Source organism: Paraburkholderia sp. MPAMCS5 (assembly GCF_036016995.1).
Lineage (GTDB): Bacteria > Pseudomonadota > Gammaproteobacteria > Burkholderiales > Burkholderiaceae > Paraburkholderia.
Genome location: NZ_JAYXBK010000004.1, coordinates 344988 through 559674, shown reverse-complemented (window position 1 = coordinate 559674; position 214687 = coordinate 344988). Strand labels below are relative to the sequence as shown.

Here is a 214687-nt window from a genome sequence, read left to right as displayed (position 1 = left end):
CCAAACCTTCCTTTCATTACTGTGTGAGACTTGATACTTTCGCCTGGCAGCAGATTCCGAAGAACCCGCCGCCGCGTCACGCATCAAGCGCCCACACTTATCGGCTGTTAGTTTTTAAAGATCATTCGCTCAGAAGCTCTGCTTTCTTCGCGTCCGTCATCAAACGGGAGGCGAATTATGCGATGCGGTCCGGACCCCGTCAACCCCTCAGTGCAATTATTTTAAAAAAAGTTGAGAAGCGCAAAAAGTGGAGCTTTCTTCCTACCAAAACAAATTAGTTAGTTATCCAGTGTAATTATCGGAAATCCAGATCTCTTTCTGCCCATCTGGGATCGACTAAAGTTTTCCCAGGCGCCGCCGTTACACTGGATATCCCGCCACCTAAGTGATCGCTGCTCAATGGATCAACCAGCCGACCAGCAATTCCCTCTCCCTTCCCCGGCTCTCACGGCCGACGCGGTGCCGGTAGGCACGGCGCTCGAGTGGCCGATCGTCAACGCCGACGGTTCGCTGTTATTTGCGAGCGGCACAGTCCTCGCGACCGTCGACGAGCGCGCCTTTCTCTTCGCGCACTTCCAGCCGCGCCGCGGCGACCTGCCCGACGCACTCGCCGGGCAAGCCGATCAACCCGCGCCGCACACCGAAGCGGGAAGCGTGTTGTCGCTTGCGGACATGCACTTGGAAATCGGCGCATTGATCGGCATACGCCAGCGGCTCGGCAGCGGCGCGCCCATGCATCCATGCCGCATCATCGGCTTTGCTCCGAATCACTCGCTATTTGTCACGCCACCGCTTCAGCAGGGCCGCATGCTCGACCTCAGCCCCGGCGAGAACATCGAAATCGTCGCGATCGCCAGTCAAGCGGTGTTTCGTTTCGTCTGCACCATCGACGCCGTCTGCCGCTCACCGTTCGACTATGTCGTGTTGTCGAAACCCGGTCCGATCCGCCGCCTGCGAGAACGTAAGTCGATCCGCGTGCAGACGCACTTCGCGGTGCGTTTCGGGATCGGCGAAACAGGCGAAACAGACAAAGCGGGCGATACGCATGACGGTCTCGGCGTTGCGAAAAGCCTCAGCGCGCTCGGCATGTCGCTGATGGCGCCGTGGAGCCTCGGCGCCGTCGGCGAGCGCTTGCGCGTGACCTTCCGGCTCAAGTCCGCGGAAATGGATACGGAAATCCAGACCACCGCCGTGATCCGCAATGTGCACACCGGCAGCGGTCCCGGCGCGTCTTCCATTCATGGACTCGAATTCGATCAACTGGAGCCCGTGCAGCAGATGGCGATGAAGGTCTTCGTGTTCGATCGTCAGGAAGATGTACAGCAGTGGTCGCACGGCTTGAAATAAGCACCAGGCGGGCGAGCCGCCAAACGCGCTCGCCCTTCAACCGATCAGTTCTTCCGGCGTAAAACGCCGCGCGCCCCAGGCGCGAGCGAGTCTCTCGCAAAGGCCAAGCCGAATCGTGTCGCGCTCGAAGTCGACCACCACCACTTCGTCCGCGACGAGCGGGCGCACGGCTTCCTCATTCGTGCGGCCGTCGGTCAGCAGCCACAGCCAGCGCTGCTGCGCCGGCTTGCGGCGGGCGCTGCGCTCGAGCAATTGCGTCGCGCATCGCATACCGGATGCGAACGGCGTGCCGCCCCCACCGCCCACCGGTTCGAGCCACCGCTCGTTCCACCAGCGCGGCACTGCGGGGCCGAAGCGCAGATGCGCATCTGCGCCGCCGAAACAAACCAGCGCGGCCTCCGCACGCATCGCGCTCGCACGGTCGAATAGCGCGATCAACAAACCCTTGGCGAGTGCGAGCCGCTGGCCCGCGAGCATGGACCCCGAGCAGTCGAGTACGAAGCAATGCAGCATACCGCCGCGTGGCGCCTCGCGCACGAAACGCAGATGATCGGCGCGCAGTGCGTGCTGCCCCATCACCGCCAATGTCTGCGGCCACGCGATACGCGTGCCATCCGTGCCACGCAGATGCGCTCGCGCATCGCCGCGCGAACCCGGCTGCATGTCCGCCTGTTGCCGCCATCGGAAACCGCTGCGCGAGTCAGCGGCGGCACCCTTCCGATGGCTCAGCGTTTTTTTACGCCAAGCGGTATCACGCCTTTCACATGCATCGTCGCGGCGGGCTCGGGCGGCATATATCCCCAATCGCTTTCACCGGTTGCGTGAGGAGACACGGAAGGAGGCAACTCAGGAGACAACTCAGGAGACAACTCAGGCGGCAACTCTCGCGGCAACTCTCGCGGCACACCATCGCTATCGCGCGCATTCCTGGCAGACGATGTTTCCCGACGATGCCGCCGATGCACGAGCACCGCCTCCGCGACACGATCGACATGCCGCGACGTCACCGCGTTCGCCTCTTCCAGCGCCGCGAGCGCGCGCGCCGCGCGAAGCATCACGAGATCGGCACGCAGGCCGTCCACTTCGGCCTCGATGCATAACGCGCTCACGTGGGCATGCACGGCGTCGTCGAAGGAAAGTTGGGGCAGCGCGATGCGGGCCGCGCGAATCCGCTCGATGTACCGCGCCTGCCGTTGCGCATGGCTCGCGCGAAAACCCGGCGGATCGAGATCGAATGCGAGCCGCGCCTTCACGATCTCCTCGCGCACGCGAGGCTCGAAACAGTTTTGCAACTCGACCATCAAGCCGAAACGATCGATCAATTGCGGCCGCAACTCGCCTTCTTCAGGATTCATCGTGCCGATCAACACGAAGCTCGCGTCATGACTATGCGACACCCCATCGCGTTCGACGGTATTCACACCGCTCGCCGCGGCATCGAGCAAAGCATCGACGAGCGCATCGGGCAGCAGGTTCACTTCATCCACATACAGCACGCCGCGATGCGCTTTCGCGAGCAGCCCCGGCGAAAAGCGCACGGCACCGTCGCGCAACACCGTTTCGATATCGAGCGTGCCGATCAACCGCTCCTCGCTCGCGCCCAGCGGCAGATTCACCAACTGGCCTTCCGGCAGCAACTCAGCAAGCGCACGCGCCGCCGTCGATTTCGCCGTGCCTCGCGGCCCGCTCACGAGCACGCCGCCGAGTCCCGGATCGATTGCGGCGAGCAGTAGCGCCTGCTGCAACGGCGCCTGACCGATCAGCGCGGCAAACGGAAAAGCGAGCCGCTGCGCCATGCGTTGGTGTTGCTGTTCATGCTGTGAGGCTGCATTCATGTCTGCATTCCTTCGATCTGCTGTTCGCTCGCGAGCAGATGCCGTTCGACTTGCGCGCGGTAATCGCCTGGCGCTTGCCACAAACCGCGCTGCATGGCTTCGAGCAGACGTTCGCAGATCGAATGCAGCGCATGCGGATTGTGCCGTTGCAAGAACTCGCGGGTGTCCGCATCGTTCAGATACGCGTCGGTGACGAGCGCGTATTGATGATCCGCGACCACACGCGCAGTCGCGTCGTAGCCATAGAGATAATCGACCGTCGCGGCGATTTCAGAAGCGCCCTTATAGCCATGACGCTTCACGCCATCAAGCCATTTCGGATTGACCACGCGCGAGCGCACCACCCGCGCAATTTCCTCGTGCAAGGTCCGCACACGCGGCGTGGCGGGATTACTGTGATCGGGGTGATACACGCTTGGCTGATTGCCCGCGAGATGCCGCACAGCCGCGACCATGCCGCCCTGGAACTGATAGTAGTCGTTCGAATCGAGCAGATCGTGCTCGCGGTTGTCCTGATTCTGTAGCACGACATCCATTGCGGCGAGGCGCGCGCCGAACGCGTCACGCGCTTCTTCGCCCGCGCTTTTCTGCGTGTACGCATAACCGCCCCACGCCCGATATGCATTCGCGAGATCAGCGTCGGTCTGCCATTGCCGCGAGTCGATCATGTCCTGCAAGCCCGCGCCATAAGCGCCCGGCCGCGCGCTGAACACGCGCCAGCCCGCGCGCCTGCGGGCTTGCGTGGCGTCCATGCCGCGCGCGATGAGCGCATCGCGCTCGCGCAGCACGCGCGCGCGAACCGGATTGAGTTCGGGGGATTCATCGAGTTCGGCAACCGCCTGCACCGCGGCATCGAACAGATGCATCACGTTCGCGAACGCGTCGCGGAAGAAGCCGGACACGCGCAACGTGACGTCGATACGCGGCCGGTCGAATGCTTCGATCGGCATGATCTCGAAGTCGGTCACGCGATGACTGCCCGGCGCCCACTTCGGCCGCACGCCGAGCAGCGCGAGCGCCTGCGCGATGTCATCGCCGCCGGTTCGCATGGTCGCCGTGCCCCATACGGAAAGGCCTATGGCGCGCGGATAATCGCCATGTTCCTGTAGATGCCGCTCGATCAACTGCTGCGCGGACTTCAAACCGAGCGACCATGCGGCTTGCGTCGGAACCGCGCGCGTATCGACGGAATAGAAGTTGCGTCCGGTCGGCAGCACATCGGGCCGGCCGCGCGATGGCGAACCGCTCGGCCCTGGCGGCACGAAACGCCCTTCGAGGCCGCGCTTCAGTTGTGTCATTTCCTGCGGACCGCATGCATCGAGGCGCGGCAGAACGTCTTGACGCAAGCGCTCGATCACGCGCGCCGCTTGCGGCAAGCTGCCTTCTTTCCCTGCGCGCGACGCGTCGCGTTGCTCGCCGCATACGCCGCGCAGCAGGTCGGCGGCAAGCAGTTCGAGACGCTCGCGCGTGTCGCCACAATGCCGCCATGGCGCATCGCTCACGCGTTGCAACAGCTCGGGACGCGGACCGCTCCACGCCGCTGACCAATCCACCGACAACGGATCGAAAAAATGATCGATGTGCAGATCGCGCGCCAATGCATCGATCAAACCGGCGTTGCCGCGCTGGCCGTCGCCGATCGGAAAACGCCCCAATGCAAGCAGCGTATCGCGCCGTTGCACGCCGTGCGGCGATTGGCCGAACGTGTGCAAGCCGTCGCGAATCTGCGCCTCCTTCAACTCGCAGAGCCACGCGTCCACGCGCGTGAGCAGGACGTCTTCGTCGTCCGCGCCGTTCGGCTCGGCGAGACTCAGTTCTTCATGCAGCTTATGTTCGACGATGGTCGCGAGAATCGTGCGCCTCAACAGCTTCGAGCGGCGCGGATCGACCATGAGCGCCTCGTAGTATTCGTCGACCTGGCGCTCAAGATCCTGCAAGGGCCCATAGCTTTCGGCGCGCGTGAGCGGCGGCATCAGGTGATCGACAATCACCGCTTGCGCGCGACGCTTGGCCTGGCTGCCCTCGCCCGGATCGTTGACAATGAACGGATACAGATGCGGCATCGGCCCGAGAATCAGATCGGGCCAGCATGTCTCGGCGAGCGCCACGCTCTTGCCCGGCAGCCACTCCAGGTTGCCGTGCTTGCCGACATGCACGACCGCGTCGATACCGAACTGGTCGCGCAGCCAGAAATAGAAAGCCAGATACGCATGCGGCGGCACGAGTTCGGCATCGTGATAGCTCGCGTAATCGCCCTGCTCGCGCGAACGCGACGGCTGAATGCCGACGAACACGTGGCCGCAGCGCCAGCCCGCAATCATGAAACGGCCGCGCCGCACGGTCGGGTCCTGCTCGGGCGCACCCCAGCGTCTGTTCAGTGCGTCGCGCGTCGCGGCCGGCAGCGCGTTAAAGCGCACCAGGTAATCGCTGAGCGCAAGACTCTGCAACGCGGGTCGCAGGTCGCGCACCACCGGGTCGTTGGTCACGCCTTCGGTGAGCTTGTGCATGAGCGCCTCGCCATTCGCGGGCAGTTGCGCGAGGCGATAACCTTCGTTGCTCAACATCGACAGAATGCCGACGACGGACGCCGGCGTGTCGAGTCCGACACCATTGCCGATGCGCCCTTCGCTCATCGGATAGTTGGCGAGAATCAGCGCGAGCTTCTTGTCCGCATTGTCGAGCGAACGCAGGCGGCACCAACGGCGGCTCAGTTCGGCGAGAAAACCCACGCGTTCGAGATCCGGCTGATAGCGGACCACGTCCACTTCCGTATGCGGACAGCGATACGCGAGTCCCTTGAAACTGATCGCGCGCGTGATGATGCGGCCGTCCACTTCGGGCAGCGCGATATGCATGGCGATGTCGCGCGAATTGAGGCCTTGATTGTCCTTGAGCCAGTCCTCGCGATTGCCGCCGCTCAGAATGACTTGCAGCACGGGCGCATCGCCGGCGAGCGCGAGCGGCTCGGGATCGTCGATAGCGCTCGCGGCGAACGCCGTGGTGTTGAGCACCAGCGCGGCGTTCTGTTGCGCGCACAACGACTGCACGACGTCGCGGCTCATCGCATCTTTCAGCGACGTGATGGCAATCGGCAACGGATTCACGCCTTGCGACTCGAGCGCGTCGATCAGCGCATCGAACACGGCCGTGTTGGCCGCCTGGAGGTGTGCCTTATAGAACAGAATGGCCGCGACGGGCGCATCGTGTTGCCAGCGCGCCTGCCAGTCGGCGATGGTCGGGGTGTCGCGTTCGGGATGGTAAAGGGACGCGGCGGGCAACGCGCGCGGCGGTGCGGGCTCACGTCCCCATTTCAGCGCCCGATACGCAATGCAGCGCAGAAACGCCTCGGCATTCTGCGGGCCGCCTTCGCGCAGATAACGCCATAACTGATGACACAGATCGGCATCCGCGGTGCTGCGCGCAAGCAGATTCGGGTCTTCTTGCAGATCGCCGGAAAACATCGCAAGCGTCTGCTGTTTGCGCGCGGCCAGCGCGACGACCTGCTCGATGCCGTATGGCCAATACGCTTCGCCGCCCAGATGATCGACCACCACGACACGCGCATGTTGCAGCACGTCTTCGACATAGAAATCGACGGAAGCGGGCTGCCGCAAATACGTGACGTTCGCGAGGCGCACGCTCGGAAACCCCTCGCCAAGACGAGGAAACACGCTCGCCAGCAGCGACAGCGTCGTGTCCGCGGAACTAAGCACGACGATGTCCGCAGGCCGCTGATCGATGCGGATCACGCCTTGCGTATCGTCGACGAAACCGCCTGGCGTGGTGCGCAGCAGATGCATATGCGCTTACGCCTGTTGCGCGGCGGTGTTCGACGCGACGGCGCCCGAAGCGTCAACGCGCGTTGCCGCGCCAAGCGCCGCGTCGAACGCACGTTGCAAAGCGGCTTGATCGAGATCTTCGCCGATCAGCACGAAGCGGCTTTCGCTGCCCTCGCCTGCCTGCCAGCGTCGATCGAAATAACTGTCGAAGCGGCGGCCCACGCCTTGAATGACGAGGCGCATCGGCGCACCCGGCAATGCCGCGAAGCCTTTTACGCGGTAAATCGTGTTCGCCTCGACGAGCCGCTGCAACGCGGCGATCACCGCTTCACGCGAAGGCACGTTGGCATGCACGACCATCGAATCGAATTCGTCGTGGTGATGGTCGGCGTCGTCCGCCGAACCGTGATGATCGTGACGCAAGTGGATCGTCTCTTCCGATGCCGCTTCGAGACCGAACAGCGTGTGCAGATCCAGTTGCCCCATGTGCGCGCGCACGATCTTCACTTGCGGCGGAATGTCTTCGCGGATCAACGCTTCAACCGCAATTTGCCGCGCCTCGTCGAGTAGATCGGTCTTGTTCAGGATCACGAGATCCGCCGCCGACAATTGATCTTCGAACAACTCATGCAGCGGCGACTCGTGATCGAGATTCGGATCGGCTTTGCGCTGCGCATCGACAGCAAGCGGATTCTCGGCGAACTGGCCGCTTGCGGCAGCCGGGCCGTCCACGACGGTAATCACGGCGTCCACGGTGAAACTGCTTTTGATCTGCGGCCAGTTGAAGGCCTGCACGAGCGGCTTCGGCAACGCGAGGCCCGATGTTTCGATCAGCACATGGTCGATCTGCTCGCGGCGCTCCACGAGTTTTTCCATCACCGGGAAAAATTCTTCCTGCACCGTGCAGCACAAGCAGCCGTTCGCGAGTTCATACAATTGCCCTTCGGTTTCAGCGCCGTTGTCATCGCAGCCGATGCCACAACCCTTGAGAATTTCACCGTCGATGCCGAGTTCGCCGAACTCGTTGACGATCACCGCGATGCGCTTGCCGCCCGCATGCTGAAGAATGTGCCGCAGCAGCGTGGTCTTGCCGCTACCGAGAAAGCCCGTGACGATGGTGACGGGAATCTTGCGCATCTGAGTTTGCATCGTGGAGTCCGTGCGTAGGAGTTGCACATGCCGGCCGGTGTAGTCGCGCGTGTTCGCGGCGCACGTTTGCATCGCAAGACAGGGAACGAACAACGGCATTGCCGCTAAAAGCAGGAAACGCGCAGAAAGCAGACAACGGAATCGGACATGAGGTCATGGACCGAGCGCCGCTTCCCCGCGGCGTTCGTCCTGCGTGTTCCGGCCGGTATCCGGGCTGGCGAAAGCGCCGCTTCCCCTTCCCGGACGAGTCATTTCTCGCCCAGTGGTGAGATGCCGACGCGACCTTGCGCGTGGACACCGAAGCCGGCTCCGCGGCGCCATGCAAACCATCACAGCGCCACATTTCGCTTACCGTTGCGGGGGCAGCACAGGTTGACCCGATCCGTGTCAGGCGGGCGTCCTGTTTCCCGTTTAACTGCATGCGCACGAGCGCGCACACGAGCACCAGAAGTGCGTGCGAGTGTAGGCCGCGCGCCTTCTGGCGTCAAGAAAACGCAAGCCCGGCGCGCTTATCGGACGGGGCTTGCGTGTGCTATCGTATGCGCGCGTTTGGTGCCCGCACATGCATTCGCGTGTGCAGTTAAACGGGAAACAGGCCGCGCTCGCGCGCTCAACCTGTGCTGTCCCCGCAACGGTAAGCGACCTGCGGCGCAAGGCTTTTGCTGCGCCGCGCATGCGTTTTTCAATGCCACTGTCCGACTCATTCCAGCGAATGCGGACGGGAAGGCAAAGCGCGTGAGGCCGCCAGCCCGGATACCGGCCAGACGCGGAGGCGGCCGTGCGTGTCATGCGCTCACGCCCGCCGGCAGCCGAAATCCGCGAGGGACGGATAGACCGGCGCCCAAGCACGATGCGCACCACGCGGCGAATGCGTTCGCGACCTGCGTGAGCCAGCGTGCCCGACTACGTTGCTCCGAATGACTTCGATCTCCACTGCATTGCGTTCCTTCGCCTCGCGCTCATCCGCGCCGCGCGTGTCTGCGTTCGCGGCGGCTTTACGCGCGCCTTTCATGCTGCACGCCGTTCGCGAGGCGCGATGAAACGCGCGTGGCTGATCGGCGCGGGCCCCGGCGACGTCGAGCTGATGACGCTGAAGGCGACCCGCGCGCTCGCGCAAGCGGACGTGATCCTCGTCGACGATCTCGTGAACCCGGACGTGCTGCAATTCGCGCGCGCCGATGCCGCCATCGTGCATGTCGGCAAACGCGGCGGTCATCCGTCCACGCCGCAGGAAGGCATCGTCGCGCAGATGCTCGACCATCTGCATGCGGGACACAGCGTCGCGCGCCTCAAAGGCGGCGATCCATTCGTGTTCGGCCGAGGTGGCGAAGAGCAGCGGGCGCTTCATGACGCGGGCATCGAAGTGGAAGTGATCAGCGGCATCACGGCGGGCATCGCGGCGCCGGCGGCGATCGGCATTCCGGTCACGCATCGCGATCATGCGCAAGGCGTGGTGTTCGTCACCGGGCACGGCGCGGGCAGCAACGAGCCGGATTGGGCCGCGCTCGCCGCCACGCGCATGACGCTTGTGATCTATATGGGCATGCGGCGGCTGAACGATATCGCCGGCGCATTGCTCGCGGCCGGCATGCGCGCGGACACGCCGTGCGCGGCGATTGAATCGGCGACGCGCCCCGAACAACGGCATGTGCTCGCAACCCTCGCCGATTTCGCCGATGCCGTGGCGCGCGCGCGGCTCGCCTCGCCGGCCATCGTGGTGATCGGCGGCGTAGCGTCGCTCGCGCTCGCGCGCGCGGCGGCCAGTTCATCGGGCACGCGATGAAAGCCCTGTGTGTCGGCATCGGCTGCCGCCTGCATACTTCGGCGGACGACATCGAAACGGCCGTGCGGGCCGCGCTCGGCTCGCATGCGTTCGAAGAGATTGCGCGCGTCGCTTGCATCGAAACGAAAGCGCGCGAACCGGGCTTGCTCGAGTTCTGCGCGCGGCATGCGTTGCCGCTCGAATTTTTTAGCCGCGCGCAGATTGCCGCGACGACGGTCGCGGCGCCCTCGGTGACGGTGCGCGAGCACATCGGCGTGGAAGGCGTCTGCGAGCCGTGCGCGCTGCTCGCGGCGTCGCTCCCCGTGCCGGATCGACTCTGCATGAGCACCGCCGCGCACGATCCGGCGCAATTGCACGCTGTCGCCACGGCACGCCTTATAGTCGGCAAGATCGTTCGCGGCGGCGTGACCGTCGCGATCGCATCGGCCACGCCCGCGCGCGCAGACAGCGCTAATCTCATCCAACAGGACTTTCCATGAAGACGGACCCCGAATCGCATCAACGCATGACCGAGCGCCGGCGCGAGGGGCATGAGAAAAAGCAGGCCGCCGCCACCGTCGAAAAAGGTCTGCTGATCGTCAACACCGGCACCGGCAAAGGCAAGACGACGGCCGCGTTCGGCATGGCCGTGCGCGTGCTGGGCCACGGCATGCGGCTTGGCGTGGTGCAGTTCATCAAGGGCGCGCTGCATACGTCGGAGCGCGATTTCCTCGGCGCCATCGCCACCTGCGATTTCGTCACGATGGGCGACGGCTACACCTGGAACACGCAGAACCGCGACGCCGACATGGCCACCGCGCGCAAAGGCTGGGACGAGGCGCGCCGCATGATCGAAAGCGGCGACTATCAGATGGTGATCCTCGACGAGCTGAACACCGTGCTCAAGTACGAATACCTGCCGCTCGACGAAGTCCTGTCCGTGCTGAACGCGCGCCCCGAGATGCTGCATGTGGTCGTCACCGGCCGTCATGCGCCCGATGCGCTGATCGAAGCCGCCGACCTCGTCACCGAAATGCGGATCGTCAAGCATCCGTATCGCGAGCAAGGCGTGAAGGCGCAACGCGGCGTGGAGTTCTAAGCGATGCCCGCGTGCCCCGCGCTCTTCATCAGCGCGCCCGCGTCGGGTCAAGGCAAGACCACGATCACGGCGGGTCTCGCGCGCTACCATCGGCGGCTCGGGCGGCGTGTGCGCGTGTTCAAAACCGGACCCGACTTTCTCGATCCGATGATCCTCGCGCGCGCGAGCGGCGCGCCCGTGCTGTCGCTCGATCTATGGATGGTCGGCGAAGAAGCCTGCCGTCATCTGCTCGCGCAGGCGGCGGCCGAAGCCGACCTGATTCTGATTGAAGGCGTGATGGGTCTCTTCGACGGCATGCCGAGCAGCGCGGACCTCGCCACCGCATTCGGCGTGCCGGTGCTCGCCGTCATCTCGGCAAAGGCGATGGCGCAGACCTTCGGCGCGGTCGCGTTCGGTCTCGCGAACTTCAGGCCGAACGTGCCGTTTCACGGCGTGCTCGCGAACCGGGTCGGCTCGGCGCGTCACGCGCAGATGCTCGCAGAGTCGTTGCCGCCCGCGCTGCGCTCGTGCGGACACATTCTCGCCAGCGAGGAAATCGCGTTGCCCGACCGTCATCTGGGCCTGCATCAGGCAGCGGAAATCGACGATCTCGACGCGCGTCTCGATCGCGCCGCCGACGCGCTCGGCCAGACCGCGCTGGCCGCTCTGCCGCCCTCCATCGACTTCGGCGCGCCCACGCCGCCCGTGCTGCCGCGCCTGCTGCAAGGCAGGACGATCGCAATCGCACGCGATGCCGCCTTCTCGTTCATCTATCCGGCCAACGTCGCGCTGCTCGAAGCGCTCGGCGCGCGCGTGCAGTGCTTCTCGCCGCTCGCCGACGAGCCCTTGCCCGCCGGCTCCGACGCGCTCTATCTGCCCGGCGGCTATCCGGAACTGCACGCGGCGGCGCTCGCGGCCAACGCCCGCAGCGCGGCGTCGATCCGCGCGCATGCGGCGGCCGGCAAACCGCTCGTCGCCGAATGCGGCGGCATGCTGTATCTGCTCGACCAGCTCACCGACACCGAGGGCGTCAGCACGCCGATGCTCGGCCTCCTGCCCGGCCATGCGACGATGCAAACGCGCTTCGCCGCGCTCGGCATGCAGCAAATCGACAGCGCGCATGGCCCGATGACCGGCCACACGTTTCACTATTCGAAGCTCTCCATCGCGCTCGTGCCGCTTTGTCACGCGACGCGCCCTCAAGGCGACGCGCCGGGCGAGGCCGTGTATCGCGCGGGCTCGATCGTCGCGACTTACATGCACGCTTACTGGCCCTCCAATCCGGCCTTCACGGCTGCCCTTTTCGATGGCAAAGCCTTTTAACGACGCCGAGCGCGACGCGGTCTACCGCGCGATCTACGAGCGCCGCGACATGCGCCACTTCGTGCGCGACCCCGTGGATGCGGCCGTGTTGCAGCGTCTTCTCGACGCCGCGCATCACGCGCCGAGTGTCGGCTTCATGCAGCCGTGGCGCATCGCCCGCATCACCGATCCCGCATTGCGCGCCGCCTTGCACGCGACTGTCGAAAGTGAACGGCTCGCCACCGCCGACGCGCTAGGCAAGCGCCGCGAGGAGTTCATGAAGCTGAAAGTGGAAGGCATGCTGGAATGCGGCGAACTGCTCGTGATGGCGCTGATGGACGGCCGTGAACGGCACATCTTCGGCCGCCGCACGTTGCCGGAGATGGACCTCGCGTCGGTGGCCTGCGCGATCCAGAACATGTGGCTCGCCGCGCGCGCCGAAGGGCTCGGCATGGGCTGGGTCTCGCTTTTCGACGTCGAGGCGGTGCGCGCGCTTCTGCATATGCCTGAAGGCGCGCGGCCGGTCGCGATCCTGTGCCTTGGCCACGTCCACCAGTTTTACAGTGAACCGATGCTGCAAACCGAGCGCTGGGCCAACCGCATGCCGCTCGCCGAGTGCGTGTTCGAAAACCATTGGCCGGAAGACGCCAGCGCGCAGGACTAGCCGCACCGCGCCCTGATTCGCGGCGCTACTTCGGTCAAGGCGTGCGCAAAGGCGTGACCGAGATGACATCCGGCACGCCGCGCGCTTCATCCATGCGCAGTTTCACGCGCCAGTCCGCAGGGGCGTCGAACGGAAAATGGGCGAGCGCGCTTTTGACGAGCGCCGGCATCGCGCGCAATGGGTCGGCGTCGCGATCGCTGCTCGCCGCGCTGACTGTGTAGACTTCGCGTCCGCTTGCGCGCTCGAAGAACCGCAAGGTCAGCGAATGCCGGTAAGCGCGCCCGCCAAAGAGCGGCAACGACGCGCCGCGCTGGTCGCGGCAAGCGGCGACCGCGCACTCGTCGGCATCGACACCCACACCGGCACCGACGCGCACGCCGACGCTAGCCAGCCGCGTCGCGTAGGCGACCGAGAGCCGATAATGCGCGGGCTGATCCGCCGTCTGCGTGAAGCCCTTGCTTGCCAGTTCGTCATGCAGCGCGGTGTCGAACGGCACGCGGCCGGCGCTCGCGTCCTGCGTTGGCATGCGCGCGATGGTGTACGTGCGCTCGCCCGGCAGCGCGGCCGCGGGCGTCGCGGTGTGGACGTCGGCGTGCATGCCGGTGCAGCCGGCGAGACTCGCCACAGCCAGCGCGGCGCAGATAAAGTTTGCCTTCACCGTTTATTCCTCGCTTCCATAAAGTGCGTGCCCGGGCGTCATGACGAGAAAACGCGAGCCTCCGGCTGCGCGTCGTCGAGTAGCGGCAGATAGATCGTGACCGCCGTGCCCCGCCCTGGCGCGCTCACCACGTCGATGTCGCCGCCGTGGCGCGTCACCACGGTCTTCACGAAGGCCATGCCGAGCCCCGCGCCGCCCACCTCGGGCCGCTCCGTTTCGTGAAATCGTCGGAAGCGCTCGAAGAGTCCCGCCTGCTGTTCCGCCGGAATGCCGTAGCCTTCATCGCGGATCGTGCAGGCGACGCGTTGCGCGCCGCCGCGTGAAGCAAAGGCCGCCACCGTCGCAAGCTCGCAGACGATGCGCGAATCCGGCGGACTGTATTTGACCGCGTTGTTCAAGATGTTGACGAGCGCGCGCGTCATCAGCGAGCGGTCGGCGCAGATCCAGTGGCCACTGTCGCTGCTGCTGTCACGGCCACTGTCTTCGCCCGGCTCGCCGTCTGTTTCCGTGTGCAGCGCGATGCGTTTCGCGTGCGCTTGCGGCCAGACCTCGTCGCTCGCGTCGATCATCAGTTCGGCCAGGTTCACCGGCTCCAGCGCGTAGGTTTGCGATTCGGCGCGCGCGAGCTGCACGAAGTCGTCGGCGAGCGTCAGCGCGCGTTGCGCATAGCGTTCGATGCGCTCCAGCAAGTCCCGCGCGAGCGCCGGCTCCTCACGGGCGCGCTCGATTTCCACCAGCGCCAGAATCGACGCCTGCGGCGAACGCATGTCGTGTGACAGCAGCCGAAGCGCGTCCTCGCGCTGGCGCTCGGCCGCGTGCAGCGCGGAGACGTCGACGAGACCGGCGATCCAGCCGGTCGTCGCGCCTCGGGCGTCGGCGCAGTTCGCGTAACGCAGCAGATGATCGCGCCCGTTCGCGTCGCGCACTTCGACGCCCTGCGCCATCAGCGGCGCAAACTCGCGGCGCGCCGGATCGAGCAGCGCGGGCCAGTGCGTATGCGCGAACAGATTGTTTTCGGCGTCGCTCGGGCCGCCGCTGTCGATCGCCTTGACGAGCGCGAGGCCGCCCAGCACGGCTTGCATGGCGCGCCCTTCGGGCATGGACGCACCGAGCCGCGCGAAATGCGCCTTCGCCGCATGGTTCGCGATCAGCACGATGCCGCGCGCGTCGCTGACCAGAATCGGCTCGGGCACGCTGTCGAGGCTGTCCCACACGAAGCGCTTCATGTCCTGCACGCGTTGCGCGGCCTGCGCCATCAGCGCCATGTGCTGCTCCAGCACGTCGCCGCCGAATTCGCGCCGGCTCTGCGCCGTCTGCGGCAACAGATGCGGTTCGTCAGCGAGCCGTTGCAGTTCCCGACGGAGATACGCCATTGTCATTTCGAGGCGGCGCCAGTTCCAGATCGGATAGACCGCGACCACGCCGACGATGCCGGGCACCGGCGAAAGCCACAGCCGCGCGCCGTGCAGCAAGATCGCGCTGCCCGACATCGCGAGCAGGCACAGCGCGCCGGTCAACAGCAGCGAGCGGCGCGGCGACAACACGAGAAAGCCGGCCAGGAGCGCCGCGAGCGGCACGAGCGACACCGCGAACAGCGGCCAGCGCCTGGCCGGCGCGATTTCGCGGCCGCTCAGCAGCGTATCGAGCACGTTTGCATGAATGTAGACGCCGGGCAGCGGCCCCAGCTCGCCCGACACCGGCGTCGCGAAGCGGTCGTACAGGCCGGACGCCGTCACGCCGATCACGACGATGCGGCCGCGCAACTGCTCCACGGGGACGTCGCCGGCGAGCACGCTCGCGAAACTCAGCTTCGCGAAGCTCTGCGCGTTCGGGCTGAAGGGAATCAGGAAACGTTGTTCGTCGCGCAGGCCGGTTGCGGGTTCGGTTGTGGGTTCGGTTGCGGGTTCGGTTGCGGGTTCGGTTGCGGGTTCGGTTGTGGGTTCGGTTGTGGGTTCGGTTGTGGGTTCGGTTGCGGCTTTGCTTGCCGCTTTGCTTGCGGCGTCAGGCTTCGCTCGTCCGGGCGGCTTGAGCGCGCGCGCCACCGTCACCATTAGTTGCGGCCAGCGCGAGCCGGCGTCGCCCTCGAACTGCGCGACGCTGCGCACGATGCCGTCGTTGTCCACTTCCAGATTGATGTGCCCGAGGCCGGCCGCGGCCCGCGCGAGCGGCGCAACGGGCTCGACGACCGCGCGGCGTCCATCGTGTCCAGCCGCCGTGAGCAGCACCGGCAGATAGGTCGGGCTCAGCGCGACGGCGCGGGCGAGCGCGGCATCGTCGGGATTGGATTCGGTGAAGAGCACGTCGTAGACGACCGCGGCGGGCCGCGCCTTCGCGAGCTGTTCGAGCAATTTTGCGTGGACACTGCGTGGCCAGGGCCACCGGCCCAGTTGAGCAATGCTGTCGTTGTCGATTTCGAGCACGACGATGTCGGCGCGCACCGGCTGCGCCCGCATGCCCAGCAGGCGGTCGTACACCAGATGATCGACGCTCGCGCTCATCCGCCCAAGCGAACACAGCAGAATCGTCACGAAGCCGAGGCAGCCAATCGCCGCCCATTCGATCAGAAAACGCCGCCCGGCGCGCCGTCCGAGACGGGCGCGCGGGTCGAGGCTCAGGCGCGTGGACAAGTTCGGCAAGGCGTGCGTGCGAAGCGCGAGTGAGCTAGTGAACGGGCCGCAACATCAGCGCGCCAGCGTAAACGAGCGCACCGCGCTCTTCGTCTCATAAAAGTGGCCATTCTCGAACTGCTCGGCGACGACCGTCCAGTAGTAGACGCCCGCCGGCAGATCGCTCACCACCAGTTGACCGCCCGTCAAGTCCGTCCGGTCGACGAGCGGATCGCGCAGATCGTCCGTCGTCGCCAGGATGAAGCGAAAGTGCGTCTGCACCGACGCCGCCGCTGACGCCGGCCCGCGGCTGACGAACCAGCGGAATTCGTAGTCGCGGCTGCCGGCCCGCAAGGCCGCCGAAGCCGCGAGGCCGAACTGGCGACGCTCGAAGCCATAGACTTGCGGCAGGCCTTCGAGCCCGTTGGCGTCGATGGCGGCGACGCGCACGAAATACGTGCCGTCGGCGAGATCGCCGAAGTCCGCGTGCGGCGCGCTCACGCGCAACTCGCGGATCAGGTCGAGCTGGTCGGCATCGCGGGAAATCTGCACGCGGTAGCCCGTGGCGCGCGCGGCGGCCTCGGAACCCGCTGGCGGGACGAGGTCGAAGGCGAGCGTCTTGCCGTCCCGCACGGCGGCCGGCTCCTTGAGCGCGGGCGCGGCGAGCAGCGCGACAGCGTCGCCGAGCGCGCCGCCGGTCCGGGTGATACTGCCGTAGCGCGCCGCCAGCAGTTGCGCGGACGCCTGCAGGGGCACGCCCGGCGCCGGCGCAAAAGCGCGCGCATGCGCCGCGGCGAGGTCCACGCCGACTGCGCCGTCCAGCACCTCGACGGCGGTGGTTCGCTCATCGCCGTCGTAGGCAACCCGAAAGTGCGTGCCGCGCACGCCCGCCACCACCGACGGCGAGCGGATCTGAAAGCGGTCGTCTTTTTTCGTGGCGTGCGTCACCTCGCTTTCGACTTCGCCACGGCGCAGTTCAAGCTGGCGATCGCCCGCGCCCGTCAGCGTCGTGCGGCGCAGCTTGTGGATGTCGAGCATGGCGTCTTGCGCCACCGTCACGTGCGAGCCGTCGGACAGTTCCAGCGAGACAAAGCCGTTTGGTCCGGTGCGGATGCGGTCGCCTTCGCCGAGCTTCGCGCCCGCCGCGAGCGGCACATAGGGGCCCGCGCCGAACGCATGTTCCGCCGGGCCGCTCGTCGCGATCACGTGGGCCGATTCGCGGTCCTGCTTCAGCCTGGCGGCGGGAAGACGCAGCGCAATGCCCGCGGGCATGCGGCGCGGCGCCGGCACGTGATTCAGTCGGCTCAGCACGGCCCAGTCGCCGCTGTCGCTCAGATAGCGCTCGGCGATGTCATAGAGCGTGTCGCCCTCGTGCGTCACATAGGAAACATAGGCTGGCGGCGCGGCCTTTGCGCGCGGCTTCGGGGTCCGCGCCGTCTGCGCGTGCGCCTCGGCGGGCGCGAGGCAGGTCATCGCGAAGAGTCCGGCCGCCGCGAGCCATGCGCCGGCGCGGCGTCCGGCCGATGCCGGGTTGGCGCGCGGAGTCGCCACACAATCTACATCGACATTCACAGAAAACGTCACGCCTGCCCCGCTTCCGGACGCCCGGCCTCAAGCCGCTCAAGCCGCTCAAGCCGTTCGAGGCGGTAGCCGTAGCCGTAGATCGGCGTCAGACGGTAGCCGTGCTCGGGGCGCAGCCCGAGCTTGCTGCGCAGCATCGAGACGTGAGTGTCCATGGTGCGCGACGGAATGTCGGTGGCCTGCTTCCAGATCACGTCGAGAATATGCGCGCGCGACAGCGGCCGGCTCAAATGCTGGAACAGCAGAAGCGCAAGCTCGAACTCCTTCTGCGTGACTGCGACGGCCGTGCCGCGCACCACCACATGCTTGGCATGCAGATCGAACTCGAATTCGCCGAAAATTTCCCGCGCCGCCGGCGGCTTCAGATGATAGGCACGGCGCAGAAGCGAACCGACGCGCGCGAGCAGCACGGCGGCCGAAACCGGCTTGACCACGTAGTCGTCCGCGCCGGTATTCAGCATCGACGTAATGTCGCTTTCCTGGCCGCGGCTCGTCATGAACAGCACGGGCAAGCGTTCCGACAGGCTTTCCCGCACCCAGCGCAGGACTTCTTCGCCCGACATATCAGGAACATTCCAGTCGAGCACCAGAAGATCGAAGGTTTGCCGCCGCAATTGCCGCACCAACTCACGGCCCGCGCCGTATGCGTGACAGATATGACCTGCCGCCAACAATGTTTGGCAAACAAGATCAGCCTGAGCCGAATCGTCATCCAGGACAGCAATTCTCATAAAACCCCGCAACGCAACTTCGTCATGTGCAACTGGCGCCCGGCGAACCGCCGCCGGTTGCCGGCGGCCGGCAAGCCGGCAGACTGGCCGGGATGCCGGTGCTCGCTGGCACCGACGATCCGGCTTCCCACTCATCCTCAGTTCGAAGTTTCCTCGACTTACTTTCGACTACCGGTCCTTCGCCTCACAGCCTTTACCGGCCCCCGTCTCAAAATTTGGGCGCATTGTTTGATTTATGACAGCGATTATTCCAGGCGGCAGATAATCATAATCGAAAAAACGCCTGTTTCTTGCTGGATGTTTATTGACCGGCTCGCTGACGGAGGCGGTGCATGGCATACAACGGCATACAACGGCATACAACACTTTCGCCGAATTTATGTCTTTTCGCGGCGTGCCGAAGGGTCCGATTCGCATCGGCTTCTATATTCGGGATGGTCTCGCCCGCGCTGAACTGGCCCCGCCGCTTTCGTTAATTCAAACCGCGAGTTCGGAAACGCCGATTTGACAATTTGAGATGCAGTATAGAAACAGTCTCAAAATAAATCGTTTAAGTTTTGTCAAATCGGGCTGAGGTAGCGGCGGCTCATGGACAGATGCCCGCCCACGCCAGCGCGTTCGCCGCGACGCAGCCATGAGCCACGTGGATGCGCTGGCTGATCCCGCTTATCGACTGTGTCGAGGGTGGCGCGTCAATCAGATTCACGCTGCCGCTTGTGAGGCAGACTGGCGCGGCAAAGTCTACGAATCCTCAAGCCGCCGCGCCAGGCCAGGGCAGCGCGCTCGCGCGCATCCCCGCCTTCCGCCCGACGATCTCGTAGATCGCCACATCGTGATGCTCGAATGCCGAGGCCCATCCATGCAGATAGTCGCGCCACGTCTGGAAATGCCGGTCATCCACGAGTTGCCGCAGCAGCGCCGATTTCTCGCGGAAGTTCTCCTCCCATAAGCGCAGCGTCCTCACGCAATGTCGGCGCAGATTCTGAATGTCCGACACTTCCAGGCCGCCTTCGCGCATCGCGGTGAGCGCATAGCCAAGGTCGGGCAGTTCGTCGTCGGGAAGTACATGGCGACTGGAAAACTCGCCGCCGTCGAAACGGAAATCGCCGTTGCCCGGTCCCGCCGACATGATCCCGTGACTGATCAGCACGCCATCCGCGCTGAGATGTTGCTGCAAGACAGCGAAGTACTCCGAAAGATCGCCGCGACTATCGAACTCGAACATACCGAGGCTCGTGATCCTGTCGAACGAGCCCTCGACATCCGGATAAGCTTGCAAACGGATCTCGACGCGCCCGGCCAGGTTCGCTTTCTTGATGCACTCGTTGGCCCAGTCGAACTGGTTCTTCGACTGCGTAATGCCGACGCAGCGCGCGCCGAATTTTTCGGCTGCGCGAATCACCAGCGCGCCCCATCCACAATCCACATCGAGAAGGCTCTGCCCCGGCCTGAGCCCGATTTTCGTGAGCACGTGGTCGATCTTTTTCAGTTGCGCCGTCGCGAGATCTTCGTCGCCGTGTTCGAAATAGGCGCACGAATAAACCATGCGCGGATCGAGCACCATCGAGTAGCAATCGTGCGGCAGCATCGCGGCAAGCTTCCGGTGGGCGGACCGTTCATCACGCTGCGGCCGTCGCGCCCATAGGCTCGCGTGCGCGGACCGGCTCATCTGCGCGCGAATTTCGTTCAGCCACCGGCTGAGATTTCCATCCTGAGGCATCTGTGTCTCCGTTGTGCAGCGGTTTTCTAGCGCTCGACATCCGCATGCCTGGCCGGGGCTTCTTCGCGCTTGTTTGTCGGCGCATAACGCGTGCTTCTCGGAATCCACACGCGGCGGAATTGTTCGAGTTCATGCTCCTCCGCGAAAACCGACATCGACGGTTTCACCAGATCGTGCCGCGAGACGATGCCGAGGAGACGCCGCGTCGTCTCGTCCTCGACCACCGGCACGCGGTCGAGCCCGCTGATGGCGAGGCGCGCGGCCACGCTTCTGCACGTCTCTCGCGGCAGCGCGATTTCGAGCCGCGACTGTACAAAGAACTGACCTAGCGCGGCACTGGTCTCTTCAGCGGGAATCCGTTCGAGCAGCGTCCGGTCCGCCATGCCGACCAGCTTTCCAGAGGACACAACCGGATACGCGCGATGCTTCTGCCGCGCGCCGAAATAGACGCGCAGCACATCGGCGACCGTCTCATTGGCATCGATTGTCGCGACTGTGCGGGTCATCACTTCGTCGACGTAATGCCTTTCCAGCGGGTCGATGCTGTACTCGCGGTAAATGTGATAGCCGCGGCGCGCGACCTTTTCCGTGAGAATCGAGCGGCGCATGAAGAGAACCGTAAAGCCATACGCGACGGCCGCCGCGGCGAGAAGAGGAAGCAAGGCATTGGCGTCGCCCGTCAGCTCGAATGCAAACACGGCGGCCATCACGGGCGCGCGCATCATGCCGCCGAGCGCGGCCGCCATGAAGATGAGCGGCCAGACCGCGGGCTCGCCTCCCGGCATATAAGGCGCGGCAATCGCGCCGATGCCCGCGCCCATCATGAGTAACGGCGCGAGCACGCCGCCCGAGGTGCCCGAGGCGAGCGCGATCACCCAGATCACGGCCTTGACGAGCACGATCGCGATCACGACTTGCACTGCGAGATGGTTCTGCAACAGGTCGCCGATCACGTCGTAGCCGACACCGAGCGTGCGCGGCTGAAAATATCCGCCGATGCCGACTGCGATCGCGCCCAATGCCGGCCACCACATCCAGTGAATCGGCAGGCGGCCGAACATGTCCTCGACCTTGTAGAGACCCGTGGACAATCCCCAGGACAACGCACCGGCGACGAGTCCCGCAATCGCCGACGACACGATGCCGATCGGCCCGAGCGGTAACGTATGCAGCGGAAACAGCGGCCCGCTGCCGAGCAATAGTGGCCGCGTAAATCCAGCCACGGCGCACGCGATGGCGACCGGCAACAGGCTGCGCGGCCGCAGTTCGAATAGCAGAAGCTCGATGGCGAGCAGCACGGACGCCACCGGCGTGCCGAACACGGCCGTCATGCCGGCCACGGCGCCGGCCACGAGCAGCGCCTTGCGTTCCGCACTCGACAAATGAAAGTATTGAGCGACGAGCGAGCCGATCGCGCCGCCCGTCATGATGATCGGGCCCTCCGCGCCGAACGGCCCGCCGCTGCCGATTGCGATTGCCGAGGCAAGCGGCTTGAGCACCGCCACTTTCGGCGACATCTTGCTCTTGCCGAACAGGATCGCCTCGATGGCCTCGGGTATGCCGTGGCCGCGAATCTGCTCGGAGCCGAACCGCGCGATCAAGCCGACCAGCAGGCCGCCGATCACGGGCGCGGCAATGACCAGCAAGCCGAGCGTGTTCTGCGACGGCGAATGGTTCTCGGCGGAGACCGTCTGAAAGAAGAACAGGTTCGTGAAGAGACGGATGAGGTGCAGCAGGAAATCGGCGGCGACGGTGCTCAACGCGCCGCCGACCGCCGCTATGGCACTAATGCGCAGAAGCCGGACGTCCGTTGCGAAATCACCCTTGTGCTCACTCATGATTCCCCTTGCTTGACCGTCGAAGATCGATAATGTTCGAAGCCCATTTATATCACATCGTGATCCAATGTGTTCAGACGATAGCGATGCGGCCCCTCTTCTAATGTCGATCGGAAATGGCTATCGAACACGCCGACGCAATCGGTAATCCATACCGCGTGCGCCTAAAGATTGGGCGACGCCTGTCGTTATATGTACCAGATAGTTAATTTTGACACTCACTCCCGGCCACGCACCCATGAAAGTTTCAACGAAGCTGGTTCTGATCGTTTGCACTGCGCTGGCGGGCGTTCTCGCCATCGCGGCGATCGCCCTGTCACAGCTCGACCACGCGCTCACCGAAGGCCGTCAGGCGCAGATCCAGACGCTGCTCACCAAGGCGGAACACCTCGTGCTGTACTACCAGTCGCAGGAAGCGAGCGGCAAGATGAGCCGCGACGAGGCGCAGGCGGCCGCGAAGACGGCGCTCAATCAGTTGAACGCGAACAGCCAGAGTTACTACTGGGTGACCAACACGGACAGCATCAACCTGGTGCATCCGAACGCGAGTCTTGTCGGCACCAAGTCGGGCGGCAATCGCACGAGGTCCGGCGACCTGACCGATACGCAGGCCTATCGGCAAGGGCTCGCCAATGGACACTTCGCGATGGTCGACGTGTTGATCCGGCGCTCCAAGGACGGTCCGCTGGAAGCCAAGCTGCAAGGCGTGGTCGCGATTCCCGCATGGCAATGGTGGATCGGCACGGGCTTCTTTTACGACGATATCGACGCCGCGTACTGGAAGCTCGCCAGAACGCTGATACTGGTTGCGCTCGCGATCCTCGCGGCCGTAGGCGGGATGGCGTGGGTCATGACGCGCAGCGTAAAGCGCGAACTCGGCGGCGAACCTGCCGAGGCCGCGGCCTTCGCCGCGCAAATCGCCTCGGGCAATCTGGCGGCCAGCATCAAGCTCGATCCGTCGGACCGTTCGAGCTTGCTGTATGCGCTCAGTGAAATGCGGCTGCGGCTGTGCGATCTGGTGAAAGGCATTCAGCATTCGAGCGATTCGATTGCGACTGGCTCGGGCGAAATCGCGCAGGGCAACACGGACCTCTCGCAACGTACGGAAGAACAGGCGGCGTCTCTCGAGGAAACCGCAGCCAGCATGGAGCAGTTGACGGCAACCGTGAAGCAGAACGCCGACAACGCGCGGCAGGCCAGCCAGCTTGCGGTGCTCGCGACCGATGCCACGCAACGTGGCGGCAATGCGGTCGACGAAGTGATCGGCACGATGCAGGGCATCGCCGAGGAATCGCGCAAGATCGGTCAGATCATCAGCGTCATCGAAGGCATTGCATTCCAGACCAATATTCTCGCGCTCAACGCGGCGGTCGAAGCAGCGCGAGCGGGCGAGGAAGGACGCGGCTTCGCGGTGGTCGCGGGCGAAGTGCGGACGCTCGCGCAACGCAGCGCCGCGGCGGCGAAAGACATCAAGGATCTGATCCAGTCGTCCGTGGCGCGAGTCGACGACGGCACGGACCAGGTGGCGGTCGCCGGCGAACGGATGACCGAAATTGTGCAGTCGATCCGCCGTGTGAGCGACATCATGGGAGAAATCGCCGCCGCATCGGTCGAGCAGAGCACCGGCATCGAGCAGGTGAACCGCGCGGTCTCGCAGATGGACGAGGTCACGCAGCAAAACGCCGCGCTCGTCGAAGAAGCGGCCGCAGCAGCTGCATCACTCGATGAACAGGCCGCGCGCCTGCAGACGATGGTGGGCGTGTTCCACCTTTGATAACCGCGCGTCGGCTACTGCGAAAACTGCGAAAGCGTGCGGAACTGCTCGACAATCAGGATGAGCGCGATGACGATCATCGCGCCGCCCGAGCACCGGTTGATCGCCCGGGCGACTGCGGGGCGGGTTCGCAACACGATCTTCGAGCCGATGCCCACGAGCGAATAGACCAGCGCGCAATTCACGATCTGCACCGCGCCTAACGCGACAATCTGCATCCAAACCGGCCATGCTTCCTTGTGACTCGTGAATTGCGGCAACAAGGCGAGAAACAGCAGCAGCGCCTTCGGGTTTGCACCGCTCACGGTGAAGCCGCGAATCACCCATTTGAGCGCGCTATCGGCCTCGTCTTCGCCGACGCCCGGCATCGACGGATTAGCGAGCACGCCCACGCCAAGCCAAAGCAGGTACGCCGCGCCCGCAAAAGTAATCACCTCGAGGATCGACGGAACGCTCACCACCAGCGCGCCGATTCCCGCCGCCACCACGAGCGTGATCATCAGATACCCGAGCAACATGCCGCCGACCGCCGGCGCCACGGCCCTGCCACGCGAACCGGCCGAGATCGCGTACGCCCAGTCCGCTCCCGGCACGACCACGAGAGAAATAGAAAGAACCCAAAAAGCCGCCAATGTACTGATTTCCACGCCCGCCTCTGCTGCTCATATACCGTGTTGATGAGCCTTAGATGCTACGGAACGGAGGCCCAAAGGTGCTTCCAACTTTTCACCTGGGGGCGGCCGATTGCGCTATTATTTTTCAAATGGACGCAATAGACCGAAAGATTCTTGCTCAACTACAGGAAGATGGCAGAGTTTCTGTCACGGACCTGAGCGAGCGCATTGGGCTGAGCCTTTCACCGTGCCATCGCCGGGTTCGCGCGCTGGAAGAAGCCGGCGTGATCGACGGCTACAGGGCTCACATCAATCCGGCGAAAGTCGGGCTGAATTTTTCGGCAATCGTGTTTGCCACACTTCGCGAGTCCACCAGCAAAAGCGTGCGGTCTTTCGAATCGGCCCTGATCGACATTCCGGAGATCATCCGGGCCGAGCGCCTGTTCGGCGATCCGGATTTCATGCTGCACATCGTCACGCACGATCTGGCCGCATTCCAGAAGCTGTACGACAAGCATCTTTCCGCGCTGCCCTTCGTGCTGCGCCTCAGGTCCACGCTTGTCATGAAGAGTATTTTCGACAACAGGCCGGTGCCGCTGTAGAGCGAGCCGTAAAAAAGTGGCTCGCCGGGCAGCGCTCCGAGGAAGAAACCATTCAAGAAATCGCCCGCACGCTGGTGTTTCCACGCGTGATGCACGCGCGCTGCCATGCCCGCATATCGACTATTGGGCTGACGTCTCCCGCCCGGCATCCAGAAGATTTCCCGCGATCTCCGCCACGCGTTGAACGTGCGCGACGGCTGCATCGCGCGCGCCTTCCTGATCGCCCGACTGAATAGCGTCCAATATGCGATTCATCTCGTGAACCGCTTGCCGGCCGCGATCGTCGGAAGCGATGGTCAATGCCCGCAAACGGTTGATTCGCGCGGTCAGAGACTGAACGATCTCCCACGCCACATGCTTCTTCCCCACGCTGAACATGCGCTCGTAGAACGCTGTCGTGGACTCCCTCACCGCTTGATGATCCTGCGCGTCGAACGCCGCTTCGATCGTTCGCAGACAAACCGTCAGTTCAACGAAGGTCTGCTCATCGGCATATTGCGCGCAAGCCATCGCGGCCTCGCCTTCGAGCAACGCGCGAATTTCATAGATCTCCGCCGCCGTCCGCGCATCAAGCATCGCGACAATAGGCCCTTGATTCGGTATCGAATCGACAAGTCCTTCTGTCTCCAGATGCCGCAGCACTTCGCGCACCACTGTGCGGCTCACGCCCAGTTCCTCGCACAACGAGCGCTCCACGAGCCGCTCGCCGGGACGAAAATGCGCGTCCAGAATCGCAGCGCGCATTTTTTCGAGCACGAGTTCGCGCAACGTCGTCGTGCGGCGTTCCACTTTGAGCGAAGGCAGCGCGGCACTCATTGCAGCGTCAAGCTTGGGCAAAGAGACGCACGTCGCGTGCATCCCAATCTACGAGCGCCTGCGTGCCGATCGAAATGCCGCTGTCGTGACGATGCGCGGCCGGCATGCGAATCGAAATCTCCTGCTGCCAAGGTGTGGCGACCGCGTAATGCATGGCATCGCCGAGATACGTGATGTCGCGCACGGTCACGGGCAGGCCCGCTGCGCTGCGTGCATCGCGCAGTGCGTGAATGCGCATCTGCTCCGGGCGAATCATCAGCGCGCCGTCGTCGCCGGCCGTGAGCGCCGGATGTAAGCTGCCTGTCGCGATTTCGTGACCATTCGGAAACACGCCGTTCATGCGGCCGTTACTGTTGGCGGTCACGCGCACCGGCAGGAAATTCGAATTGCCAATGAAGCTCGCGACAAAGCGCGACGCCGGATTCGAATACAACTGCTCGCCCGTGCCGACCTGCTCGATGCAGCCCTTGTTGAATACCGCGATGCGGTCCGACAGTCGCAGCGCCTCTTCCTGATCGTGCGTCACATAGAGAATCGTCACGCCCGTTTCCTGATGGATACGGCGCAACTCAAGCTGGATTTCCTCGCGCAGCTTCTTGTCGAGCGCGGACAGCGGCTCGTCCATCAGCAGCACGGGCGGATCGTATGCGAGCGCGCGCGCAATCGCCACGCGTTGCTGCTGACCGCCCGACAACTGCGCGGGCATGCGGTCGCGGCATTCCGACAGATGCACGAGCTTCAGCATCTGATCGATTTTCGCCTTCACTTCCGCATCCGGACGACGGCGCACGCGCAGCGGAAAGCCCACGTTTTCGCCGACCGTCAAATGCGGAAACAACGTATAGCGCTGGAACACCATGCCGATGTTGCGCTTGTTCGGCGCCACAGAAAGTAGCGGCTTGCCGTCGAGCAGCACGCGGCCCTCGGTCGGCTCCTGAAAGCCCGCGACGATATAAAGCGTCGTGCTCTTGCCCGAGCCCGACGGCCCGAGAAAAGTCATGAACTCGCCTTTGCGCACGTCGAGCGAAACCTGGTCGATGGCGACGACGTCGTCGTAAGTCTTGCGCAAGCGCTGGATTTGCAGGAATGCTGAAGTCATGGCTTGGTTACCTCAACTGATATGCGTTAGCGTGCGCGGCGCAGCACGGCGCCCGCGAGCATCAAAACAGTCGTCAATCCGACGAGCAGTGAAGACGCGGCCGCCACGACCGGCGTCAGGTCCTGCCGCAGCGTCGCCCAGATGCGCACGGGCAGCGTCTGCAAGGTCGGGCTCGACATGAAAATCGACACCACCACTTCGTCCCACGATGCAAGGAACGAAAAGAGCGCGGCTGCGAAAAGGCCCAGACGAATCGCGGGCAATGTCACGCGCAGTTTCACTTCGAGCGGCGACGCGCCGCACACGAGCGCGGCATCTTCCAGAGCGGTATCGAAGCTCGCGAGCGAGTTGCTGATCGAGATGATCGAGAACGGCAGCGCGATGATCAGATGGCCGATCACGAAGCCCGTCATCGTCCCGTTCAGGCCGATGCGCAGAAAGAACGCATACAACGCGACGGCCAGCACGACGACAGGCAGCACCATCGGCGTGATGAACAGCGCGCGTGCGGCCTCGCGTCCGCGAAACCGGCCGCGCACCAGCGCGAGCGAAGCCAGAAAGCCGATCAGCACCGAGAGCGCCGTGACGATGCACGCGAGCTTCGCGCTCGTGAGCAGCGAGTCGATCCAGCCGGCGTCGGTGAAGAGCTGCCGGTACCACTCCAGCGTCCAGCCAGGCGGCGGAAAAATCAGCCACTGCGAATCGCCAAACGACAGCGCGACGATGAACAGAATCGGCAGCAGAAGAAACAGCGCGACGGCCGCGCCCACCGCGAGCAGAACCCAGCGCAGCGCGCCCAGACGGTCGAAATCGAGCAGCATGTCAGTTCTCCTGATGCATCGCCGTCTCGGGCGGCAGCGAACAAAGTGAACGTGTGGCGTCTTTCATCATCAGCCTCCCGTACGCGCACGTGCGCCACCTGCAAAGCGCAATTGCAGCGCATACAGCGCGAGCGTCACGACAAGCAGCACGAACGCGGCAGCGCCCGCGAGACCCCAGTTCAACAACTGCTGCACGAGCTGCGCGATCAGTTCGGCGAGCATCATGTATTGCGCGCCGCCTAACAGCGCGGGCGTCACGAAATAGCCGAGCGCCATCACGAACACCATCAACCCGCCGGCCGCGATGCCCGGCATGGCAAGCGGCACGAGAATGCGCCAGAACGCCTGCCAGCGGCTCGCGCCGCAAATGGCGGCGGCCCGCAGCGTGGAGGGATCGATGCCGCGCAACGTCGCGTGAAGCGGCATCACGAGAAAAGGCAGCATGATGTATGTCATGCCGATCGTCACGCCGATCAGGTTGTTCACGAGCGTGAGCGGTTCGCTGATCACACCGAGCGCCATCAACAGACGATTGATCGGCCCGGTCTGTTGCAGCAGCACCATCCAGGCAAACGTGCGCGCGAGCAGATTGGTCCACATCGACAGCAGCAGAATCGCGAACATCACGGCGCTCAGCTTGCGCGGCGCGATGGCCAGCAGCCACGCGGTCGGAAAGCCGATTGCGAGCGTTGCGGCGGTGACGACGCTCGCCACGAGGAACGTGTTGCCGAACACGCGCAGATACGTGGTCGAGCCGAGCAGTTGTGCATAGTTCTGCAGGCCCGGCGCCGGCTCCATCACGCTGCGTAGAAGCAGCGACAGCACCGGCAAGATGAAGAAGACCAGCAGCAGCAACAGCGCGGGTATCAGAAGGCGCATACTGCGCCAGTCGCGCCGCCGGCGTGGTGCAGCGGCAGGCGCATGGGCGACGGTACTCATTACGTCAGGCATGGTGTCTCCCCATCCTCTTCGATGACGGTGCAGCGCTCGCGCGCCGTGTGCTTACTTCGATTGCCACGCGTACCAGCGCTTCGCAATGGCGTCGCGATTGTCGGCCCAGTACTTCATGTCGAGATTGATCTGCGAGTTCTTGTACTGATCGGGCAGCGTTTTCGCGACGGCCGGCGACATCAGCGCGGCCGACTTGACGTTGACCGGCGCATAGCCCGTTTCCGTGGCGAACTTCGCCTGAGCCTGCGGGCTCGTTGCGGCCGCGAGATACTTCATCGCTTCCGCCTTGTGCTTCGCGCCCTTCGGAATCACGAGCATGTCGGCGGCCGTCAGGTTCTGATTCCACGAGATGCCGACCGGCACGCCGGTCTGTTCGAGCGCATGCAGGCGGCCGTTCCAGAACATGCCGATCGGTGCCTCGCCGGATGCAAGCAGTTGCTGCGATTGCGCGCCGCCGCTCCACCAGACGATGTCGCTCTTGATTGTGTCGAGCTTCCTGAAGGCGCGGTCGAGGTCGAGCGGATACAGCTTGTTCGGCGGCACGCCGTCCGCGAGAAGCGCGATTTCGAGCACGCCGGGCGCGGACCATTTATAGAGCGTGCGCTTGCCGGGGAATTTCTTCGTGTCGAACAGATCGGCCCACGTCTGCGGTTGCGCGCCCGCGTATTTCGCCTTGTTGTAGCCGAGCACGAACGAGTAATAAAAACTGCCCACGGCAGCGGGCGTGGAAAAGCGCGGATCGAGTTCATCCTTCTTCACGACCGAGTAGTCGATCGGCTCGATCAGTCCGGCCTTCTGCGCGGCGTAGGCAAAGTCGCCTTCGACATCCACGACGTCCCAGTTCACGTTGCCGCTATCGACCATGGCCTTCAGCTTGCCGTAGTCGGTGGGGCCATCCATCAGCACGTTGATGCCCGTCGCCTGCGTGAACGGCTGCGCCCAGTTTTTCTGCTGCGACGACTGCGTGGTGCCGCCCCAGCTCGTGAACACGATCGGGTCCGCGGCCAGCGCGGGCGCGGCCACGAGCGTCGCCGTACACAAGGCAATCAGCGGCGCGATAAAAGAAGGGGTCTTGCTGCTCATGTCTGTCTCCATGGTTTGGGTTCGCATCAGGCAACGCATCGGTCAACGCATCGGGCAACGCATACGGCAGCCAGTCGAGCGCCGGCTTGGTGATCCTGTTTTCATCTCGTCCGTCAGCGCATGACGAACGGATCGGCGATCGGCTCATCCGACGTGCGTATCCACACCGACTTGGTGCGCGTGTAGTCGAGCACCGCTTCGAGCCCGCCCTCGCGACCGAGGCCACTCAAACCGTAGCCGCCGAACGGCACGATCGGCGACACCGCGCGATAGGTGTTGACCCACACGATGCCCGCGCGCAACGCGCGCGTGAGCCGATGCGCGCGCGTGAGATCGCGCGTGAACACGCCGGAGGCGAGGCCGTAGCGCGTGTCGTTCGCGAGCGCGACGGCGTCGGCTTCGGTATCGAACGTGACGACGCTCAGCACCGGCCCGAACAGTTCCTCCATCACGCTCGGCACTTTCGAATGCGGACAATCCACGATGGTCGGCAAGAAGTAATTGCCGCGCGCGAAACCCTCCGGCTGCGCGCCGCCCGTCACGACGCGCCCGCCCGCTTCCACGCTCGCACGCAGCACCTTGTCGATGTGCTCCAGCTGACGGCGCGTCGCGAGCGGCCCCATTTCCGTGGCCGCATCGTGCGGATTGCCGATGCGAATCGCCTGTGCCTTGTTGACGAGCCGCTCGATCAGCGCGTCGTGAATGCCGCGTTGCACGACGAGCCGCGAGCCCGCCACGCAACTCTGCCCCGTCGCCGCAAAAATGCCGGCGATCACGGCATTGCTGGCGCTCTCCAGATCGGCGTCGTCGAAGACGAGAACCGGCGACTTGCCGCCCAGTTCGAGCGACATCGACGCGAGGTTGTCCGCCGAATTGCGCACCACGTGACGCGCCGTTTCGGGACCCCCCGTGAAGGCGATGCGCGATACCAGTGGATGGCTCGTGAGCGTGCGTCCGCAATCGTTGCCAAAGCCCGTGACGATGTTCACCACGCCCTTCGGAAAGCCCGCTTCATGCACGAGCCGCGCGAATTCGAGCAGTGGCGCGGGGCCGTCTTCGGAAGCCTTGAGCACGATCGTGCAGCCCGCCGCGAGTGCCGGCCCGATCTTCACCGCCGACAGAAACAGTTGCGAATTCCACGGCACGATGCCCGCGACCACGCCGACGGGTTCGCGCCGCAGCGTCACTTCCATGTCGGGTTTGTCGACCGGCAGCCACGCGCCCTGGATCTTGTCGGCGACGCCCGCGTAATAACGGTAGTACTCGGCGACGTACCCAATCTGGCTCTTCGTCTCGCGGATGATCTTGCCCGTGTCCTGCGTTTCCAGTTCGGCAAGACGCGGCGCGTGTTGCGCGACCAGATCGGCGAGTTTGTACAGCAACTTGCCGCGCGCGCTGGCCGTGAGATTCGCCCACGCCGGGTCGGACAGCGCGCGATGCGCGGCCTGCACCGCGCGGTCCACGTCGTCCGCGCTCGCGGCAGGCATTTGGGCCCACACTTCACCCGTCGAGGGATCGAGGCTGTCGAAATGCTCGCGTGCATCGTCGAAAGCACCGTCGATGTATTGCTGGAACCGCTGGACCATGTCAGCCACTCCGGATCAGGAACAGGTAGGCACAAGCGTGCATTAGCGCGCGCCGAACGCTGGCATCACGTCGGAGATGAACAGTTCCAGCGACTTGCGCTTGCGCTCGAAACTCATATGGCTGTCGAGCCAGAAGCTGTACTGGTCGTAACCGAGTTCTTCATAACCCTTGAGCCGCGCGATCACCTGCTTCGGCTCGCCGATCACGAGGTTCTTGCGGATGGACTCGGACGAATACTGCGGGAACATCTCGACATCGGCATCCGTGATCGCTTCAATAAAGCCCTGCTCGATCGGACGCTCGTTCTTGAACCACTTGCTGAAGTAGCGATAGAACTGCGCGAGGTCTTCGACGGCGGCATCCACTTCGGCGGCATTCGCGCCGACGAACGTGTGCATCAGCATCATCACTTGCGGGCGCGGCACATCGGGAAGCGCGGCGCACGCGGCGTTAAAACGCTCCATCAGGCTCACCACTTCGGCATCGCCTTGCGCAAGCGACGTGACCTGCACATTGCAGCCGTTCGCGATGGCGAACGCGTGCGAGTTCGGATCGCGCGCGGCCAGCCACAGCGGCGGATGCGGCTGCTGCACCGGCCGCGGCACCGGCGTGCTCGACGGCCACGACCAGAATTCGCCCTGATGCGCGTAATCGCCCTTGAACAGCTCGCGCAGCGCGGGCACCAGTTCGCGCATGCGCGCGCCCGCCGTCATGGCATCGAGTCCCGGCAACAGGCGCTCGTATTCGAACGAGTACGCGCCGCGCGCAATGCCGATGTCGAGACGTCCGTTGCTCGCGACATCGACCATGCCCGCTTCGCCCGCCAATGCAATCGGATGCCAGAACGGCGCGATCACCGTGCCCGTGCCGAGACGAATGCGCTCAGTCTTCGCCGCGAGGTAGGAAAGATTGATGAACGGATTCGGCGCGATCGTGAATTCCATCGCGTGATGCTCGCCGATCCACGCGGTGCCGAAACCGCCGCGCTCGGCGATCTGCACCAGCTCGGTCATCTGATCGAATAGTTCGCGATGCGACGTCGTGTCGTCGTATCGCTCCATATGCAGGAACAACGAGAACTTCATGATGATTCCTTTATCAAGGGTTCGTTGCCGAAGTGGAGCGTCGTTGCGTCAATGCGAAAGCGCGAGGGCTTGCACCGTGCCGGCCTGCGAATCGCCGACATAGATGCCGAACGCGTCTTCGCTGCGTTCGCGCACATAGCGCTGCAACATGGAGCGCACGGCTTCGTCGCGCACGTCGTCCCATGGAATCTGCGCGAGCGGGACGATGCGGATCGCGCTGTCGAGCCACGCCGCGCCGCTATCGACCACGCGGCCGCGGTAGTAGACCTGCACGCTCGCCGGCTGTCCGCCGGTTTGCGCGCCGCCCGATTCGAACACGGCGAAGATGAAGTCCAGATGCACGTCGAGACCGAGCTTCGCCAGCACGCCGCGCAGGCTCGCCGCGTCGCTCGCGGGTTCGAGCTTGATGCCGGTCGGCAATTGCAGGCCTTGCGGCGTGTCGAGCAACACGAGCCCGTCGCGATGTTCGAGGATCGCGCCGACCTGCGCGCGCGAGCCGGCTGCCGCCAGCGCGTCCTGCGAGAGGCTGAAGTTCACGTAGGCGCCGCGGCAATATCCCAGCGGCGACGCGCTCGTATGAACGAAATCGACCACACGTCCAATCAGAATGATGTGATCGCCCGCATCGACGACATCATGCGTCGCGCAGTCGAAGCTCGCCGCCGCGCCCGACATCACCGGCGCGCCCGTGCTGCGCGTTTGCCACGCGACTTGCGTGAACTTGTCGGCGGCTTTCGAGGCGAACACGCCCGACACGCTTTTCTGGTCTTCGGACAGCACGCTCACCGCGAAATGCGTCGTCTCCGAGAACACGGCATAGCTCGACGCCGTCTTCGCGATGCACACGAGAATCAGCGGCGGATCGAGCGACACCGACGTGAACGAATTCGCGGTGAAACCGCGCGGCGAGCCGTCGGGCTGGATTGTCGTGACGACCGTCACGCCCGTGACGAACGCGCCGAGCGCGCGGCGGAAGTCGGCGGCGTCGAAAGCCTGTTCGGTGACCGGTTCATTCATGGCGTTCTCCAAGGATCGATGCTTGCGTATTGCGAACGCAGGCGCCCACGTCCGCTTCGGCGAGGAAGGCGAGCAGCCGTTGATTCACCCGTTCGGGGTCGGTGACGTTCATCATGTGGCGCGCGTCCGGCAGGATTTCCGCGCGACCGTCCGGCGCGGCGGCCGCCATCGCGCGCGACATCGCCGGGCTCGAATTCGGATCGCCCTCGCCGGTCAGAAAAAGCGCGGGTAAGGCAAGGCTCGCGAGCCGTCCGACATGCGCGTCGTCGGAAGAGGCAAACAGCCGGTAGGTGCGTGCATAGCCAAGCGGATCGACCGACAGCAGCAGCGTGCGCACCGCTTGCGCCGCCTGCGTCAGATGCCCTGGAACCGGATCGCCGAACCAGCGCGAGAGCGTCGCGTCGATGCCCGCGTTCTGCGCGGTTTCATCGAGCGAGGCGGCGCGCGTCATCACGGCTTCGCGCTGCTCCGGCGTGCGGTCGTACACCGCGTTCAACGCGGCGACACTCAACGCGCGCCGCGGATGCGTCAGCGCGAATTCGAGTGCGACGAGCGCGCCCATCGAATGCCCGACCACGTGCGCGCGCTCGACCTTCAGCGCATCGAGCAGCGCCTCCAGTTGCGCCGCGTATTCGGCGAGCGTCGGCGTGGCCGTGGGCAGCGCGCTCTGGCCGTGGCCGAGCATGTCGTAGACGAGCACCTCGTAGCTCTCGGTCAGCGCGTCGATCTGCGGCGCCCACACGCTCTGGTTCATGCCGACGCCGTGAATCAGCACGACCGTGGCGCGCGCCTTCGGCAACTGCGACGCGTACACGCTGTAGCTCGTGCCGCCGGCCTCGCCGCGCGACGCGGCACGTTCGGGCGCGAAATCAGCCTTCATGGGTTCCCAACTCCTTGAGGTCCTGATAGCGGTCGCCGATCCGATGATGCGGACGCCCGCCGATGGACGCGCCGAGCGCGATCACGAGTTCGTCCGGCGCGGGCGCATCGACGATCGAGAACTGCACGGTCAGGTAATGCGAGCGCATGCCTTCGTCGTGCTTGTGCATCAGCGGAATAGTGATCGGGCAGTTCGGACCGCCGCGCAGATTGGTGAAGCTCAGGTAGCTTTTGGCGCCGACGGCATTGCGATACAGATTGCCGAAGCGCAGCGTGTGAATCAGCGCCGACGCATGTTCGATTTCGCCGGACGTGCCGACGATAGCCGCCTTGCCGTAGCCCTCGATCGCCTCGCCGGAACCGGCCACTTGCAGCATCTGCGCGGTCAGCATTTCACCCAGTTGCGGCGCGAGCCCGTGAATCTCGGGTTTCAGATCTTCGACGAAACCGCGCCCCGCCCACGGATTGCGCAGCACCGCCGCCGCGCCGATCAGTTTGAGCGGCCGCGCCGCGGCCTTGCCGCCTTCAATGAAAGTGTCTTCGACGTAAGTGACCAGCTTGCGCACTTCCAGCTTCATGTCGTTCTCCTGACGAGGGGCAATGCCCATGGATGCCGGCTCGATGCCGCTTGTTGAGATTATGGTATGCCATGTTATGGTCCACTCCAAGTAAATCAGTATTATGGAATACCACGATATGAGGCACGGCGCCTCTGGCACGATTCCGGCATGCGGGCCCGGACGAGCCCAGACACACCCCGCGCAAGTTCGGGTTGCTCTCGGGGCCAACGTGAACTACATCTAAAGCGCGAAGCGCGTTCAGGCGGGCCGCCCGCGCGCCGGATCAGAAAGAGGAGACGCCGTCATGCGTATGCGACCCGATCCCACGTTTCACGCCTCGCCCAAACTCGCCATGGATGCGCCCGCGGAAGAGTACGCGTACACGCTCCTGCTCAGCCCCGATTTTGCGCAGCCCGACGCGCTCGCCGTGATCGACGTCAAGCGCGGTTCGCCGACCTACAGCCAGGTGGTTCACACGGTGCCGGTGCCGAACAAAGGCGACGAATTTCATCACTTCGGCTGGAATGCGTGTTCGTCCGCGCTCTCGCCGCTGACGGGCCACGCGTTTCTCGAGCGCCGCTATCTGATCATTCCCGGCATGCGCTCGTCGCGAATTTACATCGTCGATACGAAGCCGCATCCGACGCAGGCGAAAATCCACAAGATCGTCGAGCCCGAGGAAATTTTCCGCAAGACCGGCTACTCGCGCCCGCACACGGTTCATTGCGGACCGGAAGGCATTTACGTGAGCACGCTCGGCGGCGGCGGAGCGGACGGCACCGACGGGCCGCCGGGCATCTTCATCATGGATTGCGAAACGTTCGACGTGCTCGGCCGCTGGGAAATCGACCGCGGTCCGCAGCAGAAGCACTACGACTTCTGGTGGAACCTGCCGCGCGATTACATGGTGTCGAGCGAATGGGCGCTGCCGCCGCAGTTCGAGAACGGCATCGTCCCCGAGGATCTGCTGGCGAACCGCTACGGCCACACCGTCCACTTCTGGGATTTGCGCGGCCGACGCCATGTGCAGAGCATCGACCTCGGCGCGCATCATCAAATGGCGCTCGAAGTGCGGCCCGCGCACGACCCGAGCCGCGAGTACGGTTTTATCGGCGTGGTGGTCGATACGACGAACCTGGAAGGCTCGATCTGGACCTGGTGGCGCGAAGGCGGCCAGTTCCAGATCGAGAAGACGGCGACCATTGCGCCCGAACCGGCGGACGCCGCCTCGCTGCCGCCGTTGCTGCAAGGCTTTGGCGCGGTGCCCCCGCTCGTCACCGACATCGATCTTTCCCTCGACGACACATTTCTCTACGTCGCCTGCTGGGGCACGGGCGAAATGCGCCAGTACGACGTCACCGAGCCGCGCAAGCCGAAGCTCGCGGGCTCGGTTCATCTCGGCGGGATCGTGCGGCGCGCGCCGCATCCGAACGGCGAGGCGTTCGCGGGCGGCCCGCAGATGGTGGAAATCAGCCGCGACGGCCAGCGCGTCTACTGGACCAACTCGCTGTATTCGACGTGGGACAACCAGTTCTATCCGGGCGGCGTGCCCGCGGCGCAGGTGATGGCGCACGCCCAGCCGGGCGGCGGCCTCGTGCTCGCCGACGACTTCTGGGTGAAGTTTCCCGACGGCTACCGCGCGCATCAGATCCGGCTCGAAGGCGGCGACTGCTCGACGGATTCGTTCTGCTACCCGTCGGTGGGCGTTTGAGCGGCGGCTGGTCGCAGACCGGCCTCTGGCTCGCGGTCGTCGCGAGCGGTCTGTATCACGGCGCCAATCCGGCGATGGGCTGGCCGCTCGCCGTGTCGAGCGCGCTCATGCAAAGGCGCGCGAAGGCGCTCTTCGCCGCCCTCTTCTATCTCGCCGCCGGACATCTGCTGGCCGTCTTCGTGATGATGCTGCCGTTCGCGATGCTCGCGATCCTGCTCGCCTGGCAACGCGCGATCCAGGCCGGCGCTAGCGTGCTCGTGATCGGCTTCGGCGTATTCCTGCTGATCGGGCGGCGCCATCCGCGCGCGCTCGCGCGCATTCCGCCGTCGCGGCTCGCGCTGTGGTCGTTCGCGATTGCGATTGCGCACGGCGCGGGATTGATGCTCGTGCCGATCTATCTCGGGCTGTGCCATGCCGGCGACGTCGACCGCACCCACCAGGCCGCGCAAACGCTGATGGAAGCGCGGCTCGGCATGGCGCTCGTCGTCTCGGGCGTGCATGCACTCGCGATGACGCTGGTCGGCGGGTTCATCGCGTGGCTGGTTTATCGCTATCTGGGACTGAAGTTCGTGTCGCGAAGCTGGTTCAATCTGGACACTGTGTGGGCTTGCAGCTTTATCCTCGTCGGCGCGCTGGCATTGGTGCTCGATGCGGGCGTTGTGGGCCGTGTGGCGTGAGCGGCTTGGGTGGTGCGGCGCAAGCGCCTGATGTGGTGCGGCGCAAGCGCCTGAGGCAACATGATTCGAGTGCCTCAGGCACCAAGGCGCAAGCGCCGCCCGCGCCCTGGTTCCGCCCTTATTCGACGTCCATCGCTCCGCGCACCACCGCCGCGACGCTGTCGAAATTGCGGTCGCCCATGCGCTTGAGCACGGCCAGCACTTCACCGTCCGCACCGTTGCGCGCGGCGAGTTCGACCAGTTTGTCGCGCGTGGTCGGAAACTCCGCACCCTCCAGCGCGCGTGTAATTTCTTCGGGACGCGGTTCGTCGGGATGGCGGTGGTTCTGCGCATGTGCCGGATGCTGAGCCATATTCATCTCCTTACAGTGGAAAAACGTTGCTTTCAGGGGCGCGCATAACCTGTGCCGCGCAATGCCGCGCAGGCTTGCGTTCACGACCCGTTCCTTCCCGTGGTTCGTGACGTCCCTGAAACCGAATGTGCGCCGCAAACCGCGTGCCACGCGGCAAATGCTGCAAATGCTGCAAATGCTGCAAACGCGGAAAACGCTGGAAACGCGCCGCGTCGGCAAGCATGGCAAAAAGCGTCGTGGAACGCGCCTTGCAACCGTGTTGCCCATGACCGCAGCATGGACCGCCATGAGCGAACCCAACCCGACGCAACCCGAACTGCTCGATTCTCCGTCGAGCGACACCGAGGCGGCGGCGCCTATCGCGCCGAACGGCGCGGTCATGGACACCGCTTCGACCTGCGAATGGATTCTGCGCGCGCATCGCGCGAGCGTGCTGATCGATGCGGCGTCCTACTATTCGGTGCTGCGCGACATGATTCCGCGCGCGCGGCATACGATCTTCATTTTAGGATGGGATATCGACAGCCGCATCGAACTCGTGCCCGGCGGCGCGAACGACGGTCTTCCGCCCAGACTTTCAGAGTTCCTGTGCGCCGTGCTCGATGCCAATCCGCAGTTGCGCATCCATCTGCTCGGCTGGGATTTCGCGATGCTGTACGCGTTCGAGCGCGAATGGCTGCCCTCGTACAAGCCCGCGTGGCACGCGCGCCGCAGGCTGTCGTTCCGGCTCGACGGGCGTCATCCGCTGGGTGCGTCGCATCATCAGAAAATCGTCGTGATCGACGACAGCCTTGCGTTCACCGGCGGCATCGACCTCACCGGTTCGCGCTGGGACACGCCCGAGCATCGCCCCGCCGATCCGCTGCGCAAGAACCTCGGCAAGACGAGTTATGGACCGATGCACGACGCGCAGCTCATGTTCGACGGCGCCGCGGCCGCCGCCATCGCCCATCTCGCGCGCGAGCGCTGGCGGCGTTCACGCGCGAGCCACAAGGCGGGCCGTCCGTTCATCGAGAAGCCCGCGGCGCGCACGGACTTGTGGCCGTCCGGCATCGAGCCCGATTTTACGGATGTCGATCTGGGTATTTCGCTCACCGAATCGGCCTACGACGGCAGGCCGGCGATCCAGCAGGTCAAGGCGCTGCATCTGTCCGCCGTGGCCGCCGCGCGCCGCAATATCTATGTCGAGAACCAGTACTTCACCGCGAATTCGGTGGGCGCGGCGCTGCAAAAGCGCATCGCGGAAGAGAACGGGCCCGACCTCGCCATGGTGTGTCCGTACCGGCAGAACGGCTGGCTTCAGGAAGCGACGATGGGCGTGTTGCGCGCGCGCCTGCACAAGTTGCTGAAAGCGGCGGACCACGCGGGCCGTTACGCGATGTACGCGCCCGTCGTGGACGCGCCGAACGGCAAGTTCGTGAACGTGCACAGCAAGATGATGATCGTCGACGAGCGTCTGCTCGTGATCGGCAGCGCGAACCTGAACAACCGCTCGATGGTGCTGGACTCCGAGTGCTGCATCGTGATCGACGCGCGCGGCGACCCGCAGCGGCAACAGGCGATCGCGCGCATTCGCAACCGGCTGCTCGCCGAACACCTCGCATCGAGCGAAACCGAAGTGGCACAGGCGCTCGCGCGTCATGGCCGCCTCAACGCGGCGATTGCGAGCCTCAAAGCCGGTTCCGACTCCGTGCGCACGCTCGAACCGTTGACGCCGCAGGTGCCGCCCGAGTTGCGCGACATCGCCGAGGGCGTTCACGTGCTCGATCCCGAAGCGCCGATCGCCGCCAACGAGCTGATCGCGCAGTTCCTGCCCGAGCCGACGCATCGTCCGGTGATCGTGAAGCTGCTGGTGCTCGGCGCGCTTGCGCTCGGCGTGGTCGCGCTGACTGTCGCCTGGCGCTTCACGCCGTTCGGTCACGAATTGAGCTTCGCGAAGCTCGCCAGCGAGACGCAGCGGCTCGCCGCCACACATTTCGGGCCGCTTGCCGTGGTCGCGATGTACGTCGCGGCGGCGCTGCTCTCGGTGCCCGTGACGCTGCTGATCGCCGTCACGGGTTTCGTGTTCGGCGCGGTGGCCGGCGCCGCGTACGCGCTCACCGGCACGCTGATCGCGGCGGCGGCCGGCTGGGCCGCGGGCGCGTGGCTCGGGCGCGACGCCGTGCGCGAGCTGGCCGGCGCGCGCCTGAATCAGTTGAGCGAACGGCTGCGCAGCAAAGGGCTGATGGCCGTGATCCTGCTGCGGCTGGTGCCAGTCGCGCCCTTCTCGATTGTCAATCTCGCGGCCGGGGCCTCGCATGTCCGCTTTCGCGACTTCATGGCCGGCACCGCGATCGGCATGGCGCCGGGCGTCGTGCTCGCGACGTCGTTCGCTCGCCAACTGGTCGCCGCCGTCACGCATCCCACGCCGCTTTCGCTGATGCTGGTCGGCGTGATCGGCGTGGCGCTCGTGTCCATGTCGCTAGTCTTGCGGCGCATGCTGACGAGGCGCGAATGAGCGCGCGCGCGCACGAAGCCGCGACCTTCGACGAAGCGCCGGACGCGTCGCGCGCGCAGGCGCAGCCGGCGTATGCGAGCGATGCCGGCGAGCCGCTGCGCATCGTCACGTACAACATTCACGGGGCGGTGGGCACGGACGGCCAGCGCTCGGCGGCGCGGATCGCGCAGGTGATCGCGGCGCTGAACGCCGATATCGTCGCGTTGCAGGAGGTGCCGCTCGGCGGCGCGGCGAGCATCGACGTGCTGCGCGAATTGCAGGAGCTGACCGGCATGCACGCGGTGCCGGGGCCGACGCTCGACGGTCCCGACCGGCGCTTCGGCAATGCCGTCCTGACGAATCTGCCGGTGCGCGCGATCCGCACGCTGGATCTGTCGTTCGGCAGCCGCGAGGCGCGCGGCGCGCTCGACGTCGATCTCGACACCGGCCGGGGCCTGATGCGCATCGTCGCCACGCACCTCGGCCTGTCGGCGCGCGAACGCCGCGCCCAGGTGCGGCGGCTGCTCGAAGCGTTCGATACGCCCGATCTTCCGGTGATCCTGCTCGGCGATCTGAACGAATGGTTCGTCTGGGGATGGCCGCTGCGCGCGCTGCTCACGCGCTTCGGACGCGTCGCCGCGCCGCGCACCTTTCCGTCGCGTTTTCCTGCTTTCGCGCTGGATCGCGTGTGGGTGCATCCGGCGACGCGGCTCGTCGATATTCGGGTGGACCGGAGCGCGCCCGCGCGCGTGGCTTCGGATCATCTGCCGTTGGTGGCGCGCGTGCTGCGTTGAGCGGAGTGTCGCTGGGTGGCTGCCCGCGATCAGGCTTCGATCTTCGACATGACCGCGGTGGCCGGATCGTACCGATAGCCCTTCTGTTCGAGACGTTCGGCGAGCGTCGCGCTGATCAGCTTCTGCTGCGCGTCGCGCGAGATCAGATCGTGGTCCGGCTTCAGCCGTTCCAGTTCCGACGACAGGCGACGCAACAACGCAACCTCCGCTGCGCTGCGGGCGTCGAGGAAAGTGACTTTCTGGTTGGTCGCACTGAGCCGCTGCTTGAGTTCCTTCGCATGCGCGATCCACTGCTCGGCGAGCGTGCGAAGTTCGCCGTACGACTTCTCGTGCGTCCTGGCCTGAGTGGCTATCTGACGACGCAGCGAGGCGAGTTCGTCCGCCATCACGGCTTCCCGCGATTCGATTTCCGGCGACGGGCTCTCCGGCGCGAAGGCCGCTTCCTGAGCATGTTCGAGCCGCTGCGCGTGCGCGCGTTCGAGGTCGGCAAGCTGGTGTTCGAGGTCGGTCGCGCGCCGCTCGGCTGCGTCCGCGCGATCCGCCGCCGACGACGCCTCCTGCGTAAGCCGGCTCCTTTCCGCCGTCGCGGCGGCGTTGGCTTCGCTCATGGCGGCGAGCTTGTCGCGGCTCGCATCGAGTTCCTGTTGCACGCGTTCCAGTTCGCCGCGCTGACTTGCTGTTTCGTCGTGACGGGCCGCGTTGGCTTCGCGCTGCGCCGTGAGTTCGGCGCGGGCCTGATCCAGTTCGGCCTGCAATGCGGCGAGTTGCGAGCGGCTTTCGCTGGCCTGCAACGCGGCGTTTTGCGCACGCGATGACGCCGCATTCGACTCATCCGACCAGCGCTGCACTTCCTTCGCGTGCGCGTGTCCGGCCTCGCCGAGCGTGGTGGCCTCGTGGCGCGCGGCATCGCGCTCTTCCACGAGCCGCGTGATTTCCACGTCTTTGGCAGTGCTCGCCTTGCTCGACGCTTCGTGTGCGTGGTGTGCTTCGCTGAGCGCGGCTTCGGCGGCTTGCAGTCTGGTTTCCGCAGTCGAGGCGCGTTCTTCGGCCTGGGCGACGCGGGCTTCCGCGGTCGTTGCCCGCTCCTCGGCTTGGGCCACGCGCGCTTCTGCGGCTGCTGCACGCTCATCGGCTTGAGCCACATGCGCTTCAGCCGCCGTTGCCCGCTCCTCGGCTTGGGCCGCACGCGCTTCTGCGGCGGCCGCCCGCTCATCCGCCTGCGCCACACGCGCCTCAGCCGTGCTCGCCCGCTCCTCAGCCTGCGCAATCCGCGCCTCGCTCGCGGCTTCCCGCTCCTCGGTCTGCGCGACGCGTGCTTGCGCCGCCGCGGCCCGTTGCTCGACTTCGGCGACGCGCTCGTCGGCGGCTTTTGCGCGGTCGCGCAACGACGGCAGTTCCGTCGCGAGGCGATTCACGGCGTCTTCGGAAATGCTCAACGCGTTCGTGAGCGTCGCGACACGCTCGTGGGCCAGCTCGGCTTCGGCGACTCTGTCCTGATACGCGGCCAGCGCCTCGTCGCGCTCGCCCGCGATCGCGTCCGCGTGCTGGCCCGCCACCGCAAGCCGCTGATTCACCACGCGCTCGGCTTCCTCGCGCGCGCTCGCCCACATCGTGCCGGCTGCACTGAGCATGGTTTGCGCGACGTCTTCCGGCAGGCCGCTCATGACGCTCGCATGGGCCGGCTCCGCGTCGGGCTGCCGCGCCTCGCGCCAGCGCTGCAAGGCCGCGGACACGGCGACGATCGAACCGCTGCGGACTTCTCCCCAGATCGCCAGCGCCGAAACCCGCTTGCCTTCGCCAACCATGCGGTCTGCAATGTGAGCCACCCGTTCATCGGTGACGGTGCCTGTTTCCATGGACATGAACGCCTCGAAATCAAAGTGAGCGGACGCGGATCGAGCCTTCCGCGCCGTTGATAGGGACGGCTATTTTACCGGGCAATTCCGGGAACCCGTCTTGCATCGTCACCCGCCGCGATACACGATCTTCCAGACCACGTTGCCGACGTCGTCGGCCACGTACAGCGCGCCGGTTCGATCGACCGCGACGCCGACCGGACGCCCCAACGCGTGTCCATCCGCGCTCAGGAAGCCGCTGAGAAACGTCTCGGGCAAGCCCGCTGGCCGGCCGTCGGCGAACGGCACGAAGACCACCATGTAGCCGCTATGCTGCTTGCGATTCCACGACCCATGCTGGCCGACGAACGCGCCGCCCCAGTAATGCCGTGGAAAGCTTTTGCCGACATAAAAGGCGAGTCCGAGCGATGCCGTGTGGTTGCCGAGCGCATAGTCCGGCACGAGCGCGCTCGCCACCTTGTCGGGCCGCTGTTCCTTCACGCGCGTGTCGACGTGCTGCCCGTAATAGCTGTAAGGGAAGCCATAAAAGCCGCCGTCTTTCAGCGCGGTCATGTAGTCGGGCACGAGGTTGTCGCCCAGTTCGTCGCGCTCGTTGACCGCGGTCCATAGCGCGCCGCTGTCGGGCTGCCAGTCCATTCCGTTCGGATTGCGCAGGCCCGACGCGAACACGCGCGACTGTCCCGTCGCCAGCGTGAATTCGAGGATGCGCGCGCGGCCTTCTTCCGCCGCGATGCCGTTTTCCCCGACATTGCTGTTCGAGCCGACCGCCACATAGAGGCGCTGCCCGTCGCGGCTCGCCACCACATTTTTGGTCCAGTGATGATTGATCGGGCCCGCCGGCAAATCGGCCACTTTCTCGCCCGGCGCGGTGATCTGCGTGTCGCCGGCGTGATAGGGAAAACGCAACAGCGCGTCGGTGTCGGCGACATAAAGCCAGTCCCCCACAAGCGCCATGCCGAACGGCGAGTGAAGGCCCGCGATAAACACGCTGCGGCTTTGCGCCGTGCCGCCCTCGCCGCGCAGCAGCACGATTTTGTCGGGGCTCGGCACGCCCGCGCCCGCGCGCTTCATCACCTGTTTGCGAATCCAGCCGACAATGCCCTGCCCCTTGTCGTGTTCGGCGGGCGCATTGCTCTCGGCCACCAGCAAATCGCCGTTGGGCAGCGGATACACCCAGCGCGGATGCTCCAGTCCGCTCGCGAACGCCGTCACCGTGAAGCCCTTGGGCGCGACCGGCGTGCTTTGGCTGTCGCGCGCTTGCACGGGCGCGATGTTGATGGTCGGCAGCAGCGAGGTGTGCGGCGCCGGCAGTTCAGGATGCGGACCCACGCCCCGGTCGGCGATATCCACGGGATGCGACGCGCATGCCGCGAGACCCAGCGCGAGCATCGTCGCGGCCAGGGTAAAACGCGCTTTGCCGAGTGTGTCGACCAAGCCTTGTCGGTTATTCATTGCATTCGCCTTATATTCTCCAGACTCCGTTGCGCGCGCCTAAATCTCGCTGCGCCTCAATAGATAGTCGAGCCCGCCGACCCGATACCACCGGTATCCATAGGGCTCCAGCACGACCTCGTGGCGGCCGTCGTCCTTCTCTTCGCTATGGTCGTCCGAGAGAAGATTGATGAGCCGCTTCTGGCCAGGCTCCTCGCAGCCCGAGCGGAATTTCACCGTGCAGGCTTCCGCGCGGAAGTTATGCAGGCACAGCACCGAGTTGTTGCGCCAGTCATAACGCAACCCGAGCACATCGCTTCGCGACGTGCGCAGCACGTCAAAATCGCCCCAGCTGATTTCCGGCACCTCGCGGCGCATGCGGATCATCCGTTCCATCCAGTTCAGAAACGAATTCGGATCGCGCCGCTGCGCCGCCACGTTGACGCGCTCAAAACCGTAAGGCCCATCGCTGATGACGGGGCACGGCGGCTTCGGGTGTTTCGTGAAGCCGCCGTTCGGTTCGGCCGACCATTGCATCGGCGTGCGTGCGCATTCGCGTTCGGGCAGGCGCAGGTTGTCGCCCATGCCGATTTCGTCGCCGTAACGAAGAACCGGCGTGCCGGGCAAGGTCAGCATCAGGCTGTACGCGAGTTCGAGACGGCGCCTGTCGCCGGCGAGCATCGGCGCGAGGCGGCGGCGAATGCCGCGCTGATAGAGCTGCATGCCCGGATCGGCGGCAAACGCGGCGAAAACGGCCTCGCGTTCCTCGGGGCTGAGGCGGCCGAGATCGAGTTCGTCGTGATTGCGCAGAAAAACGCCCCATTGCGCGGTGGGCGGGCGCCGCTTCGTCGCGCTCAGCGCTTTCTTCAACGGCGCGGTGTCGGCGCTCGCGAGCGTGTAGAAGGTGTTCTGGTTTAGCTGGAAGTTGAACATCATCTGCAAGCGCTCGCCTTCGTCGCCGAAATAGTCGAGGTCGGTGTCGGGCAGCACGTTGGCTTCCGCGAGAATGATCGCGTCGCCCTGGCGCCACTGCAGAAACTCGCGAAATGCCCGCAACATGTCATATTGCTGAACAGGCTCGCGCACCGTCGGGCCCTTGGTTCCGATCACGAACGGCACTGCGTCCATGCGGAATCCGGACACGCCAAGCTGGATCCAGAAGCCCATGATCTTCAGCAATTCGGCTTGCACATACGGATTCGACGTATTCAGATCCGGCTGGAAATCGTAGAAACGATGGAAGTACCAGCGCTTCGCTTCCTTTTCGAAATTCCATGTGGACTTCTGCACCCCGGGAAACACCACGCCGTCTTTCGCGTTGCGCGGCTGCTTGTCCGCCCACACATACCAGTCGCGATACTTCGAGTCGGGATCGCTGCGTGCTTCCTGAAACCATGGGTGCTGGTCTGATGTGTGATTGACCACGAGGTCGATCATCACGCGCAAGCCGCGCTCGCCGCACGCGTGCGTGAATTCGGAGAAGTCGCCAAGCGTGCCGTATTTTGGATCGACGTTGTAGTAGTCGGAGATATCGTAGCCATTGTCGCGGCCCGGCGACGGCTGGAACGGCATCAGCCAGATTGTCGTCACGCCGAGCCCTTGCAGGTAGTCGAGCCGCCGCAACAGACCCTGAAAGTCGCCGACGCCGTCGCCATTCGCGTCCATGAACGTGCCTACCGAAAGGCAATACACGATGGCATTCTTGTACCAGAGGTCATTGAGCATGCGGTCCCCGCGTGGCGCCAAAACAATCGTTCGTTGAGAGGAATTGCAATGTCGGAACTGGCATGGTGGCAACGCGGGGTGATCTATCAGATCTATCCACGCTCGTTTCAGGACAGCGACGGCGACGGCATCGGCGACCTCGCGGGCATCACCACGCGCCTGCGTTATCTCGTCGAACTCGGCGTCGACGCGCTCTGGCTGTCTCCCATCTATCCTTCGCCGATGGCGGACTTCGGCTACGACGTCGCCGACTACTGCAACATCGACCCGATGTTCGGCACGCTCGACGACTTCAAGCAATTTGCGGACCGCGCCCACGAACTCGGCCTCAAGGTGCTGCTCGATTTCGTGCCGAATCATTCGTCCGACCGGCATCCGTGGTTCGAGGAAAGCCGCTCGTCGCGCGAGAATCCGAAGCGCGACTGGTATCTGTGGCGCGACCCCGCGCCCGACGGCGGCCCGCCCAACAACTGGCTGAGCCGCATGGGCGGCTCAGCGTGGGAATGGGACGCGCATACGCGTCAGTATTACTACCACGCGTTTCTGCGCGAACAGCCGGACCTCAACTGGCGCAACCCGCGCGTGCGCCGCGCGATGGACGACGTGCTGCGCTTCTGGCTCGATCGCGGCGTGGACGGCTTTCGCGTCGACGTGCTGTGGCTGCTCATCAAGGACGCGCAGTTCCGCGACAACCCGCCGAATCTGGCGTATAAGCCGGGCGAGCCGGCGCATCATCGGCTATTGCAGACTCACACCGAGGATCAGCCGGAAGTGCACGACATCGTGCGCTCCATGCGCGCCACGCTCGACGAATACGGCGAGCGCGTGCTGATCGGAGAAATCTATCTGCCGGTGCCGCAATTAATGAAGTACTACGGCGCGAATGGCGACGGCGCCGACATGCCGTTCAATTTCCAGTTGCTCAACGCGCGCTGGAACGCGGGCGACATCGCGAACATGATCCGCGATTACAACAGCGCGCTGCCCGAGCACGCGTGGCCGAACTGGGTGCTCGGCAATCACGACAATCCGCGCGTCGCGTCGCGCGCGGGGCCCGTGCAGGCGCGCGTGGCCGCCGTGCTGCTGCTCACGCTGCGCGGCACGCCGACGCTCTATTACGGCGACGAAATCGGCATGACGGATGGCGACATTCCACCCGATCAGGTGCAGGACCCGGCGGAATTGCGGCAACCCGGCATCGGCCAGGGACGCGATCCTGAGCGCACGCCGATGCAATGGAATGCGTCGTCTGCGGGGTCGGGTTTTACGACGGGCAAGCCATGGTTGCCCATTGCGACGAATACCAGTGTGCACGATCAGGAAGGCGACGCGTCGAGCATGTTGTCGCTGTATCGGCGCCTTCTGAGCTTGCGGCACAGCAATGCGGCGCTCGTGCAAGGCACGATTGAAAACGTCGCCGCGTTTGGCGACGTGCTGACCTACGAGCGGCGTTGCCGCAATCTGCGGCTCTTCATTGCGCTGAACATGGGCGCGAAGGAGGCCACGGTGCAAGCGCATCGCGGCGTGGTGCTGCTATCGACGCATGCGGGCCGCGACGGCGACGCGCTTGTGGAAGGCGCCAATCGTCTTGCGGCGGGAGAGGCGTTTATTGCGGCGATCTGATCGCCTCTGCCTCGCCGCAACGCTCAATCCTCGCATCGGCTCCGGCAGATCGCGGCCACAGCGAAACCCGCAGCAAGCGCGCCGTATACGTAAAACATCGAGCGCCGCGACAGATGCGCCTCGAACCCCGGCGTGAGGCGCTCCGGCACCGCGTGATAGTCGACCACATACGCAACGGCCGCCGTCGTACTCGCGCACGCGACGACCTCCGCGATGCCGGCGCGGCGCTTCGTGTGACATTGCCAGCGATCCAGCAATCCTTCGAACAGCACGCCCCAGAACATCGCCGACGCCTGATGAATCTCGAGCCCAGTCAGCGTGAATCGCGCGCTCAAGCCGGTTTCCGACAATGCGCGGCGCGGCCATAAGCAATGGGTGACCGCATTGATCGGCGCGTACGGCGTGCTGCCGTCGCCGCGCGCGCGCGCGGCTGCCGTGATCGCGGCGGCGCTGCCCGCCGCGGCGCCCGATGTCATCGCGCGGCATACGAGATTGACGAGACGGTTCATCAACTTTCTCCTGTTCCGGGCGCGGAATCTTCAAGGCCATGGCCCGCGCCCGGTCGCTCGACCAGATAGCAGCCGCGCTCCACGCCGTCGCGCAATGCCTCGTCCCGTGTCGTCCATTCCGGCGAGACCGTTTCGACATCCGGTAACGCGAACGGCTTGCCGTCCACCGACGCCGCAATCACCGGCACCCATGCGCCCCGCTCGTTCTGCCTTGCACTGACCACGAGATCGACGCCTCGATGCGTGACGCACATCGTGCCGTCGCTTCGCGTTTCCACGTCCGTGCTGCGGGAATCCGTCCTTGTCATGCGCGCCTCCTTGCCGACGGCCGCGGTTCCGGCCGCTGTTCGATAGTGGACATGCAATGACCCAGGCAGCAACTCACGTGCCGCTCGGTGGCACGTGAGTTGCTTCGACCAGGTTCAATCGCGGAGTTGAGTATTGGATCGAACGTGAAAAATACGGCGGGCCAGATTCATATCGGCATTTCCGGCTGGCGCTACAAAGGATGGCGCGGCACGTTCTATCCCGAAGGATTGAAGCAGGCAACGGAACTGCGCTATGCGGCGGAGCGCATGCAGACGATCGAAATCAACGGCACGCATTACAGTCTGCAATCCCTGGATAGCTGGCAGCACTGGTACGCCGACACGCCGCCCGGTTTTATCTTTGCCGTGAAAGGCGCGCGTTATCTGACTCATCTGCTGCGCTTTCGTGACGAGACGGCGACCGTCGCCTGCGCGAATTTTTTCGCGCAAGGACTGCTCGCGTTGAAGGAGAAGCTCGGGCCGATACTGTGGCAGTTTCCGCCCTCGCTGCGTTTCGACCCGGAGCATATGGAGCGCTTCCTGAGCTTGCTGCCGCGCGACACGGAAGCGGCGCGCTCGCTCGCGCAACAACACGACAAGCGGGTGAAAACGCCGTACGTGGAGACCGAGCGCAAGCGCACATTGCGTCACGCGGTGGAAGTGCGTCACGAGAGCTTCGTCGATGCGGCGTTCGTGAAGTTGCTGCGACACCACAAGGTTGCACTCGTCGTATCGGACTCGACGGAAGCGTGGCCGCAGTTCGAAGACCTGAGCGCGGGCTTTGTCTATCTCCGCTTGCACGGCACGCAGACGAAATATTCCGGCGCGTATCCGGATGCATCGCTGGAACGCTGGGCCGACAGAATCGCGTCATGGAGCCATGGTTCGCAACCCGCCGACGCCCGTCTCGCCGCGCCGGATCTGCAACCGCCGCGCGCCAGAACGCGTGACGTCTACTGCTATTTCGACAACGACGCAAAAACCAATGCGCCCTTCGACGCGCAACGTCTGATGGAACGATTGGCATTGCACGCGCGCGAAGCGGCGGCCTGAGAGCCGCTGCGCCCATTTACCACACCTATTTGCGCTGCTGCGCGAGTTTCTTCGCATTCGCGAGCGCGGCGACAATCGCCGCATAGGCGCGATGGCGCGTTTCCGGGTCCGGCGCACGCAATGCAAATGACGGGTGATAGGTGGCGATCACGACACGGCCGCCATGCTCGATCACCTTGCCGATCGAATCCTGCAAGCGCGATTTCGGATCGTCCAGCACGGCCTTCAAAGCCGTCGCGCCCAACGCGACGACCACCTGCGCGCCGACACTGTCCAGCTCCTGATCGAGCCAGTAGCGACATGCCTTCACTTCGCGTTGCGCGGGCGTTTTATGCATGCGACGCTTGCCGCGCGGCGTCCACTTGAAGTGCTTGACCGCATTCGTCACATAGACCTCTTTACGGCCCACGCCGGCCTCGGCCAGCGCATCGTCGAGCAACGCGCCGGCCGGTCCGACGAAGGGCAAACCTTGCAGGTCTTCCTTGTCGCCCGGCTGCTCGCCGACCATCATGATCTGCGCGTGACGCGGGCCTTCGCCGGGCACGGCTTGAGTCGCATTGCGCCAGAGCGGACAACGCCGGCAATCGTCGAGCGTGGCGGGCTGCTGGGCTGGATCGACGTCGGAATCGGCTCGGGTTTCGCTTTTTTCCGAGGGCGCGCGCTCACTCGGGTGCTTAGCTGGGCGCTTGCTTGTGGCCATGATTGATCGCGTTGCGTTGCTTCTCCGTGCGGCGGCTATCCGGGCGAAGCAAGCCGCGTTCCGGAGAGGACGCGAGGTGCATCGAGAAACGCTCAGGCGCGCAATATGCTTGGAGATAGACCCGTTGATCGCTTTTGCGGCGAGGGCGCTGTGAGCGACGTCAGCGGACCATCGGAGCACCCGGTAAATTTTGCAGCGCAGGGAACGGGCGCCATTGGCCGAAACCACAAGGAGAAAACGATGACCCTGCTCATCTATCTGGTCGGATGGATCATTTTCATTGGCGGCGTCGCCTGGGGACTGATGGCGCTGCATGTGGCGCAGCACATCATTGCAATCGTGGCGGTGATCCTGCTCGGTATCGCGGTGCTCACGGGCGCCACGCGAACGCGCAATCGCGACCGTTCATCCTAGCCGTGGCGTCTGCTTGCCGGTTCTTACACGGAGTCGGCAAGCCGCGCAGCGCATTCCTCTTTGCATGCTGAGAATCGGCTAAAAACTTCGTTGCAAAGACGTGGCTCGTGCCGCGCCGTAGGCGGATTGCGCAATGCGCGCCTCGACGTGTACCGAAGCTACGACGCCTCCTCGCGGTGTCGCGTCGCAACAGTCTGCTCACCTCATACTATCAGGCGCGGCACGTCGCGAATCTCGCGGGCATCAGCCGCGCTGCGCTGCGGGATGCGATAGGCGGGATGCGATAAGCTTCACGCAGGCGAAAACGGGAACCTTCGGTATCCCAGGCGAATCGGGTCCGCTCGACAATTCGCTCGCGCAGCGCATGATCGGCCAGCGCGCGAGCCCCGCTTATTCGACGCAACGCGTCAGCGTCGCTTGCGCGTGCCATCGACGGAAGTATCGGTCGCACGACAAAGGTCGCACGACAAAGGCCGCGCGTGCGAAGCCGCGCTTTCATGTGGCACAGTAGCGTCACTGCACGCGCGTGGCGCGCGTGCACGCAACCCTGACGAGCCCCATGAAGAATCTGCCCGCCTACGAGCCGCCCGTCGACGAACAGCAGCTTTTGCTGAAATGGATCAGGCGCGCGCGTGAATCCCAGATGAGTCATTACGACATGGCCGACCTGCTGTCCGCGCGAGAACGCCAGATCGGCTGGCTGGTCACGGTGTTGACCGCGTTTGTAGGCACCGCGGTGTTCGCCTCGTTGAACTCGAATGCCGTCTCGTTCGAAATCAGGATTCTCGTCGGTCTCGTGAGCGTGATCGCCGCGGTATCTTCGGCGCTGCACACGCATCTGCGCTATGCCGAGCGCGCGGAAAAACATCGCGCCGCGGGCGCGCGCTATGGCGCAGTGCGGCGGCGGCTCGAATCGGTTTTCGCAGGCGACGCCGACGCGCGCGACGGCCACTATCTCACCGCGATCCGCGACGAACTCGACCGTCTGGCGGAAGACTCGCCGAACGTGCCGCCGCGCAACTTTTACCGCACGCAGCGCGCGTTATCCAACCACCCGCAGCGCGGCGGCGAAGCGTAAGCCGCGCGCTTCAGGCATCCAGATCGTTTGCGTCGATGCCAAGTTCGGCCGCCATGCGCCTCACCACCGCCTGAAGCCGGCTGAGTTCGTCGGCGAGACGTTTTTGCTCGGCCTTCACGGCTTCGAACGCGGACAGCGGCACCGCTTCGTCGTCGCCGGCCGCCGACTGCGCAAACTCGCTCACGCTCACTTCGCCGCACAGCAAATGCATCCACCGATGCTCGCGCTCGCCAGGCGTGCGCGGCAGCTTGACGACGCGCGGCGGGTCGTTCGCCACCAGCTCATCGAGAAAGGCCTCGACCGAGGAAATATCGGCAAAACCATGCAGACGCGCGCTGTTCAAGCGCAATTCGGCGGCCGTCTGCGGGCCGCGCAGCAGCAAGGTGGTCAGCAACGCAGCGGACTGGCTCGGCAAACCGAGCACGCGATTCAGGTTGTGCTCGAAGCGCGGCACGCGGCTGCTGCTGCCTTCCAGCACGAGGCTGAGCCGTTTCAAACCGTCGACGGCGGTCAGCACTTCGGCCTCCGTTGCGTTCATGACAGGCGAACGGCCGGTCTTCTGGTTGCAGCCCAAGGTCAACGCATTCAGCGAAAGCGGATAACTGTCGGGCACGGTGTGCTGCTTTTCGACGAGCACGCCAAGCACACGCCCTTCAAGCAGGGTCAATGCACGAATCGAAGGACGGGACGAAGCGTCGGGAGTGGAGTTCATGTGATCTAGCGGCGTAATGGTGGCCACTATGATAAACGGGCCGGGCCTTCGCGGAGTATGCATCGCCTCGATGGCGCGCATCGCGCGGCACGGCTCGCGTGCAAAAACACTTGCCGGAAAAATTTTTGCCCGGTATCGTCGTGGCGTTCTGCAAAGCAGCGCGGGAGAGATCGCCTGATGTTCGGCGACGCCGACGGAGCAACCGCCCCGGAAACTCTCAGGCAAAAGGACCGCGCAGCAGGAACATCTGGAGAGCGGCGCCGCGCGCGCCCACCGAAGGGGATTCCCGCATACGGCGTGCACCGCGCCTTAGCGCGGAAAGAAACTCTCAGGTACATGGACAGATGGGGCATCGGCACCGGTTTCGCATGAAATCGAACCCGGTGATGCTCAACTACTCTGGACCATGTCATGTCACGAATCGCCATTATCGGCGCCGGCATTACCGGCGTCACGACTGCTCACGCCCTCGCGCAACGCGGCCACCATGTCACGGTGTTCGAGCGGCATCGCTACGCCGCAATGGAAACCTCGTTCGCCAACGGCGGCCAGCTTTCCGCAAGCAACGCCGAAGTCTGGAACAGCGCGGCCACCGTTCTCAAAGGCCTGCGCTGGATGCTCACGCGCGACGCGCCCCTGCTGCTCAACCCTTTGCCTACGTGGCACAAGTATTCGTGGATGGGCGAGTTTCTGCGGCAAATTCCGCACTATCGTGCGAATACCGTCGAAACGGTGCGGCTTGCGCTCGCCGCGCGCGAGCATCTGTTCTCGCTTGCGGATCGCGAAGGCATCGACTTCGATCTGGAACGGCGCGGCATTCTGCACGTCTACAAAACGCGCAAGGAGTTCGACGCGGCGAGCAAGGTCAACGTCCTGCTGCGTGAAGGCGGACTCGATCGCAGCGCGGTGACGTCGGATGAATTGCAGCGCATCGAGCCTACGTTGCAGGGCGAGTTTTACGGCGGCTTTTTCACGCCATCCGATTCGACCGGCGACATCCACAAGTTCACGCGCGGTCTCGCCAATGCATGCGTGCGCCACGGCGTGCAGTTTCATTACGACGCGGACATCACGTCGATCGAGCAGCCGGCCGAAGGACGCTTCACGGTGACAGTCAACCTCGAACGCGACGCGCAACAGTTTGCATTCGAGCGGATCGTCGTGTGCGCCGGTGTGAAGAGCCGGGATTTTGCGGCCATGCTCGGCGATCACGTGAACGTGTATCCGGTGAAAGGCTATTCGATCACCGTGTGTCTCGACGACGAAACCAGCCGGCAACGCGCGCCGTGGGTCAGTTTGCTCGACGACAGCGCGAAGATCGTGACGAGCCGCCTTGGCGCCGAGCGTTTTCGGGTGGCGGGCACGGCAGAAATCAACGGCTTTAACCGCGACATCCGTTCGGACCGGATTGCTCCGCTCGTCGATTGGACGCGCCGGCATTTCCCCGAGGTGTCGACCGCGCGCGTGATTCCGTGGGCGGGCTTGCGGCCGATGCTGCCGAGCATGCTGCCGAAGGTCGGCCGCGGAAAACGCCACGGCGTGTTTTATAACACCGGGCATGGACACCTTGGCTGGACACTTTCCGCCGCCACCGCACAGGCGCTGGCGGGCGCGATGCAGTAACGTCCGGCGCGGGGACGCGGCATCTGCTAGTGTGGTGGAATCCGCGTCTTTCCAGTGGCAACGCCATGGCTCACTCGCTCTATCCGAAGCAGCACACCGCGCGTCTCTCCGACGCGCAAATCGCCCATGAAGCGGCGCGGCGCCTCGCGTGGGACACGGCGGTTCCCATCCACACGGTCACGGTCGAAGTACGCGACGGCCGCCTGACGCTTTGCGGCGAGCTTCAACGCGATGAACAAAAAATGGCGGTGCTGGAAGATGTGACGCGGCTCTTTGGCGTGGCCGGTGTGTGCGATCGGCTGGTTGTCAGGCGGGCTTGAACCTCAGAGCTTCAGCCAATTCAATGTCAGGCGTCGTCGCACTGCACGTCGTCACACTGCAATAAGGCGCGGCAATGCCTCGCGATCTGCTTCTCTTCTTCCGTATGCAGCGCCCTCACGTTGCCCGCTGCATCGCCTTCCGCATCGCCTTCCACAAGCCCCAGAAACGACAGCCCTTCGCAGATGCGTTGGCGAATCTCCGCGCTGTGTTCACCTATTCCGCCCGTAAAAACCAGCAGATCGATACCGCCCAGTAAAGCCGCATACGCACCAATGGTTTTGCGCACGGCGGTTGCGAACGCGTCGAGTGCGAGCGATGCATTCGCGTCGCCCGCCGCCGCGCGTTGTTCGAGCACCTGCATGTCGCTCTCGCCATCGGCGTAACCGGCAAGGCCGCTATGCCGGTTCAGGAGCGTTTCGAGCGCGTCGGCATCGAGCCCTTCGACGCGCATCAGATACAGCAGCACGCCGGGGTCCAGGTCGCCGCTGCGAGTGCCCATCGGCACGCCGCCGGTGGGCGTCATGCCCATCGACGTATCGACGGAGCGCCCATCGCGCAAGGCGCATACGCTCGAACCATTGCCAAGATGCGCAAACACCGCGCGCGGCGGCAGATTCGCACCGAGCTGCGTGACGAGCGATTCGTAGGACAGCCCGTGAAATCCGTAGCGAATCACGCCCGCGTCCGCATAACGCCGAGGCAAAGCGAGCTGCGCCGCGCGCGGCGGCAGCGTGGCATGAAACGCGGTATCGAAGCAGGCGAAGTGCTGTGCGCCGCCAAAAATCTTCTGCGCTTCGTCGATCAAGGCGAGCGCCGGCGGAATATGCAAAGGCGCAAAATGCACGGCCTCCTGCAAGCGGCGGCGCACGTCAGGCGTCAAGCGCCGATGCGCGCGCAAATGCGGACCGCCGTGCACCACGCGATGACCCACCGCCGCCGGCTGCGCATGATGCTGCTGCGCGAGGATCGCGCAGAGCTTCTGCAACGCATCCGTTTGCGATTGCAGCACGTGTTCCTGCTGCACGAGCACGCGGCCATCCGGCGAGGCGATGCGCAAGCTGCCGTCGCTGCGGCCGATGCCTTGCGCGCTGCCTTCGAGCAGCAGCGCTTCGTCGGCGGCGGCGTGCGTGAAGAGCCCGAACTTCAGCGACGACGATCCGCTGTTCAGCACGAGAATGGTTGGCGGCGAAGTAGCGCCCTGTGTACTCATGACCGGCCTCACTCAGCTTTTCCAGGTCCAGTTGCGGATTTCTTCCTTGTCGATGCCCTCGGCATGCGCATAGGCCAGATGCTCGATGATCTGTCCGCGCAACCACTCCTTCGCATGATCGCCGACGCCGCGCAGTTTCGGCACGCGATCGATCACGTCGATAGCGAGCGAAAAACGGTCCACCTGATTGACGATCGCGAGTTCGAGCGGCGTGTTGATGTTGCCGATCTCGTGATAGCCGTGCACATGCAGATTGTCGTGATTGGTGCGGTTATACGTGAGCTTGTGAACCAGCGACGCATACGAATGAAAGTTGAAAATCACGGGCTTGCTGGTGGTGAACAGCGAATCGAAATCGCGGTTCGACAGGCCATGCGGATGCGCGCGCTCGGGCATGAGCCGGAACAGATCGACCACGTTGACAAAGCGTATTTTCAGGTCGGCGAAACGCTCTTTCAGCATCTGCACGGCGGCGAGCGCCTCCATGGTTGCGATGTCGCCCGCGCATGCGATCACGACATCCGGCTCGGCGCCCTGATCGGTCGAGGCCCAGTCCCAGATGCCGATGCCCTTCGTGCAATGCGTGACGGCCGCCTCCATGTCCAGATACTGCAAATGCGGCTGCTTGTCGGCGACAATCACGTTCACGTAGTCGCGCGAACGCAGGCAGTGATCGGTCACGCTCAACAGACAGTTCGCGTCGGGCGGCAGATAAATACGCACCACGTCGGGGCTTTTATTGGTGACGACGTCGAGAAAACCGGGGTCCTGATGCGTGAAGCCGTTATGGTCCTGACGCCAGACGAGCGAGGTGATCAGCAGATTGATCGACGGCACGGGTTGACGCCAGCGCAGTTCGCGCTTGGCCTTTTCGAGCCACTTCGCGTGCTGGTTGAACATCGAATCGATCACGTGCACGAAGGCTTCGTAAGTGGCGAACAAACCGTGGCGGCCCGTGAGCACATAACCTTCGAACCAGCCTTCGAGCGTGTGTTCGCTCAGCATCTCCATCACGCGTCCATCGGCGGCGAGCGCGCCGCCGTCCGCGTCGCTGGGCTCGGTTTGCGCGAGCCACGTCTTGCCCGATGCCTCATAAACCGCGGTCAGTTTGTTGCTCGCGGTTTCGTCGGGGCCGAACACGCGGAAGTTCGTCATGTTGTTGCGCATCACGTCGCGCAGAAATTTGCCGAGCACGTCGGTCGGCGACGTATAGATGCCGGCGGGCTTTTTCAGCTGGACCGCGTAGTCGCGAAACGCCGGCATGTCGAGCATCTTGCACAGCACGCCGCCATTTGCGTGCGGATTCGCGCTGATGCGGCGCGCGCCCTTCGGCGCGAGTTCGCGCAGCTCTTCGACAAGCCGCCCTGCTTCGTCGAAGAGCGACTCGGGCTCGTAACTGCGCAGCCAGCTTTCCACCACTTTCAGGCTTTTCGAGTTCGTCGCCGGATCGAGCACCGGCACCTGATGCGCGCGCCACGAGCCTTCCACCTTGTGGCCGTCCACTTCTTTCGGTCCTGTCCAGCCTTTTGGCGAGCGCAGCACGATCATCGGCCAGCGCGGACGCGACGCATCGTTGTTCTCGCGCGCATGTTGCTGTATCGCACGAATTTCGCCGATGCATTGTTCGAGCGTGGCGGCCATCTGCTGATGCATGACCTGGGGATCGTCGCCTTCGACGAAATAAGGCTTGTGGCCGTAACCGGTCAGCAGCGCTTCGAGTTCCTCGCGCGGAATTCGCGCGAGCACGGTCGGATTCGCGATCTTGTAGCCGTTCAGATGCAGAACCGGCAGCACCGCGCCGTCGCGGATCGGATTGAGAAACTTGTTCGAATGCCACGAAGTGGCGAGCGGGCCGGTTTCGGCTTCGCCGTCGCCGATCATCACTGCGACGATCAGATCGGGGTTGTCGAACGCGGCGCCGTAGCCGTGCGAGAGGCTGTAGCCGAGTTCACCGCCTTCGTGAATCGAGCCGGGCGTTTCGGGCGTGCAATGCGAGCCGACGCCGCCGGGAAACGAAAACTGGCGGAAAAAGCGCCGCATGCCGGCTTCGTCCTCGCTGCGGTCCGGATAGATCTCCGAGTAGTGGCCTTCCAGATAGCAGTTCGCGAGCGTGGCCGGCGCGCCATGACCGGGACCGGAAATGTAGATCACATCCAGATCGAGCTTGTTGATGAGCCGATTCAGGTGCACGAGCAGAAAGCTCTGCCCGGGATCGGAACCCCAATGCCCAAGCAGACGGTTCTTGATGTGCTCGGGCTTCAGCGGTTCGCGCAGCAGCGGATTGTCGCGCAGATAGATCATGCCGGCGCAGAGGTAGTTGCACGCGCGCCAGTAGCGGTCCATCTTGCGCAACAGGTCCGGCTCCAATGTTTGCGGCGGCGTGGGACGGGAGATTGCTTCGGCCATGGCGTCATTCCTCGTAAAGGACTGTCAGGCAGGTTGGCGGGCGTTGCGATGCGGTGTTGCGATGCGGTGTTGCGATGCGGTGTCGATCTGTGTCACGCCCGCGACATGACAGGCGTGTAGTGCGAAAAGCCCTATAAACAGGCGCTTTTTATGCCGCCGTGCGTCGATGGTCAGTGTGACCGCATGGGCCGATCATGGTTCGAGAGCATCGGCGAAAAGCTTGATCCTGCTCAGAAGTCACCGTCGCCGCCGAGTGACGCCGCAAGTCTTACACCCGGCCTTACACCCGGCCTTACACCAGGCCTTACGTCAGGCTTCCAGCGCGCAGCGGGCGAAAAGCCTAAGCTGTGACTTGAACCGCGGCACGCGCTGTGACCCGACTACGGCTCGCGCGGTATCCATCCTTCACCCTGCACCTTGCACCCTTGCGCATACATCATGTCGACATCCAACCGCTTCAAAGCGCCGCTCGTTCTTCTTCTCACGCTCGTGGTGTTGTGCGTGAGTGTCGCCATTCTGGTCGGCGTGTTCGGCTTGCTGGTCAAACTCTTCGGGCACGGCTAGCGAGCCGCGTCAATCACGCGCGTGCGGCTCGAACTGTGTATGCTGAGCGATGTTCACGCATGCGCTGATGCACGTAAGGAGATTTCAGTGACGAGTCACGCCAACCCGCACGCCAACCCGAAAGCCGACTCGCCAATCGACCCGCAATTGCTCGAACTCGCGCAGCAGGTGTTCGATCTCGCGCGCCGTGGCGATGCCGCGATGCTCGCCGCAGTCATCGAAAAAGGCGTGCCGCCGAATCTGCGCAACGAGAACGGCGACACTCTCTTGATGCTCGCCAGTTATCACGGACACGTGGATGCAGTGCGCACGCTGCTCGAACGCGGCGCCGATCCGGATCTGCGCAACAACAACGGGCAGACGCCTCTCGCGGGCGCCGCGTTCAAGGGCTTCGACGGCGTGGTCGAAACCTTGCTTGCGCAAGGCGCGGATGTGGATGGCGCGTCGCCCGACGGACGCACCGCGCTGATGGTCGCCGCGATGTTCAATCGCACGTCGATCATGGACATGCTGCTTGCACGCGGCGCCAATCCGGATGCTCGCGATGCGAGCGGCGCAAGCGCACGCGATGCCGCCGGCAGAATGGGCGCCGCCGACGCGCTCGCGAAATTGAAATCGCAAGGCGCGTGACGTGAGCCAGTGACGTGAGCCATCGCGCGAGTGGCCTCGCATTGCAACATGCGCCGCCGCGATCAACTCCAAACGCCTAAGGCCTAAGGTCTGTCCGCCAGCAGCGTTTTCACGTCGAATTGCGCAAGCTCGTCAATCCGCTCGATGCTCACGTCCGCCGGCGGGTTGCTCAAGATTTCCCTCGGGTCCAACGCGTAATGGCCCTGGCGCGGAAACACGGTGGTGAGCCGGGCGCCCCACGCTTTTTTCATCGCCGTGAGAATGCGCAATTTGTCGTCGACCATCACATAGTGGCGCGCCGGGTAGCATTCCATCACCTGATCGAGCATCAGTTCCTTGTGGATGTAAATCAACACCCGGCCCTCGACCTCGTCCCACAAGCCCGATCGGGCGATCTTGCGCGGCTGGAAGACCACATCGCCGTCCGAGAGAATCACCGTGGGCCCGAATTCGGCGACGTGCCGCAGCGCGTCCAGCGCGCCCGGATAGAGCCGGTTCGCAAACGGGTAATCAATCAGAAACGACGACATCAACAACAGGCGCGTATCGCGCGGATGCTCCGTGCGGTAACGCTGCACCGCGCCGAGATAGTCCGCATAGCCGAGTTCCGTGCGCAACTGTTCGAAGATCTCCCAATAGCGCGTGCTGTTGTCGGTGCCGAACTCGCGCATCATATGCGCACGCAAATCGGACAGCACGTGATCGTTATCGAGCAAGGTGTTATCGCAATCGAACAGGAAGACGACGTCGTGCGGCGTGGCCTTGGTGACTTGAGTTGCTTGAGTGTCGTCCATGTGCGGCTCCCCTGAAATCAGCTCTGCATTCAGCCGTGCTATCAGCCCTGCCCGGTGCCCGTCGGCGTGGCCGGCTTTTCGACGTGGCCGCCGAAGTCATGCCGCATCGCCGACAACACGCGGTTCGCGAAGTCCGCTTCGCCGCGCGAACTGAAACGTGCAAAGAGCGCCGCGCTCAATACGGGCGTGGGCACGCCTTCGTCGATGGCCGCGGTGACTGTCCAGCGTCCCTCGCCGGAATCGGATACACGTCCTGTGTAGTTCTTCAGCTCGGCGTCGCTGACGAGCGAGCCCGCAATCAGATCGAGCAGCCACGAGCCGATCACGCTGCCGCGCCGCCATACCTCGGTAATGTCGGCGAGATTCAAATCGTATTGGTAGAACTCCGGGCGACGCAGCGGCGAAGTCTCGGCGTCCGCCTCGCGCGCGTGCTTGCCGGCATCGGCGTGACGCAGAACATTGAGGCCTTCGGCATACGCGGCCATCAATCCGTATTCGATGCCGTTGTGCACCATCTTCACGAAGTGCCCCGCGCCGAGCGGTCCGCAATGCAGGAAGCCCTGCTCGGCGGTACTGCTGCCCGCCGCGCGACCCGGCGTGGCGGGCGCGGCAGACGCGCCCGGCGCGAGCGTCGAGAAAATCGGCTCAAGCCGCTTCACGATCTCCGCCTCGCCGCCGATCATCAGGCAATAGCCGCGCTCGCGGCCCGCCACGCCGCCGCTCGTGCCAACGTCGACGTAATGCAGTTTGCGCTGCGCCAGTTCCGTGCCGCGCCGGATGTCGTCGTGATAATAGGAATTGCCGCCGTCGATCACGATATCGCCGGCCTCGAGCAAAGGCACGAGTTTTTCAAGCGTGCCGTCGACCACCGCGGCGGGCACCATCAGCCATACCGCGCGCGGCTTCTCCAGTTTCGCGACCAGATCTTCGAGCGACGACGCGCCCGCCACGCCTTCCTGCGCGAGCCGTTCGACGGCGGCGGGCTGCACGTCGTACGCAATGCATTGCTGACCGCCCTTCGTGAGGCGCCTGACCATGTCGGCACCCATACGTCCCAATCCAATCATGCCTAGCTGCATTTCACCGCTCCCGAAAGTGCCTCGTCATGCTGCTTCGCTCAGTGTCCGTTCCGTGTTCGCGCTATCTTCGCTCAGTCTTCTTTCAATCAGATGTTCGCGCGATGCGCGTGGCGCGGGTCTTCATGAAGGACCTGCATCGCAGAACGATACGCCACATTGCAGAATGTTTGGCGCGGCCAAAAGTTCCTTGCGTCGTTCCTCGCGTCCGGCGTCGCCTGAATGCGCGCATGCACTCACACACCCTTTCGTTGCTGACGGCCCGCTAGCGGTCGCCACGCAGGGAACGTCGTGCGCGAAGCCTGCCGTACTGCGCGCACGCAAAACGCTGCACGGCTCGCCACATCAGCGGATAGCGATAACCCGGCACGGCGAACAGCACGAGCGCGCACAGCGCGAGCAAGCCGCAAAAGAGAAACGTGCCGCGATAGCTGAACGCCTGCACCAGCAAACCGGAGAGCACGCCCGACAGAATCGAGCCGACGCGCGCCGCGTTGAAGAAGAGCGCGGTGGCGCGTCCGGGCGCTTGCGGCATCAGGTCCTGCACATAGGTCATGCCGAGGCACGAGGTCACGGCGACCACGAACGCGTTGAGAATCTGCATTGGAATCAGCATGTGCACGTTGGCCGCCAGCGACATCGCAACGAAATACACCGCGTGAACCGCCGCGCAGGCCGCGAGCCAGTTGGGCTTATGCAGGCGCGACGATCTGGCGCCGAGCGCGAGCATCATCGGAATTTCGGTCAATGCGCCGAGGCCGAGCATGACCGAGACGTCCAGATGCGTGCCGCTCAGACCATGCACGATGTAGAGCGGCAACACGATCATCGTGGCGTTCGCGGCGAGTCCGAGCAGCGTCAGCGCGGCCACTGCGCGGCCAATGTCGTTCGACGACGCGACACCAGGCAGGTCTTCGTGTGCATCGGCGCCGGGCTCCGTCAGCGGCGGCACGGTAATCGACGACGACGGTTCGGAAGCCGTGTCCTGCACCGTATGATCGCCGAGATGCCCTTGCGGCTCGCGCATGCGCCACACGATCGCCGCGCACGCCGCGAAGCTCGCCGCGGCGAACAGGAACAGCCCGTAGAAACTGCTCGCGGCGAGCACCAGCGCGCCGACCGAAGGCCCGAACACCCACGCCGCCGACAAAATGGTCCGCAGCGTCGCGCTGGCAAACGCGCGCTCCGCCGCGTCCGGCACCGGCAGCGCGGCGCGGCTAAACGAGAACACCATCGAAATAGCGGAGCCGCCCGCGCCGATAAAGACGACCCCGATCGCGAGCAGCAGCCGGTAATCGCGCACGACGCACATGCACAGATAGCCGAGCGCGGCGAGCACGAGCGCGAGCAGCAGCAACGGCCGATGCCGGCCGCTCGCGTCGCTCCAGCGGCCGGCGAAGGTGCTCGCGAGCACGCCGCTTGCCGCGATCAAGGTCATGAACACGCCGAGCCTGAACGGCGACATGCCGGCGCGCTCGACGCTGAACAGCGAAAGATACGGCGCGGTGAACGACATCGCCACACCGAGCATCAGCGTGGCGGCGGCAAGCGGCTTGAAGCCGGGAATATGCAACAGGCCAAAAAAACGTGAGGTGTTCAACACGGGCGCTGTGGGCTCAGAAAAAGCGGGTCTGCCAGACGCGACGCGCGAGGCTGACTCGATGGCGGGAATGACGGGGCATTATCAGCCGGGCGTGCGGGCGCGTAAAGCCGCGAGGGGGCGTCCCATATTCGCTGGCACTCACAGCATCACGTACCCTTGCTTTTCAAGCGTCCGCCGATGCCATGCGTTGCCATACTTGCCGCACGCAATGCCGAACAGCAGCGACAGTACCGTGCCGGCGATGCCGCTCTGATCGAACCAGATGGTCGGCAGATACAGCGCCAGGTCGACGGCGAGCATGGCAAACGCGGCGAACCACATGCGCCGCGACGCGGCCCAGATCGGCCCGAGCAACAACGCACCCCAACTGAAACCGGTGGCGACGCCAATGGTGTCGTCCGTGCCGGGGCGCCTCAGATAAATCCTCTCTGACATGTCTCTTCCCGTTTGTTCCATTCGCCGGCGCATCGCCATCTGCGGAGGATGCTATTTAACATTCCCGTCCGGTCCCATCGTGCATTTCTGTGACATGCCGCTCCCTGACGATCCGTTCCATAGCTGATACTCTTCTCCAATAGGATTAACTGCAGGAATCAACCGCAGGAATCAACCGCAGCGGAGCATGCATGGCCACGCCAACAGCCTATTCCACCCAAGCCCCTTCACGAGCCGACGTCGACGGCCTGGCGGGCGCCACCGTCATCGAATTCGGCACCGACTGGTGCGGCTACTGCCAGGGCGCGCAAGCCTCGATTGCAAAGGCTTTTGAACCACATGGCGGCGTGCGGCATCTGAAAATCGAAGACGGCCCCGGCCGCCCGCTAGGCCGCTCGTTTCGAATCAAGCTGTGGCCCACGCTGGTTTTCATGCGCGACGGCGCCGAAGTGGCGCGCGTGGTGCGCCCGACCACCGCCGAGCAGATCGCAGACGCCTTCGCGTCGCTCTGAACAGGACCCCGGCGCATCCATCATGCGACAAGTCATCCATCATTTGAGTGTCAAGGCCCGCACTCGCGGACTCGTCGAATTCACCGACGAAGCACGCCGCTTCGTCGCGGCGCAGCAGATCGACACCGGACTGCTGACGCTCTTTTGCCGCCATACGTCCGCGTCATTGCTGATTCAGGAGAATGCCGACCCGTCGGTACAGCGCGATCTGGAGCGCTACTTCGCGACGCTCGCGCCCGAAGACGCGGAGCGCTACGAGCACGACACCGAAGGCCCGGACGACATGCCCGCGCATTTGCGCACGGCCTTGACCCAGGTGCAACTGAGCGTGCCGGTCGAGCATGGGCAGATGGTGCTCGGCACATGGCAAGGCTTGTATCTGTTCGAACATCGGCGTCATACGCAGCATCGCGACATCGTGCTGCATCTGATCGGCGAATGATTGCCTCGCGATTTCTTCCGCAACCGGATCAAAGGGAGCACCGCTCATGGATACCCGTAGCGAACTGCAAGCCACCGTCGACGCCATGGTCCAACCCGGCAAGGGACTTCTTGCCGCCGACGAAAGCGGTCCGACCATCGCGAAGCGCTTCAAGACAATCGGCGTCGAGTCCAGCGAGGAAAACCGCCGCGCTTATCGCAATCTGCTGCTCACCACGCCGGGTCTCGGCGAATTCGTGAGCGGCGTGATTCTTTACCAGGAAACGCTCGGCCAGAAAGCCGACGACGGCACGCCGTTTCCACAACTCGCGGCTAAAAACGGCATTGTGCCGGGCATCAAGGTCGATCTCGGCAAGATCGCGCTCGCGCACGCGCCCGGCGATGAAATCACCGAAGGCCTAGACGGTCTCGCGCGACGTTTCGTCGATTACAAACAGCAAGGCGCGCGCTTCGCCAAATGGCGCGCGGTCTACAACATCGCGGCCAATTTGCCGAGCCGTCTCGCGATCGAGGCGAATGCCGACTCGCTCGCGCGCTATGCGGCCATTTCGCAGGAAGCGGGCATCGTGCCGATTGTCGAACCCGAAGTGTTGATGGACGGCGACCACACCATCGAGCGCAGCGCCGAAATCACCGAAGCCGTTCTGCACGAGGTATTTCATGCGCTGCAGCGACATCGCGTGGTGCTCGAACATATTCTGCTGAAGCCGAGCATGGTGCTCGCCGGTTCGGAACATGCACGGCAATCGTCGACGGCGGAGATCGCTGCTTACACGGTGCGGATCTTGAAGCGCACGGTGCCCTCCGCTGTGCCGGGCATCGTATTTCTATCGGGCGGACAAACGCCCGAGGAAGCCACCGCGAACCTCGACGCGATGAATCGCCTCGGACAGTTGCCGTGGAATCTGAGCTTCTCATACGGACGCGCGTTGCAGGAGCCGCCGTTGCAAGCATGGAAGGGCCATGCGGGCAACATCGAGGAAGCGCAGCGGGCCTTGCTCAAGCGCGCGCGTCTGAATAGCGCGGCGGCGCTCGGTAAATACGACGCGGCGCAGGAAAAGAGCTAGGCCGCGCCGGCAAAAAGTCAGCATCCGGCAGGCGTGAGCAGCGCGCTTGCGCTGCCGTGTCTGCCGGATGCATGAGCGCTTATTGGCGCTTATTGGCGCTTACTGGTGCTTATTGGCGCTCAGTGGCGCTATCAGTCGCTTACTGCCCCTTCGTATCGCTGCTTGCGTCGGCGCCCGGGGTGTTGGTCGTGTCGGTGGCGGGCTTAGTGGTCTTGTGCGACTTCATCGAGTGCTTTTTCATATGCGAACGCGGATGCGCCATGGCGCCCGATGCGCCCATATCGCCGCCTTCGCGCGTCGAAGCATTCGTGCCCGTGCTCGGATCGTTGCCAGCGGGACCACCGCCCGAGCCGCCGCCGGCGGTGCCTTGTGCCATGGCCAGCGAGGAAGCTGCGAGAAGCGTCGAAACAAGCAATGCGTTCTTGATCTTCATGAGTGTTCTCCTGTCGGAATGGAAGCGAAAAGAAGCGGATTGCGCACAGCGGCCAGTTCATAGACCCACTCACGGGCCCACTGCGTGCGAATGCCTCGACAGGAGTTCAGCAAGGGGTGTGCCTCAGCACCGTATTAGCGCCTTGTTAGCGCTCTGTTGCCTTCTTGCCTCACGATTGGCAGGCCACGAGCGAATGCAATTCCTCGATGTTGAAGGGTTTGGCCAGGATCGCCACGCCGAGCCGGCGCGCGCGTTCGAGTTCGTCGGCATAGCCCGTCATGAGCGCGATTTTCTGTGTGGGCCATGTACTGCGCACTCTCTCAGCGAGGTCGATGCCGTTGAGCTTGCCCGGCATCTGGATGTCCGAGAGCACGAGTTCGAAGCGCTCGCCGCCCGTGAGGACGTCGAAGGCCTGATCGGCGGTCGCCTCGTGCCGCACTTCACAGCCGAACGTTTCCAGCACGGCTGTCACGCCCGCCGCGACGTCCGCGTTGTCTTCCACCAGCAGCACCATGCCGGCGTACGTGAGTCCGTGCTGCTGTGCAGCCTCCACGTTCTCGGCGCGCGCCTCGCGCCGTTCGCGATAGCGCGGCAGATAAAGCCGTACTGTCGTGCCGCTGCCGGGCACGCTGTCGATCTTCGCCGTGCCGCCCGCCTGCTCGCACATCGACAACACCTGCGCGAGCCCGAGGCCCGCGCCCGAGCCGCTCAGCTTGGTGGTAAAGAGCGGTTCGAAAGCGCGCCGCGCGACGGTTTCGGGCATGCCTTCGCCGTCATCGGAACACGCGATCAGCACGTATTCGCCATCGGGCAGCAAGGTATCGCTGCCGACCAGCCGGTTGTTCTGGCAACGAATCACGAAGCGGCCGCCGCGCGGCATTGCATCGCGAGCATTGACCGCGAGATTCATGATCGCGAGTTCGAGATCGGTCGGGTCGGCATGCACCTGCCAGACATCGTCGAGGACGCTGAGCGCAAGCTCGATCTGATCGCCGAGCGCCGCTTCGACGAGCGGCGCGGCGCCGGGCATCCACTTCCTGAGATCGATCGGCTCCTGTTTCAGCGGCTGTTTCTTCGCGACGCTCAACAGACGCCGCGTGAGCGATTCGGCTGTCGCGGTCGCGCGCTGCACCGCGTGCATTTCCTTCTCGAGATTGTTGTAGCGTTTAAGGCGCGCCAATTCGATGTTCGCGGAGACCACCATCAACAGGTTGTTGAAATCATGCGCGACGTTGGCCACCAGATTGCCGAGCGCGCCCATGCGCTGCAACTGCCGGCTCGACGCCTCCGCCGAAAGTCGCATCGCCACCTCGCCTTGCCAGCGCTCCCACGCAATGCGCTCACCGTCGAGCTGACGCAGCGAGTAAAGCACGAGTATCCAGATCGCGATGCACGGCACGGCGGTCAACGCGGCGATCACCATGAAGTGCTGCCGCCACGCGTCGACAATCGCGCCGGTCGCATAAGCGCTCGTCACGTAGAGTGGATAATCGCCGACGCGGCGAAACGCGACGAGCCGCTCGCTGCCGTCTGCCGGCGATTTGACCCGCACGTGCCCCGACAATTGTTTGTCGCGCAACGCAGCCGCGAATGCGTCCGAGGCGGCCGACGCGGCGTGCTCCGGCCACGCCGGATAGCGCAGCATCAGATTGCCGTCCTGTCGATACAGCGCCAGCGCGAGCGACGTGTCGCCATTGGTCAGCTCGCGATAAAAGCGCGAGAAGTATTCGTTGCGCAGCGCCACCGAGACGAGGCCGAGAAACTGGCCGTCCACGTCCGTGCGCCCTATCGTCGTGGTGAATACGGATGTCTGCGAGAGCGGGCCGAGCATGGGTAGCGAAAAGTAGGGATGCGGGCGCATTGCACGCGCGGCCACAAAGTCTTCGCGGTCTTCAATCGAAATATCGGGCGCGGGATACGTGCGGCTCGACACCAGCAGTTTGCCGCTTGCCCCGATCAGGTAGATGGACGCCACTTGCGGAAAGTCTCCGCCGATTTCACGCAGACGCCTGTGCAATTCGCCTTCGCGCTCGTGAATCTGCGGATCGCCCTGCGTGCCGATCATTTCGATGATGCGCGACGCCATCTGCTGATTCAGGTCGAGCACTTTCACGGCCTGCTCGTCGGTCACGCGCACGAGACGGTCTATGACGTCATTCGAATCGGCAATGCGACGCTGGTAATCGAAATAACCGTAGCCCGCGAGACAGGCAAGAGGAAAAAGAATCGACACGGCAAGCACGACGAGAAGCACGCGCCGCGTTGCCGAAAAATTACGCGACGGCATCAGGAAATCGACTGCGACTCGCTCCGCACGCTGCACGGCCAGGTCTCCGAAAAAAGTCACGAGGTCAGGGAATTCATCGCACGTATCGTGCCTTGCCGGTTCGCGCGCTATTTCCTTGCTGGAATCTACCGCACTTTTCGGGCATTCACATAGCAAAGCGTGAAGAAAGCACCTGGCTCCCAGGGGCATGTTTTGCATGCTTCCTTCAACATGAGGCCGGGAACACGGATTGCTATCTGCTTGAATGCCCTGCTCTGCTTGTCCGCAACGGGTTCTGCGTTCATCGCCCTCCAGGAACCGCCATGCTCTCGACTGCCCGACCCGTCGCCCAGCTTTCGCAACTGCGCGAGGACCGAGCTGTACGCGTCGTCGTGAATGACGAGAAGATTCTGCTGGTCCGCGACGGCGATACCGTGCGCGCCTATTCCGCGGATTGTCCGCACGCGGGCGGCCCACTCGAAGAAGGCGCGCTGTGCCACGGAAAAATTATTTGTCCCTGGCACAAAGGCACGTTCGACGTCGCGACCGGCAACGTGCTGGAGCCCCCGCCGCTCATGCCGCTGGAACGTTATGCGATCGTCGTGGATGGCGACGACGTCATGGTCACGCCGGAAAAGCTTCCAGGCGTAACCGAGCCCGCGCGCACGCATGAGCCGCACTTCGCGGTGATCGGCGCGGGCGCGGCGGGCGCCGCGGCTTGTGCGGCGCTGCGCGAGTCCGGCTTTACGGGGCGCATCACGTTGATCGGCGACGAGCCGCACGCGCCCTACGACCGCACGTCGCTCAGCAAATTCGTGCCCTCCGCTGAAATGGCGCCCGAGGACGTTCCGCCGCTGCTTGCATCCGATTGGTTCGAGCAGCACGGCATCGAACGGATCGTGGCGAAGGTCGCGCGCCTGGACGTGCCCAAGCGCACCGTCCACTTCGAAACGGGCGGCGAGCTACGTTACGATACGGCGCTGCTCGCCACCGGAAGCGTGCCGAAAGTGCCTTCCATTCCCGGTTGCGAACTCGGCGGCGTGCATGTGCTCCGTCATCTCGACGATGCGGCCGCGATTGTCGATGCGCTCGGCGAAGATGTCGCGTCGGCTCAAGTCGCCATACTCGGCAGCAGTTTCATCGGACTTGAAACAGCGGCCGCGCTGCGCAAACGCGGCGTGCCGGTCACCGTGATTTCGCGGGATACAGTGCCCTTCGCGAGGCAGTTCGGCGAGCGTGTGGGCGCGATGTTTCGCGCGCTACACGAAAGTCATGGCGTGAAGTTCTATCTGGAAGCGAAAGTCGCTTCGCTCGAAGGCGAAGAGGACAACGTGCACGAAGTGATGCTGGAAAGCGGCGAGCATATAGCCGCCGATATCGTGCTGTTAGGCACGGGCGTTGCGCCCGCAACGGGGTTTGTAGAAGGATTGCCGTTGCACAAGGATGGTGGCGTGATCGTGAATGCAGGCATGCAGGCTGCACCCGGTCTTTATGCCGCCGGCGATATTGCCGTGTTTCCGCTTTACGAGAACGAAGAGCCATTGCGCATCGAGCATTGGCGCGTCGCGCAGCAGCACGCGCGGATCGCCGCGGAAAACATGTGCGGTGCGCGTAATCGCTATAGCGGCGTGCCGTTTTTCTGGACCTATCACTTCGGCAAGAACTTCGAGTATCTCGGTCATGCGAGCGAGTGGGACGAGATGGTGATCGACGGCGATCTCGATCGTCACCAGTTCGTGGCCTTGTATGTCAAGGAGGGCAAGGTCGTCGCCGTGCTGGCCTGCGAACGCGACATGCAAACCGCCCGCCTGATCGAAGCAATGGGCCGAGGCCCGCTGTCACCGACAGCAGCGTTGCAGATCGTGAGGAGCGATTCGTGATGCGTGACCCGTGATGCGTGACCCGTGATGCGTGACTCTACGCACCGCTGTAAAAACCGCCTCATCAAGGCCGCCTGAATGGCGCGCCTGCCCGGGCATCACATTTAGTCGTTCAAGGAGAAACGCCATGACAGAACCCAAGGAACAACATCCGAACGCCGACAAGACCGAGAAGCAGATCGACAAGGAGGTTGAAGACACGTTTCCGGCGAGCGATCCGCCTTCCACCGGCGGCACTACGAAGATCGTCACCGACGACGAAGATTCGTCATCTAAAGACGACGCGACCGGAAAATAACATGCGCTTTATGTGAGCAATGCAGTGAACAACGCCCGGCTGCGCAAGCGCCGGGCGTTTCTTCTCGCAGAGCGCGTGGTTCGCGTGGTTTTGGCCTAAGCATCGGCCACGGCGAGCGCTTCAGCCGTCGCCTTGCTGCTCAGCACGCGGCAAGCGCCAAGCATTTCCTGCAATGAAGTGACATAGCACTGCGCGCCCATCGCGTTCTGCAATTCCTCGCTCCACTTCTCAAGATCTTCGGCGCTCCACAGTCCGACGACAATCGACACCTTCGGCAGGCGCGCGCGAATCCGCCTGACCATATAGCGCAAATGTGACGGGACTCCGTCAATCTGCAAATAGACGATGCAGACGATACCCGCATCGTTTGCATCGAGTTGATCGATGGACGCACGCGACGCGGCCTCGTGCGGCAGCGCACGTGCCGCGAAGCCATGCTTGCCGAGCAACTGCAACAGGATCGTGGCCATCAGATGGTCGAGCGGGTCGCGCCCAGGAATGCACAACACCCGCTGATTCGCGGGCTGCGGCGTGGCGCGAGCACGCTGCAACGCATTTTTAGCCTCGTTTTCAGGGCTATTTTCGTGGTTGTCCGCCGCAACGCTATCCGGCTCGCGGTTCGCGAACACGGCATGATTTTCCGTCGAGGGCGCCCTCGATACAGGGGGCGCGGCACGCCACGGCGCGACCGGCCCGACGTCGCCGCTGTCGTCCTGCAACAGACGCGAGGCCGGCTCTTCGTCCGGATAATTGTCGAGGCCGTCCACCAGGTCGTTCGTGGTGGACTCGATGCGCGCGAGTTGCGCCGCCGTCACGCTGCCGCGAACGACATCGTTCGCGGCGAGCTGCAAGCCCTTGATCGCCACTTCGTCGTAGTAGGCCGAAAGCGAACGTTCGCGCAGCAGCAACTCGGCTTGCGCGATCGCTTCGTCGGGATCGCCGGCGAGCGCTCGCTGGTAAAAGTTTTCGACCGGCGTGAGCGCGGGCTGATCGCCCAACATCACGTCGAGAAATTCCAGACGTCTAATATGGCGGCCCAACACGAGCAGGCAGAGCGTCAACGGCGTCGACAGAATGAGGCCGATAGGTCCCCAGATCCAGCTCCAGAAGATCGCTGCGACCACCACCGAAAACGGCGAAAGCCCCGTGCTGCGTCCATAGAGCAGCGGCTCCACCACCTGCCCCACCAACAGTTCGACGATAACGAAAAGCGCGATCGACCAGATCGCCATGGTCCAGCCCGGACTCACGGCCGCGGCGAGCGCGGTGGCCAGCGCGCCGGCGATCCAGATGCCCACATACGGCACGAGCCGCAGCAAAGCCGCGAGAATGCCCCACAAAATAGGGCTCGGCACGCCGATCAGAAAAAGCCCCGCGCCGATCACGAGGCCGAGCCCCGCATTCAATCCGAGTTGCGAAACGAAGTAGCGGCTCAGGCGCCGCGCGGCTTCGTCCATAACTGTCGTTGTGCGGTGCAGATCGCGCGAACCGAACAGGCGGATCGCGCGGTCGCGCAGATCGTCGCGTTGCAGCAGAATCACGATCATCACCACGAACACGATGAACGCCGTCTCCAGCGGACTGATGGCCGGCGACAACACACGGCGCGCGAGTTCCAGCGGAGTCGGCACTGGCTCGCGTACTTCGACGGGCACGGCGGAAGGCGCCCGGCCGCTGCCGGAAGACGACACATCACGCGGCGGCGCGGGCGGCGTCGGTTCGACGGTGGCGCGTTGCAGCGCCTGACCCGCGGCTTTTGCAAAGCGGTCGAGCTTGCCGACCGTGAGCGTATGCGCGGCTTCCATCTTGCGCTCGATGGTCGCCTGATAGCGCGGCATGCCCACGGCGAGATCGGTCAATTGCATGGCGATCACCGAGCCGAGCACGCCGATCACCGACACCGAAATCACCACGGCCGCGAAGACCGACGCGACATGACCGAGCCTCAGGCGGCCGAGCCACTTCACAAGCGGCGCGACGAGAAAACTCAACAGAATCGCGAGGGTGATCGGGATCAGCACGGCGCGCGCGAAGTACAGACACGCGACAAGCCCCGCGCCCACGACGAGCGCCATCAACGTGTCGAGACCGAATGCGGCAGGCGGCGCGTCGATACGCGCGGGCGACCTCTCGCGCGTCGGTTGCGAAAAGTCCTTCATGGCGCGCTGTGCCGTTCGTCGCCTGCTATCGCCGTGCTCCCTGTCATACGATTATTTCTTCGGCTCTTCGGCGATCGGCCCGCTTTCCACAGGCGGCGCTTCCTTTTCTATTTCACTGCGTGCCTGCTCCCAGTATTCGTCAGGCGTGCCTTTCGGCTCAGACGCATGCTCCCAAAGGTAGTAAGCGCGCATGCGGATCTGATCCTCCTGAGAGGTTTGCTCCTGTTCCATTTGATCACCTACGGTCAAGGTTTCGCGGATGCCGGAAAGGCGAAGGCCACGCGCATCGCGAAGGCGAATGCGCGCGGGCATCATCGAAAGAGCAAGTGATATTCCTGGTCAGGCGGCGGGCGGGCTGGTGCCTTTTTCAGTGCTTTGCTCAGGGCTTTGATCCGACGTGAGCTGTTCTTCAAGCCGTTCGAACACTCGTTGCGTCGCGCGGCTTGCTGCTTCCAGTGCGAACAGCAGCAGTGAGCGCGCGGTCACCTGATAGTCATCCCCGGCGCAGAACTGCGGTAACTCCGCGCGCACCGGCATGTTGGTGTCGAGCAGGCAAGTCCACTTGTCGCCTTCGGGCACGTCGGGCAACTTGAAATTGACCACATCGTGATGGGCATTCAGCACGAGCAGCAAGGTCGCATCCGACGCCGGACGGCGAATGCCGCTCGCCTGCGCGCGGCCGTCGATCACGAGGCCGAAGCAGCGCATCGAAGGATCGGCCCACTGTTCCGGCGTGAGATCGGTGCCGTCGGGCGACAGCCAGCGCGCGTCGGTGACGTCGAGCGCCTCGTTGTATTCGCCCGTGATAAAGCGGCCGCGGCGCAGCACCGGCAAGCGGTGGCGCAGCGTGGTCAGGTTGCGCACGAACTCGATGAGCGCGCGGCCCTCGTCGTCGATGCCTTCCCAATCGACCCAACTGATCTCGTTGTCCTGGCAATAGGCGTTGTTATTGCCCTTCTGCGTGCGGCCGAATTCGTCGCCCGCGAGAATCATCGGCGTGCCTTGCGACAGCAGCAACGTGGCGAGCAGATTGCGTTTCTGACGCTCGCGTTGCACGCGAATGCCTGGATCGTCGGCCGGGCCTTCGACGCCCATATTCCACGACTTGTTGTCCGAGTGGCCGTCATTGTTGTCCTCGCCGTTGGCCTCGTTGTGCTTGTCGTTGTACGAGACCAGATCGTTGAGCGTGAAGCCGTCGTGCGCGGCGATGAAATTCACGCTGGCCCACGGGCGACGTCCGCGATGATTGAACTTGTCGCCCGATCCGGTGAGACGCGCGGCGAGATCGGCCACCGTGCCTTCGTCGCCTTTCCAGTAGGCGCGCACGGTGTCGCGAAAGCGGTCGTTCCATTCGGCCCAGCCGGGCGGAAAGCCGCCGACCTGATAGCCGCCCGGCCCACAGTCCCACGGCTCCGCGACGAGCCGCACGCTGGAAAGAACCGGATCTTGCCGGCAACTGTCGAGAAACCCGCCGCCTTCGTCGAAGCCATGCGGCTCACGGCCGAGAATGGTCGCAAGATCGAAGCGGAAGCCGTCGACCTTCATCTCCGTCACCCAGTAGCGAAGGCTGTCGGTCACCATTTGCAGCACGCGCGGATGCGAGAGATTCAGCGTGTTGCCGGTGCCGGTGTCGTTGATGTAGTAGCGCGGCTCGTCGGGCATCAGGCGGTAATACGACGCGTTGTCGATGCCCTTGAACGACAGCGTCGGGCCGCGTTCGTTGCCTTCGGCGGTGTGGTTGTAGACCACGTCGAGAATGACTTCGAGATTCGCGTTATGAAAGGCGTCCACCATGCCCTTGAATTCGCCCACGGACTCGGTCGATGAAGCGAAGAAGCGCGGGTCCGCCGCGAAAAAGCCAATGGTGTTGTAGCCCCAGTAGTTGGTGAGGCCTTTGTCGAGCAGATGGCTGTCGTTCACGAATGTCTGGATCGGCATCAACTCGACCGACGTCACGCCGAGGCTTCTGATGTGTTCGATCACCTCTTTCTGCCCGAGCCCGGCGAAGGTGCCGCGCAAATTCTCCGGCACTTGCGGATGCCGCTTCGTATAGCCGCGCACATGCGTTTCGTAGAAGATCACGCGCTCCCACGGCAGCGGATTGCGGTCCGGGTGAGTCCAGGAAAAGGTGGCGTCCACGACCTTGCATTTCGGCACGAACGGCGCGCTGTCGCGCTCGTCGAACGACAGGTCCGCGTCTTCCGAATCGAGCGTATAGCCGAAAATTTCAGGCGCCCACTTCAATTCGCCGATATGCGCCTTCGCGTACGGATCGAGCAGCAGCTTGTTCGGATTGAAGCGATGCCCCTTCTCCGGCTCGTACGGTCCATGCACGCGATACCCGTACACGGCACCCGGCTTCAGGTTCGGCACGAACACATGCCAGACCTCGTCGGTATATTCCGGCAATTCGATGCGCTCGATTTCATGCTGGCCGGTTTCATCGAACAGACACAATTCGACTTTCGTCGCGTGCGCGGAGAACAGCGCGAAGTTCACGCCGCTTCCATTCCATGTCGCGCCGAGCGGAAAAGGCGTGCCTTCCGCAATGCGCGTGGAGTAATTCGCCGGGGATGACATAGGGATTCCTGTGAGGAGCAAAGCGCAGACGCGCGTTTTCCAGTGTAGGCAATTTGAATAGCGAACTCGCGTGAGTAGCAATCGGCGGGCCTGAAAGCGCCGCATGACGCAGACAATGCAAGCGATGCGAGCCACGCGCGCAACGCGAGCAACGCCAACGACGCGGCACGCGTCTTGCTGGTAATGCGCCTGAAAGCAGGCTGAATGCGCCGCCATCGGCGCCACATAACAAGGAGAACCCTTATGCGAAACACGACAACCAAACCGCGCGTTGCAGCAGCACTGCTCGTCGGCACGCTGATGTCGTATGGTCACGTCTATGCACAAGGCGCGCCGCAGTCCATCACCGAAAAGCGCACCGACGTGGTTCAGCTCGGCAGCGGCTATCGCGCGTCGAAGCTCGCGGGCGCCGACGTGTTCAACAAGACCAGGGACAACATCGGCACCATCGACGATCTGATCGTCTCGCCAGGCGGCGAACACGCCACCTATGCCATTCTCTCAGTGGGCGGCTTCCTCGGCATGGGCAAGCACCTCGTGGCGATTCCGTTCGGCGATCTGCAGGTCACGAATCGCCGCGTGGTGCTGCCGGAGGCCACCAAGAAATCGCTCGAAGCGCTGCCGGAATTCAAGTACGCCGATTAACTGCACCCACGCAAGCGGAGCGCGATGCTCCGCTTGCGCTCACGCAAACAGCTTGTCCAAGGTCATCGGCAAATCCCGCATGCGCTTGCCAGTTGCATGCCAGATCGCATTGCTCACCGCGGCGGCCACGCCCACCACGCCGATCTCACCCACGCCCTTCGCACCGAGCGGATTGACAATATCGTCGTGCTCGTCGACGAACAGCACGTCGATGTCGTGAATATCGGCGTTGACCGGGATGTGATACTCGGCGAAGTTGTGATTCATCTGACGCCCGATGTCGTGGTCGAACTGACCGTCCTCGTGCAGCGCCATGCTGATGCCCCACACCACGCCGCCCGCAATCTGATTTCCCGCCGTCTTCGGATTGACGATATGCCCCGCGGCAACCGCGCTCACCACGCGTGTCACGCGCACGGTGCCGAGCGCTTCGTCCACGCGCGCCTCGACGAAAATGGCCGAATGCGTGCCCATTGAATACGCCTGTTGCTTTTCGTGCGGCTTCACGTTCGCCTGTTCTTCCAGCGATTCGAGTCCCGCGCGTTCGAGCAGCGTGTCGATGCCGATCGAGTCGTCGGCGCCGAAACCGCACACGAGGCGTTTGCCTACGCGCCTGATGTCTTCACGCGCGACGCTCGCGAAACGCGCACCGCCATGTTGCCGCGCGAGTTCGACGAGACGGTTGTGCAGCCTCTTGCAGGCGGCATCGACTGCGCTGCCCACCGACGACACCGTCCACGAGCCGCCTTCTATCGGCGCCTTCGGCAAGCGCGTATCGCCGAGTTCGAACACGATGTCGTGAAGCGGCATGGAGAGCGCGTCCGCCGCGATCTGCGTCATCGCGGTGTAGGTGCCGGTGCCGATATCGGCGGTCGAACTGGACACGGTCACGATGCCATCGCGCCCGAGCACGGCGCGCGCCGACGCTTCGTTTTGCAGCGCTTCCCACGCGCCCGTCGCCATGCCCCAGCCGATCCATTCATTGCCCTCGCGTCGCGCGCGCGGCGCGAGCGGCCGCTTGCCCCAACCGAAACGCGCCGCGCCTTCGCGATAGCACTCGCGCAGCGCCTTGCTGGAAAACGGCAGGTTTTTGTTCGCATCGCGCTCGGCGTAATTGATGAGGCGCAGTTCGAGCGGGTCCATGCGCAAGGCCTCGGCCAGTTCGTCCATGGCCACTTCGAGCGGAAAAAGCCCTTGCGCCGCGCCTGGCGCCCGCATGTCGGCGGGCGTCGGCACATCGAGTCTCGCAACCTTGTAGCCGAGCGTCACGTTCTCGCATTGATAGAGTCGCCCGGCCCAGTTGACGACCACGTCGCAGTAGTCCTCGTACTGCGACGTCTCCGATACGGCTTCGTGAATCACGGCCTGCAACTTGCCGTTCGCGGCGGCACCGAGCGCAACCCGCTGAATAGTTTGCGGCCGATGCGCGAACGTGAACATCTGCTGGCGCGTCAATGTCACGCGCACCGGACGCTTCAATTCACGCGCCGCCATCACGGCGAGCGCGAGGTGATACTGCGGCCGCAGTCCCGAACCGAACGCTCCGCCCACGAACGGGGACACCACCCGCACCTCATCGTCCTTCAAGCCGAACACGGTCGTCAGATACGTCTTCGTGTTGACGACGCCTTGCGTCTTTTCATACACGGTCAAATTCCCATGCTCGCCTGGCACGACAGTGCAACCATGCATTTCCATCGGATTGTGATACTCGGCCGGCGTGCTGTAGAACTCGTCCACGCGAACCGCCGCGCCGGCCACCGCGGCGTCGGCGTCGCCGCGCGGCTCGGGCGGCGGCTCGAAACCGCCTTTCTCCGTGGACGGCGGCTCGGCCTTCATCAGCACTTCGCGCATTGCCGTCTGATGAGGCGCCGATTCATAACGCACCTCGACAAGCGACGCCGCATGACGCGCCAGTTCGAGCGACTCCGCCATCACGAGCGCAACCGGCTGCCCGCTATACCACACGCGGTCGTCCCAGAGCGGCCTCAGCGGGCTTCCGCCCGGCGCGACCATGTCCTTGTATGCCTTGTCCGCTCGAGGCAGTTCAGGGCGATTCTGATAGGTCAGCACATGCAGCACGCCGGGCAGTGCAAGCGCGGCCGACGAGTCGATCGACACGATGCGTCCCGCCGCGATCGTGCTCGATACGACGAAGCCATACGTGAGGCCGTTAGCAGTGAAGTCGCCTGCATACTGCGCGGCGCCGGTCACTTTCAGCCTGCCGTCGACTCGCTTGTACGGCACGCCGATCGCGCGCAACGCGGGCAAAGTCTCGGTATGGTTCATGATGCGGACTCCTCGAACGAACGTTGCGTGGCCATCGCGAAGGCCCGCTCGATGGCGCGCGCCGCCAGTTCGATCTTGAACGCATTGCCGCGACGGCCACGCGCGTCGCAGAGCACCTTGTTCGCGAAATCGCGCACGGTCCGCGCATTGAGCGCCTTGCCGCGCAGCGACGCTTCGGCATCCGCGTCGCGCCAGGGTTTGTGCGCGACGCCGCCGAGCGCGCAATGCGCATTCACGATGACGTCGCCATCGAGTTCGAGACCGAGCGCCACAGAAACCAGTGCGAAAGCATACGAAGCCCTGTCACGCACTTTCACGTAAGCGTGATGTTCGGCGAAGCCTTGCTTCGGCAACTCGACGGCGGTGATCAGTTCGTCGTCGCGCAGATTCGTGTCGATGTGCGGCGTGTCTCCCGGCAAACGGTGGAACTCGGCGAACGGCACAACACGCGCGCCGCCGGGACCGCTCAGGTGAACCGTTGCATCGAGCACGGCCAGCGCCACGCACATATCCGACGGATGCACCGCGATGCAATACTCGCTCGCGCCGAGAATCGCGTGCATGCGATTGACGCCTTCGAGCGCGGGACAACCGGTGCCCGGTTCGCGCTTGTTGCAGCGCGTGCCCGCGTCGTAGAAATAGACGCAGCGAGTCCGCTGCAACAGATTGCCGCCGATGCTCGCCACGTTGCGAATCTGCGGCGACGCGCCGGCGAGAATCGCTTTCGCGAGCAACGGGTAGCGCGCCGCGATCGTCGCGTCGTAGGCGGCCGCGCTGTTGGTCACCAGCGCGCCGATCTTCAGGCCGCCCGCCGCGCCCGGCTCGATCTGCTTGAGCGGCAGACGGCTGATATCGACCACCACTTGCGGATGCGCCACGTCTTCACGCCACAGATCCACGAGATTCGTGCCGCCTGCGATAAATGCCGCGCCCGCATTCGCGCGATGCTGCTCGATGGCTTGCTGAACTTCGCTCGCGCGCGTGTAGGAGAAGCGGTTCATGATCGCCCTCCCCGCACGTCCTTGTCAGCCCGCCCGGCGGCGTCGAGAATCGCGGCGACGATATGCGTGTAGGCGCCGCAACGGCATAGGTTGCCGCTCATCAGTTCGCGCACCTCGTCGGCGGTTTTCGCGTGACCTTCTTTCAGCAGAGCGACCGCGGAGCAGATTTGCCCCGGCGTGCAATAGCCGCACTGAAACGCGTCGTGATCGATGAAAGCCTGCTGAACCGGATGCAGTTCCTCGCCGTTCGCGAGTCCTTCGATGGTCGTGATCGACGCGCCGTCGTGCACCACTGCGAGCGCCAGACAGGTGTTGATGCGCTGGCCGTCGACGATCGCGGTGCATGCGCCGCATTGGCCGTGATCGCAGCCCTTTTTGGTGCCGGTCAAATGACAGTGCTCGCGCAGCAGATCGAGAAGCGAGGTCCACGCTTCAATGTCGAACTGGTGCTTTTTTCCGTTGATGTCGAAGCTCACCGGCACGCGCTGAACGTCGCTCGGCGCGACATCGAGCGCCGTTTCCGCAGTGGGCGTATTCATGGGGTTTCTCCTGACGAGGGGTCGCGCACAAGAAGCACAGGAAGCACAAGAAGCACAAGAAGCACAAGAAGCACAAGAAGCACAGGAAGCACAGGAAGCGCAGGAAGCGCAAGGAACGAAGCACGCGCGCATGCAATCACGCGCGCAGGGTCTTCCTTTTCATTTATTCAACATGCCTAAATAATTGGCGATCCGCCCGTTACCGCGATTGTCGCGCCGGAAATATAACTGGCTTCATCGGAGGCGAGCATCACGTAAGCCGGCGCCAGTTCGGCCGGTTGTCCGGGACGCTTCATCGGCACTTGCTGACCGAACTTCTCGACTTTTTCCGGCGGCATGGTCGAGGGAATCAGCGGTGTCCAGATCGGCCCCGGCGCCACGCAGTTCGCGCGAATGCCCTTTTCCGCCAGCAGTTGTGCAAGCCCGCCCGTGAAGTTCTGGATCGCGCCCTTCGTCGTTGCATACGCAATCAGACCGGGATTCGGATGATCCGCGTTGATCGACGACGTATTCACAATCGCTGCGCCCGGCTTCATGTGCCTGACCGCCGCGCGCGTAATCCTGAACATCGCGCCAATGTTGGTGTCGAAAGTCTTGTCCCATTCCTCGTCGCTGATCGCGTCGAGCGACGGATATGTCATCTGGTAGGCGGCGTTGTTCACGAGCACGTCGAGCTTGCCGAACGCTTCCATCGCTTTATCCACGATCGCATTGCAGTGGGCGCGATCCGTGATGTCGCCCGGCATCAACACCGCCTTGCGGCCCGCCTGTTCGATCCAGCGCGCGGTCTCGCGCGCGTCGTCGTCTTCGTTCAGGTAGGCAATCAACACGTCGGCGCCTTCGCGCGCGAATGCAATCGCGACCGCGCGTCCAATGCCGCTGTCGCCGCCCGTGATGATCGCGGCCTTTCCGGCGAGGCGTCCCGAGCCCTTATACGACTTCTCGCCGTGATCCGGCTGCGGCTGCATCTCTGACGTGCGGCCAGGCGTCTGTTCCTGCTGCTGTTGAGGAAACGGCGGCGCGGGACGTTTCGTGTCGCTCATAACAAACCTCCAGAATGCTGATTAGCATGCACGGCGTGCGAACGGCACGGCGTTGCGACATGTTCAGCAACCGGCGGGCCCGCGCGGCGGGCTGGTTTATGGCGGCGTTGCCGTATGCAGCGCCGCCGCCGATTCGAGCACGCGCAGCAGGCGCTCCGGTGTCAACGGCTTCGCGCAATGCGCGTCGAAACCGACGGCGCGGGCGCGCGCGCGGTCATCGCGCGAAGCAAACGCGGTGCACGCAACCAGCAACATGTGCGACGTCGACGGATGCGCGCGCAACCGCCGCGCGAGTTCGAGGCCGTCGAGTCCCGGCATCTTGATGTCGAGAACGACCGCGAACGGCTGCCACTCCGAGGCCATGTCGCATACGGCATGCGGGTCTTCGAGCGCGCGGCACTCGAAGCCGTCGGCATTTAAAAGCATCTGCAGCGCATCGGCCGCTTCGCGGTAGTCGTCGACGACCAGCACGCGACGATGGGAAGTCATCGCATACTGAATTGGCCGCCATACGACCACGTCTTCGCTGTCGTCGAGTTGGTTATCGAACGTCACCTTATTCTCCTGTTGCTTGAGCGCCGCGTCCCGGCTCCTCCGGCGAAACGTGCGCAAGATTCGCTCCCGCGCGCGCCGCGTCATTGATTACATGCTTACTGGATGAGCCGTGTATGGAGTACATACGGCTTCTTTTTTGACGTGTCGTTGTCTTCTTGTTTGTTATGTCGGTACCGTCGGGGTTATCCCGCACGATCGTCGATGAAACCCCGCAGCATCGCGAGCGTATCCGCGTCGTCGATGTGTTTGTCCGTGCGCCAGCGCAACATGCGCGGAAACCGCACGGCAACGCCGGACTTATGTCGCGCGCTCGCCTGTATGCCCTCAAAGCCGATTTCGAAGACGAGCGTCGGGCTCACACTACGCACCGGTCCGAATTTCTCGATCGTAGTCTTGCGCACGATTGCGTCAACCTGGCGCATTTCCTCATCGGTAAGACCCGAATACGCCTTTGCAAAGGGCACGAGCGTGCGCACGCCGTCGGCTTCGTCCCAAACCGCGAACGTGAAGTCGGTGTAAAGGCTCGCGCGGCGGCCGTGGCCGCGTTGCGCATAAACCAGTACGGCATCCACCGCATAAGGATCGATCTTCCATTTCCACCATGTACCCGATGCTTTCGTGCGACCCACGCCGTACATCGACTCGCGCTCCTTGAGCATCAATCCTTCGACGCCGCGCGCACGGCTCTCCTCACGAAGCATGCCGAGTGCACGCCAATCCGCGGCGCTTACGAGCGGCGAGACGCGCAACAGATCGCGAGCGAGCGTGCTGTCGAGCGATGCGGCCAGCGTATCGAGACGCATGCGCCGTTCGGCGAGCGGCGTCATGCGCAGGTCTTCACCGTGAGCTTCGAGCAGGTCGTAAGCGAGCAGCGCGGCGGGCGAATCAGCGAGTATTTTTTTCGTCAACGTCTTGCGCGCGATACGCGGTTGAAGCCGTGCGAACGGCAACGGCGCAACGGCGCCCGGCTCCCACGCAAGAATTTCTCCGTCGATCACGAAGCCGTCGGGCAACGCCTCGCCCAATGCGGTCACTTCCGGAAAGCGCTCCGTGATCAGATCCTCGCCGCGCGACCATAACCACACACGTCCCCCGCGTTTGACGAGTTGCGCGCGGATGCCGTCCCACTTCCATTCGATCAGCCATCGCGACGGATCGCCGAGCGTCTGCGGCTCGGCCTGCAACGGATGCGCGAGGAAAAACGGATACGGCAAGCCGAGATCGCTGTCGTGCCGCGCGGCGGCTTGCTCCGCATCTTCGCTGGCGGCTTGCGGCGCGATCAGACGCAGATAGCGTGCCGCGTCCGGCTTCTGCTGCGAGTCGGTCCATCCGACCATGCGCTGCGCGATCCGCTTATGATCCACGCCGGCGACTTCCGCGAGCGCTCTCACCACCAGTTGCCGCGCGACGCCGACACGAAAGCCGCCGCCAATCAGCTTCGTCAGCAAAAAGCGACCGCTCCAGTCGAGTTCGTCCCAATAGCTGAAAAGACGTGCGCGCAATTCTTCGGGCGCGAGACCGCGCAATGGCAGCACGCGTTGCTCGATCCACTGCGTGAGCCCGAGTTCGGAAGTGCGTTGCGCAGGCGGCAAAATATGCGCGATGGTCTCGGCAAGATCACCCACTGCGTGATACGACTCCTCGAACAACCAGGCGGGCAAGCCCGCGCGTTCGCGCGCGAATTCGGTAAGAAGGCGCGTCGGCACCGATTGACGCGGCTTGCCGCCGGCAAGAAAGTACGACGCCCACGCTGCGTCTTCCGGCGCGGCCACGGCGAAATAATTCGTGAGCGCTTCGAGCTTGTCGTGCGTGGACGTGGTCGCGTCGAGCGCGGTGTAGAGGGCGGCGAAGCGTTTCATGAACGGCTCGCGGCGTCGTCGGCTTTCTGAGCGGATTCCTGCGTTTGCGCCGCGCCGTGCGTTGCGTGGCCAACACCTGTTTGAAGCGCTGTGTCGTCGCCACCCAATGCATCGGCCTCGACCGTATCGTCGCCATATTGAGTCGCGAACGCGCCCGCTTCGAGTCCTTGCTCGCGAAGCCAGCGCACCATCGGCTCGACGGAGCCATGCGTGACGATCACGCGCCGCGCGCCGGTTTCGTGAATGGCTGTTTGCAACGCGGGCCAATCCGCATGATCGGAGAGCACGAAGCCGCGATCGACACCGCGTCTGCGGCGCGCGCCGCGCAAGCGCATCCAGCCCGACGCGAACGCGTCGCTATAGTCGCCGAAACGCCGCAGCCACGCACTGCCTTGCGCGGACGGCGGCGCCACGATCAGCGCCTGTTTGAACGCCGCCTTGTCTTTCTGCGCGATTTCGCTGACGAGCCGCACCGGCGGCAAACGCACGCCCGCTTCGCGATAGGCGCGATTGAGCGGTTCGACCGCGCCATGACAGAAGATGGGTCCAATGCCTGCGTCGACGCTCGCCAGCACGCGCTGCGCCTTGCCGAACGAATAGCAGAACAACACTGACGCGCGTCCTTCTGCGGCGTGATGACGCCACCATGAATCCACGCCGTCGAACACGCTTTGCGGCGCGTCCCATCTATAGATCGGCAGGCCGAAGGTGGACTCGGTGATGAACGTGCCGCAGCGCACAGGTTCGAACGCATCGCAGGTCGGATCGGGGTCGAGCTTGTAATCGCCGGACGCCACCCACACTTGCCCGCGATGTTCGATTCGCACTTGCGCGGAACCCAGCACATGTCCCGCCGGATGCAGCGAAACCGTGACGCCGCCGATGTCGAGACGTTCGCCATACGCGAGCGTTTGCAGCGAAATGTCGGGCAAGCGCGAAAGCAGCACGTTCGCACCGGCCCGCGAAGCCAGATAATGCCGATGGCCAAAGCGCGCGTGATCCGAATGAGCATGCGTGATGACGGCGCGCTCGACCGGTTGCCACGGATCGATATAGAAGTCGCCGGCCGGGCAATACAAGCCCTCTCGCCGCGCAATCACGAGGTCCGGGCGTTCGGCGTTTTCATCTGCGCTATTCAATGTCGGTTCCGGAGCCATTTTGCCCACACGAAGCAAAGGGCATTCCCGACAATGGCGGCCCCATGGCGACTTTCTTGCTTAATCTTTCTTGCTTAATATAGGCATTAGCGCATGGTACGTGTCGCCAGCCGGCGGCCCGGAACGCGCGCGTGGCGAGGCACCATGCACTCCATCATCGATGAGCACGCTCTGTACGTCGTGAAGCATCCTGGCCGCTTCGCGCTCGACACGCTCAAGGCGTTCCGCGCCAATCAAGGCTTGCTGCTCGCCGGGGCGGTCGCGTATTACGCCTTGCTGTCCATTGTGCCGCTGATGATCCTGATCGTCATCGCGCTGTCGCGCATCGTGCCGCAACACGTTTTGCTGGCCGCATTGGGGCATTTGCTGCAATGGCTCGTGCCGGGACAATCGAACGCGCTGGTGCGCGAACTCGCCAATTTTCTTGAGCACCGCGCGGTCATCGGCTGGGTGCTGTTTATCACCATGCTGTTCTTCAGTTCCCTCGCGTTTACCGTGCTGGAAAATGCGATGTCGCTGATCTTCGTTCATCGTGTCGCGATACGGCGACGGCATTTTTTACTCTCCGCCGTGCTGCCCTATTGCTACATTCTTTTCCTCGGCGTCGGCGCGCTGGTCGTCACGCTCGTATCGAGCGGACTCGACGTGGTCGGCGCCGAAGGCCTCGATGTGTTCGGCACGCATGTGTCGCTGCAAGGGCTCTCGCGCGTGGTGCTGTATCTGCTGGGTCTTGCCGGAGAAATTTTCGTGCTGACCTCCATCTATATGGTGATGCCCGTCGGACAGCCGACGCTCAGGCACGCGCTGTTCGGCGGCGTGGTCGCGGCCGCGTTATGGGAAATCACGCGGCACGTGCTCGTGTGGTACTTCGCGACGCTCTCGCAAGTCAGCGTGGTATATGGCTCGCTCACCATGGCGATCGTAATTCTGTTCAGCCTCGAATGGCTCGCTACGTTGCTGCTGTTCGGCGCGCAGGTCATCGCGCAATACGAGCGCTTCGGGCTCGAACCGGCGGGCGCGCCGAAGCAGCCGATCAAGACCGGTTGAGCGTTCCTGCCAGCGGCTTCGCGGCGAGACTGCGGTACCATTCCATCAGATGCCGGACCGGGCGCATCCGCCGCTTGTTATCCCGGCCTGCTCCAGGACTCGACAAATGAGCATCATCCAGCGCAATCACGTACAGATTTCCGTCAGCGGCGCGCGCGGCGACGCACAGACCGGCGCGCGGACAACAAGGCGTCAACCTGGCTTCTCGTTTTCCTCGTGTAACGGCCACTGCATCGTGATAAGCCTCTAACGCAATGCAAAGTACAGACCGTCCATTGCCTCTCGCCGACATGCTGTTCGAACACGCCGCCTGCGGGCTCGTCGTCACGGATAGCGACGGCCTCATCGTGCGCGCCAACGCCACGCTGTGCGAATGGCTCGGCTTGCGCGCCGCCGAACTCGTCAACGGCGTGCATCTTCAGGACCTGCTCACCGCCGCCGGCAAGGTGTTTTATCAGACGCATTGGGCGCCGCTTCTGCAAACGCAAGGCGCGGTCGCCGAGGTCAAGCTGAACATGATGCATCGCGACGGCCGCACCGTGCCGACGCTGCTCAATGCGGTGCGCCGGGTTCATGGCGGGCAGAGTTACTTCGAAGTGGCCGTGCTGATCGTCGCGGATCGTCACAAGTACGAGCAGGAGTTGTTGCTCGCGCGGCGCAATGCCGAGGCATCGGTGGCCGCCCACCAGCGGGCGCAGAAAGAGTTGCAGGAAAGCCGCGACGTGTTGAGCCTCGCGATGCGCGGCGCACGCATGGGCGCGTGGTCGCACGAGCCGAACACCGGCACGTTCTGGTGGAGCCGCGAACTGGAAACACTCGCGGGCTACGCGGAAGGACGCTTCGCCAATACATCGCGCGGCTTTTTCGAACTGATCCATCCGGGCGATCTGGCGGCGCTGAACGAGGCTGTAGATCGCGCGGTGCAAAGCCGCGACGACTACGTCGTCGAATTCCGCTTCCTGCACGCGAGCGGCGACTGGTGCTGGATGGAAGGCCGGGGCCGCGCCACTTACGACGAAGCCGGCCAGCCGCTCATGATCTACGGGCTCGGCATCGACATCACCGAACGCAAGCAGGCGCAAACGGTGTTGCTGCGTCAGGCGGCGATTTTCGAGCATCTGAGCGACGCGATCGTGATCACCGATTTGCGCGGCAATATCACCGACTTCAACGTCGGCGGCGAGCGCATGCTCGGCTATCGCATGCGCGAGATTCTCGGCAAGCCGGTCTCCATTTTCCATCCGCCGCACGAAGCACTGCGCATTCGCCGCGAAGTGCTCGCGGGACTCGGCGCGTACGGCACGTGGCGCGGCGAGCTGCCGTTCGTGCGGCGCGACGGCTCGCGAGGCGTCTGCGAAACGGTGGTAAAGCCGCTCGCGAATTCGCGTGGCGACATCTACGGCGCAGTCAGCATCAATCGCGACATTACCGAACGGCGTCGCGCCGAGGAGCAACTCACGCGCCTGAATCTCGAACTCTCGAACGCCGATCGGCGCAAGGACGAATTTCTCGCCACGCTCGCGCACGAACTGCGCAATCCGCTCGCGCCGATGCGCAACGTGCTCGAAATTCTGCGCGCCAAACAATTCGCCGACCCGCAACTGAACTGGTCGCGCGATGTGTTCTCGCGTCAATTGCAGCACATGACGCATCTCGTCGACGATCTGCTCGAAGTCTCGCGCATCACGCAGGGCAAGCTCGAATTGCGCAAGCAGCGCCTCGAACTCGCGCGCGCGATGCAGTCCGCGACGGAAGCCGCCCGCGCCATCGTGCAGGCGTCCGAACATCATTTGAGCGTGACGTTGCCCGCCAAACCGCTTTTTCTCGACGCCGATCCCACGCGTCTTTCACAAATGATCCTCAATCTGCTCAACAACGCGGCCAAGTACACGCCGCGTGGCGGCAGCATCTCGCTTGCCGCGGAACGCGAAGGCAATGAAGCTGTGATCGTGGTGCGCGATTCCGGCATCGGCATTCCTCGCGAACATCTGAACAGCGTGTTCGAAATGTTCTCGCAACTCGCGCCCGCAATCGACCGCTCGCAAGGCGGACTCGGCATCGGGCTCGCGCTGGTGCGCGGCCTCGCGGAATTGCATGGCGGCACGGTCGCGGCATTCAGCGGCGGACCGGGCGCGGGCAGCGAATTCGTGATCCGCCTGCCGTTGTCGAAATCCGCCGATCCCGCGGGCAACCCTGCTTCCGGCGATGCAACGCAGCCCGCGAAGCCGTCGGCCGCCGGTCAGCGCATTGTTATCGTCGACGATAACGCGGACGCCGCCGATAGTCTCGCGATGGTGCTCGAACTCGAGGGGCATGACGTACGCACGGCCAGCGACGGTATGGCGGGCCTCGCGCTGATCGCCGAATTCGCGCCGCAAGCCGTGATTCTCGACATCGGCCTGCCGCTGCTCAACGGCTACGAAGTCGCGCGCCGCGTGCGCCGCGATTTTCCCGACGCCGGCATCCGGCTGATCGCGGTCACGGGCTGGGGTCAGCAACAGGACAAGCAGACTGCCGTGGAAGCCGGCTTCGATCATCACTTCACAAAGCCGGTCGATCCGATGGAACTGCAGCGCGTATTGAGCGGACAGCAGGAAGGATGAGCGCGAGCGTGCTGGACGAAGCTCAGGTGACAAACGCGCTCGCCGGGCGCGGCGTCGTGCCCGACGGCAAACAGCGCGATGCGATCGCGGCACTCGTCGCATTGCTGGGCACGACAGCGGGCCGCGTTGAATCGCAGTATCAGGGCGTGTATTGCCACGGCATGCCGGGGCGCGGCAAAAGCCTCGTGGTCGATACCGTCTTCGAACTCGCGCATTGCCGCAAGCGACGTCTGCACTTTCACGAATTTCTGCGCGAGATGAACCGGCGCCTCGTGAGCGAGCCGCGTGGCGAGGACCGGCTCGGCGCGGTGTCGAAGCAATGGCTCGGCGGCATCGAGTTATTGTGCTTCGACGAGTTTCATGTGCACGACATTGCCGACGCTTTCCTGATGGCCCGCTTTCTCGACACGGCAATCAGCTTCGGCACGCGCATCATGCTCACATCGAATTACGCGCCTGACGGTTTGCTGTCCGACCCCGAGTTTCATGAGCGTTTCGCGCCCACCATCGAGCAGATCAAACAGCACTTTCGCGTGATTCATTTCGATGGCGCGCGCGACTATCGTTTCGACGGCGAAGCGCACGAGACGCCACGATTCTTCTCGCCGCTCGATGGGGCGTCCCGCGACGCGCTGCGGCAACTCTTCTTGCGCCATGAAAGCAGCGGCGCGCTCGAACCGGCGAAGGTCAGCGCGGCGGGTCGCCCGCTCGCTGTGCGCGCGGCAGGCGCGGCGCTGCTGTGGGCGGACTTCGGTTCCCTGTGCGTGGCGAGCCGTTCGCATCTCGACTATCTGGACCTCGCCGAACGATGGCATGGACTGATCGTCGATAACATGCAGACCGATTGGCTCTCGAAGTCACACACGTTGCAGCGACTCGTGTGGCTCGTCGATATTTTCTACGACCGCAAGCGCGCGCTTTTCATCGCTTCGGATCAGCCGATTCAGGCCGCGTTACGCGGGCTCGAGGGCGCGCACGATGTGTCGAGAACGCTGAGCCGCCTTGCTGAAATGCAATCGCAAACTTATCGCAGCACCCTCGACAACGCGACGGACACGCCACTGCAAATCTTGCAAACGCCGCGCTGATCCGCGTAACCGGCACGTGACATTTCGCGAAAGCGGCCTGCGCCGCAAAACGCCCGAAGGCCCCGCGAAAGGACGCGTTCCGAGGCGATTGCACCACGTGTCTCGCGGGTCCGGGAATGCGCCGTGCTACCGCCGTTGCGGACCCATTCTTCAGCGGATACTCATTCCGCCCTCACGCCGAGATGATCAGAACTGCTTCGATCGCCGCCACGCTTTGCGCGGCATGCCTTGCCTCCGGCTGCGTCCATATCGGACCTTCGCGTCTGAAGGCCGATCAGGTCGATTACGCGCGCGCGCTCGGCGACGCGAAGAAACGCGAGATACTCGCAGCCGTCGTCGGACTCCGTTACGGCGATGCGCCCGCGTTTCTCACAGTGAGCAGCATCATCGCGGCCTACACCTTCGATGCGAGCGGCGGCGCCACCGTCAACGCAGGCTCCGGCAACCAGCCGAATTACGCGCTCGCCACCGGCAGCGTCTCCTACTCGAATCATCCGACCTTCACGTTCACACCGACCACCGGCGAAGCCTTCGCCTCCGCCTATATCCGGCCGCTCTCGCCTGCACTCGTTTTGCCGCTTGCCGAAGGCGGCATTCCGATCGACCTGCTGTTGCGCATCACCGCGCAATCGGTGGGCGGCCTTCAGAACGGCAGCGCGCTCGGCGGCGAGAGCAGCGCGGGCGCGCCCGGCTTTTTCGAGCTGCTGCGCGCGCTGCGGCGTCTGCAACTCGCGGGCGAACTGAATGTGGAATCGCGCAAAGCCGACAGCAAGAGCGAGCAGACGAGCGTCTTTCTCGTGATGGGCGCGACCACCAGCGGCGAGTCGCCGCAGACCGCCGCGGATCTCGCGAGCGTGCGCAAGCTGCTGCATCTGTCGTCGAATACGCGGACCTACGAGATCGTTTATGGACCGTCTTCGGCGTGGCAGAAAGGGGACAAGATTCCGATGGTGACGCGCTCGGTGCTCGGCATCCTGACCGATCTCGGCGCGCAGGTTCAGGTGCCCGTCGAGCGCATCAGCGACGGCTCGACGAAGCCGACCGTGGGGCTGATCGGCGGCGAGACACGGCCGACCATCATCATCCGCTCGGGTCCGACGCCGCCCGACAACGCCTACGTGATGATCCCGTACGGCGCGTCTTCATACTGGGTGGATCGCAACGACTTCGACTCGAAATATGCGTTTACGGTCGTGCAGAATCTGATGGCGCTCGCCGAGTCCGACACGAGCAGCAAGGCGCCTGTCGTCACGATTCCGGCGAATTGAGCCGGGTCTGAACGTGAGCGGCATGCGTGTGATCGCACGCCACCCAGCGCGATAAAAAAGCCTGCGGTTTCCACACCGCAGGCTTTTTAGCGAACGCGCGCCGCACTACTCCTGCGTGCGCTTCGACTGAACGCGCGCGATTTCCTGTTTCGCCGCCTCGTACACATGCTCGGGCGTGAAGCCGAACTTCTTCTTCAGATCGGCAAGCGGCGCCGACGCGCCGAACGTGTGCATCACCACTTGCGCGCCGAGCCTGCCGGCATAGCGGTCCCATCCCAGCGTGGCGGCCTGTTCGACCGCCACGCGCGCGTCGATGTCGGGCGGCAACACCTCATGGCGATATGCCTCGTCCTGGCGCTCGAAAATATCCCATGAAGGCATCGACACCACGCGCGCCGCAATGCCTTCGCCCTTCAGCTTCTCGTAGACATCGACGCAGATGGACAACTCACTTCCTGTGGCGAGCAGGATCACTTGCGGCTTCTGTCCGTCGGGTGCATCGGCGAGCACATAGGCACCCTTCTTCACGCCCGCCGCCGACGCATAGCGGCTGCGGTCCAACGTGGGCAGCGGCTGACGCGACAGCACCATGCACGCCGGCCGGTGCGGCTGGGTGAGCGCGACTCGCCATGCTTCGGCCACCTCGTTCGCATCGCCGGGACGCAGTACGGTGAGGCCCGGCACGCCGCGCAGCGACGCGAGTTGCTCGATCGGCTGATGCGTCGGACCATCTTCGCCGACACCGATCGAGTCATGCGTGAACACATAGATCGCCTCGACTTCCATGATCGCGGAGAGGCGGATCGGCGGCTTCATGTAGTCGCTGAAAATCAGGAAGGTTGAACCGTAGGGCCGCAGATTCGACAACGCAAGGCCGTTCACCACGGCGCCCATGCCATGCTCGCGAATGCCGAAGTGCAGATTGCGGCCACCGTAGTTGTCGAATTCGAAGCTGCCCGCGCCCTCGAATTTCAGATTCGTTTTCGTCGATGGCGCGAGGTCCGCCGCGCCGCCGATTATCCACGGCACGCGCGCGGCGATGGCGTTGAGCACCTTGCCCGACGAATCGCGCGACGCGAGGCCTTTCGGGTCCGCGTCGAAAGTGGGAATGTCCTTGTCCCAGCCCTCGGGCAACTCATGCGCTTCCATCTGCGCGAATTCACGCGACAGTTCAGGATATTGCCTGCTGTACGCGTCGAATTGCTTCTGCCACTGCTCGCGCGCCGCCTTGCCGCGCGCGCCGATGCCCGCGGCGAAACGCTCGTGCACGCCGTCGGGCACGTAGAAGAATTTGTCTTCTGGCCAGCCGTAAAACTTCTTCGCGAGCGCGACCTCTTCCACGCCGAGCGCTTCGCCGTGCGCGGACGCCGTGTCCTGCTTGTGCGGCGCACCCCAGCCGATGATGCTGTTGACCACGATCAGCGTCGGCCTGTCCGTGATGCTCTTCGCTTCGACGAGCGCGGCTTCGAATGCGGCAGTGTCGTTCGCATCGTTCACATGCAACGTGTGCCAGTGATAGCCGCGAAAACGGCTTTCGACGTCGTCGCTATACGCGAGATCCGTGTGGCCCTCGATCGTCACGCGGTTGCTGTCGTAAATCCAGATCAGATTCGAGAGTTTCAGATGACCCGCGAGCGAGGCCGCTTCATGCGAGATGCCTTCCATCATGTCGCCGTCGCCGCACAGCGCATACACGCGGTAATCGAAGAGCGGCGCATCGGGCTTGTTGAAGCGGTTCTCATACCAGCGCGCCGCCATCGCCATGCCGACGCTATTGCCGAGCCCCTGGCCAAGCGGCCCCGTGGTGGTTTCCACGCCGGTGGTCATCCGGTACTCGGGATGCCCCGGCGTCTTGCTGTCGATCTGGCGGAACCGCTCGATGTCCTCCAGAGACACCGCGGGGCCGCCCGTGGGCTTGCCGTGTTCGTCGACGGCCTTCACGTTCGCGAGATGCAGCAGCGAATACAGCAGCATGGATGCATGCCCGACCGACAGCACGAAGCGGTCGCGGTTGGGCCATAACGGCTCGTTCGGGTCGTAACGCAGATGGTTTTGCCACAGATGATAGGCCACCGGCGCGAGCGCCATCGGCGTGCCGGGGTGGCCGGAATTGGCCTTTTGCACTGCGTCCATCGACAGCGTGCGGATCGTGTTGATGCACAGCTGATCGAGGGCGGGATCGTTTTGCATGGGACACTCCTTGTTCGGCCGTTGAGGATATTGCCGCGGCGCAGCCGCGAAGCCGCCGGCGAACGGTGTTCATGGGAAACAGCGTACGACGAATCCGGCAACGCTCACCGATGATGCGCCGATGCGCGCAAATCTGCACGCGGCATGACATCGGCTTTCTGGTTGCGGGTGCCAATGCGGCGCATCGAAGCGGGCTTGTCTTGCAGCGCGCTTGTGAATTCGTGCGAGTTGAACCGCACGTTGTCAACTGCACGTGGTGAGCCGCAATACAAAGCAATGCGCGGCGCGTGCATCACGCCGCGTGCAGCCAGTGCTCGCAAAGCGGACCGTGCTTGCCGTCGACGGGGTCCATCGCCGGAAACGGCAGCGCCTGCATGGCCGCGAGTTCTTGCGGCGTGAGCGCCTCGCGGCGGATGTCCCACTGCTGTCCCGCCGGATAGCCCGCGACCACGCGAAAATGGCCCTGAAACGATTGCAGGCAATGACCGGTACCGGCGGGCAGCAGCAACACGTCGCCCGCGGAAATGGTCACGACCTTGCCGCGCGGACCGCCGACGATCACTTCGGCGGAGCCGCCTGAGACGCCCAGCACTTCATGCGCGGTCGAGTGGAAATGGTGATAGTCGAAGATGCCGTTACGCCATTGCGGCGGCCACTCGTTGCGCGCGAACAATAGCTCGAACGCGACGGCAAGATCGCCGATGGCGGGCGCGAGAGCACGCCGGTAAACCACGACAGGCAGCTTACGGTTATTCGGCACCCAGTCGTGCGGCGCCAGCATGAATGCTTCGTACTCGGATTGAACTGCATCGAATGCGTGCTTTGAATTTTCGCGCATGGTTGATCCCTGTGCGTTGCATGGGTCCGTGCGAAGAGCGCGCGAAGGCGCCGGCTCGCAGACTGCCAGCCGCATCGACACGGACGATCTTCGCGGCGCCGCATAAAGCGCGCCTGATTGGCGGGCGCTGTGCGTTGCGTCTGCACGCAGGCAAATCGATCAACCGCCGCCAATGCCTTGCAGCACTTTGCCCGTGCCGCCGCACACCGCGCACTGTATCCCTTCCACCTTGCCTGTACCGTGACACGCGCGGCAGATGTCCTCGCCGACGCCGGGCGCGTCGGGCGGCGCTTCATCGCCGGGATTCAGCGGTTTGTTGTCCTGTTGCTCCTGTTGCATTGATCTCTCCATTCGGCTTTCAAGGCATTACGCAAGGCACTCCTCAGGCATTACTTCTTGTGCGAGGCGCGGCCGCCGCCTCCAGGAGGCTCGCCATGCGCGCCGGTTCCGAGCGGCACTTCCGCGGTCTGCGCGGGACGCTGCGTCGAGCGGCGCGGGTTGGTTTGCTCGTCGACGCCGGTCTGCACGACGGGCTCGATGCCAAGCGGACTCGGCTCGACATAGTGCGTGCCGCTCGGCTTGTTGCGCGCTTTGACCTCGGGCGACACTTCCGCGGCGCCGGGCTTCGCGCGCGATGCGCCGGACTGCGGATCGGGTTGCACATCAGGTCGTGGATCGGATTGCGGGTCGGAATCCATACGGCTCTCTCCTTTTATCAGCGATAGCTTCATTGCAGAAACGATGCAGCAACATCTGGACCGTGCGCGTCGCGCCCGAGTCCAACGCCAATGCACATGCGCTGGGCACACTCATTGCGGCGAGAAAAGCACAAGCCTCGGTGTGATCTTTGTAGATCTTTGTAAAAAGGAGAACCTCATGACGGTCACGACCATTCGCGTATCCGATACCGAAGTGCAGGTCGAACGGACGCTCTACACGTTCGCGCAAAAGAGCGACGCGGATGCGTTCGCCCAATGCGTAGTGAACGACTCGATCGACACCTGCTATCGAAACCATTCGCCTTTGTCCGCGCGCCCCACGGTGCCGGACGAACCGCCGGACGATCCGAATCGCGGCAGCACGATTTCGCCTTCGCTCGGCGGCATGCCTTGAGCGTTGCTTCTGAAAAGCACGATGCTGTTTTCAACTCGCCGCCGTCACTTCTCCGGTGACGCGCGATCCGCCGCCACGATCTGTTTGCCATATTCGACGGCGGCGCGGCGCGCTTCATCGGCGCTTTCGTACGGCCCGATCTGCGGCGCGCCGTCGAATGGGAAAAGAATCCTCCTGTCTGCTTTCCTGACAACCTTCAGTCCACCTACGTAACGGCCGTCGCCTGTTCCGTGATAGCTGGCGAAAATCTCGAACTCGTCGTCAGCGACGTCGGCCCTATGTCGCGCCATGTGTGTCGTCCTTATTCCCTGTACTTTCAGTGCCCGATGAGCGCCCACGCTGGGCCGCGCCATGCGGTTCGCATCGCGCACTACGCAGGCGAGCAATAGGCGTTCCACCTGCGATGGCGCTCCCAGACAGCGATTCGCGAATCAGCAGTGGCATGCGCATTGCACGTATGAGAGCAGAACGAGAGCAGAGATAAGGAGGTAACGATGACTCGAAGCAACACGCGTGACGTGCCGTTCATCCTGCATACACCGACGCCTGAGATCGACCCGGAAGTGCCGGACGTCGAGCCCGATCCCCCGCCGGTGCCCGACGACGAACCAGGCGGTCCGCCGTCGCAAGCGCCCGAAGGCGATCCGCCCGACAGTCCGCCGCCGATGCGAGCCGCGCGTTACTTCCTGTGCGGCGCTCGCAATTAGCGTAGTTCGATGAAATTTTTCGTGGAGGGCGCCGCCAGCGAGTGGCGTGGCCGCGCATCAGCACTGATGCGCATGCCGACATACGCGCCGCTCTGCAATTTCCCCACGAGCGGGCTCGTGTTGCTGCTCGAAATCGCGCGGCGCGCGCGTTCGAGTCGACATGATTGCGCGGTTCACGGGTTGGCCGCGGGCTGCATCGTCGCGATGGGAATGAGAAATTCAGAGAAACCGGTAAGCATGATCTGCACGCCGATGCACAGCAGTAAAAATGAGGAAACGCGCATCGCGACCTTGGTGCCTTCCACGCCGAGATACCTCGCAAAAACGGCAGCGCGGCTATAGATCAGATACACCGTCGCCGCAACGGCGAGCGAGATCACGATCGACGCGATGCTCGACAGCACGAACGCCGAGAGCTTATGCGTGCGGTTCGCCGTCAGCGCGATGGCAGTGGCGATAGAGCCGGGCCCGGTGGTGAGCGGAATCGTCAGCGGGAAGAAGGCCTTCGCCTTCGCGCTTTCGGCATCCACGCGCTTCACGCCCGGCTGATCGGCGGGCTGCGTGTCGGGCGCATTCAGCATTTGCCAGCCGCCCACCGCGACAGCAAGCCCGCCGCCGATGCGCAGCGCCTCCATCGAAATCCCGAAGAAATGCAGAATGGGCGCGCCGAGGAAAAACGCCACCAGCACCACGCACATCACGTTGATCGCGATCTTTCTCGCGAGCGCGGTGCGCTCCTCGGTGGTCAACGAAGCAGTCCGGTCGAGGAAAACAAAAGCAATGCCGATAGGATTGATGATGCTGATCAGCCCGGTAAAGCCGAACAGAATGTCCGAGATCAGACTTTCGACCATATGCGCCCCGTGTCGAGTCGCCCCTTTGCAGTGCGAATGCTGCGAGGTGGGCACGCCGCGTCATGTTGAGGCGAGAATCATATCGCGGCGCGATATAAAACCGTGAATACTCACACGAACATCGCGCATTGCGGCGCAGCAAGAACACAGCGGGAACATGGCAGCGACGCAAAAGCAAAAGTACTGATCGATGCGCCCGCAACTTTCAGAAAGCCTACACTTTTTTGACCGGCTTTACGGAACAGAAGCATCAGGCATACAGTCGCCAGCGAAGCCGCACTTTCAACGAGACGTTCAAACAGTTCGAGGAGTTGCCCCATGTTGCTTCGTGTACTCGCCGCGCTGCCGTTCATCGGCATTCTGCTCGGTATTCCGTTTGTGAACCGTGTCGAGCCGCTCGTGCTCGGCATGCCGTTCGTGCTGGCATGGATTGTCGGGTGGGTGGTGTTGAGTTCGATCATCATGGCGATCATCTATCGCCTCGACTCGTCGAACCGGCAGATTGCCGTCGAAGCAGAGGAGGTCCGCCCATGAGCGCACTCGTCATCATTGCGGCCATTACGCTCTTTGCGCTCTTTCTCGGCGTGCGCGCGAAGCATGGCCACGACATGAGTCTCGAACAATGGACCGTGGGCGGCCGCAGCTTCGGCACGGCTTTCGTGTTTCTGTTGATGGCCGGTGAAATCTATACGACCTTCACGTTCCTCGGCGGAAGTGGTTTTGCCTATGGCAAGGGCGCACCGGTCTACTACATTCTTGCGTACGGCACGCTCGCCTACATCCTCTCGTACTGGATGCTGCCGCCCATCTGGCGCTATGCAAAACAACAGCGTCTCGTTTCGCAGCCGCACTTTTTCAGCCGCAAATACGATAGCCCGGCACTCGGCACGCTGGTCGCGCTCGTCGGCGTGGCCGCGCTGATTCCCTACCTCGTGCTGCAACTGAAGGGCCTGGGCATCATCGTCGCGACCGCTTCGTATGGCGCGATTTCGTCGACGGCCGCGATCTGGATCGGCGCCGCCGTGGTCACCGTCTATGTGATCGTTTCCGGCGTGCGCGGCTCGGCGTGGAATTCGTGCGTGAAGGATATGCTGATTCTCGCCATCGTGCTGTTCCTCGGCATCTATCTGCCGATGCACTATTACGGCGGCCTCGGCGACATGTTCCGCGCAATCGACGCCGCCCGTCCCGGCTTCCTGACGTTCCCCGCCAAGGGTTCGAGCGTGACCTGGTTCCAGTCCACGGTGCTGCTCACGGCGCTCGGCTTCTTCATGTGGCCGCATACGTTCGGCTCGATTTTCACCGCGAAGGACGAGCGCATTTTCCGTCGCAACGCGATGGTGCTGCCGCTGTATCAGCTCATTCTGCTGTTCGTGTTCTTCGTGGGCTTCGCCGCGACGTTGAAGGTGCCGGGCCTGAAAGGCGGCGACATCGACCTGTCGCTCTTTCGCCTGTCGTTGCAAACGTTCGACCCGTGGTTCGTCGGCGTGATCGGCGCTGCCGGCATTCTGACCGCGCTCGTGCCAGGCTCGATGATTCTCACCTCGGCCTCCACGCTGCTCGCGAACGACGTCTATCGCGGCATGGTGAACCGCAACGCGTCGGACGCCGCCGTGGCGAAGTTCGCGCGCGTCCTCGTGCCGGTCGTCGCGCTGGTGGCGGTCGGCTTCACGCTGCATGGCGGCGAAACGATTGTCGCTCTACTGCTGATGGGTTACAGCTTTGTGACACAGCTCTTTCCGGCGGTGATCTGCAGTCTCTTTCCGCGCAATCGGGCCACGAAACAAGGCGCTTTCTGCGGCATCGTAGCGGGCGTCGCGGTCGTGGCGATCACCACGATGATGCATCTGACCATCGGACAACTGCTGCCGTTCTTGTCCGATTCGCTGAAAGACGTGAACATCGGCTTCGTCGCCCTGGCGGTCAATGTGATCGTGTTCGTGATTGTCAGTGCAATGACGCAAAGAGGACGCGTCGAGCAAACCCACGCTTCCGCGCACTGAAATCCTGCTGCACATGAGTGAAAAAAGCCGTCGCCCGCGCGACGGCTTTTTCATTTCCAGTTGGCAAAAGAGGACGTCAAAACTACACGCGCTTGAAGAAACGGAGAAGCGCAACCACGCGGTCACGCGCACGGCATTCACTCGCAACCCCGGCGAGACACAGGCGACATATAGGCGAGACACAGACAAGAGCCAGGCTAAACCCAGGCAAAACCCAGGCGAAACCCAGCCAAAGCATCGGCGAACGAAACCTGAGGCGCAGGCACACCGTTTGCTGCTTTAATGCCCTGCTCTTCCGCCGCACTGCACAAGTGCACCATGTGTCCTTTGGGGGCCACCTTGCCGCTAAACGTCCTTCTTGTCGCTTCCGAAGCCTTCCCGCTCGCCAAAACGGGCGGCCTCGGCGACATGGTCAGCGCCTACGCCGCCGCCTTGCGCGATGCGGGAGTGGACGTCTCCATTCTGATGCCCGCCTACCCGGCCGCGCTCGAACGCGCCATCGACGTCGTCCCCGTTGCACGCATGACCGGACTTCCCGGCGGCGACGCGCGTCTGCTGCGCGCGCGAATGCCCGATAGCGGCGTCACGGTGCTGCTGCTGCAAATGGATCACCTGTTCGCGCGCGAAGGCTTGTATCGCGACCCGCAAGGACGCGATTACCTCGACAACCTGACGCGCTTCGCCTCGCTCGCTGCGGCGGCCGCGCGCGTCGCTCGCGGCGTTCGCAACGTGAAGCGCCCTGACATCGTGCACGCGCACGACTGGCATGCGGGGCTCACGCCGTTATATATGCGCCTCGCGGGCGTCGGCGCGAAAAGCGTCTTCACGATTCACAACCTCGCGTTTCAGGGCAATCATCCACTGGCGATGGGCGGCTGGATCGGCGTGCCGCCCGAGCTGCTGGCGCCCGCGCTGAGCGACGAACGCAGCATCGAGTTTTATGGTTTGCTCAGCATGATGAAGGCCGGCATCGTGCACGCGGATCGCATTACGACCGTGAGCCAGCGCTATGCGCGCGAGATCGTGACGCCGCACTTCGGGCACGGCATGGAAGGCGTGCTGCTCGCGCAAGGCGCGAAGCTGAGCGGCATCGTCAACGGGATCGAGACTTCCGTGTGGAATCCGGCCACGGATGCGCACATCGCGCGCCCCTATTGCGTCGACGATACCGCCGGCAAGCAGGCGTGCAAGCGCGAATTGCAGCAGGCGTTCGGCCTCGTGCGCGATCCGTTTGCGCCGCTCGTTGCAATCGGCAGCCGTCTCACGGAACAGAAAATGGCGGACGTGGTGGTGCGCGCGCTGCCTGAACTGCTCGAACACTATCCGCGCCTCCAGTTCGCGATTCTCGGGCAAGGCGAGCGCGGCCTCGAACACGCGATGCAGGAACTGGCCGCCGCGTGGCCTGGCCGTGTCGGCGTGCAGATCGGTTATGACGAGCATTGCGCGCATATGCTGCACGCAGGCGCGGACATTTTGCTGCATGGCAGCCGCTTCGAGCCGTGCGGACTGACGCAGCTCTATGCCATGCGTTACGGCACGATTCCGGTAGCGTCGCGCGTGGGCGGCCTCGCTGACACCATCGTGGATTACGCGCCGCATGAGTCGCGCGACGAGGATTGCGCGACCGGCTTCCTGTTCGACGGCGACCAGTCGCATGATGTCGCGCAGGCGTTGGGCCGCGCACTGGCGGCGTTCATGCAGCCCTCGTCGTGGCATGCACTGCAGCGTAATGCGATGAGCCGCGACTCGGGCTGGAAAGCATCGACGTCGAACTATCTGGCGCTGTACGCCGAACTCGTCGATGCACGCCCCGCGCTTGCCGACACGCGCGTTCGCAAAACGCCGGGCCGCTCGAGAACGGCGGTCTCCGCAGAAGCGCAGCGAGTTCGCGGCGACGAAGCGTTCAATCCCGGCGCGGGCGAAATCGTGCTCACTGCGTGATAACGCAATGACGTCTTGACCTGAGATTGAAAACCGCCTGCCGCGTGTTCAGCGCCTGGGCGCGGGCGTGCTCGTGGCGAACGCGTAGCCGTCCTTGCCGCCGCGCTTGACCTGATACATCGCCTCGTCGGCAGCGACGACGAGGCGGCGGCAATCCTGAATGACATCGGGAAAGCTTGCAATGCCGATGCTCGCTCGAACCATGCGCACACCCATCTCTTCGTCGGTACGAACCACGCAATCGATCAGGCGCTGCGCGATTTCGCCCAGTTCCTCCTGCGCGGAAAACTCGCGCACGAGCACGGCGAATTCATCGCCGCCAATCCGCGCGACGACATCGTGTCTGCGCACCGATTGACGAAAGCGCTGCGAGACCGCGACCAGAAACTCGTCGCCGACGCGGTGACCGAGTGAATCGTTGACCTTCTTGAAGCCGTCCAGATCCATGTAGAGCACCGCGAGATTCGGCGGCGTCGCATCCATTTGCGTCTGCGACGCGGCCTCTTCCAGCGCGGCAAAAAGTTTGCGCCGGTTCGCAAGACCGGTCATCGGATCGTGCAGCGCCGCGTGCTCGAATTCGTGCGACTGACCTGCAAGCTGCCGGTTGCGTTTGGCGTACATGCCGAGCGCCGTGATCAGCATGCAGAACAGCAGCGCCGCCACCGCGATCAACATACGCGCGACGTGCGTGATGCGCCTGCGCATGTCGGCGCTATCGAGATCGCGTTGCGTGTGCCAATACGACGACGCGTTGGCGAGCAACGTGTCCATTTCGGCGAACGTGGCATCGGGCAATAAAACAGACGACGGCATATGCGGTGCGTCGGCGGGACTCGCATTCACGAGCGCGGCGAGCGACGCGAGACGCCGCGTCAGCTCGGCGCGCGCCTGCCGATAATCGTCGGTCGAGGCATCGTGCGCGCCCGGCACGTGCTCGTCCCACACGCCGACGCGCGCGCGAGCCGTGTCGGCGCGCTCGACCGCCTCGAGCACGAGACCCGCGTACTCCTGTTTGACCTGATCGGAGAACACGGCCCGGATCTGCATCGCGAGATACAGTACGCCGATCAGCAGGCACAGCACCGACGCCACGGCGACCGTCGCGGGACCGGCCCTCACCCGCCATGCGCTGACGCGCGGGGCATCGGGGCGCAACGCGAAGAGCGGCTCAGGGATGTGAGTAGAGGTCTTGCTGACTTCCGCTGCCATGTTGTCTATAGCTCACGCGTCGAAAGAACGAACCCACCTTTGCGAACAGATTTCCCTTGTGCCGCGCATTCGATGCCGGATTGCGGCGCTCCTGCTGCGCGTATTTCACGTCCCTCGCCGGGCGGCTCGATGCGGCTTGCGGCTCGGGTGTGCCAGCCGCGCGCTGCGCGGCGCGAGGCGCGGCGGCCACGGTGAATGGAGCGGGCGATGCCGGGTCGGCAATCACTTTCTCATTCTCGGCCAGCGCCGCCGAAGCAGGAGCCGTGGCGGCAGCGACAGTAGCGGCGGCGGCCGCAGCAAGCGTGACTTGCCCCGACCATGTCGACGGCTTGCGATCGTCTTCGGTCGCCGAGGCCAGTGCCGGATCAGGAGGCGCAGGAAGACTCAGCAACGGTATGTCGTTCTGAGCGGTCGTGAAAGTACCCGGCCTGCCTGTCGGCAGATTCGCCGTCGGATTGATTGGCGCAGGCGCGGCCGACGACGACGTATTCATCGCCGAGGTCGCGAGCGGCGCCGCCGATATCGCCGCATTCATGTCAGGCACCGCCGCGACCGTGGCGGGTGTCGGCGGCACGAGGTCCGCGGGCGACATCGAAGTGCCGGAGACGCCTGGCGAATTCGCGAGCACCGGCGCCGCGCTGGCCGACGGCATGCGCAACGCCTGCCGCGCGCGTGCAATCGCTTCGGCATACGTCTGCTGGTCGCTGTTGAACCAGACGCCATACGCGACCGTGCCCACCACGCCGAACGCCAACGCGCTCGCCGCGGCTACGCAAATCGCCAGACGTCCGAACCGGGCCGGCGCCGCGCTTGCCTCTTCCATATCACTGCTGTCGAAGCCTGCATCCTCCCAGTCGTTCCGGGCATGAGGCAATTCGGGATCGTTGAACATCGTTGTACGCTCCGCAATTCTTCCGTCTGACGCTCCATCAGGCATGGTCACATAATTTCGCACGGTCGATGCAAACGCTCCTGGAAGAATGTAACGCTCTCATCCGGTAGCGACAATAGAACTCCGCTCCGCTTCAAACGCATGTTGGCCGGAGCGCATTCGAGTCTGCAAGTACTGGTAAAACGTTCAATGTTGCATGCAGTTGCGACACACTCCCGCGCGTGAGCTTGCGCGCGTACATGCGCGCGGCCCCGTTGGCTATAGCATGCAACCGCCATCACGCCACACGACGAGACGAGCGGGCATCTACTATGCAATAAGCGGGCCTGTCCGATACGGCCGATATCGCGTGGCCTCTGCTTCGTTTGAACGAGGTTGCGCTTTGCGCGCCGAAATGGTTGCGTGCGCCACTAAATCGGGAAATATTTCGCGCCGTCCCACGCAGCAGGGAGAGTGAGACTTTCTAAGGAAGGCGGCGGAATCGGACAGGCGCCACTTTCGCGTCGCGGGTTCGGCGCAAGCGGCGCATGTCAATGGCATTTCGGCGGAAATGCGCTATGGCGTAAATGCGACGCGCGCCGCGCTAGCCGGTGCGCGCTACGCACTTATTGAACCGTGATGGTCTCTTTCATGTTCGGATGAATGCCGCAAAACACGTTGTACACACCGGGCTTGTCGAACGTGAACTGATACGTGTCGTTCTGATCGAGCGCCGCCGAGCGAAACATGCCCGCGTCGTTGACGACCGTGTGCGGCTCGCCATCGAGGTTCTTCCACGTCACCGTCGTGCCGGCTTTGACGGTGAGCGCCATCGGCGAAAACATGAAGTTCTTGATGACCACCGCGCCAGGAGTCTGCGCCGAGGCCGACAGCCCGCCTGCGCCCGCGATGATCGCGGCACTGATCAGAAGGCGGGGCAACGCGCGTCGAATGATAGGGCTTTGCATGATTGATCTCCATTCGGTGGAAGCGGCTACGACACCAGCGTCGTGTCGGCGAGCGTGGACTTGAGCGGATGGCGCGCGATCGTAACGCTCGTCACGCCGAGCATTTTCGGCAACTGATCGCTTGCCACGGTCAACGGGCCGGGGCCCGGACCGTCGCCCGCAATCGGCTGCGGATACGCGGTGGAGCGCGCGGTGTGGAACGTGATGTTGCCTTCCACCTTCGAAACGATCTGGTGAATATGGCCGTTCAACACGGTCACCGAGCCGAAGCGCTTCAGATAGCTCATGGCCTCGCCCGCGTCGCCGGTGCCCCATCCCCATGGTTCGTAGATCGTCCACATCGGCATGTGGGCGAATACGACAATCGGCGTGCTGGACGAGCGCACCTTCAGATCGCTTTCGAGCCACTGGAGTTGTTCGTCGCCGAAACTGCCGAGGCCGTTCGCCTTGAAGTGCATCACGTTGACGAGCCCGACAAAGTGCACGCCCTGGTGATCGAAGCTGTAATAGCCCTTGTTATTGGACGCTTTTCCGAATCGGCTGAAGTATTCGGCGCCCGGACCGTCGGTCACGTCGTGTTCGCCGGGCACCGTATGCAACTCCGTGATTTGCAGCCCCGACAGCAATTGCGACGCGAGATCGAACTCGGACGGCTTCGAAAGATGCGTGATGTCGCCGGTGTGAATGGCGAGCGCCGGCTTGACAGGCATGGCGTTGACGAACTCGATGGTCTGCTTCAACGTGCCCGCGACATCGGGATTGGCTTCCTTATTGAAGCCGATATGCGTGTCGCTGATTTGCAGAAAGAGCGGCACGCCCCGCGCCGTGGCCGATTTCGCGTCGGCGGCGAGCGCGAGTTGCACTGGCGTGAGCACGCCGCCCGCAAGAACGAACAGCGTGCCCGCGCCGCCATACGCGAGACATTTCAGCGCGCCGCGGCGTGAAGGATCGAATGAATGAGATGACATGTTGGCCTCACGATAAGGGGCCGCCGACAGCGCGCTGGCTCATCCAGCGCGCTTCGGACCCGGTTCGTGAGGCATGACTGACGAGGCGCGGGTTTTATTCCCGGCGCGCCCCGCCTATCTCCGAAGCCCGGCTACAGCCCGCTGCCGCCCACGGTTCTCAGGCGCTTCCATTGACCTTCCTGCACCTGGAACAGCGTGTACGGCGGCATGATGAGATCGCCATAAGGATCGAACGTAATGTGCCCCGTCACACCCGTGACCGTGACCTTCGAGAGACGCTCGACAATCTTCGCGCGATCCAGCGAATCCGCGTCATGAATGGCCTTGATCATGGCGAGCGCGGCGTCGTAGGCGAACGGCGCAGTGGCCGCGTAGGGCGACAGATCGAGTGGCGGCGCGCGCCCCGCGATCAGATCCGCGACGATACGCCCGCTCATGCCCGCGAGCGTCAAGCCGGTTCGATCCGCGAGCGGACAGTCGCTCGGCGCGATCAATCTGCCTGACGGAAAAGAGTTCGTGCAAGGCTCAGGGAGCTTGCATTCGGCTATGGCTGCATCGACGTGAAGATGTGAGACGGTCAATGCAGAAAAGCCCACGAAACATGGGCTTTTCTGCAACATGCCGCTCATCGCGGCACTCAGGCGTTCGCTTGAAAGCGGCTTAAAAAAGCGGCTTAAAAAAGCGGCTTAAAAGCGATGACGGATGCCGATCGTGCCAACCACTTGCGAACTCGTCGACGAAGCGCTCACGCCGACGATATCGGCGGTAATGCCCGAATTGCCCGTGCTGCCGACATGCTGATAGGCCGCTTCAGCATAGACGTCAGTGCGCTTGGACAACGCGTAGTCGGTTTGCAGCGTGAACTGGTCGTACTTCGGGCTCACGCCGTCAAGACGCGCATCCGTGAACGTGTAGGCACCCGACACCGACACTGCCGGCGTCAGCGCGTAACGGCCGTTCACTTCGTAGTTGGTGAAGCGCGCGCTGCCGCCTGCCAGAGCCAGACCGCTGCTCGCACCCGAGGCCGACGAGCTGATCGCGGTGGCGCCGTTCAGTTGCGTTTGCGTCACGACGAGGCCGACGTTCGCCGGGCCGAATGCATAGCTCAAGCCCGCGCCATAGGTGCGCTGACGCGCCGCCGTGAAGGTGGAGTCGCCGCTCGCGACCGCGCCGCTCGTGTTCGTCGACGAACCGCCGCCGTTGATTTGCAGATAACCCGCAGCAGCCTTCAGGCCGCCGAACGCGTACGACGCGCCGACGCTATACGCGCGGCTGTTGGCGAAGCTGCCCGCTGCATTCGAGAAGCCGTACAGCGCGCCAAACTTGAAGCCGGCGTAATCGACGCTCTGGAACTTCACGGCGTTGTTGATGCGCACCGAGTTGTTCAGGTTGTCGTTGTCATACGGGTGCGACGCGAGTGTGCCGCCGTACTGCGTGCCGTTCAGCGCGAGCGGCCCGAGATAATCCACCACGCTGTCGTACTGGCGGCCGAGCGTGACCGTGCCGAACTGGTCGCTCGCCAGACCGATAAATGCCTGACGGCCAAACTCGCGGCTGTTCTGACCCAGTTTGCCGTTGGACAGATTGAAGCCGTTCTCCAGCACGAAGACTGCCTTCAGGCCGTTGCCGAGGTCTTCCGAGCCGCGCAAGCCCCACCGATTGCCGTTCAGCACGCCGCTCGCCTGCTGGAAGTTGCGGCTGCCGCCCGAATTGCTGGTGTAGGTCAAGCCCGTGTCGATCAGGCCGTACAGCGTGACGGAGCTTTGTGCATGAGCGACGCCGGCGCCGCCGGCAAGAGCGAGCGAGAGGCCCGACAATACGAATTTGTTCATTGAATATCTCCTGAATCCAATAGCGGATGCTATCGAGCGGCGGAGAATAGCGCATAAAGCCAGATTCTATTTTTCAGTGTATTACGGCGTTGTGTTTTAGCGACGTCATCCGATTTTAACTTTCAGTTTATTCCTGACTGACGGTATTACCGTCCGCGCCAGTGAAATGGGGCGCACCCCTCTCGCGATTACGCCCCAAGTGCCTGATTTAAAACGCGCTCGGAAACTCAGGCGAATTCAGAATAGCGGAGCGACCGCTTTGCAACAACGCGAATAGACTATTTTAGTCTTTCACGGAATTTCTATTTGAGTTATTGGTAATAGCCGGTCAGCATTTGAAATCGGTCGAGCCAATTATTGCTTGAACGACAAAGACATTTTGCCTGATTTAAAAGGCGAAGAATTGTTCGCTGCAAGGTGGCGCGAATCGCACCTGCCGCAGACAGAGCCGGCCAACATACTGTATAAAAACACAGTACAATGCCCGGCATGAACCGCTCATTTCCACGCCGGGCCACTCTCGTGTGGCATTGAACCATGGCGTCCCAGCAAGGCCTCTTTGCTCCCGAGCCCGTCACCCTCTTTCGCGACCACGAAGGCGGCATGCGCTACCTGCCCGACGCGATCCCGCACGCCTCGTCGCAGCAATGGTTCGAGCAGGCGTTGTGCAACATCGGCTGGAGCAGTCATCAGCGCATGATGTATGAGCGCGAGGTGGCTGTGCCGCGCCTCATCGCCACTTTTCTGCGCGATGCCGCCGGCTTGCCCGCGCCGCTCGGCGAAGCATTCGAAGCGGTTCGCGCGCTCGTCGGCGCACCGTTTAACCGCGTCGGTCTGAACCTGTATCGCGACGAGCACGACAGCGTGGCGCCCCACAGCGATAAAACCGCGAACCTCGTGCGCGGCGAGCCGATTGCGATCGTGTCGCTCGGCGCCGGGCGCCGCATGACGATCCGCCCGAAAAATGGCCGAGGGTGCGCGGTGCACGTCGACCTCGAACCAGGCAGTTGTCTCGTGATGAGCTACGCATCGCAATTCACGCACGACCACGGCATTCCGAAGCTCGCGCAAAGCGTCGGGCCGCGCATCAGCCTTGCGTTTCGCTGCTACGAGGGCGCGCGGAACTAGCTGCGTCGAACAGGCGCTTGAACGCGCGCGGTCAGTCGGCGTGGATGTTCGGATTTTCCAGAAGCGGCAAAAATTGCCCGGTGCGTCCGTCGAGTGCGAGCATCACCCCGCTTTCGATGTCGAACAGCCAGCCGTGCAGTTGCAGCGTCTTGTTCGCGAGCCCGACCGCGACGGACGGATGTGTGCGGATATTGGCCAGTTGCGCGACGACGTTGTCCTTGACGAGCGCATCCAGGCGTTCCGCCGGCGACCCATACGTGCGCGACGCATTGATCGCCTTCGCGGCATCGGCGTGGCGCAGCCAGCCCGCCACCGCGGGCAAATGGTCGAGATTCGTGTTGGCCGTGATCGCGGTCATCGCGCCGCAATTCGAATGGCCGCATATCACGATGTCGTGCACGCCCAGCACGGCGATTGCGTATTCCACGGTGGCCGACACGCCGCCCGGCTCCGGCCCATACGACGGCACGATATTGCCCGCATTGCGGATCACGAAGAGCGCGCCCGGCTCCGCTTGCGTCAGCAGCTCGGGCACCACGCGGCTATCCGAGCACGTGACAAAAAGCGTGCTCGGACTTTGCGCCGTCGAGAGGCGCTTGAACAAGGCGCTCTGCTGCGGAAACACGTCGCGTTGAAAGCGGATCAAGCCCTCGATGATTTCCTGCACGATGTTCTCCAGATTGACCGACGATGTGCCGCGCGAACTCGTCGCGCGGCGCTGCCGCTGGCCGGCCAGCCCCGGTCGGCCAGCATGAGCGCCGAGCCCGGCGCGGGCCGGACCCGACGGCGGCAATGTCAGGGACTCGTCTTGTCGAAGTCGCGTGTTTCCAGTTCCACCGACTGCCCGCCGTTCTTCGTCAGCACGCGCCTCGTGGCGTTTTCGATCTGCGCGCGATTGGCCTCGAACGTGCCCACGAGGTCGTGAGCCGACGGACCGCCATTGCCGAAATGGTCGTTGAGCGCATCGAGCGATACGCTGCACCAGACGTCCTTTCCATCGACATTGGCTTCGAAGGCGACGCGTGCCGCCGCCACCACTTCACGGCGTCCGGTGAATTCGATCCTCATAATGACCCTCCATGTGTCGAAAGAACCTCGTCATTCGCAAGCGCTGTGCCAGGCGTCGAGCGCCGGGTGGAGCGCCCGCGAGCGGAGATTCCGCGCAAGGTGCATACTCGGTGTCGGCCGCCCTCGGGCGGCCGTGCTGATGCGTCGCGGCGTGCAGGTCAGGCGTCTGGCGGCCGCACGCACCCACTATTCTGATACCAACTCGCTCCCATGTCCCGCACTACGCAATCGTCGCGTCATTTAGTCATTGCCGCCGTCATGGCTTCCATGGCGATGGTCGCCATCGAGGCCACCATCGTTTCCACCGCCATGCCGCAAATCGTCGCTCAGCTCGGCGATCTGCATCTGTATAGCTGGGTCTTTTCGTCGTTCCTGCTCACGCAAACCGCGATGACCGTGGTATTCGGCAAACTCGCCGATCTCTATGGCCGCAAGCCGATCGTGCTGGCGGGCATCGCGATCTTCCTGATCGGCTCGGTGCTGGCGGGCTTCGCGTGGTCGATGCCGGCCATGATCGCCTTCCGCCTGATTCAGGGCATCGGCGCGGGCGCGATCCAGCCTGTCACGCTGACCATCGTCGCGGATCTGTACCCCGCGCGCGAACGCGGCAAGGTGCAGGGTTATCTGGCGAGCGTGTGGGCGATTTCAGCAGTCGTGGGGCCGATGGTCGGCGGCTTCATTATCCGCAACGCGTCGTGGTCATGGATCTTCTGGATGAACGTGCCGATCGGCCTCGCGTCGGCGGCGGGCTTCATTGCATTCCTGCGCGAATCCGAACGTCACGCGCGCCCCTCGATCGACTTCCTGGGCGCGGCGCTCTTCATGGCCGCGATCGCCGCGCTCATGACCGCGCTCACCTACGCGGGCGACAACGACATCGCGCATGCCTCGATGGCGGCGGCTGCGTTCGTCGTGTGCCTGTTGCTGTTCGTGCTCCAGGAGCGCCGCGCCCAAGAGCCGATGATCTCCTTCGCGCTCTGGAGCCGCCGCCCGATTGCCGCGTGCAACGGCGCAACCGTGCTGTCCGGCATGATCCTGATGGGCTCGACCACCTTCCTGCCGATGTACGTGCAAGGCGTGTTGAACCGCTCGCCGGTGATCGCCGGCCTCGCGCTCACGATGATGATGGTCGGCTGGCCGGTCGGCGCCACGCTCGGGGCAAAATCGTTTCACCGTATCGGCTTGCGGCGCATGCTGATCGGCGGCAGTTCGTTCATTCCGCTCGGCGCCGTGCTGCTGCTGTTTCTCGCGCCGGGCGGCTCGCCGCTGGTGGCCGCGCTCGGCTCGCTCGTCATGGGCTTCGGCATGGGCACGTCGAGCGTCAGTTCGCTCATGCTGATCCAGGACATCGTGACGATGGACGAGCGCGGCAGCGCAACGGCGTCGAACCTGTTCTCGCGCAATCTCGGCAGCACGCTCGGCGCCACGCTGTTCGGCGCGGTGCTCAACTTCGGGCTGAGTCACTCGAAAGGCGCGGCTGCGGTCACGTCCGATCAGCTGAAGAATCTGCTGCAAAACCAGGCTGCCAGCCTCGGCAGCAGCGACATGGTTCGCATGGTGCTGCATCAATCGCTGCACCTGACTTTCGTGTCGATCTTCGCGATTGCGATTTTCGTCGTCGCGCTATTGACGCTCGTGCCGTCCATCACCCTTGGCGCGGACAAAAAGATGCCGCTCGAAGCGCTCGCGCCGCTGGAAGACTGATCCGCCCTGCGATCAGGCCGCCGCAAGCAACGCGAGCGCGTCGAATCGCGCGCGTTGCGCCTCAGGCTTTCGCGTACAGCGTGGAGTCCGCGAAGCCTTCGGCGGCGAGCACCTGTCCGACCAGAATCAACGCGGTGCGCTCGATCTGCGTCGATTGCACCTTGTCGAGAATATCGTCGAGTGTGCCGGTGATTTTCTCCTCGTCGGGCCAGCTCGCGCGATAGATCACCGCGACCGGACACGCGCCGCCGTAATGCGGCCGCAATTCGTCGACGATGCGCGCGAGGTGCCGCACGCCGAGATGAATCGCCATCGTCGCGCGATGCCGCGCCAGATCGGCGAGCTGTTCGCCTTCGGGCATGGTCGTCCTGGCCGCGTAGCGCGTGAGAATCAGCGTCTGCGAGACGGCGGGCAGCGTGAGTTCGCAGCCGAGCGCCGCCGCGCAGGCCGCCGTTGCGGTCACGCCCGGCACGATTTCATAGGGAATGCCGAGTTCGCGCAACCGGCGAATCTGTTCGCCAATCGCGCCGTACAACGACGGGTCGCCAGAATGCACGCGCGCCACGTCCTGACCCTTGTCGTGCGCGCTCTTCAGCAACGCGACGATCCGATCGAGATCCAGTTCGGCCGTATTGACGACCTGCCGCGCCGAATGACCTTCGAGCACCGCGGCCGGCACGAGCGAACCCGCGTACAGAATCACCGGGCAATTGCGCACGAGACGCTGCCCTTTCACCGTGATCAGTTCCGGGTCGCCAGGACCCGCGCCGATAAAAAACACCGTCATTCAAGACTCCCTATTCAAGCCGACGATTCAAGCCGACGATTCAAGTCGATCGTTCAGCGCGTCGAACAGACCGGCCACGCTATCGAATTCGCGATCCGCTGCGGGCAGTGGCGGCCGACGCAGCATCACAACAGGCAAACCGCGTTCACGCGCGACGTCGAGTTTCGCTTCGGTCGCGCTGCCGCCGCTATTTTTGCTGACCACGACGTCGAAGCCTTGCAGCGCGAACAGCGCGCGTTCGCCTTCGAGCGTGAACGGGCCGCGCGCCGCGAGGATGCGGGCGCGCGGCGTATCCGCGTGAGACTCGAGACAGCGCACGAACCAGAATTGATGCGCGGGAATCTCGTCGAGATGCGCGAGCGGTTCGCGTCCGAGTGTGAAAAGCGGCCGCCTGAACGGCGCGAGCCCGTCCGCGAGTTCGCGCCAATTGCCGACCATGCGCCAGTCGTCGCCGGCTTGCGGCTGCCACGCGGCACGGCGCAGCGCCCAGCACGGCACGCGCGCCGCACCGCTCGCGTGCACGGCGTTGGCGCTGATTTGCGCAGCGTACGGATGCGTCGCGTCGATCACGAGACCGATGCCTTCGTCTTCGATAAAGCGCGCCATGCCCTCGCTGCCGCCGAATCCGCCCACGCGCACCGCGCAGGGCAAATCGTCCGGCACCTTGCCGAGTCCCGCGAGACTGTACACGTCATGAGGCGCGAGTCGCCGCGCGATCTTCAATGCGTCGCCGGTGCCGCCGAGCAACAGAACACGCGTCATCGGGCCACTCCGATCAGATTGCCTTGACGATCGATCGCGAACATTTCCACATTCACCTGCGGCGGCACGATCTCGCGCGCCACGGCGAGCGCGTGTTCGCACACGATATCGCCGAGCGGCACCTGCTGCGCATGCGCCAGCGCGACGGCCTGCTGGCTCGTGTTGGCCGCGCGAATCGCGCTTTGCAGCGCGTCGCTTGCGCCGCGTTTTGCGGCCCACGTGGCGAGCTGTTCGAGATCGATGCTCGAATTGCGGCTATGCAGATCGAGATGGCCCGCCGCGAGCTTGCTCAGCTTGCCAAAGCCGCCGCACACGCTCAGGCGCTCCACGGGCGCGCGCTTCATATGCTTGAGCACCGCGCCCACGAAGTCGCCCATTTCGATCAGCGCAATGTCGGGCAAGCCGTAGTGCGCGCGCATCGCGTCTTCGCTCGCGTTGCCGGTGCACGCGGCGAGATGCGCGTAGCCGTTCGCGCGCGCGACGTCGATCCCTTGATGGATCGACGCGATATACGCCGAGCACGAAAACGGCCGCACGATGCCGGTCGTGCCCAATATCGACAGGCCGCCGAGAATGCCGAGCCGCGGGTTCATCGTCTTGAGCGCGAGCGCTTCGCCGTCTTCCACGCCGATCGTCACTTCAAAGCCGCCGCCATACGCGTGCTCGGCCGCGAGTTCCGCGAGATGCTCGCGCATCATCTGGCGCGGCACCGGATTGATCGCCGGTTCGCCGACCGCGAGCGTGAGTCCCGCGCGCGTCACCGTGCCCACGCCCGGCCCCGCGCGAAACACCACGCCCGCCTCCGCGACGAGCCGCACGCGCGCGAACACGACCGCGCCGTGCGTGACGTCGGGATCGTCGCCGGCGTCCTTGATCGTGCCCGCTTCGGCTCCATCGTCGCTCAGGCGGCAGAACACGAGCGGCATCGGCACATGCTGGCCCTTCGGCAACACGATTTCGGCGACGTCGCTCACGACACCGGCGAGCAGCAGACGCGCCGCCGCCAGCGACGTCGCCGTCGCGCAACTGCCCGTCGTATAGCCGCTGCGCAGCGGCGCGGGTTGTTCGGGAGTTTCGTCACGCATCGCGGTCAGGCGGATGAACCGGCGGGTGGGCCGCTGACCACGCTCTGGCCGGCGGCACGCTTCACCACGTCGAGCAAGGTGATCGGCAGCGCCTGACGCCACGTATCGAAGCCGCCGAGCGGTTGCGCGTCGGCCAGCGCAATGCGCGTGAGCGCGCCGCCGTGACGCTCGCGCCATGCGGCCAGCGCGGCCTCGCCTTGCAACGTGACCGCGTTGGCCACCAGCCGTCCGCCTTCGCGCAGGTTCGCCCAGCACGCTTCGAGCACGCCCGCCGCCGTCACCCCGCCGCCGATAAACACCGCGTCCGGCGCGGGCAGTCCTTCGAGCGCCTGCGGCGCGCGTCCCGCGACGAGTTGCAGGCCGGGCACGCCCAACGCATCGCGATTGTGTTCGATGAAGCGCTGGCGCTCCGCATGCCCTTCGATGGCGATCGCACGGCAGCCCGGATGCGCGCGCATCCATTCGATGCCGATCGAGCCGCTGCCCGCGCCCACGTCCCACAGCAATTCACCGGGCGTCGGCGCGAGGCGCGCGAGCGTGATCGCGCGGACATCGCGCTTGGTCAACTGGCCGTCGTGCCGGAACGCGTCGTCGGGCAAGCCGCAGGTAAGCGGCAGACGCGGCGCGCCTTCGGTTGCGCGGCAGTCGAGTGCGATCAGATTGAGCGCGGCGGCCTCGCCCGCGGACCATTGATCCGCGCGGCCGTCGATGCGCCGCTCGCGGTCGCCGCCGAGATGTTCGAGCACGGTCATGCGCGTGGCGCCGAAGCCGCGCGCGTTCAGCAAGCCGGCCAGCGCGGCGGGCGTGCGGCCGTCCGCGCTCAGCACGAACACGCGTGCGCCGTCGTGCAGGGACGCGTTCAGCGCAGCCAGAGGCCGGCCGACCAGCGAGACCGTCGCGACGTCCTGGAGCGGCCAGCCGAGCCGCGCGGCCGCAAGCGACAAGGACGACGGCGCGGGCAGCACGCGCAATTCGTCGGCGGGCAACTGCCGCGCGAGCGTCGCACCCACGCCGAACAGCATCGGATCGCCGCTCGCGAGCACGCAAACGGACCCGCCACGCTCGGCGAGCAAGGGCGCGAGATCGAACGGACGCGGCCACGCGGCGCGGCGCGCGGCGAGGCGCGCGGGCAGCATCGACAGATGCCGCTCGCCGCCGTAAATCACCGACGCGTCAAGCAACGCGCGCCGCGCGGACCGTCCCAAACCGGCATAGCCGTCATCGCCTATGCCCACCACGGTCAGCCATGCCGGCATGCATCCATCCTCGTTCTGTATCTTCAAATCATGCGCTGTGCCACGCCGGTCAAAGCGTCCAGCCTCGTTGTGCTATTCGAAAAAAGGCATAATACAGCCGCCGGTGCCCTTCGGGGCCTAACAGGGAACACAGCGGAGAATACGGTGCCGCTGCGGCTGCCCCCGCAACTGTATGCAGCGAGTCCGCCTGCGCAACGCGCCACTGGTTCATCCGGGAAGGCAGCGGCGGACGACGACCTGTGAGCCAGGAGACCTGCCGGCCAGACTGTTCGTGCCAGCCAACATCGGGCGGGGTGTACCGATGCCGCAGCCATGCCGCTTGACGCATGCTCGGGCCGTCGCGCGACGCTAACCGCGGTGTCCGTCTTGAATCCAGCTTCGCCCACCACTGTTTTGCCCGACGCGGCTTGTGCGCCGCGGCCCTCGGCGTGCCCGGGGCTCGTGCGGATCGTCGCCGCGCGCGACGGCGGCATCTGCCGGATCAAGCTGCCGGGCGGCGCGTTGAGCGCGGCTCAGGCCGAGGCGATGGCAGACGCGAGCGAGCGCCATGCGAGCGGCGTCATCGAGTTGACGAATCGCGCGAACGTGCAGGTGCGCGGCGTGCGCGGCGGCCATGAAGCCGGGTTGATCGCCGCGTTGACCGATGCCGGGCTCGGGCCGTTGCACGATGCCGGCGCCGCCGCTCCCTACACGCAACAAGCGCAACACGCGCAACAAGCGCAACATGCCGACGACGTCCGCAACGTGATGATCAGCCCCCTCGCGGGCCGCGATCCGTTTGCGCTATTCGACACCCGGCCGCTTAGCGCCGCACTGCTCGCGATGCTGCAACGCGACGCGCGTTTCGCGGCGCTGTCGCCGAAATTCGCGCTGCTCGTGGATGGCGGCGAGCGGCTCGCGCGGCTCGATCATCCGCATGATGTGTGGCTCGCGGCGTCGCACGATGCCTCGGGCGACGTGCGCTTTGTGTTCGGTCTCGCAGGTTGTCCGCCGCCCGCCACCGCGCCGGCGCAAACGGATGCGACCGTGCAAAACGGCAGCGGCGCACTGGCCTCGGTATCGCCCGCGCAAGTCCCGGCGCTGGTTCGCGCGCTGCTGCACGCGTTCCTCGACCTTGCCGCCGCCGATGCCACGCGCATGCGTCATCTGCTCGCCGCACATTGCGCCGATGCGATCCTGCGGCACGCACAAGCCCATGTCGATTTCCCCTTGACGCGCGACGCAGCGCTCGTCAACTGGCGCCGCAACACGCCCGCCGATGCCGCGTTGCGCCTCGGCGCGCACGCTCAACGTAGCGCGGGCACGTGGCATGTGGGCGGCCAGCCGCCGCTCGGCCGTCTCGATGCCAACACGCTGCGCGGCCTCGCCGCCATCGCGCGGCAACATGGCGGCGGCGCGCTGCGCATCACGCCATGGCAAAGCGTGCTGCTGCCGGACATCGCGTCGCACGCGGTGCCCGTCGTGCTTGCCGCGCTACGCGAGCGCGGTTTCGCGTGCGATCCCGCCGACGCGCTCGCGCGGCTCATCGCGTGCACGGGTTCGAGCGGCTGCGCGAAGAGTCTCGCCGACACCAAGGCCGACGCGCTCAAACTCGCAACGTATCTGCCGCCGAACCTCGACGTGCACCTGAGCGGTTGCCCGCGCTCGTGCGCCGCCGCGCATTGCGCGCCCTTCACGCTGCTCGCGGTCGCGCCAGGCCGCTACGACCTTTATCGACGCGACGGCACGCCAGGCTTCGGCCCATGCGTCGCGCGCCAACTGACGATCGAACAGGCCGCCGACACGCTCGCGCGCCTCGCCCGGAGTAACACCGATGCTTGATTACATTCGCGACGCTCAGGAGATCTATCGCCAATCCTTCGCGACGATCCGCGCCGAAGCCGACCTCTCGCGCATGCCCGCCGACCTCGAAAAGCTCGCGGTGCGCGTGATCCACGCATGCGGAATGGTCGACGTGATCGACGATCTCGCGTTTTCCGCCCACGCGGGCGCGGCGGGCCGCGCGGCGCTCGCGCAAGGCGCGCCGATTCTCTGCGATGCCGGCATGGTCGCGCAAGGCATCACCCGCGCGCGGCTGCCCGCGAACAACGAGGTGATCTGCACGCTCGCTCACGCCGACGTGCCCGCGCTCGCCCGCGAACTCGGCAACACGCGCTCGGCCGCCGCGCTCGAATTGTGGCGCCCGCATCTGGCGGGCAGCGTCGTCGTGATCGGCAACGCGCCGACGGCGCTCTTTCATCTGCTCGACATGCTCGATGCCGGTGCGCCGAAGCCCGCGCTGATTCTCGGCTTCCCGGTCGGCTTTGTCGGCGCGGCGGAGTCGAAAGCCATGCTGGCGCAGGACAGCCGCGGCGTGTCTTATGTGGTCGTCCACGGGCGGCGCGGCGGCAGCGCGATGGCCGCGGCCGCGATCAATGCGCTCGCGACGGAGGTCGAATGATGGCGCAGCAATCACGCACGGGACGTCTTTTCGGACTCGGCGTCGGACCTGGCGACCCGGAACTCATCACGCTGAAGGCGCTACGTCTGCTGAAGGCGGCGCCGGTGGTCGCGTACTTCGTCGCGAAGGGCAAGAAGGGTAACGCGTTCAGCATCGTCGAGGCGCATTTGCACGACGCGCAGCAGCACTTGCCGCTCGTCTATCCCGTCACGACCGAAGCGCTGGAGCCGCCGCTTTCGTATGAAGCGATCATCGCGGACTTCTACGACACGGCGGCTGCGATAGTCGGCACGCATCTCGATGCGGGCCGCGACGTCGCCGTGATCTGCGAAGGCGATCCGTTTTTCTATGGCTCGTACATGTATCTGCATGACCGGCTCGCCGCGCGCTACGAGAGCGAAGTCGTGCCCGGCGTCTGTTCGATGCTCGGCGGCGCGGCCGTGCTCGGCGCGCCGCTCGTGTATCGCAACCAGAGCCTTTCGGTGCTGTCGGGCGTATTGCCCGAAGACGAATTGCGCCGCCGTCTCGCGGATGCCGACGCCGCCGTCGTGATGAAACTCGGCCGCAATTTCGACAAGGTGCGGCGCGTGCTCGGCGAACTCGGTCTCGCCCGGCGCGCGCTGTATGTCGAGCGCGCGACGATGGCCAATCAGCGCATCGTGCCGCTCGCCGACGTCGATCCGATGGCGTCGCCGTATTTTTCGCTGCTCGTCGTGCCGGGGGAAAAATGGCAAGGATGAGGCCGCCCGCCATCGTGATCCTCGGCGCTGGCGCGCTCGACACCGCGCGGCGTATCCAGTCGCTGTATGCCGGTTCGCAGGTGCATGCATTGCAAGGCCGCGCTCAGGCCGATGTCGCGTATGGCGAACTCGGCGCGCATCTGCGTGACCTGTACGCGCGCGGCGCCCCGATTGTCGCGTTGTGCGCGGCGGGCATCGTGATCCGCTCTATCGCGGCTTTGCTCGCGGACAAAGGCGTCGAGCCGCCGGTGCTCGCCGTCGCCGAAGACGGCAGCGCGGTCGTGCCGCTGCTCGGCGGCCTCGCGGGCGTCAACGTGATGGCGCGCGAGATGGCCGCCGCGCTTGCCGTCGCGCCGGCGATCACCACGAGCGGCGAGTTGCGTTTCGGCACCTGCGTGCTCAATCCGCCCGACGGTTACGCGCTCGCGGATATCGGACAGGGCAAGCGCTTCGTGTCGGATCTGCTGGCGGGCGAAAGCACGCGCATCGAAGGCGACGCGCCTTGGCTCGACGACGCGCCCTTGCCGCGCTCCGCTTGCGCGCGGCTCGCGATTCGCGTGACGCCGCGCGCGTGGGACGGCCGCCAGGACGAACTGGTGATTCATCCACGCTGTGTGGTCGTCGCGGTGACGTGCGCGAACGCGGATGCAGCGACCGAAACCGCCGCGCAACTCGCGGCGCGTGTGCGCGGCGTGCTCGACGCGCACGGTCTTGCCTCGCTTTCGCTCGCGGCGTTGCTCGCATCGTCCGCACAGATGACAAACGCGGTGCTGGCCGAAGCCGCGTCGGCGCTGAATGTACCGCTGCGCTTTGCGGACGGCGAGGACGGCGAGGACGGCGCGAACTCGCCCGCGAGTCTCCTGCATGCCGCGCTGCGTATTCCCTTCGAAACCGTGCACGACGATCCGCAAGAGCGCATCGCGCTCGCGCTGTCGCCCTTGGCCCTCGACCCCGGCACGATAGGCCGCGCGCGCGGCAAGCTGACGGTGATCGGTCTCGGCCCTGGTAATGCCGGATTGATGGTGCCCGCCGCCCGCGCCGCGCTTGCCGAAGCCACCGACATTCTCGGCTACGAAACCTACGTGAAGATGGCCGGCCCGTTGCGCGCCGCTCAGCGCGTGCACGGCACCGACAATCGCGAGGAAATGCAGCGCGCGCGGCATGCATTCGAACTCGCGAGCGCGGGACGTTCGGTGGTGATGGTGTCGTCGGGCGATCCGGGCGTGTTCGCGATGGCCGCCGCCGTGCTCGAAGCGCTCGATACAACGGCAGACGCTGCGGAAAACGCCGCATGGTCCGCGGTCGAACTCAGCATCGTGCCGGGCGTGTCGGCGGCCATGGCGACCGCCGCGCAAGCCGGCGCGCCGCTCGGCCACGACTTCTGCATGCTGTCGCTGTCGGACAATCTGAAGCCGTGGGCCATCATCGAAAAACGCTTGCACCATGCCGCGCAAGCCGATCTCGTCATGGCCTTCTATAACCCGATTTCGCGCGCGCGTCCGTGGCAACTGGACAAAGCGCTGGACATCGTGCGCGAATACCGCGCGGCGCAGACGCCCGTGGTGCTCGGGCGCGACATCGGCAGACCGGGCGGCACGCTGCGCACGGTCATGCTGGGCGAACTGCGCCCGGCCGATGTCGACATGCGCACGATGGTGATCGTGGGTTCATCGACCACGCGCTGCTTCAGCAAAGGCACGCAATGGGTCTACACGCCGCGCTGGTACGCGTGACGCGCGCGCCGCTTCGCAACACAGCGGCTAAGCCGCCGCCTTGATGTCGTCGATGGCGCGCTGCCTCACGCCCAGGTCGTCCCACAACTCCGGATGACAGGTGAACACGAGAATCTGATGCCGCGTGGCGGCGTCGATCAACGCGCGCTTGATCGCGTCGCGACGCGCCGCGTCGGTATGCACGGCGGCGTCGTCGAGCATGAGCAACGTGGGCCGGCCCGAGGCCTTCAACAGATCCGCGTACGCGAGCCGCGTGAGAATGCCAAGCTGCTCGCGCGTGCCGAAACTCAATGCATCGAGCGTGTCGGCGCGGCCATGGCGATCGAGCGTCGCGGGACTCAGGTCGTCGCCGAGTGCGATGGTGGACTGCGGAAAGATCCGCTTCAGATAATGGCCGAGGCGCTCGGTCAACGGCGCGCGCAGTTGCGCGAGCGCCGCGTCGCGTTCGTCGACGAGCACCTCGTCGAGCAGACTCAATGCACCCGCGCGCAAGCTCAGTTCATCCTGACGACGCGTGGCCTGTTCGACTTGCGCGTCGAGTGTCGCGAGACGCTCGCCTAGCCCGGACGCGCCGACCGTCTCCAGTTGACTCCTCAATTGCGTGATGCGCATCTTGCGCTCGCGCTGCTCCTCGCGCGCGAGTTCTGCCGAGGCGCGATAACGCGTGGCCTCGGCGGCCGGATCGTCGAGACGCGCGGCTTCGAGTTCGCGCGCGCGCCCTTCGCGCTGCTTTGTCAGCGCCTCGACCTGCACGCGCTGCTCGACGAGCTTGGCCTGCCATTGCGCGCGGTTGCGGCAAAACGCGGCGTCGTTCAATTGCGCGTCCTTGCGCTGTACCTGAAGCGCGAGCGATTCGGCTGTCGCCATGCCGGTCGAGCGCTTTTCCGCTGCTTCGTTCAGCATCTTGCGGGCGCTTTCCAATGCGTCGCGCGCGATCTCGGCGCTGCGGCGCGCTTCGTCGAGCGGCAGCGCCTCGGACACGTCTGGCAAACTCGCGAGCCGTTCGTTCGCGCTCTGCAAACGCGCGGCGGCGGAGGCGAGCGCGGCGCGCAACGCGTCGATGCCTTGCGGCGCATGCGCGTCGCGCACCTTCGCGTGGCTTTTCTGCTGCGCGATGAGCGCCTTCCACTGTTCGTGCCGAAGCTCGCCTTCACCGAGCGATGTCACGCCGAGCATCTGCAACAACCGCGCATGCTGCGCTTCCAGCGACGCAAGCTCGGACAAGCGCGCGGACAGATCGGACACGCCCGGAATCACGCGCAGTTCGCCGAGTTCGCCAAGCCCGATCGACTTCTCTTCGTCCAGACGCAGCACGCCCTCGCCGCTGATCACCGCGTCGCCCACGGTGATCGCGCCGTTCAGCCTATATTCGATGCGCGTCATTGCCGCTTCGGTGCGCGCGCGCAGCACGGTCAGTTCGGCATCGAGCGAGGCAAGCCGCTTCAGCTTCGTCTCGTCGATTTCCAACGAAGCCGCCGCGCGCGCGGCTTCGAGCAGCGCCTCGTTCGCCTCGCTCGCGGCACTGATCGCCGCTTCGAGCCGTTCGAGTTCCGCGCGATAGAGGCCGATCTGGCTGCGCAAATCCGCCGCGCTCACCGCTGCGTTCGCGAGTTCGAGCGCGCGGTTCGCATCGGCGAAAGCCTGCTCGAATTGCGTGACGCGGCTCGCCGCCTGCGCATGTTCCGTGTCCGCCGCCGCGAGATTCGCGCGCGCCGCATCGAGTTGCTGACGCTCGCGCGCGACGGCGCTCTCGAGATCCACCGCCGCCTGTTCCTGCTGCACCGAGAGCGCCAGTTGCGCCTCATTCACTTCTAGCGCTTGCGCGAGGCCCTCGACGCTGCGTTCGAGTTCCGCGGCGGCGTCGGCACGCTGTTGCGCGAGCGCGGCTTTCTGCGCGTGCAGTTCCCAAGGGCGCTTGCGTTCGGTGTCGTCGAACGCTTCCTGCTGCGTGGCGAGCCGCGCAATGTTTTCTTCGAACTGCTCGCGCTGGCGGTTCAGCTCGTCGCGTTCGACAATCCATGCCGCGAGCGCGCTCTCGGCCTGCGCGAGCGGCCCGGTGGATTTCTGCGTGCGCGCGGTGAGCAGTTGACGAAGCTCGCGTTGCACGGCGGCGATCAGCGCATCTTCGCCGGCCGATTCGCGGCTGCCCGACAGTTGCGACAACGCATCGCGCAGATATTGCGCCGCGTGGCCGGTCGAGTCGCGCATGTCCTGCGTGCCGCCCTGCTGCACCCACAGCAAACCGGGCACACCCGCGTTTTCCGCCTTCAAGGGCCCGCGCGCGGCGCGCGAAAAACCGAGCAAGGCGGCGAGCTTGTCTTCCGCCTCGTCCTCGCCGAAAACGGCCTGGCCGATCTTCAGCTCGCAGCGTTGACGCGTGACGAACTGCTTGGACAGCCGGCAAGCGGCGCCGTCCAGATCGAAACTGACTTCCACCGAAGGCTGTCCGCTCGCCCTGCCCCAAGGCAGCAGATCTTTCAGATGCGAGGCCTTATAGCGTTCGAGAAACACGGCGCGCACGGCTTCGGCAATCGTGCTCTTGCCCGCTTCGTTAGGGCCCACGAAGAGATTGAGTCCGGGCTGCAAGTCGTCGATCACGAGCCGCCCGGTGAACTGCTTGAATTCCTGAATCGCGATGCTTTGAAGCTTCATGCGGACCTCGCCTCACGCGGCAGTTCACGTTGAAAACGCGCGAGCAACAACAATGCTTGCGCTGCGCGCCTGACCTGTTGCGGGTCGGACTGCGGGTCCTCCTGCATGTCGCGCAAACGCGTGACGACCTTCGCCAGATAGCCGCTCTGCGCGCCGAGTTCGGCGAGGTCTTCCGCGGTGGGCAACACGTGCAGGCCGCTCAGATCGACGCGCAACGCGCGCACGCGCGCGCGGGTTTCTTCCACCGCGACGTGCAGCGCCTCGGCGTCGGTCAACGCGGCCGTGCCGGTGACGGCGAGGCGCAGCACGTCGTTCGCGCCCAGGCTGGCGAGCCTTGTTTTCAGCGCGTCGATATCGGTCGGCACGGAAATGCTTTCATCCCAGCGATGCCATTGATACTGGCCGACGCGCACCGCCTCCACGACGGCTCGCGCGCCCGGCTCGCCGAGCGTGACGTCGAGCATGAAGCCGGGATCGTTCGCGCGAAAGCGGTCCTGCTCATGCGTGCCCGCATACCACGTGCGATCGTCGACACGAAAGTGGCCGTGCCAGTCGCCGAGCGCGAGATAGTCGAGACGCGCGCTCGCGGCACGCGTGGGCGCAATCGGATTCGACGAGTCGATGCCTTCCTGCAGGATGCCGCTCACGCTGCCATGCGCGAGGCCCACGCGGTGATAGCCTTGCGGCGTTTCCGCGGTGTCGAAGAAGCCGGTGGTGTCGTCGTAAGTGATGCGTTGCGTGAGCGGCGCGCACAGCAGCGCGCAGCGGCAGGCATCGAGCAGCACGACGCCCGTTTCGAGCACGAGGCGCACGTTCGGCGGCACGCAGTTCAAACGCTGTGCGCGAGTCCACACGCTTTCCACGAGCGCGGCGTCGTGATTGCCGGGTAACATGATCCACGGCCCCGTGAAGGCCTGCAGTGCGGCGAACAGGCGGCGGATCACCGTGTCGGAGACGGTCTGCAAATCGAACACGTCGCCGGCCACGAGCACGGCGTCGACCTTGCGCGCGGCGGCTTCTTCCGCGATACGGCGCACGGTGTCGAAGCGCGCCTGCGCGAGATGCGCCGCCTCGTCCGGCTCGAACTGGCCGAACTGCGTGCCGATCTGCCAGTCCGCGGTGTGCAGAAACCTGATCACTGTGCCTCCATTCCGTTCAATTGCATGGCCGCGCGACGCCCTTCGCTGCCCTTCGCTGGATGTGCCGCCGCGATTCAACCCCGGATGTTACCGCGCCGGCGCTTCAAAAAGAGCAGCTTGCGCGGCGTGCATGACCCGCGACGGCGGCGGCGATGGCGGCGACGCCATGCAGCGCGCGGCGCTACACTCGCGTTTCCAGACCCGGGCTCCCTCGCCGATGAATAAAGCACTCGAACTGAAGAAGGCCAAGCGCACGCCGTTGCTGCTCCTCGCGGCCGCGGCCTGCGTCTTTGTCGTGACCGCGTGGATGCCGCGCGGCTTCTGGATCGACGGCATCAAGGCCGTGGCCGAAGCCGCGATGGTGGGCGCGCTCGCGGACTGGTTCGCGGTCGCCGCGCTGTTCAGGCGCGTGCCGATTCCGCTCGTCTCGGCGCACACGGCGATCATTCCGAAGAACAAGCACAAGATCGCTGACAACCTCGCGGTATTCGTGCAGGACAAGTTTCTCGACGTGCCGTCGCTCGTCGGTCTGATCAAGAAGCATGATCCCGCGTCGAGCATCACGCGCTGGCTCACGGAGCCGGCCAACACCGCGCGCCTCGGCGATTACGTGGTGAAGCTGACGAGCGGCGTGCTCGATCTGACCGACGACGTGCGCATTCAGGTCTTCATCAAGGACGCCTTGCGCGACGTGCTCGCGAAGGTGGACCTGTCGCAATCGATGGGCGCGATTATCGACACGCTCACGAGGGACGGCCGCCATCAGGAGCTGCTCGACGCCGGCATCGAACAGTTCGTGGCGCTGCTCGGCGAGCCGCAGGCGCGCGAGTTTATCGCGGAACGTATCGTCGATTGGGTGAAGAGCGAGTATCCGAAAATGGAAAAGATCCTGCCCTCCGCGTGGCTCGGCGAAAAAGGCGCCGAGGCCATTGCGAGCGCGGTGAACCGCATGCTCGAACAGATCGGCGAAAACCCGACGCACGAGCTTCGCCAGAAATTCGACGACGCGACGCACAAGCTGATCGTCAAGCTGAAGACTGATCCCGCGTTCCTGCAAAAAGGCGAGGAACTGAAGCGCTATCTCGTGGAAGGCGAGGCGCTCGCCTCGTATGTGAAGGACATGTGGGGCGAATTGCGCGCGTGGCTCAAACGCGATCTGCACAGCAGCGACTCGGCCTTGCATGCGCGCGTGGTGCTGGCCGGCCAATGGGTGGGCCGCGAACTGGCGAACGACGCGGCGCTGCGCCAGTCGCTCAACGACCACCTCGAAGACGCGGCGCGCGGCATGGCGCCCGAGTTCGCGCAATTCCTCACACGGCATATCAGCGATACCGTGAAGAACTGGGACGCGCATGACATGTCGCGGCAGATCGAGTTGAACATCGGCCGCGATCTGCAGTACATCCGCATCAATGGAACCGTGGTGGGCGGTTTTATCGGCCTGCTGTTGTACGCCAGTTCGGTGCTGTTCGACTTGCTGCGCGTGCACATCGGCTGAGCGGCGGGCAGCGGCGGCGAGCGGCGAGGACCGACGAGAACTGGCGGCGCGCGGCGCAAAACGCCTACAATCCGGGCATATGATTTGCTCGGGCGCAAGAGCCACACGCCGCCGCACGCCGCCGCACGCCGCCGCATGCATCGCGCGCGGATGGAGCAACAAGCGCAAGCAAGCGCGCCCACTCAATCGGATAGTGTGCTCATGAAGATATCCTTACCGCCGCCAGGACGGCCGAACCGCGTGTATCCGCCAGGCACGCCGAGCCTGCACGGGCTTGCGTCGGTGATCACCGGCGTCGTGGTGGTCAGCGCACTCTACTTCGGCCGCGCGGTGCTCATTCCGATCACGCTGTCGGTGATGCTCAGTTTTCTGCTCGCGCCGCTCGTGCAGATGTTGCGGCGTTTGCACATGGGGCAGTTGCCGTCCATCTTCATCGCCGTGCTGTTCGCGCTCGCCACGCTGCTTGCCGTCGGCATGCTGATCGGCGCGCAGCTCGTGCAACTGGCCGGCGATTTGCCGCAGTATCAGTTCGCCATCGAGCAGAAGATCGAGACGGTGCAGGAAAAAACCGTGGGCCGCGCCGATTCGCTGATGAGCCGCGCCGCCGCCACGCTGCAACGCGTCGCGCCGTCGAAGCCGCCGCCGCCGCGTCCCACGGGGCGCGCGGCGCGCAATGCGCCGGCGGTGCCCACGCCCGTGGAAGTGCACGAGCCGTCGCCCACGCCGATGCAGCTCGCGAAACGCGCGTTGTCGCCGGCCATCGCGCCGATCGAGACCACCTTCATCGTGCTGGTGGTGACGATTTTCATCCTGTTGCAACGCGAGGATTTGCGCGATCGTCTGATCAGTCTCTTCGGCTCGGGCGACCTGCATCGCACGACGACCGCGATCAACGACGCCGCCGTGCGCCTGAGCCGCTATTTCGTCGCGCAACTCGGCGTGAATCTGAGCGCGGGCGGCGTGATCGCGGTCGGCCTCGCGATCATCGGCGTGCCGGGCGCGTTGCTGTTCGGCGTGATCGCGGCGCTGTTGCGCTTCGTGCCGTATATCGGCATCTGGATCGCGGCGATTCTCGCGGTGTTTCTCGCGGCCGCCATCCAGCCTCAATGGACGATGGCGGTGTACACGCTGGTCCTGTTCATCGTCGTGGATGTGGTGGCCGGGCAGATCGCCGAGCCGCTGTTGTATGGGCATCGCTCGGGGCTCTCGCCGCTCGCCGTGGTCGTCGCGGCGATTTTCTGGAGCTGGCTGTGGGGGCCGATCGGCCTCGTGCTGTCCACGCCGCTCACGCTGTGCGTCGTGACGCTCGGACGCTACGCGGATCGCCTGAACTTCCTCACGGTGCTGCTCGGCGACCAGCCGGCGCTCACGCCCGCGCAGAACTTCTATCAGCGGCTTCTCGCCGACGATCCGCATGAAGCGATCGTGCAGGCCGAGCGTCTGTTGCGCGAGATGACGCTGATCGACTACTACGACAACGTCGCGCTCGAAGGACTCAAGCTCGCGCGCAACGACGCGACGCGCGGCGTGCTGATGCCCGAACAGTTGGCGCGGGTGAATGAGGCGCTGGTGGACATCGTCGAAAATCTGGAGATCGCGGAAGGTCTGCCGGAGCGCCCGACTCGCGCCGAACCCGCCGACCCGCCCACCGTGCTGCACTCTTTTATGCCTTCCGATCTTTCGGAGCGGCACGACATGCACAAGCAAGGGCAGCCGTCGGCGAGCGGCGACACGCAAAAGACCGCCGTGCTGTGCGTGCCGGGACGCGGCGCATTCGACGAAGTCACGACGGCCATCGCCGTGCAATTGCTCGGCCGCCAGGGCTTCGCGCCGATCATGGCGACGCACTCCGGCTACCGCACCGCACGGGCCGACGAGCCGAGCTACAAGAGCGCGCCGGTCATCTGCATCGTCACGCTCGACGCGCCCGATTCGCCGCCATATCTGCGCAATATGCTGCGGCGCACGCGCGAATGGCGGCCGCGCGCGGCGCTGGTGGTCGGCGTTGGCGGCACTGCGGAAAGCGCACATGAAACAGGCGTGGGCGCGACCGCCGCTTCGCATTCGGCGCCCACTTTCCGCGCCATGATCGAGGAATGTCAAGTGGCCGCGACCGCGCTGCATACGCGCGCACATTCGCACATCACCGGCGCGGCCGACTGACTCGTCGCGCGCCTGTTCCCGAAATGAGGACAGGCGCGCGCACTCTCCCGCATACTTCGCTCAACGCCGCAGTGAAGACTCAGGAGACACGCATGACCCGCAGCTTTACCTCCTATCCGTTCGTTCCGCGTCACCATGAGGGCATCGTGCCGCCGCTTTCCGGCGGATGCGATCCCGTGCGGCGGCCCGTGGCGATTGTCGGCGGCGGCCCCGTCGGCATGACGCTCGCGCTGGCGCTCGCCCGGCAAGGCGTGCGCTCGGTGCTGATCGAAGCGGACGACACCGTATGCACCGGCAGCCGCGCGATCTGCATTTCGCGGCGCAGCCTGGAAATACTGAAGCGGCTCGGCGCCGTGCAAGGCTTCCTGCAAAAAGGACTGCCGTGGACCGGCGGACGCAGCTTCTATCGCGACACCGAGGTGTTCCGCTTTTCGATGCATCATGACGTGGAGCAGTCGTTGCCGCCCATGATCAACATTGCGCAATATCAGATCGAACAGTTGTTGCTCGACGAACTGGAGCGGCACGCGGAGCTGATCGAGATTCGCTGGCAAACGCGCGTGACCGGCATTGAGCAGACCGACGCCTCGAATCCCTCGCGCGGCGCGACACTCGCGCTGCGCACCGGCGACACGCCGTGGCACATGCAGGCCGACTGGGTCGTCGCGTGCGACGGCGGGCGCAGCACGATCCGCGAAGCGCTCGGCCTCAAGCTAACCGGCGCCACGTATGAGGGCCGCTATGTGATCGTCGATATCGAACTGCACAGCGAGCGCCCAACCGAGCGGCTCGCGTATTTCGATCCGCCGTCCAATCCGGGCTCGACGGTACTCGTGCACAAGCAGCCGGACAACGTGTGGCGCATCGACTACCAGCTTCGCGACGACGAAGACCCCGACGCCGCCATCGCCCCTGAAAACGTGATGCCGCGCGTGCAAAGCGTGCTCGACGCGATGGGCGAAACGGGCGACTGGTCGCCGATCTGGATCACCGTCTACAAAGCCAATGCGTTGACGCTCGAACGCTATCGCCACGGTTCGGTGCTGTTCGCCGGCGACGCCGCGCATCTCGTGCCGATCTTCGGCGTGCGCGGCGCCAACTCGGGCATCGACGACGCCGACAATCTCGGCTGGAAACTGGGCTGCGTGGTGAACGGCATCGCGTCGCCCGATCTGCTCGACAGCTACAGCGACGAGCGCGTGCTCGCCGCGCGCGAGAACCTGAGCTATGGCATGAAGAGCACGGAATTCATGGCGCCACCTACCTTCGCATTCGACCTGATGAGAAAGGCCGTGCTCGGACTCGCGGAGCATCATGCCGCCGTGCGGCCGCTGATCAATCCACGGCAAACGCATCCGATCGCTTACGTGCAATCGCCGCTCAATCGCGTGGCCGCCGACGTCGCGGGCACATTCATTCGCGGCCCCGCGCCGGGCAGCGTGTTGCCGGAATGCCGGCTCAAGCGACTTCATGAGAACGAGTCGCTGGATATTCACGTGACCGATCTACTCGGCCCGTGCTTCACCGCGCTGCGTTTTTGCGCGGACGCCTCGCACGATGCCGCGTGGCAGCGCATGCAAGCCGGTCTGACGAGCCGGGGCATTCCGTTCAACGCGGTCACCGTGTTAAACGCAAACAGCACGGCGCGCGAAGGCGTTGCCGTGTGCGATCACGCCGGCCGTCTGCATCACATGCTCGACGCGACATCGGGCACGGTCTATCTGATCCGTCCCGACGGACATGTGCTCGCGCGCTGGCGAGAAGGCAGCATGGCGGCCATCCAGTCCGCGCTGGAAGCAGCATTGAATATCGACAGCTGGGAGAACACGTGATGACCGACAGCGATCTCGACCGCGTTTATACGACGCTTTGTCAAACGCTCACCGCCGAGGGCGAAGCCGACGCGCCTTTGTATCTGGCGCGCCTCGCGCTGCTTTGCCTGACTGAACTCGACGACGCGCAACGCGCGGTGTCTCTGATCGAAGCGGCGCGCCTGCCTTCGCCGGCTGCGGTGACGACCAGCGTGACGGCCGGCGTGACAGCCGAGTAATTCGAAACGAGCCCTGCAAACAGGCCTTTTTCTGTTCTATGACTCACTGCGCCCGATACAAACCCAACGTGCTCGCATGCAAACGCGCGAGCGCGAGCAGCGCGTCCGTGTAGGGCGTCTGCACGCCGGTGAGCTGGCCAAGCTCACGCACCGCGCTCACGAGCGCATCGAGTTCGACAGCCTTGCGCGCCTCCACGTCCTGCAGCATCGACGTTTTCATCGCGCCGAGTTTGAGCGTGACCGCGTGCCGGTCATCGGGATGCTGGTCGATTGGAATGCCGAAGCGCGCACCGATCTCCTTCGCTTCGAGCATGATGCTCGTGACGAAGTTGCGCGCCAGCTCGTCGTTGAGAATGCGGTCGGTGGTCGCGCCGGTGATCGCGCTGATGGGGTTCATCGTCATGTTGCCCCACAGTTTGAACCAGACGTCGCGCTGAATCTGCTCGGACATCGACGCATTGAAGCCGGCCGCCACGAGCGCTTCGGTCAGCGCCTTCACGCGTTCGCTCGAGCGCCCCGCGGCCTCGCCGACAATCAGCCCATTGCCCTGATGATGCCGGATTACCCCCGGCGCCTCGACGAGACAGCTTGCGTGCACCACGCAGCCCACCGTTTGCGCAGTCGGAATGGCGGCCGCGATGGCGCCGTCGGGATCGACCGACTTGAGCCGCTTGCCCGCGAAATCGCCGCCGAGTCCGTCGCAGAACCACCAGGGCACGCCGTTCATCGCCGTCAACACCGTGGAATCGGGCCCAAGCAACGGCGCGATATGCGCGGCCACCGACGCCATGGCCGGACCTTTGACCGCCACCACCACGAGATCCTGCACGCCGAGTTGCGCCGGGTCTTCAGCGGCTTTCACGCGGACCGTATGCGCGCGGCCGCCTTCGACCAGTCGCAAACCGTGCTCGCGCAACGCCGCGAGCGTCGCGCCGCGCGCCACCACCGCCACTTCGTGGCCCGCTTGCGCGAGCTTCACGCCCATCCATCCGCCAATGGCGCCTGCGCCGTAAATCACTGCCTTCATCGTCTCAGTCCTTGTAACTCGCGTCGATACGTTCGACGCGCCGCACGAGCGCGTCGAACACGTCCTGCCCCGCGCCGTGACGCGGATCGAATTGCAGCGAGTCGCGCGAGCAGCGGATCGCCACTTCTTCCGGCACCGGCCGCGCCCGGCCCATCGGCAACGTCGCCATCTGGATTTCGCATGCGCGGTTGAGCGTCCATAAAATCGCGAAAGTTTGCGGCAGCGTGCGGCCCCATGCAAGGAGGCCGTGATTGCGCAAAATCACCGCCTGCCGGTCGCCAATATGCTCGACGAGACGCGGCCCTTCTTCCGCATGCACGGTGATGCCTTCGAAGTCGTGATACGCGATGCGGTCGTGCAACTGCGCGCTGTAAAAGTTGGTCTGCTGCAAGCCGTCTTCCAGGCAGGCCACCGCGACACCCGCCGTGGTATGCGTGTGCATCACGCAATGCGCGCCCGGCAATCCTTCATGAATCGCTGCGTGCACAACGAAACCGGCGGGATTCACCGGGTACGGCGAGCGATCTAGCACGCGCCCTTGCGCGTCGATCTTCACCAGGTTGCTCGCCGTCACTTCGCTGTAGTGCAAGCCGAACGGATTGATCAGAAACTGACGCTCGTCGCCGCTCACACTCGCGGGCACGCGCAGCGTGATGTGGTTGTAGATCATCTCGGTCCAGCCGAGCATGTCGAAGATGCGATAACACGCGGCCAGTTGAACGCGCGCCTGCCATTCGTCGGGATGCATGTCCGCTGTTGCCGGTGCGCTCGTTGGCTGCCTATCAAGTGTTGTCATCGACGTCTCCATGGTGATCGGTTGGCGGCGCGCGCGCGCCCGGCTGTCGCGCTCAGGCGTGCGCGACCACGGCTGCGATCGACGCCGCCACGTAGTCCGCGTTGCGCGCATTCAGCCCCGCCACGCACATGCGGCCCGAGCGGAGCACGTACACCGCGTGTTCGTCGCGCAGGCGCTCGACCTGGTTCTCGCTCAAGCCGGTGTAGGTGAACATGCCGCGTTGCGCGACGTAACGTGCGCGCATCACTTCGCCGACGCGGCCTGCCAGTCCCGCGTGAATCGTGCCGCGCATCGCGAGAATGCGCTCGCGCATGGTGGCCAGTTCCGCTTCCCACGAAGCGCGCAACGACGCGTCCGACAGCACGTTGGCAACAAGCCGCGCGCCATGCGTGGGCGGATTGCTGTAGTTCGCGCGCACCGCGGACATCAACTGGCCGAGCACGCGGCTCGCTTCGTCGGCGTCTTTGCACACGACGCTCAGCGCGCCGCAACGCTCGCCGTACAGCGAAAAATTCTTCGAGAACGAATTGGCTGCGATCAGCGGAATGTCCGCATCGGCGAGCAGACGCACGCAAGCGGCGTCTTCTTCGAGACCCGCGCCGAAGCCCTGATAAGCCATATCGACAAACGCGATCAGCTTGCGACGCTGCAATACCGGCACGAGTTCGGCCCATTGCTCGGGACTCAGATCGACGCCGGTCGGATTGTGGCAGCACGCATGCAGCAGCACGACGCTGCGCGCCGGCAAGCGCCCGATGGTTTCGATCATATCGGCGAAACGCAGGCCGCCGCTCGCTTCGTCGTAATACGGATAAGTGTTGACGGTAAGACCCGCGCCCTCGAATACGACGCGGTGATTCTCCCAACTCGGGTCGCTGATCCAGATTTGCGAAGCGGGGAAATAGCGCCGCAGAAAATCGGCGCCGACCTTCAGCGCGCCCGAGCCGCCGATGGTCTGCAAGGTCGCGACGCGGCCCGCCGCGCGCACTGCGCTATTCGCGCCGAACACGAGCGCCTGCGCGGTTTCGCGGTAGAGCGGCAAGCCCGCCATCGGCAGATAGGAACGCGGGCCGATGGCTTCGAGCAGCGCGGATTCGGCGCGGCGCACCGCGTCCATGACGGGGAGCTTGCCGGCGTCGTCGAAATAGATGCCGATGCTCAAGTTGACTTTATTCGGGCGCGGATCGACCTGAAAATCTTCGTTCAGGCTGAGAATCGGATCGCCCGGATAGGCGGGAATATGTTCAAACATGGCATTTCCTTGAATGGAGCCCTGACGTCGTGCCGACGTTGCGTCTGCGTTATGCCGCTCGCCGGGCGAGACTCAAAGTCTAAGCGCGTTTGTGTGTCCGCGTCGATTGGGAGAAGTGTCGACGAATGGAGCGTCATGCACAATCAACGGATTTTTCACGATTCGTAAGTTTTACTTTAGAATCGGCACATGCCACTGACCCGCGTCACCTTTCGCCAATACGAAGCGTTCCTCGCCATTGCCGATCTGCACAGCATCGGCGCGGCAGCGGAGCGGCTCGGGCTCACTTCGTCCGCGGTCAGCCAATTGCTCGCCGAGTTCGAAACGGAGCTGGGTTTTCGCCTCTTCGACCGAACCACGCGGCGCGTGAATCTGTCGAGCGCGGGGCAGGATTTTCTGGCGTCGGCGGAATCCGTGTTGCGCCATGTGCGCGCCGCCTCCCAATCCGCGGACGATATCCGCAACCGCGCAGCCGGCATCGTCCGGATCGGCGCGCCACTCGTGCTGGCGTCAACGGCGTTGCCCGCGGCCATCGCCGGTTACGCGCGCGACAAACCGAAGGTGGTCGTGCGGATTGTCGACACGGTGGTCGAGCAACTGGTGGAGCGCGTCGAAAGCGCGGACGTGGACCTTGCAATTGGACCCGACCGGCAAAGCGGCGCTCGCGTGCACCGCGATCTCGCATTCGCGAGTCCGTGGGTCATGTGGTGCGCTGCTTCGCATCCACTCAGCGTGAGGCGGCGTGTGCAGTGGCAACATCTGCGCGAAGTGCCGATTATCGCGACCGGCCGCGATCATGAGCGCGCGGTCGCGCAGATGCTGGCGAATCTTCCCGTCGAGGCGCGCATCGTTCCCGTGGACGTGGTCGACAATGTCACCACTGCTTTCGGCATTGCTTCACAGGGCCTCGCCGTGACGCTCGCGCCGGCTTACGTGGCGCCGCTGGCGCGCACGTTCGGGCTGGTCATGAAGCGCATTGTCGATCCGGAAACGATTCGCGAGGTGTGCGTGTATCGCTCGACTGAACGCGCGCTGTCGCCGCCCGCGGACGGCTTTGCGGATTTCATCGTGCCGTGGCTAAAACGCTGGGATCGGGAAACCCAAGCTGATGCACGCGGAAAGCGTGGTTGAAAACAGCGCGGCCAAAAACAGCGTGGTTGAAAAGGCATGGATAAAGTCGCGCCTGAAAGCACGGCTTAATGATGCTTTTTCAGCAACATTCCGCCAGCACGCATGGCGCGCTGAGCGGGCAGTCGTGGCAAGCCGCCGCCCTATCTCCCGGAAAACGATCCGCGCTGCAGCGTCACCATTCTCGGCAACTCGATGGTGAACGCGGTGCCGTCCGTTTCGTCGGATTTAACGCTCACATGGCCGCCATGCATCCGCGCGATTTCCTGCACGATATGCAAGCCGAGCCCGAGCCCTTCGCGCGAGCGCGCGCCGCTGCTGTTCGGCCCGAACGCCTTGAACAGATGCGGAAACACTTCCGGCGGAATCACGCCGGGATTGGCCACCTTCAGGCGCACGAAATCGGCGGCTTGGCCATCCAGCTCGACGCTCACGTCGCCGCCCGTCGCGCCGTGATGCAGCGCGTTGCTTACGAGATTCGACACCGCTTGCCAGACGAGGTCCGTATCCCACGCGCCCGCCGTATTGCCATGGCTCGCAAACACAATGCGCTTACCGTTCTCGCGCGAAGCGAACTCGTCGATCACCGATCTGCACAGCGTCGCCAACTCGATCGAGCGAGGTTGTAGCGGCAGACGTCCGCCTTGCAGCCGGGCGAGATTGAGCAGTTGATCGACCATACGCGCCATGCGCAGCGAACTGTTTTTCACGCGCGCGGCGACCGTCGTGGACTGAGGATCGGCGGCGGTGCGCATCAGATATTCCGCGGACGCCAGCACGGCGCCCAGCGGCGTGCGCAAATCGTGGCTGAGCACGGCCATCAGCATCTCGTTCGCTTCGAGCATCTGACGCGTGGTCACGAGTTGCGCGGCCAGTTGGCGCTTCTGCTGTTCGAGCTGAACGAACACGTCTACCTTCGATTGCAGAATGCGCGGATCGAACGGCTTGTAGAGGAAATCCACCGCGCCGGCTTCGTAGCCGCGAAACGTGCGCGACGCATCCTGCGCGGTCGCGGTGAGAAAGATGATCGGCACATGCGAGGTGCGAGGGCTGCCGCGCATCAGCGCCGCCAGCTCGAAACCGTTCATGCCGGGCATGTTGACGTCGAGAATCGCCAGCGCCACTTCGTGCTTGAGCAGCAGATCGAGCGCGGCAGTGCCCGAGTCGGCCACCAGCACGGCGACGTCGGGCCGCGTCAGCAAGGCCTTGAGCGCGGTGATGTTGTGAGCGATGTCGTCGACAATCAGAATGTTCACGGGTGAGTTCGACATGGCATCGGATCAGAGAATGGCCGGCCATGCTGCAAGCCGCCGGGCCATGGTTTTGGGAGAATAGATGTAATCGGCCGCGCCGCGTTCGATTGCGGTGCGCGGCATATCCGGCGAAGACGCGGTGCCGGGTTCCTGCACCCAGGTGATGCCGCCGAGCGCGCGCACGCACTGCAAACCTTGCGCGCCGTCGTCGTTCGCGCCGGACAGCAGCAGTGCCAGCAGACGCTCGCGATACACCGTCGCCGCGGACTCGAACAACACGTCGATGGAAGGCCTTGAAAAACGCACGGCCGCATCGGTTGAAAGCGCAACGGTCCGGTCCACTTCCACCAGCATGTGATAGCCAGGCGGCGCGACATGCACGCGCCCCGGCATGATCTCTTCGCCCGCGTCGGGTTCGATCACGGGCAACGCGCAGCGATGCGCCAACGCGTGCACGAGGTAGCTCGGCGGCTCGGGCGGAAGATGCATGACGATCATCACGGCCGGCGCAAAGCGTGCGGGCAACGCGGCGAGCAGCAGATTGAGAACTTCCATGCCGCCCGCCGAGCCGCCAATCACCACCAGTTCGCAGGCGTGCGCGTCCCGCGAATCCTGCTCGACGTCGGCGGCTGGCTGCATGGTTGGGTGTGGGATCACGGTCGTATTAGCGCTTCTGATAGATACGCTCGCCAGGACGGAATTCGTCGAAGGCTTCGTAATGACGGGAAAAACGCAAACTTTCCTTGCTGCCGAGGCCAAGAAAGCCGCGCCGCACCAGCGCGCTTTCAAATAGTCCCAGCGCGCGATCCTGCAAACCGCGATCGAAATAGATCAGCACGTTGCGGCACGACACGAGATGCGCTTCGAGAAAGACTTCGTCGGTGGAGAGACTGTGGTCGGCGAACACCACGCGGCCTTTGAGGGAGCCTGCAAAGCGCGCGCCGCCATAGGCAGCATGATAGTAGTCCGACAATGAACGCGTACCGCCGGCTGCCAGATAGTTCTGCGTAAAGCCCTGAATGCGCTCCAGCGCGTAAATGCCCGCTTCGGCGCGCGCCAGCGCGTCAGGGCTGATGTCGGTGGCGTAAAAAAGCGTGCGTTCGGTCAAGCCTTCTTCGTCAAAAAGAATTTTTAGCGACCACAGTTCCTCGCCGGTGCAGCAACCCGCCACCCAGACCTTGATGGACGGATACGTGCGCAGCCGCGGCAACACGTGCTCGCGCAGCGCCAGAAAATAGGCAGGATCACGAAACATATCGCTGACCTGCACGGTCAGATACTGAAACAGCCGCGAAAACTGGTCGCCGTCCCGCATGATGCGGTCCTGCAATTGCGAGAGCGTGTTCAGCCCGAATTCGTCGAGTGCCTGTGAGAGCCGCCGGCGCAGCGAAGACATCGCGTAGTGGCGGAAATCGTGCTGATATTTGAGGTACACGGCCTCCAGCAGCAATTTCAACTCGATGTCGAAATCGCTCATGCGTTGCCGCGTATCGAGTTCGGACTGGCTCATTGCGTTTCCCGTGTCGCGATCTTCGCGTTAGCGCTGGCGCAGCCAGACGCGGCACAGCGCAACCAGCTTGTCGACGTCGATGGGCTTTGACACGTAGTCGTCCGCACCCGCTTCGAGGCAACGCGCGCGATCGTTCGCCATGGCCTTCGCTGTCAACGCGATAATCGGCAAATGCGCGAAACGCGGATTGCGCCGGATTTCACCCATCGCGGTCAGGCCGTCCATCTCCGGCATCATGATGTCCATCAGAATGAGGTGCACGTCGGGTCCGTTTTCCAGCGCTTCGAGCGCTTCGCGGCCATTGCGCGCGATGTGCAGTTTCGCGCCGAGCGGCTCGAGCACGTGCGAAAGCGCGAAGATATTGCGCACGTCGTCTTCGGCGAGCAGGATCGTGCGGCCCTCGAACGCATTATCGCGCTGCCGCACGGTACGCAGCATGCGCTGCTGTTCGGGCGCGAGCGACGACTCCACGCTGTGCAGAAACAGCGTGACTTCGTCGAGCAGACGCTCGGGCGACTTCGCGCCCTTGATGATGATCGATTTCGAATAGCGGCGCAGACGGTGCTCTTCCTCGTCGGACAGCATGCGGCCCGTGTAGACGATCACCGGCAGCGCGGCATGCCTGGAATTGGCCGCGAGGCGCTCAAGAAGATCGTAGCCGGTGCCGTCGGGCAGCGCGAGGTCCGTCACCACGCAATCGAACGAGATGCTGTCCAGGTAGTTCAGCGCCTCGGCCAACGTTGCGACTGCAACGATCTCGGTGTTTTCGCTTTGCAGCAGCGCGCGAATGCTTTCGCGCATCGGCGCGTCGTCTTCGATCACCAGGACGCGTTTAAGGCGCTGTTGCAGGCGTGCTTCGAGGCGGCGAATCGCGGCTTCCATCGTGGAGCGCGCGGTCGGCTTCAGCGTGTAGCCGATCGCGCCCAGGTGCAGCGCCTTGTCGGCGTGATCGGTCGCGGAGACGATGTGAATCGGAATGTGGCGCGTGAGCGGATCGTTCTTCAACCACTCCAGCACGGTGAGCCCCGAGCGGTCCGGCAAGCCGACATCGAGCAGCACCGCGGCCGGACGCATGTCGCGCACGAGCGCGAGCCCGCTTGCCGCACTGCTTGCATGCACGAAATCGAAGTCGAGTTCGTGCACGAGGTCGCGCAGAATTTCGGCGAACGCGAGATCGTCTTCAACCGCAACGATGAGACGCCCGGCGCGCGTGCGATTGTCGCGGTCATCGGCAATGGATGCGAAGGTGCTTTCCTGCGCGCCTTCTTGTGCGCCTTCCCGTGCATTGGCCGCTGGTTCATGACCTGTTTGCGCGGCGCGTGTGGCATACCCCGCATTGCCGGCCGTTCCCGTGATCAGACCGTTGGCGGGCGTGATAACTCCCGGCGCGGCGCCGCTCCATGGCGTGCGTTCGACCAGCGCGTCACCCGTCGCGCCGGTCGTAACGGCCTCGCCCCATTGCGTCTGCGCGCGCTCCTCCGCCATCTCGCTCGCGGCTGCGCTCTCGTTGCTCGCCGCCAACATGGCGCGTGCATCGAGCGGCAGCCACAGCGTGAATACGCTGCCCTTGCCGACTTCGCTCGCAACCGTGATGCGACCGCCGAGCAGGCGCGCGAACTCACGCGAAATGGACAAGCCGAGGCCGCTGCCGCCGTACTGACGGCTCGTCGATCCGTCGGCTTGCTGGAACGCCTCGAAGATCATGTCGAGCTTGTCTGCCGCGATGCCGATGCCGGAGTCGCGCACGTCGATACGCAACATGTCGTCGTCTGCCGGCGCGATCGAGAGCGCGACTTCGCCGTGTTTGGTGAACTTCAGCGCGTTCGACAGCAGATTGCGCAGAATCTGCGTGACGCGCTGCCCGTCGCTGATCAGCGTCTCCGGCGCGCCCGGCGAGCGGTCGAACACCAGGCTCAGATGCTTCGCGTTGGCCAGCGGCTTGAACGTTTCCTCCAGTGACTGCAGCGTGGCTTCGAGCGATACCGTTTCGAGTTCGACCGTCACCTGCCCCGCCTCGACCTTCGACAGATCGAGAATGTCGTTGATCAGGACCAGCAAATCGCTATTGGACGCGTGAATGGTTTCCGCGTAGCGCACCTGCTCTTCGTTCAGATTGCCGGTGCGGTTCTGTTGCAGCAGCTTCGCGAGAATCAGCGAACTGTTCAGCGGCGTGCGCAGTTCATGCGACATGTTGGCGAGAAACTCGGACTTGTAGCGGCTCGACTGTTCGAGACGCTCGGCGTTGGCCGCCAGATCCTGTTGCGCGCGCAACAGATCGGCTTTCTGCCGTTCGAGACGCTGCGCATATTCTTCGAGTTGGACGTTGGTCTGTTCGAGTGCGGTCTGTTGCGCTTCGAGCCGCGTTTGCGAATCGAGCAGCGCACGGCCACGCTCTTCGAGCCCTTCGTTCGAGACGCGCAACTCTTCCTGCTGCACCTGTAGCTCTTCGTTCAGTTGCTGCGTTTCGATCAACGCATCCTGCAAGCGCTCGCGATACAGCGCCGCTTCGACGAAATCGCCCATGCTGTTGCCGACGAGGTCCATCAACTCTTCGTCGCGCGGCGCCAGTTCGCGGAAAAAGCCGAGTTCGACAACGCCGTTGATTTCGCCTTCGCTCTGGATCGGCGAGATCAGCAGGCTTTTCGGCGTGCCCTTGCCGGTCGCGGACTCCACTTGCATGTAATTGTCCGGCACGTCGCGCATCACGAGCGCGCGGCGCGAAAGCGCGGCCTGGCCGACCAGCGTGTCGGCATCGCCGAGATCGCGCGCGGTGACCTGCTCGCTATCGCGGCTGAAACCGTAGGTCGCGATGCGGCGCAATGTGCCGTGCCGCTTGTCGCGCACGTAAAGTGCGCCGACGGCCGCGCTCATGTATTGCGCGAGGGCGTCGAGCATCGCGCGGCCGACGAGTTGCGGCGTGGCCTGACCCACCACTTTCTCGGCGAGCATGCGTTGCCCGGAACGCAGCCACACCTGCTTTTCCAGCACTTCCGTCTGTTCTGCCTGGCGGTGCAACACCTTGTCGTAAGTGCCCGCGAGGCTCAGCAATTCGCGGCGGCCCAGCCACGCGAGCAGACTGTTCACGCCGACGCTGAAGAGCAGGAACACCGTGACCAGCACCGACGTGACACGGCGCGACGCCGCGGTGCGTTCCTCGCGCAGGCGCAATTCGACGTCGAGAAAATCGTTGAACTCTTTTCGGGTCTCGTCGAATTCCGTCTTGCCGCGCCCGCTTGCCACGACGCTCGCGACCTCCTGCAAGCGACGGCGCGCGTCGATCATGCTTTCGGCGTAGCCGCTCCAGCGCTGCTGGATTGCCGCGATGCGCTTGAGCCGCTCGACTTGCAGCGGATCGTCGGCGACGAGCCGCTGTAGTTCGTTCAGGTTCGCCTTGAATTGCGGGCCGCCGTTTTCATACGGCCCGAGAAAGCTCTCGTCGCCGGTGAGAAGAAAACCGCGCATGGACGATTCGCGATCGACCGCGAGACGCAGCATTTCGTTCGCTTTGCCCACCACGCGCTCCGAATGCTCGGCCCAACTGGTGGTGGAAACCAGGTACGCGATCAGCCCGACGAACACGCCTATCGTGATCAGGCCGACCAATAAAGGCAACGCGATATTGCGGCGAATGATGCCGCGAAAATGGTGTTCGTCGACAGCCTGGGAACCGGTCATTTTTTCTATATCGAGCAAAGCGGATTGTTGCAATCCGGCATATTTTTCAGGGTATCCGTGTGGTTTTCGATGTTGCGACACGACGGTGCCAATCATACAGGACGAGCGTTCTCTTTCGGCTCCCACATGGGCGTTGCGCCTTGCTGCATAAGACTTCGAGCCGCACGCAACTTTGCCGCGCCAGGCAGTGTCAACCCTGTGGACTCAATCATGCGGCGAAGCCATCTTCGCGCTCCCATTCACACCACCGGGTTCTCTCTTTCCGCCGATGACTCATCCCACCTTCGCCGCTTCGTTCCGTCTCCGGCTGCGTAGCGCGCTCGTTGCCGCCTTCCTGTTGCAGACGTCGCTCAGCGGGGCCGCATGGGCTGGCGGCACGACGCCCTGGCAAGGCGGCATCACGCGCGTGGCGGTGCATGTCGAACCACCCGCGCAGGCTTCGCCGGTGGTGCCCGTGCCGCCTTCGGAGCAATACGCCGGGTTGTATCGCGACGTGCAGCTCGCTCATCTCTTTCCGGACAGCAAGACCTTCGCGGACATGGTGCCGCTCTTTGCGCCGGAGCAGATCGCCTCGGCGTACGCAGCGGCGAAGCAGCAGCCGGGCTTCAATCTCGGCGACTTCGTGAAGCGCAACTTCACGCTGCCCACGCGCGCGGCAAAGACCTATGTCTCCGATCCGAATCAGGATGTGACCGGCCATATCGATACGCTCTGGAACGTGCTGCGCCGCGAACCCGATACGACGGCAAGCCCGTGGTCGTCGCTGCTGCCGCTGCCCGATGCGTACATCGTGCCGGGCGACCGCTTCGACGAGATCTACTACTGGGACTCGTACTTCATCATGCTCGGTCTGGAGGCGAGCGGACATCATGCGTGGGTGGTCGACGAACTGAAGAACTTCGCCACGCTGATCAACCGCTATGGCCACATTCCGAACGGCAACCGCACGTACTACCTGAGCCGCTCGCAGCCGCCCTTTTTCGCGCAAATGGTGCGGCTCGTGGCGGAAAAAGACGGCGACGCGGTCTATGCGCGCTACCTGCCCGAGTTGCAGCGCGAATACGCCTACTGGATGAACGGCAGCGACGGCCTGCCCGCGGGTCATGCCAGCCGCCATGTGGTGCGTCTCGCGGACGGCACGCTGCTCAACCGCTATTGGGACGAACGCGCGGCGCCGCGCGACGAGTCGTATCGCGAAGACGTCGCCACTTCGCAGCAAACGCCGCAACGCAATGCCGACGATTTGTGGCGCAATTTGCGCGCGGGCGGCGAAACCGGCTGGGATTTCAGCTCGCGCTGGTTCGCCGACGGCAAGACGCTGGCCACGGTCGATGTCACGTCGCTTGCGCCCGTCGATCTGAATTGCCTGCTCGTCGATCTCGAACGCACGCTTGCGAAGGCCTATCGCATACGCGGCGACGTCACGCATGCCGAGAACATGGAGCAGCGCGCGAACACGCGCGCCGATACGATTCGACGCGTGCTGTGGGACCCGCAACTGCAAGCGTTCGGCGACTACGACTTCGTGCATCGCACGCTCACGCACCGGCTCACCGCTGCGACGGTTTATCCGCTCTACACGGGCGTCGCGAACCGGCAGCAGGCCAAGGCCGTCGCGGCCACGATCCAGCGCGAACTGCTGCGGCCCGGCGGGCTCGCCACCACGCGCGTCAACAGCGGCCAGCAATGGGACGCGCCGAACGGCTGGGCGCCGTTGCAATACCTCGCGGTGGTCGGCTTGCGCCGCTATAGCGAACCGGCGCTCGCGCAAGCCATCGCGACGCGCTGGATCAGAACCAATGTCTCGTACTATCAGCACACCGGCAAACTCGTGGAGAAATACGACGTGGACGCCGCGTCGCCCGGCGTGGCCGCGGGCGGCGGCGAGTATCCGTTGCAGGACGGATTCGGCTGGACCAACGGCGTGTTGCGCACGTTGCTCCAGCTTTATCCGCAAACGGTGAAGGCTTCGCGTCCGAGCGACATCCCGGCCGGTCCCGCGGGCGTGTCCGCAGCGGCCGCGTCCGCCGCCGCTGCGCCGAAGAACACGCACCGGTTGCAGGGCCCGCGCGTGAATCAGTAACCGCAGCGGTTGCGCATCGGGTGAAACGTATCAGAAGCGATAGTTGATCGACACGTCCGCGACGCCATTTGCCCTGCTGCGTGTCACCGGGCTACTGCCCGCACTGCCGACGAGTTGCTCGAACGCGCCGTCGGCGGTAGCGAACCAGTGCTTGTCGATCAGATATATCGCGCTGATGCCGAAGCCCACCGACTTGAAGCCCGCGCTCGCGTGGTACTGCCGGTATTGCGAATGCGCGGCCTGGTTCTGATTCACGCCGAACCAGCTATTCATATAGGTCGAATCCGCGAGCGTCACGTTGGGTCCGGCGAACCAGAAGAATTTTTTCGAGCTGCCCGGCATCGGCATATACGCGCCGAAGTCGCCCGTCCATCCGTTCGAGCCGCCGAAATAGCGGCGCACGTCGGCGCGCAAGACGAGTGGAAAGTCTTTCGACACGACGTATTCGCCGGCCAGCTTCAAACCTGGGGCGGGGTTGATGTTGCCGAGGCCGTTTAATTCCTGCGGATCGTCGTGACCACGACGCCCGAGGTCATACACTGCCGAGAGACTCGCGCGCCAGTTCCGGCCTTGCGCGAAGTTGACCCCGAGGCCTTCGCCGCTCGACAGGAAGAACAGGTCCTTGTAGCGCACGTCGATGCTCGGACCCGCCATCACGTGATACTGGTCGGAGCCCTCGTAGCGCGGCTGGAATGAGGCCGCCGCGCCGATGCGCAACTGCCAGTCCGGAAGATTCGGCTGCCACAGCTTTTGCAGCGCAATGCCCGCCGAATACTGCCACTCGGCCAACGGCGAAGGCGTTTGCGCCCACGCTGCCTCCGGGAGCGCGGCGAAACCGCCGATGGTGACGGCGGCCAAAGAAATCGCCGCAATGCCTGTTTGTTTATTGCGGGTCTTGCCGATCCGCTTTTTATGGCTGTTCAACACCACTGCCTCCGATCTCGCGTGTCGCGAAGAAGGTTATGTTCTCGCCCGGCCCACGCTGCATGATAAGAGTTCCGGACGGCCGCCGCATTGCAACATGCGGCATGTAAGTTTTTCAGCAACCGGCACGCGTTGCGCGGCGGCAAAGCACGCGTCCACAGCTTGCGAACTGCAATGAACAAGGCTTTCCGCCGTGGCATTCGCGTGAGTGATTCGTGTGAAAGTTTTGCCGGCGGATCTGCTGGTGCAAGATGTGGGCCTAGCCGCCCGAACGAAGGTTCGTCGCGGTTTTAGCGCGCAATCCGCACGGCGCGCAGGCATCACAACGGAAACCGGGTGGTCGACAGAATCTCCTTCAGCACCATGAACGAGCGGATTTGCCGCACGCCCGGCAAATAGAGCAACTGTTCCGCGTGCAGTCGGTTAAAGCTGTCGCTGTCGCGCGTGCGTATCGTCATGAAGTAGTCGAATTCGCCGGTCACGACGTGACACTCCATGCAGCCCGCCACTTTCTGCGCGGCCTTTTCGAACTCGGCGAACGATTCCGGCGTGGAGCGATCCAGCACCACGCCGATGATCACCAGCATCCCCGCGCCCGCCGCCTTCGGGTCGATCAACGCGACGACGCCGCGAATCAGGCCGGATTCCTTGAGCCGTTCGACGCGTCGCAAGCACGCCGGCGCACTGAGCTTCACCTTGGCCGCGAGCGCGACGTTCGAGATAGACGCGTCCGTTTGCAACTGCCGCAAGATCGCCCGGTCGATGCGATCGAGCGATTGCAAGAGATCCGCGCCGGCTGTGGCGGGCACGGGCGCGGGTGCAGCGAGACCGCCGCGAACTTTTATTCTGTTCATTGGTTTCCATACGAATTTTCGTTAAACACTTCCGGTCGCAGCCGTTTCAAAAGTACGCCCAAGCGAATTTATTCGCAAGCTCATTTCCAGCGATTTTTCCTAAGATTGGATCAACGCGGCGGCCTTGCGCCGACCTCGTCCACTACGGAGATGCCATGAACCTGCAACGATTCCCCCGCTACCCGCTGACCTTCGGACCGACGCCGATCCAGCCGCTCAAGCGCCTGAGCGAGCACCTCGGCGGCAAGGTCCAGCTCTATGCAAAGCGAGAGGATTGCAATAGCGGCTTTGCGTTCGGCGGCAACAAGACGCGCAAGCTCGAATACCTGATTCCCGAAGCGCTCGCGCAAGGTTGCGACACGCTCGTGTCGATCGGCGGCATCCAGTCGAATCAGACGCGCCAGGTCGCGGCGGTCGCCGCGCATCTCGGCATGAAGTGCGTGCTCGTGCAGGAAAACTGGGTCAACTATTCGGACGCGGTGTACGACCGCGTCGGCAACATTCAGATGTCGCGCATTCTTGGCGCGGACGTGCGCCTCGTGCCGGACGGCTTCGACATCGGCTTTCGCAAAAGCTGGGAAGACGCGCTGGAAAGCGTGCGCGCCGCCGGCGGCAAGCCATACGCGATTCCGGCCGGCTGCTCGGACCATCCGCTGGGCGGTCTCGGCTTTGTCGGCTTTGCGGAAGAAGTCCGTCAGCAGGAAGCCGAATTGGGTTTCAAGTTCGATTACATCGTGGTGTGCTCGGTGACGGGCAGCACGCAAGCCGGCATGGTGGTGGGTTTTGCCGCCGACGGCCGCGCCGATCGGGTCATCGGCATCGACGCGTCGGCCAAGCCCGCGCAGACGCGCGAGCAGATCTTGCGCATTGCCAGCCGCACCGCGGAGAAAGTCGGCTTGGGGCGCGACATCACCGCGACGGACGTGGTGCTCGACGAGCGCTTCGGCGGCCCCGAATACGGTCTGCCGAACGACGGCACGCTGGAGGCGATCCGTCTGTGCGCGCGGCTCGAAGGCGTGCTTACCGATCCCGTGTACGAGGGCAAGTCGATGCACGGCATGATCGACATGGTGCGTAACGGCGAATTCCCCGAAGGCTCGCGCGTGCTCTACGCGCATCTTGGCGGCGTGCCGGCGCTCAACGGCTACAGCTTTATCTTCCGCGACGGCTGAATGTGAAGCGAAGCAGCGGCCGTGTGCATTCGTGCCTCGCGCCGCTGCATTGTTTCGCTCACGCTGTCAGGCGCTTCTTCAAGTGCTTGCGCAGAAAGTCGACGAACGCCCGGATCGCAAGCGAGCTTTGCCGATGTTGCGGATACACCGCATAAACGCCCGTCGGGCTCGGCAGGAAATCGTCGAGCACGGTGACGAGCTGGCCGCTTCGTAGCGCGTCGGCAACAATAAATTCAGGAAGCCGAACTATTCCGAGCCCGGCCACCGCGGCTTCGCGAACCAGTTCGCCGTTGTTGGCACGCAGCGGCCCGTGCACTTCAAAATTTTTCTCCACGCCGTCGCGGGCAAACTCCCACGTCACCACGCCGCCGTGCCCATAGAGCAAACACGAATGGCGCGCGAGATCCTCGGGCGTAGCCGGCGCGCCGCGACGACGCCGGTAGCCGGGACTGCAACATGCCAGGAGATTCACGTCCACGAGCTTTTGCGCGATCAGCGTGGAATCCGGCAACACGCCAATGCGCACGGCCATGTCGAAACCTTCGCCGACGACATCGACGGTGCGGTCGCTCAACTCCATGTCGAAGCGCACGTCGTCATGCTCGCGCAGAAATCGCGCGACGAGCGGCGACAGATGCGTCATGCCGAAGGACATCGGCGCACTGACCCGCAACAGACCGCGCGGCCCGGCGCGCCGCAGCGACATGGCCTCTTCGGCGTCCGCGACTTCGCCGAGAATGCGTTTGGCGCGCTCGTAGAATTCCTGGCCCAGGTCGGTGACGGCCAGCTTGCGCGTATTGCGGATCAGGAGCGGCACGCCGAGCGCTTCTTCCAGCGCCATCACCCGGCGGCTGACGAATTGCTTCGACAACGAAAGCCGCCGTGCGGCCGCGGTGAAATTGTGGACGTCGACCGTGGCGACGAAGATGCGCATGTCGTCGAGTTGCATCGGATTGTCTACCCAGTAGTGACAGTGTTTCCATTTATGAGACGATTATAGCCTCACTGGTTGACCTACACTGTCATTCATGAATCGCGGACAACCACTTGCCCGGATCGGACCCAGGAGAAAAAAGATGCTCGAAATCAGACATGCCAATCAACGCGGCCGCGCGGAGCACGGCTGGCTCAGCTCGCGTCACACGTTTTCCTTCGCGCATTATCACGATCCGAAGCAGAACGGCTTCTCCGATCTGCTGGTGATCAATGACGACCGCGTCGCGCCGGCCCAGGGCTTCGGCAAGCACCCGCACCGCGACATGGAAATCTTTTCGTACGTGCTGGAAGGCGCGCTCGAACACAAGGACACCATGGGCACGGGCTCGGTGATCGTGCCCGGCGACATCCAGTTGATGAGCGCGGGAACCGGCGTCGCGCACAGCGAATACAACCATTCGAAGAGCGAGCCGGTGCACTTCCTGCAAATCTGGATCGCACCGGCGCAAAAGGGCACTGAGCCGCGCTATCAGCAGCGGCATTTCGGCGCGGATGACAAGCGCGGCGTGCTGCGCCTCGTTCTATCACCGGATGGCGCGGACGGTTCGCTGGTGTTGCAGCAGGATGCGCGCGTCTATGCCGGTCTCTTCGACGGCGATGAAACCGCGCGGCTCGAACTGGCGAGCAACCGCTACGCGTATGTGCATGTGGCGCGCGGCAGCGTGACGGTGAACGGCGTGCAGCTCGGCGAAGGCGATGGCGTCCGCGTGCGCGGCGAAGAAGCGCTGACCTTCGCGCAAGGTCATGATGCGGAAGTGCTCGTGTTCGATCTGCGCGACATCGAGATGTCGGAGTTGTGGGCTTAAGCGCACTGGCCTGCAATACACGCTGGCGATAAGCCGCGCGGCCAATAAAAACGGCGGCCTTCAGGCCGCCGTTTTTTATCATTCACCGCTCATCATTCACCGCTCATCATTCACCGCTCATCATTCACCGCTCATTCCTCACACGCTATCGCCGTTAAGCCGCTGCTTCGGCTTCGGCCTCGCTGTCCGCTTCGGTTTCCTCGCTGTTGCGGATCAGGTGATCGAACGCGGAAAGCGACGCCTTCGCGCCCTCGCCCACTGCAATCACGATCTGCTTGAACGGCACCGTGGTCACGTCGCCGGCCGCGAACACGCCCGGCACCGACGTCGCGCCGCGTGCATCGACGACGATCTCACCATGCTTCGACAACTCCACCGTGCCCTTCAACCACTCGGTGTTCGGCACGAGACCGATCTGCACGAAAACGCCTTCCAGCTCGACGTTTCTGACTTCGCCCGAACGCAGGTCTTTGTAGACGAGACCGTTGACCTTCTTGCCGTCGCCGGTAATTTCGGTGGTCTGCGCCTGGGTGACGATGGTCACGTTGGCGAGGCTGCGCAGCTTGCGTTGCAACACCTCGTCGGCACGCAACTGAGCGCCGAATTCGAACAGCGTCACTTCGCGCACGATGCCCGCGAGGTCGATTGCCGCTTCCACACCCGAATTGCCGCCGCCGATCACCGCCACGCGCTTGCCCTTGAAGAGCGGACCGTCGCAATGCGGACAGTACGCCACGCCGTGATTGCGATACTCGCGCTCACCCGGCACGTTAATCTCGCGCCAGCGCGCGCCGGTTGCGAGAATGATCGTCTTCGCCTTCAACACCGCGCCGCTCGCGAGACGCACTTCGTTGATGCGGCCCGGAATCAGCGCTTCGGCGCGCTGCACGTCCATGATGTCGACTTCATAGGTCTTCACGTGCTGTTCGAGCGCCGTGGCGAACTTCGGACCTTCGGTTTCCGTGACCGACACGAAGTTTTCGATGGCGAGCGTATCGAGCACCTGGCCGCCGAAGCGTTCCGCGACCACGCCCGTCGCGATGCCCTTGCGCGCCGAATAAATCGCCGCAGCCGCGCCCGCGGGACCGCCGCCGACGATCAGCGTGTCGAACACCGGCTTCTTTTCCAGCTCCTTCGCGGCACGCGCGCCGGCATTGGTGTCGAGCTTCGCGAGGATTTCCTTCACGCCGCTGCGGCCCTGGCCGAACACTTCGCCGTTCAGGAAAAATGTCGGTACCGCCATGATCTGACGCGCTTCGACTTCGTTCTGGAACAACGCGCCGTCGATCGCTACATGGCGGATGCGCGGGTTGATGAGCGCCATCACGTTCAGTGCCTGCACGACTTCCGGACAGTTCTGGCACGACAGCGAGAAATACGTTTCGAATTGATAGTCGCCGTCGAGACTGCGGATCTGTTCGATCACCGCCTCGTCGAGTTTGACCGGATGGCCGCCGACCTGCAGCAATGCAAGCACGAGCGACGTGAATTCATGCCCCATCGGAATGCCCGCGAAGCGGATACCGATGTCCTTACCCGGCTCGCCGATGGAAAACGACGGCTTACGCTCGCTGTCGTCGCGGCGCTGCACCACGGTGACGCGTTCCGACAACGTCGCGATATCGTTCAGCAATGCCAGCAGCTCTTGCGATTTCGCGCTGTCGTCCAGCGACGCGACGATCTCGATAGGCCTGCTAACCTTTTCGAGGTACGTTTTCAACTGAGTCTTGAGATTGGCATCAAGCATGGCTATTCGATTCCGTGACGATGGGTGTTGGGTTCCCGGCGCCGCGCGCGGTCCGGATAGGAGCGGCGCTTGCCGGGGACGCGCGCACCGCTGCATGAAGCGGTGCGCACGGTGACGCTGGAGCGCGTTGAAGCGCTCACTGCGGTGGGTCGCTTTGGGTCGCTTTGGGTCGCTCTGGACCGTCAGACCTTAGATCTTGCCGATCAGGTCGAGCGACGGAGTCAGCGTTTCAGCGCCCGGCGTCCACTTGGCGGGGCACACTTCACCCGGATGCGCCGCGATGTATTGCGCAGCCTGCACCTTGCGCAGCAGTTCGCCAGCGTCACGGCCGATGCCGTTGTCGTGGATTTCGCACAGCTTGATCTCGCCTTCCGGGTTGATCACGAAGGTGCCGCGCAGTGCCAGACCTTCTTCTTCGATCAGCACGTCGAAGTTGCGCGAGATAGCCAGCGTCGGGTCGGCGAGCATCGGGTACTTGATCTTCTGGATCGTGTCCGACGTGTCGTGCCATGCCTTGTGCGTGAAGTGCGTATCGGTCGACACGCTGTAGATTTCCACGCCGAGCTTCTGGAAATCGGCGTAGCGGTCGGCCAGGTCACCCAGTTCGGTCGGGCAAACGAACGTGAAGTCGGCCGGATAGAAAACGAAAACCGACCACTTGCCCTTCAGGCTTTCTTCAGTGACGGTCACGAAATCGCCGTTGTGATAAGCCTGTGCCTTGAACGGTTTGACTTGACTGTTGATGATCGGCATTTACTGAGTCCTCTTTCTGAGTGGTTGGAAAGTGGAGTCAGTATGTCAGACGGCGCTTAATAGGTAAAGCGGATTGTTTTAATGATAACAATAGAGTTAGGCTATTTATCTGCCTACCCTCGACTATCGCGCTCATCGGCTTTGAGCAACCGCCACAGCGTCGTGCGGCCGATGCCCAGCGCCCGGCTCGCCGCAGCGCGGTTGCCGCCGGATTGCGCGAGCGCCCGGATCACGTCGGCGGGGGTCGGCGCGGCGCGCGCGGAGCCGGAGGTGCCTGCCGGCGACGCCTTGCTGAGCCGCGCGCCGCTGCTCGCGCCCTTCATCCGGGCGAACTCGGGGAAAACCGCTTCTAGATCGGGCCCGATTTCGCCGCTTGCATCGCCGAGATAAATTGCGGTACGCGCCAGCAGATTTTCCAGCTCACGTACGTTGCCGGGCCACGCATAGTGTTCGAAGAGCGGCGCCAGAAACGTCAGCACGCGGCCGGTGGCGGCCCCGGACAACCCATATTGGAGCGCGCCGCGGCTTAACAGGTGCGTGGCCAGTGGCACCATGTCGGCGCGCCGTTCGCGCAGCGGCGGCAATTCTATCTGAAGCAGATTGAGGCGAAAATACAGATCCGCGCGAAACGCGCCCTCCTCGACGAGCGCGTGAAGGTCGCGATGCGTGGCCGCGATCACGCGCACGTCGATCGGCGTCGCGCGGCCCGCGCCGAGCTTCATCACCTCGCGTTCCTGAAGCACTCGTAGCAGCCGGCTTTGGAGCGCCGCCGGCATTTCGCCGATCTCGTCGAGAAAAATCGTCCCCGTGTGGGCGATTTCGAAGAGACCCGGCTTGCCGCCGCGCCGCGCGCCGGTGAACGCGCCTTCCTCGTGACCGAACAGTTCGCTTTCGATCAGCCCTTCAGGCAGCGCCGCGCAATTGAACGCGACGAACGGATTGCCGCGCCGCCGGCTCGCGTTGTGGATGCCCTGCGCCACCAGTTCCTTGCCGGTGCCGCTTTCGCCGGTCAACAACACGGTGGCGTCGTGCGCGGCGCCCGCGCGCGCGAGCCGCCGCACGCGTTCGAGCGCGGCCGAACCGCCGATCAGATCGTCCAGCCGATGCCGCGCGACCAGATGCCTGGGGCGCTGGCTGGTGCGCAGCGAGTGGTCGATCCGCTGCGCGACGAGCGCGTCCTGCACGGTCACGACGTAGCCCGAGCGCGCGCCCTGCTCGACAATCGGCATGCAGTTGACGATGAGCGAGCGCTCGCCGATCTGCTCGATGCGCTCGTCCACGGCCGCGCCGCGCGCTTGCGCCTCGCGCAGCCACGGGCCGACGGTGCGCCCGAGCCGCGCGGCCACGTCGTCGTCGCGTTCGAGGCCGAGCAGGCCGAGCATCGCGGGATTGACGGCTTCGAGCTGACCGGCGTCGTCGAAAGCGGCGACGCCGTCGCGCAAATGGGCGACGATCGTATTCAGGCGCACGCGCTTCTCCTCCTTCTGCCGGCTCACGCGCGCAAGTTCGACCGAGCGCTCGAAGGCCTCTTCCACCGCGCCCAATGAGTAGAGAAACACGCTTTCCAGACCGGCCTTTTGCGCGAGGTCGCAAGCCATGCCGGGGCCGATGATCACGCGGCAGCCCTCGGCGGCGAGGTTATCGACCGCGGCCCGGACCTCGTCGATCGACCGGTACGCGCGCTGTTTCAGAACGACCTTCAGCCAGCCGCCCAGATCGGCGAGTTCGTGCGAGAGGGTCTCATGCAACACGAGGCCGATCGGCGCGCCCGGCCACGAGCTGGTGGCGCGGGTGATCGCGCTCAGCACGTCGAAGCCGTTCACCTTGACCATCACGACCGGCACGCTCAAGTGCTCGCGCAGATAGGCGCCGTTCGAGCCGGCGGCGAGGACGACATCGACGGAACCGGCATCCACCTGGGCTTGCAAAGCCGTGACCGCCGCGCCGTAGCCTTCGCGCACCGAAAAGAAGCGCGCGCGCCCGGCGTAGCGCGGCGCGATAGTCTCGCAAAGCGACTGCAAGCGGCTGATACTCACCAGGGCGACGCCGGGGCGGCCCGGATCGGCGCTGACAAAGGACGGCGTGAACGTTGACACGTGCGCATGCTCCCCGCGAAATGAAACGAAGCGAAACGTTCCATGAAACGTTTCATGGAACACATGGGCATTCTGCCACGGATCTGCATCGGCGAAGGTCTGCGCGCCAAGTCCTTGATTTGCCGACGACACCGGCCCGCGCCGGCTCAATGGCATGCTTCCTGCACTTCGAGGCCCCTCAAGCCATCCTTTACTTTTTGGAGACGCACCGTCATGACCACTTCCGCCACGCGCCGCGCCGCTTTCCGCGCCAAGGTCAACGAACGTCAGGGCCTGCTCGTGCCCGGCGCCTTCAACGCGATGAGCGCCCGCGTGGTCGAGGACGCCGGTTTCGAGGCGCTCTACATCACGGGCGCGGGCGTCACCAATATGTCGCTTGGCCTGCCGGACCTCGGTTTCATCGGCCTCGCCGAAGTCGCCGAGCATACGGCGCGGATTCGCGACGCGGTCGCGCTGCCGCTGATCGTCGACGCCGACACGGGTTTCGGCAACGCGCTGAACGTGCGCCAGACCGTGCGCGTGCTGGAGCGCAGCGGCGCCGACGTGATCCAGTTCGAAGACCAGATCATGCCGAAGAAGTGCGGCCACTTTTCGGGCAAGGAAGTCGTCAGCGCGAGCGAGATGGTGGGCAAGATCCGCGCGGCCGTCGATGCCCGCGAGGACGGCAACCTGCAAATCATGGCGCGCACCGACGCGGCGGCGGTCCACGGTATCGAGGATGCGATCGAGCGAGGTCATCGCTTCATCGAGGCAGGCGCGGACATTCTGTTCATCGAGGCGACGGAATCGCTCGCGGATATCGAGCGTCTGCCGGCGCTGTTCGACAAGCCGCAATTGATCAACATCGTGATCGGCGGCAAGACGCCGGTGCACTCGCGCGAGGCGCTCGCCGGCCTCGGCTACGGCATCGTGCTGTATGCGAACGCGGCGCTGCAAGGCGCGGTGCTCGGCATGCAGCGCGCGCTCGGCAGCCTGAAGACCAACGGCCGCCTCGATGAGGACGCGACGCTGGTCGCCCCGTTCAGCGAGCGCCAGCGTCTCGTGAACAAGCCGTTGTACGACCGGCTCGATCGCGAGTACGCCGCGAAAGACTGAGCGTCGCGCCAATCGAAGCGTATTGACGGCGCGTGAGGCGCGGTGCCGCCGTGCCGTGCCGCGTGAGCCGCGTGAACCGCCCATGAGCACGAAAAAAGCGTTCCCGTCGACGCACGCGACGCGCAACGGTCGCTGGGCGCGGGCCGCCGCGCATTACCCGCCGATGCTGCGCGCGCGATTGCGTTAGGATTCAGGGCCGGCCAGCGAGCGCGATCGTCGCGATGGCGCCGGCCCCGCTCCTCTCGCTCGTCCGCCTCGCGCGAACAGCGGAAATACGTCTTCGAAAGGTAGTCGACAAATGAAGTGCATCCCGCTGGATGGCCTGCGTGAAGTTCGCCCGCTCGCTCGCGGCATCGGCCACGCAAGCGCGCGCATCGCGCCCGGAGCCGCGCGATGAGCGCAAGCAGCACGCCTCTGAAACATGCCGGCTGGCTGCCGTATATCGTCGCGGCCACCTTTTTCATGGAATATCTCGACACCACGGTGATCGCGACCGCGCTGCCGCAAATGGCGCATTCGTTCGGCGTCGGGCCCAACAGCGTGAGCCTCGGCATGACAGCCTATATGCTCGCGCTCGCCATCTTCATTCCGGCCAGCGGCTGGGTCGCCGACCGCTGCGGCTCGCGCACCGTTTTCTTCAGCGCCATTGGCGTGTTCACGGCGGCTTCCGTGTTGTGCGGGCTCTCGCAAAACGTGGCGGAATTCACCGCCGCGCGTTTGCTGCAAGGCATCGGCGGCGCGATGATGGTGCCGGTGGGCCGGCTGATCGTGGTTCGCAGTACCGAGAAAAGCCGCATGATGCAGGCGATCTCCACCATCACCTGGCCCGCGATTGCCGCGCCGGTGGTCGGCCCGCCGATAGGCGGCTTCATCACGACCTACGCATCATGGCGCTGGATTTTCCTGCTCAACGTGCCGTTCGGTCTCGCCGCGATGGCCGTCGCGCTCGCGCTCGTGCCGAACTTGCGCGGCAGCGAGCGCAAGCCGCTCGACGTCGTCGGCCTGTTGCTGAGCGGCGCCGCGCTCACCGCGATTCTGTACGGCGCGGAACTGGCGAGCCAGCCTGCCGAGAATCCGTGGACGGCCGGAGCGATCGTCGGCGGCGGCTTGCTGGTCGGCGTCGTCGCGTTCCTGCATGCAAAGCGTCATCCGCATCCGCTGATCGACGTTTCCACGCTGAAAATTCCCACGTTTTCCGTGACCGTCGTCACCGGCTCGTTCACGCGCATCGGCATCGGCGCGGTGCCGTATCTGATGCCGCTGCTGTTTCAGGTCGGCTTCGGTTTGTCGGCGTTCAAGTCGGGTTTGCTGCTGCTCGCCAGCGCGCTCGGCAACCTCAGCATGAAAGCGCTGACCACGCGCATCCTGCAGCGCTTCGGCTTTCGCACGGTGTCGATTGTCGACGTGACGGTGGCCGGCATTTTCATCATCGCGTGCGGGCTGCTGACGCCGAACGTGCCGCTCGCGCTCGTGCTGATCGTGGTGTTCGTCTACGGCCTCGCGCGCTCGATGCAGTTTTCCACGCTCGCCACGCTGGCCTACGCCGACGTCGCGCAACCACAGATGAGCGCGGCCAGCACGCTGTGGAGCGCCGCCGCGCAGATGACCATCGGGCTGGGCATCGCGTTCGGCGCGGTGTCGCTGCGGGCCGCGGCGTTCTTCAACGGCGAAACCACGGGCCGCGTGTTCACGCTCGACGATTTCCGCCTCGCGTTCCTGCTGGCGGGCGCGCTGACGCTCGTGTCCGTGATCGGCTATATGGGCATGGCGCGAAACGCTGGGCAAAGCATCGGCGGCGGCTCGCGCGGCGCGGAAGATCCCGCGAAGAGTTGAACCAGGAGACGACGTGGCCTCACCAAACGAACTGATCATTTCGAGCAATCCGGATCAACTCGACATCGAGCTGATTCACGCGTTTCTGTCGCAGGAAACGGCTTGGGCCAAAGGCATGCCGCGCGACACGCTGGAGCGCGCTATCGCGGGATCGCTCTGTTTCGGCGGATATGTCGGCGGCAAGCAGGTGGCGTTCGCGCGCGTCGTCACGGACGAGGCGACGTTCGCCTATCTGTGCGATGTGTTCGTGCTGCCGGCGTATCGTGGCAAGGGATACGCGTCGGCGCTGCTCGCGCAACTGTTCGCGAGCCCCGCACTCCAGGGCTTGAGAAGGATCATGCTCGCGACGACCGACGCGCATCATGTCTATCGGCGGCACGGATTCGAGGCGTTGTCGAACCCCGAGCTTTTCATGCAAGTGCATAAGCCGGACGTCTACACGCGCGCATGACCGCATGCCGCTAGCCGCGATCGGCGCGTCAAACGTAGGCGCGCTCGCGCATCCACTTCGTCATGATCCACTTTTCGCCGGCGACCACCGGCGCGCCGCCGTGCAACGTCAGCGGGTCGAGTTGGCGCTGGCCGTTCATATAGCGGAAATAGACGGCGCCGCCCTGCTTCGCCGCGACCGATAATCCGGCTTCCGGAAAGATCGTCTCGCCGCCGTCCGGCACATCGTTCAGATAAACGACGAGCGTGGCCACACGCTGCCCGCCGCGCGCCGTATGCACCGCGCTGCCGGGCTGATCGGGCGCGAAGTAGTCGAAATGCGGCCGGTATTCGCCGGTTGGCCCGTAGCGCAGAATCTGCAAGCCTTCGCCATTCTCGGCCGGCCAGTTCATCAGGCTGGCAATGCGCCGGTCCATCCGCTCGATAAACGCATCTTCGCCGCGCTGATACCAGATGCCTTCGCTGGTCCGGTTGCGGATCACGTCTTCCTGACCGGTCGCGGGATTGACCGTGGTGGACCGTTTCAGCCGATGCCGCGAACGCCCGATCATTTCGGCGCATTCGTCGGCCGAGAGCACATTCGCGAGCACCATCAATTGCGGGCGCTCGCAGCGCATCAATACCTGCACGTCGCGGTCATAGGCGCGAATCGTGTTGCCGCGCGCCACGGGCGCGTCGTCGTAGCGATACGGATGCGGCGTCTTTTGCGGCGGCGCGGCTTCGGTCCCGTTGGCGCGCGCGGCGGCCGTGCCCGACGCGGCGCCGCTCGCGAGGCTCAAGCCGATTGCGTTGCGCACCATCTGCTGCGCGACGTCGGCGGCGAAGCCCGCTTGCACCATGGCGTCGATCATCGAGTCCATCGTGCAGCCGCGCGCTGCGTTCGTGCCGAGCCACTCTTGCCATGCGGCATCCACTAAGGGCATACGCGTCCCCGCTATCCGATAAGAATGAATCCGCGCTGACAGTTTCTGCGCGCCATGCCCAGTACGCAGCGCATGCCGTTACGCGTCGTGGTCCTGACGCCGATAAAGCTCCAGCCCTCGTCTCGCCCGCGCGCGCATGGCGCGCTGCACGAGCGGCGACCAGCCAAGCAGCGCGCCTCGCGTGCCCATGGCCTGGCGCATCCACGCCCACAAGTCGAAACTGTCGCGATGTTCGACGATCAGCCCGTCGCGGAACGCGAAGCGCGCGTCGATATGATTGACGACCGGGCGGCCCGTTTGACTGAACACATAGCTCGCGGCCCAATGCGCGCGGCCGCTATGTTCGTCGGCTTCGACGCTGTCGAACGTCAGCGAAAAATCCTGCGCGCGCGTGACGAGCATGCGCCACATGTCGCGCACTTCGTCGCCGTGCAATTCGCCAAACGCGGGATCGCTGAAGACGACGTCGTCGGCATAGCAGGCGATCATGGTCGCTGCATCGCGCCGCTGGAACGCCGTGTAGAAGCGTTTGATCAGTTCGGTATTGGAATGGCTCATTGTTCTGGTATTGGGGTTGGCCTCGGGTCGCTCGTGCAGCCACGCTGCCGCCCAAGATAGCCGAATTCGGCCGCATTGTATCCAATGATCGCGTCAACTCGCACGCCGTATGGTTAGGGCCGCTACGCTTCGTGCGCATGCGCGCGAGCGCGGATCTCGGACAACGACGCATCCACCAGCAATGCGCCTGAATCGAACACCGTCACCATTGCGTCTTCCCAATCGGCTTCGTCCGTGGCCGCGTGTTTGACTTGCGCGAGCGGCAACGCCGCCGTCCGGTACTCGCCGGTTCGACGATTGCGCAGCAGCGTGAGCCGTCCCTTCATGGAGCGCTTGGCGGTGTCCGTGACGGGCTCTTTCGACACGTCGTGCCATGCGTCGCCCAGGCGAATCGCCGAACACTTCATCGCAAAGCGCTGCGTGTCGCGATCGATCTGCTGCAACAGCGCGCCGCCCATGCCGAAGACGATGTTGTCCGTGGCGAAGCCCGCGTCGTCCATGGCCGCGAGAATCGCTTCGAGCGAGTCGGGGTTCACGCCGTCGCCCTGAATCACACGCACGTTGTTGAGCACGCGCCGCCCCTTGCTGTTCACCGTCGATCCAAACGACGCCGCGAGCGCGCGCAACGTGTACAACACGATGGTCCGCGGATCGCCCGAGTCCGGACGGATCACGAGCATGCCGCCGGCGTCGAGCACCGCCTGCTTCAACTCCGTGCCCCACGCCTTCAACGCGGCGAACAGATCGTATGAGTCCGACACCACGGAAACGATTGCGCCCGGTTTGCCGAACCTCGCGATCATGTTGCGATAGGCGTCGGTCTCGCGCTCGCGGCCCCACGCTGTGATCGTGCTGTGCTCGGCGGCCGGCACTGAAAACGCGGCCATGCTCTCGTTGTAGTAACGATTCGCGGCCATCACGCCGAGCACCGTGTCGGAGCCCATGAAGCTCACCAGATGCGCCGCGCCGCCAATCGCCGCCGATTCCGCGCTCGACACGCCGCGCGCGCCGAAGTCATGCAGCTTGAACGGCAACTGCGTGAGGTCGTCGCTGCTCCTCGCCAGATACGCGCGAATCGTCTGCCGCAGATGCCAGCTTTGCGTGGCCACGGTGATCGGATACCACACGCGCAGCAGCATGGTTTCCAGATACGACGCGAGCCAGAACACCTGCGGATCGTCGCATTCCACCGTGACGAGCACGTTATGCGTGGGCACCACCGAGCCTTCCGGCACCGCGCGAATCCGCACCGGCAGATAGCCGTTGTATTGCTGGACGATATGACGCCAGCCCGCTTCGTTGAACGGCTCGCCATGCGCGGTGAAAAATGCTTTGGCTTCGTCGATCATCGGCGGGGTAACGGGGCGGCACAGATACGTCTTGAGCAGGATTTGCAGGCCGAAAAAGACCGTGCGCTCGTAACGTCCGCCGCGCGACTCGATGTAGGAAAACATCGCCGATGCTTCCGGCGGGTACTGAAGATAGTGCGACGCCTTATACGAATCCGTGTTCAGAATCGGATTCGACAGGAACGATGAAACGCCGCTGAAACCGCTGGATTCGATGGGCATGGAAGACGCCGCGCTCGGCTCGCTGACTGGCTCTTGCTCACATGATGCCATGACCGGCATGCAGCCCGCACGTCCCGCTCAGCCCGCTCGCATCGTTCGGCGGCGCCTGGCGGACATCAATGCGCGTCGTCGAATTCGCGCCGGCGGATGTCCTCGTCGCGCTCGCCGTGCCTGTCGCGCGGAACCGGCGTTTCATACGCGTCGTGCAGCGCCGGGCGTTGAATTTCGGCTTGTGTCTTGCGCTTGATCGCATCGGCGATCACGAGCGTGAGCAGATCGACCGATGGCGTGGCGAACAACGCATGCTGCGAGCCGACATAGGGTTGATAACGCAGGCGCGCACCCTTCGTGTCGCGTGCCGTGGCCGGCTGGTCATGGCGCGGCGCGCAGGCCGGGCCGGAAATGGTCGCTTTCATGAGATCCCCCGCAGGACGATCGCCGACGGCCGCATCGCCGCCTCTCCAGGTCCGCCGTGCCCACGCGAAAGCGCGAACACGGCGCCCGGTCCACCTCGCCTATCTGCCTCTCTATGGAGGCTCTGGCCGTTTTCCCCGATTCGTCGCGCCGGTCGGCCTGGACCGTACGCTGCCCCTTCCCTGTTTTGCAAGCCGCTCGCGCAAACGTTGCCGCGCGAGGAACCCGTCGTTATCTATTACTACCCGCACTTCCACAGACGAAAAAACCGGCGAGGTCAGAGCGTTGCGTCGTCCGGTGACGAACCGCCGCTTCCCATCGGTCGCTCGCCCCGCCTTGTTTGACGTCCGTCTATCAGTGGCCCCGCCGTAGCCTCGTATCACGCATTGGCATTCCCCGGCCGCGTCCACGAAGTCTTTGCTGCTTCCGGTGGCTTGCTTGCTTCTTCTCCCTCGGCTTACCGGCAGCAGCGCATTCGCTGCGAGTCGCTTATTGCAATGGCCATGCCATGCGCGCCCAGGTCTTGGCGCACGGGCAACGAATCGGCGCGCGAGAGGATCGCCGGGTTCGAGCAACACACAGTGATTCGAATTCGAGACGTGCTAAAGCCTTCCGCTCGCGTTAAAAACCCGCATTCAGGCGACGGCATGCGTGCTTCCAGGACGCGCCACGCCTGCTGCGCCGCGCGCTTTCGAGGTCCGCATTACGCTCCGGTCAAATGTTCCGGCATGCCAATGCGGGAAATTCATCGAAATGAATGCCGCCGATTTTGTTGCGTACGTGAAACATGCGAAATTCGCCGAGTGCCTATGCGAAAGACATGTCCGCCGCATTTCGTTAATTGGTTTTGTGAGCCGCCGCGCATAACAGGCTTGACCGCTTCGCTTTAAGCGGTTCCTGATTATTGGACGACCGTGCCAAATCCGCAGTGATTACCGAATACATTCACGCCTGACCCATAAACCTTTCCGTTACTGAATTGTTTGTATAGCATTCCAAAGCGCTTTCGCTTATGGTTAAGCGACGCGCCCCTCAGAGCGCGCTCAAAAGCCAACGAAATAACAGGCGGCACAAGTGATTCGCGGATGAAATACTGCATCGCCTGCCGTGAACCTGGTGTATCCGCGGCTCAAGCCGCAGGCTTCCTGTCCGTTATACCGTTTGTTGTGAATGGACCGTTTCCGGGTTGCCGCGCGAGCATCGGCGGCATAAAAGCTTCATACCCAGCCGGATAAACTGAACGGCTGGCCGGTTTATCGTTAGGCTGGTGCGGCTTGCCGGTCTTTGAGAAACAACGAACAACAGTTCTGAAAGCAGCATTGAACCGGGGGTAATGGAAATGACTTTCGCACCTGCGGACACCGAACGCACCGTTCTTTACGTGTCGAACTCGCCCGACCCGAAACTCGCCGATTTTCTGGCCGCTTCCGGCTGGCACGCCGTGCACGCGAAAAGCACCGCGACCGCAGAACGCATGATCGAGCGCGACAATATCAAGGTCGGTCTCGTCGAATTGCCGCACGACTGCACGGCGCAGCAACTGTCGGCGCTCGCCTCGTGCATGCGGCGCGCCGAAACCAACTGGGTCGCGCAGATCGCGCCGGGGCAGGCGCAGAACGAACTGGTGAGCCGCTTCATCCTCGATTACTGTTTCGACTTTGTCACGCGGCCATGGCTGAACGAGCGCCTCGTGTTCGCGCTCGGCCATGCGCACGGGCTCTCGGCGCTGCGGCAAGTGCATGTGGCGCCGGAGCCGTCGCTCGGACGGCACGGCATGGTCGGCCAATGCGAGGCGATGCAGCAGCTTTACCGGCGCATCGACAAATGCGGGGCGACCGAAGCGCCGGTGTTCGTCGCGGGCGAGTCGGGCACAGGCAAGGAGCTGACCGCCCGCGCCATCCACGATCGCTCGCCGCGCACGGGGCGCGCCTTCGTCGCCATCAATTGCGCGGCGATTCCGCCGAGCCTGTTGCAGGCCGAACTCTTCGGGCACGAACGCGGCGCGTTCACCGGCGCGCTTCAGCGCAAAATCGGCCGGATCGAAAGCGCGCATGAAGGCACCCTTTTTCTCGACGAAATCGGCGACATGCCGCACGAATGCCAGGCGGTCCTGCTGCGCTTCCTGCAGGAAGGCACGATCGAGCGGCTGGGCGGCAATGGTCCGATTCACGTGGATGTGCGCGTCATTTCCGCGACGCACGTGGATCTCGACAAAGCCGTGGAAGAAGGACGCTTCCGTGCCGACCTGTATCACCGGCTGTGCGTGCTGCGGCTCGTCGAACCGCCGCTGCGCGAGCGCGGCGGCGACATCAAGCTGCTCGCCAACTATGCGCTCAGCATGTACAAACAGGACGGCGCGCGCAAACTGCGCGGGCTGTCGAGCGACGCGATCGTCGCCATGGCGAACTACGCGTGGCCGGGCAATGTGCGCGAGCTGATCAACTGCGTGCGCCGCGCGGTGGTGATGAGCGAGGGCCGCTTCATCACGGCAAGCGACCTCGGCCTGCCGGAGACGAACAACTCGCCGCCCGTCACGCTCGCGGAAATCCGCAGCAAGGCCGAGAAAGACGCCATCGAGCACGCGTTGCAGCGGCATGGCTACAAGTTGTCGGAGGCGGCGGCCGAACTGGGCATCTCGCGCGCCACCCTGTACCGGCTGATGCACGCGGACCGGCTGCATCAGGAGCCGTCGGGCGCGCGCACGTCGAATGCGGGCGCCGATGCGGACGGCGACGGTGAGGCCGAGCGGCGCGTGGCTTCGCCTTCGCCCGCATCGTCTGCGTTGATGTCGGCGGCGTCGGCGTAAGTATTTTGCAGGCACATTTCTGGCAGGCTGGCGAGCCGGGCAAACAGGCGGTTTTCCGCGCCCGCCGCCGCCCAGCCGGTTGACCCGAGCCGTCTTCGTCCGCCCCGCGCTTTGCCCGCCGCCTGCCGCCTGCCTCCCGCCTCCCGCCTCCCGCCTCACGCCTCACGCCTCACGCCTCACGCCTCACGCCTCACGCCTCACGCCTCACGCCGCCAGGCAAGCAATTTGCTACCCCTCCATGTCCGGCCGGCCCGGATTAGCCAGCCGGCCGTTGCAACAACCCAACGCAGCCTCAGGAACTTGTGCGGCGGAACCCTTGTCGGTTAAGGGTCAAACCTGATCCGCCCAACCGGCCGATGCGTCCCGCCAGCCGTCCGCATTCGCAGCCCGTCCCAGACCCTATGCGCAAATTACTACACGCTTGCTTCTTCGCTTTTCTCATTCTTGCCGCGCCCCCGCTTTTCGCCGCAGTGACGCCGGCCACGCCCGCCTCGGCGGCCTCGGGCACCGCGGTCATCCTGACGCCCGAGCAGGCGCGCCAGGCGCTGTCGGTCCTCAACGACCCGAAACGCCGCGCGCAAGTCGCCGATACCTTACAGGCCATCGCCGCCGCGGGCGCGCTCAGTGCGCCCGCCTCCGCCCCGGCGGCCGCCTCCGCGGGCGCGCCGGCCAGCGGCGCCGCCGCCCTCGTGCCCGCCGCGTTCAAGTCGAACGGACTGGCGTCGCAACTCGCGCGTCAGGGCGCGCACTGGGCCGTCCATCTTGGCGCGTCGCTGCGCAACTCGCTCAACGCGTTGCTCGACGTCGCCTCGGTGCGCGCGTGGTGGAACTGGCAATCGACCAACCCGCAAGCGCGCTCCATGCTCGCGCACGTCGCGTGGTCGCTGCTGGCCGCGTTGCTGCCCGCGCTCGCGATCGAATGGCTGGCGCGGCGTCTGTTGCGCCGCGCGTACCGTGCGCTCGCCGCGCGCCGCGAACTGGGCGACGAAGCCGACGCGCCGCGCACGGATTTGCCGGTCGACGTCCAACCGCAGCGCGCCGACGCGCCCCACGCCGCGCCGCCGCTGCCCGCCGCGCCGGTCGCGGAAGCCGTGGCCGATGCCGAGGCGCAGGCCGAGGCACGCGCCGACGCCAGGGCGGAAGCAAAAGCCGCCGCCGCAACGCCCGCCACCGGCGAACCCGCCGTGACGCCCCCGCCGTCGGGCACGCACGGCCGGGCCGCCGAAGCCAAGGGCAAGCAGAACGCCACGCATCACTGGACGCTGTTGCAGCGCCTGCCGCGCGCGCTGTTGATCACCGTGCTGCGCCTGATCCCGCTCGCGGTGTTCGTCGGCGCGGCGAGTGCGCTCATGTCCATCTTCACCGACGACGGCACGCCGCAAGACCACGCGCTCGATTCGCTCGTCGACATCTACATGCTGTGCCGCGTGGTCGTGATCGTCAGCAGCTTTTTCCTGCAGCCCGGCGCGCCGCGTTTGCGCCTGTTGCGCATGAGCGATGCGTGGGCCGCGTTCGTGTATCGCTGGGTGATTCGCATTGTCAGCGTGGTGGGCGCCGGCTCGGCGGCTGCCGAGATCGCGCACTCGCTCGGCTTGAGCGACGCCGCGCATCTCGCGTTGATGAAGGCCGTCGCGCTCGCCGGCCACGTGATGATCTCGATTCTCATTCTGCGATGCGCGAAGCCCGTCGGCGAATTGATCCGCCGGCGCCTCGCCGCGCGCAAGTCGCTCGAAATGCTCGGCAATGCGCTGGCCGACGTCTGGGCCTGGCTCGCCGTGTTCGTCGTGATGGCGCTGTGGTTCATCTGGGCGCTCGACGTGCAGAATGGCTATCAGGCGCTGCTGCATCTTGGCGGCATGTCGCTCGCGGTGCTGGCGGGCGCGCGCGTGCTGTCCATCGTGATCTTCGGCGGCCTGGCGCGGCTCTTCAGCGGCCAGGAAGACAACGGCAAATCGCTCGTGCATCAGCACGCCTACCGCTATTACCCGCTGTTGCGGCGCGTGGTGTCGTCAATCATCGCCATCGTGACCGCGCTCGCGTTGCTGCAAGTCTGGGGCGTCCATGTGGGCGACCTGTTCCGCACCGGCACGGTCGGCCATCGGCTCGCGTCGGCGATCATCACGATCGGCGTGGCCGCGATCATCGCGCTGCTCGTGTGGGAAAGCGTGAACGTGTCCGTCGAACGGCGGCTCGACCGCTGGACGACGAGCGGCGACCTCGTGCGCGCCGCGCGTTTGCGCACGCTGCTGCCGATGCTGCGCACCGCGCTCTTTTGCGTGATCGCGCTCGTGGTCGTGCTCACGGGACTGAGCGAACTCGGGGTGAACATCGGGCCGCTGCTCGCGGGCGCGAGTATTTTCGGCGTGGCGCTCGGCTTCGGTTCGCAAAAGCTCGTGCAGGATTTCATCACGGGCATTTTCCTGTTGATGGAAAACGCGATGCAGGTCGGCGACTGGGTGACGCTCGCGGGCGTGTCCGGCACGGTCGAATATCTGTCGATCCGCACGGTGCGGCTGCGCGGCGGCGACGGGTCGCTGTTCACCGTGCCGTTCAGTTCGGTATCGACGGTGAACAATACGAATCGCGGCATCGGCAATGCGGGCGTGCGCGTGAACATCGTGTTCGGGCAGGACGTGGATCTGGCCATCGACACGCTGAAGGAAATCGGCGCCGCGCTGCGCCAGGATGACAAGTTCAAGGACGGCATTCTGGCCGACTTCAGCTTCTGGGGCGTCGATGCGGTGGACGGCTCGGCCGTGACGCTGGCCGGCCAGATTCAGTGCCGCGACTCGGCGCGCTGGGGCGTGCAGCGCGAATTCAACCGGCGCATTCTCGACCAGTTCCGCGAACGCGGCATCGAAATCGCCAACCCGCAGCGCAATCTGCTGACGTGGGACCCGGAGAGCGCCGCGCCGCGCGTCGAAGCCGGCGAGCCGCCGAAGGAAGAACCGAAAGAGGCGCCGCCCGGCGCTTGTGCCGAAGGTTCGTCGTCGCAAGGCAACTCCAGGGGCGACGCGCCCGTGGACGACCAGATTCCGGTCGACTCGAAGCCCGCTGGCGGACCGGGCACGCCCGGCAATCCGGGCGCGACCTCGCCGCATGAGTAAAGCACTGAACGCGGGCGCGGGTTGAGCTATTGAACATGCCACCAGCGCGGCAACAGGCGGCGCACTTCGGGCCGCCTGTACCGGTCGTCGATCAGATGCACGACGCCCTCGTCGTGTTCCGTGCGAATCACGCGCCCCGCCGCCTGCACGACTTTTTGTAAACCGGGGTACAGGTACATGTATTCGTAGCCATTGCCAAAGCGCGCGTCCATCGCGCGGCGCATCTGCTCATTGACCTCGTTCATCTGCGGCAAGCCGAGCGTCGCGATGAACGCGCCGATCAACTGCTGTCCCGCGAGATCGACGCCCTCCGAAAACGCACCGCCCAGCACCGCGAAGCCGATGCCCTGGTTCGCGCCGCGAAATCGCGCGAGAAACGCGTCTCGCGCCGCTTCGTCCATGCCGGGTTCCTGTGCCCAGACAGGCAACCCAGGATGGCGTTCGCGCATCAGCGCGACCACCTGCTGCAAGTATTCGAAGCTGCTCAGGAACCCCAGGTAATTGCCGGGCTGCGCCTGATACTGCTTTGCAATCAGTTCGACGATGGGCACGAGCGAACGCTCGCGGTCACGCCAGCGCGTCGAGACATTGCCGGCCACCCGAACCCGCAACTGCTCCGCGCGAAACGGCCCGTCCACGTCGAGCCATTGCGTGTGCGCGGGAAGCCCCAGCGTATCGCGGTAAAACTGATACGGATTGAGTGTGCCGGAAAACATCACGGTGGTGCGCGCCGCCGCGTAGCGTGGCGCAAGAAACGGCGCGGGAATCACGTTGCGCACGCACAGCGTGCAACTCGCTTTATCGCGCGGCGCGTGGCGGTCTGTCGTGAGGGTGACGTCGAAAATAGAATGCTCGCCGAATTGCTCCGCGAGCGCGACGAAATGCATGGCGTCGAAGAAAAACCGCAGCGAGGCTTCGTCGATGGAAAGCGGCGCCTCCGCAAGCTGGTCCGTGACCGCGCCGATCAGATGCTGCGCCGCCGACAGCAGTTTGCCCGGCACCTCCGCGTAGACCTGATACGCGCCTGCTTGCGCGTCTGCCTGCGCGCGTTTGACCGCGTTCCACTCGCGTTGCAGCCGTTCGAGCGGCTTGCGCAAAATGGCCGGCGCTGTCTTGCGCGCGAGCCGCAACGCCGCCTGATCGAGTTGCGCCGTGTACATGCGGCGCGCGCGGTCGAGCAGATTGTGCGCTTCGTCCACCAGCACGCCGACGCGCCACTGGTTGATCTGCGTGAGCGCGTACAGCATCGCGCTGCTGTCGTAGTAGTAGTTGTAGTCGCCCACGGTCACGTCGGCCCAGCGCGCGAGTTCCTGAGCGAGATAGTACGGGCACACGTCATGAGCGAGCGCCGCTTCGCGCACCGCCGCGCGGTCGAGCCGCGAGCCCGCGAGCGCCGCGCTGCGCGCCGCGTCGAGCCGGTCGTAGAAGCCGCGCGCGAGCGGACACGATTCGCCGTTGCACGCTTTGTCGGGATGCTCGCAGGCTTTGTCGCGCGCCACCAGTTCGAGCGTTCTCAAGGGCAAAGCCGCGGTGCTTTCGCGCAGCGTGTCGATGGCATCGAGCGCCAGCGCGCGGCCCGGCGTTTTCGCGGTCAGAAAGAACACGCGATCGATCTGCTCAGCCGCGCACGCCTTCAGCAACGGAAAAATCGTGGCAAGCGTTTTGCCGATGCCCGTGGGCGCTTGCGCCATCAACGGCTTGCCGTCGCGCGCGGCACGATAGACCGACACTGCAAGCTCGCGCTGTCCGCTGCGAAACTGCGCATGCGGAAACTGCAAGGCACTGAGCGCGGCATTGCGCGCGGCGCGGTGCGCTTCTTCCTGCACGGCCCAATCGAGAAACCGCTCGCAGTGTTCGACGAAAAAAATATCGAGTTCGCGCGCCGTATGCGTTTGCGTGAGCAGCGTTTCCTTCTGGCTGCCGATGTCGAAGTACACGAGCGCCACCGACAACTCCGCGAGCCCGCGCGCACGGCACAGCAAGTGCCCGTACACGAGCGCCTGCGCCCAATGCAGCGCGCGGTGATTCGCGGGCATGCGTTCGAGATCGCCGCGATGCGTCTTGACCTCTTCCAGCCGGTTCGCGGCCGGATCGTAGCCGTCCGCGCGGCCACGCACGGTGAGATTGCGATGCGTGCCCGTCAGCGTGATTTCGGTTTCGTAACCGCTCGCGCGACGGCCGGCGACCGTCACGTGACCGGCCATGCCTTCGAGCGACGTGGGCGCCGGCGTGAACCGCAGATCGAGGTCGCCGCGTCGCGCGGTGAACTCGCACAAGGCCCGCACGGCGACGATGTAGGTCATGCGGCGGGCTCCACGGTGGGCGTGGCATGAGGAGGAATTTCTTCGACGCCGACCTCGCCGGCCCAGCGCACGTCGAGCACGCGCACCGGCATGCCGTGCTGCACGCAGTATGCGAGCCAGCGAATCTGGTTGTCTTGCAAGCGGTCGCCGGGGCCCTTCACTTCGATCAGCTCATAACGGCGCGCGGCGGGCCAGAATCGGATCAGATCGGGCAGCCCCGAGCGATTGCCGCGAATATCGCGCAACAGGCGCTCGAACCACAATTTCAGATGCGCGGCGGGCAGACAGTCGAGCGCGATACTGACAAGCTCGGGCGTAAGCAGCCCCCAGAACACGAACGGAGATTGCACGCCGGCCTTCTCATGCAGATGCCGCGCAATCGTCTCGCGATAGATCCCGCTATCGAGTTGAGCCAGGCACGAGGCGAATTGTCCGGCGCGGCGCACATGAAAGTCAGGCGCGTGAAGATCGGCCGGCCCGCGCTGGAACGGGTGAAAAAACGCGCCAGGCAGCGCCGCGAAAACCGGCTCCCAGCACAGCAATCCGAACAGCGAGTTGATCAGCGCGTTTTCGACGTAATGCACCGGCGCCGATTCGCAAGTCAAATGATCGCGCACGACGTATTCGACCGGTTGCGGCGCCTGCGGCCTCGCCAGAACCAGCGTGCTGCGTTCAGCCGCGCGCGCCGCGCTTGCGCGAACCGCCGGCTCGCCGAGCTTGCGCCGCAAACGCGGCAACATGCGCGCAACGCGCTGCGCCTCTTCCTCGCTTTCGGGCGATGCGGCGGCTTGCAGCGCGAGCGCGAATGCTTCGCTGAAACATTCGCTGCGCTCCAGCACGCGCATGCGCCGATGCCGCGCGCCAGGCCATGCACACGCTTCGTACACGGCAAGCGCGGCACGCCAGTTCTGGCGCCGCTCGCCATGCTGGCCGATGCGAAAAAGCAGCTTTGCGCGGCGCGTTTCGAGCCACGGGTTGGAGATTTCGATCGCGCGAACACGCGCGAGAAGATCGCCGATCGCCGCATTCTCTTCATTGCCCTCAAATAACAGACTCGACGATTCGATCAGCTCCAGCTCTTCACGGCACGCATGCAACGCGAGATACACGTTCACGTCCGCACGCTGCTGAAACGCGCGGGACGACGGCGGGAACGCGACCTTTTCATACTGGAACACGCCGAGATCGGCGAGCACGAATTCGGACCAGTCCTGCTGCAGGTTGCCGAAAAACATCAGGCGCAAACGCTCGCACAACGGCGCAATGTCCACGCGATACACGCAGTCGGTCGTCGCGCCGTGCCACGCGGACCATGGACGCGCCGGGCGGCTCACGGACTCGTGCGCATCCGCCCCGGCATAAAACGGACGCAACGCGACGAGCAGTTCCGGCTTTCGCAGACTCCGCGCGCCGGGAATCAAGGCGAGCGTCGGCGAGAACACGTCGAGCAGTTCGGCGCGCGTGGCGAGAGCGAACAGGTCGTCGAGTGTGAGATGAGGCGCGGCGTTCAGCCAGCCGAGCGCCGCGATGGGCGCGGCGGCTTGCAACGGGCAGCCGATCTCGTCGTAAGTGAGACGGCTCGCGCGAAACAGCGTGCCCTTGCGCATCAGCATGCGGACCAGCAACGCGCGCGAGGCTTGCGGCAACACGGCGAACGTGCCGAGGAAAGCGCGCTCGTGCGGGTCGAGCAGATCGTCGTAGCGTTGCGCGAGCCAGGCGAGCGCGCGCTCGAAGTTCAGCAGATAGTAAGGGACGCCGGAGACGGAATCCGGCGGAGAATCGGTTGCCACGGAGTTTGCAGGACCTGTACGTTTATACAGTGATGATAGCAAACTCCACCGCCGTCACGGCTCGCGCGCGAGCCACACCACCGTCAGCGAACGCACGCCCTGCGCGCCGCGAATCAGCACGCCCTCAATATCGGCGGTCGCGGAAGGACCGGTCACAAGCGCGGCATAACGCGCCTCGCGGAAATCATCGCGGCGGTAGACATCCTGCAAACCGTCGACAAGTTGCGCCGGATCGAGCAACACCACGAGATGCTGCACGATGTATCCCAGCGCATTGACCACGTACTCGCGCTCGCTGAACCACACCGAACCCGTCTCCGCGACACCGAAGCGCGCGCGCACCACGCCGACCTCGACGTCCTGCAACGAAGCCGGCTCGGTATCGGCTGCGAGCGCGCGCGTGCCGGACACTTCGGCGGTGGCCGACGCAATCGAAGCCGTCGCGCCGAATCGCTCGCGGATCATGCCGGACACGTCCGCTGCGGCTGCGGCATCGACGCACGTGCCGCCCATGGTTTGCAATGCGGCTGTAAAACGCGCACGCAGATCGCCGCCCGCCGCGCCAAACAACGGCACATCGGGACGCGGCCGCGCCGCCGGTTGCGCCTGCCGCACTTTCGCGAGAAAGGCCTCACGCGTTGCCATTGCCACCTCCACGGTTTTTCTTGTACCAGGCGTGGAAGGTCTCCTTCGGCGCCTCGGGCAACTCGCGTTGCCTGCCCCAGATATTCAGCGGGTTATACAGCACGAAGTTCGGCAAGCGCCGCAATGCGCCGCCCATCGAGGCAACCGTCGCGCGATACAACGTCGGGCTCGCGAGCAGCCGCCCCGCCATCTTCAACACTTCGTGCTTCACGAACGGCACTTCGTGACGCTCCGCGATCACGGTGCGCCATTTGTAGATCTGCTCGTGAATATTGATCTTCACCGGACACACGTTCGTGCAACTGCCGTTGAGCGTGGACGCGAACGGCAGCGCGCTATAGCGCTTCAGATCAAACGTCGGGTTGATGATCGCGCCGATCGGTCCCGAGTAAGTGCCGCCATACGACAGACCGCCGCTGCGCCGGTACACCGGGCACGTATTCATGCACGCGCCGCAGCGGATGCATTTGAGCGAGTACCAGAAGTCCTCCATCGCAAGCCGCTCCGAACGGCCATGATCGACGAGGATGAAATGCATCTCCGTGCCCGGACGCGGCGCGCGGAAATGCGACGTGTATTGCGTGATCGGCGAACCCAGCGCGCTGCGCGAGAGCATGCGGATAAACACGCCGAGATCGGAAACCTGCGGAATGATCTTCTCGATACCGATCGACGCAATATGCAACGGCGGCACATTCGCCGACAGATCCGCATTGCCTTCGTTCGTGCACACCACGACCGTGCCCGTCTCCGCCACCGCGAAATTGCAGCCGGTCATGCCCGCCGTTTTCTCGCGCACGAAGTACGGCCGCGTATTCATGCGCTGACTTTCAGCGAGGTAATGAATGTCGCTGTTGTGCGGATCAGTGCCGATCGTCCGGCCGAACAGTTCGGCGACATCGGCGCGCAGCTTGTGGACCGCGGGCACCACCATGTGACTCGGGTCCTGATGATCGAGCTGCTGGATGCGTTCGCCGAGATCCGTTTCCATCACCGTGATGCCGCGCGGTTCGAGATATTCGCGCATCCTGCATTCGTCGGTGAGCATCGACTTGCTTTTGACGAGCGTGGTCATGCCGCGCCCGGACATGATCTTGTGCACGAGCGCGTTGTGTTCCTCGGCGCTCGATGCCCAATGCACCACCACGCCATTGGCCTCGGCCGCCGCCGCAAACTGTTCGAGATACGCCGACAGGTGCGACAGCGTATGTTCCTTGATGCCCGATGCGAGTTCGCGCAAGGTCTCCCATTCGCCGATCGCGTGCGCCTGGGCATCGCGCTTTTCGCGCAAATCCCACAGGCGTCTGTCGTGAAACGCAATGTGTTCCGTTTTCTCGATGAACTCGCCGGCGGCTTTCGCGTGATCGATCCGGCTCATGCGCGCGCTCCGTTCAGCACCTGCGCGATGTGGATGAAGCGCGCATCGGCCTTCATGCGTTGCGCGCAGCCTTGTTGATGCATCAGACACGACATGTCGGCCGACACGATGTATTGCGCGCCCGCATTCAGATGGTCGCGCACCTTGTCCTGCCCCATGCGCACCGAGACCGGTTCTTCTGTGACGGAGAACGTGCCGCCGAAACCGCAGCATTCGTCGGGTCGCGACGGCTTCACGAATTCGATGCCTTTGACGCCTTCCAGCAAGGCGCGCGGCTTCGAAAACGGCGTGCCCGCCACTTCGGAGATCGACGCTTCCTTCAGATGCCGCAACGCGCTGCAACTGTTGTGCAAACCCACGCGATGCGGAAACTCGGCCCATGGAAATTCGCGCGCGCCGACCACGTCGTGCAGAAACTCGACGAGTTCATACGCGCTCGCGCGGACCTTTTTCACTTCATTGGTTTGATCGATCGCGGTGAGATGCTCGCGCACGTGATGAATACAGCTCGCCGACGGTCCGACGATGTAGTCGTAATCCGCGAAGTTGCGCGCGAACACGCGTTCCGCGCCGGCCGCTTCCGCCTGCGCTCCGCTATTGGCCATGGGCTGGCCACAACAGGTCTGCTCCTGCGGATAGTCCACCTCGATGCCAAAGCGTTCGAGCAATTCGAGTGTGGCGATGCCGACCTCGGGATAGAACGCGTCGATGAAGCACGGAATAAAGAGGGCGACTTTCATAAGCTCATTGAAGGGAAAGCGGCGCGCAAAAATGCCGCCAGTAAGACTGGTATTGTTGGTCTGACCAAAATATAAGGAAGTCGCCGAGGTGTGTCAATCGGAAGATCGTTCGGCGCGCGGCCTCCGGCGAATAGACACGCGCGGACAGACGGCGCGACGCGCAGCCTGTGCCAGAAGGTGCCAGAAGTGCCGGAAGTGCTGGAAGTGCCGGAAGTGCGAAGAAAAAACGGATGCGGCGAACGGCGCCTACAGTTTCGCCGCGTCTTCCTGATAGATTTCGCGCACGAAGGCCAGATGACGCTCCGCGGCCTTGCGCGCCTTTTGCGCGTCGCGCGCCATGACGGCGTCGAAGATGGCCTGGTGCTGGCTCATCAGCTGCTTTTCCATCGCTTCGTCGTAATCGATCAGCCGATGGTACTGGTGCATGCCTTCGCGAATCAGCGTATGGATGCCGTGCATCACATGTGCGAGCGCGATGTTGTGCGTGGAGTCGGCAATCGCGAGATGAAATGCGGCGTCGAGTTCAGCGAGGTTCACGCGATCTTGCGACAGCGACGCTGCTTTCAAGGCCTCGAACGCGGCCTTGATCTTGCGAAGATCGGCGGCGGTGGCGCGCTCGGCGGCATACACCGTCGAAATGGATTCCAGCCCCTGGCGCAACTCGAGAATGTCGGCACTGGTACGCGGATTTTGCAGAAGCAGTTCCGCGAGGGGCTTCGAGATGATCGGCGCGGTGAGATCCACCACCATGAAACCGCCCCGCCCCGACGTGGCGATATAGCCGTCCGACTCCAGCCTGATCAGCGCTTCCCGCAACGAAGGCCGCGAGACCGCAAGCTGCGTCGCCAGATCGCGTTCGGCGGGCAGACGGTCGCCCGGCATCAGCGTGCCGTCCGAGATCAGTTGCTTGATCTGGTCGGCAACGACGTCGGAGAGCCGCTTGCGCGTGAAGGACTGGATGGGACGAAAGTGCATAGGATGCGGCTAAAAGAGCCGGAAGGTCAGGATGGTTTGCTGCTGGATTATACCGTCGAGCCGCGAGCGCAAATCCGCAAACAGGCACGCGCGCGCACGCTCACGCACCTTCGCGCACCATCACTCACTTCGCGCTTCAACGCGGCGGCAATGCCGCCACGAACGCCGCGATCCGTTCGCATGCCTCGGCAAGACGCGCTTCGTCGACGACAAAGCCGAGCCGCACGAAACCGTTCGCGGTCTCGCCAAACGCGCTGGCGTCGAGCACCGACACACCCTGAGCGCGAAACAGTTGCCATGTCAAATCCACGGTATCGAGTCCCGTGCCGCTCACATCGACCATCATGAACATGCCCGCCTCGGGCAGCAGGCAACGCAGCCGTGGAATGCGGCCCAGATGCTCGAACACCACATCGCGGCGGCGCCGGTAGATGTCGCGCATGTCCGCGACGATTTGCGCCTTGTCCTGCAACGCGGTCAGCGCCGCCTGCTGGATGAAGCCCGGCAAGCCGTACAACATGGCGAGCGCGAGCCGACCCATATGCTCGATCAGTTGCACGGGACCGATCGCCCAGCCCACGCGCCACCCCGCCATGGCATGCGATTTCGACAGGCTGCCGAGCGTGACCGTGCGTTCGGCCATGCCCGGCAACGACGCGATGCTCACGTGTTCGCGCTCGAACGTGAGGTCCGCGTAGACCTCGTCGGAGAGCACCCACAAGTCGTGCTCGCATGCGAGCCGCGCAATGCGTTCGAGGTCCGCGCGCGGCATCACGGCACCCGTGGGATTGCACGGCGTGGCGAAGAAAACGGCCTTTGTGCGCGGCGTCACCGCGCGCTCCAGCGCGTCGCAGTCGAGGTGAAACGCGCGCGCGCGATCGACCGGAACCGGCACGAGCGTCGCGCCCGCCGCGCGCACGCAGGCTTCGTAGGTGAGGTACATGGGCTCGGGCACGATCACTTCGTCGCCCGCTTCGAGCAGACAGAGCGACGTGGCGAACACGCCGTTCTGCGCGCCCGCCGTGAGAATGACGTTCGCCGCGCCGGCCGCGCAGCCGCTCATGCGCGTGTGCTCCCGCGCAATCGCCGCGCGCAGCGGATCGCGGCCGGACACCGCGCTGTAATGCGTATCGCCGCCGCGCAACGCCTCGACCGCGCGCTCGACGATCGGCGCGGGCGTGGCGAAATCGGGGTCGCCCACGCTCAGTACGATGACGTCTTCGCCATTGGCCACCGCCTGCTGGGCCGCGCGATGAATCTCCCACGCCGACGTGCGCCTGCCCTGCAACCCTTCGACCCGACTCGCATACTTCATCGCGCTTACCCCGTTTCTGATCCGACCCGCCAATGTAATGGGGCGCGCGCGAAACGTCCAGATACGAAAAAGCGCCACGCGGGCGGGCAGCCTCGCGTGGCGCTTTCATCGAGCCCCTCTCGCGAAGGGGCGCGGCAAGCTCAGACCTGGCGGCGCAATTCCGCCGGCGGCACCTTCATCAGATGGCGATACTTCGCGACCGTGCGGCGCGCGACGAGCACGCCCTGATCGGCGAGCATCTTCGCGAGCGTCACATCGGAAAGCGGATCGCGCGTGTTTTCGGCCGCGATCATTTCCTTGAGCAGCGCGCGCACCGCAGCGGCCGAACACGTGCCGCCGCTTTCGGTGCCGAGTTCGCGCGGGAAGAAATGCTTGAACTCGAAAATGCCGCGGGGCGTGGCCATATATTTGTTGCCGGTCGCGCGCGAGATGGTCGATTCGTGCAGACCGAGTTCGTCGGCGACATCGCGCAGCACCATGGGCTTCAGCGCGATTTCGCCATACTGGAAGAACGCCTTCTGATGCGCGACGATGCATTCGGCCACGCGTTGAATCGTGTCGAAGCGCTGCTGCGCGTTCCTGATCAGCCAGCGTGCTTCCTGAAGCTGTTGCGCGAGCGGCGAACGGCTGGCGCCCGCCGACTGCGCAAACAGTTCCGCGTACATGCGATGAATCCGCGCGCGCGGCTGCACGGCGGGATTGATCGTCACCACCCACTTGTTGCGCACCTGCCGCACGATGACATCCGGCACGACGTAGTTGTCTTCGGTGCGGCCGTAGCAGTTGCCGGGTTTCGGATCGAGTTTGCGCACGAGCGCGCAGGCCACCCGCAGTTCTTCGGCGCTGCAGCCGATCTGCTTTTGCAATTCGGCCTGCTCGCGACGTGCGAGCCGCTCCAGATGATGCTCGACGATTTGCCGCGCGACGTCGCGCCCCGGCGTCTCAGGCGGCAACGCGTTCACCTGCAGCAGCAGGCATTCGGACAACGAGCGCGCGCCGAGACCGGGCCGGTCCAGCGACTGCACGAGGCGCAGCGCCACGAGCAATTCTTCCTCGGTCAGTTCGGGTTCGAGATCGACGCTGTCGGCAAGATCGGCGAGTTCCTGGCGCAGATAACCGTCGTCGTCGAGCGCCTCGATGATGAAGCGCGCGACCGCGCGATCGCGATCGTCGAGCCGGTAAAGACGCAGCGCGTCATGCAGTTGCTCGCGCAAGGTGGGCTGCGAGCGCGCCCACTCAGCCGGGTCGCTGCCGTCGGAATCGCCGTTCTGGCGCGCCGAACTGCGGCTGCTGTAGTCGCCTGAGAAGTCGCCGGGAATCTCGTCGGCGCCGCCGCCTTCGAGCGCCTCGCTGCTGGCCGCTTCAGCAGGCAGCGCATCGGGCTCGGCGGCCGCGGCGGTGTCGGTGGCGGGCAGCGCGCCTGACTCGTCGCCGGGCGTGGCCGTGGCCAGGGCGACGTCCTCGGTTTCGGAAGAGTCGTATTCCAGGAACGGATTCGTGTCGAGCGCAGTTCGCAATTCCTGCTGGAACTCCAGAGACGATAGCTGCAACAGACGCACCGATTGTTGCAGACGCGGCGTCAGTGCAAGAGACTGCCTTGTGCGAAGTTCAATTGAAGGCATCGTGTTGGTGTCCCATTGAAAGCTGAAGAAAGTGGTCTGAATACAGCAACAGCCGTACCAGCTTTTGCAACACGCTGTTTTTCCTCAGATTTGTATTTTTTCGGGCCCGTGAATTGCGCGCCCTCGCGGGGCTTTTTTACAAGTTACCCGGCAAATTCCGGTCTGGCTTTGCGCTCCTCATCGAGCCCTTTATGCACGGGGCTCCGGCCCTTTCTTCAGCGGAAAAGCGCTCGTCCGGCGCGGCGCGCGCGCCATGGCCGCCCGCGACGCGCGCGAGCGGGCACAGACATTGCGGATCAGCACCATGTGGACGGACGGGTGTCCTCGCATCCAACGCGATTTCGCGCGACGACTGCGACGACCCGGCCGGTGTCGATAACGGGCCTGACGGAACCGTAGCGGCAACGATCCCACGCGAGTCATCGGCGGCTTCGGCTGCGATCGACCGCAGGCAACAAGACCGCAATTTTCATCAACACCTGAAGGAGAAACCATGAAGACGATCCAATTGTTGAAGACCGCCGGCAGCATCGCTTGTGTTGCATTCGCCCTGAACGCCACGGCGCAGACCAGCGCTTCGGCTCCGCCGGCGTCGTCCGAAAGCATCGGCCAGCATTTCGACGACGGCACCATCACCACCAAGGTCAAGGCCGAACTTCTGGGCGCGAAAAACGTGAAGTCGACGCACATTCACGTGAAGACCCGCAAGGGCGTGGTGTGGCTCACGGGCTCGGTGCCTTCCGCCGACGACAAGTCCGCAGCCGAAGAAGTCGTGCAAGGCGTGAAGGGCGTGAGCAGCGTGAAGAACCGCCTGAAAGTCGCCGCGCAATAAGTCCACGTTTCGTTTCAGTTTTTAGTTTCAGCTTCAGTGAAAAAGCCGTCCGCCAGGACGGCTTTTTTCGTGGACGTCCAGCGCCAAAGCTCAAACGCCCTTAGCTCTTCGCGGCGTACTGATCGCGCAGATCGCGCACGCGGTCATGGTTTTGCAACACGCCCTGATACTGACGCTCGACAATCGCGCGCACGTCGGCGGGCAAGTCCTTTTCCAGCGCGTCGTGATAGTTCTTCTTCGCGACGTCCTCGCCCTTCTCGACCTCGGCGAGAATCTGATGGTCGCTGCGGTCCGTCACCGCCGACTTCATATCGACCCAGCCGCGATGCAACGCACCGCTCACGCTGCCGCCCGTTTCCGGCTTGCCGCCCAAACGCTGAACCACATCCTGCAACTCGCGCGCGCCGCGCGAGCAGTCTTCGGCTCGCGCCAGAAACATGTTTTTCAACTGCGCGTCGCGCGCATCTTCTGCTGCTTTGCGAAAGCCCTTTTCGCCGTCCTTCGACGTTTCGATGAGATCGTTCAGCACGGAGACAACATTCGTAGCCATCAATACCTCCAGGGGTTTCGTTGATCTGGAATCCGTCGCCGGCATGTGCAGGGCATGTGCATGTTTTTGCCGCGCGTGCCACGACGGGGTTCGTCGATGACACCGCATGGGGCGTGCCCGGCGTATCGCAGAGGCATGGCGCACCGGACGCTTCGAGGCCGTCGCCATCAGAGCCGCGCAAACTTGCAGGCGCGCGTAAATGTTGCGCGGCGCCATTTCCCGGCGCGTGCGCAAAACCGCTGTTTCGCGGGCTTATCGCACTGGCACGTCAATTGCTGCGTTTTGCCTTGCCCGCGCGACGTCATGCAGCGCATCAGGCGGGACATGCATGACGTGCCGAACCAATTTGACAAGAACGGGCAGGCAATAACGACAGGGAGAGCAACATCATGAACATGCGCACAGCAGAGTTCCTCGTGGGCGTCGCGATCGTCACGTCAGCCGGCGTCATGCAGATTCGCGAGCATATGCAGCCGCGCGAAGCCGTCGGCGCGAGTGCAGCGCAAAGCGCGCAGACAGCGCCTTCTTCGTGCGCGCCGGGTCGCCACGGCGTCGTGCCGGCTTCGTGCGAGCCGACGCGTGAAGCACGTCCGGCGCGCCATGCGCCAATGTCGTCACATGGCGCGATGGCCGTGTGGGTTTAGGCACGTCGCGCGTTTTCCGGTTCACCAATGAGAAGGGCCCGACAGATGTCGGGCCCTTCTCATTGATGCGCTTTCAACGGCAAGCGCCGCGCATCACGCGCGCTTCGTCAGGCCCGCTTCTCGCTGTACTCGCTCAGCGGCACGGGCTTCTTGAGCGGATCGAAGTCGGCCCAGCGGCCCTGTTGCCAACGGCCCGTTGCGCGCTCGATGGCGACGCCGCCCGCCTCGCGCAACACGCGCGCGGCGTCGAGCTGATTGTCCGGCGAGACATGCACCGCGACCAGCACGCCGGAATCGCGCGTTTCTTCATGGAACGCTGCGCGATGCCCCGGCTTGTCGCCCTCCCTCGTGCGCCACATCGCGCCGGCCAGCGAGCCGATGTACGCGCCGACGCCCGCCGCTATCGCCGACACGAGCAGCGGCGCGGAAAACGCCGCGAAGATGCCCACGCCGACAATCGCGCCCACCACCGCGCCGATCGTCACGCCGAGACCCGCGCCCTTCGGCGCGCCCTTGGCGCCGGCGTCGGTGCCGGTATCGCCGCCGATCGGATAACGCGCATGCTGTCCGCGCGGATTCACAAAGAAGAGCGTGACGTCTTCTTCGACGAAGCCCGCATTGAAGAGTTTTTGCGCCGCGTCTTCGGCGGCCGGAAAAGTCGTAAAGCGTGCTGCGACGATGAGTGACATAAGGCCTCCTTGCATCGTTGATAGCGTTGTTGTGCGGACGGCGCGCGCGGCCGCGCTGCGCGTTCAGAAGCAGGTGGCGGCGCTAGGCCGCCGTGCCGCGGTCGGGTTCCATGCCTTCCACTCTGAACAATCCGCTATGCAAGATTACGCCTTCGCCGTTGTTCTGGTCGAGCGCTTCGGCGCACACCGAGCGAATCCGGTTGCGGCCCTTGTCGAAGGCCTCCATCAATGCGCTCTCGAGTGGAGACCCGGCGCCGAAATGGTCTTCCAGCGCCTCGACGGTAATCGCGCAGACAACCGATTCGCCGTCCACGCTGGCCATGAAGCGAACCGTCAGGTTCGCGCCGTCGAAGGTCGGCTTGTCGTCGGGAAAAGTGATCTGCATAAAGGAATCCTCATAGGCCGGCCGCGGCAGGATCGCGTTCATGATGACGAACCCTTCATTGCGCCGGCAAGCTTCTGCGCCATCTCCAGATGATGCTTGATGATCGGCAGCGCGCGCGTGGCCGCCGCCTTCAGCTGCGGGTCGGTGCCGCTCTGGCTCTCCTGCTGAAAAAGATCGACCGCTCGCTGATGCGCTTCGAGACCGACCTGCTCGACGTACGCCTCGTCGAACTGCTGGCCTTTGAGCGTTTGCAGCTTGCCGACGAGCGCGGAGTCGGCGGAAGGCGTCGTGTTGAGCCCCTGCTTTGCCGCGAGCGCCGCCATGCCGCGCGAGAGTTTCGTATGGTCGGTGATCATCTGTTGCGCGAACTTCTTGACACGCGCGTCGCGTGAATTTTTCAGCGCGATCCTGCTCGCCGCGATTTCGGTGGCGTCGGACTTCGACGCGTCCTGAACGAACTGCTGGTCCCCGGACGAAAGCTTCGTGCCGCTGGCGGGCGCATTGCTCGCCGGGGCGTCGCTGGCCTGCGCATACACCGCGCTCGCCGACGCCGCGCCAAGCCCGAGCGCAACAGTCATCACTTGTATCGAATACCGTAGTTTCATGCATTTTCTCCCGTTCACGGTGTCACCGAAGCCAGCTCGCCCGCTCATGCAGCCTTGCGCTTCGACAATTGCCCGATCAACGCCTTGTTGAATGCGGGAATATCGTCGGGCTTGCGGCTCGAAATCAGATTGCTGTCTTCCACGACTTCACGATCGACCCACGTGCCGCCCGCATTGCGAATGTCGTCCTGAAGACTCGGCCAGCTCGTCACCGTGCGCCCTTTGATGATTCCCGCCGACACCGGCAGCCATGTGCCGTGGCAAATCACCGCGATCGGCTTTTTCGCGCTGTCCGCCGCCTTGACGAAGGCCTGCGCCTGCGGCACGAGACGGATCGCGTCGCCATTCACCACGCCGCCTGGCAAGACCACGGCGTCGTAGTCGTCCGGGCGCGCTTTGTCGAAGGTCGAATCGACGTCGACGGTATCGCCTTTATCGACATGCCTGAAGCCCTGGATCTTGCCGGGCTTCGCCGAAATCACATGCACGGTCGCGCCTGCGTCAAGAAGCGCGCGTTTCGGCTCGACCAGTTCGGCCTCTTCGAAACCATCCACTGCCAGTACTGCTACTTTCAGACCGTCGAGGCTGTTAGCCATGTGTTGCTCCTTCATTTCAGCGTGGGCGAGCAGCATGCGCGTAACCTGCGCGGCGCTTTCCGCTCGCCCTGTTTCATCATTAATCACGGCGCAGCAAAGCATGTGCCCAGCACTGCGCAAATGGCGTAGAGCCGCGAATCACGCGGCTCCCGCGAGACCGCGAGGCTCACAGACCGGTAGGGTCTTCGTCGAGACCGTCGTCGTCGGCGGAGGGCCGGACGATGCGGTCCGGCTCGATGTCGCTGTCCGGTTCGAGCGTGGAATCGCCGTCGGCTGCCGCGCGCTCGCCCGTGCCCGCGCGATCGGTGTCGCTGCCGAGTTCCGTGTCGCCCGTTTCGAGCGCGTGATTGTCGAGTTCCGTGTCGACGTCGAATTCGTGGCGCTTCGCACCGGCGACGTCGCTGCCGCTATCCGACGAATCGCTCGGACCTAAGGCGCCCGTGGTGCCCGCGGTTTGCCTGACTTCGTGTTGCGGTTCCTCATCGGGATTCAGCGTGCTGCTCATGGTGCTCTCCTTGGCTGTGTCGTTACGTATGACATTCTTCGCAAGGACCGTTCCGCCCACTTCATGACGGCCATTCCGATGGCGGTGCTGCTGGCACCGGCTTTGCTTCGGGCCATCATTGGCGCGCCGCGCCTCACGCTTGAAACTTCTACCAGCACCTATGGCTTCTCCGAAGAACACCACCCGCAACGGCCACGCATCGACCCGCGACAGCGCGCAGCAAACCGCGCCCGCCGCGATGCCGCCCGGCTTGCGGCATGCGGACGACAGCAAGCCGGGCTTCACGCGCAAGCATGAGAAAGATGGCTTCGCGTATTTCGATGCCGCCGGCAAACGCATCGACGACGAAGCGGAAATCCAGCGCATCGATTCGCTGGCGATACCGCCCGCGTATGAAGACGTGTGGATCTGCCCGGACGCGCGCGGCCATATTCAGGCGACCGGACGCGACGCGCGCGGCCGCAAGCAATACCGTTATCACCCGCGCTGGCGCGAAACGCGCGACGCCGACAAATACGAGCGCATGGCGGAATTCGGCCGCGCGTTGCCACGACTTCGCGCACGCGTGACGCGCGACCTCGCGCTGCCGGGCATGCCGGGCGACAAGGTCATCGCGGCCGTCGTGCGCCTGCTCGACACGACGCTCGTTCGCATCGGCAGCGTCGAATACGCGCGCGAGAATCAGTCGTACGGTTTGACGACGCTGCGCAAAAAGCACGTAAAAGTGGAAGCGGGACAACTGCGCTTCAGGTTTCGCGGCAAGAGCGGCATCGAGCATGACGTGAGCGTCGACGATGCGCGTATCAGGCGCATCGTGCGGCGCTGCGCCGAACTGCCGGGTCACGATCTGTTCCAGTATCTCGACGAAGACGGCACGCGCCGCACGGTCGGCTCCGCCGACATCAACGACTACCTGCGGCGCGCGAGCGGCGCCGATTTCACCGCGAAGGACTATCGAACGTGGGCCGGCAGCGTCTATGCGCTCGCCACGCTGCGGCGCATCGTGTGCGGCAGCGCGGCGGAAGCCCGGCGGGAGATGGTCGCGACCGTGAAGGAAGTCGCAAGCTTGCTGCGCAATACACCCGCGGTATGCCGGCGTTGCTACATCCATCCCGCGGTGATCAGCGCATTCGAAGCCGATGAGTTGCAGAGCCTGCCTGCGGGCCGAACACGCCGGGGCCTGAAAGTGGACGAAGTGGCATTCGCCGCGCTGCTCGCGCAAGCGGAAAAACGCGCCGCCAGACTCGCGCGCGAGGCGGGCGCGAAGGGCCGCAAGCTGCGCGAGGTCGAAGCCGCGGACAGCATCAACGGCTCCATTACGACGCTCCTGAAGAAGTCCCGCGCGATTCGCAAGCAAGCCGCGAACAAGACTGTGGAGAAAGCCGCAGGAAAGACCGGCGCGCGCCGGAAAAACCGTAGTCAGTTAAACGCCTGACGAACGCCTGATCGTTACTTCGGGCAACGAATCAATGGTCCGACTCCTTGAAGGCGGCCATGACAAGCCACACTTCGCGCTCGCCGTCGCGGATTTCCGCCGCGAGCGCGTAGGCATCGGCGGGATTGCACACCTGGGCGAGCGCCTCATGCGCGACTTCTCCATTAGCGAAGACGCTTTCCGTCAATGGCCTGACTTCCTGCTTTCCCTCGAACATCCGCTGATCTCTGCGATACACGAGTGTCTGCGATTTCCAGTCACGAAAGCATTCGCGCACGTGCGAAAAATCGCCGCCGCAAATGTTCGCCTGATAGTGAATTCTCTGGTTCATGGCCGTAGCTCCCGCGATACGAGCGACGCGCTTTTTTCGCCGCGTCTGCGTTCAAGTTGCTCACTGAGTAGCTCACTGAGTAGCTCACTGAGAATCGAGCAATCGATATGCCGCGGGGCCGCAGCAATTGCAAAAGCACAGGCATGTTTTACGCAGGCGCCAAGCCACGCATCGACGTTTCGCTCGATGCATGCCCAACGCATTCGTCTCCGGACAAGGAACGGGTGTTGCTGCAACGTAGTTCACCCCTAACCCGAAAGGAGGCACATGATGGTCATGCAAAGTCGGACGCAAGGCATGGAAGGCGCGCGCATCGTCGGTAAAGGCAGTGCGACCGCGGACGGTCCGGGGCCGGACGTGATGGCGGCGGATACGCTCGACGGCAACAAGGTGCTCAGTAGCGACGGCGAGGATATCGGCAAGATCAAGGACATCATGCTCGATGTCCGGTCGGGCCGCGTCGCCTATGCGGTGCTCTCGAGCGGCGGCTTCCTCGGCATGGGCGACACGCTGCACGCCATTCCATGGCGCGCGCTCACGCTCGACACCGAACAGAAGTGCTTCGTGCTCAACATGACGGCCGAACGCGTGAAGAACGCGCCGGGATTCGATAAGGACCACTGGCCGTCGATGGCGGATCAGACATGGGCCACGTCCGTGCATCAGTACTACGGCAGCGAGCCTTACTGGGGCGACGACCGCTTCGCCCTGCGCGACGACACGGGCGTCGGCGACCTTCCGGCGGGTTCGTCGGACGCGCCTGAGGCCGGCGGCGTCAAGCTGTAATCGGCGATCCGTCGCACTCGCGTGAGGCGTTCGCGCTTCACGCCGCGTGTTCGCGACGCGCCGGCATGCCGCCATCGCGGCGGCCGGCGCGTTCTATTTTCCGCGCAGGCAAAGCAGGAAAAAGGAGGCAAGGCCATGGCGACCCGAAACAGCACCCGCAAATCCCGACGCCCCGTGGCGCGCGGCAAGTCGGGGCGGCCGCCGCGTCAACGCCACGCGCGGGCACACGCCGCGCAACATGCGAAGACCGCGCGCAAAGGCAGCGGCAAAAGTCCGCGCAAATGGTCGCATCACGTGATGGAAACCAGCGACGCGATGGACATCGAGCGGGACATTTTCAAAACCGGCACCGCCGAGGAGATCGCGCAATCGCTCAAGCACTCGTCGACGAAAAGCCGTCGGCGCAAAGGCACGCCGTATCAATCCGCCATGTCGATGCTGAATTTCTACGTCAACCGCGCGGGCAGGAATCTGCCCAAAACGCGCCGCGCGACCCTGGAGCAGGCCAAGCGCAAACTGCGCGAAGCATTCGGGCGCGCGCCCTGATTCGCCTTCCTGACATTCGATGCACGAAACCTTGTGGTTCCTCATCGTCGGCGCGGTGCTCGTTTTCATGGGCGTGGCGGCGACGACACTGCGCCGGCTGCCCGTCAGCGCCGCCATGTTCTACCTCGCGATCGGCTATGCACTCGGCCCGCGCGGGCTCGGTCTGCTGCATCTGGACATGGCCGCGGACGCGCATCTGCTGCGCACGCTCACCGAAGTCGCGCTGCTGGTGTCGCTCTTCACCATCGGACTACGTTTGCGCGTCGGCGTGCTCGACAAACTGTGGATGGTGCCGCTGCGGCTAGGCTTTCTCGCGATGCTCGTCACCGTGCCGCTCGTCGCCCTCTTCTGCGTGTACGTGCTGGATCTCGGCTGGGGACCGGCCGTGTTGCTGGCCGCGATTCTCGCGCCGACCGACCCGGTGCTCGCCCACGACGTGCAGGTGCACGACCCCGGCGATCACGACCTCCTGCGCTTCGCGCTTTCCGGCGAAGGCGGGCTGAACGACGGCATCGCGTTGCCCTTCGCGATGGCGGGCCTCGCGTTATGCACAGCGCAGGCGGCCGGCGCCGAGATGCCGGCAGGCGACATGCTGAAGCTCGCCGGCGCCGCCGTATGGGGCATCCTCGGCGCAATCGCCATCGGCGGCCTGCTCGGCTGGGGCACGACGCACGCGGTGGCGTGGCTGCGCACGCGTCACGCGCATGCGCTCGGCCTCGAAGGCTTTTTCGCGCTCGGGCTGATCGGCCTCTCGTTCGGCGCGGCGCAACTGGCGCAAACGTACGGCTTTCTCGCGGTGTTCGCGGCGGGCGTGTCGATGCGCCGCGTCGAATATCGCGCGAGCGGCGGCGCGTCGCCGCGCGAAACGATCGGCACAGTCGATTCGAAGGACGTCGACAAAACCGCGTCGGACCCGGTCAAGGCGCACGCGTTCATGACGGAGTCCGTGCTGGGCTTCACGATCGAGCTGGAGCGCATCGCCGAAGTGGCCATCATGGCGATGGTCGGCAATGTGCTCGGTACGCTGAACGCGCCGCTTTTCACGTGGCAAGCCATCGCGCTGATCGCGGTGCTGTTCCTGCTGGTGCGGCCCGCGTCGGTCGGGATTTCGCTGGCCGGCTCGGCGGCCGTGCCCACGCAACGGCGTCTGATGAGCTGGTTCGGGATTCGCGGCGTGGGTTCGTTCTACTACCTCGCCTACTCGCTGGAAAGCGGGCCGGCCGCCGACGTCAAACCGCTGATGCCGCTCGCGCTCGCGGTCGTCGCGGCTTCGGTGGTGATTCACGGCGTCTCCGCCACGCCGCTGATGAATCGCTATCGGCGGCTGCGGCGTACTGAAGGCTAGACGACGGCGCGCATCGCGCAGCCCGCGCGATCTTCGGCGAATTGGCGGTCCGGCGGTCTGGCGGTCTGGCGGTCTGGCGGTCTGGCGATGCGGCGATGCGGCGATGCGGCGATGCGGCGATGCGGCGATGCGGCGATGCGGCGGTCCGGCGGTCCGGCGGTCCGGCAACACGCACGCGGGCCATTGCCTACGCCGTTTTCGGCGAACGCGCGGCGCGCTGAGCGTCGTGAGCCGTCCCGAAGGGCGGTTCGCGTTCGGTAGCGCGTTCGGTAGCGCATCCGCGTCAGGCGTCCGGTCAGGCGGTTCGGTAGCGCCTCCGGTCAGACGCGAAGCCCGACCGGGACCGCCCCGCCGTGCCCCGCCCCGCCTTCACCGCACCTCACGCGCGTCGTCCAGTTGCTTGCGACGCACCTCGCCCTGCCGCGCCAGCATCCAGCCGGGATACTCCGCGGGCAGCGCGCTCACCTGGTCGAGCTTCGCCAGTTCGTCCGCGCTGAGCGCGACGCCGGTGGCCGCGATGTTGTCGTCGAGTTGCTCGACTTTCTTCGCGCCGACAATCACCGACGTCACCACGCGCTGATGCAACAGCCACGCGAGCGCGATCTGCGCAACCGAGACCTTTTTGGCCTCCGCGATCTCGCGCATCGCGTCGATACAGTCATATGCGCGCTCGCGATTCACCGGCGGAAAGTCGAACGTGGTACGGCGGCTGCCCGCTTCGCCCTGCTGCTCGCGACCGTACTTGCCGCTCAGCAGACCGCCCGCGAGCGGGCTCCACACCATCAGGCCGAGGCCTTCGCTTTGCAGCATCGGCACGAGTTCGCGTTCGAGGTCGCGGCCCGCGACCGTGTAGTACGCCTGCAGCGTCTCGAAGCGCGCGAGCCCGAGGCGCTCCGCCATGCCGAGCGCCTTCGCGATCTGCCACGCGGCCCAGTTCGACACGCCGACATAGCGCACGTGGCCGTGCTGGACGAGCGTGTCGAGCGCGCGCAGGGTTTCCTCGATCGGCGTGGCCGGATCGAAACCGTGAATCTGATAGAGATCGACGTGCTCGAGTTGCAAGCGCTTCAAACTCGCCTTCATCCCGTCGATGATGTGATACCGCGACGCGCCGCGCGCGTTCGGAAACTCGCCGGTCTGCCCGAACACCTTGGTCGCGACCACGACCTTGTCGCGCGGCACCTGGAGGTTTTTCAGCGCCTGGCCCGTGATCTGCTCGGACAGGCCGCCGGCGTAGACGTCGGCGGTGTCGATGAAATTGATGCCCGCATCCAGCGCCCGGCCGACGAGCCGCTCCGCCTCCGCCTGCTGCAAATCGCCAATCTGCTTCCACATGCCTTCGCCACCGCCGAAGGTCATCGTGCCGAGACATAGCTCGGAAACAAATACACCGGTACGGCCAAGCTGGTTGTATCGCATTGTCGAAACTCCATCGTGGATGAGTGGACCGCCAAGGGAACAACTGAGGAACAACTGAGGAACAGCTGAGCCGCCAAGATTACTGCAATCGTCGAGTTCGGGCAGGCGGCCCGGCACTGCCTTACGAAGCTGAAATGAAGACCGCGCTTGCCGTTTGGCACAAGCCGCCGAAACCTGCGAGACTGGCTTTCCGATCAGCGCGACTTCGCCGTTCGTTCGCAACCGGCCACGCGGGCGAATCGGGTAAATCGGACGAATCGCGCACGAATCGCGCACGAATCGCGGACGAATCGGACGAATCGGGCACCTCTGGATATGACGCGCGACGTCCCCATCTACCCACGCATGAACTCAGCCACCCCGACCGCCACTCTCGCCGACACGGCTCCGCCAGCGCCGGACGGCGCGCTGGCGGATTTTCATCCCGCGGTCGCTGACTGGTTCCTCAGGACGTTCGCCGCGCCGACCGACGCGCAGGCCGCCGCGTGGCCGCAGATTCGCGATGGCCGCTCCACGCTCGTCGCCGCGCCGACCGGCTCCGGCAAGACGCTCACGGCGTTTCTGTCCGCGCTCGACGACCTGGTCCACGAAGGTCTCGCGAACCACGGCGCATTGCCCGACGAAACGCTGGTGGTCTACGTGTCGCCGCTCAAGGCGCTGTCGAACGACATCCGCCTGAACCTGCAAATGCCGCTGCAAGGCATTGCGGCCGAACTGGAGGCGCGCGGGCTGCCGCCGCTCGACATTCGCACCGCCGTGCGCACCGGCGACACCACGCAGCAGGAACGCAACGCGCTGAAAAAGCGCGCGCCGCATATTCTCGTGACGACGCCCGAATCGCTCTACGTGCTGCTCGGCTCGGATTCCGGCAGGCGCATGCTGGCCACCGTGCGCAGGGTGATCGTCGACGAAATTCACGCGCTCGCCGGCAGCAAGCGCGGCAGCCATCTCGCGCTTAGTCTGGAGCGGCTCGATGCGCTCTGCCAGCGGCGCCTGCCGCGAATCGGCCTGTCCGCGACGCAAAAACCCGTGAGCGCAGTGGCGCGCTTCCTGGTGGGCGGCGCGAGCCTCGACAGCGATACGCCCGCCGACTGCGCGATCGTCGATGTGGGCCACATCCGCGAACGCGATCTCGCGCTGGAAATTCCGCCGGTGCCGCTCGAAGCCGTGATGCCGAACGAAGTCTGGGAACGCGTGTACGACCGGCTCGCGGAACTGGTCGCGCTGCATCGCACGACGCTCATCTTCGTGAACACGCGACGCATGGCCGAGCGCGCCGCGCGTCATCTGACCGAGCGCCTCGGCAAGGACGCGGTCGCGGCGCATCACGGCAGCCTCGCCCGCGAGCATCGTTTCGACGCCGAACAGCGGCTCAAGCGCGGCGCATTGCGCGTGCTGATCGCCACGGCTTCGCTGGAACTGGGCATCGATATCGGCGACGTCGATCTGGTCTGCCAGCTGGGTTCGCCGCGCGCGATCGCGCCCTTCCTGCAGCGCGTGGGGCGCTCCGGCCACCACGTCGGCGGCATGCCCAAAGGGCGGCTTTTCCCGACCTCGCGCGACGACCTGATCGAATGCGCGGCGCTGCTCGATTGCGTGCGGCGCGGCGAACTCGACGCGCTGCGCATTCCGCGCGCGCCGCTCGATGTGCTCGCGCAGCAGATCGTCGCCGAAGTGTCGAGCGCCGAATGGAGCGAAGACGCGCTGTTCGACCTGATGCGGCGCGCCGCGCCCTATGCGGACCTCGCGCGCGAGCAATACGACGCGGTGCTGTGCATGCTCGCCGAGGGTTACACGAGCCGCAACGGGCCGCGCGCCGCGTACATTCATCGCGATGTGGTGAGCGGCACGTTGCGCGGACGGCGCGGCGGCAAGCTGGTCGCGGTCACGTCGGGCGGCACGATCCCCGAGAACGCCGACTACGCGGTGGTGCTCGAACCGCAGGCGCTCAACATCGGCACCGTCAACGAAGACTTCGCGGTCGAAAGTCTGGCCGGCGACGTGTTCCAGCTCGGCAACGCGTCGTACCGGATTTTGCGGATCGAAAGCGGGCGCGTGCGGGTCGAGGATGCGCAAGGCCAGCCGCCCAATATTCCGTTCTGGCTCGGCGAGGCGCCGGGGCGCAGCGACGAGCTGTCGTTCGGCGTGGCGCGCCTGCGCGAGCAGATCGCGCGTCTGCTTGCTGCGGACGAGCCCGCTGCGCTGGTCAACGCGAACGCGCCCCGCGCGTCCACAACTGAAGGCGCGGCTGGCAATGCAGCCGAGAATGCAACCGAAAACGCAACCGCAAGCGCGCCATCCAACCCCATGCCCGCGCGGCTCGAACGCGCGATCGACTGGCTCATCGCGGAACCCGGTCTTGACGAAGCCTGCGCGCGGCAGATCGTCGACTATCTCGCGCGGGCGCGCTCCGCGCTCGGCGTTCTGCCGACGCAAGACACGCTCGTCATGGAGCGTTTCTTCGACGAATCCGGCGGCACGCAACTCGTGATTCACGCGCCGTTCGGCAGCCGCGTGAACCGCGCGTGGGGCCTCGCGCTGCGCAAGCGTTTTTGCCGCACCTTCAATTTCGAACTGCAAGCCGCCGCGACCGAGGACGCGATCGTGCTGTCGCTGACCGGCAGCCACTCGTTCGTGCTGGACGAAGTGTGGCGCTATCTGCATTCGAACAGCGCCGAGCATCTGCTGATCCAGGCACTGCTCGACGCGCCGCTTTTCGGCGTGCGCTGGCGCTGGAACGCGACCACCGCGCTCGGCCTGCCGCGCTATACCGGCGGGCGCAAAACGGCGCCGCAATTGCAGCGCATGCGCAGCGAGGATCTGCTGACGAGCGTGTTCCCGGAACAGGCGGCGTGTCTGGAGAATGTGGTCGGCGAGCGGGAATTGCCGCGTCATCCGCTGGTCGATCAAACCGTCGACGACTGCCTGCACGACGCGATGGACAGCGAGCGCTGGATCGCGCTGCTGCGCCGTATCGAAAGCGGCGACGTGCGGCTCGTCGCGCGCGATCTGCCAGCGCCCTCGCCGCTCGCCGCCGAAATCCTGAACGCCAAGCCCTACGCCTATCTCGACGACGCGCCGATCGAGGAGCGCCGCACGCAAGCCGTGCTGAATCGCCGCTGGACCGATCCGGCAAGCGCGGACGACCTCGGCGCGCTCGATGCCGACGCGATCGCCAGCGTGCGCGAGCAAGCGTGGCCGCAGGCGCGCGGCGTCGACGAAATGCACGAGGCGCTGACGGGGCTCGCGTGCATTACCGAGGCCGAAGCGCAGAGCAACGAAAGCTGGCCCGAATGGCTTGCGTCGCTCGCACAATCCGGTCGCGCAACGCGTTTGCAGATCGCCGGTCATGCAGCGTTGTGGCTGCCCGCCGAACGCCTGACCTGTTTCGACGCGCTCTATCCCGCTCGCAACGGCGCGAGCTTCACGCCGGCGCTCGCCGCGCCGAAAGGCTACGCCGACGCATGGACCTTTGACGACGCGCTCATCGACGTATTGCGCGCGCGCCTGACGGGTTTCGGCCCGCTGCCCGCCGGCGCGATTGCGCACGCGCTCGGACTGCCGCCGGCATCGGTCGAACAGGCGCTTGGCCGCCTCGAAGCGGAAGGCTACGTGATGCGCGGCCGCTTCACGCCGCAAACCAGCGACGAAGAATGGTGCGAACGACACCTGCTCGCGCGGATACACCGCTACACCGTCAAGCGCCTGCGCCGCGAAATCGAGCCGGTGGAACGGCACGATTTCATGCGCTTTCTGTTCGAATGGCAGCACTTGACGCCGGACACGCGCAGCGAGGGACGCGACGCGCTCGCCGCCGTGCTCGATCAGATGGAAGGTTTCGAGGCCGCGGCCAGCGCCTGGGAAGAAGACATTCTTCCCGCCCGCGTGAAGGCCTACACGAATAGTTCGCTCGACGAACTATGCCGCGCCGGCAAGATCGTCTGGACGCGGCTCACGGAGCGTTCGCGCAGCGCCGCCGGGCCGGTGCGCAGCACGCCGATCGTGCTGTTGCCGCGCGCGCAGGTCCGCGTGTGGAGCGCGCTGATCGATTCGTCGAGGCAAACGGAATTGTCGGCGCGCGCGCAGTCGGTTCATGACGCGCTGCTGGAACACGGCGCGATGTTCTTCGACGAATTGCTGCACGAACTTCGCGTGTTGCGTATCGAACTGGAGAATGCGCTCGGCGAACTGGTGGCGGCGGGCCTCGTCAATTCGGACAGCTTCGCGGGCTTGCGCGCGCTGCTGAAACCGGCGGCGAAACGCAATGCGCATGCGGGCAGCCGCCGCGCGCGGTCCACCGCGTTGATCGGCGGCATGGACGACGCGGGACGCTGGGCGCTCGTCAACCGGCGCGCGTCGGCGAACGGCAGTGTGGAGACGGCCGCCAGGCAGAACACGCCGCCGTCGCAGCGTCGCCAGTTGCCGCCCGAGATTCTCGAACACGTCGCGATGACGCTGCTGCGCCGCTACGGCGTCGTGTTCTGGCGGCTGCTCGCGCGGGAAGCCGACTGGCTGCCGCCCTGGCGCGATCTGCTGCGCGTCTATCAGCGGCTCGAAGCGCGCGGCGTGATTCGCGGCGGACGTTTCGTGAACGGACTGGCCGGCGAGCAGTTCGCGTTGCCCGAAGCGATTCCGTTGCTGCGCGAAGTTCGGCGTCATGCGAACGATGGTGCTTTTGTCTGCGTGGGCGCAACCGATCCGCTCAATCTCGCTGGCACGTTGCTCGTGGGCGAACGCGTGCCAGCTGTGGCGGGCAACCGCATTCTGTATCGCGACGGCATGGTGGCCGCGACGCTCGTGGCGGGCGCGTTCTGGTTCGAGGCGTCGGTCGAAGCGAATCCCGTCGAACGCGAACGCGCGCGCAGCTGGCTCACGCGCCGGTTCTAGCGCGGCGTATGCGTAAAGAGTGACCCATCGGGCCACTTTATCGCGCCCTCTTTTGCGGGTTCATGCATGAAGGCTCGAAGCACGCGCGGCGTTTGCGGTCATCCGTTCTTTCTCCTGATCTTTATGGCCCGAATTCGAGCCGCTTCGCTACAATGGGCCAGTCTTTAAGTATGATGAAGACTGTCTGCCGTCATCCGCCACCAGGCCGAAACGGCATACCGCCCGGGGATTCTATGATCGACGACCAACACGAGCAGGTGCTTTATGCGCAGTTCGGCACGAGCAGCCCTTGCTGGCGTCTGTCGAGCGACAGCAATGCGCTCGAACTGACGGCAGTCACCGGCGACGCGCCGGCCAATGCCGCCATTGCGCTTAACCCGCAACAGGCCGCGCAAATCCGCGGCCTCACGGGCATCACCTCACATCTCGTTCTCGACGTGCTGCTGTTCGGCGAGGCGCTGCGGCTGCATCTTGTCGGCAGGAAAATCAATAGCTGCAGTTGGGCCGGCACCGCGTCCGCGTACGACGACACGCAATCCGTTGCGCGCGATCTGATGAACGGCTTGTCGTTTGCCGAACAGGTCGTCTCCGAAGTGAATTCGGTCGTGGTCATTGTCGACCGGCATGGCCGGATTCAGCGCTTCAATCGTCTCGCCGAAGAACTCACCGGCGTGAAGGAAGAGAACATCATCGGGCGCAACGTGTGGGCGCTTTTCATGTCCTCGGAAGACGGCGCGGCGTCGAGTCAGAACATTGCGGGCTTCTTCAATCGCGGCGTGTCGTATGAAGTCGAGCGGCGCGTCAAGACGCTGCTCGGCGAACGGCTCTTCCTGTTTCGCAACAAGTTCGTGCAGAGCGGCAGCGGCGTCGACGAACAGTATCTGATCTGCTCGGGCACCGACATCACCGAAGAGCGGCTCGCGCAGGATCGCCTCACGCAACTCGCGAACACCGACTCGCTCACCGGTCTCGCCAATCGCAACGCGATTCAGGACAAGATCCGCAGCGCGCTCGAAGAAGCCGCGCCCGGCGAATCGGTGGGCATTCTCTTTCTCGATCTCGACAACTTCAAGAAGGTCAACGATCACTACGGCCACGTGTTCGGCGACCGCCTGATCAGCGACGTCTCGGCGGCGATCGCCCTGTGTCTGAACGAAGGCGACACGCTCGCGCGGCTCGGCGGCGACGAGTTCATCGTGCTCGCGGCCCACGGCGCCGCGCACGAACTGGAAGCCACCGCGCAACGCATTCTGGAGCGCATGCGCACGCCGTTCAGCCTCGGGCTCGTCGAGGTCTATACGGGTTGCTCGATCGGTATCGCGCGCTGCCCGGAACACGGCGACAACATGGAGTCGCTGATCCGCGCCGCCGATACCGCGATGTACGTCGCGAAAGACGAAGGCAAGCGCACGCATCGCGTGTTCTCGGAGGACATGAACCGCAAGGTCGCCGAGTACATGTGGCTCGACACGAATCTGCGGCGCGGGCTCGAAGAAGGCCAACTGACGCTGCACTATCAGCCCAAGCTGCTGCTCTCGAACGGCGCGGTGCAAGGCGTGGAAGCGCTGGTGCGCTGGAACTCGCCGGAGCGCGGGCAGATCATGCCGGCGGAGTTCATCCGTTATGCCGAAGAGTCCGGCCTGATCGGCGTGCTCGGCCGCTGGGTCATGGAAACGGCCGCGAAACAGGCCGCCCAATGGAAAGCGGACGGCTATAACCTGCGCATCGCCATCAATGTCTCGGCGCGGCAACTGGTCGACACCGCCGTGGTCCGGCATTTCACCGAAGCGCTGCAGCAGGCCAATCTCGATCCCTGCCTGATCGACGTCGAGCTCACCGAAAGCTGCCTGATCGAAGACGAAGCCGCAGCGATCGATCTGATCAAGCAGTTCCGCCAGCTCGGCGCGCAGGTGCATCTCGACGATTTCGGCACCGGCTATTCGTCGCTGTCGCAATTGGGCCGCATTCCACTCGACGTCATCAAGCTCGACCGCAGCTTCGTGCGCTCCATCAACGCCGACAAAAAAGCGCAGGCGCTCGTGCGCTCGATGGTCGCGGTCGCGCAGGAACTCGATTTCAAGGTGGTCGCCGAAGGCATCGAAACCGAGTCGGAAGAAACCTTCATGAAGGGGCTGGGTGTCGAATACGTGCAGGGCTATCTGTACGCGCACCCCATGCCCGCCGCGGAATTCGAGCGCTGGCTGAAGGACAGGCAGAAGCTCAGGCTGATCGCCTGAGCTTCGCTCGCGCAACCCGCGCGCCCGCGCCGCATCAGCATCGAGTCAGCCGAAATGGGCCGCACTCGCGGTCGCCTGCCGCAGATTCGACGTGCGGCGGTTTTGCAGCATCACGAGCCGCTCCATGAACGCGAGATCTTTCTCTTCGAGCATGAAGGCGGCGTCCACCCAATCCTCGGTGATTTCCATCAGCTCGGCGCGCGGCAGTTGCAACACGCGCTGGCGCGCGCGCAGCATCGCGCGAATGCCGTTCATTTTCGGCCTGAGCGTGTCCATGAAAGTGCGCGTCGCCACATAGGCGTCGCCGGGTTCGAACAGCCGATCGACGAGCCCTTTGTCTCTATGCCATTCCGCCGTGTGCGATTCGCCGACGCCGATCAGCTCCTCGGCGAGACGCATGCCGCCCTTGCGCGCCACGAGCGAATAGCCGCCCATGCCGGGAAACAGGTTGAACGCGATCTCCGGAAAGCCCATGCGCGCGTCCGATTGCGCGAGCACGAAGTGATGCGCCAGCGCGGCTTCGAAGCCGCCGCCGAGCGCCGTGCCCTCGACCATCGCAATCGAAATCGCGCCGGTGTCGAAGCCGCGCGCCGCCGCGTGAACGCAATCGACACAGGCGCGCGCGTACGCCATCAGCTCATGGCGCTTGCCGGAGCGGATCGCCTCGGCGAAAAAATCGAGATCGCCGCCGACGTTGTAGATGTTCGGAATCAGCGAACCCGTCACCCAGAAGTCGATCGGCAAACCGGAATCGCGCGCGGCCTGGGCGAGCCCGAGAATGTCGTGCACCAGGTCCAGATTGAAACAGGGACGCGGTTGCGCGCGCAACATCATCCACATGACATTGCGGCCTTCTTCATAGTAAGCGCAGAGTTGGGACAGATTGCCCGCTTCGAGGAACGGGCGGCAGGCCTGATGATTATGCAGATTCATTTTGATCGGTCCTTTTTTAGGTTAAACACTGATATTGCAATGCGAGCCTAAAACAGACCGGATTGGTATGGGAGCGGGCTAACGAACAGATCGGAACAAGGACATGCGGACGCCCTAATGGACGGGCATCGCGACGGTGAGCGGCCGCAAACGCGCGCGCCCGCTGGCAAACCAATTGCGGGCGGGCAAAGCGCTGAGCGCGTGACTAATTCGAAAGAAAAAGAAATAAGGTCCAATTCGACAAGGCAGTGGGAATTACCACCTGGCGAATAGATCTTTTATTCGTGGGCCAACAGACGGAATATGCGATTTACATCAATTCCGCCGAAGCGTGGCGTCGGTGCGGTGGATTGAGCGGGCCCGTTCCGGCGATTCGAATCGGGCGCACGCTCAAGGCAACATTCAACGCGGCATGCCGAGCCGCATTCAGGGCGCGGCGGCAATCACCTGCGCCACCGCGGACGTGAGCTTCTTGCCATACGGCACGTGCAGGAATTCATTCGGTCCGTGGGCGTTCGACTTCGGCCCCAACACGCCGCACACCATGAACTGCGACTTCGGAAAACCCGCCTTCAGCACGTTCATCAGCGGGATCGTGCCGCCCTGCCCCATATACGCGACGTCGGCGCCGTAGTGTTCGCGCGACGCGTCGTTCAACGCGGTGGCGAGCCACGGCGCGAGATCGGGCGCGCTCCAGCCGCTCGCCGCGCCCGCGTCGGGCTTGAACGTCACCTTCGCGTTGTACGGCGGATCGAGTTCGAGCAGCGCCTTCAGTTCCGCGACCGCCTTGTCCGCTTCGATGAGCGGCGGCAGCCGCAGCGACAGCTTGAACGCGGTGCGCGGGCGCAGCACGTTGCCGGCGTCGGCGAGCGCGGGCAAGCCCGCGGCGCCCGTCACGGAAAGCGACGGACGCCACGTCGAATTGAGCAAGGCCTCTTTCGGGTCGGTCGTGGTGGGCAGTACCTGACGGCCGTCCTGACCGCACGCCCACGGCAGTTTCTTCCAGACGTCGTCGCCGAGAATGTGCGCGGTGGCTTCTGCTTCGCGCAAACGCTCGGCCGGGATCGGACTGTGGAAGCCCTTCGGCAGCAGCGTGCCGTTGGCGGCGTCTTCGAGACGGTCGAACAGTTGCCGCATGATGCGGAAGCTCGACGGCGCAATGCCGCCATATCCGCCCGAGTGAATGCCTTCGTCCAGCACCTGCACTTCCAGGTCGCCCGCGACCAGGCCGCGCAGCGACGTGGTGAGCCACAACTGATCGTAATTGCCCGCGCCCGAATCGAGGCACACGACGAGCCCCACATTGCCGAGCCGCTCGCGCAATGCGTCGACGTAAGGAAGCAGGTCGTAGCTGCCCGACTCCTCGCAGGTTTCGATCAGGCCGACACAGCGCGGGCGCTCGATGCCTTGCGCGTCCAGCGCCGCGAGCGCGGTAATGCTCGCGTAGATCGCGTAGCCGTCGTCGGCGCCGCCACGGCCATAGAGCTTGTCGTTTTCGAGTTTCGGCGTCCACGGGCCGAGGTCGTTGCGCCAGCCGTCGAATTCCGGCTGCTTGTCGAGGTGCCCGTACAGCACGATGGTTTCGTCGCTGCCGGAACGCGTGGCCGGCGTCTCGAAGAAGATGACCGGCGTGCGGCCCGGCAAGCGCACTACTTCGAGCTTCAGGCCGCGCACGGGCTGCTGCTCGACCCATTGCGCGGCGTCGGTGATCACGCGCTCAAGGTAACCGTGTTTCACCCACTCGGGGTCGAACGCGGGGCTCTTGGCCGGCACCGCGATGTAGTCCGTCAGCGCGGGCACGATCTCGTCGTTCCATTTGCGGTCGACGAACTCGCGTAGCGCGTCGGGGTTGAGGCGTTGGGCCTGCTGAGTGGTGTCGTCGGAGATCATGATGGCGGTCCTTAACCGTTGCGTACGGGTTGCGTACGGGTGTCGTTCGGATTTCGTTCAGTTTTTCGTTCGGGCTTCGTACAGCCGAGACGGACATGATAGTCCTGATGCCCGACGCGCTGAAGTCCTCGCGGTTCGATCGACGCATTGCCTCGCCGCGCGAGAGGCGCTTTCATTCGGGCTGCACGCGGCAAACAATCGCGCGACAATGGAAAGATGACTTCGCAGACCGGTTCGCGGGTCAGTTGGCAGATGCGCCGGCCCACGAGCCGGCCCGTGACGGGAGGCGGCAATGAATGACAGCACTGTCGTTCAGATCATCGCCGTGGTGCTGGCGCTGGCGTTATATTTCCTGCCGGCGATACTGGCCGATCGACGCAAACGCGTCGACGTGCTGACACTCGCGCTCTTCAACGCGTGTCTTGGCTGGACCGTGCTGGGCTGGCTGCTCGCGCTTTACTGGTCGTTGCAGCCGAACCCGCCGCAGAACCTCGCGGGCGACGTGATGGAAAAAGGGAAAGTGTTGCGAATGCGGGCGTTTTCTTCCGCGCTGCTGCAGCGCGTGCAAAAGCGCAGCACAGCGCGGGACCGCTCGCAGAAATAGGCAGGATTGAGGCGTGTGAAGACGGCCCGGCTTATGCCGCGCGGCCGAAGCGATTCCACTGAACCGAGCCCGCGGGAATGGAGCGCGGCTCGGCGCGCACGTTGGAAGGCGCGAACATTTCGCGGCGCAACTCGCCGCGGTCGTCGAACCATTCGCAGATCAGCCACTCGCCGGGATTGAGCGCCACCGGTCCCGCGTACGTCACGGTCATGCGCGGACCGCCTTCTTTCAAGGTAACGACGTCGCCGATACTGAAACGGGCGGGAGGCGGTGCGAGTGCGTCAATGGTAGCGGGCAGCATTTTCAATCCTCTACGGAACCGTTAGCGATATTTAAGTCGTTGCGCCGTCTATCGACCAAGACTGACTGAGAGAGCCTTCTAAAACGCGATCAGATTAACAATCCGAATTAGAGAGGGCAAGTGCTTTTTATTGATATCGCTTTCATTCCAAACACAAAGACATTTTGACGCAGCGCAATGCCGGGTAAGCCCGGAGGCCGCCTGCACAGGCCTCCGGGCGGCGCACCGTGCGGCCGCGCACAGATCGCAAGACTTACTGCATCGGCGTTCGCGGAGCAGTAGAAAATGCGCACCGAAATGCTTCATTTTTGAAACAGATTCGAATCTATTACGGCTCGTTACTATTTGCCGCAGTGCGAAGGTTACCTGTGAACGGCGCAATCATCGGTAAATGGCATGGCCGTTAAAATGAAATCCGTGTGAAACGCATAATAATCTTTCCGCCGGCACAGTTGAGAAAACGATTAACTAGCCGTTCCTTTTCAAACTTTTCTCGGAGCGCGGCGGGTCAACGCGGAGGAGGCGCGGGAGCGGCACGACGCGCCGACGAACAGCGAAAGCGCACTGTTGCAATAAAAGAGGGAGTGAGCGGGCACGGGGAGAGCGCCACCAGGCGAAGTGCCACGCGGGGGCACAGCCGGCTTCGCGGCCGTGCGTCATGGGAGAGATCAGAAGCAGCGCAGGCAAGCGCGAGACCACGCCGCCGATGTCAAGGCCTGCGCGTAGCGGGCTGCTCCCCGGGAAACGGACTTCCGCGTGCCGGGAAACGCCGCAGCCGCAATGCCGGCCACCCGCCGGAACGAAAGCGGGTGGCGGAACCTGATTTCTAGCGGTTGACCACGTTTTTGGGCATGGTCAGCACGATGGCCGCCGCCACCAGCAACGACGCCGCCACGCAATACAGGCCCACGTCGGTGCTGTGCGTCATGTCCTTGATCCAGCCGACCAGATAAGGGCTGACAAAGCCCGCCAGGTTGCCGACCGAATTGATGAGCGCGATGCCCGCGGCCGCTGCCACGCCGCCGAGGAACGCCGGCGGGATCGCCCAGAACTGGCACAGCGCGCCGAGAATGCCGATCGTCGCGACCGTCAGGGACACGACAGCAAACGCGACGTTGTGCGCCACCAGCGTGCTCGCCGCAAGGCCCACGGCGCCGATCACGGCCGGCAAGGCCACGTGCCAGCGCCGCTCCTTGCTTCGGTCGGAACTGCGCCCGAGCAGCACCATCGCGATGGCCGCCGCGCCGTAGGGGATCATCGTCAGCAGGCCGACATTCAGAGCGTCGGTGACGCCGGAGGCCTTGATGAGCGTGGGAAGCCAGAAGCCGATCCCGTAAAGGCCCATGATGATGCCGAAGTAGCAAAGGCACAGCACCCACACGCGCTTGTTGGTGAACGCACCGCCCGCGCTATGCACCTCGATATGTTCGGCCTCGTTCGCGAGCCCCTTCTCCAGCAGCGACTTTTCTTCAGCGGTCAGCCATTTCGCCGCGCTGATCTTGTCGTCGAGGTAAAGCAGCACGGCAATACCGCCGATGATCGAAGGCAGCGCTTCGAGCAGGAACAGCCAGCGCCAGCCTGCCAGACCGCCCATGCCGGTGAAGCTGTTCAGAATCCAGCCCGACAGCGGACCGCCGATCACGCCGGCAATGGGAATCCCCGTCATGAACATCGCGGTGATCTTGGCGCGGCGCGAGGACGGAAACCAGTAGGTCAGGTAAAGGATGATGCCGGGAAAGAAGCCCGCCTCGGCCACGCCGAGAAAAAAGCGCAGCACGTAGAAGGTGGTCGGCGTCTTCACGAAAATCATCGCGCCGGAAAGCAGACCCCAGCTCAGCATGATGCGGGCGATCCATTTGCGCGCGCCGAAACGGTGGAGCGCAATGTTGCTCGGCACTTCGAAGATGAAATAGCCGATGAAGAAAATGCCCGCGCCGAGGCCGTAAGTGGTCTCGCTGAACTTGAGGTCCGTCAGCATCTGCAGCTTGGCAAACCCTACGTTGACCCGGTCCAGATAAGCGAACACGTAGCAGAGAAAGAGGAACGGGACCAGTCGCCATGCCACCTTGGCATAGGTCCGGTCCTCGACATTGGTGGGTGTGACGACATCGCCGTAAGCGCTTTTCAACATCGCTGTCTCCTTTGAATCATCGCCGGCGCGCCTCGTGGCTGCGCCGGCGCGGCTGCTTGTGCCTGTTGTGTATTCGACGGCCTATGCTGGCCGTTCAGTCGAACATGTCGGGGCTCGTCTGCACGAGCTGGTCGAAAATGGGCTGGAAATGCAGCCAGCCGATGTATTCGCTGCCAACGTGATCATGGCTATAGCGCGAGCTGTGCTCCGGCACCATGACGGGCTTGATGCCGGTGGCCTCGACCAGCAACTGCTGCTGGCAGCAGCGTTCCAGCGCGATGAACCAGAACGCGGCGGCTTCGATGCTGTGGCGGCTTACCGTCAGCAGGCCGTGATTCTGGTGAATCGCCGCCTTGACGTCCTTGAAGTAGTCGGCCACCGAGAGTCCGGCCTTTTCCTCGACGGCAACTGCGCCGGCTTCGTCCTTGATCACGACATGGTCTTCGTAGAAGGCCGCGGCGTCCTGCGTGATCGGGTCCAGCGGACGGCCGAGCGCCGCGAATGCGGTGCCGTAGACGGTATGCGCATGGCACATGGCAACGATGTCGGGGTTCGCGTCATGCACGGCGGCATGCAGCACGAAGCCGGCGCGGTTCAGCGCGTACGTGCCTTCGACGACCTTGCCGTTATGGTCGGCGAGTATCAGGTTCGAGAGCTTCACCTGGGAGAAATGCACGGCCATCGGATTGGTCCAGTACAGTTCCGGAAACTCGGGATCGCGCACGGTGAGGTGGCCGGCAAAGCCGTAGTCCAGGTTGTGCAGCGCAAAAGCGCGGCATGCGGCGACGAGCCGTTCCTTGCGGTGCTGGCGCTCCTCGGCGAAAGACGAGAAGTCGGGCAGCTCGGGAAACTTCAGCCCGGCCTGCTTGGGCCGATAGATCGAATGATTCGAAGGATGTGAAACCGTGCGGCGCAGTTCGGCCTGGCGCGGATCGATGTCGATTGTTCCTGTGCTCATGCTGTCTCCTGGGTAAGCGGTGATGAAGTGCGCTCACAATAAAGAAACAGCTATCCCCGATCTAGACGCGCCGGACAATAGGATTTATTGCGCCGGCATATAAATCGCCGGCATGCACTCATGCCTGGGGCTTTTGCCAGGGCGGCTCGCGAAACACATCGACAAAGTAATCGATGAAGGCGCGGATGCGCGGCACCAGTTGCCGCTCGGGCAGATAGACGACGTGGATCGCGGTGTCGTCCTTGGCCTGATAGTCCTGGAGAAGCGGCACCAGATCGCCTCGGCGGATTGCTGGCAACGCCAGATGTTCCGCGAGCCGCATGATGCCCACACCCGCCACGCAGAGCTGAAACAGGGTTGTGCCGTCGGTGCTGCGGAAACTGCCCTGCACCGCCACCCGCTCAGGACTGCCGTTGATCGTGAACGGCCACTGGTTCAGGTGCTCGCGCGGCGACTCCCAGGTCAGACAGGCGTGCCGGGAAAGGCCGAGCGGCGTCACGGGTTGACCATGCGCGGCGAGATAGCCCGGAGAAGCCACGACGATTCGTTGCAGATCGCACAGCTTGCGGCTGCGTAAGGAGGAATCTTGCAGCCGGCCCATGCGGACGGCGACATCGAAGTTATCCTCGATCAGGTTGACGTTGGAATCCGACAGCGAAAAATGCACGCACAACTTCGGATAGACCGACAGAAAACCGGGCAACGCGGGCACGAGCTGATCCATGCCGAACGCGTGAGGCGCGCTGATGCGCAGATTGCCGGTCGGCTCGCTCGATCGGACCTGCGCCTCCGCCTCTTCCAGGCTATCGAGAATGTCGTTGCAGGACGAAAGAAAACGTTCGCCTTCATTGGTCAGCCGCTGCGTGCGCGTCGAACGATGCAGCAGTTGCACGCCGAGCCTGCGCTCCAGGCTGTTGACGCTCTGGCTCACAAAAGGTTGGCTCACTCCCAGCATGTTCGCCGCGGCGGTGAAGCCGCCGGCCTCGACCACCGCCTTGAAGACGCGCATTTCCAGCAATCTTTCGTCTTTCATATTTTTTTGCTTGGCCTGTCTCGCTCATGGAACGGTCCGCAGAGGTTAGCGGGCGGCGCGCAGGCGCGCCAGCGTTTCATCCATGGGAAGCGCGAAGCGCAGCACGAGATCGGCTGCCTCGCTCACGTTATCGAGGTGCGCATGAGGCAGCGACAGGCGGTCGCCGGCATCGCTGATCACGGCGACAATGTCCGGGTCGCCCGGATACAGCCAGGGCTTTTCGTTGCCGCTGCGATAGACCTCGATCTTGGCGTGACGCTCAGTCTTGAAGCCTTCGACGAGCACGACATCGACCGGACTCAAGCGCGGCAACAAATCGACAAGCGCGGGCTCGTCGCCGCCGCGCTGTTCATGCATGATCGCCCAACGCAGCCGCGACGCCACCAGCACTTCCGTGGCGCCGGCCTCGCGATGCAGGTACGAGTCCTTGCCCGGCTGGTCCAGATCGAACGCATGATGCGCGTGCTTGAGCGTCGACACGCCAAGTCCGCGCCGTTTCAGTTCGGGGATGAGCCTCGCGATCAGTGTGGTTTTGCCCGCGCCGCTCCACCCCGCGAGTCCGATGACGCGCATCATGCAACGACGCTCGCAATATCGGCCCGTTCGGCCCGCACCGCACAGAACTTGAACTCGGGAATCTTGCCCACGGGATCGAGCGCCGGGTTTGTGAGCAGATTCGCGGCCGCCTCCGCGTAGCAAAACGGCATGAACACCATGTTCTCCGGCACGTCGCGATCGGCTCGCGCCTTGAGCTCCACCGCGCCGCGGCGCGTCCGAAGCCGCACCAGGTCGCCGGGATGCAGATCCATGCGGCGCATGTCTCGCGGCGACATCAGCGCGACCGCTTCCGGCTCGACGGCGTCGAGCACATTCGAGCGGCGCGTCATCGATCCGGTGTGCCAGTGTTCCAGCACGCGGCCGGTGGACAGCACCATCGGGTAATCGGCATCGGGCACCTCGTCCGGCGGCAGCACATGGGCGGGAACAATCCGGCCTTTGCCACTCGCGGTCGGAAAATTCTCCGCAAAGATGATGTCGTTGCCGGGTATGTCCGGGCCGTCCACGGGATAGGTGACCGCGCCCTCGCGTTCGAGGCGCTCCCATGTGATGTTGCGCAGCGAAGGCATGACCTGCGTCATCTCGGCGAATACGTCGGCGGGACCGTTGTAATGCCAGTCGAGACCCATGCGCTTGCCGATTTCCTGAATGATCCACAAGTCCTGACGGGCGTCGCCCGGCGGGTCGATCACCTGGCGGGCAAGCTGCACGCGCCGGTCGGTATTCGTGAACGTGCCGACCTTTTCCGCGAAGGCGGACGCGGGCAGGATCACGTCGGCGTGAAAGGCCGTCTCGGTCACGAACAGATCCTGCACGACCAGAAACTGGAGCCTCGCCAGCGCCTGCCGCGCGTGCTGGAGGTCCGGGTCCGACATTGCGGGATTTTCGCCCTCGATATACATGCCGGTAATGGTGCCCGCGTGAATCGCGTCCATGATCTCGACCACCGTGAGCCCTGGCGTGGGGTCCAGTTCCTGCTGCCAGATCGTTTCGAACGATACGCGGCTGTCCGCGCGCGCGACCGACTGATAGTCCGGAAAGAACATCGGAATCAGCCCGGCGTCGGACGCGCCCTGCACATTGTTCTGACCGCGCAACGGATGCAGCCCCGTTCCCGGCCGGCCGATCTGTCCGGTGACGAGCGCGAGCGCAATCAGGCAGCGGGCGTTGTCGGTGCCATGCACGTGCTGGCTGATGCCCATGCCCCAGAAAATGATCGACGCTCTCGACGTGGCATAAAGCCGCGCGACTTCCCGGATCGACTCGGCCGGAATGCCGCAAATCGGCTCCATCTTCTCAGGGGAGAAAGCCTGAATCCGCTCCTTCAGTTCGTCGAAGCCTTCCGTGTGTTCGGCGATGTATTGATCGTCGGTGAGCCCTTCCGTGATGATCGTGTACAGCATCGCGTTGAGCAGCGCGACGTCGCTGCCCGGCTTGAACGCGAGATGCCTGTCCGCGTACCGCGAAAGGCTCTGACGCCGTGGGTCGATCACGATCAGCGTGGCGCCCTGCCGTGCCGCATTCTTGATATACGTCGCGGCAACCGGATGATTCACGGTCGGATTCGCACCGATCACGATGATGACGTCCGCATCCAGCGCCGCGGCGAACGGCGCGGACACGGCGCCGGAGTTCAGCCCTTCCGTCAACGCCGCCACCGACGACGCATGACAGAGCCGTGTGCAATGGTCCACATTGTTCGAGCCAAAGCCGGTGCGCACGAGCTTCTGGAACAGATACGCCTCTTCGTTCGAGCCTTTTGCCGAGCCGAAGCCGGCGAGCGCCTTGAGACCCTGAGTGTCGCGAATCGTCGCGAGACCGCGAGCGGCGACATCGAGCGCCTCGTCCCAGGTGGCCTCGCGAAAATGGGTGTAGGGATTGGCCGGATCGACCTGATCGGCCCAGTCCTTGTTCGCGTTCGCCAGGCGAATCAGCGGCGTGGTCAGCCGATGCGGGTGGTGGATGTAGTCGAAGCCGAAGCGCCCTTTCACGCAGAGGCGATTATGGTTGGCCGGACCGTCCTTGCCCTCGGCATAGAGAATCGTGTTGTCCTTCACCTGGTAAGTGACCTGGCAGCCGACTCCGCAGAACGGGCACAACGAATCGACCCGGCTGTCCGGGTAATGAACGCGGGTCTGCCGGTCGTCGAGCAGCGCGGACGGCATCAGCGCGCCCGTGGGACACGCCTGCACGCACTCGCCGCACGCGACGCACGTCGACTCGCCCATCGGATCGTCGAAGTCGAATACGACCTTGGCTCGATGTCCGCGATAGGCCATGCCGATCACGTCGTTCGCCTGCACCTCGCGGCAGCCGCGCACGCAAAGGCCGCACTGGATGCACGCGTCCAGATTGACGCGCATCGCGGGATGACTCGCATCGCCTTCCCAACGTTGCGCCGCGGGAAAGCGGCTGGCGGTGACGCCCATCCGCTCGGCCCATGCCCAGAATTTCGATTGCGGATCGTGCGACGTGGCGCGCGCGGGCTGATCCGCCACCAGCAGTTCCATCACCATCTTGCGGGCCGATGTCGCACGCGCACTCGCCGACTGCACTTTCATGCCGACCGCGGGCATGCGTTTGCACGACGCCGCCAGCACCCGTTCGCCCTCGATCTCGACCATGCACGCGCGGCAGTTGCCGTCAGCCCGGTAATCCGGCTCCGGCGAATAACAGAGGTGCGGAATCTCGGTGCCGATGCGCGTCGCGACCTGCCAGATCGTCTCGCCAGGGGCGGCTTCGACGGTCTGTCCGTCGAGTTCGAACTGGATCGTGTTCATTGCCTTTGCTCCCGCACCGGAAACAGCTCGGTGAAGTATTTGAGGACTGTCGTGAGCGGGTTCGACGCCGCCTGTCCGAGTCCGCAGATCGACGCGTCGCGCATCGCCTGGCTCAGTTCGCTCAACAGGTCCTGGTCCCACGCGTCGCGGCTCATCAGCAGGGCTGCTTTCTCCGTGCCGACGCGGCACGGCGTGCATTGACCGCAGCTTTCGTCTTCGAAAAAACGCATCAGATTGAGCGCGGCCGCCTTGATGTCGTCGTGATCGGACAGCACGATCACCGCCGCCGAGCCGATGAAGCAGCCATATTTTTCGAGCGTGCCGAAATCGAGCGGTATGTCGCCCAGCGAGGCGGGCAGAATGCCGCCCGATGCGCCGCCGGGCAAATAGGCCCGGAACGTGTGGCCGTCGGCCATGCCGCCGCAAAATTCGTCGATCAGTTCGCGAACCGTGATGCCGGCGGGCGCGAGCTTGACGCCGGGGCTTTTGACGCGCCCCGACACGGAGAAACTGCGCAAGCCCTCGCGGCCATGGCGGCCCTGCGCCTTCCACCATGCAGCGCCCTGCTCGACGATGTCGCGCACCCAGAAGAGCGTTTCCACGTTGTTGATCAGCGTCGGGCGTCCGAACAGGCCGATCTGGAACGGATACGGCGGCTTGTGGCGCGGATAGCCGCGCTTGCCCTCGATACTTTCGAGCAGCGACGATTCCTCGCCGCAAATGTACGCGCCCGCGCCGCGCCGGATATGAAGCACCGGGCCGCCAGGCGGCAGCTTGTCGATTTCCCGCAGAAGAATCTCCCGCGCCGCCGGATATTCGTCGCGAATGTATATGTAGACCTCGGGCGCTTCGACAACGTGCGCGCCGATCAGCGTGCCTTCGAGGAAGCGGTGCGGATCGCGTTCGAGGTAGTAGCGGTCCTTGAATGTTCCCGGCTCGCCTTCGTCGCCGTTGACCGCCATCAGGCGCGGACCCGGCACGCCGAGCACGGAACGCCATTTGCGCGCGGCCGGAAAGCCCGCGCCGCCCAGACCGCGCAGGCTCGAAGCGTCCAGCGCGTTCAGCAGTTCTTCGCTCGACAGCGCGCCTGAGCGCACGCGCGAAAGGAGCCGATAGCCGCCTTCCGCGACGTATTGTTCGTATTCGACGTACGCCGGGAGATGCGCGTGCGTATCGTCGCGCCGCACCGTGTCGAGGACGCTTGCGGCGCTCGCGCGGTCGACGAAATGATGACCCACTTCGGCGACCGGCGCCGTGTCGCACCGACCGACGCACGGCGCGCGGACCACGCGCACTTCCGGTCCCGCCGAAGCCTGCAATTCATCGAGCAGGCGTTGCGCGCCGAACATCGCGCACGTGAGCGAATCGCATACGCGGATGGTCAGCGCGGGAATGGCCGGATCGCCTTCTTTCACCACATCGAAGTGGGCGTAAAACGTGGCGGTCTCGAAGACTTCCGCGAACGACAGTTTCATCTCGTCGGCCAGCGCGGCCAGATGCGCGGCGGAAATCTGTTTGTACCTGTCCTGAATCAGATGAAGGAATTCGATCAGCAGGTCGCGCCGCCGCGGGCGCGCCGCCAGCAGGGTTTCGATCTCGTGCGCCGCCAGAGGATCGATTGAACGGCCTTTCGGCGTGGACTTCGCCTTGCGGCGGCCGGCACCCGGATGCTCGAAGATCCGGATCGTCTGCTCATGCTGCCCCATGCTCGACGTCTCCCATTGCTGCGCAAGCACTTCGAACACGACACCGGCCTCTGCGGGCTAACCCGTAGAGCGGCAAGCGCTGATGCCGTCTTCTTCCTGGTCTTGAGGGTATGAATCTTGCGCTCGACTGGGGCCGGACATGTTGTTCGCGACAGGCGCTGCCGCTGCCGCAGACCGGTGGTGGCTCGACAATAGAGCTTCACGCACGCTACTGAATGAATAAGACACTTGCCGGCACATGTGGGCTCAAGTTGGGCGATTAGAGTTTGACACAAACGCAACACAACTTGAATCGGGTAGACCATTTGCGGCAATAGCCCTGGGCCCGATGACGCGCGGGAGATCTTCATGGGAATTCGCGTCGAGCGAGGACAATCAGGGCCTCGCGTGCCACGGGCACTCGCTTCAGGTCACGATTATCAGGAAGGCACGTTCGTCACGTTCCACTGATCCTTACCTGCCGAGCCTGCGCGGCCGCGTTCTGCCGTAACTGCTGCACGTAGCGCTCCGGCTCGAAGCGCATCCCGGTAACGGGTTCGGGTGAAGGCGACCGCCCCATCCAGCCCGACCAGCCGAGTTGCTGCGGACCACCCAGCACGGCAGGCGGAGCGCTCTGCGGCTTGATTTGCAGTTCCAGCTCCCAGTCGAACTCTTCGCTCACGAACGCACGCACCCACTCGATGAGCAGCAACAGGTCGGCCCCCTGTGGCGTAAAGCGGTAATAGTCCTCGATATCCAGCGGGCCGATGACGATGCGGAAATGGTACTGGCGGTCGGGCACCTGCTCACCGATCACGGCTCCCGAACCCATGAGCGACGATACCCGGTGCTCGCCCATGATGCAGCAGTGCTCCGGCGCGAGCGTCATCCAGTGAATGGCGTACTCGTCGATCCTGACTGGCACGCCAAAATAATGGGCGAGCGCGTTGCGCAGCCCCTCCGGATTGCGTGCCTCGCGCGAGAGATGCGGCGCCGCCGACAGCCGCGCGTGCGCGGGCAGCGGCCACGGCCGGTCCTGCCTGAACGGATAGCCGGACAGACAGGCGACATAGAGCGAAAACCGGTCATGCGCCGGCCGGTCAAGACTCGCGGCCGACTGCGCCGTTGCCCACGCGCGATACAGCAGCGTCAGCGACCGGTGATGGAAGATATCCAGAAAGTTGCTGAGCGTTGCATCCCGCCGATGCTCCTCACGCTCACGCGCGATCTCCGTCATGTGGATCGGCAGCGGCCCGTTCGGTCCAAGCATGCCGAGGCCGAAGAGGCGCATGTGCAGTTTGCCGTCCCTCACGGTGGCATCCGCGATCTCACGCGGCGCGAACACGAGGTTCGGCCGCTGGCCCAGACGGAACGGCTCCGCATCCGGCAACGCAGCGGTACCCACCGGATCGATCGCCGGATTCGCGCCGATGCGACGCAACATCGACAGGAATCCGTACCGCCAGGGTTCGGCCTGCACATGAGCGAGCAATGCGGGTGACAGTGTTTCGTTGAGGAGGACAGGGGGGTGTTCGGGTTGATTCATTGGGGCACCTCGGGGGTCACGATATCGCCGCGCATAGAGTGCCGCTGGCCGGATTCGGGTTCGTGAGCAGCGGGCGGGTTCCCATGCTCGGGATAGTCTCTGCCATGGTCAAAGCAGTCCCGTTTGTAGTTCGGCTGGCGGCATCGTAAAGACCCCTTCTCTTGAACACGGCATCGACGCGGTCAGCCGGTGTTGAAGCATCTTCGATCATGGTTATGTCCCCGCCCTTGCCAACCAGGAGTTGCGCGCGGTCTGTCATCCCACCCTCGCGACGGTACTGCTGATGAGAGCACATCCACATTCGGTGTGGTGCCCATGAAGCGCCACGCGGATGCCGCCGACCATCAGAGTCGGATGCGCTTCGATGATTCTGTTGACGCCGTGCTCCGGACACTCGACCAGATCATGGAGACGCGCTATCGGCTTGCCGTTGATCATGTGAGTATCCGAGGCCGTGACAATTTTGCCGCCGTGATCAGTGCGGTCACCCAGGACAGCAATAGATAGAGACATGGAAATTTCTTCGATGTAGTGCTGCGACGTATGGGGTGTGAAGCGGGAAACTATTCGATGCGGCTTCTGGCAACGGATAGCGGTTCCATCGGAATTTTCTCGGGGTTGTTCGACGCGTCACGCACGTAGGGGTCGTCCTGCTCAATCACGCATTGCGTCTCGATATCTTCTGGCCACACCGGGATCTTGCTCGTGCGCATGGCGAACCAGCGGCCTAGCGAGGCGGCAAAGTAGACCGGCGACAGCAGGAACTGTCCGACAGGTTGACCGTTTAGCTCAAAAAACAGTGTCACAAGTCCAGCCTTGTATTTTTCGCGCCGCTCGGCAATATCGTGGCACCAGAAGACGTCCTCGTGGATTGCAGCCGGACCGTCTTCCATGTAGCGGCGGAAGAATTCCCATTCGTGCTTGATCTGAGAAACCGCCAAGGTGTCGCCCGTAAGAGCGAAGGTGTCGAGCACGGTTTCGCGATCCTTGTCGAGCACATGTCCACGAATGTCCCAGTTCTGCACGCCGGCCATCCGCTCGCACCGACCCAGTGTGAAGAAGATGTCGCGCCACTTCGCTTTGAGTACCGTGCCGTTGGGCTTGAATACGTACACCATCCGGTTGCTGCGGTTGAAGCGGATCGGGAAGTGGGTTAGGCGGAACGACTCTTTGCACAACATCCAAACCAGAAAAAGCCAAAGAGGGATCGCGATTGGCAGAGAAATCCCGATCCAGATGAAATCGGATTTCGTCGGAATCAGATGCCTCGGTGAGAAAATAAACTGTGAAAAAAATACCATCGAGATAGTTAAGGTCAGAAACATTAGACAGATTGCCGCCATCGATCCTCGATAGATAAACCACCGGTCAACGCACTCGAGGTAAGTCGAGTTCATTCGGATCACCGAAAGGTTGTAGAACGGCGTGATGTCCAGTTTTACGTTCTGGTGAAACTGGTTGGCCCGCTCCTCGGTTGTCAGCTTGCGGTTGAGCCGATATTTATTTGCGTACAGACCCGTATAGTCCATGTCATCCCCCGGTTGCGTTTGAAAGTTCCTCGATGCCGATTTCCGCGTTTTGATAGCGGTCCTTTGCATCGAGCGCGCCCAGGACAGCAATAGACAGAAACATGGAAATTTCTTCGATGTAGTGCTGCGACGTATGGGGTGTGAAGCGGGAAACTATTCGATGCGGCTTCTGGCAACGGATAGCGGTTCCATCGGAATTTTCTCGGGGTTGTTCGACGCGTCACGCACGTAGGGGTCGTCCTGCTCAATCACGCATTGCGTCTCGATATCTTCTGGCCACACCGGGATCTTGCTCGTGCGCATGGCGAACCAGCGGCCTAATGAGGCGGCAAAGTAGACCGGCGACAGCAGGAACTGTCCGACAGGTTGACCGTTTAGCTCAAAAAACAGTGTCACAAGTCCAGCCTTGTATTTTTCGCGCCGCTCGGCAATATCGTGGCACCAGAAGACGTCCTCGTGGATTGCAGCCGGACCGTCTTCCATGTAGCGGCGGAAGAATTCCCATTCGTGCTTGATCTGAGAAACCGCCAAGGTGTCGCCCGGAAGAGCGAAGGTGTCGAGCACGGTTTCGCGATCCTTGTCGAGCACATGTCCACGAATGTCCCAGTTCTGCACGCCGGCCATCCGCTCGCATCGACCCAGTGTGAAGAAGATGTCGCGCCACTTCGCTTTGAGTAGCGTGCCGTTTGGTTTGAATACGTACACCATCCGGGTCCGGCGGTTGAAGCGGATCGGGAAGTGGGTTTGGCGAAATGACTCTTTGAGTACTCCCCAAGAAAGAAGAGCCCACAACGGTGCCAAAAATGGAATGGCGAACAACATTGCGCCGACGTCCGACCTGGTAGGGACGAAATGTGCTGGTGGAAACATGTAAAGTGGTACCGTAACCATCGCGATCGTCAGCGCAAAAAAAAGTAAACTGATAGCTGTCATTGATCCTCGATAGATAAACCACCGATCAACGCACTCCAAATAGGTCGAGTTCATCCGGATCACTGAGAGGTTGTAGAACGGGGTGATGTCCAGTTTTACGTTCTGGTGAAACTGATTGGTCCGCTCCTCGGTTGTCAGCTTGCGGTTGAGCCGATATTTATTTGCGTACAGACCCGTATAGTCCATGTCATCCCCCGGTTGCGTTTGAAAGTTCCTCGATGTCGATTTCCGCGTTTTGATAGCGGTCCTTTGCATCGAGCGCGCCCAGGACAGCAATAGACAGAAACATGGAAATTTCTTCGATGTAGTGCTGCGACGTATGTGGTGTGAAGCGGGAAACTATTCGATGCGGCTTCTGGCAACGGATAGCGGTTCCATCGGAATTTTCTCGGGGTTGTTCGACGCGTCACGCACGTAGGGGTCGTCCTGCTCAATCACGCATTGCGTCTCGATATCTTCTGGCCACACCGGGATCTTGCTCGTGCGCATGGCGAACCAGCGGCCTAGCGAGGCGGCAAAGTAGACCGGCGACAGCAGGAACTGTCCGACAGGTTGACCGTTTAGCTCAAAAAACAGTGTCACGAGTCCAGCCTTGTATTTTTCGCGCCGCTCGGCAATATCGTGGCACCAGAAGACGTCCTCGTGGATTGCAGCCGGACCGTCCTCCATATAGCGGCGGAAGAATTCCCATTCGTGCTTGATCTGAGAAACCGCCAAGGTGTCGCCCGGAAGAGCGAAGGTGTCGAGCACGGTTTCGCGATCCTTGTCGAGCACATGTCCACGAATGTCCCAGTTCTGCACGCCGGCCATCCGCTCGCACCGACCCAGCGTGAAGAAGATGTCGCGCCACTTCGCTTTGAGTACCGTGCCGTTGGGCTTGAATACGTACACCATCCGAGTCCGGCGGTTGAAGCGGATCGGGAAGTGGGTTTGGCGAAATGACTCCTTCAAAAGCATCCATCCCATCAGCAGCCAGAATGGAATCGTGATGGAGGTCCACATCATCATCCACCCGAAGTCTGATGCCGTCGGGATAAGATGTCTCGGCTCCAACATAAACAGTGGTCCAAATATCATCGACACCGTAAGCACAATGAAAAGCAGGCAGATTGCCGTCATTGATCCTCGATAAATGAACCAGCGGTCAACGCACTCCAGGTAGGTGGAGTTCATCCGGATCACCGAAAGGTTATAGAACGGTGTGATGTCCAGTTTTACGTTCTGGTGAACTGGTTGGCCCGCTCCTCGGCCGTCAGCTTGCGGTTGAGCCGATACTTGTTCGCATACAAACCTGTATAGTCCATGTCATCCCCCGGTTGCGATTGAAAGTTCCTTCAATTCGATTTCCGCGTTCTGATAGCGGTTCTTTGCATCGAGCACGCCCCAATAGGAGCGCTTGAGCCACTTGTCTACATTGTTATCCTGAAGGAACGTGGCGACGATACCTGCACCAATGAAGATGAGCGTTGCGACAATGGCAGGAATAACAAAACCCGCTGCGATGAAGAATGCTACGGCAAGGCCAGCTATGGCTGAGATCCCGAGCGTTGTCGACAACGCATAATTTTTCTGCTGATATGCATCGATAGAATTCTTCGCATCCCAAACCGCATTGATACCCGCTGCGAATATCCCCAACCCTCTCGAAGCATTTCCAAACCACCTCTCCGCCATCTCTAACACTGCACCGCGCCCAGCCATCAACGTCGTTTCCGCCAAAGCCCCTGCCGATCGCGCGATAGTGTCCGCTACGGTCGCGCCAATAGCGAACACGGCCGCGCCAAGTCTCGTCTGGTTCTCCAGCTGGTCATCCTTCATCGATTTAGCCAGGTCCCCCGAGACCTTCTGATAGGCCGCCCACTGGAAATAACCCGCAAGCAGGTTGCCAATGTAAGGCAGCGATTTGCCAACGCGCGCAATCTTCTCCGGCATGTTCACACGCTCACGCCATGCGGAAAGATTCAGATTCTCGATTTCTTCCGCAGAACGAAGCGAACCGGAAATCCATTTGGCCTGTTCGTTCTTGCTCAAGCCCTTCGGCATGCCCCGGATCGTCTCTTCGTCGACTATCACCAGAAATTTCGAAGAGACGGGTTTGCCCATTGGCTCGCCACGAATCTGCAGGCGGCGCAGCGCCAATGAAACTTCGCGCTGGATGGCGTTCTCGTTCATCTTCTTGACGCCGGAAGATTTCATTAACTGGCGGATCAGCGAAGTTCGGAACGTCTTGTACGAGCCACTCAGTTCCACTGCAACCACCGGCCGCTGGATGACCATCCCCAGCGCAACCAGCAAGTGACGTATCCGTCCATCTGCCGCCCCCTGCAACACCTGAGTAATCGATCCGCCGAACGAGATCAAAAGTTTGCTGAGCACTTCTTGCGCATACGTAGTCACTCTTTCGATCGAATTGTTGAAGGCGCCAAACAGCCCGTCCCACCCAAGCGCCTGCCAGGTGACATCCGGTTTGAGATCATCCGTCAGCTTCTTTCTGTTTTTCTCCAGGTTGAGCACAATGGCGCGGAGCGCGATATTTTTCTCGTCGAAATAGGTGCCGTTCAGCCACTTGATGTAAAGCTCCGAACACGGCTTGAACTGTTCGGTACCCTGCGTGCACATCGTCAGTACGCGTGCGTAGACCAGACCGACGTCAACCGATGCACCGTCATAGTGGCACTCAAAGTAGCTTGACATGTGCCCACTCTCCATCCACGCGGCATGCGACTTCGCCAGCGGCAGCAGCATCTTGTCGTGGAAGCTGCCGTACTCGCTCTCGAACTCCTTTTGCCAGGCGCTGCGTGTGGGTTCGTCGTAGTCGCTCAAGTACTTCGTCCACGAATCGCCGGCCGCGCGGTTCAGGTTGGACGCCCTGGTTTCCGGCAACTTCGGTGGATCGGGTTCATACGTGAATCGCCCAAGGCCATCCGGCACAAGGTGGCTGTCCGCTTCCAGTTCGTCTGCCGCCATAAGCTCAGTGATCTCGGCGCGATCCGATACCGCACTCTGCAAGCTCAAAATAGCCGTTGATACAGCCAGCTTGCGGGAGCGCTCGTCGGTCTTCATGAATAGCTGCTGCAACTCCCCAAGACGGGTACTGATCTCGGCAGCCATGCCGGCCGGGTCGTCGATCATCAGCAAGGCGCCGGGTCCCGGTCCCAGCATTCTGGCCGCGCCAAGCAGGCTGTCCTTTGTCGAGGCGCGGGACTGGAACGGATACGGTGAGAACGCGAACGTCTCCACCAGGGTTTTTGGTGCATATTCCGCCACCACTGAGGCGACCGTGTCGAGCGTCTGCGCGTGTCTGAGCTTGTGACTGCCCATCCATGCCTTGACATCGAACACGCGCATATGACGTTGGCGGTATGCCTCGTCCTGATTCGACTTCAGCACAGGTGGCGTCCACTCCACGTCGGAGAATGCGACCCAGATACTCGCCCCAGTGGTACTGCTCGATGTTGTCGAACGATGACTCGCTGTACTGCGACTGGTTCACGTCGAACTTTCCGAGTGAGCGCGTGTAGTCGTAGTCGTTGAGCGTCACATCGCCCGCCGTGATCTGCCGCGAGAGCTTGAGCCTGTGGATGTGCTCTTCGTCGATGCGCTTTCCACCAGGCGCGTGGTAGCGCACCGTGTCGTACGCGTTGTTGTGCTTCTTGTGGGAACCCGGCGAATCGCAAAGTACCAGCTTCATGCCATCGAACAGGTAATAGATCCCCCACTCGCGCCAGATTCTGGTCAGGAAATCGTAGTCACTTTCCCAGTACTGCCGAATATAGTCGCGCTGCGGATAAACGTTGTTTTGCAGGCCCACGGCGCCCAGCCGAAATTCACAGGGCCACGGGTACTGCCCGCTCTTGAGCACCGCTTCGGTTGCCTCGACCACATTGACGTTCTGATAAATCCGGCTCTCGCAGTTCTGCGTAGCAAGCCACAACCAGGGACGCACCGTGAACTCGTAGTATGCGCGGCGGTCATCGCTGCCCGTGCTCGCGACCGAGGTGATCAGGCCGGTAATCGTTCGCACTCCGGCGCCGACATTCGCCGTTCCCCCACTTCCCGCCAACCCCGGCACGCAGGTGCCCTTACCCTCGAACTCGATCGAAATGGTGATGGACTTGCCGATCAACAGGTCGGCAATGACGAGCGGCTGCGCGTCCGACAGCCTGCATGTCGGGCTGTCCAGCGTGGCCAGTTCCAGCCGGTAGTCAAAGAGGTTACCCAGCGCCTCGCCACCCTGCACGCGTTGGGCAAGGAGCACGGCCTCGCCGGCGCGGGTAGGCATTGCATCGGACGCCACGCTCAGGGTCCGGGCTTGCAGCGGTTTGAACATTGAGCTTTTTCTCCTCGGCAAAGGCACGGCTCTCGCCGTGCGAAAACATGGGTTCCGCCTCGCGCGGGTTCGCCTACACCACGCTGCGCGTGCCCCGGACGGGGTGGCCACTGCGCAATACGTCCGCGCTGCTTCGAAGCCAGCACGGCCGCCGTATACGAATGCGTCGAGACGTGCCGCGCCAGGTAGTGCTCCAGAACGAGCCCAAAGACATAGGGGCTCACGCCGTCGAAACTGCTTTCGTCAAACGTGATGCCGCATTCGAGTAGCCGTGCGACCGGCGGCTGCTGGTCCGGGAGGATGCGGTTGACCGGTGTGACCGTCGCAGCGATGAGGCATTCGACTTGCCTGCGATGCACGACGGCGTCGTCCGACAGATACAGGCGCAGGAAACTGCGCAACCCTTCGCCGGGGTTCGGCTCGTCATGCCGGTCGTCGAAGACCGAGTGGTCAATGTCGAGCTGCATCAACAGTTGCCAGGCCTTGAGGCCCTGTGCGAACGGAGGCTTGGGTCTGGTGGGCGGCCGGATCAGGCCGATACCTGCGACCGGAGCGGACTGGCGCATGTGCAGATCGCGCACGCCATCGCAGCGAAGCAGCCCCGGCAGATCGCGGTTGGTCACCCAGGCGTCTACCGAAATGAAATGGATTTCACCGTCGCCCTCGTGGTCGTACGGCTCTCCGCCGGGTCCGACGAGCGACAGGAACGACTCCGTGCTGACATACGTGGAGTGCGTGCCGTACCGGCGACGCTGGGCCGTGGCCAGGCGCTGCTCGCGACGCACGCTGAAGTAACGCCCGTGACCGTCTTCGTTGTGCAACAGCGCCTCGTGCAGCGGACGGAATTCCAGCATCTCCGACTCTTCGCTGACCTGTCCTCGCGCCAGGCCCACGGAGTGCACTTCGAAGTCGAGCGGCGCTTTTCCGACCGGCACGAGATGGATGTCCGCCATACCGTCGCGAATCGGCACGCTATCGGTACGCAAGGGAAAGAGGTTGATCACGGGCGCGCAAAAGAGCGCGAACATCGACGCATCGACGCGATCGACCAGCTCACCCGCCGAGCGGTCCAGCAGGATCACGATCTCTGCTTCGCAACCGCTGATGTTGCGCAGGCCAGCAGCGAGGCCCGTGAGCGTGAAGAAGTAAAAGCGCTCTGGACACGCGAAATATTCGTGTACGAGGTTGTGGCCGAGAAACTTTTGCGAGGCGAGCGGCAGGACGCTTTCCTCGGGGCCGATTCCCTCCTGGACCACGGCATTCGACGTGGCGACGTGCAATGCATAACCAGCCCCTCGCCGAACCGTTCCGGCTCGCCGACCACCGTAGCAACGGCTGCCGTGTGAATGAGTTCGTGCAGGTGCGAGGCGATCTTCGCGTCGCCCGCGAGGTACACGGATAGCCGGTCCAGTCCTTGCAAGCGCCCAACCGGCACGCCGCCAGTCGTGCGGATGCGCAAACGCAATGCGCCGCGCACGCGCCGGTGAGGCGGCACGAAACGGTCCATGCCGTGAACGTCCGGCGGAATGCCGCCCAGCTTCCCGTATTCGATCACGAGCGGATACAGCGTGACGTCGTGACATACACGAAACTGGCAAGCCGTCTTTTCGCCGTCGGGAAGACTCGACGCAGCAAGGGTGCCGCGTGCGATGCGGTGGCCCGATACGAGGTCGCCTACCCTGCCGCCCGGATAGAACCGCGCCACGGCGATGGACGGCGTGGGCGACAGGTAGTTCGGATAGACGGAAGCAAGCAGCGCCTGGGTGAGCCGCGGGAATTCGTCGTCGAAGCGCATCTGGGCGCGCGCATTGACGGCGGCCGCCGACTGCACAAGCCGCTCGACATAAGGGTCGCCGATCTCTCCCGCCTGCATCCCGAGACGTCTTGCGATCTTCCGATGCCCGGCACCGAACTCGGCAGCCAGAGCGCGCAGATAGCGAAGTTCGCGGGTATAGAACCCAAGAAGGCGCGGGTCCATTCAGGCCGCCCTCTTCGAGCCCGGCCGCACCGCGACACCATCGCCTTCGCGATTGCAGACGCCAAGCTGCGTCAGGAACGCGCCCACGCGAGTAGCGGCCACTACGACGAACCACCCGCGACAATCCGCACCGCCACGGATCGGATAAATTATGTTGTCCTGATAACCTGCCACGAAGCCTGATTCCAACGACGCCCAAGCGTCAGACTATCGGAAAGAGGGCGTGATTTGTATGGATAATTGTCAATTCGCGTCCGAATCGGGTTCTGGCTTGACTCGATTCGGACTCAGGGTCAGCACCCGGCTCACGCGCATTCATTCGGCGTCGCCGCGCGCCGGAATTGCCTTATCCGAAGCCGCGCGAAACGACACACCGAAACACCGCTACTCACGAGGTCGCGCCGACGCGCCGCTCACCGCCGACGATGCAGAAGCCTCGATCTTGCCGCCGCTTACGCTCATGCTGTCGTTGCCGGCGTTGTGCGCTTTCTTGCAGGCCGTCACGCCGAACACCAAAGGCGTGATCAGCAACACTGCACTGATAAACCGTTTCATCTGTCCTCCTCGCGACTGTCTCTCGCCATGCCGTGATGCAGCACCGCGCATGCCCGCGCGCAAGCCGCCCATGCCGACAGCCAAACGAAGGGCTCGGGCATAGCGG

At 64.1% G+C, this 214687-nt stretch carries 182 protein-coding genes, 3 pseudogenes and 4 riboswitches; of the genes and pseudogenes, 66 read left to right on the top strand and 119 right to left on the bottom strand.

The genetic code is table 11. From position 1 onward, the window contains the following. Both VOM14_RS12810 and VOM14_RS12805 read left to right on the top strand, forming a co-directional pair. A partial coding sequence (locus tag VOM14_RS12810; protein ID WP_327629059.1) for a hypothetical protein occupies positions 1-278 on the top strand: 278 nt, incomplete at its 5' end. A 121-nt stretch (positions 279-399) separates the two neighbouring features. Continuing rightward, positions 400-1347 (top strand): flagellar brake protein, encoded by a 948-nt coding sequence (locus VOM14_RS12805; protein ID WP_327629058.1) that lies wholly within the window; start codon positions 400-402, stop codon positions 1345-1347. Positions 1348-1383: 36 nt separating this feature from the next. Here the strand turns inward: VOM14_RS12805 and VOM14_RS12800 are convergent, their stop codons facing one another. From VOM14_RS12800 to cobW, 4 genes are all read right to left on the bottom strand, one after another. After that, positions 1384-2010, bottom strand: coding sequence for a vWA domain-containing protein (locus VOM14_RS12800; protein ID WP_327629057.1), 627 nt, complete (start codon positions 2008-2010; stop codon positions 1384-1386). A gap of 62 nt (positions 2011-2072) precedes the next feature. Beyond that, positions 2073-3182: an ATP-binding protein gene (locus tag VOM14_RS12795; protein ID WP_327629056.1), complete on the bottom strand. Its 1110-nt coding sequence runs from the start codon at positions 3180-3182 to the stop codon at positions 2073-2075. After that, positions 3179-6982 carry a cobaltochelatase subunit CobN gene (gene cobN / locus VOM14_RS12790; protein ID WP_327629055.1) on the bottom strand — a complete coding sequence of 1268 codons (3804 nt, stop codon included), beginning with the start codon at positions 6980-6982 and terminating at the stop codon, positions 3179-3181. The genes VOM14_RS12795 and cobN overlap by 4 nt, the downstream gene beginning before the upstream one ends. Before the next feature lie 6 nt (positions 6983-6988). Beyond that, a complete protein-coding gene (gene cobW / locus VOM14_RS12785) occupies positions 6989-8110 on the bottom strand; it encodes a cobalamin biosynthesis protein CobW (protein WP_327629054.1) in 1122 nt (373 codons plus the stop codon). Positions 8111-8293: 183 nt separating this feature from the next. Continuing rightward, positions 8294-8574, bottom strand: a riboswitch (cobalamin riboswitch). A gap of 69 nt (positions 8575-8643) precedes the next feature. Next, positions 8644-8889, top strand: a riboswitch (cobalamin riboswitch). A gap of 257 nt (positions 8890-9146) precedes the next feature. Between cobW and cobA the strand changes: the two genes are divergently transcribed. From cobA to bluB, 5 genes are read left to right on the top strand one after another with little or no spacing between them, the layout of a single operon-like run. Continuing rightward, positions 9147-9893 carry a uroporphyrinogen-III C-methyltransferase gene (cobA, locus tag VOM14_RS12780; protein WP_327629053.1) on the top strand — a complete coding sequence of 249 codons (747 nt, stop codon included), beginning with the start codon at positions 9147-9149 and terminating at the stop codon, positions 9891-9893. Next, positions 9890-10372 (top strand): cobalamin biosynthesis protein, encoded by a 483-nt coding sequence (locus tag VOM14_RS12775; RefSeq protein ID WP_327629052.1) that lies wholly within the window; start codon positions 9890-9892, stop codon positions 10370-10372. The genes cobA and VOM14_RS12775 overlap by 4 nt, the downstream gene beginning before the upstream one ends. Next, positions 10369-10971, top strand: a complete 603-nt coding sequence (gene cobO, locus VOM14_RS12770; protein ID WP_327629051.1) for a cob(I)yrinic acid a,c-diamide adenosyltransferase — start codon at positions 10369-10371, stop codon at positions 10969-10971. Before VOM14_RS12775 ends, cobO begins: the two co-directional genes overlap by 4 nt. 3 nt (positions 10972-10974) lie before the next feature. Continuing rightward, positions 10975-12273: a cobyrinate a,c-diamide synthase gene (locus VOM14_RS12765; protein WP_327629050.1), complete on the top strand. Its 1299-nt coding sequence runs from the start codon at positions 10975-10977 to the stop codon at positions 12271-12273. After that, entirely contained in the window at positions 12257-12916 is a 660-nt protein-coding gene (gene bluB / locus VOM14_RS12760; RefSeq protein WP_327629049.1) for a 5,6-dimethylbenzimidazole synthase, read from the top strand. Before VOM14_RS12765 ends, bluB begins: the two co-directional genes overlap by 17 nt. A gap of 34 nt (positions 12917-12950) precedes the next feature. Here the strand turns inward: bluB and VOM14_RS12755 are convergent, their stop codons facing one another. The 4 genes from VOM14_RS12755 to VOM14_RS12740 all read right to left on the bottom strand — a co-directional run bounded on the left by VOM14_RS12755 (position 12951) and on the right by VOM14_RS12740 (position 18492). Beyond that, positions 12951-13514, bottom strand: a complete 564-nt coding sequence (locus tag VOM14_RS12755) for a DUF4136 domain-containing protein (RefSeq protein ID WP_442955539.1) — start codon at positions 13512-13514, stop codon at positions 12951-12953. A 98-nt stretch (positions 13515-13612) separates the two neighbouring features. Further along, on the bottom strand, positions 13613-16210 hold the full coding sequence (locus VOM14_RS12750; RefSeq protein WP_327629047.1) for a CHASE2 domain-containing protein: 2598 nt from the start codon (positions 16208-16210) through the stop codon (positions 13613-13615). 45 nt (positions 16211-16255) lie between these two features. Beyond that, positions 16256-17764, bottom strand: coding sequence for a FecR domain-containing protein (locus VOM14_RS12745; RefSeq protein WP_442955536.1), 1509 nt, complete (start codon positions 17762-17764; stop codon positions 16256-16258). After that, on the bottom strand, positions 17761-18492 hold the full coding sequence (locus VOM14_RS12740; RefSeq protein ID WP_327629045.1) for a response regulator transcription factor: 732 nt from the start codon (positions 18490-18492) through the stop codon (positions 17761-17763). The genes VOM14_RS12745 and VOM14_RS12740 overlap by 4 nt, the downstream gene beginning before the upstream one ends. Before the next feature lie 304 nt (positions 18493-18796). On the opposite strand from VOM14_RS12740, the gene VOM14_RS12735 reads away from it, so the two are divergent. Beyond that, on the top strand, positions 18797-19000 hold the full coding sequence (locus tag VOM14_RS12735; RefSeq protein WP_327629044.1) for a hypothetical protein: 204 nt from the start codon (positions 18797-18799) through the stop codon (positions 18998-19000). 243 nt (positions 19001-19243) lie between these two features. On the opposite strand, the gene VOM14_RS12730 is transcribed toward VOM14_RS12735, so the two are convergent. After that, positions 19244-20212: a cyclopropane-fatty-acyl-phospholipid synthase family protein gene (locus VOM14_RS12730; RefSeq protein ID WP_327629043.1), complete on the bottom strand. Its 969-nt coding sequence runs from the start codon at positions 20210-20212 to the stop codon at positions 19244-19246. A gap of 26 nt (positions 20213-20238) precedes the next feature. Further along, positions 20239-22050: a chloride channel protein gene (locus VOM14_RS12725; protein ID WP_327629042.1), complete on the bottom strand. Its 1812-nt coding sequence runs from the start codon at positions 22048-22050 to the stop codon at positions 20239-20241. A gap of 238 nt (positions 22051-22288) precedes the next feature. Between VOM14_RS12725 and VOM14_RS12720 the strand changes: the two genes are divergently transcribed. After that, positions 22289-23824, top strand: a complete 1536-nt coding sequence (locus VOM14_RS12720) for a methyl-accepting chemotaxis protein (protein WP_327629041.1) — start codon at positions 22289-22291, stop codon at positions 23822-23824. A gap of 14 nt (positions 23825-23838) precedes the next feature. Here VOM14_RS12720 and VOM14_RS12715 read toward each other — a convergent pair whose 3' ends face one another. Continuing rightward, positions 23839-24471 (bottom strand): LysE family translocator, encoded by a 633-nt coding sequence (locus VOM14_RS12715; protein ID WP_327629040.1) that lies wholly within the window; start codon positions 24469-24471, stop codon positions 23839-23841. A 116-nt stretch (positions 24472-24587) separates the two neighbouring features. Between VOM14_RS12715 and VOM14_RS12710 the strand changes: the two genes are divergently transcribed. Then, complete coding sequence (locus VOM14_RS12710) at positions 24588-25040, top strand: Lrp/AsnC family transcriptional regulator (protein ID WP_327629095.1); 453 nt, start codon at positions 24588-24590, stop codon at positions 25038-25040. A gap of 120 nt (positions 25041-25160) precedes the next feature. Here the strand turns inward: VOM14_RS12710 and VOM14_RS12705 are convergent, their stop codons facing one another. The 10 genes from VOM14_RS12705 to VOM14_RS12660 all read right to left on the bottom strand — a co-directional run bounded on the left by VOM14_RS12705 (position 25161) and on the right by VOM14_RS12660 (position 34956). Further along, positions 25161-25856 (bottom strand): GntR family transcriptional regulator, encoded by a 696-nt coding sequence (locus VOM14_RS12705; protein ID WP_327629039.1) that lies wholly within the window; start codon positions 25854-25856, stop codon positions 25161-25163. A gap of 7 nt (positions 25857-25863) precedes the next feature. After that, positions 25864-26955, bottom strand: a complete 1092-nt coding sequence (locus VOM14_RS12700) for an ABC transporter ATP-binding protein (RefSeq protein ID WP_327629038.1) — start codon at positions 26953-26955, stop codon at positions 25864-25866. A gap of 26 nt (positions 26956-26981) precedes the next feature. Next, positions 26982-27776 (bottom strand): ABC transporter permease, encoded by a 795-nt coding sequence (locus VOM14_RS12695; RefSeq protein ID WP_327629037.1) that lies wholly within the window; start codon positions 27774-27776, stop codon positions 26982-26984. A 69-nt stretch (positions 27777-27845) separates the two neighbouring features. Next, positions 27846-28727 (bottom strand): ABC transporter permease, encoded by an 882-nt coding sequence (locus tag VOM14_RS12690; RefSeq protein WP_327629036.1) that lies wholly within the window; start codon positions 28725-28727, stop codon positions 27846-27848. A 51-nt stretch (positions 28728-28778) separates the two neighbouring features. Further along, complete coding sequence (locus tag VOM14_RS12685; protein WP_327629035.1) at positions 28779-29810, bottom strand: ABC transporter substrate-binding protein; 1032 nt, start codon at positions 29808-29810, stop codon at positions 28779-28781. Positions 29811-29923: 113 nt separating this feature from the next. After that, complete coding sequence (locus VOM14_RS12680; RefSeq protein ID WP_327629034.1) at positions 29924-31396, bottom strand: aldehyde dehydrogenase; 1473 nt, start codon at positions 31394-31396, stop codon at positions 29924-29926. Between the two features lie 42 nt (positions 31397-31438). Beyond that, positions 31439-32482 carry an LLM class flavin-dependent oxidoreductase gene (locus tag VOM14_RS12675; protein WP_327629033.1) on the bottom strand — a complete coding sequence of 348 codons (1044 nt, stop codon included), beginning with the start codon at positions 32480-32482 and terminating at the stop codon, positions 31439-31441. Between the two features lie 48 nt (positions 32483-32530). Continuing rightward, positions 32531-33499: a flavin reductase family protein gene (locus tag VOM14_RS12670; RefSeq protein WP_327629032.1), complete on the bottom strand. Its 969-nt coding sequence runs from the start codon at positions 33497-33499 to the stop codon at positions 32531-32533. Continuing rightward, positions 33492-34379: an alpha/beta fold hydrolase gene (locus tag VOM14_RS12665; protein WP_327629031.1), complete on the bottom strand. Its 888-nt coding sequence runs from the start codon at positions 34377-34379 to the stop codon at positions 33492-33494. Before VOM14_RS12665 ends, VOM14_RS12670 begins: the two co-directional genes overlap by 8 nt. Next, entirely contained in the window at positions 34369-34956 is a 588-nt protein-coding gene (locus VOM14_RS12660; RefSeq protein WP_327629094.1) for an amino acid synthesis family protein, read from the bottom strand. The genes VOM14_RS12665 and VOM14_RS12660 overlap by 11 nt, the downstream gene beginning before the upstream one ends. Before the next feature lie 286 nt (positions 34957-35242). Between VOM14_RS12660 and VOM14_RS12655 the strand changes: the two genes are divergently transcribed. Both VOM14_RS12655 and VOM14_RS12650 read left to right on the top strand, forming a co-directional pair. Continuing rightward, positions 35243-36649 carry a selenium-binding protein SBP56-related protein gene (locus VOM14_RS12655; protein ID WP_327629030.1) on the top strand — a complete coding sequence of 469 codons (1407 nt, stop codon included), beginning with the start codon at positions 35243-35245 and terminating at the stop codon, positions 36647-36649. Then, positions 36646-37326: a hypothetical protein gene (locus VOM14_RS12650; protein ID WP_327629029.1), complete on the top strand. Its 681-nt coding sequence runs from the start codon at positions 36646-36648 to the stop codon at positions 37324-37326. Before VOM14_RS12655 ends, VOM14_RS12650 begins: the two co-directional genes overlap by 4 nt. A gap of 118 nt (positions 37327-37444) precedes the next feature. Here VOM14_RS12650 and VOM14_RS12645 read toward each other — a convergent pair whose 3' ends face one another. Further along, positions 37445-37678 carry a DUF2795 domain-containing protein gene (locus VOM14_RS12645; RefSeq protein ID WP_327629028.1) on the bottom strand — a complete coding sequence of 78 codons (234 nt, stop codon included), beginning with the start codon at positions 37676-37678 and terminating at the stop codon, positions 37445-37447. A 286-nt stretch (positions 37679-37964) separates the two neighbouring features. On the opposite strand from VOM14_RS12645, the gene VOM14_RS12640 reads away from it, so the two are divergent. Continuing rightward, positions 37965-40175: a VTT domain-containing protein gene (locus tag VOM14_RS12640; protein WP_327629093.1), complete on the top strand. Its 2211-nt coding sequence runs from the start codon at positions 37965-37967 to the stop codon at positions 40173-40175. Further along, on the top strand, positions 40172-40948 hold the full coding sequence (locus tag VOM14_RS12635; RefSeq protein ID WP_327629027.1) for an endonuclease/exonuclease/phosphatase family protein: 777 nt from the start codon (positions 40172-40174) through the stop codon (positions 40946-40948). Before VOM14_RS12640 ends, VOM14_RS12635 begins: the two co-directional genes overlap by 4 nt. A 29-nt stretch (positions 40949-40977) precedes the next feature. On the opposite strand, the gene VOM14_RS12630 is transcribed toward VOM14_RS12635, so the two are convergent. The 3 genes from VOM14_RS12630 to VOM14_RS12620 all read right to left on the bottom strand — a co-directional run bounded on the left by VOM14_RS12630 (position 40978) and on the right by VOM14_RS12620 (position 45960). Further along, entirely contained in the window at positions 40978-42810 is a 1833-nt protein-coding gene (locus tag VOM14_RS12630) for a DNA-binding protein (RefSeq protein ID WP_327629026.1), read from the bottom strand. Positions 42811-42912: 102 nt separating this feature from the next. Next, the gene (locus tag VOM14_RS12625; RefSeq protein ID WP_327629092.1) at positions 42913-44193 is read right to left on the bottom strand and encodes a PQQ-dependent sugar dehydrogenase; all 1281 of its coding nucleotides are present in this window, start codon (positions 44191-44193) and stop codon (positions 42913-42915) included. Between the two features lie 102 nt (positions 44194-44295). After that, entirely contained in the window at positions 44296-45960 is a 1665-nt protein-coding gene (locus VOM14_RS12620; protein WP_327629025.1) for an alpha-amylase family protein, read from the bottom strand. Between the two features lie 48 nt (positions 45961-46008). On the opposite strand from VOM14_RS12620, the gene VOM14_RS12615 reads away from it, so the two are divergent. Continuing rightward, positions 46009-47583, top strand: a complete 1575-nt coding sequence (locus VOM14_RS12615) for an alpha-amylase family glycosyl hydrolase (RefSeq protein ID WP_327629024.1) — start codon at positions 46009-46011, stop codon at positions 47581-47583. A gap of 23 nt (positions 47584-47606) precedes the next feature. Here the strand turns inward: VOM14_RS12615 and VOM14_RS12610 are convergent, their stop codons facing one another. Together VOM14_RS12610 and VOM14_RS12605 are read right to left on the bottom strand one after the other, a co-directional pair. After that, entirely contained in the window at positions 47607-48092 is a 486-nt protein-coding gene (locus VOM14_RS12610) for a hypothetical protein (protein ID WP_327629023.1), read from the bottom strand. Beyond that, positions 48092-48400, bottom strand: coding sequence for a DUF6566 family protein (locus tag VOM14_RS12605; RefSeq protein ID WP_327629022.1), 309 nt, complete (start codon positions 48398-48400; stop codon positions 48092-48094). The genes VOM14_RS12610 and VOM14_RS12605 overlap by 1 nt, the downstream gene beginning before the upstream one ends. Positions 48401-48544: 144 nt before the next feature. On the opposite strand from VOM14_RS12605, the gene VOM14_RS12600 reads away from it, so the two are divergent. Beyond that, a complete protein-coding gene (locus VOM14_RS12600) occupies positions 48545-49453 on the top strand; it encodes a DUF72 domain-containing protein (RefSeq protein ID WP_327629021.1) in 909 nt (302 codons plus the stop codon). A gap of 25 nt (positions 49454-49478) precedes the next feature. Here the strand turns inward: VOM14_RS12600 and VOM14_RS12595 are convergent, their stop codons facing one another. Continuing rightward, entirely contained in the window at positions 49479-50153 is a 675-nt protein-coding gene (locus tag VOM14_RS12595) for a UdgX family uracil-DNA binding protein (RefSeq protein ID WP_327629020.1), read from the bottom strand. Between the two features lie 240 nt (positions 50154-50393). Here VOM14_RS12595 and VOM14_RS12590 point away from each other — a divergent pair, with 240 nt between their 5' ends. Beyond that, positions 50394-50567, top strand: a complete 174-nt coding sequence (locus VOM14_RS12590) for a hypothetical protein (protein WP_327629019.1) — start codon at positions 50394-50396, stop codon at positions 50565-50567. A 559-nt stretch (positions 50568-51126) separates the two neighbouring features. Then, positions 51127-51645 carry an SLATT domain-containing protein gene (locus tag VOM14_RS12585; protein WP_327629018.1) on the top strand — a complete coding sequence of 173 codons (519 nt, stop codon included), beginning with the start codon at positions 51127-51129 and terminating at the stop codon, positions 51643-51645. Positions 51646-51655: 10 nt separating this feature from the next. Here VOM14_RS12585 and VOM14_RS12580 read toward each other — a convergent pair whose 3' ends face one another. Further along, complete coding sequence (locus tag VOM14_RS12580; RefSeq protein ID WP_327629017.1) at positions 51656-52357, bottom strand: YceH family protein; 702 nt, start codon at positions 52355-52357, stop codon at positions 51656-51658. A gap of 151 nt (positions 52358-52508) precedes the next feature. Next, positions 52509-52600: riboswitch (glycine riboswitch) on the top strand. Between the two features lie 168 nt (positions 52601-52768). On the opposite strand from VOM14_RS12580, the gene VOM14_RS12575 reads away from it, so the two are divergent. Then, the gene (locus tag VOM14_RS12575) at positions 52769-53980 is read left to right on the top strand and encodes a D-amino acid dehydrogenase (protein ID WP_327629016.1); all 1212 of its coding nucleotides are present in this window, start codon (positions 52769-52771) and stop codon (positions 53978-53980) included. 65 nt (positions 53981-54045) lie between these two features. Beyond that, positions 54046-54300: a BON domain-containing protein gene (locus VOM14_RS12570; protein ID WP_327629015.1), complete on the top strand. Its 255-nt coding sequence runs from the start codon at positions 54046-54048 to the stop codon at positions 54298-54300. A gap of 26 nt (positions 54301-54326) precedes the next feature. On the opposite strand, the gene VOM14_RS12565 is transcribed toward VOM14_RS12570, so the two are convergent. Beyond that, positions 54327-55511, bottom strand: a complete 1185-nt coding sequence (locus tag VOM14_RS12565) for an acetate/propionate family kinase (protein WP_327629014.1) — start codon at positions 55509-55511, stop codon at positions 54327-54329. 12 nt (positions 55512-55523) lie between these two features. After that, entirely contained in the window at positions 55524-57917 is a 2394-nt protein-coding gene (locus VOM14_RS12560) for a phosphoketolase family protein (RefSeq protein ID WP_327629013.1), read from the bottom strand. A gap of 438 nt (positions 57918-58355) precedes the next feature. Here VOM14_RS12560 and VOM14_RS12555 point away from each other — a divergent pair, with 438 nt between their 5' ends. Both VOM14_RS12555 and VOM14_RS12550 read left to right on the top strand, forming a co-directional pair. Beyond that, complete coding sequence (locus tag VOM14_RS12555; protein WP_327629012.1) at positions 58356-58481, top strand: hypothetical protein; 126 nt, start codon at positions 58356-58358, stop codon at positions 58479-58481. Positions 58482-58568: 87 nt separating this feature from the next. Further along, on the top strand, positions 58569-59111 hold the full coding sequence (locus VOM14_RS12550) for an ankyrin repeat domain-containing protein (protein ID WP_327629011.1): 543 nt from the start codon (positions 58569-58571) through the stop codon (positions 59109-59111). A gap of 83 nt (positions 59112-59194) precedes the next feature. Here the strand turns inward: VOM14_RS12550 and VOM14_RS12545 are convergent, their stop codons facing one another. The 4 genes from VOM14_RS12545 to VOM14_RS12530 all read right to left on the bottom strand — a co-directional run bounded on the left by VOM14_RS12545 (position 59195) and on the right by VOM14_RS12530 (position 63019). Then, positions 59195-59905: an HAD family hydrolase gene (locus VOM14_RS12545; protein ID WP_327629010.1), complete on the bottom strand. Its 711-nt coding sequence runs from the start codon at positions 59903-59905 to the stop codon at positions 59195-59197. A gap of 41 nt (positions 59906-59946) precedes the next feature. Then, positions 59947-60984 carry a phosphogluconate dehydrogenase (NAD(+)-dependent, decarboxylating) gene (gnd, locus tag VOM14_RS12540; protein ID WP_327629009.1) on the bottom strand — a complete coding sequence of 346 codons (1038 nt, stop codon included), beginning with the start codon at positions 60982-60984 and terminating at the stop codon, positions 59947-59949. Between the two features lie 262 nt (positions 60985-61246). Then, on the bottom strand, positions 61247-62584 hold the full coding sequence (locus VOM14_RS12535; RefSeq protein WP_327629008.1) for a sugar efflux transporter: 1338 nt from the start codon (positions 62582-62584) through the stop codon (positions 61247-61249). Positions 62585-62722: 138 nt separating this feature from the next. Next, positions 62723-63019, bottom strand: coding sequence for a DUF2628 domain-containing protein (locus VOM14_RS12530; protein ID WP_327629007.1), 297 nt, complete (start codon positions 63017-63019; stop codon positions 62723-62725). A gap of 191 nt (positions 63020-63210) precedes the next feature. Here VOM14_RS12530 and VOM14_RS12525 point away from each other — a divergent pair, with 191 nt between their 5' ends. The 3 genes from VOM14_RS12525 to VOM14_RS12515 are packed head-to-tail and all read left to right on the top strand — an operon-like array spanning position 63211 to position 65039. After that, a complete protein-coding gene (locus VOM14_RS12525; protein ID WP_327629006.1) occupies positions 63211-63531 on the top strand; it encodes a thioredoxin family protein in 321 nt (106 codons plus the stop codon). Positions 63532-63553: 22 nt separating this feature from the next. After that, positions 63554-63973, top strand: a complete 420-nt coding sequence (locus VOM14_RS12520) for a secondary thiamine-phosphate synthase enzyme YjbQ (protein WP_327629005.1) — start codon at positions 63554-63556, stop codon at positions 63971-63973. 46 nt (positions 63974-64019) lie between these two features. Then, positions 64020-65039, top strand: coding sequence for a class I fructose-bisphosphate aldolase (locus VOM14_RS12515; RefSeq protein ID WP_327629004.1), 1020 nt, complete (start codon positions 64020-64022; stop codon positions 65037-65039). Positions 65040-65178: 139 nt separating this feature from the next. Here the strand turns inward: VOM14_RS12515 and VOM14_RS12510 are convergent, their stop codons facing one another. Then, positions 65179-65472 (bottom strand): hypothetical protein, encoded by a 294-nt coding sequence (locus tag VOM14_RS12510; RefSeq protein ID WP_327629003.1) that lies wholly within the window; start codon positions 65470-65472, stop codon positions 65179-65181. 169 nt (positions 65473-65641) lie between these two features. After that, complete coding sequence (locus tag VOM14_RS12505) at positions 65642-67795, bottom strand: hybrid sensor histidine kinase/response regulator (RefSeq protein ID WP_327629091.1); 2154 nt, start codon at positions 67793-67795, stop codon at positions 65642-65644. A 266-nt stretch (positions 67796-68061) separates the two neighbouring features. Between VOM14_RS12505 and VOM14_RS12500 the strand changes: the two genes are divergently transcribed. Together VOM14_RS12500 and VOM14_RS12495 are read left to right on the top strand one after the other, a co-directional pair. Beyond that, complete coding sequence (locus tag VOM14_RS12500) at positions 68062-69618, top strand: FAD-dependent oxidoreductase (RefSeq protein ID WP_327629002.1); 1557 nt, start codon at positions 68062-68064, stop codon at positions 69616-69618. Between the two features lie 127 nt (positions 69619-69745). Beyond that, on the top strand, positions 69746-69916 hold the full coding sequence (locus VOM14_RS12495) for a hypothetical protein (RefSeq protein ID WP_327629001.1): 171 nt from the start codon (positions 69746-69748) through the stop codon (positions 69914-69916). Between the two features lie 95 nt (positions 69917-70011). Here the strand turns inward: VOM14_RS12495 and VOM14_RS12490 are convergent, their stop codons facing one another. The 3 genes from VOM14_RS12490 to glgX form a co-directional block, all read right to left on the bottom strand. Beyond that, positions 70012-72075 carry an AI-2E family transporter gene (locus VOM14_RS12490; protein WP_327629000.1) on the bottom strand — a complete coding sequence of 688 codons (2064 nt, stop codon included), beginning with the start codon at positions 72073-72075 and terminating at the stop codon, positions 70012-70014. A 51-nt stretch (positions 72076-72126) separates the two neighbouring features. Then, on the bottom strand, positions 72127-72306 hold the full coding sequence (locus tag VOM14_RS12485) for a DUF2934 domain-containing protein (protein ID WP_327628999.1): 180 nt from the start codon (positions 72304-72306) through the stop codon (positions 72127-72129). Between the two features lie 108 nt (positions 72307-72414). Beyond that, entirely contained in the window at positions 72415-74655 is a 2241-nt protein-coding gene (gene glgX / locus VOM14_RS12480; RefSeq protein WP_327628998.1) for a glycogen debranching protein GlgX, read from the bottom strand. Between the two features lie 243 nt (positions 74656-74898). On the opposite strand from glgX, the gene VOM14_RS12475 reads away from it, so the two are divergent. Continuing rightward, the gene (locus VOM14_RS12475; RefSeq protein WP_327628997.1) at positions 74899-75300 is read left to right on the top strand and encodes a PRC-barrel domain-containing protein; all 402 of its coding nucleotides are present in this window, start codon (positions 74899-74901) and stop codon (positions 75298-75300) included. A gap of 39 nt (positions 75301-75339) precedes the next feature. On the opposite strand, the gene VOM14_RS12470 is transcribed toward VOM14_RS12475, so the two are convergent. From VOM14_RS12470 to VOM14_RS12460, 3 genes are read right to left on the bottom strand one after another with little or no spacing between them, the layout of a single operon-like run. Beyond that, positions 75340-77589, bottom strand: a complete 2250-nt coding sequence (locus tag VOM14_RS12470; protein WP_327628996.1) for a xanthine dehydrogenase family protein molybdopterin-binding subunit — start codon at positions 77587-77589, stop codon at positions 75340-75342. Further along, entirely contained in the window at positions 77586-78590 is a 1005-nt protein-coding gene (locus tag VOM14_RS12465) for an FAD binding domain-containing protein (protein WP_327628995.1), read from the bottom strand. Before VOM14_RS12465 ends, VOM14_RS12470 begins: the two co-directional genes overlap by 4 nt. Then, positions 78587-79129 carry a (2Fe-2S)-binding protein gene (locus tag VOM14_RS12460; RefSeq protein ID WP_327628994.1) on the bottom strand — a complete coding sequence of 181 codons (543 nt, stop codon included), beginning with the start codon at positions 79127-79129 and terminating at the stop codon, positions 78587-78589. The genes VOM14_RS12465 and VOM14_RS12460 overlap by 4 nt, the downstream gene beginning before the upstream one ends. On the opposite strand from VOM14_RS12460, the gene VOM14_RS12455 reads away from it, so the two are divergent. Then, entirely contained in the window at positions 79128-79313 is a 186-nt protein-coding gene (locus VOM14_RS12455; RefSeq protein ID WP_327628993.1) for a hypothetical protein, read from the top strand. The genes VOM14_RS12460 and VOM14_RS12455 overlap by 2 nt on opposite strands. Here the strand turns inward: VOM14_RS12455 and VOM14_RS12450 are convergent. The 4 genes from VOM14_RS12450 to VOM14_RS12435 form a co-directional block, all read right to left on the bottom strand. Continuing rightward, a complete protein-coding gene (locus VOM14_RS12450; RefSeq protein WP_327628992.1) occupies positions 79306-80172 on the bottom strand; it encodes an SDR family oxidoreductase in 867 nt (288 codons plus the stop codon). The genes VOM14_RS12455 and VOM14_RS12450 overlap by 8 nt on opposite strands. A 96-nt stretch (positions 80173-80268) precedes the next feature. Beyond that, positions 80269-80727 (bottom strand): response regulator, encoded by a 459-nt coding sequence (locus VOM14_RS12445; RefSeq protein WP_327628991.1) that lies wholly within the window; start codon positions 80725-80727, stop codon positions 80269-80271. Positions 80728-80909: 182 nt separating this feature from the next. Continuing rightward, positions 80910-82586 carry an ATP-dependent DNA ligase gene (locus VOM14_RS12440; RefSeq protein ID WP_327628990.1) on the bottom strand — a complete coding sequence of 559 codons (1677 nt, stop codon included), beginning with the start codon at positions 82584-82586 and terminating at the stop codon, positions 80910-80912. Continuing rightward, positions 82583-83743, bottom strand: coding sequence for a ligase-associated DNA damage response exonuclease (locus VOM14_RS12435; RefSeq protein WP_327628989.1), 1161 nt, complete (start codon positions 83741-83743; stop codon positions 82583-82585). Before VOM14_RS12435 ends, VOM14_RS12440 begins: the two co-directional genes overlap by 4 nt. A 144-nt stretch (positions 83744-83887) precedes the next feature. Here VOM14_RS12435 and VOM14_RS12430 point away from each other — a divergent pair, with 144 nt between their 5' ends. The 4 genes from VOM14_RS12430 (at position 83888) to VOM14_RS12415 (ending at position 89749) form a co-directional block, all read left to right on the top strand. After that, on the top strand, positions 83888-84790 hold the full coding sequence (locus VOM14_RS12430; RefSeq protein ID WP_327628988.1) for a YihY/virulence factor BrkB family protein: 903 nt from the start codon (positions 83888-83890) through the stop codon (positions 84788-84790). Between the two features lie 254 nt (positions 84791-85044). Beyond that, positions 85045-87393, top strand: coding sequence for a PAS domain S-box protein (locus VOM14_RS12425; RefSeq protein ID WP_327628987.1), 2349 nt, complete (start codon positions 85045-85047; stop codon positions 87391-87393). A gap of 8 nt (positions 87394-87401) precedes the next feature. Beyond that, entirely contained in the window at positions 87402-88481 is a 1080-nt protein-coding gene (zapE, locus tag VOM14_RS12420) for a cell division protein ZapE (protein WP_327629090.1), read from the top strand. A gap of 182 nt (positions 88482-88663) precedes the next feature. Then, the gene (locus tag VOM14_RS12415; RefSeq protein ID WP_327628986.1) at positions 88664-89749 is read left to right on the top strand and encodes a hypothetical protein; all 1086 of its coding nucleotides are present in this window, start codon (positions 88664-88666) and stop codon (positions 89747-89749) included. Between the two features lie 105 nt (positions 89750-89854). On the opposite strand, the gene tkt is transcribed toward VOM14_RS12415, so the two are convergent. From tkt to VOM14_RS12395, 4 genes are all read right to left on the bottom strand, one after another. Further along, a complete protein-coding gene (gene tkt, locus VOM14_RS12410; protein ID WP_327628985.1) occupies positions 89855-91939 on the bottom strand; it encodes a transketolase in 2085 nt (694 codons plus the stop codon). 292 nt (positions 91940-92231) lie between these two features. Next, positions 92232-92777, bottom strand: a complete 546-nt coding sequence (locus VOM14_RS12405) for a cupin (RefSeq protein WP_327628984.1) — start codon at positions 92775-92777, stop codon at positions 92232-92234. A 159-nt stretch (positions 92778-92936) separates the two neighbouring features. After that, a complete protein-coding gene (locus VOM14_RS12400) occupies positions 92937-93116 on the bottom strand; it encodes a hypothetical protein (protein WP_327628983.1) in 180 nt (59 codons plus the stop codon). Between the two features lie 50 nt (positions 93117-93166). Next, on the bottom strand, positions 93167-93475 hold the full coding sequence (locus tag VOM14_RS12395) for a hypothetical protein (RefSeq protein WP_327628982.1): 309 nt from the start codon (positions 93473-93475) through the stop codon (positions 93167-93169). A gap of 178 nt (positions 93476-93653) precedes the next feature. On the opposite strand from VOM14_RS12395, the gene VOM14_RS12390 reads away from it, so the two are divergent. Next, complete coding sequence (locus VOM14_RS12390) at positions 93654-93890, top strand: hypothetical protein (protein WP_327628981.1); 237 nt, start codon at positions 93654-93656, stop codon at positions 93888-93890. A 44-nt stretch (positions 93891-93934) separates the two neighbouring features. Here VOM14_RS12390 and VOM14_RS12385 read toward each other — a convergent pair whose 3' ends face one another. Further along, a complete protein-coding gene (locus VOM14_RS12385) occupies positions 93935-94180 on the bottom strand; it encodes a DUF6723 family protein (protein ID WP_327628980.1) in 246 nt (81 codons plus the stop codon). Between the two features lie 204 nt (positions 94181-94384). Between VOM14_RS12385 and VOM14_RS12380 the strand changes: the two genes are divergently transcribed. Then, positions 94385-94597, top strand: a complete 213-nt coding sequence (locus VOM14_RS12380) for a hypothetical protein (RefSeq protein ID WP_327628979.1) — start codon at positions 94385-94387, stop codon at positions 94595-94597. Between the two features lie 173 nt (positions 94598-94770). Here VOM14_RS12380 and VOM14_RS12375 read toward each other — a convergent pair whose 3' ends face one another. Continuing rightward, on the bottom strand, positions 94771-95451 hold the full coding sequence (locus tag VOM14_RS12375) for a MarC family protein (RefSeq protein ID WP_327628978.1): 681 nt from the start codon (positions 95449-95451) through the stop codon (positions 94771-94773). Positions 95452-95561: 110 nt separating this feature from the next. Beyond that, complete coding sequence (locus tag VOM14_RS12370; protein WP_327628977.1) at positions 95562-95771, bottom strand: hypothetical protein; 210 nt, start codon at positions 95769-95771, stop codon at positions 95562-95564. Between VOM14_RS12370 and VOM14_RS12365 the strand changes: the two genes are divergently transcribed. The 3 genes from VOM14_RS12365 (at position 95770) to glgA (ending at position 99395) form a co-directional block, all read left to right on the top strand. Continuing rightward, positions 95770-95985: a DUF3311 domain-containing protein gene (locus VOM14_RS12365; RefSeq protein ID WP_327628976.1), complete on the top strand. Its 216-nt coding sequence runs from the start codon at positions 95770-95772 to the stop codon at positions 95983-95985. The genes VOM14_RS12370 and VOM14_RS12365 overlap by 2 nt on opposite strands. After that, positions 95982-97454: a sodium:solute symporter family protein gene (locus VOM14_RS12360; protein WP_327628975.1), complete on the top strand. Its 1473-nt coding sequence runs from the start codon at positions 95982-95984 to the stop codon at positions 97452-97454. Before VOM14_RS12365 ends, VOM14_RS12360 begins: the two co-directional genes overlap by 4 nt. Before the next feature lie 339 nt (positions 97455-97793). Next, positions 97794-99395, top strand: a complete 1602-nt coding sequence (gene glgA / locus VOM14_RS12355; RefSeq protein ID WP_327628974.1) for a glycogen synthase GlgA — start codon at positions 97794-97796, stop codon at positions 99393-99395. A 48-nt stretch (positions 99396-99443) separates the two neighbouring features. Here glgA and VOM14_RS12350 read toward each other — a convergent pair whose 3' ends face one another. From VOM14_RS12350 to VOM14_RS12325, 6 genes and pseudogenes are all read right to left on the bottom strand, one after another. After that, the gene (locus tag VOM14_RS12350) at positions 99444-100604 is read right to left on the bottom strand and encodes a GGDEF domain-containing protein (RefSeq protein WP_327628973.1); all 1161 of its coding nucleotides are present in this window, start codon (positions 100602-100604) and stop codon (positions 99444-99446) included. Next, positions 100564-101496 (bottom strand): hypothetical protein, encoded by a 933-nt coding sequence (locus VOM14_RS12345; RefSeq protein ID WP_327628972.1) that lies wholly within the window; start codon positions 101494-101496, stop codon positions 100564-100566. The genes VOM14_RS12350 and VOM14_RS12345 overlap by 41 nt, the downstream gene beginning before the upstream one ends. A 605-nt stretch (positions 101497-102101) precedes the next feature. Further along, the gene (locus VOM14_RS12340) at positions 102102-102443 is read right to left on the bottom strand and encodes a cupredoxin domain-containing protein (RefSeq protein ID WP_327628971.1); all 342 of its coding nucleotides are present in this window, start codon (positions 102441-102443) and stop codon (positions 102102-102104) included. Between the two features lie 26 nt (positions 102444-102469). Further along, positions 102470-103411: a metallophosphoesterase family protein gene (locus VOM14_RS12335; protein ID WP_327628970.1), complete on the bottom strand. Its 942-nt coding sequence runs from the start codon at positions 103409-103411 to the stop codon at positions 102470-102472. Positions 103412-103542: 131 nt separating this feature from the next. Then, a pseudogene (locus VOM14_RS12330) lies at positions 103543-103863 on the bottom strand (branched-chain amino acid ABC transporter substrate-binding protein); the annotation flags it as partial. Positions 103864-104097: 234 nt separating this feature from the next. Further along, positions 104098-105243 carry a porin gene (locus VOM14_RS12325; protein ID WP_327628969.1) on the bottom strand — a complete coding sequence of 382 codons (1146 nt, stop codon included), beginning with the start codon at positions 105241-105243 and terminating at the stop codon, positions 104098-104100. A 537-nt stretch (positions 105244-105780) separates the two neighbouring features. On the opposite strand from VOM14_RS12325, the gene VOM14_RS12320 reads away from it, so the two are divergent. Continuing rightward, positions 105781-106371 carry an alpha-ketoglutarate-dependent dioxygenase AlkB gene (locus VOM14_RS12320; RefSeq protein WP_327628968.1) on the top strand — a complete coding sequence of 197 codons (591 nt, stop codon included), beginning with the start codon at positions 105781-105783 and terminating at the stop codon, positions 106369-106371. 31 nt (positions 106372-106402) lie between these two features. Here the strand turns inward: VOM14_RS12320 and VOM14_RS12315 are convergent, their stop codons facing one another. Together VOM14_RS12315 and VOM14_RS12310 are read right to left on the bottom strand one after the other, a co-directional pair. Next, the gene (locus VOM14_RS12315; protein WP_327629088.1) at positions 106403-107038 is read right to left on the bottom strand and encodes a carbonic anhydrase; all 636 of its coding nucleotides are present in this window, start codon (positions 107036-107038) and stop codon (positions 106403-106405) included. A gap of 128 nt (positions 107039-107166) precedes the next feature. Next, positions 107167-107439, bottom strand: coding sequence for a DUF1488 domain-containing protein (locus VOM14_RS12310; RefSeq protein WP_327628967.1), 273 nt, complete (start codon positions 107437-107439; stop codon positions 107167-107169). A 210-nt stretch (positions 107440-107649) separates the two neighbouring features. On the opposite strand from VOM14_RS12310, the gene VOM14_RS12305 reads away from it, so the two are divergent. After that, the gene (locus VOM14_RS12305; protein WP_327628966.1) at positions 107650-109143 is read left to right on the top strand and encodes an MDR family MFS transporter; all 1494 of its coding nucleotides are present in this window, start codon (positions 107650-107652) and stop codon (positions 109141-109143) included. Between the two features lie 61 nt (positions 109144-109204). Here VOM14_RS12305 and cobM read toward each other — a convergent pair whose 3' ends face one another. The 4 genes from cobM to cbiE are packed head-to-tail and all read right to left on the bottom strand — an operon-like array spanning position 109205 to position 113033. Then, positions 109205-109930, bottom strand: a complete 726-nt coding sequence (gene cobM, locus VOM14_RS12300; protein ID WP_327628965.1) for a precorrin-4 C(11)-methyltransferase — start codon at positions 109928-109930, stop codon at positions 109205-109207. Between the two features lie 27 nt (positions 109931-109957). Next, entirely contained in the window at positions 109958-110692 is a 735-nt protein-coding gene (locus VOM14_RS12295; RefSeq protein ID WP_327628964.1) for a cobalt-precorrin-6A reductase, read from the bottom strand. After that, positions 110689-111777: a cobalt-precorrin-5B (C(1))-methyltransferase gene (locus VOM14_RS12290; RefSeq protein WP_327628963.1), complete on the bottom strand. Its 1089-nt coding sequence runs from the start codon at positions 111775-111777 to the stop codon at positions 110689-110691. The genes VOM14_RS12295 and VOM14_RS12290 overlap by 4 nt, the downstream gene beginning before the upstream one ends. 5 nt (positions 111778-111782) lie before the next feature. Continuing rightward, positions 111783-113033, bottom strand: a complete 1251-nt coding sequence (gene cbiE, locus VOM14_RS12285; protein WP_327628962.1) for a precorrin-6y C5,15-methyltransferase (decarboxylating) subunit CbiE — start codon at positions 113031-113033, stop codon at positions 111783-111785. 86 nt (positions 113034-113119) lie between these two features. After that, positions 113120-113308, top strand: a riboswitch (cobalamin riboswitch). A gap of 82 nt (positions 113309-113390) precedes the next feature. On the opposite strand from cbiE, the gene cobG reads away from it, so the two are divergent. From cobG to cobJ, 4 genes are read left to right on the top strand one after another with little or no spacing between them, the layout of a single operon-like run. Beyond that, on the top strand, positions 113391-114854 hold the full coding sequence (cobG, locus tag VOM14_RS12280) for a precorrin-3B synthase (protein WP_327628961.1): 1464 nt from the start codon (positions 113391-113393) through the stop codon (positions 114852-114854). Continuing rightward, positions 114847-115473 carry a precorrin-8X methylmutase gene (locus VOM14_RS12275; RefSeq protein ID WP_327628960.1) on the top strand — a complete coding sequence of 209 codons (627 nt, stop codon included), beginning with the start codon at positions 114847-114849 and terminating at the stop codon, positions 115471-115473. Before cobG ends, VOM14_RS12275 begins: the two co-directional genes overlap by 8 nt. Continuing rightward, entirely contained in the window at positions 115473-116213 is a 741-nt protein-coding gene (locus tag VOM14_RS12270) for a precorrin-2 C(20)-methyltransferase (protein WP_442955538.1), read from the top strand. The genes VOM14_RS12275 and VOM14_RS12270 overlap by 1 nt, the downstream gene beginning before the upstream one ends. Further along, positions 116210-117946 (top strand): precorrin-3B C(17)-methyltransferase, encoded by a 1737-nt coding sequence (cobJ, locus tag VOM14_RS12265; RefSeq protein ID WP_327628958.1) that lies wholly within the window; start codon positions 116210-116212, stop codon positions 117944-117946. Before VOM14_RS12270 ends, cobJ begins: the two co-directional genes overlap by 4 nt. 27 nt (positions 117947-117973) lie before the next feature. Here the strand turns inward: cobJ and VOM14_RS12260 are convergent, their stop codons facing one another. After that, entirely contained in the window at positions 117974-120598 is a 2625-nt protein-coding gene (locus VOM14_RS12260) for an AAA family ATPase (protein ID WP_327628957.1), read from the bottom strand. Continuing rightward, positions 120595-121737, bottom strand: coding sequence for a metallophosphoesterase family protein (locus tag VOM14_RS12255; RefSeq protein WP_327628956.1), 1143 nt, complete (start codon positions 121735-121737; stop codon positions 120595-120597). Before VOM14_RS12255 ends, VOM14_RS12260 begins: the two co-directional genes overlap by 4 nt. 217 nt (positions 121738-121954) lie before the next feature. On the opposite strand from VOM14_RS12255, the gene VOM14_RS12250 reads away from it, so the two are divergent. The 4 genes from VOM14_RS12250 (at position 121955) to VOM14_RS12235 (ending at position 127448) form a co-directional block, all read left to right on the top strand. After that, a complete protein-coding gene (locus VOM14_RS12250) occupies positions 121955-123235 on the top strand; it encodes a DUF445 domain-containing protein (RefSeq protein ID WP_327629087.1) in 1281 nt (426 codons plus the stop codon). Between the two features lie 201 nt (positions 123236-123436). Then, complete coding sequence (locus VOM14_RS12245) at positions 123437-125398, top strand: AI-2E family transporter (RefSeq protein WP_327628955.1); 1962 nt, start codon at positions 123437-123439, stop codon at positions 125396-125398. A 92-nt stretch (positions 125399-125490) separates the two neighbouring features. Next, positions 125491-127230 (top strand): FAD-dependent oxidoreductase, encoded by a 1740-nt coding sequence (locus VOM14_RS12240; RefSeq protein WP_327628954.1) that lies wholly within the window; start codon positions 125491-125493, stop codon positions 127228-127230. Then, positions 127230-127448: a hypothetical protein gene (locus VOM14_RS12235; protein WP_327628953.1), complete on the top strand. Its 219-nt coding sequence runs from the start codon at positions 127230-127232 to the stop codon at positions 127446-127448. The genes VOM14_RS12240 and VOM14_RS12235 overlap by 1 nt, the downstream gene beginning before the upstream one ends. A 43-nt stretch (positions 127449-127491) precedes the next feature. Here VOM14_RS12235 and VOM14_RS12230 read toward each other — a convergent pair whose 3' ends face one another. From VOM14_RS12230 to VOM14_RS12220, 3 genes are read right to left on the bottom strand one after another with little or no spacing between them, the layout of a single operon-like run. After that, positions 127492-128475, bottom strand: a complete 984-nt coding sequence (locus VOM14_RS12230) for a 2-dehydropantoate 2-reductase (RefSeq protein ID WP_327628952.1) — start codon at positions 128473-128475, stop codon at positions 127492-127494. 4 nt (positions 128476-128479) lie between these two features. Then, entirely contained in the window at positions 128480-129271 is a 792-nt protein-coding gene (locus VOM14_RS12225; RefSeq protein WP_327628951.1) for a class II aldolase/adducin family protein, read from the bottom strand. Between the two features lie 52 nt (positions 129272-129323). Then, entirely contained in the window at positions 129324-130523 is a 1200-nt protein-coding gene (locus VOM14_RS12220; RefSeq protein WP_327628950.1) for an amino acid aminotransferase, read from the bottom strand. 189 nt (positions 130524-130712) lie between these two features. Here VOM14_RS12220 and VOM14_RS12215 point away from each other — a divergent pair, with 189 nt between their 5' ends. Further along, positions 130713-131654, top strand: a complete 942-nt coding sequence (locus VOM14_RS12215) for a LysR family transcriptional regulator (RefSeq protein ID WP_327628949.1) — start codon at positions 130713-130715, stop codon at positions 131652-131654. A 140-nt stretch (positions 131655-131794) separates the two neighbouring features. Here the strand turns inward: VOM14_RS12215 and VOM14_RS12210 are convergent, their stop codons facing one another. The 4 genes from VOM14_RS12210 to VOM14_RS12195 are packed head-to-tail and all read right to left on the bottom strand — an operon-like array spanning position 131795 to position 138089. Further along, entirely contained in the window at positions 131795-132922 is a 1128-nt protein-coding gene (locus VOM14_RS12210) for a hybrid sensor histidine kinase/response regulator (RefSeq protein WP_327628948.1), read from the bottom strand. 9 nt (positions 132923-132931) lie between these two features. After that, on the bottom strand, positions 132932-133543 hold the full coding sequence (locus tag VOM14_RS12205) for a chemotaxis protein CheB (RefSeq protein ID WP_327628947.1): 612 nt from the start codon (positions 133541-133543) through the stop codon (positions 132932-132934). A 25-nt stretch (positions 133544-133568) separates the two neighbouring features. After that, the gene (locus tag VOM14_RS12200; protein WP_327628946.1) at positions 133569-134414 is read right to left on the bottom strand and encodes a CheR family methyltransferase; all 846 of its coding nucleotides are present in this window, start codon (positions 134412-134414) and stop codon (positions 133569-133571) included. A 27-nt stretch (positions 134415-134441) separates the two neighbouring features. Beyond that, a complete protein-coding gene (locus VOM14_RS12195; protein WP_327628945.1) occupies positions 134442-138089 on the bottom strand; it encodes a response regulator in 3648 nt (1215 codons plus the stop codon). Between the two features lie 268 nt (positions 138090-138357). Here VOM14_RS12195 and treA point away from each other — a divergent pair, with 268 nt between their 5' ends. Continuing rightward, positions 138358-140172, top strand: coding sequence for an alpha,alpha-trehalase TreA (treA, locus tag VOM14_RS12190; RefSeq protein ID WP_327628944.1), 1815 nt, complete (start codon positions 138358-138360; stop codon positions 140170-140172). A gap of 30 nt (positions 140173-140202) precedes the next feature. Here treA and VOM14_RS12185 read toward each other — a convergent pair whose 3' ends face one another. Together VOM14_RS12185 and VOM14_RS12180 are read right to left on the bottom strand one after the other, a co-directional pair. Continuing rightward, complete coding sequence (locus VOM14_RS12185; protein WP_327628943.1) at positions 140203-141099, bottom strand: MipA/OmpV family protein; 897 nt, start codon at positions 141097-141099, stop codon at positions 140203-140205. 317 nt (positions 141100-141416) lie between these two features. Continuing rightward, complete coding sequence (locus VOM14_RS12180) at positions 141417-141950, bottom strand: Lrp/AsnC family transcriptional regulator (protein WP_327628942.1); 534 nt, start codon at positions 141948-141950, stop codon at positions 141417-141419. 155 nt (positions 141951-142105) lie between these two features. On the opposite strand from VOM14_RS12180, the gene VOM14_RS12175 reads away from it, so the two are divergent. Then, on the top strand, positions 142106-143122 hold the full coding sequence (locus VOM14_RS12175; RefSeq protein WP_327628941.1) for a 1-aminocyclopropane-1-carboxylate deaminase: 1017 nt from the start codon (positions 142106-142108) through the stop codon (positions 143120-143122). A gap of 58 nt (positions 143123-143180) precedes the next feature. On the opposite strand, the gene VOM14_RS12170 is transcribed toward VOM14_RS12175, so the two are convergent. Then, positions 143181-144071 (bottom strand): LysR family transcriptional regulator, encoded by an 891-nt coding sequence (locus VOM14_RS12170; protein ID WP_327628940.1) that lies wholly within the window; start codon positions 144069-144071, stop codon positions 143181-143183. Positions 144072-144198: 127 nt separating this feature from the next. On the opposite strand from VOM14_RS12170, the gene VOM14_RS12165 reads away from it, so the two are divergent. Continuing rightward, on the top strand, positions 144199-144924 hold the full coding sequence (locus tag VOM14_RS12165; protein WP_327628939.1) for a pirin family protein: 726 nt from the start codon (positions 144199-144201) through the stop codon (positions 144922-144924). A 154-nt stretch (positions 144925-145078) separates the two neighbouring features. On the opposite strand, the gene ahpF is transcribed toward VOM14_RS12165, so the two are convergent. From ahpF to prpR, 3 genes are all read right to left on the bottom strand, one after another. After that, entirely contained in the window at positions 145079-146671 is a 1593-nt protein-coding gene (gene ahpF, locus VOM14_RS12160; RefSeq protein ID WP_327628938.1) for an alkyl hydroperoxide reductase subunit F, read from the bottom strand. A 189-nt stretch (positions 146672-146860) separates the two neighbouring features. Next, positions 146861-147424 (bottom strand): alkyl hydroperoxide reductase subunit C, encoded by a 564-nt coding sequence (gene ahpC, locus VOM14_RS12155; RefSeq protein WP_013341239.1) that lies wholly within the window; start codon positions 147422-147424, stop codon positions 146861-146863. 113 nt (positions 147425-147537) lie between these two features. Next, complete coding sequence (gene prpR / locus VOM14_RS12150; protein WP_327628937.1) at positions 147538-149520, bottom strand: propionate catabolism operon regulatory protein PrpR; 1983 nt, start codon at positions 149518-149520, stop codon at positions 147538-147540. Positions 149521-149733: 213 nt separating this feature from the next. Here prpR and VOM14_RS12145 point away from each other — a divergent pair, with 213 nt between their 5' ends. The 3 genes from VOM14_RS12145 to VOM14_RS12135 all read left to right on the top strand — a co-directional run bounded on the left by VOM14_RS12145 (position 149734) and on the right by VOM14_RS12135 (position 152899). After that, a complete protein-coding gene (locus VOM14_RS12145) occupies positions 149734-150615 on the top strand; it encodes an isocitrate lyase/PEP mutase family protein (protein WP_327628936.1) in 882 nt (293 codons plus the stop codon). A 393-nt stretch (positions 150616-151008) separates the two neighbouring features. Further along, positions 151009-152448 (top strand): MFS transporter, encoded by a 1440-nt coding sequence (locus VOM14_RS12140; protein ID WP_327628935.1) that lies wholly within the window; start codon positions 151009-151011, stop codon positions 152446-152448. A 13-nt stretch (positions 152449-152461) separates the two neighbouring features. After that, complete coding sequence (locus VOM14_RS12135; protein ID WP_327628934.1) at positions 152462-152899, top strand: GNAT family N-acetyltransferase; 438 nt, start codon at positions 152462-152464, stop codon at positions 152897-152899. 28 nt (positions 152900-152927) lie between these two features. On the opposite strand, the gene VOM14_RS12130 is transcribed toward VOM14_RS12135, so the two are convergent. The 4 genes from VOM14_RS12130 to VOM14_RS12115 form a co-directional block, all read right to left on the bottom strand. Continuing rightward, the gene (locus VOM14_RS12130) at positions 152928-153821 is read right to left on the bottom strand and encodes a 2OG-Fe(II) oxygenase (RefSeq protein ID WP_327628933.1); all 894 of its coding nucleotides are present in this window, start codon (positions 153819-153821) and stop codon (positions 152928-152930) included. A gap of 78 nt (positions 153822-153899) precedes the next feature. Then, complete coding sequence (locus VOM14_RS12125) at positions 153900-154379, bottom strand: nuclear transport factor 2 family protein (protein WP_327628932.1); 480 nt, start codon at positions 154377-154379, stop codon at positions 153900-153902. Positions 154380-154501: 122 nt separating this feature from the next. Further along, positions 154502-155950 (bottom strand): nicotinate phosphoribosyltransferase, encoded by a 1449-nt coding sequence (locus VOM14_RS12120; RefSeq protein ID WP_327628931.1) that lies wholly within the window; start codon positions 155948-155950, stop codon positions 154502-154504. A 116-nt stretch (positions 155951-156066) separates the two neighbouring features. Then, the gene (locus VOM14_RS12115) at positions 156067-156366 is read right to left on the bottom strand and encodes a hypothetical protein (RefSeq protein WP_327628930.1); all 300 of its coding nucleotides are present in this window, start codon (positions 156364-156366) and stop codon (positions 156067-156069) included. A 1331-nt stretch (positions 156367-157697) separates the two neighbouring features. On the opposite strand from VOM14_RS12115, the gene VOM14_RS12110 reads away from it, so the two are divergent. Both VOM14_RS12110 and VOM14_RS12105 read left to right on the top strand, forming a co-directional pair. Then, positions 157698-159170, top strand: coding sequence for a sigma-54 dependent transcriptional regulator (locus tag VOM14_RS12110; RefSeq protein ID WP_327628929.1), 1473 nt, complete (start codon positions 157698-157700; stop codon positions 159168-159170). Positions 159171-159571: 401 nt separating this feature from the next. Continuing rightward, complete coding sequence (locus VOM14_RS12105) at positions 159572-162277, top strand: mechanosensitive ion channel domain-containing protein (RefSeq protein ID WP_327628928.1); 2706 nt, start codon at positions 159572-159574, stop codon at positions 162275-162277. A gap of 26 nt (positions 162278-162303) precedes the next feature. Here the strand turns inward: VOM14_RS12105 and VOM14_RS12100 are convergent, their stop codons facing one another. From VOM14_RS12100 to VOM14_RS12065, 8 genes are all read right to left on the bottom strand, one after another. After that, entirely contained in the window at positions 162304-164580 is a 2277-nt protein-coding gene (locus VOM14_RS12100; protein WP_327628927.1) for an ATP-dependent DNA helicase, read from the bottom strand. Further along, positions 164577-166370 carry a VRR-NUC domain-containing protein gene (locus tag VOM14_RS12095; protein WP_327628926.1) on the bottom strand — a complete coding sequence of 598 codons (1794 nt, stop codon included), beginning with the start codon at positions 166368-166370 and terminating at the stop codon, positions 164577-164579. The genes VOM14_RS12100 and VOM14_RS12095 overlap by 4 nt, the downstream gene beginning before the upstream one ends. Positions 166371-166424: 54 nt before the next feature. Next, positions 166425-167015, bottom strand: coding sequence for a LutC/YkgG family protein (locus VOM14_RS12090; RefSeq protein WP_327628925.1), 591 nt, complete (start codon positions 167013-167015; stop codon positions 166425-166427). Then, positions 167002-168393, bottom strand: a complete 1392-nt coding sequence (locus VOM14_RS12085) for a lactate utilization protein B (RefSeq protein ID WP_327628924.1) — start codon at positions 168391-168393, stop codon at positions 167002-167004. The genes VOM14_RS12090 and VOM14_RS12085 overlap by 14 nt, the downstream gene beginning before the upstream one ends. Then, positions 168390-169133: a (Fe-S)-binding protein gene (locus tag VOM14_RS12080; protein ID WP_327628923.1), complete on the bottom strand. Its 744-nt coding sequence runs from the start codon at positions 169131-169133 to the stop codon at positions 168390-168392. Before VOM14_RS12080 ends, VOM14_RS12085 begins: the two co-directional genes overlap by 4 nt. Before the next feature lie 246 nt (positions 169134-169379). Then, positions 169380-170108, bottom strand: coding sequence for a FadR/GntR family transcriptional regulator (locus VOM14_RS12075; RefSeq protein WP_327628922.1), 729 nt, complete (start codon positions 170106-170108; stop codon positions 169380-169382). Between the two features lie 136 nt (positions 170109-170244). Then, on the bottom strand, positions 170245-171423 hold the full coding sequence (locus tag VOM14_RS12070; protein ID WP_327628921.1) for a pyridoxal phosphate-dependent aminotransferase: 1179 nt from the start codon (positions 171421-171423) through the stop codon (positions 170245-170247). 140 nt (positions 171424-171563) lie between these two features. Further along, positions 171564-173045, bottom strand: coding sequence for an RNA polymerase factor sigma-54 (locus VOM14_RS12065; protein WP_327628920.1), 1482 nt, complete (start codon positions 173043-173045; stop codon positions 171564-171566). 493 nt (positions 173046-173538) lie between these two features. Here VOM14_RS12065 and VOM14_RS12060 point away from each other — a divergent pair, with 493 nt between their 5' ends. Beyond that, positions 173539-173877 carry a BON domain-containing protein gene (locus VOM14_RS12060; RefSeq protein ID WP_327628919.1) on the top strand — a complete coding sequence of 113 codons (339 nt, stop codon included), beginning with the start codon at positions 173539-173541 and terminating at the stop codon, positions 173875-173877. Between the two features lie 100 nt (positions 173878-173977). Here VOM14_RS12060 and VOM14_RS12055 read toward each other — a convergent pair whose 3' ends face one another. After that, the gene (locus tag VOM14_RS12055) at positions 173978-174427 is read right to left on the bottom strand and encodes a PA2169 family four-helix-bundle protein (RefSeq protein WP_327628918.1); all 450 of its coding nucleotides are present in this window, start codon (positions 174425-174427) and stop codon (positions 173978-173980) included. A gap of 389 nt (positions 174428-174816) precedes the next feature. On the opposite strand from VOM14_RS12055, the gene VOM14_RS12050 reads away from it, so the two are divergent. After that, complete coding sequence (locus VOM14_RS12050) at positions 174817-175071, top strand: hypothetical protein (RefSeq protein ID WP_327628917.1); 255 nt, start codon at positions 174817-174819, stop codon at positions 175069-175071. Positions 175072-175178: 107 nt separating this feature from the next. Here VOM14_RS12050 and VOM14_RS12045 read toward each other — a convergent pair whose 3' ends face one another. The 5 genes from VOM14_RS12045 to VOM14_RS12025 form a co-directional block, all read right to left on the bottom strand. After that, positions 175179-175760, bottom strand: a complete 582-nt coding sequence (locus tag VOM14_RS12045; RefSeq protein ID WP_327628916.1) for a hypothetical protein — start codon at positions 175758-175760, stop codon at positions 175179-175181. Between the two features lie 82 nt (positions 175761-175842). Then, a complete protein-coding gene (locus VOM14_RS12040) occupies positions 175843-176187 on the bottom strand; it encodes a DUF1488 domain-containing protein (RefSeq protein WP_327628915.1) in 345 nt (114 codons plus the stop codon). Next, entirely contained in the window at positions 176184-176750 is a 567-nt protein-coding gene (locus tag VOM14_RS12035) for a DUF4142 domain-containing protein (RefSeq protein ID WP_327628914.1), read from the bottom strand. The genes VOM14_RS12040 and VOM14_RS12035 overlap by 4 nt, the downstream gene beginning before the upstream one ends. Positions 176751-176794: 44 nt before the next feature. Continuing rightward, positions 176795-177346 carry a type 1 glutamine amidotransferase domain-containing protein gene (locus VOM14_RS12030; RefSeq protein WP_327628913.1) on the bottom strand — a complete coding sequence of 184 codons (552 nt, stop codon included), beginning with the start codon at positions 177344-177346 and terminating at the stop codon, positions 176795-176797. Positions 177347-177512: 166 nt separating this feature from the next. Continuing rightward, entirely contained in the window at positions 177513-177851 is a 339-nt protein-coding gene (locus tag VOM14_RS12025; RefSeq protein ID WP_327628912.1) for a chemotaxis protein, read from the bottom strand. Positions 177852-178011: 160 nt separating this feature from the next. Here VOM14_RS12025 and VOM14_RS12020 point away from each other — a divergent pair, with 160 nt between their 5' ends. After that, positions 178012-179286 carry a DNA topoisomerase IB gene (locus tag VOM14_RS12020; protein ID WP_327628911.1) on the top strand — a complete coding sequence of 425 codons (1275 nt, stop codon included), beginning with the start codon at positions 178012-178014 and terminating at the stop codon, positions 179284-179286. A gap of 31 nt (positions 179287-179317) precedes the next feature. On the opposite strand, the gene VOM14_RS12015 is transcribed toward VOM14_RS12020, so the two are convergent. After that, the gene (locus tag VOM14_RS12015; protein ID WP_327628910.1) at positions 179318-179617 is read right to left on the bottom strand and encodes a hypothetical protein; all 300 of its coding nucleotides are present in this window, start codon (positions 179615-179617) and stop codon (positions 179318-179320) included. Between the two features lie 270 nt (positions 179618-179887). On the opposite strand from VOM14_RS12015, the gene VOM14_RS12010 reads away from it, so the two are divergent. The 3 genes from VOM14_RS12010 to VOM14_RS12000 all read left to right on the top strand — a co-directional run bounded on the left by VOM14_RS12010 (position 179888) and on the right by VOM14_RS12000 (position 182294). Continuing rightward, a complete protein-coding gene (locus tag VOM14_RS12010) occupies positions 179888-180403 on the top strand; it encodes a PRC-barrel domain-containing protein (protein WP_327629086.1) in 516 nt (171 codons plus the stop codon). A 135-nt stretch (positions 180404-180538) separates the two neighbouring features. Beyond that, positions 180539-180949, top strand: coding sequence for a DUF3175 domain-containing protein (locus VOM14_RS12005; protein WP_327628909.1), 411 nt, complete (start codon positions 180539-180541; stop codon positions 180947-180949). 19 nt (positions 180950-180968) lie between these two features. Beyond that, positions 180969-182294, top strand: a complete 1326-nt coding sequence (locus tag VOM14_RS12000; RefSeq protein WP_327628908.1) for a cation:proton antiporter — start codon at positions 180969-180971, stop codon at positions 182292-182294. Positions 182295-182663: 369 nt separating this feature from the next. Here the strand turns inward: VOM14_RS12000 and VOM14_RS11995 are convergent, their stop codons facing one another. Then, complete coding sequence (locus VOM14_RS11995; RefSeq protein ID WP_327628907.1) at positions 182664-183713, bottom strand: aldo/keto reductase; 1050 nt, start codon at positions 183711-183713, stop codon at positions 182664-182666. A 345-nt stretch (positions 183714-184058) separates the two neighbouring features. On the opposite strand from VOM14_RS11995, the gene VOM14_RS11990 reads away from it, so the two are divergent. Together VOM14_RS11990 and pdeR are read left to right on the top strand one after the other, a co-directional pair. After that, complete coding sequence (locus VOM14_RS11990; RefSeq protein WP_327628906.1) at positions 184059-188600, top strand: DEAD/DEAH box helicase; 4542 nt, start codon at positions 184059-184061, stop codon at positions 188598-188600. A 233-nt stretch (positions 188601-188833) separates the two neighbouring features. Then, positions 188834-190837 (top strand): cyclic di-GMP phosphodiesterase, encoded by a 2004-nt coding sequence (pdeR, locus tag VOM14_RS11985; protein ID WP_327628905.1) that lies wholly within the window; start codon positions 188834-188836, stop codon positions 190835-190837. Between the two features lie 45 nt (positions 190838-190882). On the opposite strand, the gene VOM14_RS11980 is transcribed toward pdeR, so the two are convergent. After that, complete coding sequence (locus VOM14_RS11980; RefSeq protein ID WP_327628904.1) at positions 190883-191770, bottom strand: crotonase/enoyl-CoA hydratase family protein; 888 nt, start codon at positions 191768-191770, stop codon at positions 190883-190885. Positions 191771-192196: 426 nt separating this feature from the next. Next, positions 192197-193660, bottom strand: coding sequence for a M20 family metallopeptidase (locus VOM14_RS11975; protein WP_327628903.1), 1464 nt, complete (start codon positions 193658-193660; stop codon positions 192197-192199). Between the two features lie 292 nt (positions 193661-193952). Between VOM14_RS11975 and VOM14_RS11970 the strand changes: the two genes are divergently transcribed. Next, a complete protein-coding gene (locus VOM14_RS11970) occupies positions 193953-194264 on the top strand; it encodes a superinfection immunity protein (RefSeq protein ID WP_327628902.1) in 312 nt (103 codons plus the stop codon). Between the two features lie 31 nt (positions 194265-194295). On the opposite strand, the gene VOM14_RS11965 is transcribed toward VOM14_RS11970, so the two are convergent. The 16 genes and pseudogenes from VOM14_RS11965 to VOM14_RS11890 all read right to left on the bottom strand — a co-directional run bounded on the left by VOM14_RS11965 (position 194296) and on the right by VOM14_RS11890 (position 214581). Then, a complete protein-coding gene (locus tag VOM14_RS11965; protein WP_327628901.1) occupies positions 194296-194565 on the bottom strand; it encodes a YodC family protein in 270 nt (89 codons plus the stop codon). A gap of 826 nt (positions 194566-195391) precedes the next feature. After that, entirely contained in the window at positions 195392-196696 is a 1305-nt protein-coding gene (locus VOM14_RS11960; RefSeq protein WP_327628900.1) for an MFS transporter, read from the bottom strand. Positions 196697-196790: 94 nt separating this feature from the next. Beyond that, a complete protein-coding gene (locus tag VOM14_RS11955; RefSeq protein WP_327628899.1) occupies positions 196791-197654 on the bottom strand; it encodes a class II aldolase/adducin family protein in 864 nt (287 codons plus the stop codon). A 118-nt stretch (positions 197655-197772) separates the two neighbouring features. After that, positions 197773-198687: a LysR family transcriptional regulator gene (locus VOM14_RS11950; RefSeq protein WP_327628898.1), complete on the bottom strand. Its 915-nt coding sequence runs from the start codon at positions 198685-198687 to the stop codon at positions 197773-197775. Positions 198688-198732: 45 nt separating this feature from the next. Beyond that, on the bottom strand, positions 198733-199263 hold the full coding sequence (gene mobB, locus VOM14_RS11945; RefSeq protein ID WP_327628897.1) for a molybdopterin-guanine dinucleotide biosynthesis protein B: 531 nt from the start codon (positions 199261-199263) through the stop codon (positions 198733-198735). Then, positions 199260-202025 carry a formate dehydrogenase subunit alpha gene (fdhF, locus tag VOM14_RS11940; protein ID WP_327628896.1) on the bottom strand — a complete coding sequence of 922 codons (2766 nt, stop codon included), beginning with the start codon at positions 202023-202025 and terminating at the stop codon, positions 199260-199262. The genes mobB and fdhF overlap by 4 nt, the downstream gene beginning before the upstream one ends. Beyond that, complete coding sequence (locus VOM14_RS11935) at positions 202022-203731, bottom strand: NAD(P)H-dependent oxidoreductase subunit E (RefSeq protein WP_327629085.1); 1710 nt, start codon at positions 203729-203731, stop codon at positions 202022-202024. Before VOM14_RS11935 ends, fdhF begins: the two co-directional genes overlap by 4 nt. 436 nt (positions 203732-204167) lie before the next feature. Beyond that, positions 204168-205256 carry a type VI secretion system baseplate subunit TssG gene (gene tssG, locus VOM14_RS11930; protein WP_327628895.1) on the bottom strand — a complete coding sequence of 363 codons (1089 nt, stop codon included), beginning with the start codon at positions 205254-205256 and terminating at the stop codon, positions 204168-204170. A 255-nt stretch (positions 205257-205511) separates the two neighbouring features. Then, complete coding sequence (locus tag VOM14_RS11925; protein ID WP_327628894.1) at positions 205512-205769, bottom strand: PAAR domain-containing protein; 258 nt, start codon at positions 205767-205769, stop codon at positions 205512-205514. Positions 205770-205819: 50 nt separating this feature from the next. Then, the gene (locus VOM14_RS11920) at positions 205820-206785 is read right to left on the bottom strand and encodes a DUF6708 domain-containing protein (protein ID WP_327628893.1); all 966 of its coding nucleotides are present in this window, start codon (positions 206783-206785) and stop codon (positions 205820-205822) included. A gap of 153 nt (positions 206786-206938) precedes the next feature. Continuing rightward, entirely contained in the window at positions 206939-207904 is a 966-nt protein-coding gene (locus VOM14_RS11915; RefSeq protein ID WP_327628892.1) for a DUF6708 domain-containing protein, read from the bottom strand. A gap of 153 nt (positions 207905-208057) precedes the next feature. Further along, a complete protein-coding gene (locus VOM14_RS11910) occupies positions 208058-208891 on the bottom strand; it encodes a DUF6708 domain-containing protein (RefSeq protein ID WP_327628891.1) in 834 nt (277 codons plus the stop codon). Between the two features lie 132 nt (positions 208892-209023). After that, positions 209024-211108, bottom strand: coding sequence for a T6SS effector BTH_I2691 family protein (locus tag VOM14_RS11905; protein ID WP_442955535.1), 2085 nt, complete (start codon positions 211106-211108; stop codon positions 209024-209026). Continuing rightward, positions 211065-212000 (bottom strand): annotated as a pseudogene (locus VOM14_RS11900) (type VI secretion system Vgr family protein); the annotation flags it as partial. The pseudogene VOM14_RS11900 and the gene VOM14_RS11905, both read right to left, overlap by 44 nt. Positions 212001-212098: 98 nt before the next feature. Then, positions 212099-214026, bottom strand: a pseudogene (tssF, locus tag VOM14_RS11895) (type VI secretion system baseplate subunit TssF); the annotation flags it as partial. 384 nt (positions 214027-214410) lie between these two features. Then, entirely contained in the window at positions 214411-214581 is a 171-nt protein-coding gene (locus VOM14_RS11890; protein ID WP_327628889.1) for a hypothetical protein, read from the bottom strand. Positions 214582-214687: the final 106 nt, after the last annotated feature.

What these genes read in the sequence shown, in the direction of transcription:
- VOM14_RS12695 (WP_327629037.1), bottom strand. Translation starts at nt 27,776, where the DNA reads ATGCTGCTCGATTTCGACCGTCTGGGCGCGCTGCGCTGGGTTCTGCTC.
- VOM14_RS12675 (WP_327629033.1), bottom strand. Translation starts at nt 32,482, where the DNA reads ATGAAGTTCTCGTTGTTCCTGCATATGGAGCGATACGACGACACGACG.
- VOM14_RS12045 (WP_327628916.1), bottom strand. Translation starts at nt 175,760, where the DNA reads ATGTCACTCATCGTCGCAGCACGCTTTACGACTTTTCCGGCCGCCGAA.
- VOM14_RS12755 (WP_442955539.1), bottom strand. Translation starts at nt 13,514, where the DNA reads ATGCACGCCGACGTCCACACCGCGACGCCCGCGGCCGCGCTGCCGGGC.
- VOM14_RS12005 (WP_327628909.1), top strand. Translation starts at nt 180,539, where the DNA reads ATGGCGACCCGAAACAGCACCCGCAAATCCCGACGCCCCGTGGCGCGC.
- VOM14_RS12015 (WP_327628910.1), bottom strand. Translation starts at nt 179,617, where the DNA reads ATGAACCAGAGAATTCACTATCAGGCGAACATTTGCGGCGGCGATTTT.
- VOM14_RS12010 (WP_327629086.1), top strand. Translation starts at nt 179,888, where the DNA reads ATGGTCATGCAAAGTCGGACGCAAGGCATGGAAGGCGCGCGCATCGTC.
- VOM14_RS12705 (WP_327629039.1), bottom strand. Translation starts at nt 25,856, where the DNA reads ATGAGTGCCGCGCTGCCTTCGCTCAAAGTGGAACGCCGCACGACGACG.
- VOM14_RS12145 (WP_327628936.1), top strand. Translation starts at nt 149,734, where the DNA reads ATGACCACTTCCGCCACGCGCCGCGCCGCTTTCCGCGCCAAGGTCAAC.
- VOM14_RS12395 (WP_327628982.1), bottom strand. Translation starts at nt 93,475, where the DNA reads ATGGATTCCGACCCGCAATCCGATCCACGACCTGATGTGCAACCCGAT.
- VOM14_RS12560 (WP_327629013.1), bottom strand. Translation starts at nt 57,917, where the DNA reads ATGGCCGAAGCAATCTCCCGTCCCACGCCGCCGCAAACATTGGAGCCG.
- VOM14_RS12795 (WP_327629056.1), bottom strand. Translation starts at nt 3,182, where the DNA reads ATGAATGCAGCCTCACAGCATGAACAGCAACACCAACGCATGGCGCAG.
- VOM14_RS11965 (WP_327628901.1), bottom strand. Translation starts at nt 194,565, where the DNA reads ATGCTGCCCGCTACCATTGACGCACTCGCACCGCCTCCCGCCCGTTTC.
- VOM14_RS12195 (WP_327628945.1), bottom strand. Translation starts at nt 138,089, where the DNA reads ATGACCGGTTCCCAGGCTGTCGACGAACACCATTTTCGCGGCATCATT.
- VOM14_RS12625 (WP_327629092.1), bottom strand. Translation starts at nt 44,193, where the DNA reads ATGCTCGCGCTGGGTCTCGCGGCATGCGCGTCGCATCCCGTGGATATC.
- VOM14_RS12485 (WP_327628999.1), bottom strand. Translation starts at nt 72,306, where the DNA reads ATGGAACAGGAGCAAACCTCTCAGGAGGATCAGATCCGCATGCGCGCT.
- VOM14_RS12220 (WP_327628950.1), bottom strand. Translation starts at nt 130,523, where the DNA reads ATGTTTGAACATATTCCCGCCTATCCGGGCGATCCGATTCTCAGCCTG.
- VOM14_RS12465 (WP_327628995.1), bottom strand. Translation starts at nt 78,590, where the DNA reads ATGAACCGCTTCTCCTACACGCGCGCGAGCGAAGTTCAGCAAGCCATC.
- VOM14_RS12655 (WP_327629030.1), top strand. Translation starts at nt 35,243, where the DNA reads ATGCGTATGCGACCCGATCCCACGTTTCACGCCTCGCCCAAACTCGCC.
- VOM14_RS12515 (WP_327629004.1), top strand. Translation starts at nt 64,020, where the DNA reads ATGGATACCCGTAGCGAACTGCAAGCCACCGTCGACGCCATGGTCCAA.
- VOM14_RS12405 (WP_327628984.1), bottom strand. Translation starts at nt 92,777, where the DNA reads ATGCGCGAAAATTCAAAGCACGCATTCGATGCAGTTCAATCCGAGTAC.
- VOM14_RS12450 (WP_327628992.1), bottom strand. Translation starts at nt 80,172, where the DNA reads ATGAGCGACACGAAACGTCCCGCGCCGCCGTTTCCTCAACAGCAGCAG.
- VOM14_RS12320 (WP_327628968.1), top strand. Translation starts at nt 105,781, where the DNA reads ATGGCGTCCCAGCAAGGCCTCTTTGCTCCCGAGCCCGTCACCCTCTTT.
- cobW (WP_327629054.1), bottom strand. Translation starts at nt 8,110, where the DNA reads ATGCAAACTCAGATGCGCAAGATTCCCGTCACCATCGTCACGGGCTTT.
- VOM14_RS12240 (WP_327628954.1), top strand. Translation starts at nt 125,491, where the DNA reads ATGACCCGCAGCTTTACCTCCTATCCGTTCGTTCCGCGTCACCATGAG.
- cbiE (WP_327628962.1), bottom strand. Translation starts at nt 113,033, where the DNA reads ATGCCGGCATGGCTGACCGTGGTGGGCATAGGCGATGACGGCTATGCC.
- VOM14_RS12500 (WP_327629002.1), top strand. Translation starts at nt 68,062, where the DNA reads ATGCTCTCGACTGCCCGACCCGTCGCCCAGCTTTCGCAACTGCGCGAG.
- VOM14_RS12435 (WP_327628989.1), bottom strand. Translation starts at nt 83,743, where the DNA reads ATGGCTCCGGAACCGACATTGAATAGCGCAGATGAAAACGCCGAACGC.
- ahpC (WP_013341239.1), bottom strand. Translation starts at nt 147,424, where the DNA reads ATGCCGATCATCAACAGTCAAGTCAAACCGTTCAAGGCACAGGCTTAT.
- VOM14_RS12350 (WP_327628973.1), bottom strand. Translation starts at nt 100,604, where the DNA reads ATGGCAGCGGAAGTCAGCAAGACCTCTACTCACATCCCTGAGCCGCTC.
- ahpF (WP_327628938.1), bottom strand. Translation starts at nt 146,671, where the DNA reads ATGCTTGATGCCAATCTCAAGACTCAGTTGAAAACGTACCTCGAAAAG.
- VOM14_RS12720 (WP_327629041.1), top strand. Translation starts at nt 22,289, where the DNA reads ATGAAAGTTTCAACGAAGCTGGTTCTGATCGTTTGCACTGCGCTGGCG.
- VOM14_RS12375 (WP_327628978.1), bottom strand. Translation starts at nt 95,451, where the DNA reads ATGGTCGAAAGTCTGATCTCGGACATTCTGTTCGGCTTTACCGGGCTG.
- VOM14_RS12380 (WP_327628979.1), top strand. Translation starts at nt 94,385, where the DNA reads ATGACTCGAAGCAACACGCGTGACGTGCCGTTCATCCTGCATACACCG.
- VOM14_RS12070 (WP_327628921.1), bottom strand. Translation starts at nt 171,423, where the DNA reads ATGAAGTATGCGAGTCGGGTCGAAGGGTTGCAGGGCAGGCGCACGTCG.
- VOM14_RS11920 (WP_327628893.1), bottom strand. Translation starts at nt 206,785, where the DNA reads ATGGACTATACGGGTCTGTACGCAAATAAATATCGGCTCAACCGCAAG.
- bluB (WP_327629049.1), top strand. Translation starts at nt 12,257, where the DNA reads ATGGCAAAGCCTTTTAACGACGCCGAGCGCGACGCGGTCTACCGCGCG.
- VOM14_RS12080 (WP_327628923.1), bottom strand. Translation starts at nt 169,133, where the DNA reads ATGAAAGTCGCCCTCTTTATTCCGTGCTTCATCGACGCGTTCTATCCC.
- VOM14_RS12215 (WP_327628949.1), top strand. Translation starts at nt 130,713, where the DNA reads ATGCCACTGACCCGCGTCACCTTTCGCCAATACGAAGCGTTCCTCGCC.
- VOM14_RS12085 (WP_327628924.1), bottom strand. Translation starts at nt 168,393, where the DNA reads ATGAGCCGGATCGATCACGCGAAAGCCGCCGGCGAGTTCATCGAGAAA.
- pdeR (WP_327628905.1), top strand. Translation starts at nt 188,834, where the DNA reads ATGATCGACGACCAACACGAGCAGGTGCTTTATGCGCAGTTCGGCACG.
- VOM14_RS12665 (WP_327629031.1), bottom strand. Translation starts at nt 34,379, where the DNA reads ATGAAGGCTGATTTCGCGCCCGAACGTGCCGCGTCGCGCGGCGAGGCC.
- VOM14_RS12620 (WP_327629025.1), bottom strand. Translation starts at nt 45,960, where the DNA reads ATGCTCAATGACCTCTGGTACAAGAATGCCATCGTGTATTGCCTTTCG.
- VOM14_RS12030 (WP_327628913.1), bottom strand. Translation starts at nt 177,346, where the DNA reads ATGGCTAACAGCCTCGACGGTCTGAAAGTAGCAGTACTGGCAGTGGAT.
- VOM14_RS12260 (WP_327628957.1), bottom strand. Translation starts at nt 120,598, where the DNA reads ATGAAGCTTCAAAGCATCGCGATTCAGGAATTCAAGCAGTTCACCGGG.
- VOM14_RS12545 (WP_327629010.1), bottom strand. Translation starts at nt 59,905, where the DNA reads ATGGACGACACTCAAGCAACTCAAGTCACCAAGGCCACGCCGCACGAC.
- VOM14_RS12470 (WP_327628996.1), bottom strand. Translation starts at nt 77,589, where the DNA reads ATGAACCATACCGAGACTTTGCCCGCGTTGCGCGCGATCGGCGTGCCG.
- VOM14_RS12700 (WP_327629038.1), bottom strand. Translation starts at nt 26,955, where the DNA reads ATGACTTCAGCATTCCTGCAAATCCAGCGCTTGCGCAAGACTTACGAC.
- VOM14_RS12520 (WP_327629005.1), top strand. Translation starts at nt 63,554, where the DNA reads ATGCGACAAGTCATCCATCATTTGAGTGTCAAGGCCCGCACTCGCGGA.
- VOM14_RS12025 (WP_327628912.1), bottom strand. Translation starts at nt 177,851, where the DNA reads ATGAGCAGCACGCTGAATCCCGATGAGGAACCGCAACACGAAGTCAGG.
- VOM14_RS12120 (WP_327628931.1), bottom strand. Translation starts at nt 155,950, where the DNA reads ATGCCCATCGAATCCAGCGGTTTCAGCGGCGTTTCATCGTTCCTGTCG.
- VOM14_RS12615 (WP_327629024.1), top strand. Translation starts at nt 46,009, where the DNA reads ATGTCGGAACTGGCATGGTGGCAACGCGGGGTGATCTATCAGATCTAT.
- fdhF (WP_327628896.1), bottom strand. Translation starts at nt 202,025, where the DNA reads ATGAACACGATCCAGTTCGAACTCGACGGACAGACCGTCGAAGCCGCC.
- VOM14_RS12165 (WP_327628939.1), top strand. Translation starts at nt 144,199, where the DNA reads ATGCTCGAAATCAGACATGCCAATCAACGCGGCCGCGCGGAGCACGGC.
- VOM14_RS12690 (WP_327629036.1), bottom strand. Translation starts at nt 28,727, where the DNA reads ATGCCTGACGTAATGAGTACCGTCGCCCATGCGCCTGCCGCTGCACCA.
- VOM14_RS12565 (WP_327629014.1), bottom strand. Translation starts at nt 55,511, where the DNA reads ATGAGTACACAGGGCGCTACTTCGCCGCCAACCATTCTCGTGCTGAAC.
- VOM14_RS12250 (WP_327629087.1), top strand. Translation starts at nt 121,955, where the DNA reads ATGAATAAAGCACTCGAACTGAAGAAGGCCAAGCGCACGCCGTTGCTG.
- VOM14_RS12270 (WP_442955538.1), top strand. Translation starts at nt 115,473, where the DNA reads ATGGCGCAGCAATCACGCACGGGACGTCTTTTCGGACTCGGCGTCGGA.
- VOM14_RS12530 (WP_327629007.1), bottom strand. Translation starts at nt 63,019, where the DNA reads ATGTCAGAGAGGATTTATCTGAGGCGCCCCGGCACGGACGACACCATT.
- VOM14_RS11980 (WP_327628904.1), bottom strand. Translation starts at nt 191,770, where the DNA reads ATGAATCTGCATAATCATCAGGCCTGCCGCCCGTTCCTCGAAGCGGGC.
- VOM14_RS12645 (WP_327629028.1), bottom strand. Translation starts at nt 37,678, where the DNA reads ATGGCTCAGCATCCGGCACATGCGCAGAACCACCGCCATCCCGACGAA.
- VOM14_RS12140 (WP_327628935.1), top strand. Translation starts at nt 151,009, where the DNA reads ATGAGCGCAAGCAGCACGCCTCTGAAACATGCCGGCTGGCTGCCGTAT.
- VOM14_RS12400 (WP_327628983.1), bottom strand. Translation starts at nt 93,116, where the DNA reads ATGCAACAGGAGCAACAGGACAACAAACCGCTGAATCCCGGCGATGAA.
- VOM14_RS12295 (WP_327628964.1), bottom strand. Translation starts at nt 110,692, where the DNA reads ATGACGCGTGTTCTGTTGCTCGGCGGCACCGGCGACGCATTGAAGATC.
- VOM14_RS12680 (WP_327629034.1), bottom strand. Translation starts at nt 31,396, where the DNA reads ATGGTCCAGCGGTTCCAGCAATACATCGACGGTGCTTTCGACGATGCA.
- VOM14_RS12430 (WP_327628988.1), top strand. Translation starts at nt 83,888, where the DNA reads ATGCACTCCATCATCGATGAGCACGCTCTGTACGTCGTGAAGCATCCT.
- VOM14_RS12225 (WP_327628951.1), bottom strand. Translation starts at nt 129,271, where the DNA reads ATGACAACACTTGATAGGCAGCCAACGAGCGCACCGGCAACAGCGGAC.
- VOM14_RS12610 (WP_327629023.1), bottom strand. Translation starts at nt 48,092, where the DNA reads ATGAACCGTCTCGTCAATCTCGTATGCCGCGCGATGACATCGGGCGCC.
- VOM14_RS12040 (WP_327628915.1), bottom strand. Translation starts at nt 176,187, where the DNA reads ATGAACGCGATCCTGCCGCGGCCGGCCTATGAGGATTCCTTTATGCAG.
- VOM14_RS12630 (WP_327629026.1), bottom strand. Translation starts at nt 42,810, where the DNA reads ATGTCCATGGAAACAGGCACCGTCACCGATGAACGGGTGGCTCACATT.
- VOM14_RS12100 (WP_327628927.1), bottom strand. Translation starts at nt 164,580, where the DNA reads ATGACCTACATCGTCGCCGTGCGGGCCTTGTGCGAGTTCACCGCGCGA.
- cobA (WP_327629053.1), top strand. Translation starts at nt 9,147, where the DNA reads ATGAAACGCGCGTGGCTGATCGGCGCGGGCCCCGGCGACGTCGAGCTG.
- cobO (WP_327629051.1), top strand. Translation starts at nt 10,369, where the DNA reads ATGAAGACGGACCCCGAATCGCATCAACGCATGACCGAGCGCCGGCGC.
- gnd (WP_327629009.1), bottom strand. Translation starts at nt 60,984, where the DNA reads ATGCAGCTAGGCATGATTGGATTGGGACGTATGGGTGCCGACATGGTC.
- VOM14_RS12055 (WP_327628918.1), bottom strand. Translation starts at nt 174,427, where the DNA reads ATGGCTACGAATGTTGTCTCCGTGCTGAACGATCTCATCGAAACGTCG.
- VOM14_RS12305 (WP_327628966.1), top strand. Translation starts at nt 107,650, where the DNA reads ATGTCCCGCACTACGCAATCGTCGCGTCATTTAGTCATTGCCGCCGTC.
- VOM14_RS12460 (WP_327628994.1), bottom strand. Translation starts at nt 79,129, where the DNA reads ATGAATACGCCCACTGCGGAAACGGCGCTCGATGTCGCGCCGAGCGAC.
- VOM14_RS12360 (WP_327628975.1), top strand. Translation starts at nt 95,982, where the DNA reads ATGAGCGCACTCGTCATCATTGCGGCCATTACGCTCTTTGCGCTCTTT.
- VOM14_RS11960 (WP_327628900.1), bottom strand. Translation starts at nt 196,696, where the DNA reads ATGTTGAAAAGCGCTTACGGCGATGTCGTCACACCCACCAATGTCGAG.
- VOM14_RS12685 (WP_327629035.1), bottom strand. Translation starts at nt 29,810, where the DNA reads ATGAGCAGCAAGACCCCTTCTTTTATCGCGCCGCTGATTGCCTTGTGT.
- VOM14_RS12235 (WP_327628953.1), top strand. Translation starts at nt 127,230, where the DNA reads ATGACCGACAGCGATCTCGACCGCGTTTATACGACGCTTTGTCAAACG.
- VOM14_RS12555 (WP_327629012.1), top strand. Translation starts at nt 58,356, where the DNA reads ATGTCGACATCCAACCGCTTCAAAGCGCCGCTCGTTCTTCTTCTCACG.
- VOM14_RS12670 (WP_327629032.1), bottom strand. Translation starts at nt 33,499, where the DNA reads ATGAATGAACCGGTCACCGAACAGGCTTTCGACGCCGCCGACTTCCGC.
- VOM14_RS12495 (WP_327629001.1), top strand. Translation starts at nt 69,746, where the DNA reads ATGACAGAACCCAAGGAACAACATCCGAACGCCGACAAGACCGAGAAG.
- cobJ (WP_327628958.1), top strand. Translation starts at nt 116,210, where the DNA reads ATGAGGCCGCCCGCCATCGTGATCCTCGGCGCTGGCGCGCTCGACACC.
- VOM14_RS12075 (WP_327628922.1), bottom strand. Translation starts at nt 170,108, where the DNA reads ATGCACTTTCGTCCCATCCAGTCCTTCACGCGCAAGCGGCTCTCCGAC.
- VOM14_RS12595 (WP_327629020.1), bottom strand. Translation starts at nt 50,153, where the DNA reads ATGGCCACAAGCAAGCGCCCAGCTAAGCACCCGAGTGAGCGCGCGCCC.
- cobM (WP_327628965.1), bottom strand. Translation starts at nt 109,930, where the DNA reads ATGACGGTGTTTTTTATCGGCGCGGGTCCTGGCGACCCGGAACTGATC.
- VOM14_RS12035 (WP_327628914.1), bottom strand. Translation starts at nt 176,750, where the DNA reads ATGAAACTACGGTATTCGATACAAGTGATGACTGTTGCGCTCGGGCTT.
- VOM14_RS12580 (WP_327629017.1), bottom strand. Translation starts at nt 52,357, where the DNA reads ATGAACTCCACTCCCGACGCTTCGTCCCGTCCTTCGATTCGTGCATTG.
- VOM14_RS12090 (WP_327628925.1), bottom strand. Translation starts at nt 167,015, where the DNA reads ATGGCAACGCGTGAGGCCTTTCTCGCGAAAGTGCGGCAGGCGCAACCG.
- VOM14_RS12725 (WP_327629042.1), bottom strand. Translation starts at nt 22,050, where the DNA reads ATGAGTGAGCACAAGGGTGATTTCGCAACGGACGTCCGGCTTCTGCGC.
- VOM14_RS12200 (WP_327628946.1), bottom strand. Translation starts at nt 134,414, where the DNA reads ATGAGCCAGTCCGAACTCGATACGCGGCAACGCATGAGCGATTTCGAC.
- VOM14_RS12385 (WP_327628980.1), bottom strand. Translation starts at nt 94,180, where the DNA reads ATGGCGCGACATAGGGCCGACGTCGCTGACGACGAGTTCGAGATTTTC.
- VOM14_RS11935 (WP_327629085.1), bottom strand. Translation starts at nt 203,731, where the DNA reads ATGGGGCAGCATGAGCAGACGATCCGGATCTTCGAGCATCCGGGTGCC.
- VOM14_RS11975 (WP_327628903.1), bottom strand. Translation starts at nt 193,660, where the DNA reads ATGATCTCCGACGACACCACTCAGCAGGCCCAACGCCTCAACCCCGAC.
- VOM14_RS12340 (WP_327628971.1), bottom strand. Translation starts at nt 102,443, where the DNA reads ATGCAAAGCCCTATCATTCGACGCGCGTTGCCCCGCCTTCTGATCAGT.
- VOM14_RS12105 (WP_327628928.1), top strand. Translation starts at nt 159,572, where the DNA reads ATGCGCAAATTACTACACGCTTGCTTCTTCGCTTTTCTCATTCTTGCC.
- treA (WP_327628944.1), top strand. Translation starts at nt 138,358, where the DNA reads ATGACTCATCCCACCTTCGCCGCTTCGTTCCGTCTCCGGCTGCGTAGC.
- VOM14_RS12730 (WP_327629043.1), bottom strand. Translation starts at nt 20,212, where the DNA reads ATGCCTCAGGATGGAAATCTCAGCCGGTGGCTGAACGAAATTCGCGCG.
- VOM14_RS12660 (WP_327629094.1), bottom strand. Translation starts at nt 34,956, where the DNA reads ATGAAGCTGGAAGTGCGCAAGCTGGTCACTTACGTCGAAGACACTTTC.
- VOM14_RS12110 (WP_327628929.1), top strand. Translation starts at nt 157,698, where the DNA reads ATGGAAATGACTTTCGCACCTGCGGACACCGAACGCACCGTTCTTTAC.
- VOM14_RS12180 (WP_327628942.1), bottom strand. Translation starts at nt 141,950, where the DNA reads ATGAACAGAATAAAAGTTCGCGGCGGTCTCGCTGCACCCGCGCCCGTG.
- tssG (WP_327628895.1), bottom strand. Translation starts at nt 205,256, where the DNA reads ATGAATCAACCCGAACACCCCCCTGTCCTCCTCAACGAAACACTGTCA.
- VOM14_RS12575 (WP_327629016.1), top strand. Translation starts at nt 52,769, where the DNA reads ATGTCACGAATCGCCATTATCGGCGCCGGCATTACCGGCGTCACGACT.
- VOM14_RS12585 (WP_327629018.1), top strand. Translation starts at nt 51,127, where the DNA reads ATGAAGAATCTGCCCGCCTACGAGCCGCCCGTCGACGAACAGCAGCTT.
- VOM14_RS12415 (WP_327628986.1), top strand. Translation starts at nt 88,664, where the DNA reads ATGATCAGAACTGCTTCGATCGCCGCCACGCTTTGCGCGGCATGCCTT.
- VOM14_RS12290 (WP_327628963.1), bottom strand. Translation starts at nt 111,777, where the DNA reads ATGCGTGACGAAACTCCCGAACAACCCGCGCCGCTGCGCAGCGGCTAT.
- VOM14_RS12275 (WP_327628960.1), top strand. Translation starts at nt 114,847, where the DNA reads ATGCTTGATTACATTCGCGACGCTCAGGAGATCTATCGCCAATCCTTC.
- glgX (WP_327628998.1), bottom strand. Translation starts at nt 74,655, where the DNA reads ATGTCATCCCCGGCGAATTACTCCACGCGCATTGCGGAAGGCACGCCT.
- cobN (WP_327629055.1), bottom strand. Translation starts at nt 6,982, where the DNA reads ATGCATCTGCTGCGCACCACGCCAGGCGGTTTCGTCGACGATACGCAA.
- VOM14_RS11915 (WP_327628892.1), bottom strand. Translation starts at nt 207,904, where the DNA reads ATGGACTATACGGGTCTGTACGCAAATAAATATCGGCTCAACCGCAAG.
- VOM14_RS12805 (WP_327629058.1), top strand. Translation starts at nt 400, where the DNA reads ATGGATCAACCAGCCGACCAGCAATTCCCTCTCCCTTCCCCGGCTCTC.
- VOM14_RS12325 (WP_327628969.1), bottom strand. Translation starts at nt 105,243, where the DNA reads ATGAACAAATTCGTATTGTCGGGCCTCTCGCTCGCTCTTGCCGGCGGC.
- VOM14_RS12475 (WP_327628997.1), top strand. Translation starts at nt 74,899, where the DNA reads ATGCGAAACACGACAACCAAACCGCGCGTTGCAGCAGCACTGCTCGTC.
- VOM14_RS12525 (WP_327629006.1), top strand. Translation starts at nt 63,211, where the DNA reads ATGGCCACGCCAACAGCCTATTCCACCCAAGCCCCTTCACGAGCCGAC.
- mobB (WP_327628897.1), bottom strand. Translation starts at nt 199,263, where the DNA reads ATGATGCGCGTCATCGGACTCGCGGGGTGGAGCGGCGCGGGCAAAACC.
- VOM14_RS12170 (WP_327628940.1), bottom strand. Translation starts at nt 144,071, where the DNA reads ATGCAACTCGACGACATGCGCATCTTCGTCGCCACGGTCGACGTCCAC.
- VOM14_RS12710 (WP_327629095.1), top strand. Translation starts at nt 24,588, where the DNA reads ATGGACGCAATAGACCGAAAGATTCTTGCTCAACTACAGGAAGATGGC.
- VOM14_RS12230 (WP_327628952.1), bottom strand. Translation starts at nt 128,475, where the DNA reads ATGAAGGCAGTGATTTACGGCGCAGGCGCCATTGGCGGATGGATGGGC.
- VOM14_RS12490 (WP_327629000.1), bottom strand. Translation starts at nt 72,075, where the DNA reads ATGAAGGACTTTTCGCAACCGACGCGCGAGAGGTCGCCCGCGCGTATC.
- VOM14_RS12455 (WP_327628993.1), top strand. Translation starts at nt 79,128, where the DNA reads ATGGGGTTTCTCCTGACGAGGGGTCGCGCACAAGAAGCACAGGAAGCA.
- VOM14_RS12000 (WP_327628908.1), top strand. Translation starts at nt 180,969, where the DNA reads ATGCACGAAACCTTGTGGTTCCTCATCGTCGGCGCGGTGCTCGTTTTC.
- VOM14_RS12740 (WP_327629045.1), bottom strand. Translation starts at nt 18,492, where the DNA reads ATGAGAATTGCTGTCCTGGATGACGATTCGGCTCAGGCTGATCTTGTT.
- VOM14_RS12060 (WP_327628919.1), top strand. Translation starts at nt 173,539, where the DNA reads ATGAAGACGATCCAATTGTTGAAGACCGCCGGCAGCATCGCTTGTGTT.
- VOM14_RS12345 (WP_327628972.1), bottom strand. Translation starts at nt 101,496, where the DNA reads ATGTTCAACGATCCCGAATTGCCTCATGCCCGGAACGACTGGGAGGAT.
- VOM14_RS12020 (WP_327628911.1), top strand. Translation starts at nt 178,012, where the DNA reads ATGGCTTCTCCGAAGAACACCACCCGCAACGGCCACGCATCGACCCGC.
- VOM14_RS12175 (WP_327628941.1), top strand. Translation starts at nt 142,106, where the DNA reads ATGAACCTGCAACGATTCCCCCGCTACCCGCTGACCTTCGGACCGACG.
- VOM14_RS12310 (WP_327628967.1), bottom strand. Translation starts at nt 107,439, where the DNA reads ATGAGGATCGAATTCACCGGACGCCGTGAAGTGGTGGCGGCGGCACGC.
- tkt (WP_327628985.1), bottom strand. Translation starts at nt 91,939, where the DNA reads ATGCAAAACGATCCCGCCCTCGATCAGCTGTGCATCAACACGATCCGC.
- VOM14_RS12605 (WP_327629022.1), bottom strand. Translation starts at nt 48,400, where the DNA reads ATGACAAGGACGGATTCCCGCAGCACGGACGTGGAAACGCGAAGCGAC.
- VOM14_RS11925 (WP_327628894.1), bottom strand. Translation starts at nt 205,769, where the DNA reads ATGTCTCTATCTATTGCTGTCCTGGGTGACCGCACTGATCACGGCGGC.
- VOM14_RS12245 (WP_327628955.1), top strand. Translation starts at nt 123,437, where the DNA reads ATGAAGATATCCTTACCGCCGCCAGGACGGCCGAACCGCGTGTATCCG.
- VOM14_RS12640 (WP_327629093.1), top strand. Translation starts at nt 37,965, where the DNA reads ATGAGCGAACCCAACCCGACGCAACCCGAACTGCTCGATTCTCCGTCG.
- VOM14_RS12130 (WP_327628933.1), bottom strand. Translation starts at nt 153,821, where the DNA reads ATGCCCTTAGTGGATGCCGCATGGCAAGAGTGGCTCGGCACGAACGCA.
- VOM14_RS11990 (WP_327628906.1), top strand. Translation starts at nt 184,059, where the DNA reads ATGAACTCAGCCACCCCGACCGCCACTCTCGCCGACACGGCTCCGCCA.
- VOM14_RS11955 (WP_327628899.1), bottom strand. Translation starts at nt 197,654, where the DNA reads ATGAGCACAGGAACAATCGACATCGATCCGCGCCAGGCCGAACTGCGC.
- VOM14_RS12800 (WP_327629057.1), bottom strand. Translation starts at nt 2,010, where the DNA reads ATGCAGCCGGGTTCGCGCGGCGATGCGCGAGCGCATCTGCGTGGCACG.
- VOM14_RS12765 (WP_327629050.1), top strand. Translation starts at nt 10,975, where the DNA reads ATGCCCGCGTGCCCCGCGCTCTTCATCAGCGCGCCCGCGTCGGGTCAA.
- VOM14_RS12425 (WP_327628987.1), top strand. Translation starts at nt 85,045, where the DNA reads ATGCAAAGTACAGACCGTCCATTGCCTCTCGCCGACATGCTGTTCGAA.
- VOM14_RS12115 (WP_327628930.1), bottom strand. Translation starts at nt 156,366, where the DNA reads ATGAAAGCGACCATTTCCGGCCCGGCCTGCGCGCCGCGCCATGACCAG.
- VOM14_RS12635 (WP_327629027.1), top strand. Translation starts at nt 40,172, where the DNA reads ATGAGCGCGCGCGCGCACGAAGCCGCGACCTTCGACGAAGCGCCGGAC.
- VOM14_RS11995 (WP_327628907.1), bottom strand. Translation starts at nt 183,713, where the DNA reads ATGCGATACAACCAGCTTGGCCGTACCGGTGTATTTGTTTCCGAGCTA.
- VOM14_RS11970 (WP_327628902.1), top strand. Translation starts at nt 193,953, where the DNA reads ATGAATGACAGCACTGTCGTTCAGATCATCGCCGTGGTGCTGGCGCTG.
- VOM14_RS12125 (WP_327628932.1), bottom strand. Translation starts at nt 154,379, where the DNA reads ATGAGCCATTCCAATACCGAACTGATCAAACGCTTCTACACGGCGTTC.
- VOM14_RS12510 (WP_327629003.1), bottom strand. Translation starts at nt 65,472, where the DNA reads ATGAAGATCAAGAACGCATTGCTTGTTTCGACGCTTCTCGCAGCTTCC.
- VOM14_RS12440 (WP_327628990.1), bottom strand. Translation starts at nt 82,586, where the DNA reads ATGAAACGCTTCGCCGCCCTCTACACCGCGCTCGACGCGACCACGTCC.
- VOM14_RS12065 (WP_327628920.1), bottom strand. Translation starts at nt 173,045, where the DNA reads ATGCCTTCAATTGAACTTCGCACAAGGCAGTCTCTTGCACTGACGCCG.
- VOM14_RS12335 (WP_327628970.1), bottom strand. Translation starts at nt 103,411, where the DNA reads ATGTCATCTCATTCATTCGATCCTTCACGCCGCGGCGCGCTGAAATGT.
- VOM14_RS11910 (WP_327628891.1), bottom strand. Translation starts at nt 208,891, where the DNA reads ATGAACTCCACCTACCTGGAGTGCGTTGACCGCTGGTTCATTTATCGA.
- VOM14_RS12775 (WP_327629052.1), top strand. Translation starts at nt 9,890, where the DNA reads ATGAAAGCCCTGTGTGTCGGCATCGGCTGCCGCCTGCATACTTCGGCG.
- VOM14_RS12210 (WP_327628948.1), bottom strand. Translation starts at nt 132,922, where the DNA reads ATGTCGAACTCACCCGTGAACATTCTGATTGTCGACGACATCGCTCAC.
- VOM14_RS12365 (WP_327628976.1), top strand. Translation starts at nt 95,770, where the DNA reads ATGTTGCTTCGTGTACTCGCCGCGCTGCCGTTCATCGGCATTCTGCTC.
- VOM14_RS12370 (WP_327628977.1), bottom strand. Translation starts at nt 95,771, where the DNA reads ATGGGGCAACTCCTCGAACTGTTTGAACGTCTCGTTGAAAGTGCGGCT.
- VOM14_RS12050 (WP_327628917.1), top strand. Translation starts at nt 174,817, where the DNA reads ATGAACATGCGCACAGCAGAGTTCCTCGTGGGCGTCGCGATCGTCACG.
- VOM14_RS12390 (WP_327628981.1), top strand. Translation starts at nt 93,654, where the DNA reads ATGACGGTCACGACCATTCGCGTATCCGATACCGAAGTGCAGGTCGAA.
- VOM14_RS12570 (WP_327629015.1), top strand. Translation starts at nt 54,046, where the DNA reads ATGGCTCACTCGCTCTATCCGAAGCAGCACACCGCGCGTCTCTCCGAC.
- VOM14_RS12590 (WP_327629019.1), top strand. Translation starts at nt 50,394, where the DNA reads ATGACCCTGCTCATCTATCTGGTCGGATGGATCATTTTCATTGGCGGC.
- VOM14_RS11890 (WP_327628889.1), bottom strand. Translation starts at nt 214,581, where the DNA reads ATGAAACGGTTTATCAGTGCAGTGTTGCTGATCACGCCTTTGGTGTTC.
- VOM14_RS11950 (WP_327628898.1), bottom strand. Translation starts at nt 198,687, where the DNA reads ATGAAAGACGAAAGATTGCTGGAAATGCGCGTCTTCAAGGCGGTGGTC.
- VOM14_RS12205 (WP_327628947.1), bottom strand. Translation starts at nt 133,543, where the DNA reads ATGCAGCCAGCCGCCGACGTCGAGCAGGATTCGCGGGACGCGCACGCC.